Origin of the sequence: Phyllobacterium sp. 21LDTY02-6, assembly GCF_023554255.2 — a bacterium.
Taxonomy (GTDB): Bacteria; Pseudomonadota; Alphaproteobacteria; order Rhizobiales; family Rhizobiaceae; genus Phyllobacterium.
In genome coordinates this window covers 1-230,686 of the sequence record NZ_JAMJWD020000006.1, presented here as the reverse complement: position 1 = coordinate 230,686, position 230,686 = coordinate 1, and the positions used below count along the sequence as shown (strand labels likewise).

Annotated in this window: 202 protein-coding genes (1 of these 202 cut by a window edge); 121 read left to right on the top strand and 81 right to left on the bottom strand. The window is 60.6% G+C overall.

Annotated features, from left to right (window positions below; all coding sequences use genetic code 11):
• From M8997_RS19590 to M8997_RS19575, 4 genes are all read right to left on the bottom strand, one after another.
• Nucleotides 1-769, bottom strand: the 5' portion of a protein-coding gene (locus tag M8997_RS19590) for an alpha/beta hydrolase (RefSeq protein ID WP_250019510.1). Its footprint begins 59 nt before the window's first position; 769 of the gene's 828 nt are visible here — the first part of the coding sequence; its start codon is at nucleotides 767-769; its stop codon lies off the left edge, out of view.
• Between the two features lie 94 nt (nucleotides 770-863).
• Nucleotides 864-1,778, bottom strand: coding sequence for an ABC transporter permease (locus M8997_RS19585; RefSeq protein ID WP_250019511.1), 915 nt, complete (start codon nucleotides 1,776-1,778; stop codon nucleotides 864-866).
• A 1-nt stretch (nucleotide 1,779) separates the two neighbouring features.
• The gene (locus tag M8997_RS19580; RefSeq protein WP_250019591.1) at nucleotides 1,780-2,562 is read right to left on the bottom strand and encodes an ABC transporter ATP-binding protein; all 783 of its coding nucleotides are present in this window, start codon (nucleotides 2,560-2,562) and stop codon (nucleotides 1,780-1,782) included.
• A 100-nt stretch (nucleotides 2,563-2,662) separates the two neighbouring features.
• Nucleotides 2,663-3,637 (bottom strand): ABC transporter substrate-binding protein, encoded by a 975-nt coding sequence (locus tag M8997_RS19575; protein WP_250019512.1) that lies wholly within the window; start codon nucleotides 3,635-3,637, stop codon nucleotides 2,663-2,665.
• 100 nt (nucleotides 3,638-3,737) lie between these two features.
• Here M8997_RS19575 and M8997_RS19570 point away from each other — a divergent pair, with 100 nt between their 5' ends.
• Nucleotides 3,738-4,466: a GntR family transcriptional regulator gene (locus M8997_RS19570; protein ID WP_250019513.1), complete on the top strand. Its 729-nt coding sequence runs from the start codon at nucleotides 3,738-3,740 to the stop codon at nucleotides 4,464-4,466.
• Between the two features lie 15 nt (nucleotides 4,467-4,481).
• Nucleotides 4,482-5,723 (top strand): kynureninase, encoded by a 1,242-nt coding sequence (gene kynU, locus M8997_RS19565; protein ID WP_371929611.1) that lies wholly within the window; start codon nucleotides 4,482-4,484, stop codon nucleotides 5,721-5,723.
• A gap of 208 nt (nucleotides 5,724-5,931) precedes the next feature.
• On the opposite strand, the gene M8997_RS19560 is transcribed toward kynU, so the two are convergent.
• The 7 genes from M8997_RS19560 to M8997_RS19530 all read right to left on the bottom strand — a co-directional run bounded on the left by M8997_RS19560 (nucleotide 5,932) and on the right by M8997_RS19530 (nucleotide 13,418).
• Nucleotides 5,932-6,291, bottom strand: coding sequence for a hypothetical protein (locus M8997_RS19560; protein WP_250019515.1), 360 nt, complete (start codon nucleotides 6,289-6,291; stop codon nucleotides 5,932-5,934).
• A 194-nt stretch (nucleotides 6,292-6,485) separates the two neighbouring features.
• Nucleotides 6,486-7,805 (bottom strand): NAD(P)H-dependent oxidoreductase, encoded by a 1,320-nt coding sequence (locus tag M8997_RS19555; RefSeq protein WP_250019516.1) that lies wholly within the window; start codon nucleotides 7,803-7,805, stop codon nucleotides 6,486-6,488.
• A gap of 57 nt (nucleotides 7,806-7,862) precedes the next feature.
• Nucleotides 7,863-8,876, bottom strand: coding sequence for an aldose epimerase family protein (locus tag M8997_RS19550; RefSeq protein ID WP_250019517.1), 1,014 nt, complete (start codon nucleotides 8,874-8,876; stop codon nucleotides 7,863-7,865).
• Between the two features lies 1 nt (nucleotide 8,877).
• Complete coding sequence (locus tag M8997_RS19545; protein WP_250019518.1) at nucleotides 8,878-9,849, bottom strand: ABC transporter permease; 972 nt, start codon at nucleotides 9,847-9,849, stop codon at nucleotides 8,878-8,880.
• On the bottom strand, nucleotides 9,846-10,805 hold the full coding sequence (locus tag M8997_RS19540; RefSeq protein WP_250019592.1) for an ABC transporter permease: 960 nt from the start codon (nucleotides 10,803-10,805) through the stop codon (nucleotides 9,846-9,848). The genes M8997_RS19545 and M8997_RS19540 overlap by 4 nt, the downstream gene beginning before the upstream one ends.
• A gap of 16 nt (nucleotides 10,806-10,821) precedes the next feature.
• Entirely contained in the window at nucleotides 10,822-12,360 is a 1,539-nt protein-coding gene (locus M8997_RS19535) for a sugar ABC transporter ATP-binding protein (RefSeq protein ID WP_250019519.1), read from the bottom strand.
• Between the two features lie 80 nt (nucleotides 12,361-12,440).
• Nucleotides 12,441-13,418, bottom strand: a complete 978-nt coding sequence (locus tag M8997_RS19530; protein ID WP_250019520.1) for an ABC transporter substrate-binding protein — start codon at nucleotides 13,416-13,418, stop codon at nucleotides 12,441-12,443.
• 174 nt (nucleotides 13,419-13,592) lie between these two features.
• On the opposite strand from M8997_RS19530, the gene M8997_RS19525 reads away from it, so the two are divergent.
• Nucleotides 13,593-14,732, top strand: a complete 1,140-nt coding sequence (locus M8997_RS19525) for a LacI family DNA-binding transcriptional regulator (protein ID WP_323748379.1) — start codon at nucleotides 13,593-13,595, stop codon at nucleotides 14,730-14,732.
• Here the strand turns inward: M8997_RS19525 and M8997_RS19520 are convergent.
• Together M8997_RS19520 and M8997_RS19515 are read right to left on the bottom strand one after the other, a co-directional pair.
• Entirely contained in the window at nucleotides 14,720-16,051 is a 1,332-nt protein-coding gene (locus M8997_RS19520; protein WP_250019521.1) for a sigma-54 dependent transcriptional regulator, read from the bottom strand. The genes M8997_RS19525 and M8997_RS19520 overlap by 13 nt on opposite strands.
• A gap of 1 nt (nucleotide 16,052) precedes the next feature.
• Nucleotides 16,053-17,891, bottom strand: coding sequence for an ATP-binding protein (locus M8997_RS19515; RefSeq protein WP_250019522.1), 1,839 nt, complete (start codon nucleotides 17,889-17,891; stop codon nucleotides 16,053-16,055).
• A gap of 243 nt (nucleotides 17,892-18,134) precedes the next feature.
• Here M8997_RS19515 and M8997_RS19510 point away from each other — a divergent pair, with 243 nt between their 5' ends.
• Entirely contained in the window at nucleotides 18,135-19,466 is a 1,332-nt protein-coding gene (locus tag M8997_RS19510) for a dicarboxylate/amino acid:cation symporter (protein WP_250019523.1), read from the top strand.
• 60 nt (nucleotides 19,467-19,526) lie between these two features.
• Here M8997_RS19510 and M8997_RS19505 read toward each other — a convergent pair whose 3' ends face one another.
• From M8997_RS19505 to M8997_RS19475, 7 genes are read right to left on the bottom strand one after another with little or no spacing between them, the layout of a single operon-like run.
• On the bottom strand, nucleotides 19,527-20,897 hold the full coding sequence (locus M8997_RS19505; protein WP_250019524.1) for an FGGY-family carbohydrate kinase: 1,371 nt from the start codon (nucleotides 20,895-20,897) through the stop codon (nucleotides 19,527-19,529).
• Nucleotides 20,894-21,214, bottom strand: a complete 321-nt coding sequence (gene rhaM, locus M8997_RS19500; RefSeq protein WP_250019594.1) for an L-rhamnose mutarotase — start codon at nucleotides 21,212-21,214, stop codon at nucleotides 20,894-20,896. Before rhaM ends, M8997_RS19505 begins: the two co-directional genes overlap by 4 nt.
• The gene (locus M8997_RS19495) at nucleotides 21,214-22,215 is read right to left on the bottom strand and encodes an ABC transporter permease (RefSeq protein WP_250019525.1); all 1,002 of its coding nucleotides are present in this window, start codon (nucleotides 22,213-22,215) and stop codon (nucleotides 21,214-21,216) included. Before M8997_RS19495 ends, rhaM begins: the two co-directional genes overlap by 1 nt.
• Complete coding sequence (locus M8997_RS19490) at nucleotides 22,212-23,210, bottom strand: ABC transporter permease (RefSeq protein WP_250019595.1); 999 nt, start codon at nucleotides 23,208-23,210, stop codon at nucleotides 22,212-22,214. Before M8997_RS19490 ends, M8997_RS19495 begins: the two co-directional genes overlap by 4 nt.
• Complete coding sequence (locus tag M8997_RS19485; RefSeq protein WP_250019526.1) at nucleotides 23,210-24,742, bottom strand: sugar ABC transporter ATP-binding protein; 1,533 nt, start codon at nucleotides 24,740-24,742, stop codon at nucleotides 23,210-23,212. Before M8997_RS19485 ends, M8997_RS19490 begins: the two co-directional genes overlap by 1 nt.
• A 59-nt stretch (nucleotides 24,743-24,801) precedes the next feature.
• Entirely contained in the window at nucleotides 24,802-25,800 is a 999-nt protein-coding gene (gene rhaS / locus M8997_RS19480) for a rhamnose ABC transporter substrate-binding protein (protein ID WP_250019527.1), read from the bottom strand.
• A gap of 45 nt (nucleotides 25,801-25,845) precedes the next feature.
• The gene (locus tag M8997_RS19475) at nucleotides 25,846-26,652 is read right to left on the bottom strand and encodes a DeoR/GlpR family DNA-binding transcription regulator (protein ID WP_250019528.1); all 807 of its coding nucleotides are present in this window, start codon (nucleotides 26,650-26,652) and stop codon (nucleotides 25,846-25,848) included.
• Between the two features lie 209 nt (nucleotides 26,653-26,861).
• On the opposite strand from M8997_RS19475, the gene M8997_RS19470 reads away from it, so the two are divergent.
• The 7 genes from M8997_RS19470 (at nucleotide 26,862) to M8997_RS19440 (ending at nucleotide 35,548) form a co-directional block, all read left to right on the top strand.
• A complete protein-coding gene (locus M8997_RS19470) occupies nucleotides 26,862-28,958 on the top strand; it encodes a bifunctional rhamnulose-1-phosphate aldolase/short-chain dehydrogenase (RefSeq protein ID WP_250019529.1) in 2,097 nt (698 codons plus the stop codon).
• Nucleotides 28,959-28,996: 38 nt separating this feature from the next.
• Entirely contained in the window at nucleotides 28,997-30,286 is a 1,290-nt protein-coding gene (rhaI, locus tag M8997_RS19465; protein ID WP_250019530.1) for an L-rhamnose catabolism isomerase, read from the top strand.
• 143 nt (nucleotides 30,287-30,429) lie between these two features.
• Entirely contained in the window at nucleotides 30,430-31,962 is a 1,533-nt protein-coding gene (locus M8997_RS19460) for an ABC transporter substrate-binding protein (protein WP_250019531.1), read from the top strand.
• A 58-nt stretch (nucleotides 31,963-32,020) separates the two neighbouring features.
• Nucleotides 32,021-32,962 (top strand): ABC transporter permease, encoded by a 942-nt coding sequence (locus M8997_RS19455; protein WP_250019532.1) that lies wholly within the window; start codon nucleotides 32,021-32,023, stop codon nucleotides 32,960-32,962.
• A complete protein-coding gene (locus tag M8997_RS19450) occupies nucleotides 32,962-33,831 on the top strand; it encodes an ABC transporter permease (protein WP_250019533.1) in 870 nt (289 codons plus the stop codon). Before M8997_RS19455 ends, M8997_RS19450 begins: the two co-directional genes overlap by 1 nt.
• A 1-nt stretch (nucleotide 33,832) precedes the next feature.
• Complete coding sequence (locus tag M8997_RS19445; protein WP_250019534.1) at nucleotides 33,833-35,044, top strand: amidohydrolase/deacetylase family metallohydrolase; 1,212 nt, start codon at nucleotides 33,833-33,835, stop codon at nucleotides 35,042-35,044.
• Nucleotides 35,045-35,053: 9 nt separating this feature from the next.
• Nucleotides 35,054-35,548, top strand: a complete 495-nt coding sequence (locus M8997_RS19440) for a RidA family protein (RefSeq protein ID WP_250019535.1) — start codon at nucleotides 35,054-35,056, stop codon at nucleotides 35,546-35,548.
• Nucleotides 35,549-35,555: 7 nt separating this feature from the next.
• Here the strand turns inward: M8997_RS19440 and M8997_RS19435 are convergent, their stop codons facing one another.
• The gene (locus M8997_RS19435) at nucleotides 35,556-36,365 is read right to left on the bottom strand and encodes an IclR family transcriptional regulator (protein WP_250019536.1); all 810 of its coding nucleotides are present in this window, start codon (nucleotides 36,363-36,365) and stop codon (nucleotides 35,556-35,558) included.
• A gap of 116 nt (nucleotides 36,366-36,481) precedes the next feature.
• Between M8997_RS19435 and M8997_RS19430 the strand changes: the two genes are divergently transcribed.
• The 4 genes from M8997_RS19430 to tdh all read left to right on the top strand — a co-directional run bounded on the left by M8997_RS19430 (nucleotide 36,482) and on the right by tdh (nucleotide 41,841).
• Nucleotides 36,482-37,678, top strand: coding sequence for an aminotransferase class V-fold PLP-dependent enzyme (locus tag M8997_RS19430; protein ID WP_250019596.1), 1,197 nt, complete (start codon nucleotides 36,482-36,484; stop codon nucleotides 37,676-37,678).
• Nucleotides 37,679-37,687: 9 nt separating this feature from the next.
• Nucleotides 37,688-39,502 carry an ABC transporter ATP-binding protein gene (locus tag M8997_RS19425; RefSeq protein WP_250019537.1) on the top strand — a complete coding sequence of 605 codons (1,815 nt, stop codon included), beginning with the start codon at nucleotides 37,688-37,690 and terminating at the stop codon, nucleotides 39,500-39,502.
• A 103-nt stretch (nucleotides 39,503-39,605) separates the two neighbouring features.
• Nucleotides 39,606-40,802 (top strand): glycine C-acetyltransferase, encoded by a 1,197-nt coding sequence (locus M8997_RS19420; RefSeq protein WP_250019538.1) that lies wholly within the window; start codon nucleotides 39,606-39,608, stop codon nucleotides 40,800-40,802.
• Nucleotide 40,803: 1 nt separating this feature from the next.
• Entirely contained in the window at nucleotides 40,804-41,841 is a 1,038-nt protein-coding gene (tdh, locus tag M8997_RS19415) for an L-threonine 3-dehydrogenase (RefSeq protein ID WP_250019539.1), read from the top strand.
• 43 nt (nucleotides 41,842-41,884) lie between these two features.
• Here the strand turns inward: tdh and M8997_RS19410 are convergent, their stop codons facing one another.
• A complete protein-coding gene (locus M8997_RS19410; protein ID WP_250019540.1) occupies nucleotides 41,885-42,577 on the bottom strand; it encodes a type 1 glutamine amidotransferase domain-containing protein in 693 nt (230 codons plus the stop codon).
• A gap of 119 nt (nucleotides 42,578-42,696) precedes the next feature.
• Here M8997_RS19410 and M8997_RS19405 point away from each other — a divergent pair, with 119 nt between their 5' ends.
• Complete coding sequence (locus M8997_RS19405; protein WP_250019541.1) at nucleotides 42,697-43,614, top strand: LysR family transcriptional regulator; 918 nt, start codon at nucleotides 42,697-42,699, stop codon at nucleotides 43,612-43,614.
• Between the two features lie 3 nt (nucleotides 43,615-43,617).
• Here M8997_RS19405 and M8997_RS19400 read toward each other — a convergent pair whose 3' ends face one another.
• A complete protein-coding gene (locus M8997_RS19400) occupies nucleotides 43,618-44,028 on the bottom strand; it encodes a helix-turn-helix domain-containing protein (protein WP_250019542.1) in 411 nt (136 codons plus the stop codon).
• Nucleotides 44,029-44,129: 101 nt separating this feature from the next.
• Between M8997_RS19400 and M8997_RS19395 the strand changes: the two genes are divergently transcribed.
• On the top strand, nucleotides 44,130-45,050 hold the full coding sequence (locus M8997_RS19395; RefSeq protein WP_250019543.1) for an NmrA/HSCARG family protein: 921 nt from the start codon (nucleotides 44,130-44,132) through the stop codon (nucleotides 45,048-45,050).
• A 23-nt stretch (nucleotides 45,051-45,073) separates the two neighbouring features.
• Here M8997_RS19395 and M8997_RS19390 read toward each other — a convergent pair whose 3' ends face one another.
• Nucleotides 45,074-45,982 carry an AraC family transcriptional regulator gene (locus M8997_RS19390; RefSeq protein WP_250019544.1) on the bottom strand — a complete coding sequence of 303 codons (909 nt, stop codon included), beginning with the start codon at nucleotides 45,980-45,982 and terminating at the stop codon, nucleotides 45,074-45,076.
• A 241-nt stretch (nucleotides 45,983-46,223) separates the two neighbouring features.
• On the opposite strand from M8997_RS19390, the gene M8997_RS19385 reads away from it, so the two are divergent.
• Nucleotides 46,224-46,979, top strand: a complete 756-nt coding sequence (locus M8997_RS19385; RefSeq protein ID WP_250019545.1) for an SDR family NAD(P)-dependent oxidoreductase — start codon at nucleotides 46,224-46,226, stop codon at nucleotides 46,977-46,979.
• Nucleotides 46,980-47,071: 92 nt separating this feature from the next.
• On the top strand, nucleotides 47,072-47,272 hold the full coding sequence (locus M8997_RS19380) for a hypothetical protein (RefSeq protein WP_250019546.1): 201 nt from the start codon (nucleotides 47,072-47,074) through the stop codon (nucleotides 47,270-47,272).
• 37 nt (nucleotides 47,273-47,309) lie between these two features.
• On the opposite strand, the gene M8997_RS19375 is transcribed toward M8997_RS19380, so the two are convergent.
• The 5 genes from M8997_RS19375 to M8997_RS19355 form a co-directional block, all read right to left on the bottom strand.
• Nucleotides 47,310-49,313, bottom strand: a complete 2,004-nt coding sequence (locus M8997_RS19375; RefSeq protein ID WP_250019547.1) for an aldo/keto reductase — start codon at nucleotides 49,311-49,313, stop codon at nucleotides 47,310-47,312.
• Between the two features lie 41 nt (nucleotides 49,314-49,354).
• Complete coding sequence (locus M8997_RS19370) at nucleotides 49,355-50,437, bottom strand: ABC transporter ATP-binding protein (protein WP_250019548.1); 1,083 nt, start codon at nucleotides 50,435-50,437, stop codon at nucleotides 49,355-49,357.
• 11 nt (nucleotides 50,438-50,448) lie between these two features.
• Nucleotides 50,449-51,285 (bottom strand): carbohydrate ABC transporter permease, encoded by an 837-nt coding sequence (locus M8997_RS19365; RefSeq protein WP_250019549.1) that lies wholly within the window; start codon nucleotides 51,283-51,285, stop codon nucleotides 50,449-50,451.
• Nucleotides 51,282-52,142 carry a carbohydrate ABC transporter permease gene (locus M8997_RS19360; RefSeq protein WP_250019550.1) on the bottom strand — a complete coding sequence of 287 codons (861 nt, stop codon included), beginning with the start codon at nucleotides 52,140-52,142 and terminating at the stop codon, nucleotides 51,282-51,284. Before M8997_RS19360 ends, M8997_RS19365 begins: the two co-directional genes overlap by 4 nt.
• Nucleotides 52,143-52,212: 70 nt before the next feature.
• Nucleotides 52,213-53,487, bottom strand: coding sequence for an extracellular solute-binding protein (locus tag M8997_RS19355; RefSeq protein ID WP_250019551.1), 1,275 nt, complete (start codon nucleotides 53,485-53,487; stop codon nucleotides 52,213-52,215).
• Between the two features lie 84 nt (nucleotides 53,488-53,571).
• Here M8997_RS19355 and M8997_RS19350 point away from each other — a divergent pair, with 84 nt between their 5' ends.
• Nucleotides 53,572-54,462, top strand: a complete 891-nt coding sequence (locus M8997_RS19350) for a helix-turn-helix domain-containing protein (RefSeq protein ID WP_250019552.1) — start codon at nucleotides 53,572-53,574, stop codon at nucleotides 54,460-54,462.
• Between the two features lie 47 nt (nucleotides 54,463-54,509).
• Here the strand turns inward: M8997_RS19350 and M8997_RS19345 are convergent, their stop codons facing one another.
• Nucleotides 54,510-55,088 carry a TetR/AcrR family transcriptional regulator gene (locus M8997_RS19345; RefSeq protein WP_250019597.1) on the bottom strand — a complete coding sequence of 193 codons (579 nt, stop codon included), beginning with the start codon at nucleotides 55,086-55,088 and terminating at the stop codon, nucleotides 54,510-54,512.
• 202 nt (nucleotides 55,089-55,290) lie between these two features.
• Between M8997_RS19345 and M8997_RS19340 the strand changes: the two genes are divergently transcribed.
• Together M8997_RS19340 and M8997_RS19335 are read left to right on the top strand one after the other, a co-directional pair.
• Entirely contained in the window at nucleotides 55,291-56,409 is a 1,119-nt protein-coding gene (locus M8997_RS19340; protein WP_250019553.1) for an efflux RND transporter periplasmic adaptor subunit, read from the top strand.
• A complete protein-coding gene (locus M8997_RS19335; RefSeq protein WP_250019554.1) occupies nucleotides 56,409-59,525 on the top strand; it encodes an efflux RND transporter permease subunit in 3,117 nt (1,038 codons plus the stop codon). The genes M8997_RS19340 and M8997_RS19335 overlap by 1 nt, the downstream gene beginning before the upstream one ends.
• Before the next feature lie 35 nt (nucleotides 59,526-59,560).
• Here the strand turns inward: M8997_RS19335 and M8997_RS19330 are convergent, their stop codons facing one another.
• The gene (locus tag M8997_RS19330; RefSeq protein WP_250019555.1) at nucleotides 59,561-59,839 is read right to left on the bottom strand and encodes a DUF1905 domain-containing protein; all 279 of its coding nucleotides are present in this window, start codon (nucleotides 59,837-59,839) and stop codon (nucleotides 59,561-59,563) included.
• 159 nt (nucleotides 59,840-59,998) lie between these two features.
• Here M8997_RS19330 and M8997_RS19325 point away from each other — a divergent pair, with 159 nt between their 5' ends.
• Complete coding sequence (locus tag M8997_RS19325) at nucleotides 59,999-60,904, top strand: S1C family serine protease (protein ID WP_250019556.1); 906 nt, start codon at nucleotides 59,999-60,001, stop codon at nucleotides 60,902-60,904.
• Between the two features lie 9 nt (nucleotides 60,905-60,913).
• Complete coding sequence (locus M8997_RS19320) at nucleotides 60,914-61,600, top strand: alpha/beta family hydrolase (protein WP_250019557.1); 687 nt, start codon at nucleotides 60,914-60,916, stop codon at nucleotides 61,598-61,600.
• A gap of 2 nt (nucleotides 61,601-61,602) precedes the next feature.
• Here the strand turns inward: M8997_RS19320 and M8997_RS19315 are convergent, their stop codons facing one another.
• Nucleotides 61,603-62,502 (bottom strand): SDR family oxidoreductase, encoded by a 900-nt coding sequence (locus M8997_RS19315; RefSeq protein ID WP_250019558.1) that lies wholly within the window; start codon nucleotides 62,500-62,502, stop codon nucleotides 61,603-61,605.
• A 96-nt stretch (nucleotides 62,503-62,598) separates the two neighbouring features.
• Here M8997_RS19315 and M8997_RS19310 point away from each other — a divergent pair, with 96 nt between their 5' ends.
• The 3 genes from M8997_RS19310 to M8997_RS19300 all read left to right on the top strand — a co-directional run bounded on the left by M8997_RS19310 (nucleotide 62,599) and on the right by M8997_RS19300 (nucleotide 65,341).
• Entirely contained in the window at nucleotides 62,599-63,429 is an 831-nt protein-coding gene (locus tag M8997_RS19310) for a helix-turn-helix transcriptional regulator (protein WP_250019559.1), read from the top strand.
• Between the two features lie 101 nt (nucleotides 63,430-63,530).
• On the top strand, nucleotides 63,531-64,169 hold the full coding sequence (locus M8997_RS19305; protein ID WP_250019560.1) for a GntR family transcriptional regulator: 639 nt from the start codon (nucleotides 63,531-63,533) through the stop codon (nucleotides 64,167-64,169).
• 2 nt (nucleotides 64,170-64,171) lie between these two features.
• Nucleotides 64,172-65,341: an amidohydrolase gene (locus M8997_RS19300; RefSeq protein WP_250019561.1), complete on the top strand. Its 1,170-nt coding sequence runs from the start codon at nucleotides 64,172-64,174 to the stop codon at nucleotides 65,339-65,341.
• A gap of 7 nt (nucleotides 65,342-65,348) precedes the next feature.
• Here the strand turns inward: M8997_RS19300 and M8997_RS19295 are convergent, their stop codons facing one another.
• Nucleotides 65,349-66,254, bottom strand: a complete 906-nt coding sequence (locus M8997_RS19295; RefSeq protein ID WP_250019562.1) for an AraC family transcriptional regulator — start codon at nucleotides 66,252-66,254, stop codon at nucleotides 65,349-65,351.
• A gap of 97 nt (nucleotides 66,255-66,351) precedes the next feature.
• Here M8997_RS19295 and M8997_RS19290 point away from each other — a divergent pair, with 97 nt between their 5' ends.
• Both M8997_RS19290 and M8997_RS19285 read left to right on the top strand, forming a co-directional pair.
• Nucleotides 66,352-67,101, top strand: a complete 750-nt coding sequence (locus M8997_RS19290; RefSeq protein ID WP_250019563.1) for an SDR family oxidoreductase — start codon at nucleotides 66,352-66,354, stop codon at nucleotides 67,099-67,101.
• Between the two features lie 130 nt (nucleotides 67,102-67,231).
• Nucleotides 67,232-67,555 (top strand): hypothetical protein, encoded by a 324-nt coding sequence (locus tag M8997_RS19285; protein WP_250019564.1) that lies wholly within the window; start codon nucleotides 67,232-67,234, stop codon nucleotides 67,553-67,555.
• 48 nt (nucleotides 67,556-67,603) lie between these two features.
• Here M8997_RS19285 and M8997_RS19280 read toward each other — a convergent pair whose 3' ends face one another.
• Nucleotides 67,604-69,139 (bottom strand): DUF6212 domain-containing protein, encoded by a 1,536-nt coding sequence (locus M8997_RS19280; protein ID WP_250019565.1) that lies wholly within the window; start codon nucleotides 69,137-69,139, stop codon nucleotides 67,604-67,606.
• A complete protein-coding gene (locus tag M8997_RS19275) occupies nucleotides 69,136-71,142 on the bottom strand; it encodes a glycosyltransferase family A protein (protein WP_250019566.1) in 2,007 nt (668 codons plus the stop codon). The genes M8997_RS19280 and M8997_RS19275 overlap by 4 nt, the downstream gene beginning before the upstream one ends.
• 352 nt (nucleotides 71,143-71,494) lie before the next feature.
• Here M8997_RS19275 and M8997_RS19270 point away from each other — a divergent pair, with 352 nt between their 5' ends.
• From M8997_RS19270 to M8997_RS19210, 13 genes are all read left to right on the top strand, one after another.
• Nucleotides 71,495-72,490 (top strand): MoxR family ATPase, encoded by a 996-nt coding sequence (locus tag M8997_RS19270; RefSeq protein ID WP_250019567.1) that lies wholly within the window; start codon nucleotides 71,495-71,497, stop codon nucleotides 72,488-72,490.
• Nucleotides 72,491-72,503: 13 nt separating this feature from the next.
• Entirely contained in the window at nucleotides 72,504-73,406 is a 903-nt protein-coding gene (locus M8997_RS19265; RefSeq protein WP_250019568.1) for a DUF58 domain-containing protein, read from the top strand.
• Complete coding sequence (locus tag M8997_RS19260; protein WP_250019569.1) at nucleotides 73,390-73,854, top strand: DUF4381 family protein; 465 nt, start codon at nucleotides 73,390-73,392, stop codon at nucleotides 73,852-73,854. The genes M8997_RS19265 and M8997_RS19260 overlap by 17 nt, the downstream gene beginning before the upstream one ends.
• Nucleotides 73,851-74,828: a VWA domain-containing protein gene (locus M8997_RS19255; RefSeq protein ID WP_250019570.1), complete on the top strand. Its 978-nt coding sequence runs from the start codon at nucleotides 73,851-73,853 to the stop codon at nucleotides 74,826-74,828. Before M8997_RS19260 ends, M8997_RS19255 begins: the two co-directional genes overlap by 4 nt.
• A complete protein-coding gene (locus M8997_RS19250; protein ID WP_250019571.1) occupies nucleotides 74,825-75,754 on the top strand; it encodes a VWA domain-containing protein in 930 nt (309 codons plus the stop codon). Before M8997_RS19255 ends, M8997_RS19250 begins: the two co-directional genes overlap by 4 nt.
• A complete protein-coding gene (locus tag M8997_RS19245) occupies nucleotides 75,751-76,593 on the top strand; it encodes a tetratricopeptide repeat protein (RefSeq protein ID WP_250019572.1) in 843 nt (280 codons plus the stop codon). The genes M8997_RS19250 and M8997_RS19245 overlap by 4 nt, the downstream gene beginning before the upstream one ends.
• Nucleotides 76,587-77,858 carry a hypothetical protein gene (locus tag M8997_RS19240; protein WP_250019573.1) on the top strand — a complete coding sequence of 424 codons (1,272 nt, stop codon included), beginning with the start codon at nucleotides 76,587-76,589 and terminating at the stop codon, nucleotides 77,856-77,858. Before M8997_RS19245 ends, M8997_RS19240 begins: the two co-directional genes overlap by 7 nt.
• A 132-nt stretch (nucleotides 77,859-77,990) precedes the next feature.
• Nucleotides 77,991-79,007, top strand: a complete 1,017-nt coding sequence (locus tag M8997_RS19235; RefSeq protein ID WP_250019598.1) for a LacI family DNA-binding transcriptional regulator — start codon at nucleotides 77,991-77,993, stop codon at nucleotides 79,005-79,007.
• Between the two features lie 28 nt (nucleotides 79,008-79,035).
• The gene (locus tag M8997_RS19230; protein WP_250019574.1) at nucleotides 79,036-80,091 is read left to right on the top strand and encodes a sugar phosphate isomerase/epimerase; all 1,056 of its coding nucleotides are present in this window, start codon (nucleotides 79,036-79,038) and stop codon (nucleotides 80,089-80,091) included.
• Between the two features lie 9 nt (nucleotides 80,092-80,100).
• Complete coding sequence (locus M8997_RS19225; protein WP_250019575.1) at nucleotides 80,101-81,273, top strand: Gfo/Idh/MocA family protein; 1,173 nt, start codon at nucleotides 80,101-80,103, stop codon at nucleotides 81,271-81,273.
• The gene (locus tag M8997_RS19220) at nucleotides 81,270-82,823 is read left to right on the top strand and encodes a sugar ABC transporter ATP-binding protein (RefSeq protein WP_250019576.1); all 1,554 of its coding nucleotides are present in this window, start codon (nucleotides 81,270-81,272) and stop codon (nucleotides 82,821-82,823) included. The genes M8997_RS19225 and M8997_RS19220 overlap by 4 nt, the downstream gene beginning before the upstream one ends.
• Nucleotides 82,820-83,836 carry an ABC transporter permease gene (locus tag M8997_RS19215; RefSeq protein ID WP_250019577.1) on the top strand — a complete coding sequence of 339 codons (1,017 nt, stop codon included), beginning with the start codon at nucleotides 82,820-82,822 and terminating at the stop codon, nucleotides 83,834-83,836. Before M8997_RS19220 ends, M8997_RS19215 begins: the two co-directional genes overlap by 4 nt.
• 106 nt (nucleotides 83,837-83,942) lie before the next feature.
• Complete coding sequence (locus M8997_RS19210) at nucleotides 83,943-84,887, top strand: substrate-binding domain-containing protein (RefSeq protein WP_250019578.1); 945 nt, start codon at nucleotides 83,943-83,945, stop codon at nucleotides 84,885-84,887.
• 66 nt (nucleotides 84,888-84,953) lie between these two features.
• On the opposite strand, the gene M8997_RS19205 is transcribed toward M8997_RS19210, so the two are convergent.
• Complete coding sequence (locus M8997_RS19205; RefSeq protein ID WP_250019579.1) at nucleotides 84,954-85,376, bottom strand: hypothetical protein; 423 nt, start codon at nucleotides 85,374-85,376, stop codon at nucleotides 84,954-84,956.
• A gap of 281 nt (nucleotides 85,377-85,657) precedes the next feature.
• On the opposite strand from M8997_RS19205, the gene hemP reads away from it, so the two are divergent.
• The 6 genes from hemP (at nucleotide 85,658) to metH (ending at nucleotide 93,631) form a co-directional block, all read left to right on the top strand.
• Nucleotides 85,658-85,813: a hemin uptake protein HemP gene (hemP, locus tag M8997_RS19200; RefSeq protein ID WP_250019599.1), complete on the top strand. Its 156-nt coding sequence runs from the start codon at nucleotides 85,658-85,660 to the stop codon at nucleotides 85,811-85,813.
• A gap of 24 nt (nucleotides 85,814-85,837) precedes the next feature.
• Complete coding sequence (locus tag M8997_RS19195) at nucleotides 85,838-86,893, top strand: hemin-degrading factor (protein WP_250019580.1); 1,056 nt, start codon at nucleotides 85,838-85,840, stop codon at nucleotides 86,891-86,893.
• 10 nt (nucleotides 86,894-86,903) lie between these two features.
• Nucleotides 86,904-87,797 carry a hemin ABC transporter substrate-binding protein gene (locus M8997_RS19190; RefSeq protein ID WP_250019581.1) on the top strand — a complete coding sequence of 298 codons (894 nt, stop codon included), beginning with the start codon at nucleotides 86,904-86,906 and terminating at the stop codon, nucleotides 87,795-87,797.
• Between the two features lie 26 nt (nucleotides 87,798-87,823).
• Entirely contained in the window at nucleotides 87,824-88,921 is a 1,098-nt protein-coding gene (locus M8997_RS19185) for an iron ABC transporter permease (protein ID WP_250019582.1), read from the top strand.
• Nucleotides 88,922-88,923: 2 nt separating this feature from the next.
• Nucleotides 88,924-89,715 carry a heme ABC transporter ATP-binding protein gene (locus tag M8997_RS19180; RefSeq protein ID WP_250019583.1) on the top strand — a complete coding sequence of 264 codons (792 nt, stop codon included), beginning with the start codon at nucleotides 88,924-88,926 and terminating at the stop codon, nucleotides 89,713-89,715.
• Between the two features lie 148 nt (nucleotides 89,716-89,863).
• Nucleotides 89,864-93,631, top strand: coding sequence for a methionine synthase (gene metH, locus M8997_RS19175; RefSeq protein WP_250019584.1), 3,768 nt, complete (start codon nucleotides 89,864-89,866; stop codon nucleotides 93,629-93,631).
• Here metH and M8997_RS19170 read toward each other — a convergent pair.
• Nucleotides 93,616-94,446: a helix-turn-helix domain-containing protein gene (locus M8997_RS19170; RefSeq protein WP_250019585.1), complete on the bottom strand. Its 831-nt coding sequence runs from the start codon at nucleotides 94,444-94,446 to the stop codon at nucleotides 93,616-93,618. The genes metH and M8997_RS19170 overlap by 16 nt on opposite strands.
• Before the next feature lie 111 nt (nucleotides 94,447-94,557).
• Between M8997_RS19170 and M8997_RS19165 the strand changes: the two genes are divergently transcribed.
• The 3 genes from M8997_RS19165 to M8997_RS19155 all read left to right on the top strand — a co-directional run bounded on the left by M8997_RS19165 (nucleotide 94,558) and on the right by M8997_RS19155 (nucleotide 97,627).
• Nucleotides 94,558-95,778, top strand: a complete 1,221-nt coding sequence (locus tag M8997_RS19165; RefSeq protein WP_250019586.1) for an MFS transporter — start codon at nucleotides 94,558-94,560, stop codon at nucleotides 95,776-95,778.
• Nucleotides 95,779-95,942: 164 nt separating this feature from the next.
• The gene (locus tag M8997_RS19160) at nucleotides 95,943-96,869 is read left to right on the top strand and encodes an ABC transporter ATP-binding protein (protein ID WP_250019587.1); all 927 of its coding nucleotides are present in this window, start codon (nucleotides 95,943-95,945) and stop codon (nucleotides 96,867-96,869) included.
• Nucleotides 96,866-97,627, top strand: coding sequence for an ABC transporter permease (locus tag M8997_RS19155; RefSeq protein ID WP_250019588.1), 762 nt, complete (start codon nucleotides 96,866-96,868; stop codon nucleotides 97,625-97,627). Before M8997_RS19160 ends, M8997_RS19155 begins: the two co-directional genes overlap by 4 nt.
• Nucleotides 97,628-99,197: 1,570 nt before the next feature.
• On the opposite strand, the gene M8997_RS19150 is transcribed toward M8997_RS19155, so the two are convergent.
• The 4 genes from M8997_RS19150 to M8997_RS19135 form a co-directional block, all read right to left on the bottom strand.
• Nucleotides 99,198-100,511 carry a surface lipoprotein assembly modifier gene (locus M8997_RS19150; protein WP_250019249.1) on the bottom strand — a complete coding sequence of 438 codons (1,314 nt, stop codon included), beginning with the start codon at nucleotides 100,509-100,511 and terminating at the stop codon, nucleotides 99,198-99,200.
• Between the two features lie 22 nt (nucleotides 100,512-100,533).
• Nucleotides 100,534-101,442: a transferrin-binding protein-like solute binding protein gene (locus M8997_RS19145; RefSeq protein ID WP_250019250.1), complete on the bottom strand. Its 909-nt coding sequence runs from the start codon at nucleotides 101,440-101,442 to the stop codon at nucleotides 100,534-100,536.
• A gap of 154 nt (nucleotides 101,443-101,596) precedes the next feature.
• Entirely contained in the window at nucleotides 101,597-102,325 is a 729-nt protein-coding gene (gene pdeM, locus M8997_RS19140; protein WP_250019251.1) for a ligase-associated DNA damage response endonuclease PdeM, read from the bottom strand.
• Nucleotides 102,322-104,892 carry a ligase-associated DNA damage response DEXH box helicase gene (locus tag M8997_RS19135; RefSeq protein ID WP_250019365.1) on the bottom strand — a complete coding sequence of 857 codons (2,571 nt, stop codon included), beginning with the start codon at nucleotides 104,890-104,892 and terminating at the stop codon, nucleotides 102,322-102,324. The genes pdeM and M8997_RS19135 overlap by 4 nt, the downstream gene beginning before the upstream one ends.
• Before the next feature lie 108 nt (nucleotides 104,893-105,000).
• On the opposite strand from M8997_RS19135, the gene M8997_RS19130 reads away from it, so the two are divergent.
• From M8997_RS19130 to M8997_RS19050, 17 genes are all read left to right on the top strand, one after another.
• Nucleotides 105,001-106,014, top strand: a complete 1,014-nt coding sequence (locus tag M8997_RS19130) for a ligase-associated DNA damage response exonuclease (RefSeq protein ID WP_250019366.1) — start codon at nucleotides 105,001-105,003, stop codon at nucleotides 106,012-106,014.
• Nucleotides 106,014-107,639 (top strand): cisplatin damage response ATP-dependent DNA ligase, encoded by a 1,626-nt coding sequence (locus M8997_RS19125; RefSeq protein ID WP_250019252.1) that lies wholly within the window; start codon nucleotides 106,014-106,016, stop codon nucleotides 107,637-107,639. Before M8997_RS19130 ends, M8997_RS19125 begins: the two co-directional genes overlap by 1 nt.
• Before the next feature lie 250 nt (nucleotides 107,640-107,889).
• A complete protein-coding gene (locus M8997_RS19120) occupies nucleotides 107,890-109,488 on the top strand; it encodes a peptide ABC transporter substrate-binding protein (protein WP_250019253.1) in 1,599 nt (532 codons plus the stop codon).
• Nucleotides 109,489-109,702: 214 nt separating this feature from the next.
• Nucleotides 109,703-110,626: an oligopeptide ABC transporter permease OppB gene (gene oppB / locus M8997_RS19115; RefSeq protein ID WP_250019255.1), complete on the top strand. Its 924-nt coding sequence runs from the start codon at nucleotides 109,703-109,705 to the stop codon at nucleotides 110,624-110,626.
• Nucleotides 110,619-111,749 (top strand): ABC transporter permease, encoded by a 1,131-nt coding sequence (locus tag M8997_RS19110; RefSeq protein WP_250019257.1) that lies wholly within the window; start codon nucleotides 110,619-110,621, stop codon nucleotides 111,747-111,749. Before oppB ends, M8997_RS19110 begins: the two co-directional genes overlap by 8 nt.
• Nucleotides 111,750-111,751: 2 nt before the next feature.
• Nucleotides 111,752-113,353 (top strand): ABC transporter ATP-binding protein, encoded by a 1,602-nt coding sequence (locus M8997_RS19105; RefSeq protein WP_250019258.1) that lies wholly within the window; start codon nucleotides 111,752-111,754, stop codon nucleotides 113,351-113,353.
• Between the two features lie 292 nt (nucleotides 113,354-113,645).
• The gene (locus tag M8997_RS19100; RefSeq protein ID WP_250019259.1) at nucleotides 113,646-114,416 is read left to right on the top strand and encodes an amino acid ABC transporter substrate-binding protein; all 771 of its coding nucleotides are present in this window, start codon (nucleotides 113,646-113,648) and stop codon (nucleotides 114,414-114,416) included.
• A 77-nt stretch (nucleotides 114,417-114,493) separates the two neighbouring features.
• Nucleotides 114,494-115,174 (top strand): amino acid ABC transporter permease, encoded by a 681-nt coding sequence (locus M8997_RS19095; protein ID WP_250019260.1) that lies wholly within the window; start codon nucleotides 114,494-114,496, stop codon nucleotides 115,172-115,174.
• A complete protein-coding gene (locus M8997_RS19090; protein ID WP_250019367.1) occupies nucleotides 115,174-115,944 on the top strand; it encodes an amino acid ABC transporter ATP-binding protein in 771 nt (256 codons plus the stop codon). The genes M8997_RS19095 and M8997_RS19090 overlap by 1 nt, the downstream gene beginning before the upstream one ends.
• Nucleotides 115,945-116,059: 115 nt before the next feature.
• On the top strand, nucleotides 116,060-116,398 hold the full coding sequence (locus M8997_RS19085) for a hypothetical protein (RefSeq protein WP_250019261.1): 339 nt from the start codon (nucleotides 116,060-116,062) through the stop codon (nucleotides 116,396-116,398).
• Nucleotides 116,399-116,891: 493 nt separating this feature from the next.
• Nucleotides 116,892-118,706, top strand: coding sequence for a BTAD domain-containing putative transcriptional regulator (locus M8997_RS19080; protein WP_250019262.1), 1,815 nt, complete (start codon nucleotides 116,892-116,894; stop codon nucleotides 118,704-118,706).
• Nucleotides 118,707-118,733: 27 nt separating this feature from the next.
• Nucleotides 118,734-118,976 carry a hypothetical protein gene (locus tag M8997_RS19075; protein ID WP_250019264.1) on the top strand — a complete coding sequence of 81 codons (243 nt, stop codon included), beginning with the start codon at nucleotides 118,734-118,736 and terminating at the stop codon, nucleotides 118,974-118,976.
• Between the two features lie 105 nt (nucleotides 118,977-119,081).
• Nucleotides 119,082-119,306, top strand: coding sequence for a hypothetical protein (locus M8997_RS19070; RefSeq protein WP_250019266.1), 225 nt, complete (start codon nucleotides 119,082-119,084; stop codon nucleotides 119,304-119,306).
• An 80-nt stretch (nucleotides 119,307-119,386) separates the two neighbouring features.
• The gene (locus tag M8997_RS19065; protein WP_250019267.1) at nucleotides 119,387-120,643 is read left to right on the top strand and encodes a YcaO-like family protein; all 1,257 of its coding nucleotides are present in this window, start codon (nucleotides 119,387-119,389) and stop codon (nucleotides 120,641-120,643) included.
• 9 nt (nucleotides 120,644-120,652) lie between these two features.
• Nucleotides 120,653-121,393, top strand: a complete 741-nt coding sequence (locus M8997_RS19060) for a TfuA-like protein (RefSeq protein ID WP_250019268.1) — start codon at nucleotides 120,653-120,655, stop codon at nucleotides 121,391-121,393.
• A 351-nt stretch (nucleotides 121,394-121,744) separates the two neighbouring features.
• Nucleotides 121,745-122,968 (top strand): glycosyltransferase, encoded by a 1,224-nt coding sequence (locus tag M8997_RS19055; protein WP_250019269.1) that lies wholly within the window; start codon nucleotides 121,745-121,747, stop codon nucleotides 122,966-122,968.
• Nucleotides 122,949-124,259 carry a glycosyltransferase family 4 protein gene (locus M8997_RS19050; protein ID WP_250019271.1) on the top strand — a complete coding sequence of 437 codons (1,311 nt, stop codon included), beginning with the start codon at nucleotides 122,949-122,951 and terminating at the stop codon, nucleotides 124,257-124,259. Before M8997_RS19055 ends, M8997_RS19050 begins: the two co-directional genes overlap by 20 nt.
• Before the next feature lie 297 nt (nucleotides 124,260-124,556).
• On the opposite strand, the gene M8997_RS19045 is transcribed toward M8997_RS19050, so the two are convergent.
• The 3 genes from M8997_RS19045 to M8997_RS19035 all read right to left on the bottom strand — a co-directional run bounded on the left by M8997_RS19045 (nucleotide 124,557) and on the right by M8997_RS19035 (nucleotide 127,450).
• Nucleotides 124,557-124,886, bottom strand: coding sequence for a hypothetical protein (locus tag M8997_RS19045; RefSeq protein ID WP_250019272.1), 330 nt, complete (start codon nucleotides 124,884-124,886; stop codon nucleotides 124,557-124,559).
• Between the two features lie 27 nt (nucleotides 124,887-124,913).
• Nucleotides 124,914-125,591, bottom strand: coding sequence for a sugar transferase (locus tag M8997_RS19040; RefSeq protein WP_256473399.1), 678 nt, complete (start codon nucleotides 125,589-125,591; stop codon nucleotides 124,914-124,916).
• 314 nt (nucleotides 125,592-125,905) lie between these two features.
• Nucleotides 125,906-127,450, bottom strand: coding sequence for a hypothetical protein (locus tag M8997_RS19035; RefSeq protein WP_250019276.1), 1,545 nt, complete (start codon nucleotides 127,448-127,450; stop codon nucleotides 125,906-125,908).
• A gap of 324 nt (nucleotides 127,451-127,774) precedes the next feature.
• Between M8997_RS19035 and M8997_RS19030 the strand changes: the two genes are divergently transcribed.
• From M8997_RS19030 to M8997_RS19020, 3 genes are read left to right on the top strand one after another with little or no spacing between them, the layout of a single operon-like run.
• The gene (locus tag M8997_RS19030; protein WP_250019278.1) at nucleotides 127,775-129,217 is read left to right on the top strand and encodes an oligosaccharide flippase family protein; all 1,443 of its coding nucleotides are present in this window, start codon (nucleotides 127,775-127,777) and stop codon (nucleotides 129,215-129,217) included.
• Between the two features lie 12 nt (nucleotides 129,218-129,229).
• A complete protein-coding gene (locus M8997_RS19025) occupies nucleotides 129,230-129,940 on the top strand; it encodes a HemK/PrmC family methyltransferase (protein WP_250019280.1) in 711 nt (236 codons plus the stop codon).
• Nucleotides 129,933-131,042 (top strand): GNAT family N-acetyltransferase, encoded by a 1,110-nt coding sequence (locus M8997_RS19020; RefSeq protein WP_250019281.1) that lies wholly within the window; start codon nucleotides 129,933-129,935, stop codon nucleotides 131,040-131,042. The genes M8997_RS19025 and M8997_RS19020 overlap by 8 nt, the downstream gene beginning before the upstream one ends.
• 14 nt (nucleotides 131,043-131,056) lie before the next feature.
• On the opposite strand, the gene M8997_RS19015 is transcribed toward M8997_RS19020, so the two are convergent.
• Both M8997_RS19015 and M8997_RS19010 read right to left on the bottom strand, forming a co-directional pair.
• Nucleotides 131,057-131,539, bottom strand: coding sequence for a hypothetical protein (locus M8997_RS19015; protein ID WP_250019282.1), 483 nt, complete (start codon nucleotides 131,537-131,539; stop codon nucleotides 131,057-131,059).
• Nucleotides 131,540-131,542: 3 nt separating this feature from the next.
• Nucleotides 131,543-132,358, bottom strand: a complete 816-nt coding sequence (locus M8997_RS19010) for a response regulator transcription factor (protein WP_250019283.1) — start codon at nucleotides 132,356-132,358, stop codon at nucleotides 131,543-131,545.
• Between the two features lie 624 nt (nucleotides 132,359-132,982).
• Here M8997_RS19010 and M8997_RS19005 point away from each other — a divergent pair.
• From M8997_RS19005 to M8997_RS18990, 4 genes are all read left to right on the top strand, one after another.
• Entirely contained in the window at nucleotides 132,983-133,897 is a 915-nt protein-coding gene (locus M8997_RS19005; RefSeq protein ID WP_250019284.1) for a hypothetical protein, read from the top strand.
• A 95-nt stretch (nucleotides 133,898-133,992) separates the two neighbouring features.
• Entirely contained in the window at nucleotides 133,993-135,984 is a 1,992-nt protein-coding gene (locus M8997_RS19000; RefSeq protein WP_250019285.1) for a hypothetical protein, read from the top strand.
• 34 nt (nucleotides 135,985-136,018) lie between these two features.
• Nucleotides 136,019-138,049: a type I secretion system permease/ATPase gene (locus M8997_RS18995; protein WP_250019286.1), complete on the top strand. Its 2,031-nt coding sequence runs from the start codon at nucleotides 136,019-136,021 to the stop codon at nucleotides 138,047-138,049.
• A 21-nt stretch (nucleotides 138,050-138,070) separates the two neighbouring features.
• Nucleotides 138,071-139,402, top strand: a complete 1,332-nt coding sequence (locus M8997_RS18990) for an HlyD family type I secretion periplasmic adaptor subunit (RefSeq protein WP_250019287.1) — start codon at nucleotides 138,071-138,073, stop codon at nucleotides 139,400-139,402.
• Between the two features lie 5 nt (nucleotides 139,403-139,407).
• Here M8997_RS18990 and M8997_RS18985 read toward each other — a convergent pair whose 3' ends face one another.
• From M8997_RS18985 to asnB, 6 genes are read right to left on the bottom strand one after another with little or no spacing between them, the layout of a single operon-like run.
• The gene (locus tag M8997_RS18985; RefSeq protein ID WP_250019288.1) at nucleotides 139,408-140,847 is read right to left on the bottom strand and encodes an O-antigen ligase family protein; all 1,440 of its coding nucleotides are present in this window, start codon (nucleotides 140,845-140,847) and stop codon (nucleotides 139,408-139,410) included.
• Between the two features lie 23 nt (nucleotides 140,848-140,870).
• On the bottom strand, nucleotides 140,871-141,908 hold the full coding sequence (locus tag M8997_RS18980; RefSeq protein ID WP_250019289.1) for a glycosyl hydrolase: 1,038 nt from the start codon (nucleotides 141,906-141,908) through the stop codon (nucleotides 140,871-140,873).
• An 8-nt stretch (nucleotides 141,909-141,916) separates the two neighbouring features.
• The gene (gene nadE, locus M8997_RS18975) at nucleotides 141,917-142,927 is read right to left on the bottom strand and encodes an NAD(+) synthase (protein WP_250019290.1); all 1,011 of its coding nucleotides are present in this window, start codon (nucleotides 142,925-142,927) and stop codon (nucleotides 141,917-141,919) included.
• A complete protein-coding gene (locus M8997_RS18970; RefSeq protein WP_250019291.1) occupies nucleotides 142,927-144,465 on the bottom strand; it encodes a class I adenylate-forming enzyme family protein in 1,539 nt (512 codons plus the stop codon). Before M8997_RS18970 ends, nadE begins: the two co-directional genes overlap by 1 nt.
• Nucleotides 144,466-144,480: 15 nt before the next feature.
• Nucleotides 144,481-144,744, bottom strand: coding sequence for an acyl carrier protein (locus M8997_RS18965; RefSeq protein ID WP_250019292.1), 264 nt, complete (start codon nucleotides 144,742-144,744; stop codon nucleotides 144,481-144,483).
• 14 nt (nucleotides 144,745-144,758) lie between these two features.
• On the bottom strand, nucleotides 144,759-146,705 hold the full coding sequence (gene asnB, locus M8997_RS18960) for an asparagine synthase (glutamine-hydrolyzing) (RefSeq protein ID WP_250019293.1): 1,947 nt from the start codon (nucleotides 146,703-146,705) through the stop codon (nucleotides 144,759-144,761).
• A 342-nt stretch (nucleotides 146,706-147,047) separates the two neighbouring features.
• Here asnB and M8997_RS18955 point away from each other — a divergent pair, with 342 nt between their 5' ends.
• Genes M8997_RS18955 through M8997_RS18940 form a run of 4 tightly spaced genes read left to right on the top strand, consistent with a single transcriptional unit; the run spans nucleotide 147,048 to nucleotide 152,012 of the window.
• On the top strand, nucleotides 147,048-148,400 hold the full coding sequence (locus M8997_RS18955) for an SLBB domain-containing protein (RefSeq protein ID WP_250019294.1): 1,353 nt from the start codon (nucleotides 147,048-147,050) through the stop codon (nucleotides 148,398-148,400).
• Between the two features lie 22 nt (nucleotides 148,401-148,422).
• Nucleotides 148,423-150,753 (top strand): exopolysaccharide transport family protein, encoded by a 2,331-nt coding sequence (locus tag M8997_RS18950; protein ID WP_250019295.1) that lies wholly within the window; start codon nucleotides 148,423-148,425, stop codon nucleotides 150,751-150,753.
• Nucleotides 150,743-151,660, top strand: a complete 918-nt coding sequence (locus M8997_RS18945; RefSeq protein ID WP_250019296.1) for a glycosyltransferase family 2 protein — start codon at nucleotides 150,743-150,745, stop codon at nucleotides 151,658-151,660. Before M8997_RS18950 ends, M8997_RS18945 begins: the two co-directional genes overlap by 11 nt.
• 49 nt (nucleotides 151,661-151,709) lie before the next feature.
• On the top strand, nucleotides 151,710-152,012 hold the full coding sequence (locus M8997_RS18940) for a VanZ family protein (RefSeq protein ID WP_250019297.1): 303 nt from the start codon (nucleotides 151,710-151,712) through the stop codon (nucleotides 152,010-152,012).
• On the opposite strand, the gene M8997_RS18935 is transcribed toward M8997_RS18940, so the two are convergent.
• Both M8997_RS18935 and M8997_RS18930 read right to left on the bottom strand, forming a co-directional pair.
• Nucleotides 151,997-152,407 (bottom strand): carboxymuconolactone decarboxylase family protein, encoded by a 411-nt coding sequence (locus M8997_RS18935; RefSeq protein WP_250019298.1) that lies wholly within the window; start codon nucleotides 152,405-152,407, stop codon nucleotides 151,997-151,999. The two genes, M8997_RS18940 and M8997_RS18935, sit on opposite strands and share 16 nt — an antisense overlap.
• Nucleotides 152,408-152,548: 141 nt before the next feature.
• Nucleotides 152,549-152,758, bottom strand: coding sequence for a hypothetical protein (locus M8997_RS18930; RefSeq protein ID WP_250019299.1), 210 nt, complete (start codon nucleotides 152,756-152,758; stop codon nucleotides 152,549-152,551).
• Nucleotides 152,759-152,919: 161 nt separating this feature from the next.
• On the opposite strand from M8997_RS18930, the gene M8997_RS18925 reads away from it, so the two are divergent.
• The 9 genes from M8997_RS18925 (at nucleotide 152,920) to fhuB (ending at nucleotide 162,034) form a co-directional block, all read left to right on the top strand.
• Nucleotides 152,920-153,885: a DUF930 domain-containing protein gene (locus M8997_RS18925; RefSeq protein ID WP_250019300.1), complete on the top strand. Its 966-nt coding sequence runs from the start codon at nucleotides 152,920-152,922 to the stop codon at nucleotides 153,883-153,885.
• Nucleotides 153,886-154,086: 201 nt separating this feature from the next.
• Nucleotides 154,087-155,064 (top strand): TRAP transporter substrate-binding protein, encoded by a 978-nt coding sequence (locus tag M8997_RS18920; RefSeq protein ID WP_250019301.1) that lies wholly within the window; start codon nucleotides 154,087-154,089, stop codon nucleotides 155,062-155,064.
• 61 nt (nucleotides 155,065-155,125) lie between these two features.
• Nucleotides 155,126-155,680 carry a TRAP transporter small permease gene (locus M8997_RS18915; RefSeq protein ID WP_250019302.1) on the top strand — a complete coding sequence of 185 codons (555 nt, stop codon included), beginning with the start codon at nucleotides 155,126-155,128 and terminating at the stop codon, nucleotides 155,678-155,680.
• The gene (locus M8997_RS18910) at nucleotides 155,681-156,961 is read left to right on the top strand and encodes a TRAP transporter large permease (protein ID WP_250019303.1); all 1,281 of its coding nucleotides are present in this window, start codon (nucleotides 155,681-155,683) and stop codon (nucleotides 156,959-156,961) included.
• A gap of 14 nt (nucleotides 156,962-156,975) precedes the next feature.
• Nucleotides 156,976-157,722 carry a FadR/GntR family transcriptional regulator gene (locus M8997_RS18905; protein ID WP_250019304.1) on the top strand — a complete coding sequence of 249 codons (747 nt, stop codon included), beginning with the start codon at nucleotides 156,976-156,978 and terminating at the stop codon, nucleotides 157,720-157,722.
• Between the two features lie 51 nt (nucleotides 157,723-157,773).
• The gene (gene kduI / locus M8997_RS18900) at nucleotides 157,774-158,625 is read left to right on the top strand and encodes a 5-dehydro-4-deoxy-D-glucuronate isomerase (protein ID WP_250019305.1); all 852 of its coding nucleotides are present in this window, start codon (nucleotides 157,774-157,776) and stop codon (nucleotides 158,623-158,625) included.
• A 17-nt stretch (nucleotides 158,626-158,642) separates the two neighbouring features.
• Nucleotides 158,643-158,978 (top strand): cupin domain-containing protein, encoded by a 336-nt coding sequence (locus M8997_RS18895; RefSeq protein WP_250019306.1) that lies wholly within the window; start codon nucleotides 158,643-158,645, stop codon nucleotides 158,976-158,978.
• A gap of 231 nt (nucleotides 158,979-159,209) precedes the next feature.
• Nucleotides 159,210-160,052: an ABC transporter substrate-binding protein gene (locus M8997_RS18890; RefSeq protein WP_250019368.1), complete on the top strand. Its 843-nt coding sequence runs from the start codon at nucleotides 159,210-159,212 to the stop codon at nucleotides 160,050-160,052.
• Complete coding sequence (gene fhuB / locus M8997_RS18885) at nucleotides 160,049-162,034, top strand: Fe(3+)-hydroxamate ABC transporter permease FhuB (RefSeq protein ID WP_250019307.1); 1,986 nt, start codon at nucleotides 160,049-160,051, stop codon at nucleotides 162,032-162,034. The genes M8997_RS18890 and fhuB overlap by 4 nt, the downstream gene beginning before the upstream one ends.
• Before the next feature lie 6 nt (nucleotides 162,035-162,040).
• Here the strand turns inward: fhuB and M8997_RS18880 are convergent, their stop codons facing one another.
• From M8997_RS18880 to M8997_RS18850, 7 genes are all read right to left on the bottom strand, one after another.
• Nucleotides 162,041-162,790, bottom strand: a complete 750-nt coding sequence (locus M8997_RS18880; RefSeq protein ID WP_250019308.1) for an SURF1 family protein — start codon at nucleotides 162,788-162,790, stop codon at nucleotides 162,041-162,043.
• Nucleotides 162,791-162,820: 30 nt separating this feature from the next.
• Nucleotides 162,821-163,222, bottom strand: coding sequence for a cytochrome o ubiquinol oxidase subunit IV (gene cyoD / locus M8997_RS18875; protein ID WP_250019309.1), 402 nt, complete (start codon nucleotides 163,220-163,222; stop codon nucleotides 162,821-162,823).
• Nucleotides 163,219-163,839: a cytochrome o ubiquinol oxidase subunit III gene (gene cyoC / locus M8997_RS18870; RefSeq protein WP_250019310.1), complete on the bottom strand. Its 621-nt coding sequence runs from the start codon at nucleotides 163,837-163,839 to the stop codon at nucleotides 163,219-163,221. Before cyoC ends, cyoD begins: the two co-directional genes overlap by 4 nt.
• A 1-nt stretch (nucleotide 163,840) precedes the next feature.
• Nucleotides 163,841-165,844 carry a cytochrome o ubiquinol oxidase subunit I gene (gene cyoB / locus M8997_RS18865; RefSeq protein WP_250019311.1) on the bottom strand — a complete coding sequence of 668 codons (2,004 nt, stop codon included), beginning with the start codon at nucleotides 165,842-165,844 and terminating at the stop codon, nucleotides 163,841-163,843.
• Nucleotides 165,845-165,882: 38 nt separating this feature from the next.
• Nucleotides 165,883-166,902, bottom strand: a complete 1,020-nt coding sequence (gene cyoA, locus M8997_RS18860) for a ubiquinol oxidase subunit II (protein ID WP_250019312.1) — start codon at nucleotides 166,900-166,902, stop codon at nucleotides 165,883-165,885.
• 186 nt (nucleotides 166,903-167,088) lie between these two features.
• Nucleotides 167,089-167,718, bottom strand: coding sequence for an SCO family protein (locus tag M8997_RS18855; protein WP_250019313.1), 630 nt, complete (start codon nucleotides 167,716-167,718; stop codon nucleotides 167,089-167,091).
• A 197-nt stretch (nucleotides 167,719-167,915) separates the two neighbouring features.
• Nucleotides 167,916-168,395 carry a hypothetical protein gene (locus M8997_RS18850; RefSeq protein ID WP_250019314.1) on the bottom strand — a complete coding sequence of 160 codons (480 nt, stop codon included), beginning with the start codon at nucleotides 168,393-168,395 and terminating at the stop codon, nucleotides 167,916-167,918.
• A gap of 315 nt (nucleotides 168,396-168,710) precedes the next feature.
• On the opposite strand from M8997_RS18850, the gene M8997_RS18845 reads away from it, so the two are divergent.
• Nucleotides 168,711-170,042: an MFS transporter gene (locus M8997_RS18845; RefSeq protein ID WP_250019315.1), complete on the top strand. Its 1,332-nt coding sequence runs from the start codon at nucleotides 168,711-168,713 to the stop codon at nucleotides 170,040-170,042.
• Nucleotides 170,043-170,135: 93 nt separating this feature from the next.
• Here M8997_RS18845 and M8997_RS18840 read toward each other — a convergent pair whose 3' ends face one another.
• Nucleotides 170,136-170,288 (bottom strand): hypothetical protein, encoded by a 153-nt coding sequence (locus M8997_RS18840; RefSeq protein WP_250019316.1) that lies wholly within the window; start codon nucleotides 170,286-170,288, stop codon nucleotides 170,136-170,138.
• 273 nt (nucleotides 170,289-170,561) lie between these two features.
• On the opposite strand from M8997_RS18840, the gene M8997_RS18835 reads away from it, so the two are divergent.
• Nucleotides 170,562-171,344: an SDR family oxidoreductase gene (locus M8997_RS18835; RefSeq protein ID WP_250019317.1), complete on the top strand. Its 783-nt coding sequence runs from the start codon at nucleotides 170,562-170,564 to the stop codon at nucleotides 171,342-171,344.
• A gap of 65 nt (nucleotides 171,345-171,409) precedes the next feature.
• Here M8997_RS18835 and M8997_RS18830 read toward each other — a convergent pair whose 3' ends face one another.
• The gene (locus M8997_RS18830; protein ID WP_371929615.1) at nucleotides 171,410-171,553 is read right to left on the bottom strand and encodes a DUF1236 domain-containing protein; all 144 of its coding nucleotides are present in this window, start codon (nucleotides 171,551-171,553) and stop codon (nucleotides 171,410-171,412) included.
• 94 nt (nucleotides 171,554-171,647) lie between these two features.
• Between M8997_RS18830 and M8997_RS18825 the strand changes: the two genes are divergently transcribed.
• Together M8997_RS18825 and M8997_RS18820 are read left to right on the top strand one after the other, a co-directional pair.
• Nucleotides 171,648-172,637 (top strand): TAXI family TRAP transporter solute-binding subunit, encoded by a 990-nt coding sequence (locus M8997_RS18825; RefSeq protein ID WP_250019319.1) that lies wholly within the window; start codon nucleotides 171,648-171,650, stop codon nucleotides 172,635-172,637.
• 101 nt (nucleotides 172,638-172,738) lie between these two features.
• A complete protein-coding gene (locus M8997_RS18820) occupies nucleotides 172,739-174,808 on the top strand; it encodes a TRAP transporter permease (RefSeq protein ID WP_250019320.1) in 2,070 nt (689 codons plus the stop codon).
• Here M8997_RS18820 and M8997_RS18815 read toward each other — a convergent pair.
• The 9 genes from M8997_RS18815 to M8997_RS18775 all read right to left on the bottom strand — a co-directional run bounded on the left by M8997_RS18815 (nucleotide 174,805) and on the right by M8997_RS18775 (nucleotide 179,537).
• Nucleotides 174,805-175,026 (bottom strand): hypothetical protein, encoded by a 222-nt coding sequence (locus M8997_RS18815; protein WP_250019321.1) that lies wholly within the window; start codon nucleotides 175,024-175,026, stop codon nucleotides 174,805-174,807. The two genes, M8997_RS18820 and M8997_RS18815, sit on opposite strands and share 4 nt — an antisense overlap.
• Before the next feature lie 474 nt (nucleotides 175,027-175,500).
• Nucleotides 175,501-176,133: a hemolysin III family protein gene (locus tag M8997_RS18810; protein WP_250019322.1), complete on the bottom strand. Its 633-nt coding sequence runs from the start codon at nucleotides 176,131-176,133 to the stop codon at nucleotides 175,501-175,503.
• Nucleotides 176,134-176,197: 64 nt separating this feature from the next.
• Complete coding sequence (locus M8997_RS18805) at nucleotides 176,198-176,407, bottom strand: DUF4167 domain-containing protein (RefSeq protein ID WP_250019323.1); 210 nt, start codon at nucleotides 176,405-176,407, stop codon at nucleotides 176,198-176,200.
• Between the two features lie 7 nt (nucleotides 176,408-176,414).
• The gene (locus M8997_RS18800; RefSeq protein ID WP_250019324.1) at nucleotides 176,415-176,777 is read right to left on the bottom strand and encodes a hypothetical protein; all 363 of its coding nucleotides are present in this window, start codon (nucleotides 176,775-176,777) and stop codon (nucleotides 176,415-176,417) included.
• A gap of 176 nt (nucleotides 176,778-176,953) precedes the next feature.
• Nucleotides 176,954-177,628, bottom strand: coding sequence for an HAD family hydrolase (locus M8997_RS18795; protein ID WP_250019325.1), 675 nt, complete (start codon nucleotides 177,626-177,628; stop codon nucleotides 176,954-176,956).
• Nucleotides 177,629-177,717: 89 nt separating this feature from the next.
• Nucleotides 177,718-178,275, bottom strand: coding sequence for a sigma-70 family RNA polymerase sigma factor (locus tag M8997_RS18790; protein WP_250019326.1), 558 nt, complete (start codon nucleotides 178,273-178,275; stop codon nucleotides 177,718-177,720).
• A gap of 107 nt (nucleotides 178,276-178,382) precedes the next feature.
• Complete coding sequence (locus M8997_RS18785) at nucleotides 178,383-178,715, bottom strand: hypothetical protein (RefSeq protein WP_250019327.1); 333 nt, start codon at nucleotides 178,713-178,715, stop codon at nucleotides 178,383-178,385.
• Nucleotides 178,716-178,803: 88 nt separating this feature from the next.
• A complete protein-coding gene (locus tag M8997_RS18780) occupies nucleotides 178,804-179,241 on the bottom strand; it encodes a PPC domain-containing DNA-binding protein (protein WP_250019328.1) in 438 nt (145 codons plus the stop codon).
• A 29-nt stretch (nucleotides 179,242-179,270) separates the two neighbouring features.
• On the bottom strand, nucleotides 179,271-179,537 hold the full coding sequence (locus M8997_RS18775) for a hypothetical protein (protein WP_250019329.1): 267 nt from the start codon (nucleotides 179,535-179,537) through the stop codon (nucleotides 179,271-179,273).
• Between the two features lie 237 nt (nucleotides 179,538-179,774).
• On the opposite strand from M8997_RS18775, the gene M8997_RS18770 reads away from it, so the two are divergent.
• Nucleotides 179,775-179,969 (top strand): hypothetical protein, encoded by a 195-nt coding sequence (locus tag M8997_RS18770; RefSeq protein WP_250019330.1) that lies wholly within the window; start codon nucleotides 179,775-179,777, stop codon nucleotides 179,967-179,969.
• 42 nt (nucleotides 179,970-180,011) lie between these two features.
• Here the strand turns inward: M8997_RS18770 and M8997_RS18765 are convergent, their stop codons facing one another.
• The gene (locus M8997_RS18765; protein ID WP_250019331.1) at nucleotides 180,012-181,088 is read right to left on the bottom strand and encodes an NAD/NADP-dependent octopine/nopaline dehydrogenase family protein; all 1,077 of its coding nucleotides are present in this window, start codon (nucleotides 181,086-181,088) and stop codon (nucleotides 180,012-180,014) included.
• 209 nt (nucleotides 181,089-181,297) lie between these two features.
• Here M8997_RS18765 and M8997_RS18760 point away from each other — a divergent pair, with 209 nt between their 5' ends.
• The 14 genes from M8997_RS18760 (at nucleotide 181,298) to M8997_RS18695 (ending at nucleotide 200,563) form a co-directional block, all read left to right on the top strand.
• On the top strand, nucleotides 181,298-182,392 hold the full coding sequence (locus tag M8997_RS18760; protein ID WP_250019332.1) for an extracellular solute-binding protein: 1,095 nt from the start codon (nucleotides 181,298-181,300) through the stop codon (nucleotides 182,390-182,392).
• A gap of 28 nt (nucleotides 182,393-182,420) precedes the next feature.
• The gene (locus M8997_RS18755; RefSeq protein WP_250019333.1) at nucleotides 182,421-183,407 is read left to right on the top strand and encodes an ABC transporter permease; all 987 of its coding nucleotides are present in this window, start codon (nucleotides 182,421-182,423) and stop codon (nucleotides 183,405-183,407) included.
• Nucleotides 183,407-184,210 carry an ABC transporter permease gene (locus tag M8997_RS18750; protein WP_250019334.1) on the top strand — a complete coding sequence of 268 codons (804 nt, stop codon included), beginning with the start codon at nucleotides 183,407-183,409 and terminating at the stop codon, nucleotides 184,208-184,210. The genes M8997_RS18755 and M8997_RS18750 overlap by 1 nt, the downstream gene beginning before the upstream one ends.
• Entirely contained in the window at nucleotides 184,210-185,280 is a 1,071-nt protein-coding gene (locus M8997_RS18745; protein WP_250019335.1) for an ABC transporter ATP-binding protein, read from the top strand. Before M8997_RS18750 ends, M8997_RS18745 begins: the two co-directional genes overlap by 1 nt.
• Before the next feature lie 22 nt (nucleotides 185,281-185,302).
• A complete protein-coding gene (locus M8997_RS18740) occupies nucleotides 185,303-186,799 on the top strand; it encodes an NAD(P)-binding domain-containing protein (RefSeq protein ID WP_250019336.1) in 1,497 nt (498 codons plus the stop codon).
• Nucleotides 186,789-187,283 (top strand): CMD domain protein, encoded by a 495-nt coding sequence (locus M8997_RS18735; RefSeq protein WP_250019337.1) that lies wholly within the window; start codon nucleotides 186,789-186,791, stop codon nucleotides 187,281-187,283. The genes M8997_RS18740 and M8997_RS18735 overlap by 11 nt, the downstream gene beginning before the upstream one ends.
• 1 nt (nucleotide 187,284) lies before the next feature.
• Complete coding sequence (locus M8997_RS18730; RefSeq protein ID WP_250019338.1) at nucleotides 187,285-187,866, top strand: peroxidase-related enzyme; 582 nt, start codon at nucleotides 187,285-187,287, stop codon at nucleotides 187,864-187,866.
• Between the two features lie 118 nt (nucleotides 187,867-187,984).
• Nucleotides 187,985-189,556 (top strand): EAL domain-containing protein, encoded by a 1,572-nt coding sequence (locus M8997_RS18725; protein WP_250019339.1) that lies wholly within the window; start codon nucleotides 187,985-187,987, stop codon nucleotides 189,554-189,556.
• Nucleotides 189,553-190,395, top strand: coding sequence for an aldo/keto reductase (locus tag M8997_RS18720; protein WP_250019340.1), 843 nt, complete (start codon nucleotides 189,553-189,555; stop codon nucleotides 190,393-190,395). Before M8997_RS18725 ends, M8997_RS18720 begins: the two co-directional genes overlap by 4 nt.
• 194 nt (nucleotides 190,396-190,589) lie before the next feature.
• On the top strand, nucleotides 190,590-192,731 hold the full coding sequence (locus tag M8997_RS18715; RefSeq protein ID WP_250019341.1) for a TonB-dependent siderophore receptor: 2,142 nt from the start codon (nucleotides 190,590-190,592) through the stop codon (nucleotides 192,729-192,731).
• On the top strand, nucleotides 192,731-193,990 hold the full coding sequence (locus tag M8997_RS18710; RefSeq protein ID WP_250019342.1) for an MFS transporter: 1,260 nt from the start codon (nucleotides 192,731-192,733) through the stop codon (nucleotides 193,988-193,990). The genes M8997_RS18715 and M8997_RS18710 overlap by 1 nt, the downstream gene beginning before the upstream one ends.
• 80 nt (nucleotides 193,991-194,070) lie before the next feature.
• Entirely contained in the window at nucleotides 194,071-194,784 is a 714-nt protein-coding gene (locus M8997_RS18705) for a pentapeptide repeat-containing protein (protein WP_250019343.1), read from the top strand.
• A gap of 196 nt (nucleotides 194,785-194,980) precedes the next feature.
• Nucleotides 194,981-198,673 carry a DUF4190 domain-containing protein gene (locus tag M8997_RS18700; RefSeq protein ID WP_250019344.1) on the top strand — a complete coding sequence of 1,231 codons (3,693 nt, stop codon included), beginning with the start codon at nucleotides 194,981-194,983 and terminating at the stop codon, nucleotides 198,671-198,673.
• A gap of 333 nt (nucleotides 198,674-199,006) precedes the next feature.
• The gene (locus M8997_RS18695) at nucleotides 199,007-200,563 is read left to right on the top strand and encodes a calcium-binding protein (protein WP_250019345.1); all 1,557 of its coding nucleotides are present in this window, start codon (nucleotides 199,007-199,009) and stop codon (nucleotides 200,561-200,563) included.
• Nucleotides 200,564-200,601: 38 nt separating this feature from the next.
• Here the strand turns inward: M8997_RS18695 and M8997_RS18690 are convergent, their stop codons facing one another.
• A complete protein-coding gene (locus M8997_RS18690; RefSeq protein ID WP_250019346.1) occupies nucleotides 200,602-201,324 on the bottom strand; it encodes a response regulator transcription factor in 723 nt (240 codons plus the stop codon).
• 246 nt (nucleotides 201,325-201,570) lie between these two features.
• On the opposite strand from M8997_RS18690, the gene M8997_RS18685 reads away from it, so the two are divergent.
• The 5 genes from M8997_RS18685 (at nucleotide 201,571) to M8997_RS18665 (ending at nucleotide 211,405) form a co-directional block, all read left to right on the top strand.
• Nucleotides 201,571-202,443: a MipA/OmpV family protein gene (locus M8997_RS18685; RefSeq protein ID WP_250019347.1), complete on the top strand. Its 873-nt coding sequence runs from the start codon at nucleotides 201,571-201,573 to the stop codon at nucleotides 202,441-202,443.
• A 233-nt stretch (nucleotides 202,444-202,676) separates the two neighbouring features.
• Nucleotides 202,677-203,894, top strand: coding sequence for an efflux RND transporter periplasmic adaptor subunit (locus M8997_RS18680; protein WP_250019348.1), 1,218 nt, complete (start codon nucleotides 202,677-202,679; stop codon nucleotides 203,892-203,894).
• Entirely contained in the window at nucleotides 203,891-206,986 is a 3,096-nt protein-coding gene (locus M8997_RS18675; protein WP_250019349.1) for an efflux RND transporter permease subunit, read from the top strand. The genes M8997_RS18680 and M8997_RS18675 overlap by 4 nt, the downstream gene beginning before the upstream one ends.
• Before the next feature lie 99 nt (nucleotides 206,987-207,085).
• Nucleotides 207,086-208,396 carry an ATP-binding protein gene (locus M8997_RS22310; protein ID WP_250019350.1) on the top strand — a complete coding sequence of 437 codons (1,311 nt, stop codon included), beginning with the start codon at nucleotides 207,086-207,088 and terminating at the stop codon, nucleotides 208,394-208,396.
• A 393-nt stretch (nucleotides 208,397-208,789) separates the two neighbouring features.
• Nucleotides 208,790-211,405, top strand: coding sequence for a glycosyltransferase family 39 protein (locus tag M8997_RS18665; protein WP_250019351.1), 2,616 nt, complete (start codon nucleotides 208,790-208,792; stop codon nucleotides 211,403-211,405).
• Between the two features lie 31 nt (nucleotides 211,406-211,436).
• On the opposite strand, the gene M8997_RS18660 is transcribed toward M8997_RS18665, so the two are convergent.
• From M8997_RS18660 to M8997_RS18650, 3 genes are read right to left on the bottom strand one after another with little or no spacing between them, the layout of a single operon-like run.
• Nucleotides 211,437-211,691 (bottom strand): hypothetical protein, encoded by a 255-nt coding sequence (locus M8997_RS18660; protein ID WP_250019352.1) that lies wholly within the window; start codon nucleotides 211,689-211,691, stop codon nucleotides 211,437-211,439.
• Nucleotides 211,692-211,742: 51 nt separating this feature from the next.
• Complete coding sequence (gene dapA / locus M8997_RS18655) at nucleotides 211,743-212,723, bottom strand: 4-hydroxy-tetrahydrodipicolinate synthase (protein WP_250019353.1); 981 nt, start codon at nucleotides 212,721-212,723, stop codon at nucleotides 211,743-211,745.
• A gap of 33 nt (nucleotides 212,724-212,756) precedes the next feature.
• Entirely contained in the window at nucleotides 212,757-212,918 is a 162-nt protein-coding gene (locus M8997_RS18650; RefSeq protein WP_250019354.1) for a hypothetical protein, read from the bottom strand.
• A gap of 207 nt (nucleotides 212,919-213,125) precedes the next feature.
• Here M8997_RS18650 and M8997_RS18645 point away from each other — a divergent pair, with 207 nt between their 5' ends.
• Nucleotides 213,126-213,308: a hypothetical protein gene (locus M8997_RS18645; RefSeq protein ID WP_250019355.1), complete on the top strand. Its 183-nt coding sequence runs from the start codon at nucleotides 213,126-213,128 to the stop codon at nucleotides 213,306-213,308.
• Between the two features lie 49 nt (nucleotides 213,309-213,357).
• On the opposite strand, the gene M8997_RS18640 is transcribed toward M8997_RS18645, so the two are convergent.
• Nucleotides 213,358-213,807, bottom strand: a complete 450-nt coding sequence (locus tag M8997_RS18640; protein WP_250019356.1) for a PTS sugar transporter subunit IIA — start codon at nucleotides 213,805-213,807, stop codon at nucleotides 213,358-213,360.
• A gap of 518 nt (nucleotides 213,808-214,325) precedes the next feature.
• Here M8997_RS18640 and repA point away from each other — a divergent pair.
• From repA to repC, 3 genes are all read left to right on the top strand, one after another.
• Nucleotides 214,326-215,600, top strand: coding sequence for a plasmid partitioning protein RepA (gene repA / locus M8997_RS18635; RefSeq protein ID WP_371929614.1), 1,275 nt, complete (start codon nucleotides 214,326-214,328; stop codon nucleotides 215,598-215,600).
• Between the two features lie 10 nt (nucleotides 215,601-215,610).
• Nucleotides 215,611-216,663, top strand: coding sequence for a plasmid partitioning protein RepB (gene repB, locus M8997_RS18630; RefSeq protein WP_250019357.1), 1,053 nt, complete (start codon nucleotides 215,611-215,613; stop codon nucleotides 216,661-216,663).
• 218 nt (nucleotides 216,664-216,881) lie between these two features.
• Nucleotides 216,882-218,210 (top strand): plasmid replication protein RepC, encoded by a 1,329-nt coding sequence (repC, locus tag M8997_RS18625; RefSeq protein WP_256473397.1) that lies wholly within the window; start codon nucleotides 216,882-216,884, stop codon nucleotides 218,208-218,210.
• Nucleotides 218,211-218,221: 11 nt separating this feature from the next.
• Here repC and kduD read toward each other — a convergent pair whose 3' ends face one another.
• Complete coding sequence (gene kduD / locus M8997_RS18620) at nucleotides 218,222-218,977, bottom strand: 2-dehydro-3-deoxy-D-gluconate 5-dehydrogenase KduD (RefSeq protein ID WP_250019371.1); 756 nt, start codon at nucleotides 218,975-218,977, stop codon at nucleotides 218,222-218,224.
• Between the two features lie 522 nt (nucleotides 218,978-219,499).
• On the opposite strand from kduD, the gene M8997_RS18615 reads away from it, so the two are divergent.
• Nucleotides 219,500-221,920 carry an EAL domain-containing protein gene (locus M8997_RS18615; RefSeq protein WP_250019358.1) on the top strand — a complete coding sequence of 807 codons (2,421 nt, stop codon included), beginning with the start codon at nucleotides 219,500-219,502 and terminating at the stop codon, nucleotides 221,918-221,920.
• Here M8997_RS18615 and M8997_RS18610 read toward each other — a convergent pair whose 3' ends face one another.
• The gene (locus M8997_RS18610; protein WP_256473396.1) at nucleotides 221,921-223,036 is read right to left on the bottom strand and encodes a D-TA family PLP-dependent enzyme; all 1,116 of its coding nucleotides are present in this window, start codon (nucleotides 223,034-223,036) and stop codon (nucleotides 221,921-221,923) included.
• 127 nt (nucleotides 223,037-223,163) lie between these two features.
• Here M8997_RS18610 and M8997_RS18605 point away from each other — a divergent pair, with 127 nt between their 5' ends.
• From M8997_RS18605 to M8997_RS18590, 4 genes are all read left to right on the top strand, one after another.
• Nucleotides 223,164-223,754: a TetR/AcrR family transcriptional regulator gene (locus M8997_RS18605; protein WP_250019360.1), complete on the top strand. Its 591-nt coding sequence runs from the start codon at nucleotides 223,164-223,166 to the stop codon at nucleotides 223,752-223,754.
• A gap of 10 nt (nucleotides 223,755-223,764) precedes the next feature.
• Nucleotides 223,765-224,004 (top strand): DUF1127 domain-containing protein, encoded by a 240-nt coding sequence (locus M8997_RS18600; RefSeq protein WP_250019361.1) that lies wholly within the window; start codon nucleotides 223,765-223,767, stop codon nucleotides 224,002-224,004.
• Between the two features lie 144 nt (nucleotides 224,005-224,148).
• A complete protein-coding gene (clpB, locus tag M8997_RS18595) occupies nucleotides 224,149-226,761 on the top strand; it encodes an ATP-dependent chaperone ClpB (RefSeq protein WP_250019362.1) in 2,613 nt (870 codons plus the stop codon).
• A 162-nt stretch (nucleotides 226,762-226,923) separates the two neighbouring features.
• Nucleotides 226,924-228,279: a L,D-transpeptidase gene (locus tag M8997_RS18590; RefSeq protein WP_250019363.1), complete on the top strand. Its 1,356-nt coding sequence runs from the start codon at nucleotides 226,924-226,926 to the stop codon at nucleotides 228,277-228,279.
• 15 nt (nucleotides 228,280-228,294) lie between these two features.
• Here the strand turns inward: M8997_RS18590 and M8997_RS18585 are convergent, their stop codons facing one another.
• The gene (locus tag M8997_RS18585; RefSeq protein ID WP_250019364.1) at nucleotides 228,295-230,244 is read right to left on the bottom strand and encodes a M23 family metallopeptidase; all 1,950 of its coding nucleotides are present in this window, start codon (nucleotides 230,242-230,244) and stop codon (nucleotides 228,295-228,297) included.
• Nucleotides 230,245-230,686 lie beyond the last annotated feature (442 nt).

Below are 230,686 nucleotides of genomic sequence, written 5' to 3'. Positions count from 1 at the left end.
TGTTCGCGTGATGCCGCTCCGGCTCCTCGACCGCGTCGATGCGGCAGTCGAAGCCCGACCAGATATTGGCAAGTAGCGCGTTCTGGCGCCGGAATTCCGGCCGCTCAAGTTCCCCGACCCAGGCCGTCAGGTCCGTGCCCTCCTGGGGTTCCAGCAGGGCAGGGCTTTCCAGCCGCGCCTCGATGGCATCGAGGTGCAGCGTGTCGTTCATTTCCGTTTTCATCAGCGGCCGCAGATCCGTGATCGGCGATATGGCGACCGTCTTGCGGATCCGCTGCCTCACGGCCTGCGGCAGCGGCGACGTGGCGGTTACCATGCGCGCCACGAGATGGCCACCGGCGGAATGGCCGGTGAGGTGGATGGGCCCGGGCACTTCTGCAGCGGCATGGCTGATCGCCTGGCCAATCTCGACGGTAATGTCGCTGATGCGGACCTGCGGACACAATCGATAGGACGGGATGGCCACCGCGAAGCCATGGGCATGCGGCCCGCGGGCGAGATGCGACCAGTTCGACTTGTCGAAATCCTCCATCCAGTAACCGCCATGGACGAAGACGACGAGGCCCTTGAGGTCGCCCCAGGGCATGAACAGGTCGAACCGGTTGCGCTCACGCGCGCCATAGGAGATGTCCGACTTCAGCAGTGTCTTCTGCTGCATCTCGTCGCGGAACTTCTGCGCCTCCACGACCCATTTCGCCGGATAGCCATAGCCATCCGGAATATAGGCGAAGTTGGAATAGGCGTCGTCCCAGTCAATGGCCTCGGTCATTCCTGCTGTCCCCCCGGTCAACAATCCCCGGGCGATTTCAAGCAGAGACTGGCGAAGTTCGCAAGCCGTCTATGCTTTTCGAGCGGCCGAAAGGCTATTCCCTGATCTTTTCCCGGATCTGCGTTCCGCCCGAGGACTTCCGCAGGCTCGGCAATGCCAGCATCAGCAGGACGAAGGCGCCCGTCGCGAATTTGAGGTCCGCCGGGGCAAGCCCGAGCGTCAGGCAGAAGGAGATCAGCTGGTAATAGGCCAGCGAGCCGACCACGGGCGCCGCCACCTGGCGCAATATGGTCTGCCGGCCGGTGATCGCTTCGCCGATGATCAGCGCCGCCAGGCCATTGATCAGGATGCCAAAGCCCATGTTCACATCGGCAAAGCCCTGCGTCTGCACCATGATGCTGCCGCCCGTCGCCGACAATGCGCTGGCGACGCCGACACCGATGATGGTCGCCGTGCCGACATTGATGCCCTGTGCCTCGGCCATGTCCGGGCTGGCGCCGACGGCGCGCATGGACGTGCCCTTTTCCGACATGAAGAAATAGAGCATCGCCGCGACGACAAGGGCGATCAGGATGCCAACGATGAGGATCTTGACCCAGGGCAGGTTGGCGGAAGCACCGGCGGTCAGAGTGAAGACCGTGTCATAGGTGAAGAGCGGTATGTTGGTGCGCCCGAGAATGCGCAGATTGATGCTGTAGAGCATCGTCATCACGAGAATGCCGGCAAGCAGCGTGTTGATCTTGAAGCGCAGATGGATGAAAGCCGTGGTGCAGCCAGCGGCGAAACCGCAGAGAAGCGCGATGAAACAGGCGAGAAACGGGTTCACCCCCACAGTGATCAGCGCACCGCAGACGCAGCCGCCGAGCGGAAACGCGCCTTCCGAGGTAAGATCGGGAAAGTTGAGAATGCGGAATGGCAGCATCACGCCAAGCACGACGAAGGCGACGATCAGGCTCTGGGCGATGGTTACGGGAATGAGGCCGTAGAAGCTGGTCAGGACGTTCAGCATCTCAAGCCCCCTGCAACGCGATGATATCGGACTTGGTATGGAAGCGATCGACCAGGTCGGCAACGGTGATGCCGCGCTTTTCCTCGGCGCCGATCTCCACCAGCACCTTGCCGGCATCCATCATGATGATCCTGTTGCCGTACTTGATGGCATGTTCCATGTTGTGGGTCACCATGAGCGTCGTCAGGTTCAATTCCTCCACGGCGCGCACGGTCGTATCCATGACGAGCTTGGCCGTGCGCGGGTCGAGCGCCGCCGTATGTTCGTCGAGCAGCAGCAGCTTCGGCCGCGTCGAGACCGCCATGACCAGCGACAATGACTGGCGCTGGCCGCCGGAGAGCAGCCCGACCTGCATGTCGAGGCGTTTTTCCAGACCGAGATTCAGTTCCGACAATTGCTCGCTGTAGCGCGCCCGGCGCGCCGCGGTCAGCCCATAGGTGAAACCACGCGGCTTGCCGCGCAGTTCGGCGAGCAGCATGTTTTCGCCAATGGTCATCGTCGGCGCCGTGCCGATCATCGGGTCCTGGAAAACGCGGGCGATGAATTGCGCGCGGCGATGGGTGTTGAGCCTGGTGACATCCTGGCCGTCGATGAAGATGCGGCCCGAATCGAGCGGCAGCTTGCCGGAGACTGCATTGAGGAAACTCGACTTGCCTGCTCCATTGCTGCCGATGACGACGCAGAAATCCCCTGGCGACAGTGTGACGTTCAGCTTGTCGAGCGCCCGGCGCTCATCCTGTGTACCGCGATAGAAGATCTTGGTGCCGTCCTTGACGGAGAGCATGTCAGTCATATGAGCCCCTTGTGATGAGCTGTCCGAAAATAGGATAGTTCCCGCGCTGGAATGGCGCAGGAACTATAGATTTGACCGCGATTGTCTAGGACTATTTAACGAAACAGCCGCAATCTTTCAGGCTATCGGGCACTTTCTGGCCCGTTTTCGCCAGGACAGCCTCATTGATGAGCGCCGTGTGGTCGTCATAGGACGGCTTGATCGGTCCAAGGCTCGCCGTGGTCTTGCCGGCGAGGATCTCCGCCGCAAGCTTGGCGGCATTCTGCCCGACCTTCGTATAGGAAACCTCGAAGGCCGCGGCGACGAGGCCGTCGCGGACCGCCTGGGCCGAAGCATCGACGACGGGAATATTGATGCTGAGGGCCGCCGCAGCCACGGCCGGAACGGCTGGCTGGACCAGGTTGGAGCCGGGGACGTAGATCACATCCGCCTTGCCGGCGAGCGAGCCGACGCGGATCGGAATATCATTGGTGTTGTCGATGCCGACTTCGACCAGTTCGAGCCCTTCGGCCTTGGTGGTCTCCTGCATCAGCTTGAGCACCGCGACATCATTGTCTTCGCCCGGATTGTAGAGATATGCGACGCGCTTGGCTTCCGGCAGCAGCTTCTTGATGAAGGTGATGACCGAGGCGACGTCCTGCAGGTCGGAGGCGCCCGTCATGCCGGGATCGCCCGCTTCCCAGGAAGGCGTGAGCTTGGCGGCGACCGGATCGGTGACGGCGGCGAAAACGACCGGCGTGCCGGAATTTCCGACGATCTGGCGCGCGCCCTGCGCCACCGGCGTGGTGACGGCGAGGATCAGCTTCGGATTGGCGGAGGTGAGCTTCGTCACCATCTGCGGGATGAGCGTGGCGTCGAAATTGACCTGCAATTCATCATAGACCGCATCGGAAACGCCGAGCTTCGTCAATTCTGCCTTGAAAGCCGTTACTGTCTCGTCCAGCTGCGGATGCTTGCCGAACTGCGCAATACCGATCTTGGTTTCCGCCGAGGCCGCCCCAAGGCCCAGTGCCATCCCAAGCGCTACTCCAAGCGCAGCCTTCGCGATTCTTTTTGCCGCGATCATACGATTCTCCCATTTTATGTTCCGCCCTCTGGCTTGAAAACAATATAACAAACGTGAAATGATATACAATACGGAAATCAGGCGGCAGGGGAGGGATCAAATGGCTGTCAATGTCAAATCCGATGCTCTCTATGCGTTGCTTCGGTCGCGGATCCTGAATGGCGATCTGCTGCCGGGCCAGTCGCTGCGTTTGCGCACGCTCGCCCAGGAGCTTGGCGGCAGCCCGACACCCATGCGCGAGGCGCTGAGCAGGCTTCACGCGGAGAATTTCGTCACCGCGGAGGCCAATAAGGGTTTTCGCGTGGTGCCCACCACGCTCGAGGAACTCGAAGACCTCGAAGGCGCGCGGGCGGTGATCGAGACGCATCTTCTCACCGCCTCCATCGAGCAGGGCGACCGCAATTGGGAGGCGGGGCTGGTCAGCGCCCATTACCGGCTGTCGAAATGCGTCGTGCCGACCTCCTTTTCCGAACTCGATACGATCGACGTATGGGATGCCGCCCATGGCGAATTCCACCAGGCGCTCATTGCCGGCACCTCGTCGCGCTGGTTGATGAACTTCGCCCAGCAGACCCACCTCCAATTGCAGCGCTATCGCCGTTACATCATCATGCGGATCGACCATGTCAGCCGCCATGAGGGCAGCGGCAGCGGCATAGAGGTGCTTTCCCGCGAGGCGCTCGGCATCGATGCCCATGCCGCATTGCTGCAGGCGGCGCTCGACCGCGACAAACATGCGGCCGAAACGCTGATGCTGGAGCATATCCGGCTGGCGAAGGATTCCTTTCTGAAACTCGCACGCGCCAGCGGCATCGACGCCGCGGCCTGATATCACAGGACAATGATGACCATCGATAGCAACGCCGCGCAGGAAGCGGATGAAACCGATCCGCTGCGCAGCTTCCGGGACAGGTTCGAATTGCCGGAGGGCGTCATCTATCTCGATGGAAATTCGCTCGGCGCGCTGCCGAAAGGCGTGCGGGAACGGGTGGCGCATGCGATCGGCACCGAGTGGGGCACGGACCTCATTCGAAGCTGGAACAGCGCGGAGTGGGTGAACCTGCCGCAAAAGGTCGGCAACAGGATCGCCCGCGTCATCGGCGCGAAAGCGGGAACGGTCGTTGCCGCCGACAGTACGTCGGTCAATCTGTTCAAGGTGCTCTCGGCGGCGCTGAACCTCAATCCCGGGCGCCGGACGATCGTTTCCGAGCGCGAGAACTTCCCGACCGACCTCTATATTGCCGAAGGCGTGGCGCGCCAGCTTGGCGGGAAGCACGGCCTCGTGCTCGCAGACGCGCCGCAGGACATTCCCGCGCTGCTCGATGAAGACGTTGCAGTGTTGATGCTGACCCATGTCAATTATCGCACCGGCTACCGTCACGATATGGCGGAACTGACGAAGGCGGCGCATGAAAAAGGCATATTGACCATCTGGGACCTCGCTCACAGCGCCGGCGCCATGGCTCTGGACGTCGAAGCCGCGCAGGCGGATTTCGCCATAGGCTGCGGCTATAAATACCTGAATGGCGGTCCGGGAGCTCCGGCCTTCCTCTATGTCGATCCGCGCCATCATGGCGGCTTCCGCCAGCCGCTCTCCGGCTGGTTCGGTCATCGTGTGCCGTTCGAATTCGAACCAGGCTACGTGCCCTCCGGCGGGGTCGAACAATATCTTTGCGGCACGCCGCCAGTATTGGGCATGGTGGCGCTGGATGAAGCACTCGCGCTGTGGGACGAGGTGGACATGGACGCACTGCGGCGCAAGTCGCTGGCGCTGGCCGAACTGTTCATGCGCGAGATCGACGCTTTTGCCGATGAATTCGGCTTGCGCCTGGTAACGCCGCGCGAGGCCGATAAGCGCGGCAGCCAGGTTTCCTATGCCTGCGAAAACGGCTACGCCATCATGCAGGCGCTGATCGCCCGCGGCGTGATCGGCGATTTCCGCGCGCCCGACATCATCAGGTTCGGCTTCACGCCGCTCTATCTCAACTATGCCGAGGTGGCGCAGGCCGCATCCATACTCAGGGCCATACTGGAGGAACGCGCCTGGGACAGGCCGGAATACAAGGTCAGGACGGCGGTCACCTAGTGTGGTGGAATTGAAATACGCCTGACTATGGCAGCAGGTGCCGGAGCGTATTTCAATTCCGAGAACCACACTAGAAACATATAATTGCTAGTGACCTTATCGAATCTGAAGTTCATCTGACGCTGCTGCAACAATGTAGTGAACTTCGGATTCGGGTCACTAGGTTCCCTGCATCATTGCAGCCGCGTCATTCGCCAAGGTGGCTTGCTCACGCCGCATGTCTGTCGATGGCGACGCAATCCTGCGCCGATTTGGCGTGAATGACATTGCTGTGGGTGAAGCCGTGCCGTGCGATGGCGGCGAGATCGTCCTCCGCCTTCACCGGGCGCGACCACCAATTATCGTTCAGCGTCCAGCCATGGGCTGCCGCCCGTTCGACTTCCTCGCTGTCCGGCCGTATCGAGCAGGCTTCATGGATGATGCGTGCCTCGCGGGACCGCCGGGCCAGGCGCTTGCGCCCTTCGTCGAGCGCGCCACCGGCATCGTCGGCGATCACAAGCTCATGGAAGAGGTGGCGCGACTGCTTGTACTTCGTCAAATAAGCGATCTTGACCTGAAAGGCGGGCATTGTCTGCTCCTGCGCATACGACTCATCGTTAACCAAATATTAATATTGGTACTTGACAGCCGGATTGCAAGAACTAAATGGAACATTTAGAGAACAATTCAAGGCACAAGCTCACGTAAATCTAGCCTAATGCCTTGAATAAACGCGATATTCCGGTCCGTTACGTCAGCGGAACGAAATGGTGAGCGCAGAACTTATCCACCGTAGACGAGCTTGTCCTGGCGGGCCCGCAGTTCAACGATCTTCGACCCCGGCACAGGCGCCGCATTGGCGCTGGTGATGAGTTCGCCCTTGGCGATCGGCGCAGTCACCGTGCCGCCCTGCAGCAGGCCGCAGGGGATGGCGCCTGCGCTGCGCGCTTCGGCCGCCGTCATGATCCAGGCGCGATAGCAATATTCGCCGATCGCATCGAGCTTGTCGCCGGGCTTCAGGTCCTTCTTGGCGACGGCGCAGACTTCCGCAACGGGCTTGGCCAGCGGCACCATGTCGGCCTTGCCATAGAGCACGACGCGGGCGCAGGTGAGGGGAACTTCGAGCGAGGTCAGGTGATAGGGGCGGTGGAAGGTGAAATAGGGACCCTTGCCCATCTTCAGGTCTTCCATGCGCTCCGAAATACGCGGATGCGACATGTCGGCGACCACGAAGACGCCCGGCGCCACGCCCTTGCCGATGGAATAATCCACCACGCCGACGCGTGACAGCACGCCGCCATCCTTCTCCGGGATCAGCGTGCTCGACAATTGATCCAGCGTCGCGGCCGGTCCGTGCATGCCGGGCTTGTCGGGAACAAGGCCTGTGGCATTGGCAATGGCGGCCATTTCGACCATGGTCTTCGAACCGTCGACGAACTCGACCAGCATACGCACATTCATGTGACGCCGCGCCGCCTCCTCCTGATAATCGTCGGGAATGGCGTCGATATTGAGCGGATTGTTCTTGCCCTTGCCGGCCGCGACGATCGGATGCCCCATCGCCGAAACGAATTCGATCAGTTCCATGCAGGACGAAGGCTCGTCGCCGGCGCCGAGGGAATAGGTGACGCCGAGCCGGTCCGCCTCGCTCTTCAGGTAGGCGCCGATGGTGACGTCCGCCTCGACATTCATCATGACGAGGTGCTTGCCATGTTCCATTGCGCGCAGGCCGATCTCCGCGCCGACGGCAGGGACGCCCGTCGCATCGATCACAACGTCGATGAGATCGTTTTCGAGGATCAGGTTGGCGTCGCTGGTAACGGCGATCTTGCCAGCCTCCATGGCCGCCGTCAGCGACGAGGCGTTGGAAGTCTCCCGATGATGTCCTTCTTCCTGATAGGCGATGTCGACCGCTTTCAGAGCATTTGGAATGTTGAGTTCGGAGATTGCGCCGATCTCCACGCCGGGCATATGAGCCACGCGCGTGACGATATCCGTGCCCATCTCGCCGGATCCGATGAGGCCTATGCGGATTGGGCGGCCCGCGTCGGCCCGCGCCTGCATGTCCCGCGCCAATCCCGTCAATGCAACATTTGTATTCATGATACCTCCAATGTTCATAGAATTGGAATAGGACGAGATTGCACGATTAGCAACCGATTAGCGCTGGAGGAAGCGGAATTCCGTTATCTGGCGATATATTTCGCCCGGAATCAGCCTCGAATCGGGAAAACCGGGCTGGTTGGGGCCGTCCGGAAAACGCTGCGCTTCGAGACAGATGCCGGAATAGGCCTGGTAGGACTTTCCGGATAGTCCGGTGAGATCGCCGATCATCGAGCCATTATAGAATTGCAGGCCGGGTTCCGTGGTACTGACCTGCATGGCCAGCCCGTTATTGCCGGCAAGCAGCGCGGCAGGGCGAAGCGTGCCCGCCTTTCCGGGCCGAAGCACGAAATTATGATCGTAGCTTCCTTCCTGCCCGATCGGGCGCGCAGCACGAAAATCGAACTCGGTTCCACATACCGGAACAAGCTCGCCCGTCGGAATGAGATGCTCGTCGACGGGCGTATATTGATCCGCCTCGATCTGCAGGCTGTGGCCGCGAACATCGGCCGAGCCATCGAGGTTGAAGTAGCTGTGCTGGGCGAAGTTCACCACCGTCGGCATGTCGCAAGTGGCTTCGACCGTCAGCGTCAGCACGTCCGCGGCCGAAAAGGCATAGGTGCAGCGCACCTGCATATTGCCGGGGAAGCCCTGGTCGCCATCGGCAAGATCGAGAGCGAGGCTGACGGAAGCGGGCGTCCAGTCGACCATGGTCCACAGGCGCTGTGAAACGCCCTTGCTGCCGCCATGCAGGGTCTGCCTTCCGCCCTCGTTACGGTCGGTCTCATAGACCCTGCCGTCAAGCGAAAAGCGGCCATTGGCTATCCTGTTCGCATAGCGCCCGACCAGCGCGCCGAAATAGGGCGACCGCAAGGGGTAGTCCTCGAACCGGTCGAAGCCAAGCACCACGCGCTGCAGCCCCTGGCCCGCAAGCGGCACCTGCAGGTCCCGGATCGTAGCTCCCCAGTTCAATATTCTGGCGATTGCGCCGCTGTCGGACGTTATGGTCGCTTCGAAAACGGGTTGGCCTTCGAAGGTACCGAAGGTTGCGGGGGTGGTGACGCTGCGCAAATTAGTGCTCCCTGCCGGCAACGCGGGAAGCGAGCTTGGCCTGTATGATGACGACGATGAGCAGGAATATTCCCCGAATGACCGATTGCCAATAGGCGGAAAGCGATATCCAGCCCTTGCCGTTCTCGAAATTCAGTACATTGAACAATATGCCGAGCAGCAATACGCCCGCGAGCGTGGCGCCGACCGAACCGACGCCGCCGGTGAGCAATGTTCCGCCGACCACCACCGCCGCGATGGCGAAGAGTTCCCAGCCGACGCCTTCGATCGGTTGCCCGGCGCCGAACTGCGACGCGAGGATGACGCCGGCGAGGCCGGCAAGGCCGCCGCTGGCAAGATAGACCAGGAACTTGATGCGGCCCGCCGGCAATCCCATCATGCGCGAAGCATCCTCATTGCCGCCGACCGCAAGGATGCCGCGGCCCGTGCTGGTGAAATTCAGGATCACCCAGCCGGCAAGATAGGCGAGCATGGCGATCCATGCCGGTATGGGAAAGCCGAGGAAATTGTCCTGGCCGATCACGGTGAAGCCGCTCTCGTAGGACACCGAGACGGATTGATTGTCGGCGAGGAGCAGGGCGACGCCGCTGGCGCCGAGCATGGTGGCGAGCGTCGCGACGAATGGCATTATCCTCATGCCGGCGATAAGGCCCGCATTGACGAGCCCGACGCAGAGGCCTGCAGCCACGCCGGCGCCAAGCCCTGTCCAGGCGCCATAGGGGCTGGCCAATGCCGCCACGACACTGCCGAGCGCGGCGGTGGAGCCGACGGAAAGGTCGATCCCGCCGGTCATGATCACGAAGCACATGCCGAGCGCGACGAGGGCGAACATGGCATTGTAGCGCAGGACGCTGGTGATGTTGAAAAAGCCGAGGAAGTAGTCATAGCGCGCCCAGCCGAACAGGACGAGCAGGATGAGCGCGATCACGACGCCATAGCTGCCGGCGAGCTTGATGAGACGAACCCTGTTCATGCCTGCCTGCCCTGCTGCTGTATCCACACTGCCAGCACGATGATCGCCGCCTTCACCACCAGCGCGGCCGCATCGGGCACGCCATTGGCGAGCAGCGTATAGCGGACGAGCTGGATGGTCATGGCGCCGAGCAATGTGCCGATGATGGTCGCCTTGCCGCCGCTGAGGAAGGTGCCGCCCACGGCGACGGCGGCGATGGCATCGAGTTCCATGCCGAGCCCGACCAGATTGGCATCGCTGGAGGAGTTGATGGCGATGACGATGAGACCGGCGACGCCGGCGCAAAGGCCGCTGACCGCATAGACGATGAGCTTGACTTTCGACACGGCGACCCCGGAAAGCTCGGCGGCGCGTTCATTGCCGCCGATCGCGATGATCTGCCGGCCGAACACGGTGCGCTTCAGCACGTAATAGGCCACGAGCACGATGGCCGCCATCAGGATCACCTGGAACGGGATGCCGAAGACGCGGCCAAGCCCGATGAACTGGAACTCCGGCACGCGGAAGGTCTGCAGATTGCCATTGGTCATGACCTGGGCGATGCCGCGCCCGGCGATGAACAGCACAAGCGTGGCGACGATGGGCTGGATCCTGTAATGCGCGACGAGCCAGCCATTGAACAGCCCGAACAGGCCAGCCACCAGGATCGAGGCGAGCATGGCCACGGCAACGGCGAGGTAGATATTGTCGATCGGCACGATCTTGCCGAGGAAGATCATCGGCGCCAGCGCCCCGGATATCGCCATCAGCGAGCCGACGGAAAGGTCGATACCGCCCGTTCCGATCACCAGCGTCATGCCGACGGCGACGATGACGATGGTGCAGACCTGGGTGAGGTTGACGTTCAGGGTCTGCATGGTGGCGAAGTTTCGCGTGAAGGCGATATTGAAGATGATCAGCAGGGCCAGCGCGATGAGGGTGCCATAGCGCGCCAGGAAGTCGAACGGATCGACCATGTTCGCCGAACGGGTGCTATTGCTCAACTCTCGCCTCCTCCTGTGCCGGGCCGGCGCCTTCAGCCATTGCCGCCATCACGGCATCCTCCGTTGCCGCCTCGCGCTGCAGTTCGGCAACGCTCTTGCCCTCGCGCAGCACGAAGACGCGATCGGCGCCTTCGATTACTTCCTCCAGCTCCGAGGAGATCATGAGCACCGCAAGGCCCTGGTCGGCGAGCGATTTGATCAATGTCTGGATCTCGCCCTTGGCGCCGATGTCGATCCCGCGCGTCGGCTCGTCGAGGATGAGCAGGCGGGGGTTCATGGCAAGCCAGCGCGCCAGCAGTACCTTCTGCTGGTTGCCGCCCGAAAGTTCGCGGATCTTCTGGTCGGGGCCGGAGCATTTGATGCCGAGCTGCGCGATGAAGCGCTCGACGATCGCGCGCTGCGCCTTCTCGTCGATGATGCCGGACCTGTTCAGTTTCGGCATCAGCGCCAGCATCATGTTCTCCGCGACGCTCATCTCCGGCACGATGCCTTCGCTTTTCCGGTCCTCGGTGCAGAAGCCCATGCCGGCGGCGATTGCCTCGCCGGGATTGCGCGGCGAATAGTCCTGGCCCTCGAATTTCATTGCGCCGTTGCGCGGCCGGTCGACGCCGAATACCAGCCGGGCGGTCTCGGTCCGGCCGGCGCCGAGCAGTCCGGCAAAGCCGGCGATTTCTCCGCTGCGAATGTCGAAGGACACGTCCTGGACCGATTGATCGACGGCCATGTTGCGTGCCGACAGCAGCTCTGCGCCGATCTTCTTCGGGTCGCGGCTGGTGAAGGCGGTGGCGTGGCCGGCATTCTTCTCGATCGAGCGGCCAAGCATCGAAGATACGAGATCGATGCGGTCGATCTCCTGCATGGCCGCCGTCTTGACGGTTCGGCCGTCGCGCATGATCGTGACGCGGTCACAGACGGCGTATAGCTCGTCGATCTTGTGGCTGACGAAGACGACCGAAACGCCGTCCTGCTTCAATTGGCGGATCACTTCGAAAAGCACCGCGACTTCGCGCTCGTCCAGCGACGATGTCGGCTCGTCCATGATGACGAGCTTGGCGGAAAAACCGATGGCGCGCGCGATGGCGACGAGCTGCTGCGTTGCCGTGTTGAATTCCATCAGCGGGCGGCGCACGTCGAGATCAAGGTTGAAGCGCTCCAGCAGGCTTTCTGCTTCGGCGTGCATGCGCTTCCAGTCCAGCAGGCCGAAGCGGCGCGCTTCACGGCCAAGGCAGATGTTCTCGGTCACCGAGCGATAGGGAACGAGGTTGATTTCCTGGTAGATCGTGCTGATGCCGCTCGCCTGCGCATGGTGCGGCGAGGTCGCCTCGAACGGCGCGCCGTCGAAGACGATCTCGCCGGCATCGCGCTTGTGGTAGCCGGTCAACACCTTGATCAGCGTGGATTTCCCGGCGCCGTTCTGGCCGATCAAGGCGTGCACCTCGCCGGGCGCGACCTCGAAAGTTGCGCTGGAAAGCGCCGGTATTCCCGCAAAGCGCTTGTCGATATGCGTCATGGACAGGAGAGGGGACATGGCTATCTCCGGAGACATGAGGGCTGCGCCAGGCGGCGGGCCCGGCCATTATCGGACAATGGCCGGTTCCCGATGCTCGATCAATAGGCGGTGCTCAAGAGTTCCTTGGCGTTCTTGTCGTCGTAGAACTGGTCCGGATTGATGATCTTTTCCGGAATTGTCTCGCCATTGGCATAGGCGACCGCCGTGTCGAAAGCCTTCGGTCCGAAGCGCGGATTGCACTCGACGACCGCTGCGATCTTGCCGTCGACCACGGCCTGAACGGCTTCCTTGCCGCCGTCGATCGACAGGACCAGGATGTCCTTGCCTGGTACCTTGCCGGCTGCCTCGATGGCCGAGATCGCGCCGATCGCCATCTCGTCATTATGGGCGTAGATCACATTGGCGTCGGGATGGGCCTGAAGCAGGGTTTCCGCCACCTGGCGGCCCTTGTCGCGGGCGAAATCGCCGCTCTGCGATGCGACGATGCTGAATTGCGGGTTCTTGGCGACCACGTCGTCGAAGCCCTTCTTGCGATCATTGGCCGGTGAGGAACCCGTGGTGCCCTCGAGCTCGATGATCTTGGTCTTGTCCTTGCCGTTGGCGATCAGCCATTCGGCAACGCGCTGGCCTTCCTCGACGAAATTGGAGCCGATGAAGGTCACATAATCCTCACCCGGCTTGGCCAGCGAAGGATCGACGCTGCGATCGAGAAGAATGACCGGGATTCCCGCATTCTTCGCGGCCTTGATGGCCGGAATGAGCGGTTTTTCTTCGCGCGGAGCGAGGAAGATGAGATCGACGCCCTGCGCGATCATCGAATTGACGTCTGCGACCTGCTTGGCGGCCGAGCCGGCGGCGTCCGTATAGACGAGCTGCCAGCCGCGCTTCTTCGCCTCTTCCTGCATGCTCGCGGTCTGGGCAAGCCTCCAGGGATTGTTGCTCTCGGTCTGCGCGAAGCCGACCTTGTAGGTCTCCTTCTTCTCCAGCGGCGGCGATGCGGCAATGGCGCCTCCGGCGGCCATGGCTGCAATGCCAAGGGCCGACGCGAGAAGGATTGAGCGGCGGGTAATGTTCATTGAAATTTCCTCCCAGAAATTTGCGTTTTTGACCAACGCTGTGGTGATCCCACCTGGCGATCATGTTCATTTATAAAAATTAGTCAATAATAATTTATGTTGATTAGTAGCGTTGACTGCACCTAATATTCGCCGTCTATGACTGATCAGCCTCAATCCGGGAAACCCGTGCCAATGAACGAGATAGTGGACCCTCCCGCTGGGAAATCGGCGTCCGCTGGACCGGCGGCGCGCCGCAAGCGCACGAGCAAGCGCGTCACCATGACGGATATCGCCCGCCTGGCCGGCTGTTCGCAGGCGACGGTTTCCTTCGTGCTCAACAAGACGCCGGGCATAAAGCTCGCGGCGGAGACGCGCGAGCGGGTGATCGAGGCGGCGAGGAGCCTCGGCTATGCTGCCCCGAGCTTTGCCCATCTGGATGGATCCATTGCTCCGGCTCCAGCTATCGACGGCAAGATCGGCTTCATCGTCGACCAGTTGGCGACGAGCCCGGAGGCGGTGGTCGCGATCGAGGGCGCGCGGCAGGCGTCGTGGAACGCCGGCAACATCATTCTCGTCGCGCAGACGCTCAACGATCCGGAAATGGAGCCGCGTACCATCCAGGCCTTGCAGGAGCAGGGCATATCGGCGCTGATCTACATGGCGATCTTCACGCGCGAAGTGGTGCTGCCGCAGGCTATATATGATCTCGACATTCCGGTGATCCTGCTCAATTGCTACACGGCCGATCACGCCTTTCCGGCGGTCGTTCCAAGCGAGATCGCCGGCGGCCAGCATTCGACGCGGCATCTCATCCAACATGGCCACCGGCGGATCGGGACGATCACGGGCGAACCCTGGATGGAGGCCGCGCAGGACCGGCTCAAGGGCTACCGCCGCGCCTTGGCCACGGCGGATATCCCATTCGATCCCGCGCTGGTCATCGAGGGCGACTGGTCGGCCAGCGCCGGCTATGACGCGACCAAGAAGCTACTGGCCCTGCAGGAGCGGCCGACAGCAATCTTCTGCCAGAACGACCGCACGGCGATTGGCTGCTATGAGGCGCTGAAAGAGGCGGGAATGGTCATTCCCGACGACATTTCCGTCATCGGCTATGATGACGAGGAAATCTCCCGCCATTTGCATCCCCAGTTGACCACATCGGTGCTGCCGCACCGCGCCATGGGTCGCTGGGCCATCGAACAGCTCGACGTGACGCATGGGGCGCGGCCCGAGCGCCATCCGATCACCAAGCTGGAATGCCCGCTGGTCGAGCGCCATTCGGTGGCGGCCTGCAGGGAGCATTCCGCCGCGGGCGCAGATCACTTCACATAGGCGGAGCGATCGATATTGTGCCGCTGCAGCTTGTCGTAGAACGTCTTGCGCGGGATGCCCAGCGCTTCGATGGTGGAGCGGACGTCGCCATCATGGGCCTCGAGAGCATCGCGAATAAGCTTGGCCTCGAAACGCTCCATGGCTTGCGGCAGGCTAGCCTCTAGGCTCCTCTCCCGGGCCGGTTCGCTCTCCTTTATTCCAAGCGCCGTCCGTTCGGCGAAATGCGCAAGCTCGCGCACATTGCCCGGCCAGTCATGCTCCAGCAGTCGCGCCCGCAGGGTTGCCGTCAGTTCCACCGGCTCGGTGCCGAACCTGGCCGAGGCGCGGCGTGCGAAATGCGCGAACAGCAGCAGGATATCGTCGCGCCGCTCCCGCAGGGGCGGAATGGAAATCGTAACGACGTTCAGGCGGTAATAGAGGTCCTCGCGAAAGCTGCTGCGCTGTTCGGGGCTGCCGAGATCGACTTTCGCCGCAGCTACGACGCGCAGGTCCACGGCACGCTGCTCATTGGTGCCGAGCGGGGCGATTTCCCGCGTTTCGAGAACCCGCAGCAGCTTGACCTGGGTCGAGAGGGGCATGCTCTCTATCTCGTCGAGGAAGAGCGTGCCGCCGCTGGCATATTCGATACGGCCGATGCGCTTCTTCTGCGCACCGGTGAAAGCGCCGGCCTCATGCCCGAACAATTCGCTCTCGATGACCGTTTCAGGCAGCGCGCCGCAATTCAGCGCGACGAAGTTTCCCTCTTTCCTCCGGCTCCACTGATGCAGGAGCCCGGCAACCACTTCCTTGCCCGTGCCGGTCTCTCCCGCAATGAGTACGTCCACATCGGCATTCGCCACCTGCCGCAGCGTCTTGCGCAGGTTCTCCATCACCGGGGTCTGCCCGATCAGCGGCAGGCTCTCCTCCGAGCTTTCCGCCGCCAGCCGCAATTGCCTGTTTTCGAGCACCAGCGCTCGCTTGTCGAGCGCGCGGCGAATGCTCTGCACCAGCCGCTCCGCCGGATAGGGCTTGGCAATGAAATCATAGGCGCCTTCATGAATGGCGGATACGGCCATCTCGATATCGCCATGGCCGGTGATGAGCAGCACCGGCAGGCCGTCATCCATCTCCCGCAGCCGCCGCGCGAATTCGAGCCCGTCGACATGCGGCATGCGCACATCCGTCACCACCACGCCGGCAAAGTCCGGTGACAGATGCTGCAGGGCGCTCATCGCATCGGCGAAGGGGATGACAGTGAAGCCGGCGAGTTCGAGGGTCTGGCTGTTGGCCCTGCGCAGATCATCATCATCATCGACAAAAACCACGTGATTAACGCTCATTTCAGCCTGCCTTGCGCAAATAGATGGTGAATTTTGTGCCGTTGGAGCCGGTTTCCACCTCGATCCGACCGCCATATTCGGCGACGATGTCGTGGCAGATGACGAGGCCCAGTCCGAGCCCGCGATCCTTCGACGTGTTGAACGGTGTGAACAGCGCTTCCATGATATGGGCGGGGATACCGGGACCATTGTCGGAGACGATCAGTTCCACCTGCTCGCCGGCATCGGCGTAGCGGACGCTGATCTGGCTCGACGGTCCGCCCTCGGTCGCTTCCAGGGCGTTCTGCAGCAGGTTGATCAGCACCTGCTCCAGCCTGATCCTGTTGCCGTGAACCTTCAGGTCGGGCGCAGGCACTTTGGTGAGGATCTGGCCCGCCCGCTGCCGGAAGCGGCTGCCAAGCAGCAGCAGCGCGCCCTCGATGATCTCCGCAACGGCGACCGGACCGGCGTCGCCCGTGCCCTTGCGCGAAAAGGTTCGCAACTCGTCGGTGATCGAACCGATGCGCTCGGTAAGACCGGCGATCGCCGCAAGATTGTCCTTCAGCGGATCGAACTTGTTGCGGGCGAGCAGGGTGGCGGCATTGTCGGCATAGGAGCGGATCGCAGCGACAGGCTGGTTGATCTCATGGGCGACACCGGCCGTCACCTGCCCGAGTATGGCGAGGCGGTTGGCCTGGACCAGCTCCAGCTGCACGGTCTGCAGCTTGGTTTCCGCCTTCTGGCGCTCCTCGGCCTCGGAGAGGAGTTCGGAATGCGCCTTGCTGAGGTCCGCAGTGCGCTCGGCGACGCGCCGTTCCAGTTCGAGGCGCGATTGTTCCTGCTCCTGCGCCCGTCGCAGCGCGAGGTTGCGCCTGCGCAGGAAGAAGCCGGTGATGCCCACCAGCGGCGCGAGGAAAAGCAGAGCGAGCAATTGCGCGGTCCTGACGGATTCGGCAATTGTCGCGGCGGCCGGCGTCAGCAATTGCAGGGTCCAGTTCGTCGTCGGCACGGCTGCGGTGACACGCAGGAACGAACCGTCTTTCTCCATGTCCGGAAGGCGCGCCCTGACGAGATCCGGCTGTTGATCCCGCAGGGCCAAGGGCCTGATCGCGAGCGGCTCCAGTGATGCGTCGCCAAACTGCAGGCTTTCGCGGATCGGGCCGATCTGTTCGCGGGCAATTGGCGCCGCGGCCATGAACCGCCATTCCGGGGAACTGGTGATGAGCACGATGCCACGGCCATCCACGACGAATGACGGGTCGCTGTTTCGCCGCCAGTCGGCTTCGAGCTCATCGAACTCCACCTTGACGACGACGACCCCGAGCACGCCGTCCGGTCCCTCCATCCGCCGCGAGATATAAAGGCCTGGACGCTTGCTGATCGTCCCGAGTGCATAATGTTCGGCGCTGCCGGTCTCCATCGCCCGCGTATAATAGGGGCGGAAACTATAGGAGACGCCGACGAAGCTGTCGGGCTGGTTCCAGTTGCTGGCGGACAAAGACAGGCCAGCCGCATCGAGCAGATAGATCACCGAGGCCCGGGTGCCGGGCAGCAGGCCCTCGAATTTCTCGTTCAGCCCCTGCAGCAGCGCCGGGTCCCTGGAGCGAAGTGCCGTGATCACATCGCGATCCTGCGACAGCACGAAGGGCAGCGAGCGCTGCTTTTCCAGAACCGTGCGCAGGAGGACAGCATTCAGCTCGGCGGCATTCGTCGCTCTTGCCTCGAGAATGTCATAGGCCCGTCGGCGCCCATATCCATCGGCAACGAAAAGCGCACCGGCCACAAGCAGGAGCACCGCGAGCACGAAGATTATCCCGGCAAGCCCGTTGTTCCTGCGGCCGCCTGCAGCTTCTGTCGTCATGGCGCCATTGTGCATCAATCCGCACGACAATCAAATTCTTTGTGCGGTTTTTCGCACATTTTGCAGTATTCGGTAGGGTCTCGAAAAACTTTATCCCGTAAATTCAATATCTTATGGCTTTCCAGCCTCTGTTGGCACGGCATTTGCTGAAGGAGTGGCAGGGCAGGCTTGACCGCCCTTGAACGTAGGAGCCTGGGAGGTTGCCGTCTGGTTGGCAACGAGGCTCGCATCATGGAGGAAGTCATGAGTCCAGTAACACTCAATGCAGCACCCCTGCCGCAGCCTGCCAAGAAGACACCACTTTACGCCCATCTTTACTTCCAGGTCATCGTCGCCATCGTCATCGGCATAGGGCTTGGCCATTACTATCCTGAAATCGGCACCAGCATGAAGCCGCTCGGCGATGCCTTCATCAAGCTGGTCAAGATGATCATCGCACCCGTCATCTTCCTCACCGTCTCGACCGGCATCGCCGGCATGAGCGATCTCAAGAAGGTCGGCCGCGTTGCCGGCAAGGCGATGATCTACTTCCTGACCTTTTCGACGCTGGCCCTCATCGTCGGGCTCATCGTCGCCAATGTCGTTCATCCGGGCAGCGGAATGAACATCGATCCGGCCACGCTCGATCCGAAAGCCGTCGCGACCTATACGCAGCAGGCGCATGAGCAGAGCATCGTCGGCTTCCTGACCAACATCATACCGACAACGATCGTCGGCGCCTTCGCATCCGGTGACATTTTGCAGGTGCTCTTCTTCTCGGTCCTGTTCGGCCTGTCGCTTGCGATGGTCGGCGAAAAGGCCGAACCCGTCACCAACTTCCTGCAGACCTTGTCGGCCCCGATCTTCAAGCTTGTCGCCATCCTGATGAAGGCCGCACCGATCGGTGCCTTCGGCGCTATGGCGTTCACGATCGGCAAATACGGGATCGGCTCGGTCGCCAATCTCATCATGCTGATCGGCACGTTCTACCTGACCTCGCTGCTTTTCGTGCTGGTCGTCCTCGGCGCCGTCGCCTGGTACAACGGTTTCTCCATCCTCGCGCTCATCCGCTACATCAAGGAAGAACTGCTGCTCGTCCTCGGCACGAGTTCTTCTGAAGCGGCTTTGCCGACGCTCATGGCCAAGATGGAAAAGGCCGGCTGCAAGAAATCGGTCGTCGGCCTGGTCATTCCCACCGGCTATTCCTTCAACCTTGACGGCACCAATATCTACATGACCCTGGCAGCGCTCTTCATCGCGCAGGCAACCAATATCGATCTGAGCCTTTCAGACCAGATACTGCTGTTGCTCGTCGCCATGCTGAGCTCCAAGGGCGCCGCCGGCATTACCGGTGCGGGCTTCATCACCCTTGCCGCGACGCTCTCGGTCGTGCCCGCCGTTCCGGTCGCCGGCATGGCGCTCATCCTCGGCATCGACCGCTTCATGTCGGAATGCCGCGCGCTTACCAATCTCGTCGGCAATGCGGTCGCGACCATCGTCGTGGCGCGCTGGGAAGGCGAGCTGGACACCGTCAAGCTGCAGCAGGCCATGAATGGCGGTATCGACGAGGAAGACGTATTAGCAGTTGCCAGCTGACCCTCCAGTCAAATGCAGGCAGAGCGGGGGCACCAGCCCCCGCTTTTTTGTTTTCATGGATCAGGACGCGCGTGCCCGCTGGTGCCATAGGCGTGCATAATCGCTGAAATCGACATCGAGCGGCGTCGCCATCACCCCGCCATCGGAGGATGGCGCCTGTGCACCGGCGAGGATCGCCGCGCCCAGGCTGGTGCCGGTGGACCCCGGCCAGGCAATCACGTCGCGTCCGGTCGATGTTCGCAAGGCCGACAGGTAGACGCCGTTGCGCGCGAACGGCCCCTCGACGATCGTTATCCCCGCACCGCCGATCAGCTGAAGACATGTCTGCGTCATCAGAGCCGCATAGAGCGAGGCGACGACCACCCGTTCCTCGGGGTCGAGCGAGGCAAGATCGGGCACTGCGGCATGCGTCTGCGGAAAGGGTCCGGAGCCGGCGACAAGGGCAGGCAGGATCATATGCCTGTTCTCGATGACGCGCGCGATGGTGGCCGCATCCGGTTCCGTCGCGGCATTGCCGCGACATGCAATGTCGAACTCCCGTCCGCCCATGAAGCGGGCCGAGGGTACCGGATTGCCGTGGGCGTCGATATTGATCAGCGTGTCGCGCAGCGGATCGAGCGTGGCGATCTGGCCGCCCGCTGCAAAACACACGACCCAGGTGCCGGTCGATATGACCGAGAATGGTGCTTCGCGGCTGACGAGATGCGGAAGGAGCGAAGCATTGGAATCATGGATGCCGCAATAGACCGGCACCGGCGCGGGCAGGCCGAGCGTCTGAGTGAGTCCCGGCGTGAGCTTGCCGATGGGCTCGAAGGCGGGCTTGATCGGCGCGAGAAGTCCGCCAATGCCGAGCCTGCCGACGAGGCTGGAGAAACCGCCCTGATGTGGGTTCCAGAGATCGGTATGGCAACCAAGCGACGTCAGTTCGTTGACGGCGATGCCGGTCAGCCGCCACGTCCAATATTGCGCATAGGTGACGATCTTTCGCACCTTGGCGAAATCGGCCGGGAAACACGTCTTCTGATAGTGCAACTGCGCCCCGACGTTCAGCCCCCCGGGCAGGCGGGGCGAGCCCGTTTCGGCGAAATCGGGACGGATCGCGTCATATTCCGCCTGCACCGTTTCAGGATAGATGAATTCATAATCGATGACCGGCATCGCCAGTCCGTCAGCGCCGAGCAATGCTGCTGCGGCGCCGTGCGCGGTGACGGATATGGCGTCGAAGCTGGGTTCCTTGGCGAATGAACGCAGCGCCTCGATGAAGAACTGCCACAGCGCATCGACATCATGATGGGGATAGGGCCCACTGTCGATAACGCGGTTGGCGGTGTTGCGTGCGGCGACCTCCTTGCCGGAGCGAGCATCGACGATCACCAGCTTGGCGTTGGTCTTGCCGACATCGAGGACGGCGATGTTCCCCGGAGCGTTCATGGCAGGTGGAAAAGGCAGGCGAGTTCGGTTTGCACGGGCGAATTGTCAGGGTTCGTCCGCATGATGTCCGCCATATGCTCCCACCATTTCCTCATGACGGGGTGGCTCGGAAGCGCCTCCATGCCATGGCCGTCGTGGCGCGTCAGGACACCGAACAGCGTACCGGTCGCCCGGTCGAGATGGATGGAATAATCGCTGATGCCGGCGTCGTGTAGGAGATCGACAAGCTCCGGCCAGATCGCATCATGCCTGCGCCTGTATTCCTCTTCCATGCCCGGGTTGAGCTGCATGGTGAAGGCGTATCGTTCCGTCCGGATCATGCCGTGGCCCTTTGCCTGATCTGGCGGATGAGGATCGGCAGCGTGATCGTGACGATCAGCAGCAGGCCGATGAAGATGGACATGACGATGCCGGGGACATTGAGCAGGCCGAGGCCGAAGGTGACAAGACCCATGACGAAGGCTGCTATGACGACCCCGCCGATGCGGCCGGAACCGCCGAGGATCGATATGCCGCCAAGCACGACCATGGTCACGATTTCAAGTTCCCAGCCCTGCGCTATCGATGGTCGCGTCGAGCCGAGGCGCGAGGTGAGGCAGATGGCGGCGATGCCCGACATCAGGCCCGTCAACAGGAACAGGATGAACTTGATGCGTTCGACGCGGATGCCGGAGAACCGCGCGGCGAATTCATTGTTGCCTATGGCATAGATGCGCCGCCCGAAATTCGTCGCATGCAGGAGGATCGCAAAACCGATCGCAAAGACGACGAACAGGGCGAATTCGAACGAAATGACCCAAAAGACATAGCCCTGGCCGAAATAGGCGAAGGAATCCGGATAGCCGCCATAGGCCTTGTCGCCGAGAACGATATAGGCGATGCCGCGAAACAGGCTCATCGTGCCGATGGTGACGACAATCGACGGCAGCCGCAATACCGAAACGAGCGTACCGTTGACGATGCCGCAGCCAAGGCCGACGCCGATGCCGATCATGACGAGGCCGAAGCTGCCGACGCCCGCCTGTGCCGCGGCTCCCATGGCCGTGGAAGCCAGCGCGATGATCGCGGCGACCGAGAGATCGATTTCACCGGCAATGATCAGCAGCGCCATGGCGAAGGCGACCAGCGCCTTCTCCGTGAAGTTGAAGGTCGCATCGGACAGGTTCCAGGCATTGAGAAAATAGGGCGAGGCAAATGCGTTGGCGATGAATATCAGGATCGCAACGCCCAGAAGCAGCATCTCCCAGCTTCCGAGCAATCGCGCCGTCGATGTGCCGAGCCGGTCGGGGATGTTCCGCTTTTCCTGCATGGTGCTCATGTTACTCCCTCGATCTGCTCGGATGCACCACGATCGCGCAGGATGATGCGGCCGCGGCGGCGCTCCTGCCTGGCATTGAAGACGACCGCGGCGATGATGACCGCACCCGATATGGCCATCTGCGAGAATGGCGAGATGTTGATGACGGGCAAGGCGTTCTTGATGACGCCGAGAAACAGCGAGCCGAGCACTGCCCCGGCGACCGATCCGATGCCGCCAAGGGTCGAGATGCCGCCGATGACGCAGGCGGCGACGCTGTCGAGCTCGAAGCCGGCGGCGATGTCCACATAGGCGACGGCATAGCGCGAGACCCAGAGATAGCCGCACAGTCCTGCCAGGGTGCCCGAGATGGTGAAGGCAAGGAAGCGCGTGCGGCCGACATCGATCCCCGCATAGACGGCGGCGGCGGGATTGCCGCCGGAAGCATATATGGCGCGGCCGAGCAATGTCCGGGACATGACAAGATACATCGCCGCGACGATCAGGATTGCGGTCCAGCCGAGGAGTGGCAGGCCGAGAAAGATCTGGCGCGGCGTCTGGAGGAAGGGTTCCGTCATCTGGTGGGCATTCACCCATCCGCCGCCGGAAAGGACGAAGGCCATGCCGCGGTAGATGGTCAATGTTCCGAGCGTGACGACGATGGAGGGGATGTTGAGCTTCCAGACGAGAATGCCGTTTAACGCCCCGAGTACCGCGCCGATGCCGAGCGCAGCGGCCAGGATCACGATCAGGGGTAGTCCCGGATAGGCGGCGTTCAGCATTGCCACTGCCATGCCGGTGAAGGCGACGTTCGCCGCCACGGAAAGATCGATCGACTTGGTCAATATGACCGCCATCTGGCCCAGCGCAAGGATGATAAGGATCGAAGTGTCGTTGAAGATGTTCGACAGATTGGCGGGACGGGCGAAGCCCGGCGAGCGCGTGGAGAACGCCGCAAGCAGAACGGCGATGATGACGACCAGCAGGATTTCACGGTAGCGGAGCAGATATTTGATCATGGCTGGATACCCGCATTGCCGGTTGCGGCCCGGACCAGCGCTTCAGGGTTGAGCCCGTCCCGTTCGAATATGCCGGCGGAGAGCCCTTCGCGCATGACCATGACGCGATCCGACATGCCGACGATTTCGGGTAGTTCCGATGATACCATGATGATGCTGAGCCCCTCGCTGGCGAGTTCGCTGATGAAGGCATGCACGGCAGCCTTCGACCCGATGTCGATGCCCTTGGTCGGTTCGTCCAGGATGAGTATCTTCGGCTGCGTGGCGAGCCATTTGCCGATGACGACCTTCTGCTGATTGCCGCCGGACAGCGTTCCGACCGGGACGGACAGCGCCGCGGCACGCAGGTCGAAGCGCTCGGCATATTTGCGGGCGAGGGCGAATTCCTCGGCGGCGCGCAGGAAGCCCGAGCGCGAGGTGCGGCTCAGCGAAGGCAGCGAGATGTTCTGGTAGATCGGCAATTGCAGTACGGCGCCATGGCGGCCGCGCTCTTCCGGTACGTAGACGATGCCGGCCCCGATGGCGTCGCCGGGAGAGCGGATGGCGATCTCGCGGCCTTCCAGCACCAGCCGGCCCGCCGAAGGTCGCGTGATGCCGAACAGCGACTGGCATATTTCCGAACGTCCCGCGCCGACGAGCCCGTAAATGCCGAATATTTCGCCCTTGCGCAGGGCAAAGGATATGTTCCTGAACTCGGTCGGATGCGTATAGGCTTCCACCGAAAGCACCGTCTCGCCCAATCGGACCTCCGCCTTCGGGAAGGCATGGGCGATGGAGCGCCCGACCATCAGGCGGACGATCTCATCCTGGCTCACGCCGGCCAGCTCGCCGCTGCCAACGGCCCGGCCATCCCTGAATACGGCATAATGATCGGCGATTTCATAGACTTCATCGAATTTGTGGCTGATGAAGAGGATCGCCTTGCCCTGTCTCTTCAGACGCTGGACGATCTGGAACAGGTCATCGACTTCCTTGCGCGACAAGGCGGCCGTCGGCTCGTCCATGATGACGATGCGGGCATCGACCGACAGGGCGCGCGCGATCGCGACGAGATGCCGTTGCGCGATCGACAGGTCCTTCAGGCGAATGCGGGGGTCGATGTTGCTTTCCAGCGAATGGAGCAGCGCCAGTGCGCGTGCATTGACCGCCTTCCAGTCGACGAAGCCAAGGCGCGTTCTCGGCGCGTGGCCAAGGAAGATGTTCTCGGCGACCGACAATTCGTCGAACAGCACCGTTTCCTGGTGAATGGCGGTCACGCCGGCATCGATGGCGTCCTGGGCATTGGCGAAATGCACCGGCGCGCCGTCGACCAGGATCTCGCCGGCATCGGCCGCGTAGATGCCGGTCAAGATCTTGACCAGCGTCGATTTTCCTGCGCCGTTCTCGCCGATCAGGGCAGTGACCTTGCCGGCGAAAAGCGCGATATCCACGCCGTCCAGCGCCATCACGCCGGGAAAGGACTTGGAGATGCCACGCATTTCAAGCAGCGGGACATCGGTAACTGGCTCGGGCTGGGCGGATTGGCTCATGAAACTACCGGAAAAAATGCCCGGCAGCGGACTGCCGGGCCCTGCACAATGTTCAGCGATCAGAATATTTTCGAGAACTCGTCGATGTTCTTCGCATCATAGACGAAGGGATCGGCCATCGCGGCTTCGCCATTGTCGCCGATCTTGATCTTGCCCATGCGGCCCGCAGCGATCTCGCTGCCCGGCGCGCCGTCGGTTTCCTCCTTCACCAGCCGATAGGCGATCTGCGTGGCGGAATAGCCGAGGTCGATCGGGTTCCAGATGGCGAATTCCTTGGTTGCGCCGGACTTGATGGCGCCCGCCATCTCGGAGGGCAGGCCGAGGCCGGTGACATAGACGTCGCCGATCTTCTTGGCATCGGCGACGGCCTGCGAGGCGGCAAGCACGCCGACCGTCGTCGGAGCGACGATCACCTTGACGTTCGGTTGCGAGGTCAAGAGGCCCTGCGCTTCGCGATAGCTCTTGTCGGCAAGATCGTCGCCATAGACGGTGGTCACGAGGTTGAGACCCGGAAAGCTCGGCAACTGCTTCTTCATCTCCTCGATCCAGGTGTTCTGGTTGGTCGAGGTCGTGGTTGCCGAGAGAATGGCGAAATCGCCCTTGCCGTCCGGCAGGTGATCCGCGGCGAGCTGCAGGCACATCTTGCCGATGAGCTCGTTCGACGAAGGGTTGAGGTGCACGACGCGGCCTTCCTTGCCGACGGCAGAATCCCACGAAATGACCTTGATGCCGCGCTGCATGGCCTTTTTCAGTACCGGCACGACCGCGTCCGGGTCGTTGGCGGAAATGGCGATCGCATTGACGTTCTGGGCGATCAGCGAATTGATGACCTCGATCTGCCCTTCGGCAGTCGTCGATGTCGGGCCCGTATAGATGACCTCGACATCGCCGAGTTCCTTGGCTGCCTCCTGCGCGCCCTTGTTCGCAGCTTCGAAGAAGCCGTTTCCAAGCGATTTCGCCACAAGGCCGATCTTCACCGTCTCTGCCGCATAGGCTTGCGACGCCACCATGGCGACCGCGAATGCCGACCCCAATATCAGTTGTTTCAATCGTTTCATGTCATCCTCCCAAAGATTGACTGTCTTACCCGGTCACATCGGCAGCTAGGCTACCGATGCGGAGTTTCTGGATTTGTCCTGTACTTTCGCCACGATCAGCTTGACGCCCGCCTCCTCTACCAACCTGCGGTCGGCCTCGGCGATGCCATCATCCGTGATGATGGTGGAGACCCGCTGGAGTGGGCAGAGTATCAGGCTGGAACGCCGCTGGAACTTGGTCGAGTCGACCAGGAGAACGAGTTCGTCCGCCTGGTTGATCAGTTTCTGCTCGCCCTGGATGATCAGGGCGTCGGATTCCATCACTCCGAACGAACCGACGCCCTGCGCGCCCATGAACATGCGCTTTCCATAGAAATTGCGCGTCACGTCATTGTCGAACGGCGACAGGATGATGCTCTGCTCACGGTAGATCGCCCCGCCCGGAATCGTCACCGAGCTTTTCGAGTTCTTCACCAGATGCTCTGCGATGGCGAAGGAATTGGTCATGATCTGCAGGCGGCGCGATGCGAGGAAATGCACCATCTGGAATGTCGTGGTGCCGCCATTGATGATGATGGCATCGCCTTCGTCGCAAAGGGCGACGGCCTCGCGGGCGATGGCGCGCTTCTTGTCGGCATTTTCGGATTCGGAGACATGGAAATGCCGTCCGGCGAGGGGGGCTAGCTGTAACGGATGCACCGCCTCGGCACCGCCACGCACGCGGCGCAACTTGCCCTGCACATGAAGCGCGGCGATGTCGCGGCGGATCGTTGCTTCCGACGCTTCCGTCAGTTCCGCAATGTCCTGGACCGTGATGACCGGCTTTTCCTGAACGGCGCTCAGGATAATGCGGTGGCGTTCGCGCTCGTGCATGCAAATGCTCCTCCTGGCCGTATTTAATGCGCATAATCAGGATTGGTGTCAATCAACTTCAATCATATAATTTCATATTGCGCTGCAGCATGGAAGTTTATGATCGAACATGATTGTTTATGATTGACATCAAATTCCGATCTGCCCATAGCTAGGGAAACTCAGAAGGCCCGCGATGACGGCCTTGAATATATTTCCGGGAGGCGCAAATGGCAGACAAGGTAAAACTTCTTGATAATCGCTGGGACGATGCCAAGGCGGCCACCCTGGACGAGCCCGGCAAGCTCCTTTACCGGTCGAATCTTCTCGGTGCGGACAAGCGCATCACGAATTATGGCGGCGGCAATACCTCCGCCAAGGTAACGGAAACCGATCCGCTGACGGGCGAGCCCGTCGAGGTCCTCTGGGTGAAGGGCTCCGGCGGCGATGTCGGCACGATCAAGCTCGATGGCTTCGCCACGCTTTATCTCGACAAGCTGCATTCGTTGAAATCGATCTACAAGGGCGTCGAGGATGAGGACAGGATGGTCGGCTTCCTGCCGCATTGCACGTTCAACCTCAATTCCCGCGCTGCCTCGATCGACACGCCGCTTCATGGCTTCGTGCCCTTCAGGCATGTGGACCATATGCATCCCGACGCCATCATTGCGATCGCAGCCTCGAAGAACTCGCGCGAGTTGACCCGGCAGGTCTTCGGCGATGACATCGGCTGGCTGCCATGGCGTCGGCCCGGTTTCCAGCTCGGTCTCGATCTTGGCGCCTTCGTTGCCGCCAATCCGAACGCCAAAGGCGTGGTTCTGGAGAGCCACGGGCTCTTTACCTGGGCCGATGATGCCAGGGAATGCTATGAACTGACGCTCGATGTCATCAACAAGGCGATCGTCTGGTTCGAGGATCAGACGGCCGGAAAAGAGATATTCGGCGGCGCGGTTGGCGGCAGCCTCGATGCAAAGGCCCGGCGCGACGTCGCCGCGCGTTTGATGCCGGAAATCCGCGGGCGCATCGGACAGGCGGAGCGCAAGCTCGGCCATTTCGACGACCAGCCAGCCGTGCTCGAATTCGTGAATTCCCATGCGCTCCGCGACCTTGCCGCGCTCGGCACCAGCTGTCCCGACCATTTCCTGCGCACGAAGATCCGGCCGCTGGTGCTGGATTTCGACGCCGCCAATCCCGATGCGGACGCCGTCATTGCTGCGCTGGATCAGGCGCTCGAGGCCTACCGTGCCGACTATGCCCGCTATTATAATGCCTGCAGGCACGACAATTCGCCGCCCATGCGAGATCCGAATCCGGTCATTTTCCTCATACCCGGCGTCGGCATGTTGTCTTTCGCCAAGGACAAGGCGACGGCGCGGATCGCCGGCGAGTTCTACGTCAATGCCATCAACGTCATGCGCGGCGCCTCGACCGTATCGGAATATCAGGGCCTGCCGGAGCAGGAGGCGTTCGACATTGAATACTGGCTGCTCGAGGAGGCCAAGCTGCAGCGCATGCCGAAGCCGAAATCGCTTGCCGGCCGTGTCGCCTTCGTCACCGGCGGTGCCGGCGGCATAGGCCGCGCCACGGCCGAGAGGCTGTTGGGCGAGGGCGCCTGCGTCGTGCTTGCCGATATCGACGATGCCGCGCTAGCCGCCGCGCAAACCGACTTCGCCAAGCGCTTCACCGCCGACACGGTTCGCAGCGTCAAGCTCGACGTCACGGACGAGTCCGCCGTTGCTGCCGGTTTCGCCGAGGCGACCGTCGAGTTCGGTGGCATCGACATTCTTGTCTCCAATGCGGGCATCGCATCCGCCGCACCGATCGAGAGCACCGAATTGTCAGTCTGGTCCCGCAACATGGATATTCTCGCGACCGGCTATTTCCTCGTGTCGCGGGAAGCGTTCCGCCTGTTCCGGCGCCAGCGGTTGGGCGGCAATATCGTGTTCGTCGCCTCGAAGAATGGTCTCGCCGCCTCGCCGAACGCAAGCGCCTATTGCGCGGCCAAGGCTGCCGAGATTCATCTCGCCCGCTGTCTCGCGCTTGAAGGTGCGGAGGCCGGCATCCGGGTGAATACCGTCAATCCCGATGCTGTGCTGCGCGGTTCGAAAATCTGGAACGGCGAGTGGCGCGAGCAGCGCGCCGCGTCCTCCAATCTCCAGGTCGACGAACTCGAGGAGCATTATCGCAAACGCTCGATGCTGAAACTGAACGTGTTCCCGGAAGATATCGCCGAAGCGATCCATTTCCTCGCATCCGATGCTTCGTCCAAGTCCACGGGCAATATCATCAATGTCGATGCGGGCAACGCGCAGAGCTTTACACGCTAGGCCAGGGCTTACACGCTAAGATTGTCGGGGAGGATAGAATGGTTGAGCGGATAAGCGACGAGCTGATCGTTGAGGAAAACGGACGGCTGCAATCGGCGCAGAAAAGCGACTATGAGGCGCTCGGCGCTCAATTGGCGCGGCGCGGCATCGACATCGAGCAGATAACTGCGAAGGTTGCAGAGTTCTTCGTTGCGGTGCCTTCGTGGGGCGTCGGCACGGGAGGCACGCGCTTCGCGCGGTTTCCGGGTAGAGGCGAGCCTCGCGATATTTTCGACAAGCTGGACGATTGCGGCGTCATCCACCAGCTGACGAGGGCGACGCCCACGGTTTCGCTGCATATTCCCTGGGACAAGGCGGACGTGCAGAAGCTGAAGCAACGCGCCGAGGGATTGGGACTCGGCTTCGATGCCATGAACTCCAATACCTTCTCGGACGCGCCCGATCAGGCCCATTCCTATAAATATGGATCGCTGAGCCATGTCGATGCGGCGACGCGCAGCCAGGCGGTCGAACACAATCTTGAATGTATCGAGATCGGCAAGGCGCTAGGCTCGAAAGCGCTGACGGTGTGGATCGGTGACGGGTCCAACTTCCCCGGCCAGAGCAATTTCGCCAGGTCGTTCGAGCGCTATCTGGATTCCATGGCGCAGATCTACCAGGCGCTGCCGGATGATTGGCGGCTGTTCTCGGAACACAAGATGTTCGAACCGGCCTTTTACTCGACGGTGGTCCAGGACTGGGGTACCAACTATCTTATTGCGCAGACGCTCGGCCCCAAGGCGTTCTGCCTCGTCGACCTCGGTCATCATGCGCCCAATACCAACATTGAAATGATCGTTTCGCGGCTGATCCAGTTCGGCAAGCTCGGCGGCTTCCATTTCAACGATTCGAAATATGGCGATGACGATCTCGACGCCGGCTCCATCGATCCATACCGGCTGTTCCTGGTGTTCAACGAGCTCGTCGATGCGGAGCGGCGCGGCGCTGAGGGTTTCCAGCCGGCGCATATGATCGACCAGTCGCACAATGTGACCGATCCGATCGAAAGCCTCATCAGCAGCGCCAACGAGATTCGGCGGGCCTATGCCCAGGCCATGCTTGTGGACCGCGAGGCACTGGAGGGCTATCAGGACGACAATGATGCGCTGATGGCGGCGCAGGCACTGAAAATTGCCTACCGCACCGATGTCGAGCCCATACTGGCGGAAGCCCGCCTGCGTTCTGGTGGGGCCATCGACCCGATAGCCGCCTATCGCCGGAGCGGCTATCGCGCCAGTATCGGCAAGGAAAGGCCCGCCGCCATTGCCGGCGGTGGCGGCATCGTCTAGCCAAACCTCGCATCTCCCGGTTCATCAACGGCAAAGGCAGCGCCGCGCGCTGCCTTTTTGCATTGACATCCCATGCAGCTTTTGTTCTTATTCTACTATAAGGCACTTTAATCCATAATTATAGAACAATGCAGGGGAACATGATGCAAGCTTTAAAACTCGCGCTGCTGCTCGGAACCGCGATCGTCGCCAGCAATATATCCGCCTTCGCGCAATCCAAGGGCGGCGTCATCAATGTGGCGACCATCGGCGAACCGCCGACGCTGGATGCCATGGCATCGACGGCCGATCTTGTCGGCATCGTCTCGCAGCACATTTTCGAGACCCTGTATACCTTCGACAAGAGCTGGAACCCGACTCCCTTGCTGGCCGCCGCGCTGCCCGAGATTTCGGCGGATGGAAAAGTATATACGATCAAGCTGCGCACGGGCGTGAAGTTCCACGACGGAACCGACATGGATTCGGCCGACGTCGTTGCTTCGCTGAAGCGGTGGACGGAGCTCGCATCGCGCGGCAAGCAGGTCGCTCCGCTGATCACCTCGATCGAGGCGCCCGATGCGGCGACGGTGAAGATCACCCTGAACGCGCCGCATGCGCCGCTGCTGTCGCTGCTGGCCTTCAACAATGCCGCAGCAATCATCCTCCCGAGCGAGAAGCAGCAGAACCCGATGACGGAGCCGGTCGGAACCGGACCCTACAAGCTGAAGGAGCGCAAGCCGGACCAATATATCCAGCTCGAGCGTTTTGACGCCTACAAGTCGATCGAGGGCGAAGAAAACGGCTATGGCGGTGCGCGGCATCAATATCTCGACGAGATCCGCTTCGTGCCTGTACCGGACGCGAACACCCGCGTGGAAGGCGCAGTTTCCGGCCAGTTCGACTATGTGGATAGTTTGCCCGTCGAAGCCTATGAGCGGCTGAAGGGCCAGACCACGGCCGAACCCGTCCTGCTCAAGCCGTTCGGATGGCCGGTCTTCGTCATGAATACCGCGGCCGGTATCACCAAGAACCAGGACATCCGCCTCGCGATACGTGATGCGCTCAGCATGGAAGACATGATGGCGGCGGCGTTCGGCAGTCCCGAATTCTACGCGCTCAACGCCTCGCTCTACCCCGATGGCTATAGCTGGAAGACCGATGCCGGCACTGAGGGCGCCTATAATGTCGCCGACCCGGAAAAGGCCGGGGAGCTGATGAAGAAGGCCGGCTACAATGGCGAGCCGATCCGTATTCTCACCAGCCGGCAATATGAGTTCCACTACAAGATGGCCCAGGTCGCGGCCGAATATCTGAAGGCTGCCGGCTTCACCGTCGACATGCAGGTCGTCGATTGGGCGACGCTGACGCAGCGCCGCGCCGATCCCAAGCTCTGGGACATCTATATCAGCCACAGCCCATTCCTTCCGGAGCCCGCGCTGATCGGATCGCTGTCGACCAGCGCCCCCGGCAATTGGGATACGCCCGCACGCAAGGTGGCTGTCGATGCGTTCAACGCGGAAGTCGACCCGCAAAAGCGCATCGCGCTCTGGGCCGAGGTGCAGAAGGTGATCTATGCGGAGGTGCCGATCATCAAGATCGGCGATTTCAACGCGCTGTCGGCCAAATCGCCCAAGCTCGAAGGGTTCACGCCCGCGCCCTGGCCGTACTTCTGGAACGTTTCGCTGAAACAGCAATAGCGCCGCCCGGCGGGCTGGCTGCCCGCCGCATTGCTGCCGCAAGGATTTCGTCAAGCAGATGCTCCGTTACATCATACAACGCTTTATCGGCATGATCATCGTGATGTTCCTGGTGGTGACGATCGTCTTCGTCATCGTCCGGGTGACACCGGGCGATCCTGCTGCCGTGATGCTCGGACCGGAGGCGACGGCGGCCGATATCGCCGCCTTGCGCCAGCAACTCGGGCTCGATCAGTCGATACCGCTGCAATATTTCTATTTCATCGGCAACCTGTTGCAGGGCGATCTCGGTCAATCGATCTTCCTCAATCAGCCGGTGCTGCAGGCGCTGGTGCAACGGGCCGAGCCGACATTCTTCCTGACGGTGTTCTCGCTCGCCATCGCCAGCATCATCGCCATTCCCATCGGCATCTATGCCGCCTATCGGCGCGGTTCCCTGTTCGACCAGGCCGCCACCGCCCTTGCCATGCTGGCGGCGAGCATTCCGAGCTTCTGGCTCGGCCTGATCCTGATGCAGATATTTTCCGTTCGCTTCGGCCTGTTTCCGGTCTCCGGCTATGGTGGGCCGGGAACGGCGCTGCACGAGCGTCTCGGCTATCTGGTCCTGCCGTCCTTCGCGCTGGGCATCGTGTCCTCGGCCCTCATCATGCGCTTCACCCGTGCTTCGATGCTCGACGTGCTCGGCGATGACTATATCCGCACCGCCCGTGCCAAGGGTGTCGAGGAGCGCAGCGTGGTGTTGAAACATGCGTTCAAGAACGCGCTCATTCCCATCCTGACGGTCATCGGCCTCACCGCTGCCGTGCTTGTCTCGGGCGCCGTCGTCACCGAAACCGTCTTCGGTCTTCCCGGCGTCGGCAGTCTTGTCGTTTCGGCCGTGCTGCGGCGGGATTATCCCGTCATCCAGGGCGCGCTGCTGATCATCGCCGCACTTTACGTGCTCATCAATTTTGCCATCGACATGCTCTATCTTCTTGTCGATCCGAGGGTTCGCTACTGATGGCCGATATCTCCACTGCGGCACCGCGAACCGAGCGGGCAAAGTTCCTGAGGACGCTGATCAAGCGCAAGACCGTGCTGTTCGGGCTGATCGTCCTCGTCCTCTTCGTGCTGCTCGCGGCGCTCGCGCCAGTCATAACGCCCTATGCGCCCAACAAGCTTTCGATCGTCAACCGTCTGAAACCGCCGGATGCGCGCTGGCTGTTCGGCACGGATGAGTTTGGCCGGGACGTATTTTCCCGCACCATCTTCGCGGCACGGCTGTCGCTGCTCGTCGGCTTCGCCGTCGTGATCCTGGCATCGGTGATCGGCGTGACGCTCGGCATGCTCGCCGGCTTCTTTCACCGGCTGGATGCGCCGATCACGCGGCTGATCGATGCGATGATGGCATTTCCGGATATTCTGCTGGCGATCGCACTCGTCGCGGCGCTCGGCCCCTCGCTCACGACGGTCATCATCGCGCTCAGCATCGTCTATGCGCCGCGCCTCGCGCGTGTCGTGCGCGCTTCGACGCTGGTAATCCGCGAATTGCCCTACGTGGAGGCGGCGACGTCGCTCGGCATTTCCACCTGGCACATCATGACGCGGCACATATTGCGCAATCTGCTGTCGCCGATCCTGGTGCAGGGAACGTTTCTTTTCGCCAATGCCATGCTTGCAGAGGCGGGTCTGTCCTTCCTCGGCCTCGGCGTCAGCCCCGAAATCCCCACCTGGGGAACCATGATAGCGGCCGGGCGCCAATATATCGGCACCGCCGACTGGATGACGCTTTTCCCAGGCGTCGCCATCGTGCTTGCCGTGCTGTCACTGCAAATGGTTGGCGACGGGTTCCGCGACCTTCTCGACCCACGCCTAAGAAAGGATCTCTGAAATGCAAGCCTCCCCAGCAACCGATGGGCGCCTCCTGGTAACCAATGTCAAACCGGTTGCTTTCGGTCCTTCCACGCCTTCCGGTACCATCGACATCCTTATCGGCGCCGACGGTACCATCGCCGACCATGGGCCGTCGCTCGATGTGCCGGGCGATATCAAGCGCGTGGATGGCGGCGGTTCCTGGATCTCGCCGGGTTGGGTGGATCTTCACACCCATATCTGGCACGGCGGCACGGACATATCCGTGCGCCCGCAGCTTTGCGGTATCGAGCGCGGCGTCACGACGATCGTCGATGCGGGCTCGGCCGGCGAGGCGAATTTCCATGGGTTCCGTGAATATATCATCGATCCCGCCAAGGAGCGCATCAAGGCGTTCCTCAACCTCGGGTCGATCGGCCTTGTTGCCTGCAATCGCGTCAGCGAGTTGAGCGATATCCGTTCGATCGACATCGACCGCACTGTCGCCTGCGTCAACGAGAACCGCGATCACATCGTCGGCCTGAAGGTGCGCGCCAGCCATGTCATTACCGGTTCATGGGGCGTGACCCCGGTAAAGCTCGGCAAGAAGATCGCCAAGATCCTGAAGATCCCGATGATGGTGCATGTCGGCGAACCGCCGGCGCTCTATGAGGAAGTGCTCGAAATCCTCGGGCCGGGCGATATCATCACCCATTGCTTCAACGGCAAGGTGGGCAGCAGCATCATCGAAGATGACGACCTGTTCGAGCTGGCGGAGCGTTGTGCCGGCGAGGGCATCCGTCTTGATATCGGCCATGGTGGCGCATCGTTCTCGTTCCGTGTGGCTGAAGTTGCAATCCAGCGCGGGCTGCTGCCGTTTTCCATCTCCACCGATATCCACCTGCGCAGCCTCAATTTCTCGGTCTGGGACCTCAGCACCACCATGTCCAAGCTGCTCAGCGTCGGCATGCCTTTCGACAAGGTGGTCGAGGCCGTCACCATCTCGCCGGCATCTGCCATCGGCCTGCCGACGGAGAACCTGCTTGCGAAGGGAACGCGCGCCGACTTTACCCTTTTCGATCTTGCCGATTCCGATCTGCGCGTCATCGACTCCATGGGCTACGAAGCACAACTCGACAGGCTTTTCGAGCCGAGGCTCGTCGTTCTCGGCAACGAAACCCATTCCGCGAGCCGCCACCAGCCGCAGAAACCCGAAACATCCGGCGCCATTGCGCCCTATTCTTACCGTTAGGACCCCGTCGTGAATTCCAATTCCGATACGATCGCCGAGACCCAGTCGCCCTATGAGCGGCTGAAGGCGCTCGGCGTGGTGCTGCCGCCACCGCCAAGCCCCATTGCGAACTTCGTCACCCATATCCAGGAGGGCAATCTTCTCTATCTGTCGGGGCAGGGGCCGCGCGAGGATGACGGCTTCCTCCATACGGGCAAGGTCGGGCGGGACGTCTCCGCCGCGGACGCTTACCACCATGCGCGGCTGACAGGCATCAACCTGCTCGCGGTCATGCAATCCGCGCTGGGTGATCTCGGCCGGGTCAAGCGCGTCGTAAAGCTGCTCGGCATGGTCAATGCCATACCTGAATTCGGCGACCATCCTTCGGTGATCAATGGCTGCTCCGACCTATTGATCGAGGTGTTTGGCGAGGCTGGAAATCATGCCCGTTCGGCCGTGGGTTTCGGCTCGCTGCCGGGCAACATCACAGTCGAGATCGAGGCGATCGTCGCCTTGAAGAGCTGACGGAAGATCAGGAATGACCGCGCCAGCCCATAACCGTCTCGATCCGCTCCGCCGACGCCATGACCTCGGCCGTATAGCGTTCCGGGTTCTCGGCGATCTTCTGCTCGGCGAGGACGATCGATATCGTGGCGATGCAGGCGCCCTTGTCGTCGCAGATCGGCGAGGCCACGCAGGCGACGGCGTAATCCGACTCGCCGGCCTGGATGGAAATGCGCGTCTTGAGGGCCTCGCTCGCCGCAGTGGACAGCGCGGCGGGATCGATGATGGCCCGGCCAGTCGGCGAGGATTTGGCGCAATGTTCGAAAAGATCGAGGCGCTCCTGCTCGGGCAGGTGTCCGACGAGAAGCCGGCCGGAAGCCGTCCAGTTCAACGGCACGCGCGTTCCGACGCGCGAGGCGACCTGGAAGTGACCGGGGCCATCGGCCATGGCGAGAACGATCATATGATCTCCATCGCGGCCGCAAACCTGCACGGTCTCGCCGGCAAGGCGGCTCAGATCGTGCATTTCGTGATTGGCCACGTTGAGAAAATCCAGCGACCGACCATAGGCCAGGCCGTAATGGTAGAGCCGCGCACCGAGCCAGACCGTTCCATCCCGGTTGCGGGACAGAAGGTTCTTCTCGACCAGATCGTCGATGATGACATAGACGGTGGAAAGCGGAGCGCCGATCGCCTTGGCTATGGCATAGACGCCGACCGCGCTCCCGGTGTCATAAAGATAGTCGATGACCTGCAGCGCGCGATCTATTCCGCTCACGCGCGAGCGCTTCGCCTTTTGAGAGGCCGCTTCAGTCTGCGCGATGGAAGTGCTGTCCAAGTGTCCGGCTCCCCTTTGGTGAAGGATTCTGGCGAAAGCTATTACATTATTACGGCATATGCCAAAGAAATGGAACTTATTTCCTTGCAATGGAGACCTTCATGACTGATCTGAGCCTGGCACCCGATATTCGCGCAGCGCGGAAACTGCGGCCCGTCATCAACGTCTCCGGGACCATGACGGCATTGGGGGCGTCGATCGTCGTGCCGGAAGCGGTGGCTGCCGTTGCCGCCATCCTGCCGGAATTCGTCGAGATCAACGAATTGCACAAGATCGCCAGTCCCGTCATCGCGCGTCTCACCGGCGGCGAGGCGGGCTTCGTCACGGCGTCCTGTTCAGCCGGCATCACGCTTGCCGTGGCAGGTGCGATGACTGGCGATGATCTGGCTGCCATCGAGCGACTGCCGGATGCGACCGGCCTCAAGGACGAAGTCATCATCCAGACCGGCCAGGTCGTCAGCTATGGCGCGCCGGTCGATCAGGGCATCCGGCTCGCTGGCGCCAAGGCCATCTATATCGGCCAGGCAACCTCCTGCTATCCCTATCATCTCGATGGCGCCATCAATGAACGGACGGCGGCGGCCGTCTTCGTGGTTTCGCACCACACCGTGCAGTACGGGCTTATCGGCCTGAAGCAATTTGCCGAGACCTGCCATGCGCGCGGCGTTCCGGTCATCGTCGATGCGGCGTCCGAATATGATCTGCGGCTGTTCCTGGAACAGGGTGCCGATGTGGTGCTCTATTCCTCGCACAAGTTCCTGGGCGGCCCTACGGGCGGCATCGTCGCCGGTTCAAAATCCCTCGTTCGCAGCGCGTTTCTGCAGAATCGCGGCATCGGCCGTGGGATGAAGGTCGGCAAGGAAAGCATCCTCGGCACGATTGCCGCGCTGGAGGCATGGGAAAAGCGCGATCATGCGGCAATCCGCGCCACCGAAAGCGGCTATCTCGATCTGTGGCAGCGCACCCTTGCCGGCAGGCCGGGCGTTGCCACGGCGCTGGAGCCGGACCCGACCCACAATCCGCTCGACCGGCTGCGCGTAACTATCGATCCGCAGGAGGCGCATATCACCGCCTGGGATCTCGCGGATGCCCTGGCTTCGGGAGCGCGTCCGGTGATCGTTCGCGATCATGAAACCGAGCATGGCTATTTCTACATGGACCCGTGCAATCTCCATCCTGGCGAGGCGGAGATCGTCGCCGCCCGTCTGGACGAGGAGTTGAGCAAGGCGCGCCAGTCGAACGAGATCATCGCCACGCCATACGAGAAACGCTACGCCGCGCGTATCGACAAACTCCTGCAATGGCCGGATTGAGGAAGCGCAATGGATAGAGTGACCAGCCCGGTTCTTTCGGTTTCCAACCTGACCACATCCTTCCTGGCGGATGGCAAATGGCGGCCGGTGGTTCGCAACGTTTCCTTCGACGTCGCGCCGCGCGAAACCGTGGCGATCGTCGGCGAATCCGGTTCCGGCAAGAGCGTGACGTCATTGTCGATCATGCGGCTGCTCCAGAAGGACAAGAGCCGCATCGAAGGCCGGATAATGCTCGGCGGCAAGGACATCCTGGCGCTGCCCGAGCGGAGCATGCGCGACGTTCGCGGCAATGACGTCGCCATGATCTTCCAGGAGCCGATGACCAGCCTGAACCCGCTCTTCACCATCGGCCGGCAGATCAGCGAAGCGCTGCTCTGCCACCATGACATGTCGCGGGCGGACGCCAAGGCCGAAACCATCCGTCTTCTGGAAAAGGTGCGCATCCCGGCGGCAAAGGCCCGGTTCGACGAATTTCCGCATCGGTTCTCCGGCGGCATGCGGCAAAGAGTGATGATCGCCATGGCCCTCGCCAGCAAGCCGAAACTGCTGATCGCCGATGAGCCGACGACGGCACTGGACGTGACTATCCAGGGGCAGATTCTCGATCTGATAAAGCTGCTGCAGGACGAGGAGGGCACCTCCGTCCTTTTCATTACGCACGACATGGGCGTCGTCGCCGAAATCGCCGACCGTACCGTCGTCATGTATAATGGCGAGGCAGTGGAAACCGGTGCTACCGCCGATATTTTCCAGCGCCCGCAACACGGCTATACGCGTTCTCTGCTCTCTGCCGTGCCGATTCTCGGTTCGATGCAGGGCCATACAAGACCCTTGCGGTTCCCGGTCGTGGACAAGCTCACCGGCACCTCCGATCAGCCTGTCGAGGCGGCCGACACCGTGCAGGCCGACAAGCCGCCGCTGCTCGAAGTGCGCAACCTGACGACCCGTTTCAACATTCATTCCGGCATGTTCGGCCAGCTGGAAGGCCGGGTCCATGCGGTCGAGAACCTGTCATTCTCGTTGCAGCCGGGCGAAACGCTGTCGCTCGTCGGTGAATCCGGCTGCGGCAAATCGACGACCGGCCGTTCGATCATGCGGCTGGTGCAGCCACAATCGGGCGAGGTGCTCCTGAACGGGCAGGATGTATTGACCATGGATGCGGCGGAGATGAAGGCCGCGCGCCGGACGATGCAGATGATCTTTCAGGATCCTTTCGCCAGCCTCAATCCGCGCATGACGGTGGGCGCCGCCATTGCCGAGCCGTTTCTCGAACACCGGCTTGGCTCGCGCTCGCAAGCGCGGGAAAAGGTGAGCGATCTTCTGGAGCGGGTCGGGCTGTCCGCCGATATGGCGGCGCGCTATCCGCATGAGTTTTCCGGCGGCCAGCGTCAGCGCGTCTGCATCGCCCGCGCGCTGGCACTGGATCCGAAGCTGATCGTCGCGGATGAATCCGTGTCGGCGCTCGACGTTTCGATCAAGGCGCAGGTCATCAACCTGCTGCTCGACCTCCAGGCGAGCCTGAACCTGGCATTCCTCTTCATTTCCCACGATATCGCGGTCGTCGAGCGCGTCAGCCACCGAATAGCAGTGATGTATCTCGGGGAAATCGTCGAGATCGGTTCGCGCGCCGCGATATTCGAGAATCCGCAGCACCCCTATACGAAGAAACTCATATCCGCGGTGCCGGTCCCCGATCCTTCGAGGCGTGGCCTGAAACGGCCTGTTTCCAATGACGAGATCAGGAGTCCGGTTCGCCCGCCAGACTTCGTCATGCCCGAGCGGCAATATAGGGAAGTCGCCGCCGGCCATCTCGTCCAGGTCTGAACAGGGCGTATTCTGGAGCTCCGGACGAATACGGACTTGAGCCGTCGGGCGGTTCATGAGATGACAACCGGCATCAATTGACCGTGTCGACATCGGGACCGCCATGACCAAGTCTTTCATCGAACATATTTCGGCAGAATTGGAAGAGCTGAAGGGCGCCGGGCTCTACAAATCCGAGCGCGTCATCACCTCCAAGCAATCGGGCAGGATCGAGGTCGCATCGGGCGCCAAGGTCCTGAACTTCTGCGCCAATAATTATCTCGGCCTTGCCGATAATGAGGAACTTGCGGAGGCTGCCAGAGCGGCACTGAGCCGTTACGGCTATGGCATGGCTTCGGTTCGCTTCATCTGCGGCACGCAGGAGGAACACAAGCAGCTGGAAAGCCGCATTTCGAGCTTTCTCGGCATGGAGGACACCATCCTCTATTCGAGTTGTTTCGATGCCAATGGCGGACTGTTCGAGACATTGCTTGGCGAGGAAGACGCGATCATCTCCGACTCCCTCAATCATGCCTCGATCATCGACGGCGTGCGGCTCTCCAAGGCCAAGCGGTTCCGCTACGCCAATAATGACATGGCGGCGCTTGAGGAAGAATTGAAGAAGGCCGAAGGCAGCCGCTTCAAGATGATCGCGACGGACGGCGTCTTCTCGATGGACGGAATTATCGCCAATCTCGGCGGCATCTGCGATCTCGCCGACAAATATGGCGCCATGGTCATGGTCGACGACAGCCATGCCGTCGGCTTCGTCGGCAAGCATGGCCGCGGCTCGCCCGAACATTGCGGCGTCGAAGGCCGGATAGACATCATCACCGGCACGCTCGGCAAGGCGCTCGGCGGCGCGTCCGGCGGCTATACGTCGGCGTCGGCGAAAGTCGTCGAATGGCTCCGGCAGCGCTCGCGGCCCTATCTGTTCTCAAATACGCTGGCGCCGGTCATCGCCGCTGCCTCGCTCAAGGTTTTCGATCTCATCGAGAGCGGGGGCGAATTGCGCTCGAGGCTGCAGGCGAATGCCGAGCATTTTCGGCGCGACATGACAAAGCTCGGCTTCACGCTCGCCGGCGCCGATCATGCGATCATCCCGGTCATGCTCGGGGATGCCGCGCTGGCCCAGCAAATGGCCGCGCGCATGCTTGAAAAAGGCGTCTATGTGATAGGGTTTTCATTCCCTGTCGTGCCCAAGGGACAGGCGCGTATCCGTACGCAGATGTCCGCCGCCCATACGAGCGACGATGTGGCCCGCGCAATCGAAGTCTTCGCCGAAGTCGGGCGCGAGCTTGGAATTATCGGAGCGAACTGACATGTCCAACATGATGAAAGCCCTCGTGAAGGCGAAAGCCGAACCCGGCATCTGGATGGAGCGGGTGCCCGTGCCGGAACCGGGGCCGAACGACGTGTTGATCCGCGTCAGGAAATCCGCGATCTGCGGAACCGACGTCCACATCTACAATTGGGATCAGTGGGCCCAGGCGACGATCCCGGTCCCGATGGTCGTCGGCCATGAATTCTGTGGCGAGATCGCCGATGTCGGCTCCGCCGTGACAAAATACAAGGTCGGGCAGCGCGTGTCCGGCGAAGGTCATATCGTGTGCGGCGTTTGCCGCAACTGCCGGGCCGGGCGGGGCCATTTGTGCCGCAATACGCTCGGCGTCGGCGTGCATCGGCCCGGCTCGTTCGGCGAATATGTCTGCATTCCCGAATATAATGTCGTGCCGATCCCCGATGACGTGCCCGACGAGGTGGCGGCGATATTCGACCCGTTCGGCAATGCCGTTCACACGGCGCTGAGCTTCGATCTCGTCGGTGAGGACGTCCTGGTGACGGGCGCCGGGCCGATCGGCATCATGGGTGCCCTCGTCGCCAAGCGATCCGGCGCGCGCAAGGTGGTCATAACGGACATCAATCCGATACGGCTCGCCCTCGCGCGGCAACTCGGCATCGACCATGTGGTCGATGCGTCGAAGCAGAACCTCGCCGACGTGATGAAGGATATCGGCATGACCGAAGGCTTCGACGTCGGGCTCGAAATGTCCGGCGCCGCCCCGGCCTTCCGCGACATGATCGACAAGATGAACAATGGCGGCAAGATCGCCATTCTCGGCATTGCACCGACGGGCTTCGAGATCGACTGGAACAAGGTCATCTTCAAGATGCTCAACCTGAAGGGCATCTATGGCCGCGAAATGTTCGAGACCTGGTACAAGATGATCGCCTTCGTGCAGGGTGGGCTCGACCTCTCGCCCATCATCACGCACAGGCTGCCCATCGATGAATTCCAGACCGGTTTCGATGCGATGCGCTCCGGCAACTCCGGCAAGGTGGTGCTCGACTGGCAATAGCGCCACCATCCGAAAATGCAGTCATTGCCGTGCGCGCTTCCGATCAGGCGGCTGTCGCGGATTTCAGCTTGCCGATCAGTATGCCGGCTGTCTCCACGGAGGATCCCGGATTCTGGCCGGTGATCAGCAAGCCGTCCTCGACCGCATGGGATGACCAGTCGGCGCCGCTCGAATAGATGCCGCCATTCTGCTTCAGGACATCCTCGACCAGAAAGGGGACGACATCCGTCAGGCCGACGGCGTCCTCTTCCGTGTTCTTGAAGCCCGTGACTTTCTTGCCCTTGACCAGAGGCGTACCGTCTTCGGCCTGGACATGCCGCAGAACGCCGGGTGCATGGCAAACGAAGGCGACGGGCTTGCCGGAGCGATACAAGGACTGGATGAGGTTGATTGAATTTCGGTCTTCCGCCAGGTCCCAAAGCGGACCATGGCCACCGGGATAGAAGACGGCGTCGTAATCGTCGTGGGCAACCGACGCGAGCGGCACCGTCGATGCAAGAACTGCCTGCGCGGCGGAGTCGTCATGGAAACGCCGGGTCTGCTCCGTCTGGGAGTCCGGCTCGTTGCTCTTCGGGTCGAGCGGCGGCTGGCCTCCTTTCGGAGATGCGACCGTGACCGTCGCGCCCGCTTCGAGGAAGGTGTAATAGGGCGCGGCGAATTCCTCCAGCCAGAAGCCGGTCTTGCGGCCGGTATTGCCGAGTTCGTCATGCGAGGTGAGCACCATCAGGATGTTCATGTGCTTGATCCTTTCGAATTGCTGTAGCAGCTGTTTGGATGCGTTGATCATGCCTCAGGTTTGATTATTTCGGAAATTTATCTTCTTGATTGCAGATATGTTCCAAGCAATATGATTGAATGAAATATGACCTGAATCTCCTGCCGATCTTCCTGGCTCTGATGGACGAGCGCAACGTTACCCGCGCTGCTCGGCGGCTTGGAATGACGCAGCCCGCGCTGTCCAATGCGCTCAATCGTCTGCGCGATACGTTGCGCGATCCTCTCTTCATCCGCGAGCGCTACGGCATGAAGCCGACGCAGATGGCCGAGGAACTTGCCCCTGTCGTGCGCGCCGCGCTCGCAGGCCTGGACGACGCGATTCTGGGCCAACAGCAATTCGATCCCGCCCTCGCTACCCGTCAGTTTACCGTCGCCCCCAACAGCTATGTCGAATTCGTCCTGATGCCGGTGATCGCCGCACGGCTGCGCGAACAGGCCCCGGGTCTCAGGCTTCGTCTGACGCCATTCGGCAATGATCTTGTCGAGACGGGGGCCATTTCCGGGACGACGGAGATGGTGCTCGGCAGGATCATGGATGCGCCGGACAACATGGTCGTTCAGCATCTCATGGATGATGGCCTGGCCTGCGTCGTGCGCAAGGATCATCCGGAAATCGGCGACAGCATATCGCAGGAACAGTACGAGCGGATGAAGCATGTCAATGTGCTGCCTCCCGGCCGGATGCGCACCGGGTTGTTCCAGGCGTTGCAGCAACGTGGCGTCAAACGCGACGTGGCAGTATCGGTGACGCATTTTCTGGCCGTTCCGGAGATGATTGCCGTTACGGACTATTGCGCCACGCTGCCACGGCTGATCTGCGAGCGGCTCCGCCGTGACCAGCGGTTGAAGGTTCTACCTGCGCCGGTCGATCTCGGGAGCTTTCCTGTCGAGCTTGCCTGGCACGTCCGATATCGCAGCGATCCGGCGCATCGGTGGCTACGCTCGCTGATTGGTGAGGTCGCAAGGCAAATCTCGGCGGAGTCCGTATCTGCCTGACCGCTATTTCTGCTTTTGCGTCTCGTCATAGGACTGGCGGCATGCCTCGATGCTGGGCCAGTGCTCGCGGATCCAGGACGTGAATCCTTCAAGCGCTGGCAGCATGCTCGCCCCCATGCCGGTCAGTTCATATTCCACGCGCGGCGGCACCTCGGGAAAATAGTGCCGTACCAGAAGGCCGTCACGCTCGAGGTTGCGGAGAGTGAGCGTCAGCATTCGCTGCGTGATGCCCTCGATGCCGGTCTTCAGCTCCGAAAAACGCAGCCGATGGCCGGGGGCGATAGCAAGATGCGACATGACGAGTATCGTCCATTTGTCGCCAAGCCGCGCCAGCACGCTGTTGGGTGCGCAGGGTTTGAATCTGGGTCCCCGCTCCGTCAGTTGATAAGGCCTGCCATGCACGAGTTTCTCCAAGCGTATCATCCTTGTGCTCTGGGTTCAGAAATGTGCCGTCTTCTATCGCATTTCCAATAGTATATATGGGTAACCCTTGTTCAACATAGAGGGTTTCTCAGATGTCCAATCATAATCGTCCCATCCTGGTTTTCGGAGCAACCGGCCAGCAGGGCGGTTCCGTATCCGGCGCCTTGTCGAATGCGGGCTGGCGCGTTCGCGCGTTCGTCCGCGACCGGAACGGGTCCAAGGCGCTGGCCCTTCAGGCCAATGGCATCGAGGTGGTTCAGGGTGCGTTCGCCGAGCCGCAAACCATCCGCGATGCGATGTCTGGCGTCCACGGTGTCTTCAGCGTGCAGCCGAGTTCACCCGGAGGCACGGTCACCGACGAAGAGGAAGTCGGCATGGGTATCGCCATTGCCGACCTTGCGGTGGAGGCAGGGGTCAGTCATCTGGTCTATAGCTCGGGCGGCGCTGTCGGCGATGTACCGACGGGAATGGGCCACTTCGACAGCAAGGCGCGGATCGAAGCGCATATCCGTACGCTGCCGATCACGGCAACGATCGTGCGCCCGGCATCCTTCATGGAAATGCTGATGATGCCGGGTTTCGGCCTGGATCAGGGACAGTTCAACTTTTTCATGCGGCCGGACCAGTCGATGCAGTTCATCGCAGTCGCGGACATTGGCAGATTTGTCGCCGCAATATTCGCCAATCCTGCCGAATTCGGCGGCAAAACCTTCGAGATTGCCAGTGATCGGGTCACCGGCGGGGAACTGCAGGCGTTGTTTTCCAGAACCGCGGGCCGGCCCATCGCTTACCAGCGCTTTCCGGAGGAGGTACTGGCGGGCAACGCTTTCCTCGCAAAGCTCACTGCGCTTTTCGATGCCGGGAGATTGTCAGGCAAGGCCGATCTCGAAAAGTTGCGGGTGATCAACCCACAGATGACGACGTTTGCCCATTGGCTCGAAACCGATGGCCGCGAACTGTTCCGGCAGGCCTTGGGCACCTCCGGTTCATGGGAATATGCAGACCGGGTGTGACCGCACAAGACGGGCAACGGCATTCACGCCGCTACCTGAACTTTTCCGACGCTCTCTCTGATATCCTTGGCCGGCGATGACCCGAACAGCCGGCCATATTCCCGCGTGAACTGCGGAATGCTCTCATAGCCTACCGAATAGGCCGCATTGCTGATGGCTGCCCCTTCCGAAATCATCATTCGCCGCGCTTCCAGGAGGCGAAGCTGCTTCTGGAACTGCAAAGGAGAAAGAGAGGTGACCGCCCGAAAGTGCTGATGGAATGACGAAAGGCTCATGCCGGCGGCGTCCGCCAGACGCTCCACCGGCAAGGTCTCGGCGTAGGCGTTCCGGATAAGCGCCACGGCACGGGCGATACGGTTGGCGTGGCTGTCGGTAAAGCCGAGCGAGCGGATGCCGGCTCCGTGACGACCGGTCAGCAGCCAATAGTGCAGTTCCCGAACCAGTTGATCTTTCAAGACCGGGATGGAGCTTGGCCGATCAAGCAGGCGCATGAGACGCAGTGCAGTGTCCGCCACCTCCGCTTCGGTCGCATCGACCCGAACGGGAGCACCTGCCTCCGCATTGGCAACGCCGATTTCCATGACGAGCGATTGCGTGACGGCGGGATCGATATCCAGCACCAACGAGTAATATGGTGCACCGATAGTGGCACGCGTGATCTGGCTGACGTTAGGAACGTCGGCCGAAATGAGAAGGGAATCGCCGGCGCCGAAATCGAAGGTCGTGCTGCCCATAATCACGCGCTTGCTGCCCTGCAGCACCATCGCCACGAGTGGCTTCGAGATCGCATATTGCATCTGGCTCGGCGCCGTCGCGCGCATCGCATACAGGCCCGGGATTGGCGTGCGGGCGACGCCGGACCCGTCGGCATGGGCGTCGGCGAAGCGGCGAACGCAATCGAGAAGGGTGCTGCCGAGAAGGGTGCTGCTCATGTTTTCCGTCCGGAGATACTGGATCTGCAAGCATAGTAGAGCGTGAAATGGAGCCTTAGGCAAGCCGGTCTGTCGAATCAGGCAAGACTTCGGGATTTCTTAGCAGAGCACTGCTGGTCCGATCCGAATCTGTTCGGAGAAATAGGCAATGCTTGCCGAGGATCGAGCAACAGAACGGCCACGCCACCTGTCATAAGACCAGGGTCATCAACCCAACTCTTGGATTACAGGGAATTCAGACATGAGCACAGTTTCCATCATCACCGGCGGCAGCCGCGGGCTCGGCCGCAATACCGCGATCAGCATTGCGCGCCACGGCGGCGACGTCATCGTGACCTACCGCACCGGCGCGGACGACGCCCAGGCAGTCGTCGAAGAGATCGAGGCCCTTGGCCGCAAGGCGGTCGCCCTGCAACTCGACGTAACGGATGTGGCTTCGTTCAAGGCGTTTGCCGGTACTGTCCGTGAGACACTCTCCTCCATCTGGAGCCGCGATACGTTCGACCATCTGGTGAACAATGCGGGCCAGGGTGAAATGGCGAGTTTTGCCGAGACGACCGAAGCGCAGTTCGACGCACTCTTCGACACCCATGTGAAGGGCGTGTTCTTCCTGACGCAGGCACTGCTGCCGCTGCTCGCAGACGGTGGCCGTATCGTCAATTTCTCCTCGGGCCTCACCCGGATATCGGCTGCCGGCTTCTCGGCCTATTCCGCCGCAAAGGGTGCCGTCGAAATCCTCACGCTCTACATGGCCAAGGAATTCGCTGCTCGCGGCATCACCGCGAATACCGTGGCGCCGGGGGCGATCGAGACCGATTTCCTTGGTGGCGCCGTTCGCGACATGCCGGATCTCAACAGCCAGTTCGCGAGCATGACCGCACTGGGCCGCGTCGGAGTGCCCGACGATATCGGGCCCATGGTCGCCAGCCTGCTTGGTCCTGAAAACCGCTGGTTGACTGCGCAGCGCATCGAAGTCTCCGGCGGGCAGGTCATCTGATCGCCGAGGCTTATGGGGAACCGGCGGCGAACTCGGAGGTTGGGGGCGTTCAGCGAAACGATGCGGTGACATCCAGCTGCAGGAGATGATCGATGAACAGCAAGCACCCCAAAACAGCGACGCCCAGCGACGTCGACCTGAAGCGCAATCCCGGAATCGGGACATCGAAGGGAACGATCCGGGACCGCGACGCGGAGCCAGACGGCGAAAACACGTTTGAAGGCGATGTGGAAAATGACACGACCGCTGCCGGAGGTGTCGACCCCCGGCAACGCGGCAGGCAGAACGAATAGCACTCCTTGGGCGGTGCTATCCGAAGCTGCCTGCAGGTCAGCCTTCGAGCCAGCGCACTTCGTCGTCCGAAAGCCTTATCTGAAGTGCTGCGAGGCTGTCTTCAAGCTCTGCTACCGTTCGTGGTCCGATGAGCGGTATGACCGGGAGCGGCTGGCAGACGACATAGGCAAGCGCGATCTGGATCGGACTGCATCCGTGGTCCTTCGCCAGCTGGATCGCCCGATCGCGACGGTCGAAATTTCGGTCCGAATACCAGACGCGGACGATCTCGGCGTCATCGCGCTTGTCGCGACCGGCCTTGTCAGTGAAAAAGCCGCGTCCCTGGCTCGACCAGGCGAAGTTCGGAATCTGCCGGGCATTCAGCCACTCCTTCCACTCGGCGTCGGAAGCAGCGACACAACCGTCCCAGATCGGGTCCAGCATCTCGGCCAGCGAGAAGTTGTTGGACAGCGCCGCAGGCGCGGTCTTCCCATTCGCATTGGCATAGCTGATAGCCTCGTCCATCCGCTCGCGCGTCCAGTTCGAGCCGCCGAAAAAGCCGCGTATGCGTCCTCGTCTGGCTTCCGCATCCATGGCATCCACGAACTCGCCAACGGGGATGTCCGGATTGTCGCGATGCATGAAATAGAGATCGACATAGTCCGTTTTCAGTCGCTCCAGGGTCCGGTCCAGCTGCTTGGCGATGACATCCGGATAGCAGAGCGGAGAATGTGCGCCCTTTCCGATCACGACGATGTCGTCGCGGGGCACCTTGCGGCTGCTGTGCCAGTCTCCAAAAATGCTCTCTGTCTTGCCTCCGGCGTAGATATAGGCGGTGTCGAAGACGTTGCCACCGGCTTCATAATAGGCATCGAGAGTCAGTGATGCGGATGCAAAGTTGGAAAAGAACTCAAATCCGAGTGCCGCTGCCGCAAGCGGCTTGGCGAAACCGGGGAGCTGGCGCCTTGGAAGCGTATTGCCGGGCTGGACAGGCGCGCCAGCGACATTCGTGACGCGCCTGGCAGCCGTCTCGACGCCGTATTCGAGGCCGATAGATGCCCGCCATTGATCGAGAACGCGCAGATTGCCAAGGGAATCCGCCGCGCTCATGCCCGGGGATGCAAACTCGGTCTGGCCGGCACGGACAGCTTCGGCCACGGCGTCCACCTCAAAGGAATAGAGGTAGCGCTTCTCTTCCACTTCGATCGTTCGCCGCTCTTCGCCATTGATAATGTCGATAAGGCCGACGCCGCCTTGCCGGCCGGAGGCGAACCAGAAATCCTTGACCTCGATGGAACCTTTCGAGCCGATGATGCGCAATGTATTGTCCTGCTGCGCCATGATCGAGCAGGATACCTCGGCGATGATGCCACTATCGAACTTCAGTACGGCCGACGCCCATTCATCGACGCCGGAAGCGCCGAGATTGCCGACACCGGAGACGGCGACGGGATCGAGGAAGGGCTTGCCCTCGGCCGCCCCTGCCAGCAAGCGCACCATCGAAACCGGATAACCACCGACATCGAGAATGCCGCCCCCTGCCATGTCATTGGCAAACAGGCGATGTTCGGGACGAAAACTACCCATATTGAAGCCGAAACTCGAACGAATGATGCGCACGTCGCCGATCGTGCCTTGCCTTACCAGTTCGACGATCCGCAGCGTCTGCGGATGGAAGCGGTACATATAGGCTTCGCCGGCGAAAACGCCGGCCTTCCTGGCCTCATGGAAGATGACATCGGCATCGAAGGCCGAGAGCGACATCGGTTTCTCGATCAGCACGTGCTTGCCCGCGCGGATGGCCTTGATGGCCCATTCGGCATGGCCCGTATGTGGCGTCGCGATGTAGACTGCATCGATATCGGCCCCGGCAAGCAGCGCTTCGTATCCCTCAACGACGCGCGCGCCCGGAAATGCTTCGCTCAAGCCTGGCTTGGAGGCATCCCGGGTGGCAATCGCCACGAGGCTGCCCCTCTCGGAATGGGCGATGCCTTCCGCGAAAGTTCGCGCGATGGTGCCGGGGCCGATAATGCCCCAGCGGATCTTCTGCTGTGATGTCATTGGTTTTCCTTTTGGCTAGTCCTGGGAGGAGGGGATGGGGATCAGCGCAGCCGGTTGCCTTGCGCGTCGAAGAGAAAGCTTCGCGCCGCCGAAAGCCCGATAGTGAGGCGGTCGCTTTGGCCGGCATGGCGCGATTCCGGCCTCTCGATGATGAGCGATTCATCGGCGAGGGTAGCGTAGACGTAGCTCGTGTGGCCGAGATGCTCGGCGACATCGATGCGCCCCGTCAGGTCGGCGTCGCCAGCGCCTGCATCGAGGAAGTGCTCGGGCCGGATGCCGAGCGTGACCTGCGATCCTTCCGGTATCGCGCTCGACAAAGGGAGCGTCAGCTTGACGTCCGGGTCCGCGACAAGCGAGATGGTGACGCCGGATTCCCGCCGCTGTTCGACTTTTGCCTTGAGGAAGTTCATCTTGGGCGAGCCGACGAACCCGGCAACGAACTGGTTGGCCGGGTTGTCGTAGAGATCGAGCGGCGCGCCGACCTGCTCGATGCGTCCCGCCCGCAATACGACGATCTTGTCCGCCAGCGTCATCGCTTCCGTCTGGTCATGGGTGACGTAGATCATCGTCGTTCCGAGCTGCTTGTGCAGCCTCGATATCTCGACGCGCATCTGCACCCGAAGCTCGGCATCCAGATTGGACAGCGGCTCGTCGAACAGGAACACCTGCGGCTCGCGCACGATGGCGCGTCCGATCGCGACGCGCTGGCGCTGCCCGCCGGAGATCTGGCCGGGGCGTCGATCCATCAGATCGTTGATTTGCAGGATGTTCGCCGCATGTGCAACGCGGCGCTCGGTGTCCTGCTGCGGATTGCCGCTCATCTGCAGGCCGAAGGAAAGGTTCCGGCGCACCGTCATGTGCGGATAAAGCGCGTAGGACTGGAACACCATGGCTATGCGCCGCTCCGACGCCTCCACATCGTTGACCGTCGTGCCGCCGATCTCGATGGTTCCGTCCGAAATGTCCTCGAGCCCCGCGATCATGCGCAGCAGCGTCGACTTTCCGCATCCCGAGGGGCCAACGAAGACGACGAATTCGCCATCGGCTACTTGGAGGTTTGCACCGTGAATGACCTCGTGGGTTCCAAACCGCTTGATGACATTGGTAAGTGTGAGTCCGGCCATGCTGCCTCCCGTTACTTGACGGCCCCGGCTGCGATGCCGGAGATGAAATGACGTTGCAGGAAGATGAACACGACGAGCATCGGCGCGGTAAGGAGTACTGCTCCCGCCATGATGCCTCCCCAGGAGACCTTTGTGAGACCGATCAGCGTGCCGAGCGCTACGGGAGCGGTCATCACGCCCGGCCGCGAATTGATCAGAAGCGGCCAGAGATAATTGTTCCAGGAAGCCAGGAAGAGAATGATCGACAGGGCGGCCATGGTCGGCCGCGCCAGCGGCAGGGCGATATGCAGGAAAATGCGCCATTCCTTCACGCCTTCTACCCGGGCGGCGTCGAATAGCTCCGAGGGCATCATCGAGAAGGATTGCCGCATGAACAGGACGCCGAGCGAATTGAACAAGGGTGGCACGATCAGCGCCACCCAGGTGTTGGCCAGCTTGAATTCTCGCGCCACCATGATGAATTGCGGGATCACCACCACGGCAAAGGGAAGCGTGATCGTGCCGAGGATGATGGCGATGACCACGGAGCGGCCGGCGAAGCGATAGCGGGCGAGGGCCCAGCCCGCCATCGAGGTCAGCATGACCGACAGGATGGTGTAGATGACGGCGACGGTGATCGAGATGAACATTGCCCGCAGGAAATTCGTATCCGACTGCAGGTTATTGAAGTTCTCGACGAAGTTCGTCGATGGCCAGAGCACGATTTCCGGGCTGAAAATACCGTAATCCGGCGTCGTGGAGAACACGAACATCATCCACAGCGGAAACAGCCAGATGATCGCGAGTGGCGTCAGCGCTGCATGGAGGACAAGCTTGCGCATCATCAGCGTGCGGGATTTGGACTTCATTTCGCCTCCCTCCCTACTAGTAGATTGAGCAGCGAGAAAGCCACGGCCAAAGCGGCAATCGTATATGCTATCGCTGATGCATAGCCGAAATTGAGCGAGGTGAAGCCCTGCCTGTAGAGCAGCAGGCCGAGCGTTTCCGTTGCGCCGCCCGGACCGCCGCGATTGGTGATCAGGAAGGGCTCGGCGAACAGTTGCATCGTGCCGATGATCGAAAGCACGACGCAGAACAGAATGATCGGCTTGAGCAAGGGCAGGGTGATGTGGAAGAACTGCTGTATCTTGCTGACGCGGTCGAGGGTGGCGGCTTCGTAGACGTCGCCGGGAATGGATTGCAGGCCGGCCAGGATGATGATGGCGTTATAACCGGCCCACCGCCATGTCACGGCGATGATGACCAGCGCCATGGCTGCGGTCCCATTGTCGAACCATGAGACGGGCGCCAGGCCGGCAACGCCGATCAGCTTGTTGACGATGCCGAAATCGATGGAGAACATCAGCCTGAAGACCGCCGCATAGGCCACCTCGCCGACAACTACCGGTGCAAAGAAGGCGAAACGATAGAACGGTCTTGCCTTCAGCAGCGGCGAATTGAGCAGCACGGCCATGATGGTTGCGAGTGCGATCATCACCGGCACCTGGACGACCAGGATGATCAGCGTGTTGTAGAGCGCGTTGTAGAACGCCGGATCGGCGACCAGGCGTCCCCAGTTGACGGAAGGATTGAACTTCCACGGATTGACGCGCGTGTTCTGGAACGAGATCAGAAACGAACTTATGATCGGCCATAGCCAAAAGGTCGCGAAGATCAAAAGATAGGGGGCGAGGAACGCATAGGCGATCCTGTTGCGCAAGAGCATCATCTTCTCCCATCACCGAGTTTCAATGAAATGGACCTGACCGGCATTGTTTCATGCCGGCCAGATACGCTCATTCCGCTGTGGGAAGTCCGGTTGCCGTTTCGATCTGCTTGGCGGCGTCGTCCAGGGCTGCTTTCGCATCGGGATAACCATTGGCGAAATATTTGGTCTGGACGGCCTGGTAGATGGAATCAGCGTCGGACTGGAAGGCGGTGCCCCTGGCCGGTACGATTTTCGGCAAGGTGGCAAGAATGTCGGACCAGATGGCCTGGCCGCCCCAATAGGGCTGCGGTTCCTTGACGAAAGGATCGTTGACGGCGCTCAGAAGCGAGGGAACGAGGCCAAAGGATTTCAGCATCGCGACCTGGCCCTCATTCGTGGTCAGCGCATATTCAATATATTTCCAGGCGGCGTCCTTGTTCTCCGATGCCGCGCTGATCGCGAGCGACGATCCGCCGAGATTGGCGGCGCGCGGCCCATCGGCCGTCAGGCTCGGCATCTGATAGACGCCCCATTTGCCGGCGAGATCCGGCGAACCGGAGCGAATGGTGCCTTCGTACCAGGCGCCATACATCTGGCTGGCGGTCTTGCCCGCGGTATTCGCCTGAATCTTTTCGTCCCAGATCGCAGCTGTGATGATGCCGGCATCCTTCATCTGCTTGAGCTTTTCAAGGGTTGCGACGCAGGCCGGGCGATTGATCGTGATGCTCTGGCCATCTGTCGAAAAGTAACCACATCCCTGCTCGTTGGAGATCATGCGGAACCATTCGCTGTCGCCGTTGAAGTCGGCCTGCGCCATCACCGTGCCGGGATTGGCCTCCATCACCTTCTTGCCCGCCACGATGAAATCGTCCCAGGTCTTGATCGTCGCGGGGTCGACGCCGGCCTTTTCGTAGAAGTCCCGGCGATAGAACATGGCAACAGGCCCCGAATCCCATGACATGGCATAGGCCACGCCATCGACTTCGAGCTCGGTTCGCTTGAATTCCGGGAAAAGCGCCTGCACTTCGGGCGTATAGCCCAGTTCCGTCAGATCGGTGAAACAGTCCGGAAACCGGTTCCAGAACACTTCCGCCTCAAAGTTTTCAATGGTTACGATATCAGGCAGCCCGTCACCGCCAGCGGCACAGGCGGCAAGCGCCTTGTCGAAGACCTGGTCGTTGCCGAGATCCTCGATCGTGACCTTGATGTCGGGATATTTCTTGTTGAAGCCTTCGAGCGTGGACTTCAGCGCCGAGGCGGCGACGTTCCAGCTCCAGATCGTTATGTCGGTGGATTGCGCGGCGGCAGGAACTGCCCAGACAAGCGCGAGCGAAACCGCCGCGCCGAGGAACTTGACGCACATTGAAAACCTCCCTTTTCAATTGCCGTTCTGATCGAACATGGGCAGATTAGCGGCAGGCGGATATTTGTCTCGTACAATGGGAACATGAATTTGGCAGAAAGTAAGGTCGGCGAGCGAGCGATTTACCACCCCGGGGCCAGCAGCATCGAAGGCTTTCCGACCACGCTGCAGTTGTTCCACGGCCATCCGCCGATCATGCTTCGACCTCACTGGCACGCGCAAATCGAGGTGAACTACATCATGCGCGGATCAGTACATTACCGCATGGGCAGCCATGATCTGCAGCTCGACGCCGGCCAGATGTGCCTCTTTTGGGGCGGACAGCCGCACCAGATGGACCGATCATCCGACGATTCGATCTATGCCGGTGCACATCTGCCGCTCGTCTATTTCTTCCGCATGCGCCTTCCGGCCGCTGTATCGGGCATGCTGATGCGCGGCACCACGATGCTGACCTCCGCGACGGACAGCGCCGACGACGAGAATTTTCCCCGCTGGTATCGCTATGTGACTTCCGGCGACACATTGAAAGCCCAACACGCGGTGGAGGAGCTTCTGCTGCGTGTCGAACGGATGTTTATCGAGCATTATTCCATCGTTTCTTCCGACAACAGGATCGTGAACGACAATCCGTCGATTTCGCTTTCGGACAGCGTTGTGCGCATGTGCGACTTCATCGCCGACAATTTCCTCGAGGAGATCGATGCCGGCGATATCGCGTCTGCCGCCAGCCTTCACCCGAAATATGCCATGAACCTGTTTCGGAAGACGACGGGCATGACCTTGATCAAATACCTGACACTGCTCAGGCTTTCCCGGGCGCAGGCCATGCTGGTCAGCGGCAATGGCAGCATCCTGCAAATCGCGATGGATAGCGGCTTCGGCTCGGTCAGCGCCTTCAACAAGGCTTTTCGGCTGATCGCCGGCATGGCGCCCTCCGACTTCCGCCGTGAAGTACGCTCCGCCGCGGTTTGACCTTCGAGCGAGCTATTCGGCGGTTGCAAGGTGGCCATCGCCCCTGCTCATGACGCGGCGATCGCCTTGACCTGTTTTACCGTCGCATCGAAGAATGCCTGGGCGAGGGCCTGGTCGTTCACGGCGCGTGCGAGCGTCATCGCTCCGACCATGATGGATAGAATTGCCATGGCCTTGCTCTCTATCTCCCCATCGCCACTTTCGGAAATCATGCGCTCGAGTATGTCGAGATATGTCTTTATTCCCGCTTCGAATGAAGCCTTCACGGCGCTGCCCTGCCTGGCGGCATCCGAACCGAGTGCAACGACAGGACAGCCGTCCATCTTTTCGTTCTGATGTTCGGGACTGAGGTAAAACGCGATAACTCCGCCAAGCGAATCCATCGGCTTTGCTGTTGCCGCCGCCGACCATTGCTGTGTCGCGCTTTCCAAGGCCCGGGCTGAGGCCTGTGCGATGAGATCTTCCTTGGAGGCGAACTGCTTATAGAACGCCCCCTGCGTCAGACCGGCGGCTTCCATCAATCCCTTCAGGCCGATTCCATCGAAGCCATGCTCCCTGAAGAGACGGCTTGCAGTTTCAATCACCGCTTGGCGGTTTTCCGATGCTTGAACCCGACTGACACGCATGGTGACCTTCTTCCAATTAGATGGTGTTCGAACTCTATAAGTGATGGGCTGCTGCCATGCAAGTTCTTGCCGGTCGATCATCGCTACGAGACCTACGCGCAACTGCCGGGAATTTAGATTGCGTTCGAACTTTAAATGAATTATAGAGTTCGATCATAATCTAATTTGCACTGTAAGCGCACACTCCGCGAGGTTAAAAGGCATGAGGCACAAACGGCTTCTTTTCATCGGCATGATTGTGCTTTCGGCCTCCGCCGTCACCGCGGTTGTTCTTTTCTCGCAATGGCCGGAGCGGGAGGCGTCGGCTGCAATCGATCCCCGCATCGCCCCGCAACTGGTCAAGACAGTCGAAACGGCGAGTGTGGCAAGCGCTTCAAGGTCCTTCACCGGCACGATTGCGGCGCGGGTCCAGAGCAATCTCGGGTTTCGCGTCCCCGGCAAGATTGTCGAACGCCTTGTGGATGCCGGCCAGCAGGTCAAGGCAGGTCAAGCCTTGATGCGCATCGATGACACGGATCTGCGCCTTGCCTTGACGGCGAAGCGCAATGCGGTGGTTGCCGCGCGCGCGGCCTTCGTCCAGGCGAGTGCCGACGAGAAGCGTTATGCGTCACTTGTCAGGGACAGGGTGGCCGCAACGCCGCAGCGTTACGAGCAGGCCAAGGCGGCCCTGGATACGGCCGAAGCACAATTGGCTGCGGCTGAAGCGGAATCCAATGTTGCCGGGAATGAAGCGACCTATTCCACGCTGGTGGCAGGCGCAGACGGAACGGTGACCGCTGCGCTCGGCGAACCCGGACAAGTCGTCGCCGCCGGACAGACGGTGGTTCAACTGGCGCATGCCGGCCCGCGCGAGGCGGTGGTTTCCCTTCCTGAAACGATACGTCCCACCATAGGCTCGGAGGCCGAAGCCTGGCGATATGGTGACGCCCAGCGGGTCGGGACAGCGCGCCTTCGACAGATTTCCGATGCTGCCGATGCCCAGACCCGCACCTATGAGGCGCGCTACGTGCTCGAGGGAGATGCTGCTCTGGCACCACTCGGCTCAACGGTGACGATCAGAATTTCCAACGGCGAAAGGCAGCCGGAAATCTCCGTGCCGATCGGTGCGGTGCTCGATGATGGTGATCGCACCGGGGTCTGGATCCTCGATCGAGATTCCTCGACCGTGCGCTTCGCCGCCGTCCGGATCAAACAGCTCGGCGGAGAAACCGCCATCGTGACAGGCATCGCGCCCGGGCAGGAGGTCGTTGCGCTGGGGGCACATCTTCTCAAGGAAGGCGCTGCCGTGAGGACCGCGCTCCAGGCAGAGGCGGCCAAGTGATGAGCTTCAACCTTTCCGCGCTGGCGGTTCGCGAGCGAGCCGTCACCCTGTTCTTCATCCTCCTTCTGGCTGCGGCCGGCATCTACGCCTTTGCCAAGCTCGGCCGGGCGGAGGATCCATCCTTCACCATCAAGACGCTGACGGTCACCGCCGCATGGCCCGGCGCGACCGCGCGCGAGATGCAGGACCTTGTAGCCGAGCCGCTCGAAAAGCGTATCCAGGAACTGACCTGGTATGACCGGGTCGAGACAACGACGCGGCCGGGCTTTGCCTTCCTGACAGTCACGCTGAAGGACAGCACGCCACCCGATGCGGTCGAGGAAGAGTTCTATCAGGCCCGCAAGAAGCTCGGAGACGAGGCCGGAAGCCTGCCGCAGGGCGTTTTCGGCCCCTTCGTCAACGACGAGTATTCTGATGTGAGCTTTGCGCTCTATGCCTTGAAGGCCAAGGGCATGCCAATGCGGGAGCTTGTGCGACAGGCAGAACTGATACGGCAGGACCTTCTGCATGTCCCTGGGGTCAAGAAGATCAACATTCTGGGCGAGCGGCCCGAACAGATATTCGTGGAGTTTTCCTATGACAAGCTCGCAACTCTCGGGATATCCGTACAGGAAATAGCTGCGGCCTTGCAGCGGCAGAATACCGTCACGCCGGCCGGATCGATTGATACGCGCGGGCCGCAGGTCTTCATCAGGTTCGACGGGGCTTATGACAGCATCCAGGCGATCTCCGATACGCCGATCGTCGCTGCCGGACGCACGTTGAAGCTGTCCGACATTGCGGATGTCCGGCGTGGCTATGAAGATCCGGCGACCTACATCATCCGCCACGAGGGCGAGCCGGCCATCATGCTCGGAGCCGTGATGCAGCAGGGCTGGAACGGTTTGGATCTGGGCGAGGCTCTGGAAGAAAGATCGACTGCGATCGCGCAGACATTGCCCCTCGGCATGACGCTTGCCAAGGTCAGCGATCAGGCGGTGAACATCGACGAGGCCGTGAGCGAGTTCATGCTGAAATTCGCGATGGCGCTGGGCGTGGTGTTGTTCGTGAGCCTGGTCAGCCTCGGCTGGCGTGTTGGAATTGTAGTGGCGCTCGCGGTCCCGCTGACGCTTGCGGTCGTGTTCCTCATCATGCTGGAGACCGGCAGGTTTTTCGACCGTATCACGCTCGGCGCTCTCATCCTGGCGCTTGGACTTCTGGTTGATGATGCCATCATTGCCATCGAGGTCATGGTGGTGAAGATGGAAGAGGGCATGGATCGCATCAAGGCGGCGGCCTTTGCCTGGAGCCATACTGCGGCACCCATGTTGTCCGGAACGCTTGTGACGATCGTTGGGTTGATGCCCGTTGGCTTTGCGAGATCGAGCGCCGGTGAATATGCGGGCAACATCTTCTGGGTCGTGGGCTTCGCGCTGATCGTCTCCTGGATCGTCGCGGTGATCTTCACACCTTATCTCGGCGTCAAGATGCTGCCGGCGATCAAGCCGGTGGATGGGGGCCACGAGGCGATCTACGATACGCCAAACTACCGCCGGCTGCGCAGACTGATCTCCTTCGCCGTGCGCCACAAATTCCTGACATGCACGATCGTCGGCGTCGTCATGGCGCTCTCGGTCGCCGGAATGGGCGTGGTGAAACAGCAGTTCTTCCCGACGTCGGACCGCCCGGAAGTCCTCGTCGAGGTCCGCCTGCCGGAGGGCACAAGCATTGAAACGACGACTGCCGCCGTCGAGAAGCTCGAACGGTGGCTGAAGGACCAGCCCGATGCGGAGATCGTTACCAGCTACATCGGGCAGGGGGCTCCGCGCTTCTTCTTCGCCATGGCACCGGAACTGCCCGACCCGGCATTCGCCAAGATTGTCGTGCTTACCCCGGATGCGGAGGCGCGCGAGTCGTTGAAGCATCGGCTCAGGGAAGCCATATCGGCGGGGCTTGCGCCCGAAGCGTTCGTGCGCGTCACGCAGCTGGTATTCGGTCCATATACGCCATTCCCCGTCGAATTCCGCATCATGGGGCCGGATCCGAAGCAATTGTACCGGATTTCCGAGCAAGCTCTCGATATCATGAAGCGTGTTCCCGATGTCAGGCAGGCAAACCGCGACTGGGGCAATCGCACGCCTGTTCTTCGTTATGTCCCCGACCAGGAACGGCTTAGCCTAATCGGTCTTTCGCCGACCGAAGCAGCCCAGCAGATGCAGCTTCTGCTGACGGGCATTCCCTTTACGCAGGTGCGTGAGAACATCCGCGACGTACCTGTCATAGCCCGCAGTGCCGGCGAGAATCGCCTGGATCCGGCAAGACTGGCCGATTTTTCGCTGATGAGCAGGGATGGCCGCCAAATTCCGCTGGATCAGATCGGGTACTCCGAAATTCGGTTCGAAGAGCCGATCCTCAAACGTCGAGACCGAACGTCGATCATCACGATCCGCTCGGATATCAGCGAGGGGACGCAGCCACCGGAGGTATCACAGCAGGTCATGACGGCCTTGCAGCCGCTGATCGCTTCGCTCCCCGTGGGCTATCGCATCGAAATGGGCGGAAATATCGAGGAATCGCTCAAGGCCAACGTTGCGCTCGCAAAGATTTTCCCGGTCATGATTGCCGCCATGCTGATCATCATCATCCTGCAGGTCCGCAGTCTTTCGACCATGACCATGGTCATGTTGACGGCCCCGCTCGGCCTCGCGGGCGTCGTCCCGATGCTCATCGTTTTCGATCAGCCGTTTGGCTTCAATGCCATAATCGGCTTGATTGGACTGGCCGGTATTCTGATGCGCAACACACTGATCCTCACCGAGCAGATCAAGGAGAACCGGGCGGCGGGCCTTGATGACTATCATGCCGTCATCGAGGCTACGGTTCAGCGGACACGGCCGGTGATCCTGACCGCGCTTGCGGCTGTTCTTGCCTTCATTCCGCTCACGCATTCGGTGTTCTGGGGCTCGATGGCCTATACGTTGATCGGCGGCACGGCCGCTGGCACGGTGCTGATCCTCCTCTTCCTGCCGGCGCTCTATGCCGCATGGTTCGGCATCAAGCCCGCGCGGGACGAGGTGCCCAATCCCGCTGCAACGGCAGACGAATTGGCGGTAAACATGCCAAGGGCGGCAGAATAGCTGGGACGCTTCTCGATCGCCGCTGGCCGTTGTCCCTAGCTCAACCGTTGGACCAGTCTGATCCTGATCATCTCGCCGGCTTGCTTGCCGATCGATTTGAGCAGGTCGCCCTTGAGCGGCAGCTTGTGCCGGCCATCCCCGAGAGCCATGAAAGCGCTCTGAAATGGCATGCCCTCGGCGACCGCCCGAACCTTTACCAGTCCCCGGGTACCAAAGAACTCCACCGAGTGCGGCCAGACCACATAGGTCCAGCCGCCCTTGGCCGGGCTCCTCTGGATTGTTGCTTCGAAAGCTTCGTCCAATGTCTGTTGCATCGTCATACTCCAATGGCATTATATCTCTAGGACGCACGACGCTGGGCAAATCCGACAGGGAGAGGCCAGTTGTTTTGACAGCACGGCCGAATGTGCGATGCTGAAGACGATCCGATTTTTCATGGAGGATAAATTGTTCCTCCGCTTGAGATGGATGCCATGACGACCAACGAGCTCTCACAATCAATCGTAGTTTTGCGGTCTGTGATCCCGGACGATGCCTTCACCGCGCCGGCATTGGGGACAGTCAGAGAAGGCAGCGCTGTTGTCATCCGCGAAGACGGACTATTGCTGACGATCGGCTATTTGATCACGGAAGCCGAGGAGATCTGGCTGACCCGACACGATGGGCATGTGGTGCCCGGACACGTCCTCGCCTACGATCAGGAAAGCGGGTTCGGTCTCATACTGCCCATGGCTCCTCTTGACCTTCCTTCGGTGAAATTCGGAGACGCCAGTGCTGCATCATTGGGTAGCCCCGTAGCGCTGATCGACGGGCTCGGGCAGACGGTGCGGTCAAGAATTGTCGCAAAACAGGAGTTCGCGGGATATTGGGAATATCTTCTGGACGAAGCGATCTTCATCGCACCGGCACATCCGTCCTGGGGTGGTGCCGCGCTCTTCGACCAGGACGGAAAGCTTCTCGGTATCGGCTCCTTGCATTTGCAGATGATGATGAATGAAGACCGGGCCGACATAAACATGATCGTGCCGATAAACCTGTTGCTTCCGATCCTCGACGATCTGCTGGTGCAGGGCAGGGTCAACAAGCCGCCGCGCCCCTGGCTTGGCGCTTTTTCTGCCGAGAGCAATGGCAAGGTCGTTGTCATGAGCGTTTCGCCGAAAGGCCCGGCCGCCGAGGCCGGCTTGCGCGATGGCGATATCATCTCCGAAATCGAAGGCGCCGAGATCAACGGCTTGGCCGATTTCTACCGAAAAGTATGGACGAGCGGCCCGGTCGGATCTGAGATACCGCTAAGGGTCATCCGCAACGGACGGGAGGCATGGCTGCGAATAAAGACGGCTGATCGCAACAGTTTCCTGAAGAAGCCTCAACTGCAGTAGATCCGGACGATGGCAAATTTTCTTATCGATAGCGACGATACTGGTGGTCGGACAATCCTGCTCGCTCATGGGGCCGGTGCGCCTATGGATTCCGATGCAATGACAGCCATCGCCCGCTCACTGGCGGGGGTAGGTTTTCGGGTTGCGCGTTTCGAATTCGATTACATGGCGGGGAGGCGAACATCGGCCGGCAGAAAGCCGCCGCCCCGTGCCGAAAGTCTCATTCCGGAATATCTGGCCGCGGTGGAAGCACTCGATGCACGCGGGCCTCTGTTCATAGGCGGCAAATCCATGGGCGGGCGCGTTGCCAGCATGATTGCGGATGAACTTCATGCATCCGGCAAAATCAATGGGCTCCTTTGTCTCGGATATCCTTTTCATCCTGTCGGCAAACCGCAACAGCAACGCACGGCGCATCTCGCCGAGATGACCACGCCAACGCTTATAGTCCAAGGCACTCGCGATCAGTTTGGCAGTCGGGACGAGGTCGCCGGATACAGGCTCTCGGACAAGATCGAGATGCTCTGGCTCGAGGATGGCGATCATGATTTCAGGCCGCGCAAAAGCGTATCCGGATTTGTCATGGCCGACCATCTGGCAATAATGGCTGCGCGGGCCGCGGCCTGGGCTGGCGCATTGACCGTGGCCTCCGCGGCAGCGGACGGCGTCAGGGGCGGCCCCGCATCCGCTGCCTGACCTCAGGCCTGCATCACCGAATAGTCCATGTCCTTGAGGTCGCTGAGCAAGCTGGGACCAGTCGGCAGCCAACCCAGTTTCTGCCGCGTCAGCGCGCTCGAAGCCGTTATGTCTGCCGCAGCGAACATGGCGAACCAACTGAAATGGGCTTGCGCTTCCTCTTTCGAGAGCGAGATGGCTGGCAATCCAAGGCCGGTGGCCACCGTTTCGGCGATATCGCGCGCGGAAACACCCTCTTCGGCCACTGCATGGTAGCGGAGGCCAGGTTCGGTGCGAGCGGCCGCCAGCACGTAGAGCTTCGCCACATCATCCACATGAGCCGCGGCCCAGCGATTGGCGCCCTCGTCGACATAGGCGACAACGCCCTTTTCACGCGCCATGGCGATATAAGGTGAGATCAGACCCTGTTTGACAGTGTCGTGTACTTGCGGAAGCCGAACGACGCCGAGATTGACGCCCGCCTCGAGTTGTTCCTGCCCGGCCAGTTCCGACGCTATGCGCGGATTGAAATGACCGGCGTCGAATACATCCTCGCGAGCCGGCTCGCCATTGCCCGGATCGCCGATGCCGACGCCCGACGTGATAAGCAGCGGCCGGTCGGATCCCTTCAGGACAGACCCGAGCGCGCCGATGACGCGGCGATCCTTTTCGCAATTGGCCGCGAAGTTCGAGAAGTCATGGTCGAACGCCGTGTGGATGACCGCGTCGGCATTCTCGGCTCCCTTGGCCAGGTTTGCGGGGTCCTCAAGCGTTCCGAAATGAGCGGACGCACCGGCGCTGGCCAGCGCTTTCGCTCCGGCGTCGGAACGGGTGACGCCTGTCACCTCATGGCCAGCCGCCAGTAGCTCGCGGAGGACCCGGGACCCGATGAACCCGGTGGCACCTGTCAGAAAAACACGCATATGAAATCTCCATGTATTGACGTGCCGGGTGATCTCATGGAAAATTGTCCTGTTAAAGTAGTGACTTTATCCTAGTATAATTGCCAACAGGATCGCATGAGCGACAACGTCACAGAAAATGCTCTCGGCACATTCCTGCGTGACCGCCGCATGCGCCTTGAACCGGCTTCATTCGGCTTTCAGCCGGGGCGCCGCCGCACGCCGGGCTTGCGGCGCGAGGAAGTTGCGCTGCTCGCCAATATAAGCCCGACCTGGTACACCTGGCTGGAGCAGGGGCGGGGCGGAGCGCCGTCCGGCCACGTGCTCGATCGCATCGCAAAGGGGCTGATGCTGACCGAGCCCGAGCGTGATCATCTCCATATTCTCGCTTTCGGACATCCTCCCGAACCGCGTTACCGGCAGCACGATGGCATCACGCCTCGGCTGCAGCACGTACTGGACGCCATGCCCTTCAGCCCCGCCATCATCAGAACCGCGACATGGGATGTGGTGGCGTGGAACAAGGCAGCAGCCGTGATACTGACGGACTATGCCAAACTGCCCAGGGAGAAACGCAACGTTCTTCGCATGATGTTCTCCGATGAGCGCATGCGCGCCGTGCAGGACGACTGGCGCACCGTCGCGCGTTATGTCGTTGGCGCATTCCGGGCCGATGCTGCACGCGCCGGGGCAGGCGTGGAAATTCGCCAACTGGTCGAGGAACTCTCGGCCAGCAGCCCGGAATTCAAGGCGATGTGGGACGACAATGAAATCACGACCACGCGCGAAGGCATCAAGAGCCTTCACCACCCAATCCTTGGACGGATAGATCTGGAATTCTCGACCTTCGCGGTCGAAGGCCGGTCCGATCTCAACATGATGGTCTACAGTCCGGCAAATTCCGAGGTGACGGAGCAGTTTCGCTCGCTGATTGCCAGCGCCTGCTGAAGGCGAGGCCGGTTTGCCGAACTCCCGCAGCATCCTGACCTGGCTCGCCGGTGACCGTACGGCATTGACAGGGCGAGTCGAAATCAATATTGGATACAATTATGATTTCGGATACGCAAAAGACACAGGCAGAATCGACCGCCGCCAAGATCAGGACGTTGATCCTGAACGGCACGTTGCAGCCAGGCCAGCCGCTGCGGCAGGAAGCATTGTCCGAGCAGTTGAGCGTCAGCCGCACGCCGCTGCGACACGCTCTCCAATCGCTTGCCGAAGAGGGGTTGGTCGAAACGACCGGCTACAAGGGAGCGAGGGTCGCAGAGCTTGACCGGGGAATGATCGACGATCTGTTCGAGATGCGGCTGCTTTTGGAACCGCTGGCGCTCGGATCCGCCTTTCCTCAGATCACGAAGCTCGATCTTGCCAGGGCCGAGATGGCACTCGACGCGGCAGACGCAGAAGACGAGCCTTCGAGGCTCTCCGCTCTGAACTGGGATTTTCACCACGCTCTCTATCGTCCTTCGAACCGGCAGACGCTGCTGCGGACCATCGCGCAACTGAACAAGGCATCGGCTCTGGCAGAAGTGATCGCGAGTTCCATCGTCGCGCGCCCCGAAAAGTCGGCGGCAGAACACCGAATATTGCTTCAGGCTTGCCGGGATGGCGACGAGGCTGGCGCGATTGCGGCGCTGGGCGAGCATTTGCGGCTTGCCCATCGCGACATACGAACGCGGAAAGACTGAAGATGCCCATCAAGAACAGAATCGCCGAATTTCACGATGAAATGACCCGGTGGCGGCATCATCTTCACGCCAATCCAGAGCTCTCCTACCAGGAACATGCAACCGCCAGCTTCGTCGCGGAAAAGCTTCGCTCCTACGGCATCGAAGTGACCGAAGGCGTGGGTGGGACAGGCGTTGTCGGCGTGCTTCATGGCAACCGCCAAAGTGGACGCTCCATAGGGCTGAGGGCTGACATGGATGCGCTTGCGATCGAAGAGCGCAACGATTTCCCGCATCGTTCGACGAAGAGCGGCGTCATGCACGCCTGCGGTCATGACGGGCACACGACGATGCTGCTCGGCGCTGCCCGTTATCTGGCCGAGACCAGGGATTTCTCCGGCCGCGTCGTTTTCATATTCCAGCCCGCCGAGGAGATGGGAGGCGAAGACGGCGGCGCCGCCCGCATGATCCGGGAAGGGCTGTTCGACAAATTTCGCTGCGACGAGATCTACGGATTGCACAATTGGCCCGGAATGGAAATCGGAACCTTCGCCGTGAAGGCGGGGCCGATGATGGCTTCCGGCGATGCCTTCGAGATCGAGGTGACGTCCACCGGAATGCATGCGGCACAGCCGCACAAGGGGGCTGATGTCGTCCTGACCGCCGGGCATATCCTCGTGGCGCTCCAGCAGATTTCCGCGCGAAATGTCGATCCCCTGGATGCGATCGTCGTTAGCGCCACGCAAATTCACGGTGGCGATGCTTATAATGTCTTGCCGAACACGATCACGATCCGGGGCACCGTGAGGGCGTTTTCTCCCGCAGCGCGCGCGGCTGCGGAAACGGCGGTCCGGCGTGTCGTCGAAGGCATCTGCATGTCGACCGGCGCGCAGGGCACGGTGTCTTATGTCCAGCAATATCCGACGCTGATCAATGCGGGGGCTGCTGCCCGAGCGGCGGAAGCCGCGGGATCGGTGGTGTTCAACAGGATCGATACGAACCCGCCGCAGACGATGATCGTCGAGGACTTCGCCTTCATGCTCGAAGACCGGCCGGGATGCTATGGCTGGATCGGCAATGGACCGGACGACAACGGCCGCATCCTCCATAGTGCGTGGTTCGATTTCAACGACGAAGCGCTGCCCTTCGGGGCCTCCTACTTTGCATCGCTCGTCGAGGCGAGGAGCAACTAGGCAGGGTTCAACCAGCCGCTCCATCCCGGGCATAGCGCGCCGGCGGCATGCCCACGTGCCGGGCAAAGGCAGTGCTGAACGTGCTCGCCGATCCATAGCCGACGCGGGCTGCGACCTGCGGAATCGCGAATTCGCGCGTGCGCAGCAGGCGTTTGGCGAGCGCCATGCGCCAGGTGAGCAGATATTCCATCGGCGGCAGTCCGACGACGCGGTTGAAGCGGGCGAAGAAGGCAGAGCGCGACATTGCCGCTTCGGCGGCAAGATCGGCAACCGTCCAGCCGTGAGCCGGTCTCGTGTGCATTGCGCGCAAGGCCAGAACCAGGCGATCATCGGTGATCCCGCGCGCCAGGCTTGGTACCGACGCCGTATCGGCGCCACAGCGCAGTGCCTCGATCAGCAGCACCTCCAGCAGGCGTTCCAGCACCAGTTCACGCCCGGGTCGCGATTGCCGGGTCTCGTCGCCGACCAACTGCATGAGCGTAGCAAGCCGCGGTTCGCCCCGCGCCACCACCATCGCCGGGAGCAAGGACACGAGAAGGGCGGCGTCCGGCGATGCGAAGCTGCACACGCCGACCTGCATCCGTAGGTTGACAGGCGCGCTAGTCCGGCCAACCCGGAAGCGCCCTTCGCCAAGCTCGACCGGCAGCATGTCAACGCCATGAGGTGGCGCGTCGATGCTCTCGATGACCTGCCTGTTGCTCGACGGCGACAATACGAAATCACCGGCGCGCACTATGAATGGCGGCTGGTTGGCGCCAACAACGCGGCACTCGCCTTCCAGAACGGCAAAATAGACGGGCCTACCCTCGACGTCGCGGCGGATACGCCAGCGCCCGGCATATTCGACCAGCTTCGAGAAACTGGCCGATGGCTGGAGCAGGGTCACGATTTCGGCAAGTGGGTCGGCGGTCATGTCTGGACTATCGCTAATGAATTCGAGACGTTCACCTATAGAAGGTATCACGCATGGGTATTATCTCCATATCACTTTCAACAATTGGAGCAATATCATGCCCACCGTCCTCATTACCGGCTGTTCCTCAGGCTTCGGCCTCGAAACCGCGAAACTCTTCCTCGATCGTGGCTGGAGAGTGATCGCCACCATGCGCAACCCCAGGACCGACCTCCTGCCGGCATCGGACCATCTCCTGGTCTTGCCGCTCGATGTCACCGATCCGTCTAGTATTGCCCGCGCAATGGAAAAGGCCGGGCAAATCGACGTGCTCGTCAACAATGCCGGGTTTGGCGCCGCGGTGCCGGTCGAACTGATCGAGCCAGAGACCGCACGCCAACTGTTCGAGACCAACACGTTGGGCACGCTGGCAATGCTGCAGGCGGTGCTGCCGGGGTTCCGCGAGCGCCGGGCGGGCGTGATCGTCAATGTCACCTCCACGGTGACGCTCAAGCCGCTGCCGCTCGTCAGCGTCTATCGCGCAAGCAAGGCGGCGGTGAATGCGCTCACCGAAAGCCTGGCGGTCGAACTCGAGCCGTTCGGCGTGCGCGTGCATATCGTGCTCCCCGGCCGTTCGCCCGAAACCCAGTTCGGCGATAACGCTATGCCGCACCTGCGCGGGCTCGACAATCCCGACTACAAGCCGCTGATCGAAGGAATTTTCGCCGATTTCCAAGCGGCGGGCGGTCCGGTGACCCATGCGAGCGATGTGGCGGAGGCTGTCTGGCAGGCGGCCACGGAGGCCAATGCGCCACTCAGGATTCCGGCGGGAGCGGACGCGGTGCAGTGGATGGCCGAGGCGGGCTGACACCCGTACGGGCCTGCCACAGGATGACGCACATGGTTTCGCGGGCAGGCCTGCAAGCCATGTGCGCAGTCGTCAACAATTCGCCATGAGCGACTTGATCTACAGGGTTTGAGGCGTTATCCGAACCCTCATGATTGTCCTGTCGAGGCGTGAAGCCGAAGGGCAGCGTGACCATATCGACCAGGAAACCAGGAACATTATGAGCAATAGTATTTTCGCCAACAAGCGAGCTGTTTTGTTGGGTGTCGTTGCAGGCGTAGCATTCTTCGCGGCGGCACAGGGCTTTTTCATTCTGCGCGGGCCACAATATGCGGAATCCCAGGATGGATCGGTCATGGTCCGCCCGATTGTGAAGGATGATTCAACGCGCAACATGACCATGAGCGTTATTGTCGGCCTGGTCGGAGGTATCTACGTCGCGCGTGCGCTCCACAGGCGTTCAAGCAAGACCTGATCTCTCGCACGTCCGGTTACAAGGAACAGGATCGCCGCCATGGCGATCTCAGGCTGGAGCGGATGCCTGCAGCATGACAGGTGATCGCTCCCAGGCCGAGCCCGCATGCACCTGCGTTTCGAAACCCTTGAACACGACGCGTCCATACGGCGGCACGGGTCCGGGCTTCGGCAAGCGGGAGAAGAGATGCACGTCCACCGGCTCGTTCCATATATCCGGCAAACGGGCGATGAGTTTCGATGTCTTTAGCGGCTCGTTCAGTTCGACCCAGTCCGTAGCTGCAAGCGCACCTTCTGCGTTTTCCGCCTCTTCCACCGTGGCCCCTCTGCGGGTCACGACGATGCGCGCGCCAAGTCCCGGCGTTTCGCAGCGTTTGTCATCGATGAATATTTCACAGGAAACCTCGACAAGTCCCCGCGTCGGGGGCAGCCTCAATACGGCGGCCGAGGGAATGGATTTGAGCGGACGCAACAGCACCTTGCCATGTTCCATGTACCCGAATACCGGGTAGGGAGCCGACAGTTCGCGCGTCAACGACACTGACTGCACGACCAAATCGGGCACGGACATGGTGAACGCCGCCAGCGGTCCATTGCCGAGCTCTCCCTCGGCGGAAAGGATATCGACACCGGGCAGGCCACCCCACAGGCGCAGCGCCAGCATGTGGGGAACCTCCGGGTCGCGCGCGTCGGCGCCATCCTGAGCAACTCGAAATTCCGACAGCAATCCTGTACTTACGATCGCCAACTCGGCCACGGGTCCGCCGCTGTCGCTCTCTGTCCAGATATGAAGATCGGTCGCATGCGCGGAAATTGACATGGCCCGCTGCAATCGGAACGGCAGCCAACCGGTAGTAAGATTGTGCGATGTCGTCCGGCCCTCGGCGAGCACTGCGCCCGTGTCGCGCGCAACCAGCCGGGCGAAGAGAGAGCCGCGCGGATCGCTGACGCCAGTCAGGCGCAAATCGAACCCAAGCAGGCCGCGCGCACCGACGGGCAGGCGCTGGACAATGCGGGCTCGTTCCGATGGCCCGACCGGCAACGTCCGCTGGCCAGGCGTCTCTCCATTGTCGAATATCAGGCGAGGCGAACTGAGCCGTAAATTCTGCAGGAGCTGCTCGATTTCCGCCGGAATGCGGACGTGGCTTTCCCAGCTTTCACGCATTGCCGCGACGTCGCGCATCAATGCGACATTCGAGTTTGCCAGCCTCCTTGTCTCTTGCAGCGAGCGGCCAAGCAGTGCCTGCACAAGCTCATCGTGTCCGCCCTCGACGATCACTGCGTCGAAACGCTCGCCACCCTTGCCGATGCACCAGTCTTTCATTTGCTCAAGTGTCGCAGCGCTGACCGGAGCCGGCACCCAGATTGCCCATACATTTGTCGGGGGAAGCTCGAGTGCGTGAAGACCAGCTTCGTCGTTGGCTCCCTGCAATATGAACCGACCGTCCTGGCCCTGGGCGAACAGGTAGTGATCCAGATGCGTTTGTGCGCGACCGAATGGTATCAGGCCGTCGGCGAGAACCAGGACCTTCGGATTGCCATCGTAAAGCTTTGACAGCATGTGAGCGGGCGCGTGCAGCATCATGCAATATCCGCCAGGACATGGTCGTCCGATTGCACGAGGTCCTGCCACAGACGCAGTTTCGTTTCGGGTATTCCGAAGGCCCGGCACAAATGGGCCGAATCCGTGTCAGGAACAATGATGGATCGGTATGCCTGCTCAAAGGCAGAACAGGCGCTGATATCGGCGCTTGTCACCTTGCTCGCTTGCCCCCCGAGCAGCAGCCATGTTTCCACATTGAGCCGCTTGAGCGACCCCATCGCAGAGTGCGCCAGCTGACCTTCCACATTAACCACGAGATCGTAGGCAGCCATGGCGCCGACCGCGTCGCTCATATGCGCCGGCTCCAGCCGGGGAAGCGCGGCCGCCTGATACGTATCGAAGCGGACGCCGTCCAGCAGGTGCGGCAGCGACAGAACGATCGTTTCGGAGAAGATCGAGCCAGCGGTGACGTCGGGACTGGCGGTGCCGAAAATAACCAGATGGAGCACGGTTTCCCGGTTCATCAAGGCCCGTGCAAGGTCTTCGGCAATCTTTATGTGCCGAGCTTCCGCCGATGACAATATGAACGCAACGTGCCTCTTTCCTCCGGACGTTCGAGCCGGCAGAACCGACGGCACATTGAACAGTTCCGGATATACATTGCGTGGCAAAGCAGGATGAGAACGGTAACGGTCCATGGGAATGGAGTTCCACAATGAATAATGCTCACTCTCGGCCGCCTTTACAATTCCATCACACAGCGTGACGAGGCCATCTGGGCCTCCACGGGATTGCACCGCCGGCGCCAGGCCGGAATATTGCAGCCGCAGTGGTATATGATGATAGCGCTTGCTGCTTTGCATCTCGCCGCGACGAATATCGACTGTACTGGACAGCGCATGACGGACCAGTACATTGCTCTCTACCGCCCATATCGTTTCCGGCCAGAGGTCTGCCGGCTGGTCCATGTCGCTGGGCTGCCCCTTTGCCCAGTCTATGGTGGCGCGTGCAGCAGGGCGTCTCCTCGCCAGGCAACTGACGATGGTGGCCCGGGCGAGCGCGCATTCCAGCGTCCACAGCACCCCCGCCAGTATACCGCCCGCGCGGAGTGCCTCGAACAGCGATTGAGTCATGACAATCAGCTGGCCGGGGCACGCGCCATAGGAAGGACGTTGGCCAGATCGTAGAAGGCGGATGGTGAATTCGGTTCTGGTCAATGTTTCCAGGTCATCGGTCGCAGTGAAGCAACTGACCGTGTCGGTGTCCGGATGAAAAACCGCGTAGCGTGAGCGGGCCTCCACCTCCAGTCCCAGGACATGGCGGGTGTTGTAGAGATCGGGGTGACGATTGCGGATGAAGCGCTTGATAGCGTCAAACTCCCGTTCCGCGGCAACGAGCATGCTTTCACCTCTTCTGCGATAGGCAAAGCCGGTATCCGGGACATGAATTCCACGGAAACCCTTCTCCAGGCCCTGTAGCCAGAATTCCCAGTCTTCGACCCCCTGGCGCATTTCGGTGTCGAAACGTATTCCGGCGTCAAGCATCCGCCGCGACGCCATGCTGCCGGCTTCGCAGAAATTGCGGAACAGATGCTCCAGAGGCGAATATGGGCCGGACGTGTCGGCGTGTTCCGCGAAGCCGAACTTGCCCACGTCGGGATATGCCCAGCCGACCTCCGGCCCGGAAGCACGGAGCGCATCCAGGAGGCGCTGTAGCAAATGCGGGCCAATACGATTGTCGCAATCGAGGAAATACACTGCTTCAAGTTCGGGAAATGCGGCGAGTGCGAATTCAATCCCGGAATTGCGCGCAGCGCTCAGGCCACTATTCCGCTTCGCAAGGTAGAAGATGCGTTCGGGGAAGGCCGTGGCGAAGCTTTGACAGACTACATGGGTTTCTTCCATCGGACAGCCGTCATTGACGACGACAACCGCGTAGTTGAAATCCGTGATCTGGGCCAGGGCCGAGTGCAGCGCTTCGTAAGTGAGGAAAGGCTGGCCATGGGCGGGGATGATAATGGCCGCCTTGGCAACGAACGGGTTCAATGCCGGGCCTCCCGGTCTTGCAAGGATGGATCATGCGAGCCGCTGGCTCCCAGTACAAAGCACCGCTCTTCCAGCCGAAAATCTTTCATGACCTGTGTCCTGTCGCCCCCCGTCCCGTCCATCAGATGGAAATCAGGCAATTTTGGCGCACGCTTGTTCCTGCTGCTTGTTTTTTGTCACTGAAGTCTACGGTTCCAATGTGAACCGGAAATGAACCATGTTTGACGCACAGGCGTTTTTGGCATTGTTTTAGACCAGTTCATCCATACACCTCTTGTCTCGGATCTCTCCTTGAACATTTCCAGGATTTGGCTATCGTCTGCTTCGGGCACCATAAGACTGGGAAAGTTTTATGGAAGGCGTGAATCAGGATTTCTCCACCGGGGACGAGACGGATATCGGGCTGAGGTTCAATCGGCTTGCCCAAAATCTCGAAGCCGGTTTGATAGGGCGGCTTGCCCTCGTCGACAGGCTGCTTATGGCACTGCTCGTCGGCGGCCATGTGCTGATCGAAGGTGCGCCGGGGCTCGCCAAGACCAGGGCCGTCAAGCAGCTTTCAAATCATGTTGACACGACCTTTGCGAGAATACAGTGCACGCCGGATCTGATGCCAGCGGATCTGACCGGCACGCCGATATGGCGGCCCGATCGAAGCACCTTCGAATTCGTTGCAGGTCCGGTATTCCATTCGCTGATCCTGGTGGACGAGATCAATCGCGCCCCGCCCAAGGTACAATCGGCACTTCTGGAGGCCATGGCAGAGCAGCAGGTCACGGCAGCGGGAAAAACCTATCCCTTGCCCGATCCCTTCATGGTCGTCGCCACGCAGAATCCGATTGAACATGAAGGCACGTTTCCGCTGCCCGAAGCCCAGCTCGACCGGTTTCTTTTTCACGTCACCGTCGATTTTCCAGATGCTGCGGCCGAGCGTGAGATTCTCGATCTGGTCGAACAGGAGCGAGGCGGTAGCGTTCCTGTTGTCGGCGACAAGATCAGTATCGGCGAAATTCAGCGGGCGAGGCTGCAGGTCAACGCGGTTCATCTGTCGCCAGCCTTGAAGGACTACATCGTCCGGCTGGTAATGGCGACCCGGGATGAAACGGGAGGCGCGGATACGAGAGCCAAGATCGAATATTCAGTGTCTCCACGCGGTTCCCTTTCGCTGGCGGCAACGGTGAAGGCGCGCGCATTTCTCGGTGGCCGCGACTACGGCACGCCGGAGGATGTTCAGGCTCTCGCCGGAGATGTCCTCGCCCACCGCCTCGGCCTGACCTGGAAAGCGATAGCGGAAGGCGATACGCCTCGCGGCGTGATTGCGACGATCCTCGATCGTATCGTGCCCCTGTAGGTCGGTATCCCAAATGAGCGACAAGGGCACCTTCATTGATACAACGGCGCTGATCCTGCTGAAGCACGCTGCGGCAAACGCCAGGCAGAACCGGAATATCAGAACCCAGTCCATGCCCGGTCCCATTGCAACCAAGCGACGGGGCCGCGGCAGCGAGATTGACGATATCAGGCTGTGGACCTATGGCGACGACATTCGCACCATCGACCGCAACTCCACGGCTCGCACCGGTGTGCCGCACGTAAAGACCTTTCGGGAAGAAAGGGAACACACGACGTTGCTGCTTGCCGATTTCAGGCCTGCGATGCAGTTCGGGACGAGGCGGGTGTTCATGTCGGTCGCTGCTGCCGAGATCCTGGCGCTTTCAGGCTGGCGCGCCACGGAATTCGGCGGGCGGGTCGGTTTGCTTGCCATCGGCGGGATCGAACCGCTGTTGGTAAGGGCTGCTCCATCGGACCGGGGCATGCTCTCGGTGATTTCCGGCATGCTGAAGGCGCACGGCCAATCGCTCGATCTGCCATCGGCAAGGCCTGTCATCCCCCTGGACGCGTCATTGCGCATTGCAGCCAAGGCATTGCCCAGGGGCGGAACGATCGTGCTCGCGAGCAATCTCGATGACAGGGGTGATCAGTTCGAAGACGCCGTGCAGTTGGTTCTGCATCGCTGCGACCTGAAGATTGCCTGCATCAGCGATGCTTTCGAACGGAATGCGCCAGCCGGGGTGTTTCCATTCGAGACCCGCGATGCGGTCAGGGGCGTGCGAATTGTTTCGAACACGAGTCCGGTCCGCAAAAAACGCGAGGAAATGCTGCGTCGGATCGAAAGCCTGGGTGCTCGCATCGTAGAATTCCACAGCGAAACCGAACCGGAAGCACAGATCAACTCTTTGGGCGAACTTCATGGCCGATACAGCTGATCCGCTCAATGCCTTGCAAGCCATTCGCCTGCCTGCAGTCCCGGCGTCCTTGCTTTGGGAGCAGATGGCCGTCGCGCTGCTTGCCGGTGCGATAACGGCGATAATCATCCAGATGGCACTCGCTTACCGCAACAGAAGAAAAGCTGCTTCTCTTGAACAGCGTTTCATCGCCGCGATCGATGAAGTGGAAAGTCTTGGCGACGACGAGCGTCTGGCAGCGCAGGCCTCGTTGATGCGCGGCTATGTGAAAATCGTTGCGGGCGATGGTGCGGCACGCAAACAGGGAGAAGACTGGCTGGAGGAACTCGATAATCTCTTCAGGACAGAATTCTTCCGCAAGGGCAACGGTCGTGTCTTGCTCGATGGCCTCTATTCGAGGCAACCACCGTTCGGGAGCGCCGAACTAGGAGCCACGCTCCGCGAACTGTTGCAAGGCAGAAGGTCATGATCGAGGGCTTCTCCTTTGCATCGCCCTGGGCGCTTCTGGCGATACCGTTACCGCTGCTTGCGGCGCGGCTGTTGAAAGCGCGGCGGCATCAGGCGAGAACTTTGACGGTCCCTTCGTCTGTGGTTTTCGACAACATCGACGGTGTGCAGATCGGCATCCTGGGCGACGAGCGCAGCCTTGCGGCGATCCTTTGGACGGTCTGGTTGCTGGGCGTGCTGGCCCTCGCGGGACCGCAGCTCATACAACCCGTCGCCGCATTGCCGGTTTCGGGCCGCGACATCATCCTGGCGCTCGATCTCTCCGGCAGCATGGAACGCAAGGATTTCTCGCTCGACGGTACCTCCACCCGGCGCATCGAAGTGGTCAAGGAAATCGGCGCGAAGTTTCTGCGCGGCCGCTCCGGTGACAGGGTGGGACTTGTGATGTTCGCTGACGAGCCGTTTCTTGCCGCGGCACCGACATTCGATCTTTCCGCCGTCGAAACGGCTCTGAGAAATGTCGAGATCGGGATGGTCGGACGCTCCACCGCCATCGGTGACGGATTGGGCCTGTCCTTGAAAATTCTCCGGCGGTCGCAGGCCCGCTCCCGCGTGGTGATCCTCCTGTCCGACGGTGCGAATACGGCGGGGGCGACCAGTGCCGAGTCGGCGGCCCGGCTCGCCAAGACTCTGGGGATCAAGGTGCATACGATCATGCTGGGCACGGATCTCGACGAAAACGTCAGTTCAGCGACGATTGCGCCCAAGAGAGATGCGATCACGCTTGCCGATATCGCCAAGGCAAGCGGTGGTGAAAGCTTTATGATCGAGACCAATGATGATCTTCGCAAGCTTGCAACATCCCTGGACAAGCTGGAGACGAGCAGCGTAGCCTCTCCATCGGTCCTCGTACAGCACAACCTGTGGCCCTATCCGGCCGGCCTTGCCTTGCTTCTGTGCCTGGTGGGCTTGTTCGCAGAGCGGAGAGCCATATGAACCTGTCCGAATTTGTTTTTCTCCGTCCATGGTGGCTGATCGTTCCGCCCCTGCTGGTGGCGCTGGGCTTCATCCTGCGTGACCGCGGCCATGGCGGGGACTGGGTGCGCGCAACCGATCCATCGCTGCTGCGAGCGTTGGAAAAGCGCGGCGCCTTCAAGGGACGCGGCAAAGGTGGTCCGCGATTGTCGATCTGGTTGATAGTGGCCGGCATCATCGCCACGGCGCTGGCGGGTCCGGCGATCCGCAACCCGGCCAGTAGCAGCTTTCGCAACCTCGACGGCGTGATCGTCGCCCTCGATACATCGAAATCCATGATCGATAGCGGAGCGGTGACCGACGGGCAGATCGCAGCCACGCATCTGATAGACAACAGCGCTGCGAGCCAGCAGGTCGGTCTCATTCTCTTCGCGGGAGACGCCTATCTCGGCAGCCCTTTCAGCGCTGACCGGCAAATGCTGTATCCACTATTGGGCGGAGACCTTTCCAACGTCGTTGCGGAGCAGGGCAGCGCCCCGGCGCGGGCCATGACGCTGGCGCAGACCATGTTTTCCGACGCCGACATGATCGGTGGCGACCTCGTTCTGGTTACGGACGGCGGCGGCGTCGACCCTGCTGCGATCGAGGCGGCGAGGGCGCTGCGCAAGGCAGGGCGCAGGGCGAACGTCCTCTTTGTCGCTTCGGCGCAGGGCGATGCCAATATGCCGGCGCCAGACAGGGCCGGAGCTGTGCGGCTGGCAGCCGAAGGCGGGGGCATTCTGGCGGATACGGCCGATCTATCGCCGCTGCTCTCGGCGCTGGATCTACCTCTTGGGCAGAAGCTCGAGAAAAACGGCTATACCGCACTGGCGTGGCTGGACCTTGGCCGTTACATGCTGATCCTCGCCGCCATACCCTTCCTCGGCCTGTTCGGGAGGCGGATATGAAAAAATCATTGCTCGCGCTCCTCCTGTTGATAGTGGCGATCCTTTTGCTCATCTCCAATGATCGGGCCGGCCGCCTGATGCTCTGGGCGGGCTATCTGGATCTTGCGGCACACATGCTGTCCGATCCAGCCTGGCGTGGTGTCGCCTATTATCGGGCCGGCGAGTACAAATCCGCGATCGCAGCCCTGCAAGCCACCCGGAGTGCCGAAGCCGCCTATAATCTCGGTAACGCCCTCGCGCGCGGCGGCAATCTTCCCTTGGCCGTAAGGGCCTACGACATCGCTCTCAAACGCGACCCGGGCGACAATGCGGCCTATGCCAATCGCCAGCTCGTCCAATCCCTGATGCAGGGCCGAAAGGAAGCCGAGGACACTGTAGCCGGTCTTGCGAGTTCGACGGCGGCCAAGGAAAAACAAGGCGGCGAGAACGATGCTTCCGACGATGATGCGGGAACGAAGTCGACATCCGGCGACGGAATGGCCGGACAGCGCGAAGCCGCAGGCAATGCGCAGATGGCAGGCAGCAGCAAGGTCGATCGCCGCGGCGAGGCGCGCGACAGTGAACTGCAGGCCGGGATGGGGTCGTCCAAGGGCGCGGCGACGGATAGCGGCGGCAGTGCCGGCAAAAATGGCGGTCAGACTACCCGGGCCAGCGTCGACGATACCGTGCCCGCACAGGACGCTTCGGAGGCGAGGCTGGAAACGGAACAGGCCACGCTGCAATGGCTGGCGCAAATCCCGGACGATCCGGTCAGGTTCCTGCGGTTGCGAATTGCAGCCGAGCACAAGCAGCGCCAGGAGCAGGGAATTGCCGTTCAGTCGAAGGATTCGCTATGGTAAGCTGGGCTGCAACGGCGCGCATGATCCTGTTGGCTCTCACGCTTGCCGTGGCCGGAACAATGGCACGGGCTCAGGATCAACCCCAGCCCGTCGCGCGTATCTGGGTGGATGTCGATCAGACGGACCGACTGCCCTTCGTGCAGGAGATGATCCTGCTGCGGCTGCGAGGCACCTATACGAGGCCTGTCGCGCTCGTCAAAACGCAGCAACCTGCGCTTCCCGGTTTTCGCTGGATGCTCATTGGCACGGATGAGTGGTCCGACACTGTCGAAAACAGTCCTCAAGTGCGCGGCTTCGAGCAGGTCATCGCCGTGTTTGCCCAGCAAAGCGGCAATCTGGTGATACCGCCATTCGTCCAGAACCTGACTTATATCGACCGGGACGGCGCCCGGGTATCGACGGTCATTCAAACCGAACCCGTGACCATTCAGGTCGCACCGGAATTGACGGATGCGAGTTCCTGGTGGCTTGCCGCCCGCAGCATCACCGCAAAGGAGGAGTGGAGCCGCGATCCGGATGGCATCGACATCGGCCAATCGGTGAAAAGGTCTATCACCCTAACCGGGGTGGGTGTGACCGACGACCAGCTGCCGCCGCGTCCGGAAATCAGGGCGTCGGGATTGATCGTTGTTCCGGCGGCACCGGTGCGAAAGACCGAGATCGGCCTGGGAAAACCGCTGAACCAGCTGCCGAGACTCAAGAAACCAGGCCCCTACAAAATTGTCGAGGGCAGAGAAGGTCCGATTTCATCAGTGACCTATTCATGGACCATCCGCCCGGTTTCCGGCGACCCTGCAGCCCTGCCGGCAATTGAAATCCCCTGGTACAATACGGACCGGAATGCCATGGAGCGGATAATCATTCCCGGACGTACCGTTGCGCTGAAGGATACCGGTCCGACACTGGCAGACATGGAGCGGTCGCTTGGCATCGTCGAGCGTACTGGTGCGCGAGGAATGCTTGCAATCGATCGTGCCTTGATTGCGATCGCCTATCTTGGCGCATTGATCGTGACTTTGTTCTTCTGTTCCAGGCAGTTCCGGGCGCAAATCGCGAGAATTGCGCTGCGCTGGCGAGCTTATAGGACCGGCCTTCGCATGAAGCGCGCGGCAAATGATGGCGATGCCGCCCTGGTCTGGCAATTGCAGCGGCAGGTTGATGGACACCCGCGGTCTGCAATTGAAAATCTGGAGTCCATGGTGTTTGGCAAGCAGCAGGCCGACAAGGCCTCGCTTGCCCGCATTGTGAAGCGGTTCACCCGGTAATTGCCGTCGATCGCAAGGACGCCGGCCTGCCGCAAGCCTCGCCTCATTTCCCATCAGAACCGATCAAAAAGAGTTGCATACCTCATTCCTTTCGATTACGAGTTTCCCCGGAGGAGATTTCTCGTGGTTAAGATGACGCTTGAAGACGTCGCCCGAGAAGCCGGGGTAAGCTTGGCAACGGTCGATCGCGTGGTGAATGGGAGGGTTGGCGTGCATGCACGCACCATCCAGCGCGTCAATGCGGCTATCAAGCAACTCGGTTTTCTTCCTGATCCCCATGCTTCCCGCCTGGCGCGTACACGCGATTATGATTTCCGTATCGTGCTGCCGACTGGCGAAAATGAATTCATGAACGCACTGGCGGCGGAGTTTCAGGCGGCGCGCGAGCGGCAGCTCCAGGACCGTGTGCGCCTCACGATCCAATATGTCGATACGTTCGATGGCGAAGCGCTGGCGGCAGCGCTCGAGAAACTGCCGTCCGGCATCGATGGCGTCGCAGTGGTGGCGCTGGATCATCCGGCGGTAACGGAGGCGATCAACGCTTTGGCCGATGCGGGAACAGTAGTGCTGACGCTGGTTTCCGACGTGCCGAACTCGCGCCGGGCCCACTTCGTCGGCATCGACAATTTCGCGGCGGGGCGCACTGCCGCCTCGTTGATCGGCCGTTTCGTCGGCGCGCGCCAGGGCAAGGTCGGAATGATCGCCGGCTCGCTGGCGCTGCGCGACCATGTGGAGCGGCAGTTCGGCTTCGAGCAGGTCATCTCGCGAGAATACCCCAATCTCGAAGTCCTGCCGGTCCGCGAGGCCCGGGACGAGAATGCCCGCGTCGAGGCCGTCGCCCGTTCGCTCCTCAATGATCATCCGGATCTCGTTGCCATTTATAATGCCGGCGGCGGCCAGCTCGGCGTCATGTCGGCGCTCGAAACCGCCAATCGCGCATCGAAGGTGGTATTCGTCGCGCACGAACTCACGGCGTCGACGCGGCGCCATCTGGTGAAGGGAACGGTAGACGCGCTCATCAACCAGGATGCCGGCCATATGGCGCGCAGCACGGCGCGCATATTGACGGCGCTGCGCGAAGGGCGTCCCATAGTGACCGGCCAGGAACATATCCGCATCGATATTTTTCTCAGGGACAATATTCCATGAACATCATTGGTAGGAATCGGAGACAGAGATGAAGACGATCAAGGGACCGGCCATATTCCTCGCGCAGTTTGCTGGAGACGAGGCTCCATTCAACACGCTTGACGCCATGTGCGGCTGGGCGGCTGAAATGGGCTACGAAGGCATCCAGATACCGGCGTGGGATTCCCGCCTTATCGACTTGAAGAAAGCATCGGATTCCAAGGATTATTGCGACGAGATCGCCGGCGTGGCGGCCGCGCATGGGCTGACGATCACCGAACTTTCGACCCATCTCCAGGGTCAGCTGGTAGCCGTTCACCCCGTCTATGACGAGTTGATGGACGGTTTCGCCGCACCGGAAGTGCATGGCAATCCGGCGGCGCGCCAGGAATGGGCAGTCGATCAGCTGAAGCGTGCGGCGCGGGCCTCGCGCCATCTCGGCCTGAAGGCGATGCCGACATTTTCGGGTGCGCTGGCATGGCCATTCCTCTATCCGTTCCCGCAGCGGCCGGCGGGGCTCGTGGAAGCGGCATTCGACGAGCTGGCCAGGCGCTGGACGCCGATCCTGAACTATCTCGACGAGCAGGGCATCGACGCCGCCTATGAGATCCATCCGAGCGAGGATCTGCATGACGGTATCAGCTACGAGATGTTCCTGGAGCGGGTAAACAATCATCCGCGCGCCAATCTTCTCTACGATCCCTCGCATTTCGTGCTGCAGCAGCTCGATTACCTCGATTATATCGACATTTATCACGAGCGGATCAAAGCGTTTCACGTCAAGGATGCCGAGTTCAATCCGACCGGCCGCCAGGGGGTCTATGGCGGCTTCCAGTCCTGGGTGAACCGCGCCGGCCGCTTCCGCTCTCTCGGCGACGGGCAGGTCGATTTCGGCTCGGTGTTCTCCAAGCTCACTGCCTATGATTTCGATGGCTGGGCCGTACTCGAATGGGAATGCGCCTTGAAACATCCGGAAGACGGTGCCCGCGAAGGCTCCGATTTCATCCGCGCGCATCTTATCCGCGTCACGGAACGGGCTTTTGACGATTTCGCCGGCGCCGGCACGGACGACGCCGCAAACCGCCGCATTCTTGGTCTGAAATAGGAGGGCGCAATGGCTATCGAAGCTTCGAAGGAAAAGGCCACCGGCCGGAAAATCAGGATCGGCATGGTCGGCGGTGGCCAGGGCGCCTTCATCGGCGCCGTGCACCGCATCGCCCTGCGCATGGACGACAGGTTCGAACTCGTCGCCGGCGCGCTGTCCTCGGACGCGACCCGCGCCAAGGCATCGGCGCGCGAACTCGGCATCGCCGATGAAAGGGCCTATGGCTCGTTCGAGGAAATGGCGAAGGCCGAGGCCAAGAGGCCTGATGGCATCGAGGCGGTGTCGATCGTCACGCCCAATCACATGCACGCCCCGGCGGCGAAGGCGTTCCTGAAGGCCGGCATCCACGTCATCTGCGACAAGCCGCTGACGACGACGGTCAAGGAGGCAAAGGACCTTGTCGCCCTCGTCAAGAAGACGGGCAAGCAGTTCATCGTCACCCATAATTATACCGGCTATCCGATGATGCGCCAGGCGCGCGCCATGGTCGAGAAGGGCCTGCTCGGTCAGATCCGCGTCGTCCAGGCCGAGTATCCGCAGGACTGGATGACCGAGAAGACGGAGAGCACCGGCTCCAAGCAGGCCGAATGGCGCGTCGATCCGAAGCGGTCGGGCGCGGGCGGTGCGATCGGCGACATCGGAACCCATGCCTATAATCTCGCCTGTTTCGTTTCGGGACTGAAGCTGAAACAGCTTTGCGCCGAATTGACGAGCTTCGGCGAGGGCCGGGTCCTCGACGACGACGTGCAGATATTGCTGCGCTTCGATGGCGGTGCGAAGGGCATGATCTGGGCCAGCCAGGTTGCGCCAGGCAACGAGAATGGCCTCAAATTGCGCATATACGGCACCAAGGGCGGGCTGGAATGGACGCAGGCGGACCCGAACTATCTCTGGTTCACGCCCTTCGGCAAGCCAAAGCAGCTGCTGACCCGCGGCGGTGCGGGCGCAACGCCGGAGGCAGCGCGGTTGACGCGTGTGCCGAGCGGGCATCCCGAAGGTTATCTCGAAGGCTTTGCCAATATATACTCCGAAGCTGCCGAGGCGATCATCGCGGCGCGGACGGGCAAGAAGACGCCGAAAGACGTGTTGTTCCCGACCGTGGAAGATGGTCTCATCGGCATGGAATTCATCGAAGCAGCCGTCAAGTCGTCCAAGGCGGGCGGCGTCTGGACCAAGGTATGACGACGATCGATACCAAACACCAATCCGCCGGACAGCCGGTGCTTGAAGCCCGCGGCATCGCCAAGGCTTTCGGCCCGGTCGAGGTGCTGACGGATATCGATCTGACGATATTGCCCGGTGAGGTTCACGCCATTATCGGCGAGAACGGCGCCGGAAAATCGACCTTGATGAAGCTTCTCAGCGGTCATCTGAAGCCGACGCGCGGTACCGTGGCGATGGATGGCAATGCGGTTGAATTCCACAATCCCGTCGATGCCGAACATCGCGGCATCGTTCTCGTCCACCAGGAAATCCTGCTCGCTCCCGACCTGACGGTTGCGCAGAATATCTTCATGGGACGTGAACTCAGGCGCGGCCTGATGGTCAACGACCGCGAGATGAACCGCCAGGCGGCCGAGGCCGTGCGCAGCCTCGGCGCGGAGATCGACCCCACGGTTCCGGTCTCGCGCCTGTCGATTGCGAGGCGGCAACTCGTGCAGATCGCGCGGGCGCTCCAGGTACCGCATCGCATCGTGATATTCGATGAGCCGACGGCGTCGCTGACACCGATCGAGACGGAGGCGCTGCTGAACGTGATCCGCGCGCTGCGTGCGAAAGGCGTCGCCGTTCTTTATATCTCGCACCGTCTGCCGGAAGTCGCTGCCATCGCCGACCGTATCACGGTGCTGCGCGACGGCAAGCTCGTCACCACGCGCGCTGCCTCGGAACTGCAGCCGGTGGACATGGCGCGGCTCATGGTCGGCCGGGACATGTCGAAACTCTATCCGGAGCGTGAAGACAGCGCAGGGCATGAAGCCATGCTCGAGGTGCGCAATTTCTCCGTGCCGGGCTATGCGAAGGATGCCTCGTTCGTGCTGCGCAAGGGCGAGATTCTCGGCTTTGCCGGTCTTATCGGCGCTGGCCGTACCGAGCTGTTCGAAGGCATAGTCGGCCTGCGCACCCATCACGGGGAAGTGCTGCTCGAGGGCAAGCCGGTCCGCTTCAAGACCGTGCGCGACAGCATGGCGGCGGGGCTCGTCTACCTGAGCGAGGATCGCAAGGGCAAGGGCTTGCTGCTGCAACAGGACCTGCGAACCAATCTCACCCTGGCCACGCTCGACAGATTCACCCGCGGTCCGCTCATCGAGCGCAAGCGCGAGAATGCCGGGCTCGACCAGGCAATCACCGATTTCGATATCCGCGCCCGCCGCCGCGATCTTCTGGCCGGGCAATTGTCCGGCGGCAACCAGCAGAAGCTGCTGCTGGCCAAGATGATGCTGCTCGAACCGAACATCGTCATCATCGACGAGCCGACGCGCGGCATCGATATCGGCACCAAGGAACAGATCTACAAATTCATATCCGAACTCGCGAAATCGGGAAAATCGGTCGTCGTCATCTCCTCGGAGATGCAGGAACTGATCGGCGTCTGCCATCGGATCCTGGTCATGCGGTCGCAACGCATCGTCGGTGAGGTAACCGGGGATGCGATGACGGAGGACGAGATCGTCGTCTACGCCACGGGTGTGAAAGTTAACGAAGCAGAGCTATACAGCGCGGAGAACGCATGAGCGACACGAAAACAAGCACGGCGGCGCCAGGCGCGGCACGCAAACTGGCGGATCTGGACATGACGGCGCTGGCGCCGTTCCTGGCGCTTGCCGCCCTGTTCGTGCTCGGCACCCTCGTCAATCCCAACTTCCTTTCCGTCGACAACCTGCTCAACGTGCTGACGCGCTCGTCGTTCATCGCCATCATCGCGGTGGGTGCGACCTTCGTCATTTCTGCCGGCGGGCTCGACCTTTCCGTCGGCTCCATGGCGGCACTCGTCGCCGGCATCATGCTGCTGTTCCTCAATTCCGGTGCTGTCGACGGCAATATGGCCATGCTCTGCGCCGGCGTGGTGGTGGCGATCGGCGTCGGGGCCCTCGCGGGGCTGCTTAATGGAGCGATCATCACCATCGGCCGGATCGAGCCCTTCATCGTCACGCTCGGAACCATGGCGATCTTCCGCTCGGTAACGGTCTGGCTGGCCGATGGCGGCTCGATCGCGATGAAATCGCCGGAGATGCGCAGTCTTTTCAGGCCGGTCTATACCGGTTCGTTCCTCGGGCTGCCCATTCCCGTCTGGATCATCATCGTCGTCGGCCTGCTTGCGGCCTTCATCCTCTACAAGACGTCGTTCGGCCGTCACGTCATCGCCGTAGGGTCGAACGAGGACGTCGCACGCTATTCCGGCATCCATGTCAATCGCGTCAGGGCGCTGACCTATGTGCTGCAGGGCGTCTGCGTCGCCATTGCGGTCATCGTCTACATCCCGCGCCTCGGTGCGGCGACGACGACGACGGGCCTGCTGTGGGAATTGCAGGCGATCACCGCCGTGGTCATCGGCGGAACGGCCCTTCGCGGCGGCGTAGGCCGGGTGTGGGGCACGATCTGCGGCGCCTTCATGCTCGAAGTCGTCGGCAATATCATGGTGCTTTCCAACATTGTCAGCGAGTATCTGATCGGCGCCGTACAGGGCACGATCATCATCATCGCCATGCTGGTGCAGCGCACCTTGCAGAAGAAAAAACAGTCATGAGACTGGAGTTCAAGGAGGCGGAATGCCCGCCTCTCTTCACGGGACGGGGGAAAGGGGCCACCCGCCGAGCCGCAATCAAGGCCCGAAATCATAGTGGGAGGATTACATGCGTAAATTGATGATGGGTCTGGTGGGGGCGGCGCTCGCTTCGACCATGACATTCGCCTATGCACAGGACAAGAAGGTGAATATCGCCGTATCGATTCCGGCCGCCGATCATGGCTGGACCGGCGGCGTCGTTTATCATGCCGAGCGGGCTGCCAAGCTCTTGCAGGCAAATCATCCGGGATTGACCATCACGGTCAAAACCTCTCCGGACGGCGCCTCGCAGGCCAATGCGCTCGAGGACCTGACGACACAGGGCATCGACGCTCTCGTCACCCTGCCGCACAATTCCGATGAACTGACCGATCCGCTTCGCCAGGTCAAGGAAAAGGGCGTGTTCGTGACGGTCGTCGACCGGGCGCTTTCCGATCCGACGATCCAGGACCTTTATGTCGCCGGCAACAATCCGGAACTTGGCCGCGTCGCCGGCCAGTACCTGAAGGATACGCTGAAGGAAGGCGAAGTCGTCGTCATTCGCGGCCTGCCGATCGTCATCGACGAAGAGCGCCAGAAGGGCTTCGACGAAGCCATTGCCGGCAGCGGCATCAAGGTTCTCGACAAGCAGTTCGGCAACTGGTCGCGCGACGATGCCTTCAAGGTCATGCAGGACTATCTGACGAAGTTCCCGAAGATCGATGCCGTCTGGTGCCAGGACGACGACATGGCGGTTGGCGTGCTCGAAGCCATCAGCCAGGCGAAGCGCACGGACATCAAGATGGTCATTGGCGGTGCCGGCATGAAGGACATGATCAAGCGCGTTGCCGATGGCGATGCGATGACCCCGATCAACGTGCTCTATCCGCCGTCGATGATCGCAACGGCGCTCGAACTCACGGTTGCCCATTTCTACGATCAGGTGCCGGTCCGCGGAAGCTACATCCTGGACGCGACGCTGGTAACCAAGGACAACGCACAGGAATTCTACTTCCCGGATTCGCCCTTCTGATCCGGCATGGTGCCAAAAACGAAGAAGGCCCCTCGAACGGGGCCTTTTTCTTGTCCGGCGTTGAGTTCAGCTGCCGAACTGGATTCCGGATTTCGACGCCGGCTGCAACTGGCGGATGCAGGCCTTGGGGTCGATGCCCTGGCCGGAGCATTCCGTCGAATCGTTGATCAGCACGCGGGACACCTTGGCGCAATCCACCTCGCCGAGGTCGAAGCGCCGGACCTTGGTCTTGCCGTCGGGCAGGTCCTTGAAGTCGAGGAGCGTGATGCGATCGACCACCTGCGCCTCATTGAAAAGCGCGACCTCGAACGCCGCCTTGTCGAGCGTTCCGCCCAGCTTGTTGGTCACGACGAAGGTCAGCCTGCAACCCTTTTCGGACGGCTGCAGAGCATTGAGCTCCAATGTCAGGGCAGGCGCCGGGGAGGAAGTCTCTTGCCCCGACGCCGACCCTGTCGCAGCAAGCAAGGACATGGCCATTGCAGCGGTCATGCTCCGGCCAATTCCTGCTGCGAACCTCGATAAATCCATTGCGCTTCATCCTGTGACGTTGGGCATACCACCCGGGGTGGTGCAGATGCCGAATTTCGGGGCGAATAACTTGACTAATTCACTCTTCTTTGTATTGAGTAATTAAGGTGAATAATCTAGTCAAGTTATTCGCCAAGGAAAAATTCAAGTGCGGGCGAAAGAACGCCGCATATGAAGAGACAGGTGCCATGTCACGACGCCAAATCATCGATCTGCAAGTCCGGCTGCCGGAGGCTACTCCCATGCGGACTGCACTGCACCGCCCCGCCAAGCAGGACATCCGCGTTTTCGGCAGCGATATTCTTTTCGATGGCTCCAGCGAGGTGGGCATCGAACACGCCGGCTCCCTCTACAGATTAAAGATCACGCGCCAGGGCAAACTGATCCTCAACAAATAATCCCTCACACAGGCAGAAAAGACGATGAACGCAGATAGAGCTACGCCACAGGCGATCCGGCAGGCGAGAACCGACAATCCCACCATGCGGGAGCGCGATCTGGCGCAGCAGCTCGGCGTCTCGGAGGCCGAATTCGTGGCGGCCTATTGCGGCATCTCGTCGACGCGGATCAGCGCCAGGATCGAGGAGTTCCTGATGGACCTCGAAGGGCTCGGCGAGGTCATGGCGCTGACGCGCAATGAAAGCGCGGTGCATGAGAAGATCGGTGTCTACGACAAGCCGATAGCCGGCAAGGCCGCCGTTCTCCTGCTCGGCGAGCAGATCGACCTGCGCATATTCCACAAGCAGTGGGTTCATGGTTTCGCCGTGGAAAAGACCGATGGCGAGACGATCCGCCGGAGCCTGCAGTTCTTCGATGCGGCAGGCGAGGCCGTCCACAAGATCCATCTGCGCCCGGCCTCCAATCTCGAAGCCTATGAGGCGCTGGTGGCCAAGCTGCGCCTCGCGGACCAATCGCAGGAAGTGGAATTGCAGGCGCTGCCGAAGACCGAGGTGAAGACTCGCGAGATCGCCGAAAGCGATGTCGAGAACCTTCGCGCGCGCTGGAACCAGATGAAGGACGTCCATGAATTCGTCGGTATTCTCCGTGCGCTCGAACTGACGAGGCACCAGGCGATCCAGGCGATCGGCGAGGATTATGCCTGGCAGCTCGACACCGGATCCGCGACGACGATGCTGGAGCAGGTGGCCGAGGCCAAGGTGCCGATCATGTGCTTCATCGGCAATCGCGGCTGCATCCAGATCCATGGCGGGCCGATCGAGAACATCAAGCTGATGGGACCCTGGGCGAATATTCTCGACGAGACGTTCCACATGCATCTTCGCACCGACCATATCGCTGAAGTATGGGCTGTGCGCCGCCCGACGAAGGACGGCCCGCTGACCTCGGTGGAAGCCTATGACGCCGATGGCGAGATGATCATCCAGTTCTTCGGCAAGCGCGTCGAAGGCAATGCCGAGAGGGAAGATTGGCGCAATATCGCCGAGCAATTGCCGCGCCTCATGCGCAACGCGGCGTAAGGGGCCGGCGATGCGAAGAAACAGCATTGTCGCCGGGCTTCTGACCGCAATCTTTTTCATCGCTTGCGTTGCGGCCCCCGTTGCCGCCAGGGAGATCGAAGGTGCGATACCCGACACGAGCAGGGTGGTCTCGATCGGCGATTCGATAACGGAGATCGTCTTTGCACTCGGCGAGGAGAAGCGGCTCGTCGGGCGTGACAGCACGAGCACCTATCCCGCCGCCGCGAACGCATTGCCCGATGTCGGCTATATGCGTGCGCTCTCGCCGGAGGGCGTCCTGTCCATAAATCCAACCGCGATCATCGCGGTCGAGGGCAGCGGCCCGCGGGAAGCCGTGGACGTGCTGCGCAAGGCCAGCGTTCCCTTCGTCTTCGTGCCGGAGAAATATACGGCGGAAAGCCTGGTGGAAAAGATCCGCATCGTCGGCAGGGCGCTCGGCGTGGACGAGAAGGCCGAGCAACTGGCCCGGCGCACGGAGGCCGAACTTGAAGAGGCGCAGGCGGATGCGAAAAAGGTCGCCACGCCGAAGCGCGTTCTCTTCGTGCTGAGCTCCAAGGGCGGCAAGATCATGGGTGCGGGCAGCGGCACCGCGGCGGACGGCATTCTCAAGCTTGCCGGCGCGCAGAATGCGGTTGCGGGATTTTCGGGCTACAAGCCGCTGAATGATGAAAGCATCATCATGGCCAATCCCGACATCATCCTGGCGATGGACCGCAGCGGCGGCGATCACAAGGCGGACAATGCCGAACTGCTGGCAAACAAGGCGCTGGCGGCGACGCCTGCCGGGCGTGACAAAAGGATAGTCCGCCTGGGCGGGCAATATATGCTGGGCTTCGGCCCGAGGACCGCCAATGCCGTTCGCGACCTTTACAATGCGTTCTACAAGTCACAACCGGGCCAATGACAACCGGGCCAATGAGCGAGACGGTAATGAAACCTGCCGTTGACTGGAGGCGGCGGGTACTTGCAAGCTCCGCCGAGGGAGACCGGGCGGTTATCGCGCGTCTGTCGCTGATCGTGCTTTTCGTCGCCCTGGTCGTCATCGTGCTTGTCAGCCTGGCGTCCGGTGCGTCGGATGCTTCTGTCACTTCGGTAATCGCCTCCTTTTTCGACACGTCCGGCATTGCCAGTGCGCTGTCGGTGCGCGACCGCATCATCATTTGGGATATCCGGCTGCCACGGGTTGTCCTCGCCTCGCTGATAGGCGCGGCGCTGGCCGTTTCCGGCGCGGTGATGCAGGGGCTGTTCCGCAATCCGCTGGCCGATCCCGGCATTGTCGGCGTTTCGTCGGGCGCCGGCCTCGGCGCACTGAGCGTCATCGTTCTCGGCAATACGCTGTTTGCGCCCGTCGTTCTGATTCTCGGCACTTTCTCCCTGCCGATCGCGGCGTTTGCCTGCTCGCTGCTGTTCACGCTCATTCTTTACGGCGTGGCGACGCGGCGGGGGCAGACGTCGATCGCAACGATGCTCCTGGCGGGTATCGCGCTCGGCGCCATGGCCACCGCCTATATGGGCATGCTCACCTATATCGCCGATGACAGGCAGTTGCGCGACCTGAACTTCTGGCTTCTCGGCTCGCTCGCAGGGGCGAGCTGGTCGAAGATCCTGGCATCGGGGCCGTTCATCGCGGTAGCGCTGCTCGTCTCGCCCTTTCTCGCCCGCGGGCTGAACGGAATGGCGCTGGGCGAGGCGGCTGCGAACCATCTCGGCATACCGGTTCAACGTTTCAAGCGCATCGCTATCGTCACGGTGGCGGCGGCCACGGGTGCATCCGTGGCGGTGAGCGGCACGATCGGCTTCGTCGGCGTCGTCGTTCCGCATATATTGCGGCTCGTCATAGGCCCGGATCATCGCTATCTGCTTCCGGCGGCGGCGATGCTCGGCGCCATCCTGCTGCTTCTGGCGGATGCGGTCTCGCGCACGATCGTCGCCCCCGCCGAACTGCCCATCGGCATCATCACCGCCGCCGTCGGCGCGCCGGTGTTCCTCTGGATATTGCTGCGCCGGCGCGGCATCGTGGATCTTTGAAGATGATCGTCGTCTCGGATATTTCGGTTTTCATCGGCAACCGCCGCATCGTGCAGGATGCGAGCTTCGAAGCAAATGCCGGCGAAGTGACGGCCATTGTCGGTCCGAACGGGTCCGGCAAGACCACGCTGATGCGCGCCCTTGCCGGCGATCTGCGCTATGACGGCAGGATCACGCTGAACGGCCACCGGCTCGAAACGTTGAAAACCTGGCAGATGGCTGCAATGCGGGCGATATTGCCGCAATCGACCAATCTGGCGTTCCCGTTCACGGTCCGCGAAATCGTCAAGCTCGGCCTCACCGGCGGGCGAAGCGGCGCCGCCGAGCATGAACTGGCGCGGCTGCCGGAGAAGGCGCTGGAACGCGTCGATCTGACCGGCTTCGGCGGCAGGTTCTACCAGGAATTGTCGGGCGGCGAACAGCAGCGCGTCCAGCTTGCGCGTGTCCTGTGTCAGGTCTGGCGCCCGGTGCTCGACCGGCAGCCGCGCTTCCTGTTTCTCGACGAGCCGGTCTCCAGCCTGGACATCAAGCACCAGCTTATCATCATGGACATCGCCCGCACCTTCGCGTCGGAGGGCGGCGGCGTTATCGCCATCCTGCACGATCTCAACCTGACGTCGATGTATGCGGATCGCGTCATCGTCATGAATGATGGCAGGGTGGATTGCGTCGGCACACCGACGGAAGCGCTGACCGATGCGCGAATCCGCCATGTCTATGACTGCAATCTGAAGGTCAGCACCCTGCCGACCGACCAGCGCCCGTTCATCCTGCCGCAATCCGCCGTTCTCTGACCGTTCGCCCGTTGCCGACCGGGCATGGCGCCTCTTCATGCGCAGGAATAGATGCGACATTTCATGGCGCAAGCAGGCCTGATTTGTTGACATAAAGATATCTTTATGTGAACATTACGCAATCGATCGAGCGTGAGGCGTACGGATAATGGCATTGGATGATCTATTCGGTCCCCTGGGGGCACCAAGGGACGGCTCGGAAGTATTTGCCGCCCTGAATGAAGCGGCCCGGGAGCGTATTCTGATACTGGATGGCGCCATGGGCACCCAGATCCAGAATCTTGGCCTGAAGGAGGACGATTTCCGCGGCGACCGCTTTTCCGATTGCTCCTGTCATCTGCAGGGCAACAATGATCTTCTCATCCTGACCCAGCCGCAGGCCATCGAAGACATCCACTACGCCTATGCCATGGCGGGCGCCGATATTCTCGAAACCAATACGTTTTCGTCGACCACCATCGCGCAGGCCGATTATTCGATGGAGGAGGTCGTCTATGAGCTCAACCGCGACGGCGCACGCCTGGCGCGGCGGGCGGCGATCAAGGCGCAGCAGAAGGACGGGCGGCGGCGCTTCGTTGCCGGCGCGCTTGGCCCGACGAACCGCACGGCGTCCATCTCGCCTGACGTCAACAATCCCGGCTATCGCGCCGTGACCTTCGACGATCTTCGAACGGCCTATGCCGAACAGGTGCGCGGCCTGATCGATGGCGGCGCCGACATCATCCTTATCGAGACAATCTTCGACACGCTGAACGCCAAGGCTGCCATCTTTGCCACCAATGAGGTCTTCGCCGAGAAGGCGATAACCCTGCCGGTGATGATTTCGGGCACGATCACGGATCTTTCCGGCCGAACGCTTTCCGGCCAGACACCCACGGCGTTCTGGTATTCGGTCCGGCACGCAAATCCATTCTCCATCGGCTTGAACTGTGCCCTCGGCGCAAATGCCATGCGCGACCATCTGGCCGAGATCGCCGGCGTGGCCGACAGTTTCGTCTGCGCCTATCCGAATGCCGGCCTTCCCAATGAATTCGGGCAATATGACGAAAGCCCGGACGAAATGGCGGCGCAGCTCGAAGGTTTCGCGCGCGATGGCCTGCTCAACATCGTCGGTGGCTGCTGCGGCTCGACACCGGAACATATCAGGGCGATTTCCGAGGCGGTCGGACGCCACAAGCCGCGCCAGGTCGATACGTCCCCGAGGCTGATGCGGCTTTCGGGCCTCGAACCCTTCACGCTGACCAAGGACATACCCTTCGTCAATGTGGGCGAGCGCACGAACATCACGGGCTCGGCGAAATTCCGCAAGCTGATCACGGCGGGCGATTTCGCGGCGGCGCTGGACGTTGCCCGCGACCAGGTCGCCAACGGGGCGCAGATCATCGACATCAACATGGACGAAGGCCTCATCGACAGCGAAAAGGCCATGGTCGAATTCCTCAACCTCATCGCTGCCGAGCCCGACATCGCGCGGGTTCCGGTGATGATCGATTCGTCCAAATGGGATGTCATCGAGGCGGGCCTGAAATGCGTCCAGGGCAAGCCGCTGGTCAATTCCATCTCCATGAAGGAGGGAGAGCAGGCCTTCATCGATCATGCGCGCAAGGTGCGGGCCTATGGCGCGGCCGTCGTCGTCATGGCGTTCGACGAGGCCGGGCAGGCGGATACGCTGGAGCGCAAGGTGGATATCTGCAGCCGTGCCTATGAGTTGCTGGTGAAGGAGGCGGGTTTCCCGCCGGAAGACATCGTCTTCGATCCCAATGTCTTCGCCGTCGCCACCGGCATCGAGGAACATAGCGGCTACGGCGTCGCCTTCATCGAGGCCACGCGCAAGATCACGCAGGCATTGCCGCATGTGCACATTTCCGGCGGCATTTCGAACCTGTCGTTCTCGTTCCGCGGCAACGAGCCGGTGCGCGAGGCCATGCACGCGGTGTTCCTCTATCACGCAATCCAGGCGGGCATGGACATGGGCATCGTCAATGCCGGCCAGCTTGCCGTCTACGAGACGATCGATCCCGAACTGCGCGAGGCCTGCGAGGATGTCGTCCTCAACCGCCGCGACGATGCGACCGAGCGGCTGCTCGATCTCGCCGAGCGCTACAAGGGCGCCGTCGGCAAGGAAGCGCGCGAGCGGGACCTGGCCTGGCGCGAATGGAGCGTCGAAAAGCGCATCGAGCACGCGCTGGTCAACGGAATAACCGAATTCATCGAGGCAGACACCGAGGAAGCGCGGCTGGCCGCCGAGCGGCCGCTGCATGTCATCGAGGGGCCGCTGATGGCCGGCATGAACGTCGTCGGCGATCTGTTCGGCGCCGGCAAGATGTTCCTGCCGCAGGTGGTGAAATCCGCCCGCGTCATGAAGCAGGCGGTGGCGCTGCTGCTGCCCCATATGGAGGCGGAGAAGGCCGCCGCGGGCAATACGGAACGCGAAAGCGCCGGCAAGGTGCTGATGGCGACGGTGAAGGGCGATGTGCACGATATCGGCAAGAACATCGTCGGCGTCGTGCTCGCCTGCAACAATTACGAGATCATCGACCTCGGCGTGATGGTGCCCGTATCGAAGATATTGCAGACGGCGCGCGACGAAAAGGTCGATATTATCGGTCTCTCCGGACTGATCACGCCGTCGCTCGACGAAATGGTGCACGTCGCATCCGAGATGGAGCGCGAAGGCTTCGACCTGCCGCTTCTGATCGGCGGCGCCACCACGAGCAGGGTCCATACCGCGGTCAAGATCAGCCCGCGCTACAATCGCGGCCAGGCGGTCTATGTGACCGATGCCAGCCGGGCGGTCGGCGTCGTTTCCAACCTGTTGTCGAAACAGGCCAAGCCAGCCTTCATCGAAGGCGTGCAGCGCGAATATGCCAAGGTGGCGGAGGCCCATGCCCGCAACGAGGCGGACAAGCAGCGGCTGCCTCTCGCCAAGGCGAGGGCGAATGCGCACCGGATCGATTGGTCGTCCTATCGTCCCGCCACGCCGCAATTCATCGGCACCCGCGTTTTCCAGGATTACGACCTGCGCGAGATCGCCCGCTATATCGACTGGACGCCATTCTTCCAGACCTGGGAGATGAAAGGGCGCTATCCGGCGATCCTCGACGACGAAAAGCAGGGCGCGGCGGCGCGGCAATTGTTCGACGACGCGCAGGCCATGGTCGCCAAGATCATCGACGAGAAATGGTTCAATCCGAAGGCGGTCATCGGCTTCTGGCCGGCGGGCTCGCGCGGCGACGATATCCAGCTTTTTGCCGATCAAGAACGGCAGCAGGAGCTTGCCACCTTCTATACGCTGCGCCAGCAGCTGTCGAAGCGGGATGGCAGGCCGAATGTCGCCCTCGCCGATTTCGTCGCTCCCTGCGATAGCGGGGCGAAGGATCATGTCGGCGCCTTCGTCGTCACTGCCGGCATCGAGGAAATCGCCATTGCCGAACGGTTCGAGCGCGCCAATGACGATTACTCGTCGATCCTGGTCAAGGCACTGGCCGATCGTTTTGCCGAGGCCTTTGCCGAGCTCATGCACGAGCGCGTGCGCAAGGAATTCTGGGGCCATGCGCCCGACGAGAATTTCGCGCCAGAAGAACTTATCGGCGAACCCTACGCGGGAATACGGCCGGCGCCGGGCTATCCCGCGCAGCCGGACCATACGGAGAAGGACACGCTGTTCCGCCTGCTGGATGCCAGGAACAAGATCAATGTCGAACTGACGGAAAGCTATGCGATGTGGCCGGGATCGTCCGTTTCCGGACTGTATATCGCCCATCCGGAAGCCTATTATTTCGGCGTCGCCAAGGTCGAGCGCGACCAGGTGGAGGATTATGCCGCCCGCAAGGCAATGCCGGTCGAGGAGGTCGAGCGCTGGCTCGGGCCGATCCTCAACTACGTGCCGGGCCCGAAGCTTCAGGCGGCGGAATGAAGATAATGGCGCGGCGGAACGCCGAGCATGCGCTTGAACATGGTCGTGAAAGCCGGAACGCTGTTATAGCCGAGATCGAGCGCGACAGTCGTTATCGGCTCGCCGCGCGTCAGGCGGGGCAGGGCCGATAGCAGCAGCGCCTGCTGGCGCCAGGTCGACAGGCTCAGGCCCGTCTCCCGCCTGAACAGGCGCGTGAATGTGCGCCGGCTGATGCTCAGCCTTTCCGCCCACGCATCGATATCCGTGTGCGGCGAGGGCATGTTGACGAAGCTCCGGCATAGCGCGGCCAACCGTCGTTCCTGCGGGAAGGGTAGGCCGAGCGGCCGCTCCGGCAGGTTGCGGATCTCGTGCAGCAGCAGCCCCATCAGATAGTTCGTCCGGTCGTCGGCCTGGTCGGCGGGGGAGATGTTCACCGCCTCGCGGATGAGGCTGTCCATCAATGGCGTCAGGCCGACCACGTGCAGATGCTGCTTCAGCCCCTCGATCGCTTCCGGCCGGGCATAGATCGAGTGCATCGACACTTCGCCGAGCATGTCGACCGCATGGCGCGTGCCCGCCGGCAGCCACAGCGCATGGTGCGGCGGCACCATCCAGCGGCCGAATTTGGTGGTGACCATCGCGACGCCGGTCAGCGCATGCAGCAATTGCGACTGGCTGTGATGATGTTCCGGAATGTGGCAGCCGGAGGGGTAGATGCAGGCGAGGGCGAAGACGTCGCCATCGGCGGCATTGAGCCAGTCGACGCGCATGCGATGCAGGCGGCCGGGGTCGGTCTCCTTGATCTCCGGCGGTTTATGGGTTCTATAGTGCTGCATTGGCCCACTCGCGTAATAAATGGACCAAACCACGAAAGCAGGTGTACTGCAAGTTGTATATCAGTAGCGCTCGGGCCCGCAAGCGCGGCGCCCATGTCCAATGGAAACGCCATGACTGATACCACCATTCAGAGACAGCGGGATTCCGCTGAAACAACGGTATTCGCCGTTATTTTCGCCGTCAGCTTCTGCCATCTGCTCAATGACATGATGCAGTCGCTGCTTGCTGCCATCTATCCGATGCTCAAGGACAATTACGGGCTGAACTTCAAGCAGATCGGCCTGCTGACGCTGACGTTCCAGGTCACCGCGTCGCTTCTGCAGCCGGTGGTGGGCGCCTATACCGACAAGCGGCCGATGCCCTATTCGCTGCCGGTCGGCATGGCGTTCTCGCTTGCTGGCCTCGCCATCCTCTCCGTCGCCGCGCATTACTACATGCTGCTGCTGGGCGCGGCCATGATCGGCATCGGCTCCTCCATATTCCATCCGGAATCGTCGCGGGTGGCGCGCATGGCATCCGGCGGCCGCCACGGCCTTGCCCAGTCCTTTTTCCAGGTCGGCGGCAATTTCGGCACGGCGCTCGGCCCGCTGCTGGCGGCGTTCATCGTCCTGCCGCGCGGACAGCAGAGCATCGCCTGGTTCTCCGCCGCGGCACTGGTCGGCATGATCATCCTCTATCTCGTCGGCAATTGGTACCAGCGCTATCGTGCGGCAAATGCCAACAGGCCGGCGGCAAGCCGTGCCCTGCGGCTGCCGCGCCGAAAGGTGGTGATCTCGCTGGTCATCCTGGCCCTGCTGGTTTTCACCAAGAACATCTATCTGGCGAGCATTTCGAGCTACTATACGTTCTACGTCATCCACAAATTCGGCGTGACGGTGCAGGAATCGCAGATGCTGCTGTTTCTCTTCCTCGGCGCAGCGGCGGTCGGCACCGTGCTCGGCGGACCGATCGGCGACAAGATCGGCACCAAGGCCGTCATCTGGTTCTCGATCCTCGGCGTGCTGCCCTTCACGCTGGTCATGCCCTATGCCAACCTGTTCTGGACCGGCGTCCTGACCGTCATCATCGGCTTCATCCTCTCCTCGGCATTCCCGGCGATCGTCGTCTTCGCACAGGAACTGGTGCCGGGAAGGGTCGGCACCATCGCCGGGATATTCTTCGGCTTCGCCTTCGGCATGGCCGGGATCGCGGCGGCGGTGCTGGGTGTCGTCGCAGACAACAAGGGCATCGATTTCGTCTATGCCGTCTGCTCCTACCTGCCATTCCTCGGCCTGCTGACGATCTTCCTGCCGGGCATGAAAGAGGTTCGCGGCGAAACGGCACGGGCCTGAACCGGGCGCTTTTCAACCACCCCGCTGGCAGCAATTGTCAGCGGGGTGGTTTGTATTTCTACGGTGATACCCATATAAGGAACAGCATTCCATGGGGCCGGGCCGACAGGCCTGTCCGCTATCCGGTAGTGCGCGGCTCTCTTCTCACTCTCCCGAGTATCATCATGTCCTCTGCCATTTCCGTGAACAGCCTGAACAAGACCTACGAGTCCGGGTTTCAGGCGCTGAAGAACATCAATCTCGATATAGAGCGCGGCGAGATATTCGCCCTGCTTGGCCCCAATGGCGCCGGCAAGACGACGCTGATCAGCATCATCTGCGGCATCGTCAACCCGACCTCCGGCCTGGTTCTTGCCGATGGTCACGACATCATCAAGGAATACAGGGCCGCCCGCAGCAAGATCGGCCTCGTTCCGCAGGAACTGACCACCGACGCCTTCGAGAGCGTCTGGGCGACGGTGAGCTTCAGCCGCGGGCTGTTCGGCAAGCCGGCCAATCCGGCGCATATCGAGAAGATATTGAAGGAGCTTTCGCTCTGGGACAAGAAGGACAGCAAGCTCATGACGCTTTCGGGCGGCATGAAGCGGCGCGTGATGATTGCCAAGGCCTTGTCGCACGAACCGGAAATCCTCTTTCTCGACGAGCCGACGGCCGGCGTCGACGTCGAGTTGCGGCGCGACATGTGGAACGTCGTCCGCGCCTTGCGCGAATCCGGCGTCACCATCATCCTGACGACCCATTATATCGAGGAAGCCCAGCAGATGGCCGACCGCATCGGCGTCATCAATCGCGGCGAGATCATATTGGTGGAAGAGAAGGACGCGCTGATGCGCTCGCTCGGCAAGAAGCAGCTGCGCCTGCAACTGGCCCAGCCGCATGAATCCATACCCGGCAACCTTGAGAAATACGGGCTGGAGCTTGCCGCCGGCGGGCGCGAACTCGTCTACACCTACGACACCCAGAAGGAACGCACCGGCATCACCGCTCTGCTGAAGGATCTCGACCAGGCCGGCGTGCGCTTCAACGACATACAGACCAAGGAAAGCTCGCTGGAGGAAATCTTCGTGAGCCTGGTGAGGGAACGGCAATGAATCTCTACGCCATAAAAGCCATCTATCTCTTTGAAATGCACCGCACATGGCGGACGATCATGCAGAGCGTGATTTCGCCGGTGCTCTCCACCAGCCTCTATTTCGTCGTGTTCGGCTCGGCCATCGGCGGCCGCATCCCCGAGATCAGCGGCGTGAGCTATGGCGCCTTCATCGTGCCCGGCCTGATCATGCTGTCGCTGCTGACGCAGAGCATATCGAACGCCTCCTTCGGCATCTATTTCCCGAAATTCGTCGGCACGATCTATGAGGTTCTGTCGGCGCCCGTCTCCTATGTGGAGATCGTCATCGCCTATGTCGGGGCGGCGGCGACCAAATCCATCATCCTCGGCCTGATCATCCTCGCCACGGCAGCGCTGTTCGTGCCGCTTCGGATCGAACATCCATTCGTGATGCTGCTCTATCTGGTGCTGACGGCGGTGACGTTCAGCCTGTTCGGCTTCATCATCGGCATATGGGCCGACGGTTTCGAAAAGCTGCAGCTGGTGCCGTTGATGATCGTCACGCCGCTGACCTTCCTTGGCGGCAGCTTCTACTCGATCGACATGCTGCCGCCCTTCTGGCAGAAGGTCACGCTGCTCAATCCGGTGGTCTATCTGATCAGCGGTTTCCGCTGGAGCTTCTACGGCCTCGCCGACGTCCATATCGGCACGAGCCTCGCCATGACGGCGCTCTTCCTCCTCGGCTGCATGCTGGTCCTGCGCTGGATCTTCAAGACGGGCTACCGGCTGAAAAGCTAGGGAAGCCAGGGAAGCTAGGGAAGCCAGGGATTAGGGGCGCACTCTTTCTCATGCTCAAAAAAAGCGATCGCATAAACGTTGGTCGTGCTTCGTGGTTCGACTAGCTCACCATGAGGGGCTCACCATGAGGGAATTGGGTGTTTGGCAGGGGGATAATTCTGCGAGGTTTCAAACCTGGGCTCCCTGCTTTTCTGCAATCAAATCAATCATCCTCATCCTGAGCTTGTTGAATGACCCCACGACAGTAATGCAACACACGTCTCCCCTGGTGGGATAAGTCGATACTTATCCCACCTGTTTGAAACCGGGTTATTCTGATTCGGTCCTTTCCAGTGGGGGAGCAGCTTCCGGTGCTGTTTCGACAAGCTGGGAAAGGATGGCGTTGCCGGACAGGCGGGAGTGACAAACCCGATCGGCCGGCAAACTGCAGAAGGAAACGGAGGTGGCGCTTCGTTTTCCGGGTTGTTGCGTCTGACAAGCGTGACAACAGCAGGCAAAGACGTCGCGGGCGGTCTTCGGACCTCGACCCTGATACCACTACGACGCGCTGAAGACCGCCCGTCTCCCCCCATTTCAATGACCAGACGCGATTTCGCGGGCGTGGTGCGGATTTTCCGTATTTAATCCCTGCATCACACCAAGTTGCCTCATGCTGAGCCCCCACCTCCCTCATGCCGATCTCCACCTCCCTCATGCTGAGCCTCGTGAGCCTGCCGAACCACGAAGCACGCACTATTTCGATGCAGCGCTTTGTAAGGGGTATTGCACGAACGTTGCTGCGCCCTTCGACAAGCTCAGGATGAGGGGAAATTGTTGATTGCAGGAAGGTCGTTCTGCGATCTCTCAACACCGCCAACGCCACAGAACTACCACCCTGCCAAACACCCAAACCCCTCATGCCGATCTCCACCTTCCTCATGCCGAGCCTCGTGAGCCTGCCGAACCACGAAGCACGCACTATGTTGATGCAGCGATAAAAGCGATTGCACAAACGTTGCAGCGACCTTCGACAAGCTCAGGATGAGGGTAAATTGTTGATTGCAGGAAGGTCGTTCTGCGATCTCTCAACACCCCACCGACGCCACAGAACTACCACCCTGCCAAATACCCAAACTCCTCATGCTGAGCCAACTTCCCTCATGCTGAGCCTGGTGAGCCTGCCGAACCACGAAGCACGCACTATTTCGATGCAGCGTGTGTAAGGGGACTGCATCACCGTTGCTGCGCCCTTCGACAGGCTCAGGATGAGGGGAAATTGTTGATTGCAGGGCGGTCGTTCTGCGATCGCTCAACACCCCGCCAACGCCACAGAACTACCACCCAGCCAAATACCCCCAACCCCTCATGCTGAGCCCGTCGAAGCACGCGGTACATTATTGCCATCTCTGATTTCAGCGTTGCATCAACATCGTGCGTGCTTCGACATGCCTGCCACCCACTGGGGCGGCGGCTTCACAGCTCCCGCAGCGCGGCGCGCAGCCTGCACCCTCGACATGAGGGGAGGTTGGGCACCGCAGGGAAGCCGTTATGGAAATCCGGGCCGGCGGCGGATACCAGGCATGGTGGCGTGTTAGTATTTGCGCGTGAGGTAAACTCCCATGGAGTGGGTATCGTAGTCGTAAAGGCCGATATTCGAATTGTTGCGGACATAGGCATATTCCAGTCGCGGAGCGATGCGCCTGAAGCTCAAGCCACGGAAGGTCAGCGACGAGACCAGGCTCAGCTGCCCGTCCCTGCGGTTTTCGCCCGTCCATGGGAACTTTCCGTCATAATCGCGGAACTGATAGCCAAGGCCGATACTGCCGAGCACGCCGAAAGGCAGGTCGCTGTAGATCTCGAAATAGGGCCGCACCGCATTATAGCTGTTGAACTCCCTCTCTGCCTTGACCCGCGTCAGTTCCGCCCCGGTATTGGCCACCAGCGCGGCGGAAAAGGCGTGCTGGTAGCGCAGGCCGCCGGAAATTTCATATCCGTCGAAAGCATCGAGATCGTCATAGTCCAGCCTGCGGAGGCGGCCGGTGAACCGCATCGTGTCGCCGCTATTGCCGAAGCTCTTCTGGATGCTCCACTGCGCACCATAGGCGAGGCGATAGCCTTGCCAGTCGAAGGAAAGGCGCTCCATTGTCGGGCCGACGCCAAAACGCCAGCGGCCGGTCTTGTATGAGAATTCGGAAAACACCTGGCCGGAGAGGGAGTCATATTCGCGCCCGCCATATTTGGTGCCGTCGAAACTGCCGCCGAGGGTGAGCCCCATCCTTTCATTGAGATCGAACCGGTACGATCCCGAACCGCCAAAGCTGACGCCGATGCCGCTTTGCTTCCTGTTGGCCGGCTTCACCGGCACGCCGCCTATGAATACCGTATCGGCCGCCACGCCGCGGCTGATATTCGTGCTCGGGGCGAGGGCGACATAGCCATCGAGCGACCATGGCCGCCGCGAGTCGATGGCGTCGAGATAGTCATTGTAGAGCGAGCGAAATGCCGGCGAATGGCTGGTCGCCGACAATATGCCGAACTGGTGCCGCGCATGGTCGTTCTCGCCGAGCAGATAATAGCTATGCGCCAGTTCCTGCCGCACCCGATCGAACTCGGGATTGTCGAGCAGGATCGCCTCCATCGCATCAGCGGAAGCCTGCAGCTGCCGCTGATGCTTGAGGATGAGCGCCTCGGTGAACGCCTTCGCCACCCGCTTGCTCGGGCTGTCCTCGCCCGAAGCGGCAACGAGCTGGCGCGCCGCATCATATTGGCCGGATTCGATCCGCGACTTTACCTGCGCGAAGGAATAGGACCCCTCCGCATGGGCATCGGCAATGGTCAAACATCCGAGGAGGATACCGAGCGCCAATGCCGCCCGGTATCGCCGGCCCTTGAGCCTGCCTGTCATCATTTCGTTCCTGGCAGCGCGATCAATTCGGCTTTTCGCCGTGGAACGCCCCGATGATGTTGGTCGGTTCGCTGCCGGAAACGGTAGCCTGCAATGTGCCGGCCGTTTCGCTGCCGCCAGCATTGAAGAAGCCACCCTGTACCGCGCCGGAAACAGCTTGAACGCCCTCCCCGGTGACGGTCACCTTGTCGGCGCTATAGCTCGCCTTGTCTGCCGCCATCTTGCCGTCGAAGCCTATGCCGGTCACCATGCCCGCTGCTGCAGTCGGACTGGTCTGGTCCAGTGGCCCCCTCAAACCCTGGATCGTACCCTTGACGGTTCCGGCGCCGAAATCGGCCGCCAGGTCGAAGGGGCCTTCCAGATGCGCCCGCACGCCGCTATTGCCCTTGCCGGCATTGGCCGCACCGACAAAAATACCCTCATAGGTCGCGGTGCCCGAAGTGGGGAGGTTTGTCGGCGCCCGGCCGCCATAGAGCGCACCGGCGGAGAAGCTCTTCTCCGTCGAATTGTCGACCAGAAGCCCGAAAGCGGTGGGGTTGTCCTTCGAGTCGCGCGAGGCGTCGCTCATCAGGAAGCGGATATTGTCATCTTTGCCGCCGCCGCTGCGCGCAGTATTCAGCATCTGGCCGGCCGCGGTTCCGTCCTTGCTGAATTTCAGGAACACCGGCGCGTACTTCCCTGAAATCGTCGCTCCGGCTGCCTTTGTATCCCCCAGCGTGGCCGAATAGGCAAACGTCTTCAGGCTTCCATCCTCGGCGGTCTGCAAACCGGTACCCTTCAGGCTGTAATCGCCGCTCTGCGCCGTGTCCTTGGCTTCGGCTCCCGCCGTCTTGCCGGCGAGCGCCAGGGACGGAGCTTCCTCGTGCTCTCCGTGCTTGCAGCCAGCTATTGCCAAAGCAATAGCAGCCAGGATGAGAAGATCGTGCCGCATGAAAACCTCTTCTGAAAAATCTGTTTAAGCAATATCCTTATCTGTAGAACGATTTCCAACATTCGATCTATTGGTAATAAGTATGAGTACTAAACCAAGTACAACTTGTAGAAGTGTCGAGAAATAATATTCGGGGAAAGGGCCGCAATTGCGGTCAGAAGCGCGGCGCGGGCTCGAAATAGCTGCGATTGACGCGGTATATCCTGTCTTTTCCGAGCATATAGGCGCTCAGCGCCGCAAGATCGAACAGGCCGTGAAAGGCGCGGTTCATGATGTTCAGCCCGCCGGTATAGGCGCCGAAGGCCGGCATGATCATGCGGGAATGGTCGGTCGCAAAACAGCGGCGCTGCACCGCCTGGCCGCGCCAGACGATCCTTGCGGCGGGGTGCAGATGGCCGGCGATCTCGCCCGCGGGCGCGTTGCGCGTCGGTTCATGACGGAAGACCAGCCCGCCGAGCGCCAGTTCGGCACAGGTTTCGCCGGGCAGCGCGCCCGGATGATGCGGATCGTGATTGCCGGTGATCCATATCCAGTGCCTGCCTCGCATCAGCGTCATCAGATGGCTTGCGGATTCCGGCGTAAGGCGCGTCGCGGCCTCGCCATCATGGAAACTGTCGCCGAGGCTGAGAACGGATTTCGGGCGGTAGCGGCCGATGAGCCGGGCAAGGGCGGCAAGCGTCGTCAGCGTGTCATAGGGCGGCAGCAGCATGCCGCGTCGCGCAAAGGACGAACCCTTTTCGAGATGCAGGTCGGAGACCACGAGCAGGCCGTCCTCCGGCAGGTAGATCGCGCCCGCGGGGTCGCAGACCAGCCGGTGCCCGGCAAGATCGAGCTCGGCCGCGCCGGCGGGCACGGGCGCGATGTCGAGAGCTGCCATGTTCATCGGTGGTCCGTCATTTCGCGCGTCATTTCCTCCGCGATCTCTTCCAGCAGCATGTCATGCGCTTCGCCGGGCACACGTTCCTTGCCGATCTCCATCATCACGGGCACCGCCAGCGGCGAAATCCTGTCGAGGTCCCGATGCACGATATGGCCCTTGATTCGTCCAAGCATAACGCCAAGCCGTCCAATGTCGAGCAAGCCGGTTGCCGCATCGGCGCGCGTCGCCTGCAGAAGTATGTGGTCCGGTTCGTGCTCGCGCAGCACGTCATAGATGAGATCGGTCGAAACCGTCACCTGGCGTCCTGTCTTTTCCTGCCCGGGATGGCGCTTTTCCACCAGCCCTGAAATCAGGGCGCAATTGCGGAATGTGCGCTTCAGCATGAAACTTTCCGACAGCCATGCCTCGAGATCGTCGCCAAGCATGTCCTCGTCGAACAGGTCGGCGAGAGGCAGTTCGCCGCTGCGGAACATCTTGCCAAGGTCGCGCATGCCCCAGACCGAGATGGCATAATCGGTGGCGATGAAGCCGAGCGGCCGCGCCCGGGCGCGCTCCAGCCGCCGCGTCAGCAACATGCCGAGCGTCTGGTGGGCGAGCCTGCCTTCGAACGGATAGGCCACCATGTAGGAGCGGTTGCCGCGCGGAAAGGTCTCGACGAGAAGGCTGCCCGGCTGCGGCAATGTGGACTTGTCCCGTTGCAGCCGCAGCCAGTCGCTCACCTGCTCGGGCAGCGCGCGCCAGCGCTCCTCGTCGGCCAGCATGGCGCGCACCTGGTCGGCGAGATAGGTGGTCAGCGGAAACTTGCCGCCGGCATAGGAGGGGATCTTGGCATCGAAGCCCTTCGCCTCGGAGACGAGGCATTCGTTTTCCCTGATGCCTTCGAAGCGCAGCACCCGGCCGGAAAAGAAGAACGTATCGCCCGGCGCCAGCGCTTCGAGGAAATGCTCCTCCACCTTGCCGAGCACCGGGCCGCCGCGCACATTGATGCCCTTGCCGCTGCGCCGGGTCAGCCGCACGGTCAGCGCCGCCGCTTCGATGATCGTCCCGACATTCAGCCGGTATTGCTGCGCCACCCTTGGGTGTGTCACGCGCCAGCTGCCATCCGCCGTCTGGCGGATCTTGGCGAAGCGCTCATAGGATTTCAGCGCATAGCCGCCGGTGGCGACGAACTGGACGATGCGCTCGAAGGTCTCCCGCGCCAGCGGCGCATAGGGCAGGGCCGTGCGCACCTCGGCGTAAAGTTCATCGATGACGAAAGGCGCGGCGCAGGCCATGCCGAGCACATGCTGGGCAAGGACGTCGAGCGCGCCGACGCCGAGCGGCGGCGTATCCTGCGCGCCGAGGTAGTTGGCATCGAGCGCCGCCTGGCATTCCATCACCTCGAAGCGGTTGGCCGGCACCAGAATGGCGCGCGAGGGCACGTCCATGCGGTGGTTGGAGCGGCCTATGCGCTGCGCCAGCCGGCTAGCGCCCTTCGGCGCGCCGACATGGATGACGAGATCGACATCGCCCCAGTCGATGCCGAGATCGAGCGTCGACGTGGCGACGACCGCGCGCAGGCTGTTCGCCGCCATCGCCTGCTCGACCCTGCGCCGCTTGCTGACATCGAGCGAGCCGTGATGCAGCGCGATGGGCAGGTTGTCGTCATTGATCATCCACAGGTCATGGAACAGCCGCTCGGCCTGGCTGCGCGTATTGACGAAGATCAGCGTCGTGCCATGCGCCTTGATCGCGTCATAGATGCCGGGAAGGGCGTAGACGGCGGAATGGCCGGCCCAGGGCACGCGGTCTTCTGTTTTCATGATGGTGATGTCCGGCCTCGCGCCGCCTTCGACGACGATCAGGCTTGCAAGCGCAGCCGAACCGTTCTGGGACTCCAGCTGGGGCACCAGCCATTGCCGCAGCATGTCGGGCTCGGCGACGGTGGCCGAGAGGCCGATCGCCTGCAGCCCGGGCTGCAACCGGCGCAGGCGCGCGAGGCCCAGCGCCAGCAGGTGCCCGCGCTTGGAGGTGATCAGCGAATGGAGCTCGTCGAGGATCACATAGCGCAGATCCTCGAAGAAGCGCGCCGCATCCTTGCTGGCGATGAGCAGCGCCAGCTGCTCCGGCGTCGTCAGCAGGATGTCGGGCGGGGCGAGCTTCTGGCGCTGGCGCTTGAAGGCGGGCGTATCGCCGGTGCGGGTCTCGATCGAGATCGGCAGCGCCATCTCCTCGATCGGCTTTGCCAGATTGCGCTGGATATCGACGGCAAGCGCCTTAAGGGGCGATATGTAGAGCGTGTGGATGCCGCGACCGGGCGCATTGCCCTTGCCGCGCGTCGCAAGGTCCGTCAGGGCTGGCAGAAACCCGGCCAGGGTCTTCCCGGCGCCGGTCGGTGCGATGAGCAGGGCGGAATTGCCCGCATCCGCCTCGCGCAGAAGGTCCAGCTGGTGTTGGCGGGGGCTCCAGCCCTTGTCCTGGAACCAGCGCAGGAATTGCGGCGGCAGGAGGGGGGTGTCGTCCAATGTTTCGGGCTTGCTCACAGCGGCGAATGTAGCGATTGCCGGTCTGCGCGCCAAGGTCCCTGGCATCTGTCGAAGCATGCACGACGCTGCTGCAAATAGCGCGATACGGAATTTGCGTGGAGCCAAAAGCGCACTATCTTCGTTTAGCCATGGCCGGAGCAGGGGGAGAAGGTGCTGAAACGACCGGAAGACTTGTTGCGATCGACGCCGGCGGGGCTCTATTGTCCGCCGGGCGATTTCTACATCGATCCGATCCGGCCGGTGCAGAAGGCGCTCATCACCCATGGCCATTCGGATCATGCGAGGTCCGGCCATGAAAGCGTCATGGCGACGCGCCAGACACTCGACATCATGGCGCTGCGCTACGGCAGTGGATTCGCTGCCGTGACACAGGCGGCGACGCTCGGCGAAACCGTCGTCAACAACGGCGTCAGCGTCAGCTTCCACCCTGCCGGGCATGTGCTCGGATCGGCGCAGATCGCGGTGGAGAAGGATGGCATGCGCATCGTCGCCTCGGGCGACTACAAGCGCAGCCCCGACCCGACCTGCCTCGGCTTCGAGCCGGTGGCCTGCGACGTCTTCATCACCGAGGCGACGTTCGCGCTGCCGGTGTTCCGGCACCCGGACAGCCGCGACGAGATCGCCAAGCTGCTGCGCTCGGTCGAGCAGTTTCCGGAACGCTCGCATCTCGTCGGCGCCTATGCGCTCGGCAAGGCGCAGCGCGTCATCCGCATGCTGCGCGATGCCGGCCATGACAGGACGATCTATATCCACGGCGCACTGGCGAAGCTCTGCGACTACTACCAGTCGCAGGGGATCGACCTCGGCGACCTCTCGCCGGCCACGGTCGATACAGACAACGCCGGCGATTTTGCCGGGGCCATCGTCATCGGTCCGCCATCGGCTTTCCTCGATCGCTGGGCGCGGCGTTTCCCCGACCCGGTCTCCTGTTTCGCCTCGGGCTGGATGCGCATCAGGCAACGCGCCAGGCAGGGCGGCGTCGAACTGCCGATCATACTTTCGGACCATTGCGACTGGGATGAGCTGACGCGGACGATAACGGAACTCGATCCCGATCAGGTCTGGGTCACCCATGGCCGCGAGGAGGCGCTGGTGCGCTGGTGCGAGCTCAATGGCTACAAGGCCAGGCCGCTGCATCTGATCGGTTACGAAGACGAGGGCGACTGATGGAAGAGTTTGCCGAACTCCTCGACCGATTGGTGCTGACGCCGGCCCGCAACGGCAAGCTGACGCTGCTCGTCGATTATTTCAGCAGGACGCGCGACCCGGATCGCGGCTATGCGCTGGCGGCCATCACCGGCGATCTCAACATCGCCAACGTCAAGCCGGCAATGCTGAGAAGCCTGATTGCGGAGCGAATGGACGAGCAATTGTTCGGCTATTCCTATGATTATGTCGGCGATCTCGCCGAGACGATATCGCTGGTCTGGGCGGCGGAAGATGCGCCGCGGGCCAATGCGGCGCCGTCGCTCGGCGATATCGTGACCTCGCTCATCCACGCATCCCGCAGCGATGCGGTCCGGCTGGTGGAGCGCTGGCTCGATCGGCTCGACGCATCGGCGCGCTACGCCTTGCTGAAACTGGTGACCGGCGGCCTGCGGATCGGCGTGTCGGCGCGGCTTGCCAAGCAGGCGCTGGCGCAGTTCGGAGATGTGGATGTCGGCGAGATCGAGGAATTGTGGCATGGATTGAAGCCGCCCTACGAGCCGCTCTTCGCCTGGCTGGAGCGCAAGGCGGACAAGCCGCAGGGCCTTGCCAGCGCGCCCTTCCGCCCGGTGATGCTGTCGACGCCGCTGGAAGAGCCGGACTATGGCAAGATCAACGCGGAAACCTATGCGGCCGAGTGGAAATGGGATGGTATCCGCGTGCAGCTGACGGCGGAAGGCGGCCAGCGGCGGATCTATTCGCGCACCGGCGACGACATCTCCCACGCCTTCCCGGACGTGGCCGACGCCATGAGCTTCGCCGGCACGCTGGATGGTGAATTGCTGGTGGGGCGGCCATCGGCAACCGGCATCGAAGTCGGGTCGTTCGGCGATCTGCAGCAGCGGCTGAACCGCAAGACGGTGACGGCAAAACAGCTCGAGAGCTTTCCCGCCTTCGTGCGGCTCTATGATCTCCTCTTCGACGGGGACGAGGATATCCGCGCCCTGGCTTTCATCGAACGCCGGGCGCGGCTGGAGACGTTCGTCGCCGGGCTCGATCCCGCCCGCTTCGACCTCTCGCCGCTGGTGCCGTTCGAGACTTTCGACGATCTGGCGGAACTGCGGGGCAACCCGCCGCATCCGATCATCGAGGGGCTGATGCTGAAGCGGCGGGATTCCGCCTATGTGCCGGGGCGTCCCAAGGGACCGTGGTTCAAGTGGAAACGCGATCCGTTCATCATCGACGCGGTGCTGGTCTACGCGCAGCGCGGCCATGGCAAGCGCTCCAGCTATTATTCGGATTATACATTCGCGGTGTGGACCGGACCGGAGAGCGACCCGCAGCTCGTCCCGGTGGGCAAGGCCTATTTCGGCTTCACGGACGAGGAGCTGAAGCAGCTCGACGCCTTCGTCCGCAACAATACCACCGAGCGCTTCGGCCCGGTTCGCTCGGTGCGGGCCGAACCCGACCACGGGCTGGTGCTCGAAGTGGCGTTCGAGGGGCTGAACCGCTCCAATCGGCACAAGTCCGGCGTCGCCATGCGCTTCCCGCGAATATCGCGATTGCGCTGGGACAAGCCGCCGATAGAGGCGGATCGTCTCGAAACGCTGGAAGCACTTTTGCGTGATAGCGAAACCGCAGGTTGAGTATTGTCGCGGCAATTTGCGGATTGTGGTGTTTTCCACACAAATCGGTATGACCTAAGTCTTAGGATGTAGGCCGCGTTTCCGGCAGAAAATGGCGGGAATCGGGCATGTGGTCCATATGGTGCAACGATGTTTGACGTGGCCGTAACCCCCATTATCGCTACAACCCCGACAAAGCCTCCTTGCGTTCATGCAAAAATTGTCATTTGTTCATGCCTTCACATTCTCTTAGAGGGGAAGGAACAGACAAATGTCCCACATGAAACTCAATCTCCGCGCCGCGCTCCTGCTTGGGTCGCTGCTGATCGGCGCGAGCCCCGCTCTGGCCGAAATGGTGCTGCATCGCGGCAATAGCGGCGAGCCGCAAACGCTGGACCAGTCGCAGACCTCCATCGACATCGAGGCCTTCATCCTGAAGGACCTTTACGAAGGGCTGACCGTCTATGACGCCAATGGCAAGATCGTGCCCGGCGCGGCGGAAAGCTGGACGATCTCGGATGACGGCACGGTCTATACGTTCAAGCTCCGCGCCAATGCCAATTGGTCCGATGGCAGCCCCGTGACGGCGGAAGACTTCGTGTTCTCGCTGCGCCGCATCCAGGACCCGAAGACGGCTGCCGGCTACGCCAATATCCTCTACCCGATCAAGAACGCGGCGAAGATCAACAAGGGCGAGGCCAAGCTCGAAGAGCTGGGCGCCAAGGCGATCGATGCGAAGACGCTGGAGATCACCCTCGAAAACCCGACGCCGTTCTTCATAGAGCTGCTGTCGCACCAATCGGCGCTGCCCGTCAGCAAGGCGAGCTTCGAAAAGAACGGCGCCGATTTCGTCAAGCCGGGCAAGCTCGTCGGCAATGGCGCCTTCAAGCTCGTCGAGCATGTGCCGAACGATCACCTGACCGTGGTCAAGAACGAGAATTACTGGGATGCGGCCAACGTCAAGCTCGACAAGGTCATCTTCTACCCGATCGACGACCAGGCGGCGAATGTCCGCCGCTTCGAAGCGGGCGAACTGCATCTCGTCTATAATTTCGCCAGCGACCAGATCGAGCGGCTCCGCGCGCAATATGCCGACCAGGTGCATGTGACCCCGTCCTTCGCCACCTATTACTATCCGTTCGATACGCGCGCCGAACCCTTCAGCGACGTGCGCGTGCGGCGCGCGCTGTCGATGGCGGTCGATCGCGACTTCCTTTCCACCGAGATATTCAACGAGTCCAAGCTGCCGATGTATTCGCTGGTGCCGCCCGGCATCGAGAATTACGGCAAGCCGGAGCTGCCCGATTTCGCCGAGATGTCGCAGCTCGACCGCGAGGACAAGGCCATCGAGCTGATGAAGGAGGCCGGTTATGGCGAGGGCGGCAAGCCGCTCAATATCGAGATCCGCTACAACACCAATCCGAACCATGAGCGGGCCGCGACCGCCGTCGCCGACATGTGGAAGAAGACGTTCGGCGCCAATGTCACATTGGTAAATCTCGACATTTCCTCGCACTACGCCTACCTGCAGGAAGGCGGCAAGTTCAATGTCGCCCGCGCCGGCTGGGTGGCGGATTATGCCGATGCCGAAAACTTCCTCAACCTGAACTACAGCGGCAACAAGACCTTCAATTACGGTCACTACAACAATCCGGAATTCGACGAACTGCTGCAGAAATCCTACAAGGAACGCGATCCCGCGGCGCGCTCCAAGCTGCTGCACCAGGCCGAAGCCCTCGTCATGCGCGACCAGCCGATCGCGCCTCTGGTCAACGACGCGAATTTCTGGCTGGTCTCCAGCAAGGTCAAGGGCTGGGGCGACAACGGCAATAATGAACATCTGAGCAAGTATCTCAGCGTCGAGGAATAGGATTTTGCATTGCGGCCTGCGATCGGGGTTCGATGGCAGGCCGGCAACGGGTTCCGGCGTGGCTCAGTTTTCTCATAATTCGACACATGAAACCGTGTTCCACCCGGTGCGGGCAGCCTGTTCGCCCGCGCCGGGAGGAGCCGTTTCCATGGGACACAGCCGCGACGGGAACCCGAACGCAAGCCGGGTAGAATCTTCTCCGGGAGTATAGCGGATGTTTCACTTCATTCTTCGCCGATTGGCGAGTGCGGTGCCGACCCTCTTCATCGTCGTCACCATTTCCTTCTTCCTGATGCGCTTCGCACCGGGCGGCCCGTTCAATCTCGAACGGCCATTGCCGCCGGCGACGATGGAAAACCTGATGCGGGCCTATCATCTCGACCAGCCGCTCTGGAGCCAGTATCTCCAATATCTGAAGAACGCGGTCACCGGCGATTTCGGGCCGAGCTATATCTACAAGGACAACACGATCGCCGAACTGATCGGCAAGGGCCTGCCCTATTCGATAAGGCTGGGCAGCCTCGCCTTGATCTTCGCGCTCGTGGGCGGCGTGCTCGTCGGCACGCTGGCGGCCCTGCGGCAGAACTCGTTCCTGGATTTCCTCGTCATGTCGGTGGCGACGACGGGCGTCACCGTGCCCAATTTCGTCGTCGGGCCGGTCCTGCTGCTCATCTTCTCGCTGACATTCTCGCTGCTGCCGGGCGGCGGGTGGGGCGATGGTTCGTGGCCATTCCTCATCCTGCCCGTGATCACGCTCGGCCTGCCGCAGCTCGCGGTGTTCGCCCGCCTGACGCGGGGATCGATGATCGAGGCGCTGCATGCGGATCACATCAGGACGGTGCGGGCCTATGGCCTGCCGCAGCGGGTGGTGGTGATAACCCACGCCATGCGCGGCGCGCTGCTTCCGGTGGTCTCCTACCTTGCTCCCTGCGCGGCTGCGCTGCTGACGGGCTCGGCTGTGGTTGAAAGCATATTCACCATCCCCGGCGTCGGGCGCTACTTCGTGCTCGGTGCCATCAACCGGGACTACACTCTGGTGATGGGCACCGTCGTTCTGGTCGCGGTCTTCGTCATCGTGTTCAATCTCGTGGTCGATATCATCTACGGCCTGCTCGATCCGAGGGTTCGCCATGACTGACATCCCGACGACCATCGTTCCGCCGGAGGAGACCCGGGGACGCAGCCTGTTCCAGCTGGCGCTGATCCGCTTTCGCCGCAACAGGGCCGCCATGGCGGGCAGCATCATGCTGCTTCTGATCATGCTGTTCTCGTTCGTCGGCCCCTATTTCATCAGCCACAGCTATGATCAGGTGTTTCCGTCCTATGTGGCGGTGGCTCCGAGCATCGAGCCATTGCCGAAAGCCGATACGCTGGGCGACGTCCTGAAGGGCGTTGCCACCCGGGCGCGGGTGGAACTGCGCGAATTCGCCATCGAGGACAATGGTTTCACGGCCACGATACAGTCCGACAAGACCATCGATCCGCGGACGATACGCTATTTCGACCGTGCCAACGAGTTCGACAATACGCAGGTTGTCGCAACCGAGGATGACGGGCGCACGCTCAAGGTCTCGGGCGAGGTCAACCGCGAATATTTCCCCTTCGGCACCGATACGAACGGCCGCGACATGCTGGCGAGGGTCATGCTGGGCGGACAGATATCGCTGGCGGTGGGGCTGCTCGCCAGCCTCGTATCGCTCGCCGTCGGCGTTACCTATGGCGCGGTCTCCGGCTATATTGGCGGGCGCATCGACAATGTGATGATGCGGCTCGTCGAAATCCTCTATTCGCTGCCCTTCGTGTTTCTCGTGGTGGTGCTGGTGGTGTTTTTCGGCCGCAGCTTCATCCTGATCTTCCTCGTCATCGGCGCGGTGGAATGGCTGGACATGGCGCGTATCGTCCGTGGCCAGACCCTGGCGCTCAAACGCCGCGAATTCATCGGCGCGGCGCAGGCTTTGGGCCTGACGGACTGGCAGATCATCCGGCGTCACATCATCCCGAACACGATCGGTCCCGTCGTGGTCTTCGTCACCGTCGTCGTGCCCAAGGTCATCCTGCTCGAGAGCTTCCTCTCCTTCCTCGGCCTCGGCGTACAGGCGCCGCTGACCAGCTGGGGCGCCTTGATCTCGGAAGGCGCGGCCAAGATGCAGTCCGCGCCATGGCTGCTGATATTCCCCGCCATTTTCTTCGTTCTCACCCTGTTCTCGCTGAATTTCATCGGCGACGGACTGCGTGATGCGCTAGACCCGAAGGATCGCTGACCATGACGGATGATATGGAAAACATATTGGCCGTGCGCGGCCTGAAGGTCGACTTCACCACCCCCGACGGCGAGGTCAACGCCGTCAAGGGCATCGATCTCGACGTGAGGCGAGGCGAGACCCTCGCCGTGGTGGGCGAGTCCGGTTCGGGCAAGAGCCAGACGATGATGGGCATCATGGGCCTGCTCGCCGCCAATGGCCGCGTGGCCGGTTCGGCGAAATATCGCGGCAAGGAACTGGTGGGGCTGCCGGTCAAGGGGCTGAACACCGTCCGCGGCTCGAAGATCACCATGATCTTCCAGGAGCCCATGACCTCGCTCGATCCGCTCTATACGATCGGGCGCCAGATCGCCGAGCCGATCGTCCATCACAAGGGCGTCAGCTTCAAGCAGGCGCGGGTCAGGGCTCTCGAACTCCTGAAGCTCGTCGGCATCCCCGAGCCCGAGCGCCGCATCAACTCCTACCCGTATCAATTGTCGGGCGGCCAGCGCCAGCGCGTCATGATCGCCATGGCGCTCGCGAACGAGCCCGATCTCCTGATCGCCGATGAACCGACGACGGCGCTGGATGTAACCATCCAGGCGCAGATTCTCGATCTCCTGCGCTCGCTGCAGAAGCGTTTCGGCATGGCGATCGTGCTGATCACCCATGATCTCGGCATCGTCAGACATTTTGCCGAACGCGTCGTCGTGATGCGTCGCGGCGAAGTGGTGGAAACCGGCACGATCTCGGACATATTCGAGCGTCCGCGGGAAGATTACACCAAGATGCTGCTTGCGGCTGAGCCGAGCGGCACAAAGGGGCCGCCGGAGGATACCGCTCCCATCGTTCTGGAAGGCCGCAATGTCAGCGTCGATTTTGCCGTCGGCGGTGGCTTCTTCCGGTCGGCGACTGCCGTGTTCCGCGCGGTCGATGGCGTGAACGTGCGATTGAAACAGGGGCAGACGATCGGCATCGTCGGTGAATCCGGTTCGGGCAAATCGACGCTCGGCCGCGCCCTGCTGCGCCTGCTGCCGAGCAGCGGCCAGTTCCATTTCGACGATACGAACATCACCAATTACGGCCGCTCCGCCATGCGGCCGCTGCGGAAGGAATTGCAGCTGGTCTTCCAGGACCCCTACGGGTCGCTGTCGCCGCGCCAGACGGTCGGCGAGGTGATCACGGAGGGCCTGCTGATCCACGAGCCGCAATTGTCGCGCGCCGAGCGGGACAGCCGCGCCGTTGCGGCGCTCAAGGAAGTTGGGCTCGATCCGGCGGCGCGCAATCGCTATCCGCATGAATTCTCCGGCGGCCAGCGGCAGCGCATCGCCATTGCCCGCGCCATGATCCTGAAGCCCAAGGTGGTGATCCTCGACGAACCGACATCGGCGCTGGACCGTTCGGTGCAAGGCCAGGTGATCGATCTCCTGCGCGACCTGCAGGAGAAATATGGCCTGTCCTATATCTTCATCAGCCACGATCTGGCGGTGATAAGGGCGATATCCGACTATGTGATCGTCATGAAGAACGGCAAGATCGTCGAGGAGGGGGAGACGGGAGAAATATTCGCCGACCCGCATCACGACTATACGAAGACGCTGATCGGCGCCGCCTTCGACCTCTGACACGGCGCTTCGTCAACACCGGAGCCCGCGCCTCGCCCGGCGCGGGTTTTTCCTTGCGGACGCGCCCGCCTCGCCGTGGTCCGGAACATATCCATTTGTCGATGGTTCTACGGGCGCACGTATCGGTTGAAGGCATGAGAAATTCATTCCTGCTATGTGCCGTATTATGGTATATTTTTGCAGCCAAGCGCTAAACTTGGCTTCGGATATCTATGCACGGCCGAGCCAAAGTGACATTTTCTCGGAATGACCAAGGCGCATCGGCGCGCCCGGCAGAAAGCGACGGAATAAGATGAACTGGCTGAAATCACTTGTAGTTGTTGGCGCCCTCGCAATTGCTCCCGCGCATGCGCTTGCGGGAGAAAATCTCGAGCAGATCAAGGCGGCCGGCGTGTTCAAGATCGGGACGGAAGGGACCTATGCTCCCTTCACCTATCATGATGCGTCGGGCAAGCTCGTCGGGTTCGACGTCGAGATCGGCGAAGCGATCGCCAGGGAGCTTGGCGTGAAGCCGCAATTCCTCGAGGGCAAGTGGGACGGCCTCATCGCCGGCCTCGACGCCAATCGCTATGACACCGTGATCAATCAGGTCGGCATCACCGAAGCGCGCAAGGCGAAATATGATTTCTCGGAGCCCTATATCGCGTCGAAGGCAGTGCTGATCGTCAAGGGCGACAATGACGAGATCAAGGGTTTCGCCGACCTGAAGGGCAAGAAGTCGGCGCAATCGCTGTCGAGCAATTTCGGCAAGATCGCACAGAGCAACGGCGCCGAACTCGTCGGCACCGATGGTTTCGACCAGTCGATCCAGCTTCTCCTCAGCGGCCGCGCCGACGCGACGGTCAATGACAGTCTTTCCTTCCTCGACTTCAAGAAGCACAAGCCGGATGCGAACGTGAAGATCGCCGCCGAACAGGAGAATGCGGATTATTCCGGCATCATCATCCGCAAGGGCGAGCCGGAGCTGCTGGCTGAGATCAACAAGGCGCTCGAGAAGATCAAGGCTGACGGCACCTACCAGAAGATAGCGGACAAATATTTCGGCCAGGACGTTTCCAAGTAGTCCGTTTACGCCGATTGATATTTGCGCTCTAACAGGGCAGGGGGTAACCCCTGCCTTTGTTTTGAGGAGAAAAGGCCGTGCCACACTGGCTGAACCTGATGCTTGAATCGCTGGCTCCCCTGCTTTGGGCCGGCTTGATCTTCACCATTCCGCTGACGCTTCTGTCCTTCATCTTCGGCCTCACCCTCGGGCTGGTCGCGGCGCTCATCCGGCTGTTTGCGCCGGCGCCGGTGGCGGCCATCATCAAATTCTATGTCTGGATCATCCGCGGCACGCCGCTGCTGGTGCAGTTGTTCCTGATCTTCTACGGCCTGCCGAGCGTCGGCATCGTGCTCGATGCGTTCACCGCCGCGCTGATCGGCTTCACCCTGAACATCGGCGCCTATACGTCGGAAATCCTGCGCGCCGTCATCTCCTCGGTGCCGAAGGGCCAGTGGGAGGCAGCCTATTCGATCGGCATGAGCTGGTCGCAGGCCATGCGCCGGACGATCCTGCCGCAGGCGACGCGCGTTGCGGTTCCGCCGCTTTCCAACACGTTCATATCGCTCGTCAAGGATACGTCGCTTGCCGCTGCCATCACCGTTCCCGAACTCTTCCAGGCGGCGCAACGGATCGTGGCGACGACCTACGAGCCGCTGATCCTCTATATCGAGGCTGCGCTGATCTATCTGGTGCTCAGCTCGGTCCTGTCGGCCTTGCAGGCGCGGCTCGAATTGAGACTCAATCGCTATGGCGGATTTCTGGAGGCGCGTTCATGATGATAGAGCTCAAGAACATCGTCAAGAAATTCGGCGATCAGACCGTTCTCGACAATGTGTCGCTCAATGTCGCCGAGGGCGAGGTGCTTGCGCTTGTCGGTCCCTCCGGCGGCGGCAAGAGCACATTGCTGAGATGTATCAACCTTCTGGAGATTCCGACATCGGGCAGCGTCGAGATCGCCGGCGATCGCCTGGAGTTGCAGCCGGGCGTGCGGCCGGGGGCGAAGGCCATCCAATCCCTGCGCCGCCATACCGGCATGGTGTTCCAGAACTTCCAGCTTTTCCCGCACAGGACCGCCATCGACAATGTGGCGGAGGGACTGGTGACTGTCCTCGGCTGGCCGAAAGCCAAGGCGCGGGATCGGGCCCTGTCGCTGCTGGACAAGGTGGGGCTGGCGCACAAGGCGGATGCGTGGCCCGCGACATTGTCGGGCGGACAGCAACAGCGCGTCGCCATCGCGCGCGCCCTGGCGCCGTCGCCGAAGGTTCTCCTCTGCGACGAACCGACCTCCGCCCTCGATCCGGAACTGTCGGGCGAGGTGGTGGACGTCCTCGCGCAATTGGCGCGGGAAGGCACGACCATGGTGATGGCGACGCACGACCTGCGGCTTGCGTCGCGCATTGCCGGCGAGGTCGTGGTGCTGGAAGGCGGCGTCGTCGTCGAGACCGGGACGTCGCGCGATATATTCACCCGGCCGCAAAAGGAACGCACCAAGCGCTTCATTGCCACGCTCACGCAGGAAAACCACACGCATGGCGATGGAATCTGAGCCCTACCTGCTCTAATTATGTACTTTCCTTATGCAGACCGTCTGAGACAATCGCATTGAAGCTCAAACCGACGCGAAGATTCGCAGGCGGTGCCTGAGACAGGGGAGAAGGGCGATGTTCGGATTCAAGATGAGAAGCGCAACGCGTGATCTTGAGGCGGATCTGTCGCGGTTCCAGCGCATCCAGGCAACGCTCGGCCAGGTGATGGACGAGCTTCAGCGCGAGAAGGCGGGATTGCGCAAACGTTATTCGGATGCCTCGGCCGACGCGGCGCTTGTATTCGAAGCCATGCCCGAGGGGGAAAGCCAGCAGCCCTATGAGGCCAAGCTCGATGTCTTCGCCAAGTCGATACAGAACTGCGAGCGCCGGATAAACTTCATCGACGCGCAGATCGTGTTCGTCAGCGAGATATTGATAAGCGTAAGGTCGTTTTGCGGCAGGCACGCACTCTAGTTGGCCGCCGGTCGCACCAGCAATACTTTGTCGACAAGTTTAACGAACGAATATTGTTCGCCTGAACTGGCCCGCGGCCCTCCCGATTGGCCCCGGCACGGATGAAAATCGCACTGTAATGTCCTTCCGGAGCACAATACCGGCCGGCCGGCAGACATGAGCACCGCGATAGATCATATTTATTAGCGTTTCGGATCATCGCGGGTATAGAGAACTATTGAAACCTATAGTAGAGTTTAAACAAACTGACGGGAAATGGCATTTGGAATACACCTTAACCTATTGAATCATCTGATATGCAAGGTCGTGCTCAATGAAAATGGCAGTTTTTGGAGAGGCAACTGTTGGCCTGGGTGGGCAGCTCGTTCCGCGCGTGCCTGCCAATTTTCTAAGAATTGTTGTTTACCTCTTCCTCGAATCGGGAAGTTATTCCGTTTCCCGCAGCAAACTATCCCAGATTCTGTGGTCTGACACCGACCAGGCCCATGCTTCCATGAACCTGCGTCAATGTCTGGCGCGCATACGCAAGTTCCAGGACCAATATGGTTTGAACCTCATCCAGAGCGACGCGACCTATGTCTATCTGGATCTGGAACAGGTGCGCTCGCAGCTCCTCGAAATCGATCTGCTGGACTATCTGAACTGCAAATGCCGGGACGACATCGAATCCGTCCTGCGGATCGCCGATATCTACAATGGCGATCTGCTCATGCAGCATGAATCGCAGAGCGCCGATTTCGATGAATGGCTCGATGTCCAGCGGGCAAAGCTCAGGGACGAGACGATCAACATATTGCTGAGCGTCGTGAACCGGCCGATCGGCGTGAGCGTCGACGAAAAGCGCATCTGCGCCTGCAAGTTGATCGAGATCGATCCCTATCAGGAAGTTGCCTACCGGGTGCTGATGGCCACGGCCTCGCAACTGGGGCAGATAACGAAGGTCGAGCGGACTTTCCGCGAATGTGCAAAGAAATTGCGCGACGATCTGGATGTCGAGCCCGAGACGGAAACCGTCGAACTCTACCAGAGACTGTTGCCGAAGCAGCTTCCGAATGAAGGGCGCGCCGTCGGCACCTTCACCGGTATTGAACTGCCGCGCGGGCTGCAGGCGTCGAGCGTGATCGAGCAGAATGAGCGCGTCGGGCTGCCGCGCATCATCATGCTCTATATGCCGCACAATGCCGATGATCCGATAGAACAGCTTGCCGCATCGCTGATCGACGACATTACGATCGGCCTTTGCCGGCTGCGCACGGTTTCGGTCGTCGCCCCCTATACGTCGCGGCGGATCGTCGTCGACTCGCCGGTCGAAAGTTTCGAGCATCTCGGCACGCAGTTCGGTGTGAATTATGCGATCGACAGCAAGATCATGCGCCGCGACGGCACCTGTTTCCTGTCGGTGAAGCTGATCGACGTGGCAACGCAGCAGATCGTCTGGGCCGAGAAGCAGCGCTTCGACTATGTTCTGCCGGAGCAGCAATACCGGCAATTGTCGATACGCATCATCCTGTCGGTGGTCTCGATCATAGAGAAGACCGAGCTGGACCGCTACAATACGCTGTACCAGGACCCCAACGCCTACTACTGGTATCTCACCGGCAAGCGCGATCTCGACAAGTTCGACCTGGTCAAGCTTCGCCAGGCGCGCCAGTCGTTCAAGAATGCCCTCGTCGCTTCCGAGGACTTCGTACCCGCGCTGAGCGGCATTGCCCGGACGATGCAGAAAGAGTGGCTGATGCAGGCCCGCAGCGACAAGGACATTCTCATCGAAGGCGAGCAGATCGCCAAGCGCGCGGCGCCGACCGATCCGAATGACGAGCGGCCATTGCGCGAACTCGGCACGATCAGCATGTATCTCGGCAAGTATGACGACAGCCTCGAATATTTCGATCAGGGCGAGTCGATCAATCCCCAACATGCCGACCTGCTGGCCGACTATGCCGACGCATTGACGCATTATGGCTGGCTCGAACAGGCGGTCGAGAAGATCGAGGTGGCGATCGCGCACAATCCGCTTGCGCCGGATTATTATTACTGGGTCGGCGCCGGTGCATTGCATGCGCTCGACCGGCACGAAGATGCCATCGCCTATACGAACAGGATGCAAAACCCGCGGGCGGCCGCACGATTGATAGCAGCCTGCTGGGCCATGCTCGGAGAGCGTGACGAAGCGGCGAGATTCCGCGCCTACTCGCTGGAGGACAATCCGGGGTTCAAGATCAGCGACTGGACCAAGAGCATGTGCCTGAGGGTGCCGGAACAGCGGCAGAAATATGAGGTCTCGCTGCGCGAAGCGGGCTTCCATTAAACGGTTCGCGACGAAATCGGGGCAGGAATGGCAAAGTATTTTCTTCTGGGGGACGCCAGCGATCTTTGGCTGGTGGATGTCGAAGCGGGCTCGGTCGTGCCGATCAGCGAAGAGCTGCTGGCAAGCCCTTTCAGCTCCGACGTGTTGAAACTGGTCGATCGCGCAAGGCGAAATGGCATGTCGCTCATAAGGGGCGTCAGCGTGGCCATCTCCGGCGATGCGCGCGCGGAACTTGCGACCAAGTCGTACAGCGAGAATAACGAAAATTAAGTGGAGAAACGGCGGGAACTTTACTGCAGTTGCTCCACCCATTGACGTCCGCACGAATCAGAATAACCTCTCCTTGTGAGCTCTTTACTTGGAAAGGTTATAGTCATGGGAAAGTTTTACATTGTTGACGACATGACCACCGACAAGCTTTGGCTGGTGGATGAACATAAACGCCCGATTGAGCTGATCGACAGGGATGTCCTTGGTTCCATGGGCAACGCAGGCGCAGAATTTCTGAAAAGAATGGATAATCGCGACCGGTCGACAGTAATGTCGGGCGTTTGCCGCAGTGACGCTTCGGATCGCGCCTATTCCGCAAGCCCCTGCTAAGGGACAGGTTCCGCCGGGGCCGGAATGGTCCCGGCGGAACATCCTTATGGCGGCATGGGACACGCCCTCGTGGACAATTCATGAAACCCCTGGACGTGACGTCGATAATGGCACGGCTGGCCGGCGATGAGGCGAGGCTTGTGGCCGCTGCTCGCTCCGACAGTCTTTCCTCTGCCCGGCTTCAAAACGCTGCAACGCTCGTGGAGCGCTTGCGCCCGCATTTCCCGCGGCTCGGCATTGTCCGCATTGCCGACATGACGGGGCTCGACCGTATAGGAATTCCCGTCTGGATGGCTGTCCGGCCAAACAGCCGGACGCTGGCCGTGAGCCAGGGCAAGGGGATGAGCGCCGCTCATGCCCAGGCATCGGCTGTCATGGAAGCGGCGGAGATCGCCATTGCCGAGAATATCGGCCTGCCACGTCTGACAGCTTCGCGGCGGGAACTGATCGAGCAGGGGAACGCGGTCTTCGACGGGCGCATGTTGCTGATGCGCGATGCTGACGAGCCGGCGATGGACGAGCCGGTGGAATGGCTGCAGGGCCATGATCTCATCAAGCAATCGCCGGTCATGGTTCCGCACGAACTGGTCACGCTCGATTTCACCACTGCCCGGCGGGCGTTTCATTATACCCAATCGACGGATGGGCTGGCCTCGGGCAATTGCCTGCTGGAGGCTGTCATTCATGGGCTTTGCGAGCGCGTGGAGCGTGACGCGATCGAACTCTGGCGCTTCAGGAAGGATGCGGCGGTCGAGGCGAATTGTGTCGATCCGGCTGCCCTCAGGCATGAGGGCATCGACGGGCTGGCGCACAGCATCAAGACCGCCGGGTTCGAACTGAGGCTTTTCGATATCAGCTCCGATATCGGGCTGCCCGTGTTCATGGCTACCATCTCTCCGCGGACGCGCCACGAATCCTACCTGCATTTCGATCTGGCAGCTGGCTATGGCTGTCATCTTTCGCCGACGGTTGCGGCGATGCGGGCGATCACCGAAGCTGCGCAGACGCGCATCACCAATATTTCCGGCGCCCGGGACGATTTCGACCCCGCCGAATATGCGCAGCGGCTGGCACCGGATCTTGCCGTCTACATCAATGCTGCGCCACTGGCGGATTTCGCTTTTGCCGACGCGATGCCGCAGGACAAGGCGCGGCTCGAATCCTATCTGGCGCCATTGCGGGCCAGCGGGATCGGCAGCGTTGTCGTCGTGCCGCTCGGCGGCGAGGAGTTCGGCATCTCCGTCTGCCGGGTGCTGGTGAACGAACTGGAAAGCCCGGTCGGCATGCGCAAGCATCGCTTTGGCGGAAGGGCGCTCACCGCCCTGCTGCGGCATTAGGAGCGGGCGATGAAGATATTGTTTGCCGGTCCAAGCCTGTCGGGAACGCCTTATGTTCCGCTGGAAGGCGGCAAGGACCGGCTGGTGCCGGAGCATGATCTGACCTGCCGCGGCCCGGCCAGATGCGGTGACATCACGCGGGCGGTGCAGCAGGGGTTTCGCCGGATCGGTCTCGTCGATGGCCGGTTCGAGGACGTGGCGGCGGTCTGGCACAAGGAGATTCTCTACGCGCTCTCGCGCGGCGTCGTCGTCTACGGAGCCGCCAGCATGGGGGCGCTGCGGGCGGCGGAATGCCACCCATTCGGCATGATCGGCCTCGGCCAGGTGTTCGAAAGATATGCTTTCGGCGGACTTGAGGACGATGCGGCCGTCGCGCAGATCCACGCTCCGGCCGAGTTCGGCTATGTGGCCTTCAGCGAGGCGATGGTGACCGTGGATGCGACGCTGGAGCGTGCGATGGAAGCCGGTTCCATCACGCTGGACGAAGCAGGCGCAATCAGGGACGCCTGCAATGGCGTTTTCTTCAAGGATCGGACGCGAAAGCGCATCTTCGCATGTGCGGATGCCGTGGTGCCCGGCTCCGCCGTCAAGCTCGCAGCAGCCTGGCGCCATATCAAGCGGGAGGATGCCGAGATTCTACTTCAAATCCTGCTCGGGCGAGAGTTGAAAGCACCGTCGCCGCAGGTTTCATCTGCCTTTTCCGGGTGGACATTCAATGAAACGGTGCAATGGGCGAAACTAAAGAACTAGTACTGCTGCAGCGCACAATCAGTTCTATCTATAATCATATTGATTACGGAATTTGTCTAAAATTGTCGAAAAAGATACTGACGAGTCACGCTCGCGTAACGGGTAGCGCCTTAGCTTCATCACGTGGTCGCAAGTTTAAACGCATGAAAAACAAAATTAATCAAGCGTGTGTGGGAGCAAGCGGGCAGCAGTCGGTGGGGGACCTACGCCGGAACTCTAAAGTGATTGAATGTAGGGTTTCGGCGTAGCACCGCGTCTCGGACGTCCATCCAACCAATTACAATAATCTAGAACCTGAACGGACGCGCTTGTCTGCAAGCGTGCGACGGACTTTGGGCAAGGGGCAGTTTTGTGAAAGTTGCAATCGTTCATTATTGGCTGCTGTCGATGCGCGGCGGTGAAAAGGTGCTTGAAGCGCTGAGCGAGCTTTATCCGGAAGCCGATATCTTCACCCTGGTCTACGACCCGGATGCGATCAAGGGACGGCTGAAGAACCATACGATCAAGACGTCGTTCCTCCAGAAAATCCCCGGCGTGAAGAAATACTACCAGCTGATGCTTCCGCTCATGCCGTTGGCGCTCGAAAGCATGGATATCACCGATTACGATCTGGTGATCTCGAGCGAATCCGGCCCGGCGAAGGGAATCATCCCGAAGCCCGACGCGCTGCATGTCTGCTACTGCCATTCGCCCATGCGCTATATCTGGGATCATTATTTCTTCTATCACGCCAATGCGGGCTTCTTGAAACGGCTGCTCATGCCGGTCATCGCGTCCCGGTTGCGGCAATGGGATGTCTCGACGAGCGCCCGGGTAGATCGCTTCGTCGCCAATTCGCGTCACATCGCCAATCGCGTCGAGAAATATTACCGCCGGGACGCGACTGTCATCCATCCGCCGGTTTCGGTGGATGATTTCGCCATCGCGGACGATATCGGCGACTTCTACCTCTGTGCCGGGCAGCTGGTCGGATATAAGCGCGTGGACATCGCGGTCGATGCCTTCACCAGGATGCAGAAGAACCTCGTCGTCATCGGCACCGGCGAAGAGATGGAAGACCTCAAGCGCCGCGCCGGTCCGACGATAAAATTTCTCGACCATCAGCCCTTCGCGTCGCTGAAGAAGCACATGGCGCAATGCAAGGCGTTGATATTTCCGGGCGAGGAGGATTTCGGCATCGTTCCGGTGGAGGTCATGGCCAGCGGCCGGCCGGTTCTCGCCTATGGTCGCGGCGGCGCGATGGATACGGTCGTCGAGGGCCTGTCCGGCATGCTCTTCGCCGAGCAGAGCGTCGAGTGCCTGATCGAAAGCGTGGCGAAGTTCGAGGCGGCCGAGGCCGGTTTCGAGCCGAAGGCGATCCGGGCGCACGCACTCAACTTCAGCAAGGACAATTTCAAGAAGAAGATCAAGATGCTGGTGCAGGAAGAGCTTGCGAAACGCAGCGCCGTCGCCGCCGGCCTGTCTCCGGTCAACGTGCCGCCGGCGATCCCGGAGGGCTGGCCGAAGCCGGGCGCACTCGTTCTTGCGCGCAGTCCGAAGACGCGGAGACCGGCCGATGTCGTCCAGCCCAGCTGAAAACGCTTTAGTGCCGCTCGAACGAGTGGTTGTCATCAATGACGAGGCAATAGCGAGCGGCGGAGCTGCCGTTCTGGCGCTGCTATCGGCCCGACTCCTGCGCGAGGCCGGGATACCCGTCACCTTCCTCAGCGGCGACGCCGGATCCAATCCTGCGCTGTCCTCGGACGGGATCGAGGTATCCGGTATCGGCAGCGCGCCGCTCCTGAAGCTGCCATTGCACAGGCGGATTGTCGAAGGCGCCTATAACCGGCTGGCCCACCGCCGGATACGCGAATATATCGCGCAGCACGACACGCCCGGCACGATCTACCACGTGCATGCCTGGGCGCAGATATTATCGCCATCGATCTTCTCGGCGCTGCGGCCCGTGCATCACCGGCTGGTCATCTCGGCCCATGATTTTACCCTGGTCTGCCCGAATGGCAGCTATGCCAATTTCAACCAGTCGACCGTATGCGAGCTGACGCCGCTCAGCCGCCAGTGCCTCGCTTCGCATTGCGACAAGCGGCGATATGCCGACAAGGTCTGGCGTTTCGGCCGTTCATGGCTGCGGACGCGGTTGCTGCAGCTTGCCGATTCCGAATGCACGATCGCATCGATCCATCCGCTGATGAACCCATGGCTCGAGCGCGGCGGCATTCCACAGGAGCGGATCAGGACGGTTCTCAATCCGGTTCGTCCCTTTGCCCGCCGGCGGATCCCGGCGGAAACCAATGACGACATCTTCATTATCGGCAGGGTGGAATTCGAGAAGGGCGTGGATATCGCGGCCGAGGCGGCGAGACGCGTCAACAGGAAGCTGCGCGTCATCGGCGATGGCGCTTTCCGGGAGGAACTGCTTCAGCGCTATCCGGAAATTGTCTGGGAGGGCTGGCGGAGCCATGAGGAGATTGCCGAACTCTTGCAGCAGGCGCGCTTCGTGGTGATGCCAAGCCGCCTGCCGGAGCCGTTCGGCCTGGTGGCGCATGAGAGCCTGCAAAGCGGCGTGCCTGTCGTCGCGTTCAAATCGGCCTTCATTGCTCAGGAGGCGAGGCAGCTTGGATGCGGGATCGTGGCGGAACGGACGGACGTCGACAGCCTGGCGGCCGCGTTCGCGAAGATGGACGACGATGCGACGGTCGAGCGCATGAGCCATCTGGCCTTCGATGTGTCGCCGCGCCTGTCCAACACGCCGGGCTCATGGCGGGACGAATTCATCGCGCTTTACAAGTCTCGCCTGCGATCGCAGGAGCAGGCTGTCCTGCGGCCAGGGCCCGAGCTGTCTTACGGGCGGGCGCAGGCCGTATAAATCCGTCGATTGATCACAGAAAAAGACGACTAAATCCAAATCAGCAGGATATCCTGCCAAAAACTATGCTTTTATTCATTTTTGTGGCATATGATCTTGTACGGCAGGGGAATTACTGCCGAATTTCGGGGTATCGTTAAATCCGATTATTTACGGAAGGGCGATATCGACGATTGAAACAAGTTCAAGAGATCGATGCCAAACCCGACAGAAAACCTCAAATCCACCGACGAGCAGCCATCGAAATCCTTTTTCGACCTGGTCGAGGAGAAGTATTTGATCAGATGGGCCGCGTTTCTAACGTGCGTCATCTTCTGGGTTGTTGTCTGGCGCCTGCTCTAGCCCACCGCCGCCTTGGTTGAGGGTGCCGGCCTCACTGTCGCCGGCAACGAGCCAGTTGCGCAAGATTGCCACCGACATCGGCCCCAGATTGGGAATGAGATTGAGATCCAGGCTTGCCGCCCAGATGCGTTCGGGCTCCCAGTCCTGCGGCATGTCCCAGGGCGATCCGCCATATTCAATCCATAGCGCATTGGAGATTCGAGAATGCACGGTCTTCGACGGGCAGAAATCTCTAAGGCGATAGCGCATGGGCAACTCGAGAACATGCATTGATTGATGCGTCATTGCGGCGGTTCCTGCGAACGGTCCTGGTCAGCAACTGCCTCGCGCCAGGAGTACTACTAACGCTGTACGGCACATGATCTTGATGTCGAGAATAAGCGAGCGGGACTTGAAGTAGGCTACATCCAGCTTCACCCGCGTGTCATATCCGGTGCTGCTGCGTCCGCTCACCTGCCACAGGCCTGTGATGCCGGGCTTCAGCGCCGCATAGTAGTGATAGGCATCGCCATAGCGTGCTATTTCGCTCGTGACGATCGGTCGGGGCCCGACGATGCTCATGTCGCCGCGCAGCACGTTGAAGAATTGCGGCAGCTCGTCGAGGCTTGAGACGCGAAGGAAACGACCCAGCCGGTGAATGCGCGGATCGGACTTCAATTTCTGGGTTTCGCGCCATTCGCGCAGGGCTTCCGGATTTTCGTCCAGCAGCTTTTTCAAGCGCTCATCGGCGTCATTCGCCATCGAGCGGAACTTGTAGCAGGTGAATTCCTTGCCATTCTGGCCGATGCGTCTTTGCCGATAGATGATCGGCGTGCCGTCATGTGCGATGAGGGCGACGACGATCGCCACGAGCACGGGAAAGAGAAAAGCCAATGCGACGACAGCGAAAGCAACGTCAAGCGCCCTTTTGGAAAGGTCATAGAACAGTTTGTTTTGCGCATTCGTTATTTCTGGCCGTTGTTCAACCAACGGTTCTGATATGTAGGACATAATGTAAACCCCAAGCCACCCATTGCCGCTCTAAGTCAGATAAATTTCACGTCGTCTTCTTGCGCGAGAACATTGCCGTTCCTTGCGTGTTTCAGTGTAGAAGTTTAAACCGAAGTATTACCCAACAGCTTCTTATTTTTATTTGTGAGCGATTCCATTTTATACGTTAAAATTATAGTATATGCCTCTGGCGTCAATAATTAATAGTGACTAATGGCGGCGGTTGTGCCTTTATCAATATTCATTAAATGTTTAGGAAAATTTGACGCAAATTGCCTGTTTTCGCGATCGAATCGGCGAAACGGTGCAGCATTTCAGGCCCGGCACAAATCGATCACGAAGCGCCCGCCGAGGAAATCGACATGATGACATGCGACGATTCCCGGTTTGAAATTGGGCTCGATGAGTCGCAAGGGCCGCTCGCTGTATTCGTCGGCATCGAGCCGGGTTATTTCCTGGATATTGAGCCCATAGCCATAGACGCCATGGGAATTGCATTGAGACGGGCGCAACAGGCGGTCGCCGACGAGGTGGACGCGTCCGGCATTGCGCGCGATGTCGCTGCCGATGATCACCGGGTTGCGCTTGTGCGGGACCACCGACGTCAGGGCGGGGCCATCCACGGCGAAGGCATAGAGTTCGCTGCAATGGTCCATGAAGTCCGAATGATCGGATAGCGACGTCAGCAGCCACCATTGCCCCTTGGTCTTGAACATGACCGTATCGGCTGGGCTTTGCCCCTCCAGGGCAGTCGCATGCAGTTCCCACTTCAGCGGAAATTCCACGGACTTCCAGATTTCCACGCGCCCGGTCTGATGGGTCTCGGGGATGAGATAGATATCGTCGCCATCATTGAATACGAAAGGATAGGAAAGATGATAGCTGGTGCGCAGGCAGGTGCCCAATAGCTCCGCCTTGCCATCGACGAGCTTCGCCACCGAAAGCCAGGCATTTTCGTGATTGCCGGGAAAACACTCGAAGAACACGTAGTCCTCGCCGTTCCATTGGAAAAGGAAGGGATCGGCGGCCCACATTCCCGGCGTCAGCTGCAGCTCGAGACTCTCCGACGGCCGGAAATCCTCGATACTGCCCGACCCGATATGAACGCCCCAGCTGCGGGCTTTCAATCCCAGGCGCGTGCGCCCGACGACAAGCGCCTTGGTCAGGATATTTCCGGCGAGGCGCCGGAGATAGGGCGGCAGGTCCCGATAGGACGGGCTATGCTCTGCTTCCGTGGGCTGAACCGCCGCGGCCGGCTTCAGCTCGCCGCTATCGGCGATCCGGCGCAATTCGCGCATGAGAAGGATGACCGACTTCTCCTTGAGGAATGCGCCATTGACCGTTGCGCAGAATTTGGTGCCATAGGATGCGCCGGCGAGCGGTTGCGGCGGCTCGCCGGCGCTTGCCCGGAAATTGACGACGACCTTGGTGAAAGGACTGCCGTTCCGGACTTCCCGGAAACCGGCCCAGTCATAGCCAGCAGTCTTCCGGTCGACGAAATCCAGCGATAATTCGCCAAGCCTGGTGCGGTCGAGCACGCGCCGCGGCAGTGCGTCAGCGGTGAGGCGGATGAAGATATCCACGCCGCTAAAGGCCGAGCCGTTGTCCGCGGTGATCCGCAGCAGCTGGCTCTTCACCTCGCGAGCAAGGCTGCTTGTGTTACGGGCGAAGACCATCTGTTCGCCGCGTTGCAGCAGCCGGAGGGCGAGCGGGGCTGCCGTCTTTGCCGGAGACCTGTTCTCGACAATGTCGCGGAGTTCAAACCGGCTGTCGGCCAGAATATCTGCGAGCAGCTTTGCTTCCCAGTTGCTCAGTTCCTCGATGGAATCAATGGCAACGCCAATGGCGAGTTTTGACACGCGGGCCCCCTGCGATGCTCGGTTTGTTCGCTGTTTTTCTTCATTGCCGATGCGACCGAGCTTCCCCTTTTTAAGGAATGTCCCATGTTCGATTGGGTTCGTCCAGACGGGCTAATCGAATTGATTAGCAATGTAGTTCCTGAAAATGCGCTGCCGATCTGTTAGAAATCGGAGACTGCCGGCGTTCATGGATCAGCCGAAATAAACAAGCAAAAACAATATCGAACGGCCGAAGCTGCGGCCGAACAGAGCGGTGGGGTATATATCCTGGATCAGTTCCCGAAAAGAGATGCCGGAAGTGTGACGGCCCGGAAAGCGGCGGCCATGGGAATAGCCGCGCTCGGCTCGCGCGTCTCTGCGCAGGTCGCCCAGATGGCCGTATTCATTCTGGCCGCGCGCACGCTCACCGCCGCGGAATTCGGGCTCTATACGCTCACGCTGGCGATCGCGATATTCCTGACCCGCGTCGCGGAAGCCGGCTCGAGGGAGTTCATCATGAGCTGCCGGGAGGACCGCTCGCTGCTCGACCAGATCGGCACTGCCGCCATCATCAGCGGCGCTGCCGGGACAGCGGGCGGACTCATCGCCGCGAAGTTCATCGACAGCATCTTTTCCGTCCAGGGCGCGGCGAGCCTGCTCTGCCTGTTTTCCGCATGGGTGTTCCTTGCCACCTTGAGCGCGGTCTATACCGGACTGCTCGTCAGGCGCAGCCAGTCGGAGCTCCACTCGGTCTTTCTCATGGTCGGGGAAGCGGTCGGCTTGCTGACTGCGCTGGCGGGGCTCTATTCCGGCCTCGGCATATTCGCGCTGGCGATTGGCAAGCTCAGCATGCAGGTGATTTACCTCAGTGCCGCATTCGTCGCCACGAAATGGTTCCCGCGCCTCAGGCTGGAATGGAGCGTCGTGCGCGAACTGGCGGCCTTTTCGAGGCACATCCTTTCGACGCGCATGATCGCCTATATCCAGACCTATGCGGTGACTTTCATCATCGGCGGCTTCATCGGAACAGCCGGCGTTGGTTATTACCGTGTCGCGGAACGTCTCGCCTCCTCGTTCTTCGAACTCATGGAGGAGCCGGCGCGGCTGATTTCGTGGGTGTCGTTGCGGCGGGTCATCGACAATGACGCGCATCATACCGAGACGAAGCTGCGCGTCGGGCAGGAAATTACCTTGCTGATGCCGTTTCTTCTGGCGCTCGCCCTTCCGATCTTTATCGGCCTGGCGCTGGTTTCGGAGGATCTGGTGGTCCTGCTGCTCGGGGAACCATGGCATCCGGCAGCGCCCATCACGTCGATCCTGGCGCTGGCCTATCTGATGTGCATTCCTCAAGTGCTGTCCGAACCTGCGCTTTCGCTGACGGGCCAGATCAATCTTCTGCCGCGGATATCGCTCTTCAACGCGGCGATCGCCATCGCCATCATCTTTGCCACCGTGCCGTCTGGTATCGAAGCTGTTGCCGCAGGCCAGTTCGCCGCCGGCGTAATCAGCTTCATCGCGACGGTTTGGCTGCAGTTCCGCTATGGCCGTGTGTCATGGGGAAGGATCGCAAGGCGTGCCGCCATCGTGCTTCCCGGCCTCGCCGCCATGGCGGGGGCCGTCCTCTGGTTCGCGGCGGCACCAATGGCGCCGGGATTGAAGCTGGCCTTGCAGGTGGCGACGGGCGCCATCGCCTATGGCCTCATCGCCGGGGCAGCGTTTTTCATCGCATACCGATCAAATGACTGGTCCTCGCTCAGGGAGAGCAGGGCCACGGGAAGCTTGGATTAAATGGGGGTTCCGATGCAGGAAAATCAACGTGGTTTCGCAGCAGGGGTGAAGCATGAGAGGCAGGATCTACGCCGTTTTCTCGATGTCGAGATCGAAATTGCCCCGGGTGTGCTTGCGCCTCGCGAGGAGACGGAACTGCTTTGCCTTGCTGCCATCGAGCGGTTGACGGAGGAGGAAGAGCCCCTCGTCATCGATATGTGCTGCGGTTCCGGCAATCTTGGCTTGGCGATAGCGACCGCAGTCAGTTCGGCACGGGTCATCGGCGCCGACCTGACCGACGAAACCGTGGAACTCGCGCGGCGCAACACGGTGCGGCTCGGGCTGAAGAGCCGGGTTTCGATCTATCAGGGCGATCTCTTCGAAGCGCTGAATGGCCAGACGCTCACTGGCAAGGTCGATATGATCGTCTGCAACCCGCCTTATATTTCGACGCGGCGCCTGACCGACAGCCTGGCGCATCTGCTCGAGGACGAGCCGCGGGAAGCCTTCGACGGCGGGCCCTTCGGCATCTCGATCCTGCAAAGGGTGATCCGGGGAGCGGTAGCCTTCCTGAAACCCGATGGCTATCTGATCATGGAATTCGGCGAAGGCCAGGTGGAGCAGGTGCGGCACCTCGTGACGCGTGTCGAGGGCTTTGCGCCGCCGGTCTTCATAACCAATGAGGAGGGTACTCCCCGCGTCGTGGTGGCGCGCAGGGAGGCTATGGGAGCGGATCGTGGATAGCACTGGCGCCGGCCTGATCAGACCTCTGACGAAGGCGGACATCCCCGCCGTCGCCAGCATGTTCTGGCGTATGTTCAAGCCGAAGAACCAGACCGTCTCGCCTGCCGCCGAAGCCTATCTGGAATCGCTGTATCTCAATCCCGACAGCCGGGACAAGGATATCATTTCCCAGGTCTTCATCGGCGACAATGGCGTGCTCAACGGCTTCATCGGTTCGCTGCCGCTTCGTATGAGCATTCAGGGGCGGACGCTGCGCGCTGCCATATGCGGGCCTCTCATGGTCGAGCATCATGCCTCGGACCCGTTGGCGGGCGCACGGTTGCTGCGCACATTTCTGGCCGGGCCGCAGGATCTTTCGCTAAGCGAAACGGCCAATGAAACCTCCCGCCTCATGTGGACCAGGCTGCGCGGCGTCGTCCTGCCGTCCTACAGCCTGGAATGGGTCAAGATATTCCGGCCTGCGGGATTCGCCGCCGATTTCGCGATGCGCTACACGCCGCTGGCGCGTTCGCTGAAGCCACTGGCGGCGCCCCTCGATCGGCTGGCCGGGAACTGGAGCCGCGGCCATCTGCAGGAGCAGGGCGGACTGCGCGCCACGAGCGACGAGGCGACCGATTTCCCGACGTTGATGGAGCTGATACCGTCCTTCCTGCAACATTATGATCTGCGCCCGGATTGGACGGGTGACGAACTTCGTTCGGTTCTGAACGCAGCGATAACCAAGTCTTCCTATGGCGAGCTTCACAGCCGCATTGTCCGATCCGGTTCGGGCACCGCGCTCGGCGCCTATCTCTACCACGGAGGCAGCGGCAGGGTGGCGCGCATCCTGCAGATATTTGCACGGCGCGGACAGGAGGATGCGGTGCTCGATCGCCTGTTGTCGCATGCTGCCCAGTCGGGAGCAGTCGCGGCGCGGGCACGCATCCAGCCAAATCTGATGGCGGCGATGATGGTGCGCAAGGGCATGTTCTTCCAGCGCTCGTCCACGGTTCTTCACGCGCGGGATGAAGCGGTGCTCGGCGCATTCGCCGCGGGAAATGCCTTCTTCAATGGATTGGCGGGCGAAGCCTGGAACAGGCTCAATGGCGACGATTTCCGCTGACCTTGGCCCAACAGTCAGTGGCTGATGTTTTTCTCCTGCATGAAGCTCCAGATCGAACGATTCACGCTGATGATCGAATCGATCGTATTCTGGATCCGCTGCAATTCGGCATCGTCGAGCGCTTCCACCTTGCCATATTTCAGGCTCTCGTCCATGTCGATGATGCGCATCAGCTGCGTGGAGGCCATGCGGCCGGATTCATCGAAGGAATAGATGCAGTGATTGTACTTGTTGCGCAGGCGCTGTTCGCGCGTCATGCGCGAGGTGATGTCGAGAACCGACTTCTTGACGTCCGGAGGGGTTGACCGGATTTTGGCCAACCGCTCCAGAAGATCTATGCGAGCGCGTGTCGTATTGAGTGTCAGGAATACGATCGTCGCCGCTTCCTTATTGGTATCGAGGAGGTGGGCAATCAGGTAGATGAACAGGCTTTCGGTGTTCGTCCAGGCATAGTTCAGCTTGCCCACCAGCATCAGTACGTCGTCAAATCGTGACATTGCCTAGAGCGCTCTCACCATTTCAGCGCCACCATTCATGCGCGCCATTGACGTACCGTAACCTCTAAAAGGGGGCGAGTATCGCTCCTGGTCCTTGTTGTTGCGATAGACCGCAGCCGCCTGGGTCCGGTTGTGGACGCGCAGTTTGCGGATGAGGTTGTGCACATGGACCTTGACGGTGTGTTCCGACAGCGACAGCCGATCCGCGATGATCTTGTTCTGGAGGCCTTCCGACAGAAGCTCCAGAATCTGGTGTTCCCGGATCGTGAGCGTCTTGATCGGCTTCGTACCGTTGCCGGCAGCCCGCAAGGACGTCTCGATGGACGTGACGGAAGGCTTTTCCTGCTCGGCGCCGGCCGAGCGGACAATGGATGTCGGATAGTATTCGCCGCCATTGAGCAGAAGCCAGATGACGGCCAGCCAGACGTCGAGCTTCAGGTTGAATGGCAGAAGCCCCTGGATCTGCTTGTTGTCGAAGAGGTGGCTCAGCTCATGGATTCCGGTGGCGGATTCCTCGATCATCATCGTGATCGATGCCGACGGGAACCGTTCGCGGCAGCGCATGACGCAACCCGTGACGTCATCGGCAAAGCTGGCCTGGATCAGCGCGAGTCCCACCTCGCTATCAAATGGTTCAGCCTCGACCAATTCGTCGGCGAGGTAGATCTCCAGGTTCGGGAAAGTTCTTTCAAGAGATTGCACCAGGCCCTGAAATACGGCGCCGGACTCCGCGTAGATGAATACGCCGTTCTTTGACTTGGCTGGCCCCTCTGATCTGGACGGATTTTCTATTTTCAGGCGTGATATAGAATTGTTCATAATAGTCCCCTACGCCCCAAAATAAGTGTCACCTCGGGGCCAGTTAGCGTTTCGCGTTTTGTTTTGTAATTGTGAACATTTCCTCAGCACGGCAACCCCCGTCACCGGTGCTGACCTTTTAAGGATTAGTAAACCCGGCGTGACGCCACCGTGACATTGTTAAATGTTTATACATCCGATTGTCCTTCGACTGCCAATCTAGATAGAATTATACTGTTTCAGGCCCATCCGGGTCATCGTCCCAATTCATTAGCCGGGATTATGCTGCCGCTGGCCGCCGGCAACGGGTCGCCGCGAGCGCGCCTCATAAGTGTCTGGTAGCTTGGCTTTATTCGCCCGTACCGCGTCCGATTCGCCCGTTCTTACTGGTTTCTGCCGGAGCTAAGTACAATTGGTAGCTTAACGAGGCCGGTTTTCGGCCCTAGGTTCACGTCTCGGCTTGGCGTGCAGTAGGTAAGCCGGATCATCACGAGCATCAGTACCATCATTGTTACCTTGTGCGAGATTCATCGTCTCGCACATTGCAGGCCGATGCTTGTCGGAACTTAACACGGCAGAGCGCGCAGATAATCTCGTTTGAAATGCATAGAGATTTGCCGCTTTGATCTTTTCGGAGGAATTAACATGAGTGGCAATAAGAATTACCAGCTCCCCGGCTTCGACCCGTCCGCCTCGGCCAGTGCCGACGCCGACGCATTCGCCGCTGCGCTGGCGCTTCAGTTGCAGGGACAGGGTCAAGGCCAGGGACAGGGCCAAGGGCAGGATCAGGGCCAAGGGCAGGGACAAGGTCAGGGCCAAGGCCAGGATCAGGGTCAGGGGCAGGGCCAGGAGCAGTCGTCCAGTTCCGAAAACCTCAACCTCAATGGCAATGGCAACCTCAATGGGAACGGCAACCTCAATGCCAATTCCAACGAGAGCTACAACGGCAATGAGAACTTCAATTCGAACAGCTCGACGACCGACGTCACGGTTGATGTAACTGTCGATCTCGGCATCGAAGGCTATTCGCCCGACGACAATGACTTCGCCGATCTCGATCTGACCGGCAACAGCTTCGACAATATCTTCCTGACCGACTCCGGCAGCATCACGTTCGATCCGGGCAATGATGTGAATTTCTCCAATGTGCTCAATGGCGCATTGACCGGTGCCGGCAATGATACGGGTTTCGCGCTCAATCAGGTCGTGGACCTCGTCGACAATGATGCGCTTTCGGGCGTTTCGCAGAACAACACCGGCAGCGTCACGCTAGGTGCAGCTGGTGGCAACGCGTCGGCGGGCGATGGTATCGGCCTCGGTGACGGCGGTTGGGGCGGTCTTACGAGCAGCTTCTTCGGTGGCGGTGCCGGTGGTTCCGACATCACGGCAGGCGATGATGTCAATGGTTCGAGTGCAGCCAGCGCCGAAGCCAACATCAACTCCTCGGCATTCACCCAGGAAATCGTTCTCGGTGCCAATCTGCAGCAGAACGCCTTCGAAGGTACCGTCATCAACGGCTCGTATACCAGCACTTCCGTAGGCGACACCGATCAGGTCTAGCCTTTCCAACGAGTATCACCCTGCGCGGAGCTTCCGCGCAGGGTGCGTCATGAACCGCGTTGGAACTACATCCGCGAACGGCGGGAGCTACCAGAATGCTGGGATTTGGTGATCATATTTCGGAATCGATCACGCACTTTATGGGTTATTTCCACACATCCATCGAAGCGGTGAAACTGCGACTGGACTATCGTGAATTCAAGGTTGCTCCGAATGCGGAGCCTGAACTCAACCCCTTGCTCGTCGTCGAGACCAATCCTGAACAATACGTCGCTCCGGCCAGTTCGCAGGCGAGCGTAAAATACCTCCCCACGCCGTGGGCACCGACGGCCGACCAGATGATGACCTCCGTTTCATACGACACCCTGGAACTCGAGCTGCACGGGCAGAAATTTCATCATTTGAAGGGGAATGTCGGCGTTGGCGGCGGATCGCGTGCGGTGGATCAAGACAGCGGTCCCCATTTCGGCCTTCCGCCTTCCGAGACCGCGGTCGTCCTGCAACAGACGAGCCATCTCGAAGACAATGACATCATCATCATGGGCAATCACGTTCCGGTCGACCTGAACTGGGGCGATGACGCCGCGTTCACGAGCCTGACGGGACTGGCTTTCTCCGTGAGCGAGCCTTTCGACGCAGCCAGCAGCCTGGACTCGGTCGCCGACATACCGCAATTCTTTGCGAACCAGATGTCCGCCATGCAGGGTTTCGCGGCGCCTGCCATTGCCGGCGCCGATATCTCCGTCGTGTCCGCCGACCATATCGAAGGCACATATGTCAACGGTTCCGCCGAACTCGCCAACCTGAGGCTCGAGGACTATCTGCCACAGCCGACCGAGGCTGCAACGGATGGCCAAATTACTGCTGGCGCCGAGGGAGCGACGATCAAAGGGACGGAAATCGACGATTCGGTCACCTTGAAGGCCGGCGGCAATCTGATGGTCAATCAGGTGTCGCTGCAAAGCCTGGATTCGGTCGGCGCTCACTTCGCGGTTGCCGGCAATTATTATGACATCAGCGCGATCGTCCAGGTCAACGCCTATAGCGACAGCGATGTGTTCGAGGGGGGATTTGCCGGGCTTGGCGCCGCGCCATCGACACAGGCGATGAACATTGCCAGCTTCCTCTATGAATCGGCCCAGGGCCAGAACGCAACAATACCTGGCGAGGCGCCGACATTCCCGCAGAATTGGCAGATCAGCGTCGTCACGGGCGACCTCCTGCAGATGAACTGGATCTCGCAATATAGTTTCATGTCCGACAATGACGTGCATGTGCTCTCGGCAACCGGCGCCTACACCACCATCGTGACCGGTTCCAACGGCTCCATGAATAGCGCGTCCTTCGCGGACCTGTGCAAGTCATACGACCTCGTCATGATCGGCGGGAACTATTATGACGGCAATTTCATATTCCAGACCAACATACTGTTCGACAACGACAAATTCACTACGGGCGGCGCGGCGGGGGAATATAGCGGCGGCCTGTCATCGAGCGGCAACCTGTTGTGGAATTCCGCCAGCATCGCCAATACGGGCGGGGCTAACTGGGTGAACGGCCTGCCCCAGCATTATGCCGATGCCTTCAGCCAATTGGCCGGCGGGAACTACACGATGCCGTCGGGCTTCGGCGCTGACGCGGCGCTCCAGGGCATAGAGGGCCTCCGGGTTCTTTACATCAGTGGCAATGTCTACGACCTGAATTATATCAAGCAGGTCAATGTCTTGGGCGATGCCGATTATGTTGCGCATTACGAGGATGCTTTGCTGAACGGGTCGGACGGAACGGAATGGGACATCAGCACCGGATCCAATGCGTTGATCAACATCGCGTCCATTGAAGACATGGACGCGAATGGAGGAGGTACGTCCTATGCGGGTGGAGGCGTCTATTCCGACGCGATCCTGATCCAGGCCGACATCATCGCGCCAGCGCCTGCGCAGAACGGGCAACAGCCGCTCGCCAACGAACTGGTGGCATTCCTGGACGATGATGCGCCCGGCCATGCGGCCGCGGATCATGGTCCCGCCGTCGACATACCCGACACCGGTCCTGCCGTGGACGTGATGCAGACTGTACTCGCCTGATAAAAACAAGAATGCGTGGAGGAGCGCGAGGCGAATGAACCAATACACCACGACCGGCCTGTCCGGGGCATTGCCTCGTCATGGCGACGAAGCGGAGCTCAGCCGGTTGACGTTTGAAAGCCTGCTGGACGAAATGGAGGCGCAGATCCGCCGGCTGTCCGGCGAGGACGCGGAAACCGCGACGGCCAATCCGGTTGAAGCAGCCCCGGTTGCGCCGATTGCCGAGGGGCGTCAGCAGCCGGTAGAGGAATTCGGCAAGGTCATCGAAGGTGATCGTGGTCCTGTTCCCGCCAAGGAAAGCAGCAATGTCAAGCCGATCACCAGCGGCGAAAACTTCCATAAGCGCGTCGCCGCGGTAAGTTTCGCCGACAGTTTTCGCAACGGCGTCAATGCGGTGCGGCGAAACCTCATCATCACCATGGGTTTCACCTTCTTCCTGAATATCCTCGTCCTGGCGATCCCTATCTACCTGTTCCAGATATCGGACCGCGTGTTGACGAGCCGGTCGACCGATACGCTGGTGATGCTTACCGTCGTCATCGTCGGGGCCGTCATCGTTCAGGTCGTGCTGGATGCGGTTCGGCGCTTCATTCTGATGCGCACGGCGGTGGAGGTCGCGGTGCAATTGGGAGCGCCCATTTTGAGCGCCGCCGCCCGTGCATCGCTGCATGGCAATGGCAAGGACTACCAGATACTCGGCGATCTGCAGCAGTTGCGATCGTTCCTCACATCGGGAACACTCCTATCATTCTTCGACGCGCCGATCGCGCCGATCTTCCTGCTGGCAGTGTTCCTGGTTCATCCTCATCTCGGATTCATCGTCGTCGCCTCGTCGCTGCTGCTGATCGCGATCGCCTTCCTCAACCAGCGCGCCACGGCCGCTTCCTTTGCCGAGGCCACCAGCTACCAGAGCCGGGCCATGCTGCACCTCGACTCGATGTCGCGGAACTCGCAGATCATCAATGCGCTGGCGATGATACCCGAAGCGGTGAAGATCTGGGGCCGCGACATGGCAGGTTCGCTGCGATCACAGGTCAAGGCACAGGACCGGAACATTATCTTCGCCACCATTTCCAAATGCGTGCGGCTGCTTACACAGGTCGCGATGCTCGGATGGGGCGCGCATCTGGCCATTGACGGGCAGCTTACGGGCGGCATGGTCATCGCAGCCTCGATCATCGCCGGCCGTGCGCTTGCGCCTATCGAGGGCGCGATCGAAGGCTGGAACAGTTTCATCCAGTTCCGCTCCGCCTTCGGCAGGATTCGCAACCTGCTGCAGACCTCGCCATTGAACTTCGAGCGGCTTCGCTTGCCGGCTCCCCAGGGCCGGCTGGATGTCGAGCGGATCCTTTACGTTCCGCCACCCAACAAGAAAGTCATCCTGAACGGTATCTCCTTCACGCTGATGCCAGGAGAATCGATGGCCGTCATCGGCAATTCCGGCGCGGGCAAGACGACGCTGGGCAAGATGCTCGTCGGGTCCATCCTGCCGACTTCGGGCAGTGTGCGCCTCGATCTCATGGACCTGCGAAATTGGGACCAGCGCCAGTTCGGCGAGAATATCGGCTACCTGCCGCAGGACGTGCAGCTGTTTCCGGGCACGATCAAGGCCAATATCGCGCGGATGCGGGAGGACGCCACCGATCAGTCGATTTATGAGGCGGCGGTTCTTGCCGACGTGCATGAACTGATCTCCAGTTTCCCGCAGGGCTATGAGACGGTGGTCGCTGCCGATGGGGCGCCATTGTCCGGTGGGCAGAAGCAGCGCATCGCTCTCGCCCGCGCCTTCTTCGGCAACCCGACGCTGGTCGTCCTGGATGAGCCGAATTCCAATCTCGACCAAAAGGGCGATCAGGCGCTGACGAAGGCGCTCTATCACGCCCGCAACAACAAGATCACCGTCGTCACCATCACCCAGCGGCCGGCGCTGTTGAGCTGTGTCGACAAGATCATGGTGCTCAACAATGGCAGCGTGACCATGTTCGGCTCGCGCGAGAAGGTCCTGGAGGCACTGTCGAGGAAGAAGGCGCCGGCACCGGAAGCCTTCATCGAAGCAGCGGAATAGAACAAGAAAAGGGAGCGAACCGTGGCCGCGACGAACGCATTGAACGACCTCGAATGGTATGCGGGCGTGCCTCGCTCTATCAAGCCCTACAGCAAATTCGGCGCTGCGCTCGTCTTCGTGTGTTTTGGCGGGTTCGGGACATGGGCGGCCACCGCGCCGCTCGCCGCTGCCGTGATCGCGCCGGGAAGCTTCGTCGCCACCGGCAACAACAAGATCGTGCAGCATCTCGAGGGCGGCATCATAAGGGAGCTCCTCGTCAAGGAGGGTGACCAGGTCAGCGAGAACGATAATCTGGTGCGCCTGGACGAGACTGCGGCGAAGGCGAATGCACAACAGCTGTTCCTGCGCCAGGCACGGCTGGAGGCGATCCTCGCGCGGCTTCATGCGGTGGTGCGCGGCGACGAGCGCTATCAGCCGCCGAAGATAATCATGGACAATCTGACCAATCCCGATATTCGCGCGGTCAACGAGAGCCAGAGCGACAATTTCGCCAATGCCCACGCGAAATATGCGAACGAGCTACAGATGATGGAGCGGAACATCTCGGCGCTGGAGTTCCGGCGCGTCGGGCGGATGGCCCAGATCGACGCGACCGCGACGCAGGTCGAACTGCTCAAGGACGAGTTCAAGGCCAAGCAGTCGCTGTTCAAGAAGGGGCTCATGGCCCGTTCCGAGGTGAGCGTATTGCAGCGCGCCGTGGCCGATGGCGAGGGCACGATTGCACGCCTTTCGGCAGAAATTTCCGAAATCAACGCCCAGATCGAGAAGTTCCGCAAGGAAATCATCCAGACCAAGGATACCGAGAAGCAGGCCGCCCTCGATGAAATCCAGAGTGCGGAGGCCGAGCTCGATGCAGTGCGCGAACAAACCCGGCAGGCCGATAGCGTGCTCGACCGGACGTTGATCAAGGCGCCGGTGGCAGGCACTGTGGTGCGCCTGCATTACCACACGGCCGGCGGCGTCATCGAAACCGGCAAGCCGATCGTGGAGATCCTCCCCGCCGGCGTTCCTCTCATCATCGAAGCGCAGATACCGCGGATGCAGATCGATGAAGTCAAGCAGGGGCAGGAAGCCCACATCAGGTTGAGCGGCCTCAACCAAAGGACCACGCCGGTCATCAACGGCCGCGTCGACTACGTATCCGCCGACTCGATGACCGATAACGCGACCAAACAGGATGTCTATCTGGCGCGGGTCAGCATTCCGTCGGAGGAACTCGGCAGGATCAAGGGTTTTTCACCGACGCCAGGCATGCCTGCGGACATTCTCATCCAGACGCATGAACGGACTTTCTTCGAATATCTGGCGAAGCCGGTTCTCGACAGCATGTCCCGGGCCTTCCGCGAATCCTGAGCGGATCAATGCGCGCTGTGGCTCGTCAATTCCTTGCCGGGCAGCGCGATCTTGCGGGCCGGAGCGGCAGCCTTGGCAACTGGATAGGCGGCCGCAGCGGCTGCACCGGCCAGCACGTAGAACAGCATTCCAAGATCGAACACGGTTCCGACCAGCGCTGCCCCGACAAGATTGGCGGCGATCCCGCAACGGATGGCGCGGACGATATGGCGGGTCTGGCCGCCCGATGGGCGCAGGCTCCGCCTGAACAGCGTGGAAGCCACGAAGAATACGAAGCAGAGCGCGCCCGGCACCCCGACATTCGAGAGCAGCACGAATACATAGCTCGATGCGCGCGCGCCGCCGACGCCGACGCCGAGGCCGAAGCTTTCGACGAAGTTCGTCCATGCCACCTCGTTCCAGTATCCGCGTTCACGCCCCGACGCGCTGTCGAGCTTGCCGAACAGGCTCTCGTCGAAAAAGGCAGCGACGGCGTCGATGATCGTCGGTGACAGCACCGCGATCAACAGGAGCAGGGCGATCGCGCACATGCCGCCCATATAGATGAACAATTGCTTGCGCATGCGCCCGCCATTGAAGACCGGAGCGAAGGATTGCACCATCAATAGCGCCATGGTCGCCATGAGCCCCACATAGGCAGTTCCCGAGGTCGAAAGCAGCAGCAGGACCAGACTGGCCAGCGCGTAGAATCCGGAGCGGAGCGGCCTTACATTGTCGAGATAGAGGCTGGCGCTGATCGCAAAGAGGATCAGCGTGAACGTGGCGAAGGAAGAGGATTCAGGGAAGGTTCCCGAGATCCGCTTGAGGCCACCCATCTCGACAGCCGTCATCAGCGAATAATTGGCCGTGTGGATGAATTCCAGCAATTCGCCTGTGCCGGTCGCGAAGGTAGCGAGATCGAGAATGGCAAAAAGGACGTTCAGGCCGCAGAGGAAGAAGAAGGCGCCGAGGAAATGGTGAAAGGCCTGCTTGAGCCTGAAATAGGCGAACGAGGCGGCAAAGCAGACGACGCCGCCCAGGGCATAGACCGTCTGCGTCAAATGGGTGCTCGAGAAGGTAAGCGGATTGAGCACGATGCGGCTCAAGCCGCCGGGCAGTCTCTGCACCATCATGGTTTCCGTCACGCCGGCGAAGAGGCGCGGGAAAAAGATGGTGCTGATGATGCCATAGGTGATCAATAGCAGGAGCCAGAAGCCGCTGCTGGGCGCCAGAAGACTGCTGAGGAAGGGCGAAAGACCGGTGATGCGAAGCGTCCGCCAGGCAAAGAACACGAGGAACGCATTGGCGACGAGAATCGACGCGCCGCCGAGCGCAGGCAGGGTCAGTGCCGCCGCCGCGCCGAAAAGCGTGAGCGCCAGCATGCCGTAGAGCGCATACTTCCTGTGCATGAACTGGACGAGGATGCCGAACAGCAGCACACAGACGCCAAAGACATTGGTTGCCATGATCTAGTTCCGCCGCCTTGTCATCATTGGATTGCGGCTCCGGCCAGGGCGTTGCTCTGGATGAATTCCTGAACCGTCTTGAACGCGGGCTTCAACGCCCCCGGCCGCCATCCGCCCTTGCCGTCCGGATCGAGCTTGACGAGGCCCATGAATGCCTCGAAATCCGGAGCCCAATAGGTCTCGTCCATCAATTCGTAGATGTGGGCCGCCTGCACCGGATAGGATTTGCTCAGCTCCTGGAGCCGCGCCATTGCCTTCTTCAGGCCTTCCGCCTGCGCCTGCTCGCCCTCGACACTGCCTTTCGGATGGTTGAATTCGGTCACCCAGATAGGCTTGCCATAGGCGGCCAGCGCCTTGAAGGCCCATTCCGGGTCCTCGCCATAGGCATGCCATACGCTGATATCCCATTCGATCTTGTCTTGCTTCATCCGCTCGAACGCGCCGATGTGGCCCCAGCCGGCTGTGCCCATCGCAATCTTGTATTCGCCGCCCGCCGCCTTCATGCCCGCGATCAACCCACGCATCACGGCCGCGACTTTCTCCCAGCGCGGGCCGTAATAATCGAGCGGGTAGAGCCCGCCTGCCGGGCCCCATTCGCAGGGATATTGCGTGCCGTCGTCGCGCATCTCGCATGGCTGGATGATGGCGAAGCTCTCGAGTTCGTTGCCGAGTTCCCATACGGAGATCTTGTCTCCGAGCTGTGCCGCCGCCTGCATCGCAAGCCGTTTCGACACGGTGAAAATATCTTCCTTGGATGCTGACTTGAGATCGACGACCGGCGTGAGCACGGGAAGGATCGAAATGCCTTTCCGCGCTGCTGCATTGACGAGCATTTCAAGCTTCGGCAGTTGTTCGGGCGTCTGCAGGTCGACCCGGTAGGATTTGACGCCAAGCGCGGCCATCGTTTCTACCTGGAAGGTGAGCGTGACGCCATGATAGGAGGCAAGAGGATGGCCGTTGACGCCCCACATCATGCGCTCTTCCGCAAGCGCCGCCCTGCCGGGAAGAGCTGCCAGCAACAAGGTGCCGATTGCGAAAACCGCTTGCGTGAAACCCGGCATGGCGCTTCCTAATGATCGATGGTGGATATCGCCTCGACCAGTTGCGGGCCGAGATGAAGATAACGCGTCGTCTTCCGCTTGGCCGTTATATCGCGCCATACGCGCAGGACCTGCTCTTCCGAGAGGCCCGCAGCGACGGCGACGCTCGCGGCCGGCAGGGCATTATTGAGGCCGTAGAGGCACAGATCCATCTCGCGATAGGGCAGGGCGAAATAGAACTCCTCCTGCGTTTGCGCCAGCTGATAGGTATCGGTCGTCGGCGGCCGCGCCGTCACCTCTTCCGGCACCCCGAGATAGGCGGCCAACTGATAGACCTGCGATTTGTAGAGATGCGCGATCGGCTTGAGATCGGCCGCGCCGTCGCCATTCTTGACGAAGAATCCCTGGTCGTATTCGAGCAGGTTCGGCGTCCCGATGACGGCGTAGTTCAGGCGGTCGGCATGGTAATATTCGATCTGCTTGCGGGTACGCTGCTTCATGTTGGTGGCGGCGACGATGCCGAGATAGACTTCCGCCGGCATGCGGAGCTTCGCCGTCGTCCCGTCGGGCCGTTGCAGCACGAGCGATGAAATATTGTAGCCCTCGCCGGAAAGCGCATTGGCGATGACGATTTTCGACGCCCAGCCAGGCCCGAATTCGGGCTCGATGCGGCGGATAAAGGCGTCCCTGCGCTCATAGCAGCCCATTGCTTCCAGTTGCGGGCCGATATCCTCGATAATGCCTGGAAGCCCGAAAGCGTCGGCGACCTGTTGTCCGAGCCGCAGGCTTTCCGGGTCGGAATCGTTTTCCGGCATGAAAAGACAGAAGACGTTCCGGGGGCCGACGGCGCGTGCCGCCAATGCGGCGCAGACGCTTGAATCGACGCCGCCGGAAAGGCCGAGGACGAAACCGCGGCGCCGGAGCGGCGAGCGCAGCTGGCTCCTCATCGCGGCGACGATGCGCGCGACCTCGGCAGCCGGATCTATTTCCAGCGACAAAGGCAGGATGTCCGCGCCGGGCCTCGAGGAAATCTTGTTCATCATATTTGCTCCTGTGGCTCTGCCGCGAGCCTCCGACTTACCTTGCCCGTATCGGTCTTGGGCAGCCCAGACCTGAATTCCACCGATTTAGGCACCATGAAATCTTCGAGATTACGCGCGCAATGGCGAATGATGTCCTTGTCCGTCAGGGTTTCATCGCTCCGCACGACTATGGCGCGCACCGCCTGGCCAAGCACGGGATCAGGCACGCCGATCACCACCGCTTCGGCAATTCCGGCGCAGGCGTGAAGGACGTCTTCGACCTCCTTGGGCGCGACTTTCTCGCCGCGCGTCTTGATGATGTCGTCCTTGCGGCCGACGAAGAACAGGTAACCCTCGGGGTCCATCGTGAAGAGATCGCCCGTATGGAGCACCTTTTCCCAGGGGCTTGGACCGGGGCGCAGGGCGCGATCCGTCGCTTCCCTGTTTTCCCAATAGCCCTGCATGACATGCGGGCCGCGGATGACGAGCTCTCCAACGGTCCCCGGCGGTACGCGCTGGCCATCATCGTTCACGACGAAGGCCTCCGTGTTCGGAATGGCGATGCCAACGGAACCCGGGCGGATGTCGAGCTGCGACGGCGGCAGATAGGTGCAGCGCTTGCACTCGGTCAGCCCATACATCGAATAGAGGCGGGCGCCGGGAAAAAGCTCCCGGAGGCGGGCAATATGCGCCGGCGGCAGGGCCGCGGCGGTATTGGTGAGGTAGCGCAGGCCCGGCAGAAACCCCGGTTGAAGATCGCGCATCTGCAGGATGAGCGCCGCCATGGTAGGGACGATCGGAAAGCCGGTAACGCCCTCGCGACGCATGGTGTCGAATATGGCTTGCGGGAAACTGAAGGATTTTTCCAGCACCAGCGTTGCGCCTGCCCTGACCGTCATGAACAGCTGATAGAGCCCATAGTCGAAGGCCAGCGGCAGCACGTTGAGGATGATGTCGTCCTCGACATTCTCAACATAGGTCGTGATCGAGGTCGCCGCAGCTTCGATGTTGCGGTGGTTCATCATCACGCCCTTTGGCCGTCCGGTGGAGCCGGACGTATAGATCAGCATGGCGAGGTCCATGTCGATCCCCGCATGCGGCACCGGCACAGGCTCGACCTGAAGCGCATTGGCAAAGGACAACCGGTTCTGGCCGGCCATGTCGTCACGCGACCCGGAAACGATCAGCTCGCAAGCGGTATTCGTGCCTATTGCTTCACTGGCTATGCCGGCCAGCTTCTCCTGGGTGATGATTGCCCTCGCCCGGCAGTTCTCGATGATATAGGCGAGCTTGTCCGCCTTTGTGGATGGGTTGATGGGGCTGAAGACAGCCCCGGCCTTCATGACGGCATAGATGGAGACGGCAGCTTCCCAGCAATTGTTCATGAACACGAGAACACGGTCGCCGCGCATTATGCCCTGAGCCCAAAGCGCGGCGGCGAGACGATCCGTCAGATCGTCGAACTCGGCATAGCTCAGCCTCCGGGTGCCGGCGACCAGCATGGTCTTGTCGCCAAGGCGGCGGGCGGTCTGCCGCAGGATGTTCTCGATGCGCATTTGCCGGGCCTTTCCTCAAGCCACCGATTTCTGCGGTACAGCCTTGCTGGACACGAAACTGGCGATGCTCGCGATGGAATCGAGGTTGGAAGGTACGATGTCCGCATCGTCGATGGTGATGTGGAACGTGTCTTCAAGGAAGGTCACCAGTTCGAGAACCCCGGTCGAATCGATGACATCGCTCTCGATCAGCGACGTCGTCGCCTCAAGCGGGTGGCTGGTGTCGCCGAACAGGTAGTTCTCGACGATGAAATCTCTTATCTGTGCCTCGAGCGTCATGCTGAATATTCCTTTCATGCTGCGGCATAGTTGTTTTGATAGGATTGTTGGGCGAAGGCCTGTTGCCAGAGCTGCGTCGACAGAATGCCGACGAAAGCGCTGTCGTCGCGATGCCCCGGCGTGTCGTTGCGCACGCATTTTTCGAGGAGCTTGCCGACGGCGCCGGCGTTGAACAATCCGCCATCGTCGATCGCTTCCGGGCTCATCAGCTCGGCAACGTAACCGGGCAAGTGGCCACGGGTGAAGGACTGGCTGTCGGGCGCCCTGTAAGGCTGCTTCTGCCGGGCGGTGATCGTCTCGGGTATCAGCCCGCGCATGGCCTGCTTGAGGATGTGCTTCTCGTCGAGGCCATTCAGCTTGGCGCTGATCGGCAGCCTCGCTCCAAATTCGACGATCCGATGGTCGAGGAACGGGAAACGCCCCTCCACGCCATGGGCCATGGCCATGCGGTCGCTTTGGCAGCACAGGATATAACCGGGCAGCAACAGGCTGGTTTCGAGATATTGAGCCTGGTTCAGCGGATGCCAGCGCGCATAATCCGCAGGCAGTGTCGAAATCAGATCTTCCGTCGCGTCATAGCCATGAAGCGCCTGTTTCAGCTCAGGGGAAAAGAAAAGTTTCGTCGCCGCCGTGCCGCGGAATCTCGGGCGATGCGAATAGAGCGGATCGTTCAGATCATCCACGCTGACGCCGAAGAATGCCGCAAGATATTCCGGTTTCTGCTGCTGCAGCCCCGGCAGATACGGATAAAGCCGGCGGAACAGCTGCGGTCTCGTGCGGGAATGGGGCTGGCGGGCGCAGAAACGCCGGACCTTGGCTTCGCGGAACAGGTCGTAGCCGCCGAAAACCTCGTCGGCGCCCTCGCCGGTGAGGACGACCTTGTAGCCGTGCTCCTTGGTAAGCCTGGACAAGAGATAGAGCGGCGCTGGCGCCGTTCGCAGCACCGGCCGCTCCATATGTTCGACGACGGACGGGAATATATCGGCAATGTCGCTGCCGCTGCAGGTCAGCGATGAATGCTTCGTGCCGAGCGCCTCGACCATCTGGTTCTGAAAGATTGTTTCATCATGTTCCGCGGATTCGAACCCGATCGAAAATGTCCTCAGCCGATCCGGGATGACACGAGCGGCCAGGGCCGAAACCGCCGACGAATCCAGCCCCCCGGAAAGATAGGAGCCGACAGGTACATCGGCGCGCAGCCGAATTCTGGTAGCGTCGGTCAGAAGATGCCTGAGTTCCTCGGCCATATCGGCTTCGGATCGCGATTTGCCGTGGTCGCCGCCATGCGGATAGTCCAGCTGCCAATAGGATGACCGCTTGATGCCACGGTCATCGACGAGCATCAGATGGGCAGCCGGCAGTTCGTAAATGTCCTTGAACGCCGTTCGCGGCGGGATCGGCGCCCAGAGCGTGAATATCTGGTCGAGCGCATAGGGATCGATTTCGGACCGCACGCCTGGAACGGCCAGCAGCGCCTTTATCTCCGATGCGAAGAAGAAATTGCCGCCGTGGCACGTATAGAAGAGAGGGCGCACGCCCATCCGGTCCCGCGCCAGCATCATGCGGCGGCGCTTGTTGTCCCAAAGTGCGAAGGCGAAATCGCCATTGAGCAGCTTGACGCAATCCGGCCCCATCTCCTCGTAGAGATGAAGGATCACCTCCGTGTCGCTCGAGCTGCGGAAGCGGTGACCCTGCGCGATCAGGTCGTCGCGCAGTTCCACATAGTTGAACACTTCACCATTATACGAGATTACGAGGTTGCCATCCGCGCTCTGCATCGGCTGCTGGCCATCGGACAGGCCGACGATCGACAGGCGGACATGACCGAGCCCCGCATCCGTCATCGACTGGACGCCGCTTTCGTCGGGACCCCTGTAAGAAATCGCGTCGGTCATCCTGCGCAGGATGCGGGGGCCGTCTCCACCGATTTCCGTTCCACAATAGCCCGCGATCCCACACATTTTGACTGCCCCTTGAGCGGCATATACGGGTTATTCCTTCCCGCTTCGATGCCGCCCATGAAGCCTATAATATGGACCCGGAGCGTCAATAAACAATTGGGTTTAACAGGCGCCCGTAATACTAGGTATGCGGCGCGCTATACTGATCTATCAGGCTTGATTTCAGTCTATATGTGTTGGAAATTGCGATCTGGCATGTTCAACGTGCATCGAAACTGGTGAATAAACACAAAAGATAGCCGATATAGACCAAATTCATTATGGTAAAACTGTGATCGATTGATTGTCACGCCTTCTGTAGCCGCTGATAATGCTGGAAAAACAGGTGGCGGGGCAAGAATCATGTGGCACGAACTCAAGAGATCGATCCTCGGGATCGCGCGGCGGCTCATGCTTGCCGCTGCTCTGTGTTCCATACCGTTTGCAATGCCATTGCCGGCGGCTGCGAGCGAACCCTACAAGCTGGCACCCTATACGAGATTGCGTCTCACTGTGCTGGAATGGGTGGCCGCCCGCGGTGAATATCGCGAGTGGAGCGCACTGAACGGCGAATATGTCGTTTCCGAGGAAGGGTCGCTTCTCCTGCCATTGGTCGGCACCATGGAAGTGTCTTCCTTCGATGCCGTGACCATGGCGACCGAGGTGTCGAAACGGGTGCAGCAGATCACCGGTCTGGTGAACCTACCCAATGTGGCCGTCCAGATCGTCGATTATCCGCCGGTCTTCCTCGTCGGCAATGTCGAGCGGCCGGGTGAATATCGTTTCCGTCCGGGCCTGACGGTGCTTCAGGCGGTGGCCCTGGCAGGTGGGCGATATCGTCCGCGCGAGGAAGCGAGAACGGTCGAGCAGATTCAGTATCTGGGCGAGCTTCAATCGGCGCATGGCGAAATGGTGCGCACCCTTGCCCGGATCGCGCGGCTGAGGGCCGAAATTTCGGGTCAGAAGGACATCGAATTTCCAGCCAACCTTAACGAGCTTGCCGATGAAGCCACGGTTTCCTCCATTATCGCGGAAGAACGGGCGGTATTTCAGGCGCAGTCCAATGGTCTTACCCAGCAGCTTGAGAACCTGAGCGAGCTGCGCCGGCTCTTCGCCTCGGAAATCGATGTGCTGCAGGAAAAGGTCGTCGGCCAGGAGAAGCAGCTCAAGCTGCTCGATGATGAGCTCGCCGCAGTCAAGCCGCTCGTCGAGCGCGGCATAGCGACGACATCGCGCCAGTCCGACTTGCAGCGCATCATAACGGCGCTTCAGGCCGATCGCCTGGATCAGGTGACCGCAATCATGCGCGCACGGCAGAACATAAGCCAGGCGAGCCGGGATGCGCAGAACCTCGTCAGCACGCGGCAGACCACCGCCTCGACCGAACTCCAGACGGCCCAAGCCTCGCTGGATCAGCTGAAAATCCGCCAGGAGACGGCGCAGCGCCTGCTCGTCGCGGCGGGTTCGATCCTTTCGGGGCAGAAACGCGGTGAAAAACAGGAGCCGGACCTCACATTCACCATCACCCGCAAGGCCTCCGCCGAGCCGGTCGAAATCGCCGCCGACGAGAATACGCTGCTTGTGCCGGGCGATGTGGTTCGTGCCTCGCTCAATGTCCGGTTCTCCGCACAGACGGCTGGAACCGCGGCGATGGTGCCGCAGAATTCCGGCGCCGCGCCTCTCGCGGCGGCGACCGGCCTGACCAACACTCAGTAACAACAGGATGATGGGCACGAGAATGGCCAAGTACAAGGATCTTGAAATGTCCGACGACAATCCGGCCGATGCCAATCTGATCGGAATGCGCGATATCATCGGATTCCTGAAACGCAACTGGCGGCCGGTCCTCGTTTCGGTACTCGGCTGCGCCATGGCCGGCATGTTCTATCTGGCCGTTACCGAACCCATATTCACCGCTACCGCGCGTATCGTGATCGATCCCGAGCAGGCCCGTATCGCCTCGCAGGACGCGGTCTCCGGCGCGATCGTCATCGAGACGGGCGAGGTGGAGAGCCAGGTCGAGATCATCCGCTCGGAGGCGATTGCGATCAGCGTCATCGCCGAACTTGCCTTGACGGAAGACCCGGAGCTGCAGGAACAGCCGTCGCTGCTCTCGCGCCTTGCCTTCTGGCGCAGCGGCAATACGGATGGGAAACAGGAAGTGGCGCTTCGGCGCACTGTCGCCGGTTTCCTGGAGCGCCTGCGCGTATGGCGTGTCGGTCAGTCCTATGTTCTCGACATCGCCTATAATTCCGTCGATCCGGTCAAGGCGGCCGCCGTCGCCAATGCGACGGCGCAGGCCTATATCAAGGCCGGGCTCGAAGCCAAGTCGTCGGCCGCCAAGAGCGGTGCCGGCTGGCTCGAGGCGCGTCTTGCCGAGATCAGCCGCCAGGCGAACGAATCCGCCAAGGCAGTCGAGGATTTCCGCAACCGCAACAATATTTCGCAGGCCGGCCCGACATCGCTCGACGAGCAGCAGGTGGCGGAGGCCAATATCCAGCTCTCGCGCGCCAAGGCGGATGCGGCAACGGAGCGGGCCAAGCTGGCCATGATCAATCGCTTCCTTGAATCGGAGACCTATGTCGATGGCTATGTCGACGAGGCGCTGCGAAGCCCGCAGATCACCGCCTTGCGTGAACGCCTGACGGTGGCCACGGGCCAGCGCGATGAATTGAAGAGCCGCTACGGCGCCGAGGGCACGGCCGTACAGGCGGCGGAAAAGGAAATTGCCAGCCTCCAGGGCGAGGTTCGCGCCGAGATCGTCCGTATCGGCCAGGTCTACAAGTCGAACCTCGAAGCCGCCGAACGGCGCGAGCAATATGTCAATGAACAATTGCAGGCGACGATCCATTCCGGCCTGAGCAAGGGCATGGCGAGGGTGCAGCTGGCGGAACTCGAAAGCCGCGCCAACACATACCGGCAAATGTACCAGAGCGTGATGCAGCAGCTGATAAGCGCGCTGCAGCAGGAATCCTTCCCGGTTGGAGATTCCCGCCTGGTGTCCGCTGCCGCCGTACCGCTTGGCAAGGCCTGGCCGAAAGGTTCGCTGGTCCTGGCGCTTGCCGTCGTGCTCGGTACGCTCGGCGGCCTTGCCTACGCCGCCATTCGCGAAGTCGCGGATCGCCGCATCAAGACGGCAGCCCGCCTGCACAGGGAACTCGGCCTCAGCAGCCTCGGTACCCTGCCTTTCGTGCCGCTGAAATCGCTGTCGCGAACCGGCGGGCATGAGTCGCAGCGACTGCTCAGCCTCGTCATGGACCAGCCGAACGAACCATTCGCGGATGCAGTGCGCAGCACGAAGGCCTCGCTGGACCTCATTCTGCGTCGCAGGAACGGCAAGATCGTCGGCATAACCTCGGCGCTGCCGGGCGAGGGCAAGACGACCTTGGCCAGCAATCTGGCCCAGCTCTACGCCGCCACCGGCTATCGCACCATGCTGATCGACGCCTGTGCGGCCAACCCGACCCTGACCCGTGTTTTCGCTACGCTGAACCAGAGGCTCGACCACAAGGGCGAAGATGGTGGAAAATCCGTCGACGCGCATTATGGCCGTTCCGAGCTGGCCGAAGAGCGCCGACGGCTGGCCGAGGTCAAGGAAAGGCGGAACGACGAGCCCTATCAATCCGTGGCGGTTATCACGCCACCGGCCTTGATGGGCGTCGACGAGATCACGCATAAGTCGACACAGTCCTATCGCTATCTGAACCTGCAGGCGCTCGAAGCCAATCTCGCACGGCTGCGCGAGCAACATGACATCATCATACTGGACCTGCCTGATCTCAAGACGACGGCGGATGCGCGTATCGTCAGTGGGACGACGGATTGCGTGATCCTGACGGTGGGCGACGAGCAAAACGTGACACTGGACGTATTGGGAGCAGCCGTGGCGAGCTGCGGCGCGCTGGACGCCGATGGTGTCGGCGTCGTGTTCAACAATGTCCGCCGCTCCCGCGCAACCGCGCCTATCTCGTTCTGGCCCTCCAGCCGGGAGCTGAAATCATCATTGGCCGCGCTTGGCAAACGCTATGTACGCGTTGGCAAGAAAAGGGGAGCCGCTCATGGGGTATGATTCCGCACGCCGCCTGAGGATGGCCGTCGGGATACCATCGACGGGAAGGAGCGACATTCTGGCGGCGACAGTGCCGCTGATCGAGAAACAGACGCGACTGCCGGAGAAGATCGTCATCTGCACGTTGCGTCCGAGCGACGTGCCCGATGGCCTGCACCATCTCGCCATTCCGGTGTCCACGAAGCTGTCGTCCTCCGGCCTGGCGAAACAGCGCAACGATATCATCAAGGAATTGTACGATTTCGATATATTGGTGTTCCTGGACGATGATTTCCTGATGGCGCCCAACTACCTTGCCGAAGTGGAGCGCCTTTTTCTCGAGCATGAGGACGTGATGGTGGCGACCGGCAATGTCCTGCTCGACGGCATAGGCAGCCGCGGCATTGGCGTCGCGGAGGGATCGGGCCTGTTGAAGAAGCTGCTCGACGACCCCGAGACACGGCCCGAAACGATGACGAATGTCTATAATGGCTACGGCTGCAACATGACGGTTCGGCTGGATGGCCTGCGGCGCAACGATATCTGGTTCGACGAGAACCTGCCGCTCTATTGCTGGCTGGAGGATGTGGATCTGAGCCGGTTGCTGGCTCAGCACGGCCGCGTCGTCAAATCGAACACCCTGCGCGGCATCCATCTCGGTGTGAAAACAGGACGAACGTCCGGGATCAAGCTGGGCTACTCCCAGATCGCCAACCCCTATTATCTCGCCCGCAAGGGCACGATGCTGAAGTCCAAGGCGCTCGCCATTGCGGCGAAGAACGTGGTCGCCAATCTGGTGAAAAGCCTTGCGCCAGAGGCTTGGGTGGACAGGAAAGGCCGTCTGAGGGGCAATCTGCTGGCACTTCAGGACCTAATTGCGGGGCGGATATCGCCAAGCCGCGTACTGGTGGTGGAGAAGAACGATTAATTTCTTCGCACGCCATCACGCAATAGCCTGGCTGTTGCTGGGTCTCATCATGCTCGCCACCATCGGCCCGATGAGCGTGCGGCCGGTGACATTGCTCGGCCCCAACACGGAACGGTTCGCGGCCTTCCTGGCGCTGGGCATCGTCTTCAGCCTCAGCTACCCCAATCGGCTCGTCTACGTGGGAATGGTGCTGTTTCTGTGCTGTGGCCTGTTCGAACTCGGGCAATATCTGATGCCCGGCAGGCATGCGGATATCAGCAACTTCCTGGTCAAGATGGCGGGCGCAGGCATGGGGATAGCCGTCATGGCCCTGTTCCGCGACAGGATCGCGGCGCGTCAACCGCCGAACTGAAATTCCCGATCGACCGGGATCTGCATCGCATTCGCCAGATGATTGGTCTGGCCGGCAAGGCTGATGACCGCGATCAGTTCCGCGTGCTGCGCAGCGGTCTGACCTTTCGCCCTGGCAGCGGCGCTATGGGAATGTACGCAATAATTGCAGCCATTGGCGGTTGAAACGGCGATATAGATCATTTCCTTGACCAGCGGGTCGAGTGTTCCTTCCGCGCCCATCACCGCTTTCACGCTCTCCCAGACACGCTTGAGCGTTGGCGGGTCATTGGCGAGGCCACGCCAGAAATTATTGATGAAGTCGGACTTCCGCGTCGCCCGGATGTCTTCGAAGACGGCGCGCACCGCCGGGATTGCGGCCGCCTCGGCGTCTGTCAGCAGTTTTACAGTGGTCATGTCGACACCTCAAAAATCCGTGTTTCGAATGTGAACGATCTCCGCAGAACCAGCCAGTTCGCGTGTCCAGCGATCCGGAAGGCCGGAACAGTGACGTTCTGAAGGTGCATCGCATTGGATTCCATCGATGCGCGGACCGGCCTATTTGACTCTGTTCTTCGCCTGCTTTTCCTCATAGCGGGTGACGATGAGCGTATAGTGCGATATGAGGCGCCGATAATGGTCCGCCGTCTGCGCCGAGACATCTTCCTTCACGCCGGTGCGCGATGTCCGATATGCCTTGTCGGTCCCTGATTCCAGCCGCTGCACGATGATTTCGTAATCGGCAATCACGGCTTTCAACCGCTCCATAAAGCCATCTTGTTCTGATTGTGCTTTTCCCAATCGTTGATCCAGTCGGGTGGAGAAGGCGAGTTAGATTGTCAGTGTGGGGCAGTATGATGTAATTCTGTCCCGGATGATAACCTAAGCCAAGGATGGTTCAAGTTTTCTTATCGCGCCTGATCGGCTCGATGAGGCATTCGATTGTCATTGTTACTTCGGGCATCGACGCCGCCATGCGGCCGGATGGTCCGTCCATTCAAGAGAGCATCTCCCAGCCTATGTTTCACGCGGCAAGACGACATGGATGGTTCTGGTCTGTACCGGTCTCGCTCGCCATCCACGGGCTGATCGCCGCCTTTTTCCTGTTCGATATCACGGCAGCCTTGCCGAAGATGAAGGAAGACAAGGCGATCGAGGTTCGGCTGGTGCCGCCGCCGGCGCCCAAGCCGCCGCCGAAGCAACCGCCGAAGCAGCCGAAGCCGCCCGAACCTCCAAAGAAGGTGCCCGCGATGGAAGCGGCCGCTCCGCCGAAAAGCCCGGATCAGGCGAAGCCGCAGCCGGCTCCGGCAAGCCCTGCGCCTGCGCCGCCTGATGCCGGACAGCAACGCCGGGAACGTGAGCCGCAGAAGCTGCCAGTCGAGCGCAGGGAAGGAAAGCTCGCCAGCGCCGATCAGGCGGAGCCGAAGGCCAAGGATGCTCCAGCCAGGAAAGCTGAGAAGGCGACGCCAAAACGAGCCGGTGGCGAACGGCAGTCGTCGAAGGCGAAGAAGGGTTCATCCAGGCTGCAAAAGGCGACACGATTATACTCGCCGAATTCGATCTCGGATCCGCGCATTCGAGATGCCCTTGCCAAGCTGCCGCCGCGCCGGCGGATCATCCAGCTATGCAGTATCGAGGCGCTCGAACAGATACGGCACCAACGTCCTGCGTCATTCCCGGACCTCTTCGTGCCCTTCGAACCCGGGGGCGGCAGGCTTTCCGATCAGGCGCTCGATGCGACCGGCGGCGCCTTCCGCAGCCGTACCAGCTGGTTCAGCGTGGATTACCGCTGCGGGGTGAATGGCGACCAGACGGAAGTGGTGTCGTTCAGCCTGAGTTTCGGCGATCTCATTCCTCCGGGCGAATGGTCGGCGCGGCGGTTGCCGCTGAATTGAGGCAAGTCAAATTCATCATACAACATACCCAAACTTGTATATTGACATGATGAAGAACTCTTCCTATCGATAGACGACGGGAGGAAATGACCGGGCATTGCAGCGGCCGGGCACCTGTAGGGGAGGAGACCTCGCAGGATCCGCGCGCTGCATGCGAGAGCCCGGCTCATGGTCTCTTCCCGCTTGTTCAGGGAGGAACTTATGCTGAATTCCATTCGATTGACGATGCTGACCGCCATGGTCGGCGCACTGATGACAGGCGCGGCAGGGGCACAGACGGTGCTTCGCTCTGCCGATACCCATCCTGACGGCTATCCGACTGTCGAGGCCGTGAAATATATGGGCGAGCTGATCAAGGAGCGCACCGCCGGCCGCTATTCGGTCGAGGTCTATCATTCGGCGCAGCTTGGCGAGGAGAAAGACACGATCGAGCAGGTGCAAACCGGCGTTCTGGACCTCAATCGCGTTTCGATGGGCCCGTTCAACAGCGTCGTGCCGATCACCAAGGTGCCGTCGCTGCCCTATATCTTCCGCTCCGCTGACCATATGCGCCATACGATGGATGGACCTGTCGGCGATGAAATCCTCAAGGCGTTCGAGGCGCATAATCTTGTAGGACTGGCATTCTACGATTCGGGAGCGCGCTCCTTCTACAATTCCAAGAAGCCGATCACGTCCCTGGACGATCTCAAAGGCATGAAGTTCCGCGTCATCCAGTCGGATGTTTTCGTCGACATGGTCAATCAGCTTGGCGCCAACGCCGTTCCGATGGCCTATGGCGAGGTCTATTCGGCGCTGGAAACCGGCGTGATCGACGGCGCCGAGAACAATTGGCCGAGCTTCGAATCGGCGAAACATTACGAAGTGGCGAAATTCTTCTCTCTCGACCAGCATCAGATGGTGCCGGAAGTGCTGGTGATGTCGAAAGCGAGCTGGGACAACCTGACGCCGGAAGATCAGGCGATCGTGCGGCAGGCGGCAAAGGACAGTGTCGCCAAGATGCGTGAACTCTGGGATGCCCGCGAGAAGAAGTCGCGCGAGATCGTCGAGGCTGCCGGTGTGAAGGTCAACGAGATCGAGAGGCAGCCGCTGATCGACGCCATGAAGCCGGTGTACGAGAAATATCTATCGACGCCGGAGCTCAAGGACTTGGCTGCCCGTATCGAAGCCACGCAGTAAGCGGCAGATCCCCATGGAGCCTTGTCTTCATGGGGAACTCCGCCCGAAGGGGAGGAATGGAATGAGTGATTTTCCCGCGACGCGCGTCCGGCTGAGCCGCGTCATCACGGCGATCAGCAATTTTGCGCTCTATCTCGCCGGGTTCGGCATGGTCATGATGACCCTGCTCATCGCCTATCAGGTATTCTCGCGCTTTATCCTCAACTCGTCGCCGAGCTGGACCGAGACCTCCTCCATCATGCTGATGAGCTGGTTCATTTTTCTCGGCTCGGCGATCGGTGTCCGCGAGAACTTTCATCTCGGCTTCGACGTGCTGCTCTATATATTGCCGAACGGAAGCAAGGCGGTCCTGCGCACGGTTTCCGACCTTGTCATCTTCGGCTTCGGCCTTGGCATGGTCTGGTACGGCAGCAAGCTTGTGGGCCTCACCTGGCAGGCTCGCCTGCCGTCGCTTGGCCTGCCAGGCGGCTTCGATTACTTGCCGCTCGTTGCTGGCGGCGTCCTGTTCAGCCTGTTTTCACTCGAGCGCATGGTTCTGCGCTGGGCCGGCGTCAGCGTCGATCATGACATAAACCTTGAAGAAGTCCCCGAAATGCCCAAGGTGCAGGAGGCCTGAATGGATCTTTGGATTTTGTTCGGAGTCTTCACGCTCCTGATGTTCATCGGCACGCCCATCGCCTTCTGCCTGGGCGCTGCCAGCCTGGCGACCGTGGCCTATCTTGGATTGCCCCCGCTCGTCGTCTTCCAGCGGATGAATTCCGGCATGAGCGTCTTCTCGCTGATGGCGGTGCCATTCTTCATCTATGCCGGCGACCTGATGGTGCGGGGCGGCATCGCCCAGCGGATCATTTCCTTCGCCGGTTCGCTCGTCGGGCACCTGCGTGGCGGCCTCGGCCAGGTCAATATCATCGCCGGCACGCTGTTCGGCGGCATATCGGGTTCGGCTGTCGCCGAAGCGGCAGCCGTCGGAGGGATCATGATCCCGCAGATGAAGGCGAAGGGCTATGGCACCGACTATGCGGTGAACGTCACCTCGATGGCCGCCCTAATTGCGCTGCTGCTGCCGCCGTCGCAGAACATGATCATCTATTCGATCGCCGGAGGTGGCAAGATCTCCATCGCCGATCTCTTCACGGCCGGCATTCTCCCGGGGCTGCTCCTTGCCGCCGCGCTGATGATTACGGCCTATTTCGTCGCTCGCCATCGCGGCTATCCGACCGAGGCGTTCCAGGGCTTCCGGCGCGCCGGCGAGCTCGCCGTCATAGCGCTACCGGGCCTGCTGCTGATCGCGATCATCTTCGGCGGCGTCCGCTCCGGCGTCTTCACCGCCACCGAAAGCTCGTGCATAGCCGTCATCTATGCGGCGCTGGTCACCATCCTCGGCTACAGGTCGATGGGTTGGAACGATTTCGTCCACGCCACGCTTGGCGCGGTGCGGACGACGGCGATGGTCCTGCTGATCATCGGGACGGCGGCATCGTTCAGCTGGCTCATGGCCTATCTGAAGGTCCCCGCCGCGTTGATCGCCGGCATGAATGCCATTTCGACCGATCCGCTCATGGTGCTGCTGCTCCTGAATGTGCTCATGCTTCTGCTTGGCACGTTCATGGACATGGGACCGATGATCATCATCTGCACGCCGATCTTTCTTCCCCTGGCCCAGCACTACGGCGTTGATCCGGTGCATTTCGGCGTTATCCTGATCCTCAATCTCGGAATCGGGCTGAACACGCCTCCGGTCGGAACGGTGCAATTCGTCGCCTGCGCGGTTGGGAAAATCACCGTCTGGCAGGCGATGCGGTCGATCTGGCCCTTCTACGGCGCCGGCATCGTGGTGCTGGGACTGGTCACCTATATTCCGGCCATTTCGCTTTGGCTTCCGAGCATCTTCAAATAGGAAGGCAGATAGAAATGGATGTTGTGGACCTCAAGGTAGAACGAAAGCCCAAGCTGTGCGAGACGGTCGTCGCCGCGATCCGGGAACAGCTGCGCACCGGCATTATCCAGCCGGGGCAGAAGCTGCCGACCGAGGGCCAGTTGACGGGAGTCTTCGGCGTGAGCCGCACGGTTGTACGAGAGGCGTTGGCGCAACTCGCGGCAGCGGGACTTGTCGAACCGCGCCAGGGAGCCGGCGTGTTCGCCACCGAGCAGATCAGCACTGTGCTCGGCGCGCTGGCATCCGAAATGGGAACGAAAGACTCCATCGCGCTGAACGTGCTGGAGGTGAGGCTGGCAATCGAGATCGAGTCTGCGGGCCTCGCGGCCGTGAGGCGCAATGCGGCGCAGGAGGCCGCGATCCAGGAGGCGCATTTCGAGTTCGGCAGGCTGCTGCGCAACGGCGATCCGACCGGGCCGGCCGATCTCGCCTTTCACCGCGCCATCGCCAGCGCCACGAACAATCCCTTCTATGTCGAGATGCTCGATGTGCTCGGACGCCGGGCAATTCCCTGTGACGTGACCTCGCCGTGGTCCACCGAAACGACGCAGTCCGAAACCTACCAGCAGGGATTGCAGCGCGAGCATCTGACGATCCTGACGGCGATTTCGAATGGTGATGCCGATGCGGCGCGCGACGCCATGCGGGCGCATCTTTCTTCCAGCCAGCAGCGATACCAGGAGCGCTTGCAGGAGCGCCGAACCATGCCAGATGCGGGTTGAGCCCGTTTCTTCAATCCAACCAGAGTTGCCCAACCAGAATTGCAGGAAATCATGACCCAGCCTACCACCGACTATTCCATCCGTTTCGCTATCGACCCTTCCGCTGCTGCAGCCATGGGCACAGATGAGCTTCGGCACAATTTCCATATCGGCGATCTGTTCCAGCCTGGCCAGGTGACGCTCACCTATACGCATTACGACCGGATGATCGTCGGCGGCGCAATGCCCGGATCGGCGCCGCTGGAGCTTCAGGCCATCAAGCCGACAGGAACCGCGAATTTCCTCGACCGCAGGGAATTGATCGTCGTCAATATTGGCGGCGCCGGCAGGATCGAGGCCGATGGCGCTTCATTCGAGCTCGCCGCTCGCGACATGCTTTATCTCGGCATGGGCGCGAAGGGTGTTTCGTTCGCGAGCAGCGATGCTGGAAACCCCGCCAAATTCTATCTGCTGAGCGCGCCGGCGCATCAGGCCTACCCGGCACGTCTCATCCGTATCGGCGATGCGAAGCGCATCGATCTCGGCAGCCGCGCGACATCGAATGAACGGTCGATCTTCCAGTTCATCCATGCGGATGGCGTCAAGACGTGCCAGCTCGTCGTGGGCATGACCCAGCTCGCCGAAGGCTCCGTCTGGAACACGATGCCTTGCCACATCCATGATCGCCGGATGGAGGCATATCTCTATTTCGACCTGCCGGAAACGGCGCGCGTCTTCCATTTCATGGGCGAGCCGGACGAGACACGCCATATCGTGGTGAAAAATGAAGAGGCGGTCCTTTCGCCGGGCTGGTCCATCCACTCAGGCTCCGGCACCGCAAACTACGCCTTCATCTGGGCCATGGCCGGAGACAATATGGACTATACCGATGTCGACGCGGTCGCCATCGAAGATCTTCGTTGAACCGCGGAGCATACGATATGAACCAAGCAATGTTCTGCCAGAGCGGCGACAGGCCATGGACACCCACGCCGGACGGGAATCGCCGGCGCGTGCTGGTCCATACGGACGAGCTGATGATCGTCGAATTCGCCTTTGAGAAAGGCGGCGTCGGCGCCCTCCATTCCCATCCGCATGTGCAGGGAAGCTATGTGGCGGAGGGGAGTTTCGAGGTTACAATCGACGGCGTGACCGAAATTATCGGCGAAGGAGGCAGTTTTATCGTCCCTTCCAACCTCGTTCACGGCGTAAAAGCGCTTGAAAAGGGGCGTCTGGTCGACAGTTTCACGCCACGCCGCGCGGATTTCATCAGCTGATCCAGCTGTCGCCGGAAGAGATGGTTACATTTGCAACTATCTCTTCCGGCCTTCACCGCGACGACCTGTGCGACTAAACATGATTTCTCTTTTCATGTTTAGCTTTTGCCCCTATGTAGCCAGTCTCCAGGGGCTCATATGCACCGCTTGCAGATGTTTCCCGATTATTCATTGCGGTCGGCAGAGACATTGAATCAACGATCAATCATCACGCGGCGGTCTTTGCTCGCCATGTCGGCAGGTTTCATCCTGTCACCGCGTTTGTCATATGCCGCAGAAGGCCCGAGGCTCGCCGCCATCGATTGGGCGATGCTCGAAACGGCATTCGCCCTCGGAGCCCATATTGTCGCCGGCACGGAGATCAAGCAGTTCCGCCGCACCTCGGTCGAACCGGCTCTACCGGCGGATTTTATCGATCTCGGCTTGCGCGGCTCCCCGAATTTCGAGCTGTTACGGTTCATTCAGCCGGATTTCATCCTGAGTTCGCCATTTTATGCGCAGCACGGGGCGAAATTCTCGCAGATCGCGCCGGTGATCTCGCTTCCCTTCTACGTTGCCGGCCAGCCACCGTTCGAAAAGACGCTGGACGCGGTGCGCAATCTCGGCGCGAAGCTGGCGCTGGCCGATCGCGCGGAACAGGTGGTCGCCGAGGCAGAACGCAACCTGGCGCGCTATCGGGCAGAGCTCGGGCGCAAGGCTGCGCGACCGATCTATGTGATCAATATTGGCGATGGGCGTCATTTTCGCGCTTTCGGGGCCGATAGTCTGTTCGGCAATATCATGGTCCGGCTGGGACTGACCAATGCGTGGCAGGGAGCCACGGAGTTCAGTTTCGCGGCGCCAGTCCCGATAGAACGGCTGGCGGAGATGCCGGAGGCGAAGATCGTTATCGTCTCCGAAATTCCCGTCGAGGCGAGGTCGACCCTGCGCAGCAGCGTGCTGTGGAACGCGCTTCCTGCCGTGCGTCAGAACCGGGTGCTGCAGTTGGAAAATGTCGGGCCCTATGGCGGGGTCATCGCCGGCATGCGGTTTGCGCGGCTGCTGCACAAGGCCCTGACGGAGGCGCCGGAATGAACGCTGCACTTCGCCCCCGCAATCTTGTCGCGATCGTCGCGGCAGCCATGCTGGCGTCTGCCCTGTCGGCCTATAATATCGCCCGCTATGCACCTGCGACAGGCTTTCCCGCCTGGCCTTTCGATCCGGCGTCGATGTCGCTCGATCAGATCATCATCGCCTATGGCTTGCTTCCGCGCGCCGCTGTCGCCCTTCTTTGTGGCGCGTGTCTCGGCCTTTCCGGAGCCCTGCTGCAGCGGCTGCTGCGCAATCCCATCGCGGAACCGGCGACGCTCGGCATTTCGTCGGGCGCGCAATTGGCCATAGTGGCGGCGACGCTGTTTGCTCCCGGGCTCGTCGATGGCGGCCGGCAGGGCGTTGCATTCGGGGGCGCCGCGCTTGCGGCCCTTATCGTCGTCGGGTTGAGCTGGCGTCGCGGGCTGGACCCGATCGCCATGATCATCGGCGGTCTCCTCGTCGGCATAACGGCGAGCGCAATCTCCGCCGCGCTGGTGCTGGCGCAGGGCGAGTACCTCATGTCGCTCGTTTCGTGGAACGGCGGCGCGCTGAGCCAGCAGGATTGGTCCACATCGAGAAACCTCCTGCTGCAGTTCTTCGCCGGGGCACTGGCAGCGGCCGTTCTGACGAAACCGCTGACGATACTCGGCCTCGACGACAGCAGTGCCAGGCGGCTGGGACTGAGCGTCAATCTCATCCGGTTCGCCGTCATCGCCATTGCCGTATGGCTCGCAGCTTCGGTCGCCGCCGCCGTCGGCCTCGTCAGCTTCATCGGCCTCGCCGCGCCCGCCTTCGCCAGGCTTGCCGGCGTCCGCAAGGCGTCGTCGGTGCTGCTGCTCGCTCCGGTGTACGGCGCCCTGCTGCTGCTGCTTGCCGATGGCGTCGTCCAACTGCTCAGCTCCTCGACGGGAGAGACCTTCCCCACCGGCGCGGTGACGGCGCTGCTCGGCGGGCCGCTGCTGCTCTTTCTCCTGCCGCGGCTGAAATTGCGCGAACTTCCAAGGCAGACGCCGACTATCGACAGAGTGAAGATCAGGCGGCCCTGGCGCGTCGTAGCGATCCTCTTCGCCGTGGTGCCGCTCCTCGTCTTCCTGATGCTGACGACGGGCCGCGCCCCGGCTGGTTGGGTCTTCTCGGTCGGCGACGTCTTCCATGAGCTCCTGCCATGGCGGTGGCCGCGGCTCGCCGCTGCCGGTGCAGCCGGTGCCCTGCTTGCCGTGGCGGGAACCATCATGCAGCGGATCACCGGCAATGCCATGGCGAGCCCCGAGGTCATGGGCGTCAGCGGCGGCGCCGGCGTGGGTTTTGCAGCGGTGCTGTACCTCGTTGAAGCGCCGGGTCCGCTCGAATTCCTCATCGGGTCGATCGCCGGTTCGCTCACGGTGCTGGCGATCGTCGTCGGCTATGTGCTGCGAAAGAGCCTGCCGCCAGATCGCCTGCTGCTCGCGGGCATTGCCATAAGCTCTTTTGCAACCGCCATCCTCTCGCTGCTGATCGCAACGGGGAATCCGCGCTCCTGGCAGATATTGATCTGGATCAGCGGCACTGCGCTTTCGGTCACGGCCGAACAATCCGTGGTGCTGATGGTCCTTGCCGGCCTCGTATTGGCGGGCGGGCTGTCCTGCCTTCGCTGGCTCGAGATCCTGCCGCTCGGCGAAGCCGTGCCCTCGGCGCTCGGCATGTCGGCCCGGAGGACGCGCATCATGTTGTTCTGCCTCGCCGCCGTCGCCACGGCCGCCGCGTCCATGCTCGTCGGCCCACTGAGCTTCGTCGGCCTGATGGCTCCCCACATGGCGCGGATGGCAGGCTTCCGCCGCGCGCCCAGCCATCTCGTCGCTGCCTGCCTCATCGGCACAATTCTCATGCTCGTCGCCGATTGGGCGGCGCGCACCGTGACTTTCCCCTACGAGCAGCCGCTGGGGATATTCGCCTCGCTCATCGGCGCGCCCTATCTTCTCTGGCTCATCGGGCGGGAAAAGCCATGATCCACGCTAATCCTCGCCCGGATCGTCCTGCCTGCGCAGAAACCCGACATAGAGGCTGGCACCAGCCAGCAAGGCGGCAAGGCCGAACCAGGTAAAGATATAGACCAGATGGTTGTTCGGGAATGATATGCGGGTCAGCCCGCCGACCGGCCAGCGGCCTGGATTTGGCGTTGCATCGGCGTCGATGAAATAGGGCGCCAGGTTCGATATGTTGCGCTGCTCGCCTATCGCCGCGACGTCGCGGGAATACCAGCGGTCGGAAGCCGGATCGTTGGAGCGAAGCAGCGTCCCTCCGGGTTCTGATATCCGCAAAAGGCCCGTGACGCGCGCGGGCGCCGTCCCCAGCGCCTCCGGACGCGAGGCAGGGCTGCGTTTCTCCGTCGGCACGAAACCGCGATTGACAAGGACGGCAGTGCCGTCATCGAGTATCAGCGGGGTGATCACCCAGGCTCCGGCGCCAAGCTCCGTTGCCGCATAGACCAGGGTCTCCTTGTCATGCAGAAAGGTGCCCGTCGCCGTGACGTGCCGATATTCGCTGTTGGCGGCCGTCACGTTCGGCCATTCCGATCGTGGCGGTGGCGGCAAAGCAGGCGCGTTGACACGTGCCTCGACGCGGGAAATCAGATCGAGTTTCCACGCCCGCCGCTCGATCTGCCACATGCCGAGGGCGACGAGGACTGCGATCGTCAGAACGACCGCGACGCCGACAAGAACCCTCTTCAACAGGGAGCCCCGTCTCCCGGCGGCGTTGGTCATGGTGTTATCCGTTGCCGCGAAACTGTTGTGTCATGGCATGTTTCTCATCATCTCCGGGCTCATCGGCATCATGTTGGAGTTGAGATGGTGCATGACCCAGAGCGAACCCGACAGCGCAATGGCGACGATGACGATGGTGAAGATCAGCGCCATCATGGTCCAGCCGCCCTCCGACTCCATGTTCATGTGAAGGAAATAGATCATGTGAACGACGATCTGGACTACGGCGAAGGCCATGATGAAGAAGGCGGTCAGCGTGGGATTGTCGAAGACATTGCCCATGACCAGCCAGAATGGCACTGCCGTCAGGATGACGGACAGCACGAAGCCGGTGATATAGCCCTTGAAGCTGCCGTGCCCGGCCTCATGGCCGAGGCTGTGGCCATGATGGGTGTCAGAGGCGCTTTCGTGTGACTTTGGTTGCTGGCTCATCCGAGGACTCCCATCAGGTAGACGAAGGAAAAGACGCCGATCCAGACGACGTCGAGGAAATGCCAGAACATGGAAAGGCACATGAGGCGGCGGCGGTTTGCGGGAATGAGGCCATGTATCGAAACCTGCACCATGAGTGTCACCAGCCAGACAAGGCCGAAGGTGACATGCAGGCCGTGCGTTCCGACGAGCGTGAAGAACGACGAGAGGAATGCACTGCGCGACGGTCCCGCGCCCTCATGGATCAGGTGGATGAACTCATAAAGTTCGAGGCCGATGAAGATCGCGCCGAAAACGCCCGTTATCGCCAGCCAGACAAGCGTCGATTTCTGGCGTCCCCGCTCCATTTCCAGCATGGCAAAGCCATAGGTGATCGAGGAGAAGAGAAGCATCGCCGTGTTGATGGCGACGAGCTGAAGATCGAACAGGTCGGCCGGCGAGGGGCCTGCCGCATAGTTCCGCCCGAGCACCGCATGGGTGGCGAAGAGCACGGCGAAGATGAGGCAATCGCTCATCAGATAGAGCCAGAAGCCGATCATCGTGCTTTCTTCGGGATGGTGCTCCTCCCGCAGATAGAATTCCGGCTTTTCCATTTCCTGGACGTTGGTATCGCTCATGTCACACCTGCCCGGCAAGCAGCGTCGTGCGCTTGTTCTCGGTCTCGATCACTTCTTCGACGGGAATGTAGAAGTCGCGCTTGTAGTTGAAGGTATGGCCGATCGCCACCGCGAGCATCGCGATGAACGATACCGCCGCCAGCCACCAGATATACCAGATGATGGCGAAGGCCAGCACGACGCTGATCCCGCCGAGGATGATGCCGGCGCCGGTATTCTTCGGCATGTGGATGGGCAGGAATCCTTCCGTCGGGCGTTCATAGCCGCGCTTCTTCATGTCCCACCAGGAATCATGGTCATGCACTACCGGCGTGAAGGCGAAATTGTAATCCGGCGGCGGCGAGGAAGTCGCCCATTCCAGCGTCCGCCCATCCCATGGATCGCCGGTGAGATCGAGCAACTCGTTGCGGCGGCGGAAGCTGACGAACAGCTGGATGAGGAAGGACAGGATGCCGATGCCGATCAGGAGTGCGCCAAAGGCGGCGATGACGAACCAGATCTGCAGCGAGGGGTCCTCGAACTGGCTCACGCGCCGCGTGACGCCCATCAGCCCCAGGACATAGAGCGGCATGAAGGCGAAATAGAAGCCGGTCAGCCAGAACCAGAACGACATCTTGCCCCAGAACGGATCTAGCTTGAAGCCGAATGCCTTCGGGAACCAGTAGACGACGCCGGCCATGAGCCCGAACACGACGCCGCCAATGATGACATTGTGAAAATGGGCGATGAGGAAGAGGCTGTTATGCAGCACGAAATCCGCCGGTGGAACTGCGAGCAGGACGCCGGTCATGCCGCCGATCACGAAGGTGACCATGAAGCCGATCGTCCACAGCATGGGCACTTCGAAGCGGATGCGGCCGCGATACATGGTGAAGAGCCAGTTGAACATCTTGGCGCCGGTCGGGATCGATATGATCATCGTGGTGATGCCGAAGAACGAGTTCACGCTGGCGCCCGAGCCCATCGTGAAGAAATGGTGCAGCCAGACGATATAGGACAGGATCGTGATGACTACGGTGGCGTAGACCATGGAGGCGTAGCCGAAGAGCCGCTTGCCGCAGAAGGTCGCGACGACCTCCGAGAAGATGCCGAAGGCGGGGAGGATGAGGATATAGACCTCCGGATGGCCCCAGATCCAGATGAGGTTCACATACATCATCGGGTTGCCGCCGAGATCGTTGGTGAAGAAGTTCGTGCCGACATAGCGGTCGAGCGAGAGCAGCGCCAGCGTTGCGGTGAGTACCGGGAAGGACGCCACGATCAGGACGTTGGTGCAGAGCGACGTCCAGGTGAATACCGGCATTTTCATCATGGTCATGCCCGGCGCGCGCATCTTCAGGATGGTGGCGATCAGATTGATGCCGGAGAGGGTGGTGCCGACGCCGGCCACCTGCAAGCCCCATATGTAGTAATCCACGCCGACCCCGGCACTGTAGTCGGCCCCCGAGAGCGGTGGATAGGCAAGCCAGCCGGTGCGTGCGAACTCGCCGACGAACAATGAGATCATGATGATGACCGCGCCGGCCGCTGTCATCCAGAAGCTGAAATTGTTGAGGAACGGGAACGAAACGTCGCGCGCGCCGATCTGCAGCGGCACGACGAGGTTCATCAGGCCCGTGACGAACGGCATGGCCATGAAGAAGATCATGATCACGCCATGCGCCGTGAACACCTGGTCGTAATGGTGCGGTGGCAGGTAACCTTCAGCGCCATTGAAGGCGATGGCCTGTTGAATGCGCATCATGACCGCATCCGAAAAGCCGCGCAGAAGCATGATCAGCGCCAGGATGATGTACATGATGCCGATCTTCTTGTGATCGACGCTGGTCAGCCATTCGTGCCAGAGATAGCCCCACTTCTTGTAATAGGTGATGAGTGCAAACAGGGCCGCGCCGCCAAGCGCAACGGCGATGAAGGTCGCGACCAGAATTGGCTCGTGATAGGGAATGGCCTCGAGGGTCAAGCGCCCGAAGACGAACCTCAGAAGATCAGAATCGAAAGACATGGCATAAACCGTTCTTTTTTGTCGACGCGAGCGTCAGGTCAATTGTGCAACTGGTTGGGGACATGGGAACCATCGTGAGGCTGGCTGTCCGTCGGCTTTTCGTCGTCCCGCGGCGCCGTCCCGCTGGCAGGGAAGGTCGCCGCCGTTCCCCCATCCTTGGCATGGCGGTTGTCATATTCGAGCCGTGCGCGATTGTCGGCGCTTTCCTTGCCGCCGCCGCCCATCATGTCGATATGCATCATCTCGTTCATGCACATCTTGCCCGGTGCGGCGCACATGTTCAGGATCGCCTCATAGAGGCCGGGATCCGTCGAAGCGAAATAGCGCACCGGTTCCTTTTCGCTCGGTTTTTCCAGTTTCAGATAGGCGTCGCGGTTGAGCGCCGTGCCGCGCGACTTGGCATTGGCCAGCCATTGGTCGAAGTCCTCCTTCGACAGGCCATGGAACTTGAAACGCATGTGGGAGAAGCCGTCGCCGCTGTAATTGGCGGAGAACCCGTCATATTCGCCCGGCTTGTTGATGACGGCGTGCAGCTTGGTCTCCATTCCGGGCATGGCGTAAATCTGCCCGGCGAGTGCTGGAATGTAGAACGAGTTCATGACGGACGAGGAGGTGATGCGGAAATTGATCGGCACATCCACGGGAGCCGCGAGCTCGTTGACCGTGGCAATGCCCTGGTCGGGATAGAAGAAGAGCCATTTCCAGTCGAGCGCCACTACCTGCACGGTGATGGGCTTCACATCGGCCGGCACCGGCCTTGCCGCATCGAGCCTGTCGAGCGGCCGATATGGGTCGAGCTTGTGCGTGCTTATCCAGGTGACCGCGCCCAACGCTATGATGATCGCGAGCGGCGCGGACCAGATCACGACTTCGAGCCGCAGTGAGTGGTGCCAGTCGGGATCATATTTCGCAGTCGTGTTCGAGCGGCGATAGTGCCAGGCGAAGAACAATGTCAGCAAGATCACCGGGATGATGATGATAAGCATCAATATCGTCGAGATGACGATGAGATCGCGCTGCTGCGTGGCTATATCGCCGGAAGGCGACATGACGACCATATTGCACCCGCTGAGATACAGCGCCGGCAACAATAGGATCAGAAGACGGATTAGTTTCACTGGATATTGCACGTCCGTGGCTTCCTGTTTAACGCAGATTTCGCTCTAACCGCGAAATCCTGCAGGATGAATATTCGCCTCCCGGGATAGCGGTTCATCACCGCCTATGTGGCCATTATGAGGGCATCAGCGGATATTTGTCCGCTGATCCGCAGCGGCATATTGCTGCGGTTCCTTCAAAAGCACTGTCCTTATCTTCGAAATGGCTTCCTCCGCGCTCGTTCCATAAGGAATTAGTCCCTTCAACCGCCCATCGGCGCCGATCATGAGCAGCGCCATGGTATGGCTCATATGATAATCGCCGTCCTCGGCCGGTTCCTTCCTGGCATAGACCCGCCAGCCATCGATGACCTTGCGCATTTCGGCCGGATCGCCGGTAACGCCTCTGATGCGATCCGAGAACGCTGTCACATAGCCATGCAGCACCTCCTGCGTGTCTCGTTCCGGATCGACCGAGAAGAAATACGTTTTCAGGTCCTTGCCCTCCGGCCCGAGCTGCTGAAGCCAGGCGGACAGTTCGAACAGCGTTGTGGGGCAGACCTCGGGGCAGCGCGTATAGCCGAAATAGGCGAGCATCGGCCGGCCGTGAAAGACGGATTTGTCCACCTTGGCGCCCGTGTCGTCGACAAGCGTGAAGGCCGCGTTGAAAGGGCCGCTGGTTTCGCCCGGCAGCCACCGGCTCAACAATGGCGCCGAGAGCAGGCACAGGCCGAGAAAGGCAAAGGAGAAGAGGACCGTTGCGGAACTGCGCTTCATGACAGCGCCTCCGCTTCACGGCTGCGTTTCGCCGCAGCTGCCATGAAGGAACGAGCGATCGTTGAATTCAAACCAAGACGAATGACGCCAATGTTACGCATGCGAACATGCCTCCATAAACGGGAAGACAACAGGAGAATTGTACTTCCGCCGAGAACCGATCTGAACAGCCGTGCTGTCCAGCACTAATCCCAAGTCTATGAATTCAATGCAGGCGGTGCGCGTGGCCCCGTATTGGGTGACAACGGCCAGGGCATTATCGTAGCGGTTGGCCACGTAGTCAATTCTGCCGGCCCGAAAATGCCCCGGGGCTTCCAGACTGAAACAGGTTCGGGCGGCAGCATGCCACTGCTTATCCGGCAAGCTTCGCATTTGCGCTTGAAATGCGCTTCGGCCTGCCAGTCCGAAGGATCATCCGTCGTGCAGATCACCGGTACGCTGCCATCCGGCAAGGCGTAGAGTGCCAGTTCCTCGGGAGAGAGCCCTTCGCGGGCCTGCGCCGGCTTTCCGTGGGCGAAACCGATGGTCAACAGGCCGACTGCGCAAATGATGCGCACCGCCAATTGCAACCGGTTTATCCACTCGAACGTCACGCTATTCTCCTTGCATCGACCACGCTGCTGATAGCGCCCATTTCGATCATGCTCAATGCGACAAAATATGCCTGTAATACTCAAGTTTTCTGTCTAGCAGCGATGAACCGTGGCGTAAAGGCGCAAGCGGAGCTTCAGGCGAAATTTTCAGAGATTCTCCTAAGTTGCCGATTTTGCGGGATAAAGTCGGTGGCAACGCCCAATCGCCGCCGTTGCCGATCTGGGGCCGGTGCGGCAGAATGGCAGGGCAGGAGCCGCTACATTTGGCCGCGCGGAAGTTCTGGAGATCAGAGCGCGATGGTTGAGTATACGGGCGCCGACGGCTATTGTCTTCCTTGCCAGCAGAGCCGCTTTGCGAAACAATGCGGTGCGGCGCAGTGGCCGATTTGAGGAAATGCCATGTCCAGTACCGTCCATTATGGGCCATCATCATCGACAATGGAGCGGGACGCGCGTCAGATCCATGACGACAAGCCCGTTTCGCCGGGCAGTATCGCCATCGGCGTGGTGATCGGGAGAGCGTCGGAGTTCTTCGACTTCTTCGTCTACGGCCTGGCTTCGGTACTCGTTTTTCCACGGCTGTTCTTCCCGTTCGAACCGGACAGGCTGACGGCCACGCTCTATTCCTTCATGGTGTTCTCGCTGGCCTTCCTCGCACGGCCGGTCGGTTCTCTGGTCTTCATGACGGTTGACCGCTGGTATGGCCGTGGCACCAAGCTTACCATTGCGCTCTTTCTCCTCGGCGGCTCGACTGCCTCGATCAGCTTTCTCCCGAGCTATGACAGTATCGGAGTCTGGGCGATCTATCTTCTCGCGCTTTTCCGCCTGGGGCAGGGGTTTGCGCTTGGCGGGGCCTGGGATGGGCTTGCCTCCCTGCTGGCCCTCAACGCACCGCAGCAGCGACGTGGCTGGTACGCGATGATACCGCAGCTTGGCGCGCCGATCGGCTTTGCGCTGGCAAGTGGCCTTTTCGCGTTCTTCGTCGGCAATCTGTCGGACCAGGACTTTCTCAGCTGGGGCTGGCGCTACCCGTTTTTCGTTGCCTTCGCCATCAATGTCGTAGCGCTTTTCGCGCGCTTGCGGCTGGTGACGACGAAGGAGTTCGGCAATCTGCTGGAGCGCGAGGAACTGAAGGCCGCGCCGGTGCTGCAGGTGCTGCGCGTCCATGGCCGCGATATCATCCTTGGCGCCTTCGTTCCCTTGGCGAGTTTCGCCATGTTCCATATCGTGACGATATTCCCGTTGAGCTGGGTGACGCTGTTCAGCCAGCAATCGACGGGCGAGTTCCTGACCGTGCAGATTGCCGGCGCGGCGCTCGGGGTTGTCGGCATCGTATCCTCCGGCCTGCTTGCGGATCGGATCGGCCGGCGCAACCAACTTGCCATCGGCGGCGCGATCATCGCGATATTCAGCTTCGTCGGCCCCTATCTTCTCGAGGCGGGAACAGCGGGGCAGGACGCCTTCGTCATCATCGGCTTTGGTATTCTGGGCCTGTCGTTCGGCCAGGCCTCCGGCGCGGTATCGTCGCGCTTCGGCCGCGGCTATCGCTATACGGGCGCGGCGTTCACGTCCGATCTGTCATGGCTTGTCGGAGCGGGATTCGCGCCCTTGGTGGCGCTGTTCCTCTCCAGCCGGTTCGGGATTGCGTTCAGCGGCTACTATCTGCTTTCCGGCGCGCTGTGCACGCTGGCAGCCATCAGCCTGAGCAAGGCTCTGGAAACGCACGACTGACGCAAGCGGGGTCGCAGCAAAAATACGCGACCGTTTTCCGGTGGGCTCGGTCCACCGTTGCCGCGACGATACCGTCAATTCAAATGGCTTGATCTAGATGGAGATACCGCCGCAAAGGCCGGTGACAAGGATAGCCATGGCTACCACGATACCAAGTGCCGAGAGGTAGCGTATCGGGCATGACGCGCAGGACCACGCAGCATCGTCGTCCTCTTCGATATCATCATAACCCGAAAAATCACTCATCACGACTCCGTTCCGCCCAACAAATTCGTATGGTCGGTATCATTGACGCATAAAACATTTGTGACAAGAGCTTAATCGAACGGCAGAGCCAAAAAACAGGCATTCTTTACCAAATTCGCTTGGGATAACGTGAAATTCTGCCGCCGGAAGCGCCCGAATTGGTGCGCAGGACCGTCAATCGGCCTCCGGCATGGACAATATCTCCCTGTGGCAAGCCTTGCATGTGCCCCGCCTGCAATTATGATCGTGCGCGAAAGACAATGGAGAGAACATATGGATCTTGGCATCAGGGGCCGGCGGGCGATCGTATGCGCCAGTTCGAAGGGACTTGGGCGCGGCGTCGCGGAAAAGCTCGCGGAGGCCGGCGTCGATCTGACGCTGAATGCACGAACTGAATCGACATTGCGGGCGACGGCTGACGAGATCGCACGGAAGTACAATGTCAAGGTGCAGATCGTCGCCGAAGACGTCACCACCGAGGTGGGGCGGCAGGCGCTGCTGAAGGCCGAGCCCGAGCCCGATATTCTCATCAACAATGCGGGTGGACCGCCGCCCGGCGCGTGGTCGGACTGGGGCGAGGCGGAATGGACGTCGGCGCTGAACAACAATATGTTGACGCCGATCTTCCTGATGAACGCCATCCTGCCGGGCATGATTGCGCGGAAATGGGGCAGGGTGGTCAACATCACCTCCAGTTCGGTCAAGGCGCCGATAGCGCAACTTGGCCTGTCGAACTCCGCCCGGGCGGGCCTGACTGGTTTCGTCGCGGGAACGGCACGCCAGGTAGCCAGGCATGGCGTGATCATCAACAATCTCCTGCCGGGCTCGCATGATACCGACAGGACCAAGGGCTTTCTGGAGAAAGCCGCCGCAACGCAGAATATTTCCGTCGAGGAGGCCCGTGCGGAAGCCTATCGGAAGAATCCTGCGGGCCGCTACGGTACATCGGAAGAATTCGGGGCGGCGGCAGCCTTCCTCTGCAGCCAATATTCAGGCTTCATCGTCGGCCAGAACATCCTGCTCGACGGCGGTGCCTACAATTCCACCATGGGCTGATACTTCCCGGCAGTGGGAAATGTCCCTGACCGCGGCGCCATCCGACCGCCGCGGTCATTTCTCGATTATTTGATGATTCTCGCGATCTTGCGCGTCGCCCGCTCACCAAGCACTGTCTGGCCATCGACAATGACGTAGCGATCATTGACTTCCGGTACGTCAAGCGTGTGCAACTCGACCGTCTCGGGCAAGGTCGAGCCAACGGCAATACAATTTCCACGTGCAAGTTCTGCAACTGGAGTTGACTTTCCTCCCGCCGATCATGATCCTCCGTCGCTTGACGCAAGATCAAAGGGGACTGAAATGAAGTTCAAGCTGAAGTTCCGGCCGCTGGCCGTTGCCGCCATAATCGGTTCGATGGCGATTGGCGCATCGCTGGCGATCGCACAGACGCCGGCATTCTTCCGCATCGGCACCGGTGGAACGGCCGGAACCTATTACCCGATAGGCGGGCTTATCGCCAACGCGATCTCAGGCTCCGGCGACAAGGGCGTGCCGGGATTGGTTGCCACGGCCGTGTCTTCCAACGGCTCCGTTGCGAACATCAATGCGATCAAGGGCGGCAGCCTTGAATCCGGCATGACGCAGTCGGATGTGGCCTATTGGGCCCATAGCGGCACGGGTCTCTACGAGGGCAAGGGCAAGGTCGACGATCTTCGCCTGATCGCAACGCTCTATCCGGAGACGATCCATCTGGTGGCGCGCAAGGGTGCCAACATCAAGTCCGTCGCCGATTTGAAGGGCAAGCGCGTTTCCCTCGACGAGCCTGGTTCGGGCACGATCGTGGATGCGAAGATCGTCCTCGCCGCCTATGGGTTGACGGAAGATGACGTTCAGGCCGAGCATTTGAAGCCGGGTCCAGCAGGCGAACGCCTGCGCGACGGCGCGCTCGACGCCTATTTCTTCGTCGGCGGTTATCCCACCGGCGCCATTTCGGAACTTGCCACCTCCAGCGGCATTTCGCTGGTGCCCATCACCGGTCCGGAAGCCGAGAAGCTGCTCAAGGATTACAGCTTCTTCGCCAAGGACGTCGTGCCGGCCGACACCTACCAGGGCGTTGCGGAAACACCGACCATTTCCGTGGCGGCCCAATGGGTTACGAGCGCGAAGCAGCCGGAGGAGCTGGTCTACAACATCACCAAGGTGATGTGGAACGACGCCACGCGCGCTGCGCTGGATGCCGGTCACGCCAAGGGCAAGTTGATCACCCTGAAAAACGCGACCACCGGATTGGGCATTCCGCTCCATCCCGGGGCCGAGCGCTTCTACAAGGAAGCCGGTGTTCTGAAATAGCAGCGGCAGCTGCCGTCGCCATTGTGAAACGCGGCCCTTTGGCCGCGTTTCCTGCTGGATTGGCATCTGGCTGGATTGGTATTTGAAAGAATGGAGTTCTGATGAGCGACTCATCGACCGACAAACCCATATCCCCGATGGAACTTGACGAAGCGAAAGCGCGCGAGCTTGAGGAGAAATTCGATTCGGAGATACGGTTCCGCCCGCTTTCGCCAAAGATCGGCTGGGTCGTCGGGGCATTGCTGGTCACGCTCTCGATATTCCACTACTACACCGCAGGCTTCGGCCTGCTGTCGGAGATGGTTCATCGCGGGATCCATCTGTCATTCGTCCTCGGTCTGGTATTCCTGGTCTTTCCGTTCTCGCGCAAGGGCTATGACCAGCCCGCTACGGCCTCGCTGCTGAGACCGTTCGGCATATCCATCCTCGACTGGCTGCTCGCGCTGGGCGCCGTCGTTGCGGTTCTCCATGTTCCGCTCATACCTCTGGACGAACTGGCCTTCCGGGTTGGCAACCCGACACAGACGGATGTCGTCCTTGGAAGCATCCTCGTCATTGTGCTCCTGGAGGCGACGCGGCGCTCGGTGGGCTGGCCCCTGCCAATCATTGCCATCCTTTTCATGGCCTATGGAATTTTCGGGCAGTCGATGCCCGGCATCCTCGTTCATCCGGGCGCAACGGTTTCGCAGCTCATCGATCATCTTTATCTTACCACCCAGGGCATCTATGGCATCGCCCTCGGCGTCGTCGCGACGTATGTCTTCCATTTCGTGCTTTTCGGCGTGTTCGCGACACGGATCGGCCTCGGGCAATTGTTCCTCGATTGCGCCGCCTGGGTAGCCGGGCGCTATGCCGGTGGTCCGGCCAAGGTGTCGATCTTCGGCTCGGCGCTGTTCGGCATGATATCCGGTTCGTCCGTCGCCAATACGGTCACTGTCGGCTCGCTGACCATTCCGGCCATGATCCGGCTCGGCTACAAGCGCCATTTCGCGGCGGCCGTAGAATCGGCCTCGTCGACCGGCGGCCAGATCACGCCACCCATCATGGGCGCGGCTGCCTTCCTGATGATCGAGTTCCTCGATCTGCCCTATACGACGATCATACTGGCCGCCATCGTCCCCGCATTCATGCATTTCTTCGGCGTTCTGGTGCAGGTTCATTTCGAAGCCAAGCGTTCCGGCCTGCGTGGAATGACGCCCGAGGAGATGCCGGACCTCAAGGAAGCCTTCAAGCGCGATTGGCCGACGGTCATTCCGCTCATCGTCCTCGTGGGAATATTGCTGGCCGGCTACACGCCATACCTCGCTGCGTTCTGGGGCATCACCCTTTGCGTGCTCGTGGGATTGTTCAATCCACGCAAGCGCATGACGATCATGGAAGTGTTCGATTCGCTGCGCGATGGCGCCAAATACGCTCTGGCGGTCGGCGCTGCCGCCGCCACCGTCGGCATTGTCGTCGGCGTGGTGACATTGACCGGCGTCGGGTTCAAGATCTCCTTCATCGTGACATCGACTGCCGCCGAGATGGCGACCTGGTTCGGCTCGATATTGCCATCCATGTTGTTTGCTCCGCAGACGCTGACCTTGCTTTTCACGCTGATCATGACGGGCATCGTCTGCATTCTGATGGGCTGCGGCATCCCGACGACAGCGAACTACATCATCATGGCCACTATCGCCGCGCCAGCGCTTGGACTGCTCGGTGTCGAGCCGATCGTGGCCCATTTCTTCGTGTTCTATTACGGTGTTCTCGCCGATATCACCCCGCCTGTCGCGCTCGCCGCCTATGCTGCCGCCGGCATGGCGGGAGCCGATCCGTTCAAGACGGGCAATACCGCGTTCCGGCTTGGCCTCGGCAAGGTTCTGGTGCCGTTCGTTTTCGTCTTCTCGCCATCATTGCTGCTCGTCACCCAAAATTTCACATGGAGCGCCTTCTTGACCGCTTTCATAGGCTGTGTGCTTGGAATCACCTTCCTTGGCGCGGCGCTGTCGGGATATATGCTGGTGCGCACGCGTGTATGGGAACAGGTGCTGCTGGTGATCGGGGCAATATTGCTCGTCGTGCCGGAGTTCTATTCGTCGCTTGCCGGGGTGATTCTGGTTGTGCCGGTGCTGGTACGCCAATTGAAGGCGATGAGGGCAGGTACATTGGCGGGCGGTGTTTCGGTCTAATGTGAGGCCCGCTGGCGTTTGACCTTGTCCAGTTCCAGCGCGCGGGTCAGATCGGCTGCAAGTTCGGCGATGGCCTTCAAGACCTCGCCTTTCTCCCAACCGACGATACAGGCGTCGCCAAAGAGAACGATGAAACGAGCTTCGAGCGCCAGTTTGCAGCCCTTCAGCCGGGCGGTCTCGTCCAGGTAGCTTTGCGGTGGAGAGATTGGAATCATCATGTTCTCTCTTTCGGTCAGGGTATGTTCAATCGCGCGCAAGCCCGTGGAACAACCGGAGGGTCAGGATCGACAACAGCCAGAGCGCTCTTGTCTGGCTGGCGGTAGCGGGTAGGAAACGGGCAACAGATAACAAGGTCGCTGGCGCATGTCCGGTTGGGGACACGATCGTCACTCGAGCGGCAACGGCACGTAAGGGCGAGGTTCATGCCGCGCCGGTGTGGCAGCGAACGCGACGGCAGGTGAAAACCCTGTCGTGGCAAGCGCAAGCAAACTGTGGATCATGGCTCCCCCCAAAGATCATGCCGCAACTCGGTCGATAGCGTACAAAGATAAAGCCAACTCACTATGAATGTCGAATGGAATTGAGGGGAAACCCTCAAAAAACAACTTCAATAATGCTTCAAGATTAATTGCAAATCGGGCGTTTTTTCGCGCACTCAGGCGCAAGACGGCAGCTTGGAGGCGAGTAGCCCTTCAGGAGACGTTGTAGACGGCTATGAAATGGATCGTCGCTGCGAGAACGACGAAGCCGTGCCAGATCGCCGTATTGAAGGGGATGCGCTCGAAGACGTGAAAGATCACACCCGCGGAATAGACCAGGCCGCCGGCGACGATCAACCATAATACCTCCGGCGCCAGCCGCTCGGCCAATACCGGATAGGCAAGGACGCCGCTCCAGCCGAGAGCGAGGTAGAACACGATCGACAATGCCACCATATTGTCGGGCCTGATCAGTTTCAGCACGACGCCGACCAGCGCACTTGCCCAGACGGCCGCCATCAAGGTCCACAGCTGGCACTGCGCAAAGAACGGCGTATAGGTGCCGGCAATCAGCAGGTAGATCGCCGAATGATCCCAGCGCCGCAATTGCATCTTGATCGGCGTGGCCGGCCACATGTTGTAGGCGGCCGAGATACCCAGCGACAGCAACAGCGTCGCAGCATAAATGATCGCCGGTGCTGGGCCCAGCTGGTTCGACCCCGAGAGGAGCACCACAGCGCCTGTCAAACCCAGGAGGACCCCGACGATATGCAGCACGCAATCCGCCCGATATTCGGCGACCGAATATTGGCGGATGGCCGCTGTGGGAGCCCCTGGTGAGTTCAAGCCGTAGTCTCCTGCATTACCCGGAATGGGCTATCCGGTATAATGTCCGTGTCGGCTCTGCGGTTCAACCCGCAGTGTCGTTATTTGCCGATGACCTGTTCATGCGCCGGAAATAATGCTCGGCGTGCTGATAAAGATTCTCGGCTTCCGAATGGTTTCCAGCGACGACCTGCTGTTCTGCCTGGGCCAGGTACTTCTCATAGTTCCTTCTGGCATTGTCGTCGTTGGAGCGGTTATCCGATTGTCTCGGGGTTCTGGTCTGTCTGTTTTTCATCTGGTTCTCAATCGATCTGCTGCGCGACGATCTCGCGCATTTCCTCACGCGTGAACAACGGCTTGTCAGTTGATCGTCCGACGTGTCCGGCATTCTTCAGGTTCTTGGGCTTCAGATTCGTGGGCTGCAAATTCGAGGGCCTCGGATGTGAAGTCTTCAAATGAGCCGGCGCCTGGCGCCATGTGTCCTTGGCAGAAATCTGCCGGTTGTTTTCATTATATGTATTGTACATGTTGGTCCCTTGGCACGTTGATCCGTGCATTGTTTCTTCTTTGTGGAAAGTGAGTTCTGAGTCATGCTCTGGCGCAAAACGCGCAATCGGAGCAAATGACGGAAGAATTCCCGATCTACGGGGTGCCGGAATGTGCATCGGCTTCTCATAGATAGGGCTGTCGATGGCTACTTGCAAGCCAGGCAGCGGAATAATGTTTTTGCCCGGTCGAGCAGCGTCGAGCTAGTGTGGTGGAATTGAAATACGCCTGACTATGGCGGCGGGGGGGCGGAGCGTATTTCAATTCCGAAAACCACACTAGAAACATAAGGTCACTAGGTGCGTCCGCCGACTTCATCGATATGTTCGAGCAGATCCGCCGGATCGTCATAGACCCGGAATGCACCGGATTCGCGCAATTCCTCAGGACCATAGCCGCCGCTGAGCAACCCGACGCCGAGCGCACGGCATCGCACCGCGGCCAGCATGTCCCAGATACTGTCGCCGACGACGACTGCAGTGTCGATCGGCGCCTCGAGACGCGCGGCAGCCGCGAGAAACAGGTCGGGATCGGGCTTGGCATATTTGACCATGTCGCGTGTGACGACCGGGGACTTCTGCGGATCCACGCCGAGTGCGGCAAGATTGACCGCCGCGGTCTCCATGCGTCCGCTCGTGGCGATCGCCCAGGGAATGCCTGCCGCGGATAGCCAATCGAGCAGTTCCGATGCGCCGGGCAGGGGGCGGATATTGCTGGACTGGCGCTGATAGGCGGCGGCATGCGCCTGTCGCAGCCGTTCGACGCGCTCGGCGCTGAATTCCATGCCCGTCTCGCGCAGCAACTGATTGGTGAACAGTCCGCCGCTCATGCCGATCTTGCGGTGGATGCGCCAGACCGAAAGGTCGATGCCCTCGCTGTCGAGGGCTTCCTTCCAGGCAAGCACGTGCTGGTAGACGCTGTCGACCAGTGTGCCGTCGAGATCGAATAGGAATACGGGCTGGATGCGCATCGAACTGCTCCTGCTGCGATCATGGACCCTGGCATGTGACCACAGTCGGAAAGCGAGGACAAGGCTTCCGGCCAAAGTGGATGCTCTGGTCAGGTGACGGTGTCTGTTTCGATGGCGGTATCGCGGCTCTGCTCCTGGAGCTGTTCCAGAAGATATTGTCTCCCGCGGTTCACCCGGCTGCGAATCGTACCCAAAGGGCAGCCCATGGCTTCCGCCGCTTCCTCATAGGAGGAGCCCATGACGCAGACCAGCATCAGGGCCTCGCGGAATTCGGGCGCCAGGCGGTGGAGCGCGTCCTGAAGCTCGTGCCCGCGCAAGGTCCATTCCTGCGTCGGAGCGACCGGTATTGCCTGATCGCCAACATCGCCTTCAAACCCCGTGGCCTCGCGCACGCGGCGCTTGTAGTTGGTATTGTGGGCATTGCGCATTATGGTGAAGAGCCAGGATTTCAGTTTCGTTCCCGGCGTGAATTGATGAAGCGAGGCATAAGCCTTCATCAGCGTTTCCTGTACAAGGTCGTCAGCTCTGTCCGCTTCCTTGTGAAAGCTCCGAGCGAATAATCGCAAGGCAGGGATCGCCTGCACGATCTCTTCCCTGACGCTAAGCCCCTCGGAACCCGTCTCCGGTGCCTGCTCTCGAAAAGCCATCGATTAACTCCCTTCCGAAGCAAGGGAAATGGTTGAGGCTAGTTTGGGTTCCGAGTGCGAAGGACTTTTTCAGTTGCCGCCAAGAAGGGTCAAAACCGTACAGTCTTTCAGCGGGCGGAGGGGGCGAAAGTAATCAGCAGAACGGCAATGATCGCCAGCACCACGCCCGATATTTGCAGCAGGCTCAATCGTTCGCCATAGAAGCCGACCGCGATGATATTGATCGCTATGAGCTGAATGACGGCGGAGAGGCTGAATGCGATGCTCATGCCGAACTCCCGCACCAGCCGCAGCATGACGAGATTGCCGACCGAATAAAGAATGAGGGTTGCGACCAGCTTCCAGTTGCCGGGTGCCACGGCCCAGCTCTTGGCGAAACTCGCCGCTAGCAGAAACACAAAAGTCGATGCGGCGAGCAGCACCGATCCCACCAGAGTCATGCCGTGACCTCAGCCGAAATGGAGCGCAACCGCGCCGGTTCGGGCAACCTGCGGTGATTCTCGCTGCGCAACAAGCCGCGCCGGGGCGTTAAATATCGATGAGGGAGATGCCGAACTCTGCATTGCGCTTGCGCCGCAGCGTTGCCGGCGTCTCATGCACCGTGACCTCGAGGGTCGGGCGAACGAGACCGTCGAGGAAATGCCCGCCTCGCGTCGTGCCGTCCGACAGTCCAAGCACGGCATGGATGTGAAGCGCCGGCTTGCCGGTATCGTCCAGCGCGATGTCTCCGATTGCGCTAAGTACCTCGCATTGCTGGCGCACGGGAATTTCGTGATAGTGTTTCGTCTCCAGATCGAACCATCCGACCGTTGCATATTCGAAGGCGCCGATGGCGCTCAGCGATGCACTCTGAATATTCTGCTCCCTCGCAAAACGGCTGATCGCCTCGAATGCTTCTTCGCCCGCGTCGAGTATCAGGGCGAGCGAACGTGCTCCATCATTTTCCGCCAAGGTCTTGTGCTTCATCGTTTTTGATCCTTCGACTGAATGCGATTTCAACTCGGATGACAGATGAATTTCATCGGCCCGCTCACGCCGGTACCGACAAGGCTGACCTTCAGGGTCGTTCCGTCCTCAAGTGTCAAGGACGCGTCCGACGCATTGTTGAGCTTGCGCAGGTCGCTCGCATCAACGGCAACCAGCGTCCCGACGATATCTGCCTTCATGACATCGCCGCCACGTTCGATCCGGTAGCTGACTTCGATTTCTCCATCGCCATCTGACAATCTTCCCGTGCCGGCCTCTTCCGTAATGGTGCTCATGTTTCCTCCCTCGCCGCCGCCTGTTCTTCAACCGACAGATCGCGGTCTTGTTCCCTCGCGGTCACGATTTGGCGATGGAGCGCTCTTGACCATGCGCGGCTGTTGCAATTGAGTTCCCGTCATTGGTATTCTCCCTCGGCGGGGTCCTTGCGCTTATATCCGCGTCAACGATTTGCGTGCAGGCAGGTTGCCGGCCCTGCGCGGGACATGGCTGGCTGGTGGGTTGAGCGAGGAAATATGAGCGGCAATAAAAAGCCCGTCGCAGACGAACTTATGGCGGAGAATCTCGATCAGGCGTTCAAGGAACTGCGTGAATCCCTACTGAACGAACCAATATCGGAGCCGACGCGGCAGCTTTGGGAGCAGCTCGAGGAAAAGCTCACCAGGCACGTCGAACAGCTCAAGATGAAAGTCGGTCAGACCAGGTCCTAGGGAGCCGCGAGCCGCCTCCCGCCGCTCCCGTGCAATGTCGGACTATTTGGCGAAACCCTGCTCGCAGAGGCGCTTCAGTTCTTCGGGTGCGATGCCTTCCAGCCCGAGTTCGGGCAAGAGATCATTGTCCGCCTTGAGATCTCGCCCGTAGGCGGCGGAGTAGATGGCCACCCCCGCCTCATGTAGCGAGGCAGGATGCCCGCTGATACGGCCAAGCAATGCTGTCGGCCAAAGGCCGAACGGCGCATCCTCGAGAATGTATCGGCTTTCGATTGTCGTGGGACCAAAGCCGCCACGACCCTGGCGATGCATTTCCTGGTTCATTTCGGAGACGGAGGCCATGGGCACGTGGAATGACAGCGAGAAATGCTCGTACACCGTCCGAACCTTCAGCCCGAAACTACCGGCGATCGCCAGCCGCTCCTCGTCCAGCGCCTCTATAAGACGGCCGACAGCCGGTGTGACATGCTCGCCCTGACCCCAGACCTCGCCCTTTTCCATTCGGGTCAGATTGAGCATCGCGATGCCGAGATGGTTCTGCGGATTGAGATTGCTGAGCGAAATCGCAAGCATGCCGTCGCGCTTGACGAAACGGTCGCCGAAAAGCTGCGTGCACAGCGTCCAACCCGCGTCGATCGCGCTGGCAGGCAGGGTCGCAACGTCCACTTTCTCCCGCACGGTGGCTACGTTCACCTCCGTAAGGCTCTTTTGCCTGCCGGTAGTCACCGTCGTGCCCCAGACGATGATCGGCAATTCCAACCCGCGGGCAGCCAGGAGCCTTGACAGATAAAGTGCGCCAAACGATGTGTGGGAACTGATGATGACCGGCTGCCCAGGGCGCAGATGTTCGATTGCTGCATCCATCACCGCCCTGTGGCCATAGGCGGGCAGGGCAATGAGCACGGCATCGGAAGTGGCAACCGCATCCTCGCAATCGCGCGCCGCGCCAACCTCGAACTCGCCTTCGATGGCCGATGTGGCCCGCAACTTGTTGCCAACCGCGAGTTCGGCCGTTTTCGTGCCGGAGGGGGACCAGATGACCGGTGTATGGCCCGCCCGTGCCAGATAGGCGGCACATCCGAAGGCGATCGCTCCGGCCCCAAGAATTCCAATGCGCATGACTTCTCCCGATTAACCATTTGAGACAACGACAGCGGATATGACCGGAAACCTGTCGAATCTGCTTGAATTTACATTTGTATTTTATGTTGGAGTTGTGTTCAATGAGCGATGAAGCACAGGGGCGATCGGCTGGCCTGTTGCACCGCGGCAGCGGGTTTTTGGCCGCAACGACCCGGCAGACGAGCCAAAGGGGAAGTGAGAGAGATATGAACGGATTGACGACAAACCGCCGTCAGGCACTGAAGCTCATGGGTGTTCTTGCGGCGCCGATGATTATCCGCCCACGGGCATCCTGGGCCCAGGGCAAAGTTCTGAACATCACGACCTATGACAAGTTCGTACCGCAGGAATTCATCGACAAGTTCCAGAGCGATACCGGTATCGAGGTGCGCATCCGCCTGACGGACGACCAGGGCAAGCAATATAATCTGCTGACCGCGGAAGGCTCCAATCCTTCGACGGATATCGTGACGGTGACGGGTCACAGGCTGACCCAGTTCATCAACTCCAATCTCCTCGCAGCGGTCGATACGGGCCGGTTGAAAAACTGGGGCAATCTCGCGCCGAGCTACAAGGATGCGCCCCAGCTGACCATCGATGGCAAGGTCTGGGGCGTGCCTCTCCTCGCAGGTTTCGAGGCACTGGCCCGAAATACCGAATATACGAAGGCCTCCGATAGCTGGAGCATCCTGTTCGATCCGGAATACAAATCCTACACATCCTATATCATCAGCGATTTTCTCTCGATCACGATGCGCTATCTTGGCAAGGACGGCGACTACGTCACTTACGAGGGCAAGCGCGAGGAAGCCCAGCAGGCGACCAACGAGGCGCGCGATTTCCTGATCAAGCACAAGGACATGGTGCGGAAATATTACGACGCAGGCTCGGAAATGCAGCAGATGTTCGTCAATGAGGACATCTATCTTGCGCAGACGTGGTCGGGCCCGACATCGAAGCTGATCATGGACGGGCATCCGATCGAGCTGTCCATACCGAAGGAAGGGACCTACGGCTTCCTCTATTCCTTCAATGTCGTCAACAATGCCCCGAATGCGGACAGCGCCTATCTCTTCCTCGATGCGATTCTCGCATCTCCGGAAATCGGTGCGGCCATGACGCGGCAATCGGGCTTTACCTCGACGTTCAATGGGGTAGATAAGGTTCTCAACGATCGCGAAAGAGCAGCGTCGACGCTGCCCGAAGAGCAGATCCAGCGCATCCAGTTCTTCAGTTCCGTCAATCGCGACATGAAGAACGAGCTTATCGACCGTGCCGTCGCCGAGATAAAAGCGGCCTGAGCGGCCGTGGCAGCGGAGACAGGTTGGCATGAATGATCGAGATAACCCGGCCCGCTCCGGTGGGCCGACCGGGAACGCACCGCGCTATAGCGGATGGATTGGCCGGCTTGCCGGGTCGAGCGCCTATCGTTTCAGCATAGGCATGCTTGCACAAAGCCGGGCCGGGCGGCTGGCGATGCTGTTGGCGGTTCCGCTGCTGTGGATCGTGGTCTTTCACATCGGCCCGATCTTCCAGCTCGCGCGCATAAGCTTCCTCCAACAATTCCCGATCCCGGCAGGAAGCTCCGGAGCCTATACCTGGGCCAATTACCAGATATTCTTTGCCGATTCGGTCTATTTCGTCCCGTTTGTCCGCAGCCTGATCTTCTCGGCCTGCGTTACGCTGGCGGCGTTGGTCATCGTCTACCCCGTCGCCTATTATGTCGCGAAGGTAGTCGATCCGCGCCGGCGGACCAAGGCCCTCCTGCTGTTGCTGGTGCCGTTCTGGGCGGGAGAACTGATCCGGACGTTTTCGGTGATCATGCTCCTCGCCAACAGGGGCGCGGCAAATGTCCTGATGCGGGAACTCGGCTTGATCGACCGCCCCATTCCGTTGCTGTACAATTATTTCTCATTGAGCTTCGGCGTGCTCTATCTGATAGCGCTGTTCATGCTGCTGCCGCTTTATGCGGCGATCGAGAAGATACCGAGCCATCTCGTCGACGCCGCGGCGGATCTCGGAGCCGGGCCGCTGACCCGGTTTCGCCGGATCATCCTGCCCCTGTCGAAAGACGGCATCGTTTCCGGCTGCAGCCTCGTCTTCCTGACCTGTGTCGGCGTCTTCGCATCACCACTGCTGCTTGGCGGTCCGGGGACCGTGATCTTTCCGGAGATCATCTCCGCCTTCTTCCATGGCGCCAGTGACAAATGGCCGGTTGGCGCTGCCTTCTCCATGATCATGCTGGTCGCCGCCCTGGCGATCGCGGGCCTGTTCATGCGCATCGTCGGCGGTTCGCGCTCCACGAGGTTCATGTGATGAGCAACAAATCCTTCCTTTTTGCGGACGCACCGCGCACCATGTTGACGGGCTTCTATTGGGCATTCGTCATATATCTGCTCGGTCCGCTGCTGCTGATGTTCGCCATGAGCTTCAAGGATGCGACATTCATCGCATTCCCCATAAGCAACTGGACCCTCGACTGGTACGCGAAAGTCGTGCAGGACCAGCAATTCCTCTCGGCCTTCGTTTATTCGCTCTTCATCGCCTTTGCCACGACCTGTTTCGCGACGATCATCGGCGTCTGGATATCGATGCTCATCTCGGCCGAAGGCATCTGGGGCAAAGCGCTGCTGTTCGCCCTGGCCTGTCTTCCAGCGGTGGTTCCCGGCATGATCTCGGCGATCTCGCTGCGCATATTCGTCAGCGTCCTCGACATGCAGACGGGCACGGCGGCGATCATCATGGGCCACACGGTTCACGCCGTTCCATTCGTCGTGATCATGGTGCTGACCCGCCTGCGCACCATGCCAGCCAATCTTGTCGATGCGGCGCGCGATCTCGGCGCGGACAGTTTCATTGCCTTCTGCCGCGTCACGTTGCCCTTCCTTGGACCGGCTCTGGTCGGCGGCATGATCTTCTGCGCGTTGACGAGCATTGACGATTTCGTCCGGACCTTCTTCCTTGGAGGCTACAGGCCGACGCTGCCCATGCTCATCTTCGCCAAGGTGCAGGGCGGAATGTCGCCAGAGATCAATGCCATGGCGACACTCGTCGTTATCGTTACCGCCGCTGTCGGGCTTTATGCCGAGCGTCTTACCCGCCGATCAAGGATCAGCTGATGCAGCCTATCGTACATTTCGACAACGTAACCAAGACCTATGGCGCAGTGCCGGCGGTGGACAAGCTCGATCTGGAGATCGAAGCGGGAAAGTTCGTCACGCTGCTCGGGCCGTCCGGTTGCGGCAAGTCGACGACGCTGCGGATGCTGGGCGGGTTCGAGACGCCGACCTCCGGCCGGATCATCTTGAGCGGCAAGGACGTCACCTCATTGCCGCCCAACCGGCGCAATGTGAACATCGTCTTCCAGGATTACGCGCTGTTCCCGCATATGACGGTCGGCAAGAACATCGCCTTCGGCCTGGAGCTGAAGGGCATGGCGTCGGACCGCATCCACAGGCGCGTGACGGAACTGCTGGAACTCGTCCGCCTCGAAGGCTTCAGCGACCGCATGCCCGCCCAATTGTCTGGAGGGCAACGCCAGCGCGTCGCCCTGATGCGAGCGCTCGCACCGGATCCCGACGTACTGCTGCTCGACGAGCCGCTCAGTGCGCTCGATGCCAAACTGCGCCAGCAGATGCAGATCGAGTTGAAGTCCATCCAGGAACGGACCGGCAAGACCTTCATCTTCGTCACGCATGATCAGGAGGAGGCCCTCACCATGTCCGACAAGATCGTGATCATGAACAATGGCCGTATCGAGCAGATGGGCGACCCACATACGCTGTATCGGCGGCCGGAGAGCCGCTTCGTCGCCAATTTTATCGGCGAAACCAACTTTTTTCCGGGGAAAGTACTCGAAATTGCCGGGGACGTCGCCGTCATCGATGCAGATGGCGACAGATTGCGCGCCCGCACCGCGGCTCGAAAGCCCGGTGTCGGCGATACGGTCGATCTTGCGGTTCGTCCCGAGGCAATCGTTTGCTCGGCAGTGAAGCCGGCCGGCGACAACGCCATCGAAGGCGAACTGGTGCAGGAGATATTCAAGGGCAATCATAGCTCGCTGACCATAAGACTGCCGCAGGGGCGCATCGTCCATGCACTGGTGGATCCGCTCAAATCCGATGGGTTCGCGCCGGGGCCGATCTGGCTGAGCTTTGACGAGACGCACGCCGTCGCACTCGTAGCGTGATCTGCGAAGGGACGATGCTACAATGCTGAAACAGGATGCAACAGGTCTGGATGCGCTCAACGCACGCGTGCGCGAGGACCTTGAATATCTCAACTATCCGCCGGCAAACTGGGTGCCGGTGAAATCCGACGCTGCCGGAAACAGGGCTGCCGACGTCACGATCATCGGGGCGGGGATGTGCGGGCTCGTTGCAGCATTCGCTCTCTATAATGCCGGCATTTCGAATGTCCGCATCCTGGACAGGAACCCCGCCGGACGCGAGGGGCCATGGATGACCTATGGGCGCATGGAAACCCTGCGCTCGCCAAAGCAACTCGTCGGCCCGGCCTATGGCATGGCTTCCCTGACCTTCCGCGCCTGGTTCACCGCCCAGTTCGGCCGAGCGGAATGGGATGCGCTGTTCCGGATACCCCGGCCGATGTGGATGGACTATCTGCGCTGGTACCGCGACGTCCTTAACCTGCCGGTGGAGAACGACGTCGATGTAACACGGATCAGGCCGCAGGAAGACGGCTTGTTCGAGCTCGAGGTTGCGGGTGGTGCGAAGCCGGCAATCATGACGCGCAAGGTCGTGCTGGCCATGGGCCGCGAAGGGCTCGGCCGGCCCACGATCCCGGCCTTCATGTCTTCGCTTCCACGGCATGCGTGGTCGCATTCCTCTGACATGATCGACTTCGCATCGCTCGCCGGCAAGCGGGTCATCGTCGTCGGCGTCGGCGCTTCGGCAGTCGACAATGCAGCCGAGGCGCTGGAGCATGGCGCGAAGGAAGTCCGGCTTCTGGCGCGACGCAAATCAATGCCGACGATCAACAAATTGATGGGCATCGGCTCCTATGGCGTTACGGCTGGTTTTGCCGAAATCAGCCCGGAATGGCGCTGGCGGATCATGGACTACTCGTTCAAGCAGCAGACGCCGGCGCCGCACAACTCCACCTTGCGGGTCAGCAGGCATGACAACGCGTTCTTCCATTTCGATTGCGCTATCGAGACTGTGGCGATCGAGGGCGACGAGCTGCTGGTTCGCACCGTCAATGGACGCGAATTCCGGACAGATCACATCATTTTAGGCACGGGCTTCACCGTCGATACGTTCAGCCGGCGTGAGCTCGAACCCTATGCACAGGAAATATCGACCTGGGCGGATCATTACACGCCGCCGGCGGACGAGGCGAATGCGGACCTGGCACGCTTTCCATGGCTCAATCGCGATTTCTCCTTCACGGCAAAAGCTCCGGGCCGCGCACCCTGGCTCAAGGATATCCACTGCTTCAACTATGGTGCGACGCTGAGCATCGGCAAGGTCAGCGGCGACATACCGGCGATCAGCGAAGGTGGGCAATGGCTCGCCCAGGGTATCGCCGCGGGGTTGTTCATCGAAGACATAGATGTTCATTGGCGCAATCTCCTCGCCTATGAGAAGCCTGAACTGGATGGCTCCGAGTGGACCGATGCGGACGCGCCATCGGACGGGCCGGATGAAGCAAGACGCACATATGCGGGAGGCCGGAATGGCAAATGACGTTATCGATGAAGTCCTCGGGCTGTCGCAGGGCTCCGATCTGTTTCGGCTGCGCGTGCAGCGTGCGGAATTGAAGCATCGGACGCAGACGAGCTATCAGGCGGCGCTGAAGCCATCCGATCCCCGCAACCTGTCCTATGCGATGCGGGCGGCCCTGGCGGCGCGCATGGCCCGCCTGTGGAATTCACGCGAGCTCGCGGAACATTATGACCAGCTTCTGGGCCAGGAAGCGCCCGACGGAGTGGAAAGCGCCATAAGTGATCCGAAACTTCGTCCTGAGGGACTGACGGCGAGGCTGGAAGCGATCATCCGCCACGTCGATCTCGTCACGCTCCGGCCGAAAGACGCCACTCGCGCCGATATCGAGCGGCTCTATGCTGCCGGGCTTGACGATCGTGACATCGTGACACTGGCCAATCTCATAGCACTCGTGAACTACCAGATACTCGTGACCGCGGGTCTGCGCATGTTGAGGGACAATTGATATGGCCAAGGAAGTCGTGCACGAATTCACCCTGGATACGCTCGGATGGGACCCTTACGTCACGCCGGTGGATCTGGACAGCGCCACGCCTCAACAGCTCGAAGCGCTGAAGGTGACACCCTCGAACCGTAAAATCTCGGCCTATGTCCTCGTCCTGGCACAGGAGGCCGAGGCGCTGGCCGAGCGTACGCCGCTGTTCAACGACATCATGTACAGCGAAGGCGGCCTGTCGCGTGGCGGACGCGAGCTTGGCGCGCTTGCCGCCTCGATCGTCAATCGCTGCGTCTACTGCGCTTCCGTCCATGCGAACCGCTTCATCGCCAATGACAAGCTGCCGGAGATCATCGAGGAGATCTATGCGCGCGGCGTCAAGGCCGATCTGCCGGAGAAATATCAGGCAATATTCGATTTTGGCGTCGAGTTGACGGCCAATCCCGACAAGGTCGGCGTCTATCAATTCTATCATCTGCGCGAAGTCGGCCTCTCCGACCTCGAAATACTCGACCTTATTCACGCCGTCGCGATCTTCGGCTGGGCTAACAGGTTGATGCACACGCTTGGCGAGCCCGTCAGGGGCGGCTGAACGAAGCGCTGGAAATATTTTACCATTGTCACGTTAGTATCTCGCCGTCGGCGCGTGATATGATAGCGAGACGCCGCGGGAGCGATGCCCATCGCGCCATCACTCGACGGAAACAAGTATGTCGCGATATCGAGCCCGCTTCTGGCTGAATACGCTCCTGGTCGTGCTCCTGATCGTCGCGGGCGGCGCCATCGGCACCTGGATCAGCCATCTGGTCGCCGTGTCGCGCGACCGTGGCGAGATGGCCACATACACGACACAGGTGCTCGATCGAGCCGTGACGGTGTTCCGCGAGGCGGACGTGCTGCTGGCCGCGGTGAACAACTCGCCGTTCGAGTTCTGTTCGGATGAGGAAATCAGATATCTCCGCAACATCCTGTTCGAGACGAAATACCTGAAGGACATAGGCCGGGTCCGGGACGGCGCATTTCACTGTTCGGCAGTTTTCGGCAAGGCCAAATCGCTGAAGTCGCTGCCGCCTACCGATCTTCGTACCGCCGATGGCAAGCGTGTCTACCCCCGCATGGACCTTGCAATATCGATGTCCACCGCGCCGGTCATCGAATCGGGAAGCGGCAATGTCGTTCTCGACCCTGCAGCCTTTGACGGATTCGACGATCCTGCTTTCCGGGCGGCGGTGCTCTATCATACCGCCGGCGACAAGAAAGCGATAAAACTCTTTGGCGGTCATGATCTACCGGCGACGATCGACCTGCCGATTGCCGGACCAGGGCGCAAGGGCGACATCCTCTACAGGAACATGTGCCGCGAGCAGGCCTGCGTAGCCGTCGAAGCGGATGTGGCTAAACTCCAGGCCGCCGCCCGACCGGTAACGATCGTCATCATCATCCTTTGCGGTCTGCTCGGCGGCGCACTCGGCCTGATATATTTTCTTTACCGCAAGACGCGATCCGGCATGAGATCACGCTTGTCCCGCGCCATCGCACGCAACAGCCTGACCGTCGAATACCAGCCGATCGTCGAAATAGCCACGGGACGGATGACCGGCGCGGAAGCGCTGGTGCGCTGGCGGGAGAATGGCGAAGACATATCGCCGGAAGTATTCGTGCCGGTGGCGGAGAAGGCCGGCCTGATCAACCAGCTGACACTTGCCGTGGTCGACCAGGTGCTTGCTAGCCTCGGCCGGCATATTGGCGCCCATCCGGATTTTCGCATCAGCATCAACATCGCGGCCGACGATCTCTTCAACCGTGATTTCAACGTCCTTTTGACCGACCGCCTGCGGAAGGCAGGGGTTGATCCGCGCCAGATCGCGCTTGAAATAACCGAACGTTCGACGGCGGATTCCAGCGCTGCACGGGGGGCGATCGAGCAATTGAAATCGCGCGGACACAAGATTTTGCTCGACGATTTTGGAACCGGGTATTCGAGCCTCGGTTATCTTGGAATGTTGAATGTCGATGGCATAAAGATCGACAAATCCTTCACCCAAACCATAGGGACGAGTTCCGTTACCCGCTCGATCGTCCCCCAGATCGTCGACATGGCCAAGGTCCATGGACTCTCGATCATCGTCGAGGGGGTGGAAACGGCCGCGCAACGGCAATATTTTGCACCCATGGTTCCAACCGTTCAGGGGCAGGGGTGGCTGTTCGGGCACCCTGTCACAGCCGCTGAACTGATCGCAATGCTCGACCAAAGATCGCCAGGGAGGCAGGAAACGCCATGAAAGCCATGCCCACAACCTCATTGCCCTCAGGAACAGCCCTGCCGGTCCTTGGCCAGGGCACATGGTATATGGGCGAGTCCCGGCAAGCGCGCAGCGCGGAAGTCGAAGCGCTGAGGCTCGGTATCGACCTCGGCATGACCCTCATCGACACCGCCGAAATGTATGCGAGCGGGCGGGCCGAAGAGGTCGTCGGCGAGGCTGTCCGCGGCAGGCGGGACAATGTTTTCCTCGTCAGCAAGGTTCTGCCGTCGAATGCTTCAAGACATGGAACCATTCGGGCCTGCGAACAGAGCCTGGCACGGCTTGGCACCGACCGGATCGACCTCTACCTCTTGCACTGGCGCGGCGGCTACAGGCTGGATGAAACTGTCGAAGCGTTCGAGGAATTGCGTGCCGCCGGCAAGATAGGCGAGTGGGGCGTCAGCAATTTCGACATGGAGGACATGGAGGAATTGACCGGGCAGGCTGCGGGGCAACAGGTCGCCGCCAACCAGATACTCTATAATCTCCGGCGCCGGGGGCCCGAACATGAGCTTGTCCCCTGGTGCCAGGCGAGGTCTATTCCGATCATGGCCTATTCTCCCATAGAGCAAGGCCGCCTCCTCGACCAGAAGACATTGATCGACATCGCCGCTGAACTTGAAGTCACCGCGGCAACGGTCGCGCTGGCGTGGGTGATAGCGCGGGGCGGCGTCATCGCCATTCCTAAATCCGGCAATCCGAAACATGTTCGGGAAAACCGGTTGGCGGCCGAAATAGCGCTTTCCGCCCAGCATCTTGAATTGCTCGATGCGGCCTTTCCGCCGCCACGCCGAAAAACCCCGCTGGAAATGCTCTAGAATTTCACTGTCCCGCCAAGGCTAAATCCTCGAACACCCGGATGATTCAGCGCTCAGCTGATCTGTCCTGAGGACGATATGCAACTTATGCACGCACAGAGTTGCATCTGTTGCAGCATTCCCCTAACAAACATGAGTTGATTCATCAACATTTGGATCGGGGGGCGCATCGCGCCAAAACGACGAGAAGCGAAATGAGCATGACAAAATGGCATTTGCGCCGTGCTGGCTGGTACGCATCGACGGGGATTGCGGGGCTGCTGCTGGTGCTGGGAAGCGAAAACGTACAGGCGCAGAGCAAGCCGAACGCACAGGCGGGCAGCAATTCCATCGTCCTGGATACGATCGTCCTGGAGGGCGCCAAAGAGGGCGCCAAGGGCATTGTCGGAACCGAAGGCTATGTCGCCAAATCCAATCGCACGGCGACGAAGTCTGACGCGCCCGTCGCGGAAACCGCGCAATCCATGTCGACGATTTCACAAAAGCAGTTGCAGGATATCAAGCCGCAAAACCTCGTCGAAGCGCTGAACTACAGCGCCGGCTCCAGGGGCGGCCAATATGGTGCCGAGCCCCGGTTCGACGCGTTCAAGGTCCGCGGCATCGACCTGACCTATACCGGGATATTCCGCGACGGACTGCGCCAGATCAGCAGCCCGAACGGTCTGTTTCGTCTCGAGCCCTATGGCGTCGAGGCGATAACGCTGCTGCGTGGACCCTCGGCCTCGATCTACGGTGCCAGCAGTTCGGGCGGCATCGTCGACATCATTTCGAAGCGGCCGACCGAGGAGAGGCTGCGCGAAGTGGAACTGCAATACGGCTCCTACGGAAGGGTGCAGGGCGCGTTCGATTTCTCCGGCCCGCTCGATGCCGAGAACACGCTGCTCTACCGGCTGACGGGTGTGGCGCGCGATGGGCGTAACGAGATCGATGCCATCAAGGACGACCGTCTGTACATCGCTCCCGCCATCACCTGGCAGCCGAGCGACGACACGAAATTTACCGTGCTCGGCGAGTATATGGACAGTACGACCGGCGGGACCTGGGGATACATAAATAATTACGGTCCGGACGGCACCTCCACCGGAGCGACACCGGTCTATGGCGGCGATGCGCGGTTTAATGATTTCACGCAGAAGCAGTGGCGTATCGGCTATGAGCTGGACCAACGGCTCAGCGATTCCGTGACACTGCACCACAAGCTGCGCTATTCGGACGTTTCGATGCGGCAGGAATGGGTGTTCGAGCAGTTTCCTGGGCTAAGCTATGAAGATAATAGGGGCCTCGCCACCGATACATATCTGAAGACGGAATTCGAGACCGGCGCGGCGCAGCATGAGCTCATTACCGGCGTCGATTACAGCTACATGAAATATACCGCGGAGCAAGGTACGGGCGCCGATCCATTTACCGATGATTTCACCTATGTGCCCGAGATCGATTATTACGAGGCACAGCGGCAGCGCAGTATCGGCATCTATGCCCAGGATCGGATCGAATATGGCGCCTGGAGGTTGTCGGCCGGGGTCCGCCATGATTGGGTGGATAGCGCCTTTTCGCCGGGTGGCGACACCGAATATGAACGCGACGACAGCGAAACCACGGCGCGCTTCTCACTCGGCTATGTGACCTCCTATGGCATCATGCCCTATGTCAGCTATGGAACCTCCTTCGTCGCCAATCCCGGAGTGATCCAGAATGTCGGCGGCGTGGCCCAGCAGGCACGCCCGACACTCGGAGAACAGGTCGAGGTCGGCGTGAAATATGCGGTGCCGGATACGAATGTGCTGCTCACCGCATCCGTGTTCAACATCGAACAGGAAAATGCCTCGGTTTACGAGACATCGTCCGGCGATAATCTTTTGACCCAGCTCGACCTGCGCTCAAGAGGCGTCGAACTCGAGGCGACCGCATCGCTGGACAATGGGCTGAGCCTGATCGCGGCCTATTCCTACAATGATGTCGAAATCACCAAGCTGACACCGCAAACCGTCGGCAAGACGCTCAACTCGTCGCCCTATCACATGTTCTCTATCTGGGCCGATTACGAGGTGCAGTCGGGGCCGCTCGAAGGCCTCGGTGTCGGCGCTGGCATACGCTATGTCGGGTCGAGCTTCGGCGACAATGTGAATACCCCGGTTCTCGACAACAAGGCGCGCACCTTCGTCGACGCGTCGCTGCGGTATGATTTCGGCAAGCTCAACCCGTCATTCGAGAACGTGCGTCTGCAGATCAATGCAACCAATCTGCTGAATGAGGTCAAGCAGGTCTGCACGAGCGGCTTCTGCTATTATGATGAAGGCCGCAAGGTCATCGCCAGCATGCGGTATCGCTTCTGATGGCCAGCGCGAGGATATCGGCACCGTCGCCCCTGGCGGTCTTCATCGCGGTGGGCGGCCTCTATGTTGCACAGAGCGTGATCGGCGGTCTGACGATGCTCGGCCTGCCTGCGGTGCTGCGAGAGCAGGGTTTGCCGCTGGACCAGATAGGGCTGCTATATCTCACCGTCCTGCCATGGGCGCTCAAATTCCTTTGGGCCCCGCAGGTGGAGCGTTTTCGCTTGCCCCCGGTCGGCCGCAACCGCTCGCGGCTGATCGTGCTGGTCGGCGGACTGCTCTGTGCGGCCGGATTGGCAGCGATCGGCCTGACCGGGCCATCGCCCTTGCTGCCGGTCATCATCGTGCTGACTTTCATCGCTTTCGTCACCTCTACGGTCGATATCGCCTGCGATGGCTACGCCGTCGAAGCCTTGGCGAAGGAACATCATGGCTGGGGCAATGCCGCACAGGTCGGCGGCTCCTATCTCGGTTCGGCCATTGGGGCCGGCCTGTTTCTGGTGCTCGTGGCCAAGCTCGGCTGGGCCTATGCGACCTATGGCATGGCAATGCTCGTCATCCTGCTCGGGGTGCCGTTCATTTTCGGTCCGGCGACGCGCTCGCAGGTCGAAACGCGTCAACACCTGCCCTCTTTGAAGGCGGCCTTGCGCCGGCCCGAAATCATCAGGGGTCTGGTCATTGCTGCCGTCTTCGTCGCCGCACAAAAATGGGGCATGTCGATGATGGGTCCGTTCCTCATCGATTATGGCTTCGATCTTGCGACGCTGGGCATCCTCAACGGGCTCGGCAGCATGATGATAGGCCTCGGCGGCGCGCTGCTGGGTGGTTTTCTGGTTCGGATATGGGGTGCGGGACCGGTTCTGGTTCTCTCCATACTGGTCCAGACAGCGCTTCTCGCTGCCTTTGCCTATTTCAGCATTCATCCGGGACTGTCCAAGACCCTGGTCATCACCGTGGCGATAGCAAGTTCATCCGGCATCATGGCACTGGGTTTCGTGGCGCTCTATGCCCAGTTCATGGGTTGGTCCGACCCGAAGCAGGCGGGCGTGGACTTCACCATCTTCCAATGTATGGATGGCCTGGTGAGCATGGCGGGCGGCGTGGGTGCCGGCTGGGTCGCGCAGCATCTCGGCTATACCGCGTTCTTTTCTGTTTCTGCCCTCGTCGCCCTTCTGTCCGCACCGATTATCTATTTCATGATGCGACAGAAGAGCGAGGCTTCTCCGGCCGGTGAGCGCGGCGAAGCCCAGGGGATCGTCTGACAGGCACGAAATTTTCCGCACCGATCATTGATAAACGCCGAACGGCTTCCCAGCTTATCAGATACGAGATGGAGGAAGTCATGGGGCCATTCAGGGGATCAGGGCGGTTGTTGCGAGCGGGGCTCCTTGGGGCGGGCGCGATCATTGCAGCCGCATCGGCATCCGGAGCGCTCGCCGGAGAATGCTCGAGGCAACCTGCCGCCGGCATCGACTGGAGCGAATGCAGCAAGAAGAGCATCATTATCCCCAGTAGCGACCTCAGCGGCGGCGCACTTTTCCATACCGACCTCAGCGGAACGGATCTGGCCGGTTCCAATCTGACAGGGGCGAACTTCGAAAAATCGGTGCTGATCCGCGCATCGCTTGCCGGTTCCATGGCCGAGGGAGCGAATTTCGCCAGGATCGAGGCCTACCGGTCGAATTTCTCTACCGTCAAGGCGGACAAGGCTTCTTTTACGATCGCCGAGCTGCAACGCGGCATCTTTAAAGACGCCAGCCTCAACGGTGCGAACTTCGACAAGGCTGAGCTCGGGCGGGCGGATTTTACCGACGCGAAGCTGTCGGATGCACGTTTTACCCTGGCAAATCTCTCACGCGCCGATCTCAGCGGGGCTTCCGTCAATGGCGCGGTCTTTGATCGCGCATTCACCTATCGTACGCGCATCGAAGGCGTGGACCTGAGCGGCGCCAAAGCCCTTACCCAATCGCAGCTGGACATTGCCTGCGGCGATTCCGCGACGCAGCTGCCGGACGGCTTGACCATGCCGGCTGGCTGGCCTTGCACGGACGATTGAAACCGACGAATTTCGCCGGTCTGGCACACGCTGCCCGTTAAAAAAATATCTCGGCGGATGCCGGGCCATACGCATTTCCATTTAAATCCAATTGTTTAGTAGGCGTTGGCCTACGTCCCGCATTATCTGAGTATTTGCTTGGCCATTGAGCAAATATTCACTACACTCGACCGCTCAGATCGAGGGAGGTTACAACATGGCCGTACAAGGCATTGCATCCAAGACTTCTGACAAATCCACCGAGAATCCAGCCCACGAGTTCGACAAGGCCGTTGCGAGAGCTACCAACAAGGCGGCGCCTACGGAAACGAAACAGCCCTTGCTGTTTGCCGTGGATGGAAAACCGCATGTTCAGATCCTGAAGGAAAAGTCCGACGGCCCGGCCGGGGCGGACGATTTCCGCAGCAAGGCCAAGGAGAACAAGTGGACCGTCGTTGAAGAAAAGGATGCGCTGCCGCCGGTCAGCAACCTGAAGCCCAAGCGCGTCGATCCCACGACCATCACCTATGATTATGAGGGCAAGACCTATGCCGTTTCGGAGCATTTGACCCCTTTCAAATTCTCGGTGCTCGAAAACAAGCTCGCGGGAACAGAGATCAGCAAGACCGACAACAATATCGACATCAAGGTCGCGGATTCCGAGGCGACTGATTTCATGAATGCCAAGACCACCGAAGACGGCAAGACGGTGGGAGAACTGTTTCATGACAACATGAAGAAGGAATGGGGCGAGCTGGATATCAAGGATCCCCGCCGCCAATACTACGAACTGCTGCAGGCAAAGGCGGCTCTGGTCGGCGGGTACGAATATCTCCCCAGCGAGACGGGCGAGCGGATATTCGGCACGACAGGCACGTCCTATCTTCCCAATACGGTCATCATGGACCAGGCCAGTACCTATGGTCTGCTGAAAGAGGAAGAAGTCTCGAAGAAGCTCGCCGAACTATCCCAGAACGAGGAAGTGATCGATGGCGTCGATGGTCTCATGAAGGACGCCGTCGCCAAGATCGAGGACAAGAAGGGGCTGGTCAACAATATCTACAAGACCATGGGCAGCCAGGAATATATGGACATGCTCGAGGGCATGGACAGCGATGGCGCCAAGACGCGGTTCGCCAATGACCTGAAGTCCCTGGACTATCTCGACAAGGAGAAAGCCACCGAAATTCGCAGCAAGATCCTCGACAAGGGGCTGGTCGACGAGATCAGCAAGATCGTCGAGAGCGGCGAATATTCCGACGAGGGGCTCAAGACAGCCGTCAACGATCAGGTGCAGATGGGGCTACAGGGAACGTTCTCCACGATCTTCGGCATCGCGTTCTCCGACAAGGCGGTGCAGAACTATTTGAAGGACGGCAAGGCCGATCTGCCCGATGACGTGAAGCGAGGGCTGGACAGCTACAAGGCGGCGGTGAAGATCGCCAGCAATTCCATCGTGGATTCGTTCAAATCCAAGGGCAGCTTTGACATCAAGGACGTGTCCTCGCGCATATCCACCGTGCTCAAGGCCAACAATCCCGATATTCCGACTGGCGTAAGGAACGGAGCCGCGGCACTGCTCCAGGCCAGCATGAAGAACGGAGTTCTTCCCGCTATCGGCGGCGTTCTTTCAGCAACGGCTGCGATCTATACGCTCAACAAGAACATGGGCGACACCGTGGAAGAACGGATGGGCGCCGCGCGCGGACTTCTGATCGCCGTCGCCACCACGCCCGCCCTGGCCCTGGCGTCAACCAAGGCTCTCGGGAAAATGTTCGACAATCCGGGCATGGCGACAATGCTGGGGCTGGAAAACAACACCCAGCTTCGCGAAATCTACCTGGAGCGGTTTCCAAACGCCGACAATGACATAACGATTCCCGGGCCCCGCGATATCGAACTGGATACGATCGACGAACAGCGCAGTGCGATCTCCGGCCTTCTGCCGGAACCCGATCTGGGTGAGCCGATGGACGATTGGGCGCGCCACTTCCAGGATTATTTCAGCGATGTTGCCTCGGGTGAGGGAGAGACCGGCGGTCGTCCGGCTACGGTCTCCGCTGATAGTCTCGACGACATCATGGAGGATCCCAATTCGCGGGTAGCCACGGCAACGTCGGAGTCCGGTTCCAGATATTCCAACATCCTCGACGACCTTGATGCCGACCGCCGTGCGAGCATCATGGGAATGGTCGACGATCGCATCGGCAATATGGGGCTGGACCCGAGCGACCTCGACAACCCGAGCAAATTGCGGCTCGTCGGCACCGTGTTGGGCACTGTCGGCGGCATGGCGGACTTCACTGGCGGCGTACTGGATCTTGCCTTGGGCGGCATGTCCATCGACAAGCTGCGCAACAATCCCGACGCCCTGCCAAGCGAATATGCGGCTGCGACAATGCAATTGCTCGGCGGCATAAGCATAGCCGGCATGGCCGGAACGAGCCTGGCCAGCATGATCGCAGGGCCGGCGACGGCCTCTGCACTCGGCATAGCATCCGGAGTCCTCGGCATTGCCGGTGTTGGCTTTGGTGCGATTGCCGCGATCGTCACGGGGGTTATCGCCAAGCAGAAGCAGGAGCGAAAGGCCGATGAGCTCCGGCAGGACTTCAATGATTGGAGCACGCTGGGGGTCACCGAGGATGACTGGGGTGACAAGCTCAACTACACGAGCCATGCCCGCTACAATTACAACTATTATCACGGTACAAACCGCTATTATGACCTCTATCCGGAGGACAAGCCGGTCTGGGAAGCGAGGCCGGACCAGTACAAGGATTTCACCAATTATGTCGATGATCACGGCAGGATAACCGAGGACTGGTTCGACGATTGGGACAAGGATCACAATTCCGGCCTGGGCGAAGGCAGTCCCGATCCGTCCGGCCTGCCGCGCTTCGGCGATGACGGCAAGCCGGGGACGTTCGACGACTTCAAGCAGGATATCGACCGGGTAGACGTCGGTTCCATCGAGCAGGCCGAGGATGGCCGCGTCATCTTCACCAAGGATGGCGTGAAGCAGGTCATCGATCCGATCATCGGCGGCGAGGCGGACGAGAAAGACCGGCAAAAGATCATCGACTACCTGAACGATCTCTATGAAATCTCGCACCCGGATGGCAAGCGCGATCAGGAGATCATCGACAGGATCACCAGGCTGCATGATGAATCCGACCGTCACAACGACATCGATTATCTGAAACGTGCCCTGGACACATCCAAGGCCCCGCTGCTCGGCCGGGAGGGCAAGGCTGGCACTTTCTCGGACTTCAAGGAGGACATCGATCGGGTCGATATCGGTTCGATCGAACTCGATCCGACGAACAGCAACAGCATCAGTTTCGTCAAGGATGGCAGGCGATGGGCGTTGGACAAGAACGACCATGGGGACCTTTCCGACTCGGATGCGTCCGATATCTTCGACTATCTGAAGGACCTGCACATCATGGTCCAGAAGGATGGCGGCCAGGATCAGGAACTGATCGACAAGATCACTGAGCTTCACGACAAATCCGACGACCACAACGACCTGGATGATCTGCGCACCGAATTGGGTCTCGCGAGCGATCCGTCCGGCCTGCCGCTGTTCGGCGATGGCGGTATCCCCGGCACGTTCAGTGACTTCAAGGAGGATGTCGATCGCGTCGATGTCGGGTCGATCGAACTGCTGGACGATGGCAGGGTGATCTTCACCAAGGACGGGGTGAAGCAGATCATCAACTCCTCCGCCGGCGACGATTCCGACCGCGACACGCGTGACTCGATCATCGGCTATCTGTCAGGCCTTTACGAGTTGACCCATCCGGACGGCAAATTCAGCAAGGAGATCGCCGACAAGATGAACGAGATCTTCGGCGGCACCGACAAGTACAATGATCTTGACGATATCCGCGAACATCTGGAGGCATAGGCGGGCCAGCGCCTGACATCGACCAGTATTCGTATTGCAAGGTTCTGCATTTTGTGCCGGCCCGTCGCCGAAATAGCGGGCCGGCGTATATATTTTCAGCTTTTCGGCACAGCACATATTGCCAACCGCCCGCCTCTTCGGTGAGACAAATAATTTCAGAGATAGTGCGAAAAGGCTGACTGAAAACGACAAATCTCCCTGTCACAAAATATACTTCAAAATTGTAGAAATACTATAGCAATTAAAAATTACATAAGATTTGATTTGAATACCGGATATATTCTAAGCAATGTGGCATCGGTTGAACAATATTTTCAAACTGGGGAGGTTGATATGCCAATTGACAGGTTCTTGATGGATATTCTCAGAGTAGGCAAGACTAACGACGCCTACAACGTCGTCATTGGCACTGACAGGGCGGACGATATTCGCGCGACAGGCAGCTATGGCTGGTATCTCGAGGGTCGCGGCGGCGGCGACACGCTCGTCGGTCCAAGCACAGGCGACACGGTGGGCTATGCCGCTTCTCCCGAGGGCGTAAGGATTGATCTGAGCTCCGCGAATCCTGAGGGATTTCTGGATGTTGCTGCGGGCGGTCATGCCTGGGGCGATCGGATATCGGCGAGTATTTCCAATGTCGTGGGATCGGAATTCGATGATCTCTTGACTGGCGACGGGACCAGGAATGTGCTTGCCGGTCTTGATGGCGATGATGGTCTGGTTGGCGGCGGCGGGGATGACACTCTTGTCGGCGGCCTGGGTGCGGATTCACTCGATGGCGGCACCGGCGATGACAGGCTTCTGGGTGGAATCGGGAATGACATCTTGCGTGCAGGTATCGGCAATGACCGGCTTGAAGGCGGGCTGGACAACGACCGGATGAGCGCAGGCGAGGGCAATGATTCCCTTCTTGGCGGTGACGGTGACGATTGGCTCGATGGCGGCACGGGCGACGATCTGATCAGCGGCGCAGCCGGCAACGACAATCTCGCCGGTGGCGATGGTATTGACAGCCTCGATGCCGGGGCGGGCGATGACACGGTCAGTGGCGGTGCTGGCGGGGATCGCATCAATGGCGGCGATGGTATTGACAGGATCGGCGGTGGTGCTGGGGTGGATCACCTTAGCGGCGGCGACGGTGATGATTTCATCTCCGGCGGCGACGATCGGGACTACATCGGCGGGGGTGATGGCAACGACCTGATCGACGGTGGTGCCGAGTCAGACTTTATCTGGGGCGGCGCGGGCAATGACGTGCTTGTCGGAGGGCCGGAAGACGACACGCTGATGGGCGGGGCAGGCGATGATATCATCGTCAGCAATGGCGGCGGCAACATCATCGCCGGCGGTGATGGATTCGACACACTGGACAGGTCCCAGGCCCACGATCCATCCGATATCGGGCCGGACTACTACATGGATATCGAACATTTCATTGGCAGCCGGTTTGATGATGCCATAGGCGGCAACGCCTCGGACAATTTGATCGAAGGCGGGCTTGGCGCTGATACGCTGACCGGCAGCGGCGGAGCCGATTCGTTCATCTTCGACCAGACCAGCGATCATTTCTCGGTGCTTGCAGGACAGACCGGGAACGACACGATAACCGATTTCAGCACGACCGAGGGAGACAGGATCGACGTGAGCGGCTTTGATGCCAATGCCCTTGCATCCGGTGACCAGGCTTTCCACTTTATCGGCGGCAGCGAGTTCTCGAACCTGGCGGGCGAGCTACGGATATTCCAGGCGCAGCAGGACACGCCCGATGCTTCCGATCTCGACCGCTGGATAGTCGAGGGTGACAGCAACGGCGACGGTATTGCCGATCTGGTCGTTCAGGTCGACGGCTATCTCGATTCCGGTCTATCCGCGCAGGACTTCACGCTATAGGTCCTTCGCGCCAAGATGGAGTTTGCATGCCGAACGGGCTAGGTCTCTTCAACCGGGGCCGTTAACATATAGCCGCCAAGGCGAACGGTCTTGAAGATGACCGGGTCCTTGGCGTCTTTCTCGAACTTCTTTCTCAACCGGCTCATATGGACGTCAACGCTTCGTTCGATCGGCCCGGCGAGGCCGGCATGCGAGACGGCGAGGAGTTGTTCACGCGTCAATACCCGCCCGGGGTTCTTGCAGAAGGCAAGAAGCAGGTCGAACTCGTGCGTCGTCATCGGCACCCGGGCGTTGCTGGGATCATGGACCTGCCGGCGCAGGGGATCGATCCTCCATCCCTCGAAGCGATACAATTTCGGTCGCTCCCTGCCCACCGGGGCGTAAGACGCGCGCCGGAGCAGCCCGCGAATGCGCGTGGTGACCTCGCGGGCGCTGAAGGGTTTGGTCATGTAATCGTCGGCGCCTATTTCGATGCCCAGTATTCGATCGATCTCGTCACCGAGCGCAGTCAACATGAGGATCGGAACAGTCGTCTCTGTCCGCAAGCGGCGGCACAGGCTGAGACCGTCTTCACCGGGAAGCATGACGTCCAGCACGATCAGGTCGAATTCGTTCCTGGCAAGATGCGAGTCCATCTCCGCCCCATCAGATGCAATCTCCACGAGCATTCCATTTTCCGTGAGCGTGTCGGCAAGCATCTTAGCGATCTGGTAGTCGTCCTCGACGATCAGAATCGTATTTCCTTCGCGGGTGCTTCGCATGTGGGTATCCGTATCAAGGAGCGCGTTCTTCGCAAACATTAGCGCCGGAACCAGTCATGAATGTTTCAAAACATTAAGTTTTGTTTCCAAGATGGCAGAGGCGATCGGGCACTATTCCGTCACGGGCTGCAACAGAACTTAACATAAAATAACAGCCGGAGGCCGAAGGCTCATTACAGCTTGGGACCGTTGAACCCGGGACGCGATCGCGCTCTCGGCGTGACGTTTGAACAATTGGAGTCCCATATGTATCTCTACCCGGTCAATCTGTCGACGCAGGCCCTGTTGACGCTTGCAGGCGCAGCGTTTTTTGTTGTTGCTCTCGATCCATCGGTCTCATCGGCAGCTGATACGCCAACGGAGTCTGGCGAGATCGCTCCTGTTCCAACGCAACCCGATCCGGCGCGATACGGGCCCATCAGGACCCGGCTGCACGATTGGGAGGTAACCGTTGGCGGCGGGGCCATGTACAAGCCGGCGTTTGAGGGCAGCGATACGATGGAGATCTCGCCGGTTCCCTTCGTTTCGGCAAGATTGTTCGACCGCCTCACCATCGACCCCACGGGCCTGGAACTCGACGCCTATGAGAATGGACCGTTCACGCTCGGACTCCTGCTGGGGTATGACACCGGCCGCGACGAGGATGATGGCGATGACGACTACCTTGAAGGGTTGGGCGATATCGGCTTCGGGGTAAACGTCGGTGCGAGAGCATCGGTGGAGTACGGCCCGGCGGAGTTCTACGGAACGATCAACAAGACAATCGGCGGAAGCGACGGCCTTTTGGGCAAGGTTGGCGTCGAGCTGAAGCAGCCGCTTTCCGAAAGATTTGTGGTCGGACTTGACGCCTCTGTCACCGTCGCCGACGAAAACTACATGGACGCCTATTTCAGCGTCAGTGCCAACCAGGCTTCCAAGTCACGCTTCAAGGAATACGACGCCAACGCAGGATTCCAGCGGGCCGATCTTGCGCTGACCGTTACCTACCTTGCCTCCGAAAATTGGGTCGTGCGCGGCAAGGCCGGCGTTGGCCTGCTCCTGGGCGATGCCGCCGACAGTCCCATCGTACAGAAGAAGACACAACCGGAATTCGGCTTGTTCGTGGGATACCGGTTCTAGCCCGTCATATGCTCGGCAGTGCCTGCCAGCACACAAAACTTAGCAGAATGACACGCTCAAGACGGCGGGAATGCCCCATCAGTATGGCCGAAGGACGATGTCGTCCGGTGCAGTACGAGGAGATATTCATGGCGATACACCATTCTGATGCAAGGGCGGACAAAGCAACGCTGCGGGTCATTGGATTGCCAAAGCCTGACATGTCAGGGCGGTTGTGCCGGGCAAATGGCATCATGGCCGGTATCGTCGGCTGGGCTCGGCTATCGGCCCTTGCCTGCTTCGTCGCGGCGAACAGCACGGCGGCCATCGCCGAAGGTGCGGCGCCTGCCGTGACGGTTGTCGCGGCGGTATCGGGACAACTCGCCCAAACTGTTCGTGTCGTCGGTACCATCGTGGCCAGGGAAGAAGTACTGGTTCATGCCGATCTCGACAGCGATAATGGTGCGAAGATCGTGGAGATTCTGGCCGAGGTCGGCGACAGGATCAGGAGCGGCCAGCTGCTCGCACGCCTGGATAGCAGCAGGATCGAGATCGAACTGAGGCAAAGCGATGCAAGGTTTGCTCGCGCCGAGGTGGCAATCAGACAAGCAACCAGCCAGGTCGAAGACGCACGCACGGTCGAACGACAGGCCCGATCGAACCATGACCGCAGCACGAGGCTCAAGGCTAAAGGCGCGGTATCGAACCAATCGGTCGAAGATAGCGAAACCGCACTGATCCGGGCGGTCTCGGCGGTCGAACTTGCTGAGCAAGGATTGGAACTGGCCAAGGCCGACTGGCAGCTGGCAGAGGCCGAGCGGCAGAACGTGAGATTGCGGCTGGACCAGACACGCATCATTGCGCCAAGCGACGGCGTCGTCATCCGGCGCCCTGCCCAGCTGGGCGCAATCGCATCCTCATCGACCGGTCCGCTTTTCGCCCTGGCGCGCGACGGGGAGGTGGAACTGAATGGCGAAATTGCCCAAAGGGAATTTTCCCTTGTCCAAACCAACGCCGCCGCGCAGGTGGAATTTCTCGACGGCAGACCTCCCGTCGATGGATCGGTCAGGCTCAAATCGGCTGAACTGAATGCCGGCAACAGGTTGGGTCAGATCCGCATTTCACTATTCGAACAGCCTGACATCGCTATCGGAGCCTTTGCGCGAGCAAATGTGATCGTCAGGCAAAGGCATGGAGTGATCGTGCCGGACGCGTCCGTTGTCGGCGCCGATGGCTCGTACCGCGTCCAGGTCATCGCGGATGGCAAGGTACGGGCGCGGGAGGTGACCGTGGCGCTGCGAACTGACGGCCTGGTTCAATTGAGCTCCGGGCTGGCTTCGGGTGAAGCCGTCGTTTTGAAGGGGGACAATTTTCTGAAGGAGGGCGATGCGGTCACTCCCGTCAAGGCGGCTTTTCGCGCACCGGCAGAATTGCAATCCGCCGAGACCGTTAGTTCGGTTGCCCGGCAATGAGAGTAGCACTGTCTGCCTGGGCCATTCGCAATCCATTGCCGCCCCTGCTGTTGTTCGTGGTGCTGACGGTGCTCGGAATAGCCAGCTTCATGCGGCTGCCCATCACCTATTTTCCGATCATAGACGAACCGACTGTCAAGCTGACCATTGCACAGCCAGGCATGTCGCCGGCCCAGATGGAATTGCAGATAACCCGGATTGTAGAAGATGCCATTGCACCGCTGGTCGGGGTAAAGGAAATCAGTTCGTCGATAAGCGACGGAGAATCCACGACGACGGTTGAATTCGAGCTGGAGATACCGATCGACCGTGCAGTGTCCGATGTGCGCGATGCGGTATCGTCCATACGGTCCAAACTTCCGCCCACGATCGATGAGCCGACGATTGTACGCGTCGACGAGGACAGCCAGCCGGTCGTCACCTATAGCGTTGCCGATCCGGCGATGACGGGCGAGGAGCTGTCATGGTTTGTCGAGGACGTGGTGATGCGCAAGCTTCAGAGCGTCGCGGGTGTCGGTCAGGTCGAACGGGCGGGCAATGTCGAGCGCGAGGTGCAGGTCCAGCTCGACCCGGATCGGATGCTCGCTGCAGGTATCGGTGCGGCGCAGATCGACCAGGAGATCGCGTCGAGCGAAATCGATCTCCCAGGTGGCAATGTCGAGCTCGCTGGGCGCGATCGCGCAGTGACGGTCGACAGCACCGCGCGGACTGTGGCCGAGCTGGCCAATAGCAGGATCAATCTTCCAAACGGCGGAAACGTAGCGCTATCCGACGTCGGCGAGGTGTCGGACGCGATCAAGGAGCGGCAGGATTTCGCGACCTTGAATGGCGAAGATGTCGTCAGCCTCTCCGTTTTCCGTACCAGAGGAGCGAGCGACGCCGTTGTTGCGGAACGTATTGCGGAAGAAATCGAAAAGCTGAGCAAGGCCTATCCGCAAGCGATCATCACCCGCATCGACGATAGCGTGACCTATACGCTGGGTAATTATGAATCTGCCATGAGCACGCTGGTCGAGGGTGCAGTGTTGGCCGTAGTCGTGGTTTTTCTGTTCCTGCGCGATTGGCGCGCGACGGTCATCGCTGCGGTGACCCTGCCTCTGTCGGCCATTCCGACGTTCTGGGTAATGGATATGCTCGGATTCTCGCTCAATATATTGAGCTTGCTCGGATTGACGCTCGTGACGGGAGTTCTGGTCGACGATGCCATCGTGGAGATCGAAAACATCGTCAGGCATATGAATATGGGCAAGCGCCCATATCGAGCTGCGCTGGAGGCCTCCGATGAAATCGGTCTGGCGGTTATCGCGATCTCGGCGACGATCATCGCGGTGTTCATGCCAGTGGGTTTCATGCCCGGTGTCATTGGGCAGTACTTCAAACAGTTTGGGCTTACCGTCGCTATCGCCGTTTTCTTTTCGCTTCTCGTTGCCCGCCTGATCACGCCGGTGCTCGCGGCCTATTTCATGCGCAGCCACCCGCTCAAGCCGGTCCGACAGAGCGCCGTCGCCCGGGCGTATCGCAACGTGTTGGAGACAACGCTATCGCAGAGAGCTGTGACGCTCTCGGTGACGCTGATGTTCTTCGCTGTTTCGGTCTGGTTTGCCAGCACGCTGCCGACCAGCTTTCTGCCCGATGAAGATACCAGCCGTGTCGCACTCTCCATCGAACTGCCGCCGGGATCGATACTCGCCGAAACGGAGGAAAGAGCCGGGTTGATCGCCACTCGTCTCGGGGCTCTGCCGGAGGTAAGGAATATCTTTATCCGGGGCGGTATCAGCGCGTCAGGTGTCAAGGAAATCAGGAGGGCAGCGGTCACCATAAACCTCGTGCCGAAAGCAGAGCGCTCGCGTTCGGCCAGTGAAATGCAAGCCACGGTCGCGGAGATACTGAATTCCGTGCCTGATATCCGCTATGAGCTGGTCAATAATCGTGGCGGTCGGGACATATCATTCGCCGTCCTGAGTACGGATGGCGAGGCTGCGAGTGAAACCGCGCGCCGGATATTGACCGAGATGGCTGCGATGGCTGAATTTCGCGATCCAATCTCTTCCGAGGCGGCACTGCGGCCGGAGCTGCGCATCAGCGTCCAGTCCGATATCGCGGCCGATGCGGGTGTCAGTGCCGCGGACATAGCGCGCACCATAAGGATATCGACGGCCGGTGACATCGACAGCGAACTCACCAATTTCCATGACGGCAGCCGACAGATACCTATCAGGACACGGCTGATTGACAGTGGTCGCAACGATCTCGCTACGCTCTCGTCATTGCGTATCCCGACCTCATCCGGTGCGACGGAGTATCTCGGCAATATTGCCGACATTGGCTTCAGTCAGAGCGCGGCGACAATCGAGCGATATGACCGGGAGCGGCGCATTGAGATAGGCGCCGATATGGCCAATGGCTTGTCGTCAGGGCAGGGCCTGGCGCTGATTCGTGATCTTGCAGCCGTGAAAACCTTGCCTGGCGGGGTGCGGATAGAGGCGACCGGGGACTCCGAAACGCAGGACGAGGTATTCACGAGTTTTGCGGCGGCCATGGCCTTGGGCATATTGCTGGTCGTGGTCGTGCTCATCCTGCTGTTCGGCAGCCTGCTCACGCCGCTGGCAATACTTTCTTCGCTTCCGCTGTCGATCGGTGGAGTCGTGGTGGCATTGACGCTGACCGGTGCATCAGTGTCTCTCCCCGTCGTGATCGGCATCCTTATGCTGATGGGCATCGTGACGAAAAATGCCATCATGCTTGTTGACTTCGCGATCGAGAAAGAGGCTGCGGGCTCGACACGCCGGGCGGCGATAATCGGAGCGGCAAGCGATCGCGCCCGTCCGATCATCATGACCACGGTCGCCATGGTGGCGGGCATGATCCCCGCCGCGCTTGGAACGGGAGAAGGTGGCGAGTTTCGTGCGCCCATGGCCATAGCGGTCATCGGCGGACTGACGGCATCGACGCTGCTGTCTCTCATTGTCGTCCCCGCTCTCTACATGTCGGTGGCCAACGCTGCACAGAGCATCGGTCGCGTGTTTCGGTTGGGTTCGGGCCGCGGCGATCATCTTCAAAAGAACGCTCTGGACGACTTTCGCACGCAGTGACTACTGGATACAAATCGAGTTGGTGGCATGACACACAGCGGGATTGACAATATGCGTGCAACGGACGCCCGGAAGCGTTTGCCGGCAGCAATGCGATCAGTGTTCCAGAAACTGATACCACAGACATTGCGCGGGCAAATCATGGTGGTGATCTTCGTCGCCGTTATTCTTGTGGTTACGGTCGGGAACTGGTTGAGCGCATTCCGCGCCTATATGGGCGTCGAAGACATAGATCTGACCAATGCAAAGGCTGCCGCGGTAGCCCTGCTGGTGCAAAAGGCGCCGAACGCAGAACGGTCCAAATTGATCGAATGGTCGGCCGAGGCGGGGATGCCGCTTGAGATAGTGACCGCCGAATCCTTGAGGGACAGAACTGCACCCGACCCTGCCTTCCCATCCGCCCGGTGGATCGTTGGAAAGTTATTTCCCGCCGATAATCCTTTGTCCGCAGGCGGACGACAGATCGTGCTGGACGGCCGGCCGGCCCTGGTGTTTCCCCTCGATGGAGATCTCGCTGTCGTTTTCAAAGGCTTGCCCGACACTTTGGTAACGTCCGACGTCGTGGGGCCGCTTTCATATTATATCCTGGCATTCGTGACCCTCCTGATCCTTTTCTCCATCTATGCGTCGCGAACGCTGACAGAGCCGCTTGCATCGATCACGACGCGCCTCAAGGAAGTGGAAGGCGATTACCTTGCACCCGTCTTCGAAGAGCGCGGAACGGTTGAGCTGGTTGCCCTTGCACGGGCGCTGAATGAAATGCGCGCCAGAATAAAGAAAATGATCGAGATCCGCACCCGGCTGCTTCGCAGCGTAAGCCATGATTTGCGAACACCGTTGACCAGGGTGAGGCTTCGCATAGAGAGATTGAAGGTCGATAGCCAACCGATCATGTCCGATCTGGACAATATCGATGCGCTCGTCCAGGAGACGCTCGACTACATGAGCAGTGCCGTCAGCACCGAAACCCTGGAACGTACGGATATCGCCAGTTTGCTGCAGACGATCTGCAACGAATATTCGGATATGGGGCAGTCCGTTTCCTATGAAGGCCCCGACAAGCTTATCGGGCAATGCAAATCGCGAGCTCTAACGCGAGCGGTCAGCAATCTTTGTGACAATGGCATCAAATTTGCGCACAATGTAGTCATACGCCTGAGATCGGACGATGCCCGGATATTGATCGAAGTTTGTGACGACGGACAAGGCATCGCGCCGGCGCTTCGCGAACTCGTGACGGAGCCATTCTTCAAGGCGGACGCGGCGCGCAAGACCGTGGGTATTACCGGTGGCTTCGGCCTGGGCCTATCGATCGTGGCCGAGATCGTCGAGGATCACAGGGGCCGTCTCTCCTTCACCGACAACCGCCCGAACGGCTTGATCGTGCGCATCGAAATTCCACTGAAATAGGCTGCCCGCCGTCGGCGACGAGCTGCAAATGGGTCCGCATTGCGGCAGCTATCCAAGTTTCGCCGCCATTGAAACAAATCTAAACAATCGGACACACATCAACACAAAATCTCGCGAATATCGCCGGGTTTTCGGTGAATAACCAGTGGCACAGGCTCCCGTTCAAGGCGCCGCAATTTGCAAACTGGCAGGTTTCCCGATGACGAACCTCGAGCGATGGCTCCACCGTAACCATGAATGGGCGTGCGTCTGCCGGACTGCGGCTTCGCCATCCGGAGCACGGGCGGAGGGACGCGGTTCGCACGGACCATGACGTGAGCCTCGCCGGTACCTGTCGCCCTGAGGCCTGGCCTCTATTCGTAGAACTTCTCCTCGCAGAGCCCGCAAATTTTCATGAAACACGTTCAAACCATTTCGGTCGTCGTGCCAACGCTCGACGAAGCCGAAAATATCGACCTGCTTCTGTCGTCCGTCCTCTCCCAGTCCGCCGCGGACATGATACTCGAAGTGCTGGTCGCCGATGGTGGATCGACCGACGGAACACGCGACCGCGTCCGGGCGTGGGAAGCAAGGGCACCGGTCAGGCTTGTCTGCGGAGATGGAACGCAGGGACTGGCAGGTGATGTCCTGCAGGCGGCGCAGTCTGCTACAGGCACCATCATTGTCGTCATGGATGCCGATCTCAGCCATCCGGTTGAACAGATCCACGATCTCGTTCAGCCGATTATCACCGGCACGAGCGACATGGTCGTAGGGAGCCGATATGTGGCAGGTGGCGCGACCCCGGATTGGCCGGGTTCGCGCCGCTTGCTGTCGCGGCTCGGCGGCGCCTTGGCCTGGCCCTTGTGCGATCTGCGGGATCCCATGTCCGGGTTCTTCGCAGTGCGGAAGGAGCGTCTGCTAGCGGTTGATCCAGAGGCCATCGGATTCAAGATCGGGCTCGAGATCATAGCGGAGGGTGGAGGCGACCTCCGGTTGACGGAAGTGCCGATCGTCTTCCGTGACCGTGTACGGGGCAAATCCAAGATCGGCTGGGGGCAGATGATGAGCTTTGCACGTCGCCTTCTTGTCCTGTCGGGCGGGGCGGTGTCGCTTGGAAATGCGACGCGTTTCGCCGGGGTCGGTCTTGTCGGCCTCGCCTTCGATCTCATCATGTTCCAGCTTCTGATCGAGGCGGGAATCGGCCTGGGAGCAGCGCATGCCACCAGCTTCTTCGCAGCCACGATCATCAATTATATCCTGAACTCGCGATGGGCTTTTGCCGGCGATGTCAGGGAGCGGGATTGGAAACGCTGGTTTCGCTTCGTAACGGTGTGCCTGCTGGCATTCGCGCTGCGAGGCGGCGTCCTCGCGGGAGCAATCGAAATCCTCGGATGGCCGGCGCAAGCCGCCATTGTCCTGGGCGTCGGCGCTGCGGCAATCGTCAATTATCTCGGCAATGCCTTTTTTGTCTTCCCGTCCCTGAACCCTCGCGTGCCGCACGACACCCGATGGCGCATCGCAGCTATCGGCGTTCTGGTGTACGTCCTTGCGCTGCGCCTGGCATATCTCGGATTGGTGGATCTCCTTCCGGAGGAAGCATATTACTGGAACTACTCCCAGCACCTCGATATCGGATATCTTGACCATCCTCCGATGGTTGCGTGGCTCATCTGGCTTGGCACAGGACTGTTCGGCAACAACGAATATGGCGTAAGGATCGGCGCTTTCGGTGTCTGGGCAGCAACTGCATTCTTTGCGTTCGGCCTGACCAGAAATCTTTTCGGCAAATCGGCCGGACTTGCCAGCGTGCTTTTTGTATCGATCATGCCGTTTTTTTTCTCCACGGGCCTGATGATGATGCCGGATGCCCCGCTCACCGCCGCCTGGGCGGGCGCACTCTATTTTCTGGAGCGGGCACTCGTGGGCGAGCAACGCCGGGCGTGGTGGGGCGTGGGGGTATGTATCGGGCTCGGGATGCTGTCCAAATACACGATCATCCTCCTCGGGCCCGCTACGCTCGTCTTCCTGCTCCTGGAGCCAGGGGCGCGGCATTGGCTGAGGCGGCCGGAGCCCTATGGTGCTGCCCTGGTCGCGGTGATCCTCTTTTCACCAGTTGTTGTGTGGAACGCCGTGAACGATTGGGCCTCGTTTGCCTTTCAGAGCACACGCCGCCTCGACAATTCTTTCAATTTCTCGTTCCCTGCACTCGTCGGCAGCGCGGCAATCTTGCTCACGCCGTTCGGACTGCTGGCTGCAATTCGCGCCGGCAAGCGCATTCTGACACGCGGCGTGGCGATGGACGATGCAGATGCTGTCCGTCGATCGCGTTTTATCGCCGTCTATACGCTGGTGCCGCTTTCGGTATTCATAGGCTTCAGCCTGTTTCACACGGTCAAGCTGAACTGGACCGGACCCGTTTGGCTTGCGCTTCTTCCGATGATCTCCTTCATGGCGGTTGCAGCAACTGACAATGCCGGGAAGTTCGGTCGTATTTTGCAGGGTTCATGGGTCCCAACCGTCGCCTCGACGCTCGTAATCTATGGGCTTGGGCTACATTATCTCGTCCTTGGTCTGCCGATGGCCGGCTATGTCGGTACCATTCGGACACTACCTGTCGCCTGGAGGGAACTCGGCACCGCCGTAGGGTTGGTGCAGCAATCTGTCGAGGAGGCAACTGGCGCGCAGGTTCTGCTCATTGGAATGGACAAATACTTCCTCGCCAGCGAGGTTGCCTTTTATAATCGGCGAGATGGAAACGGAGTAGATAGCTCCGTTGGTAGCGGCGCGGTTGGCAAAAATAGCTTGATGTATGATTACTGGTTCAAGCCGGAAGACTTGCGGGGCAAGACCGCTGTTCTGTTCAGCCTGAAACGGCATGAACTGGAACAGGAGGGTTTGGCGGAGCGCTTTTCCCGGCTCACGGAAATCCAGCAACAGGAAATAACCAAACACGGCGTGAATATCGGCAGCTTCTACTACAGGACAGGATTTGATCTCAGAGATCGATCCATCACGGCGGCGAGATAGCGGACGATGGATATCCTTCCCGGGTGCCGGATCAGGATGCCGATGTTGCGCCCAGGTCTTGCCAAGGATCGACGATGAGACAGCTGCCGTCATCGGCGCACCAGACCGCACCCGGCGAGTGCTCGCTCTGCGCTCTGGCGAAATGCACGGCAGACTCCTTATCGGCAAATAATCCACCGACCAGCCGCTGGCTGTCGCATACAACCCAATCCCCGTCGATGTTGCGCCCGACAATGAACCGGCAGTACGTGTTGGAGTTGTCATGCCGTTTATCCAAATATCCCATGATTGCCCGCTTTCGCCAATTTCCAGAGGTTGCTGAACGCATTGACATGGGTCACAAACGCCACGCCAGCGGCGTTGAGGCCGACAGTTCCGGCGTCCTGGTCCAATCCTCGATGGCCTCGCTGCCGTCCTTTTCGATCTGCCCGCCAAGATGATTCAACGCGGTCCGGATCTGATACGCGGTCTCGGATGTCACTGGCACCAGCGGCAAGCGAACTTCATCGCTTAGCCCGAGGCGATGCCTGAGGCCGTATTTCACCGGACTGGGATTGGTTTCGAGGCTGAAAGCCTTGAGCACAGGGGCGATCCTGTCCTGAATATATCGGACGGTAGACCAGCGGCCGTTCTTGCAGGCTCGATACATCGCGGCAAGGACATGCGGCAACACATTGGACGCGACCGATATGACGCCGTCGCCGCCCGACAGCATGAATCCGGCCGCCGTTTCATCGTGACCCGATAGGAGGTTGAACCTTGCGCCAAAGATCGTTCGGATGCCTTCCGATCGTCTTGCATCGCCGGTGGCGTCCTTGATTCCGATGATGGAGGGTAGCTGAGCCATTCTGTCGAGCGTGGAAACGGCAATGTCGACGCCGGTTCTCGATGGTACATTATATGCGATGATCGGAATGTCGGTATTATTGGCGATGGCCTCGAAGTGCCTCGCAATGCCCTCCTGATTGGGTTTGTTGTAATAGGGCGTGACGATGAGTACTGCATCGGCACCACATGCCTGTGCTGAAATCGTCTGTGCAATAGTCGATCGCGTACAGTTTGTGCCGGTGCCCGCAATCACCGGAACCCGGCCATTTGAAATCCTGACACAGGTCTTGATGATCTTCAGCCGCTCCTCCCAGGTGAGTGTGGGCGCTTCTCCGGTCGTGCCACAAGGCACAAGAGCATCGATTCCGGATTGGATCTGCCAGTCCGCCAGGGACGCCAAGGCCTCGTAGTCGACATTCTCGTTCTTGAAGGGGGTGACAAGAGCCGTCATCACGCCCTTGAAACGTTCAGCTCGGTATTCGCTGTTCATGATTGGAAATCTTTCAAATGGAAGGATTTGCGTTCACTGCACGGAGTAGTGCAGCGCCAGTCCGAATCTCAGGGCAGCGACCAGAAGGACGGCCGCCGCCAGGATGCCGCTGGCGAGCAGTTCGGTCCGGTGCTTTCGTGGCAGGTCGGGTTTCGGATAGGTTTCCGCAGCAAGTGCGCTTGGAGGTAAGGGCATGCGATTACTCCTCGGTTGTTGATCGAAAAGTAAAAGCCCCTCCATATAGAATCCATGTCGGGCGGGTAGATGAGATATAAAATCATTACTATATGATGGAATGTAACCGCCGTGCTCATATGAATTTTTTATAGTAATCGATAGTTTGAATAATGGATTTCCTATATTGTTGTATCTAGGCTTCATCTCTGCAAAGAGTTTGATGCCATGCACGACCTGAATATTGTACTCGCAATCATTGTTGTGGTCCTGTTGCTCGTCCAGAACGGTTCGGAGGGCGTTCGCTCCGGCAAGTCCACCCGGGCGCGGCTGAACGATGCTGACTGGGCCGTCCTGGTTTTTACGCTTACCCTCACCGTGCTGGTGGCACTGATTGCCATCCGCATATGAGATGTCCGCTATCGGCACGTCCTCTCAAACGTGGCGGCTGGAGGCGCGTTCATGCTTTTGAAGCGATGCAATCATGGAGTGCCTTGGCAGTTGTGGCCGATCGCATTCGATCGAGCACGCCGGCGGCGCCAAGTCTCCGCGAAAAGCAGGCAAGGACGTTGAGATGCTGGTTCGGCTCCGTCGTCGGAGTGAGCAGCATCAACACGATGTCGACTGGCGCTTCATCTATGGAATCGAAATCGATCGGCTGTCTCAACCGTACTAGAATTGCCGTGGGCGTTTCGATCCCGCCCATGCGCGTGTGCGGAATGGCGACGCCGTGTCCGATCCCGGTAGATCCCAGTTCTTCCCGTTTCAGCAATGCGCGCTGAATTTCGTCGCCCGGAACTTTGGTGATCAACGCTGCTTTTGCTGCCAGCAACTGGAAAAGATGCAATTTTGTTACGGCATTCAGGTCGACGGCGACATTATCAGGCCGAATGTAGTCGTTCAGTTTCATCGGGTTCTCAGCGCAAGGTTCATGGTTTTACAGGCCGCTTTACGGCCGGTAAGGCGACAGGTGAACCTTAGATGCGGGCACATATTTTTTCGATTATGCAGACCGGGCAAAGATATAAAAAACTGATAAGTGTGAGGGGGCCGGCCGGGCCCCAGAGCGGCTGGTCTTGCGCCCAGCCCTATCATCGGGCTCTCATCCGTACCGCCGGCCCGATCTGGCTGGATACGCATCCCAGGCGCCCTAAAGTTGGCTGGGGATAGCGGTAGATTTCGCTGGTAAATGGTTAATTTCCGTTAACGATAAAGTGCTTGACGCGACTCGCTTCTTTCCGCAGTTTGGTTACGGTTTGAAGGGGTTTGTGGTGCAAATAACGTTACCGGCGATCTCTGGTGTTAGCGCTCGGTCCCAACGTTAAATTCCAAACAAGCGTTACCCCTTTGGTTTTTCTGTCGAATCGGCGCATTGTCCGCGGCGCGCCGATGGGCACATGCAATTGGCGAATAGGAAGATAGTCCATGATGATGCGAGCAGCACAAGAAGACCAACTGGATGCGTCGTCGCCCGATGCAGCCGCTTGGCCTGCTGCACCAACGGCTGACCGGGCGATCGCCGCTGACGCAGAAATGCTGTCCGCGCAATTGCAGGCCATGCGCAATCGGTTGTTTCCGCCGACAGCGCAGAAGACCTTGCGGAAGTTCACCAGTGGCGAGGCTGCAAAGCTGATCGGCGTGTCCGATGGTTATCTGCGCCAATTGTCGATTGCGGGCGAGGGACCAAAGCCGGAGACGGGCACCGGTGGCCGCAGGCTGTACAGCCTTGCCGAGATCAACGCCTTGCGCCGGCACCTCGCCGATGCTGGTGGCCCCAAGGCTCGCACTTATCTTCCGCACCGCGATCCCTCCGCCGGCGAACATATGCAGGTCATCGCGGTGACGAATTTCAAGGGGGGCTCTGGCAAGACGACCACCAGCGCCCATCTGGCGCAGCATCTGGCGATGTCGGGATTTCGCGTGCTGGCGGTGGACCTCGATCCCCAGGCCTCTATGTCGGCGCTCTTCGGCTATCAGCCGGAGCTCGATCTGACCGGCAATGACACCCTGTATGGCGCCATTCGTTATGATGGCGAACGTCGCCTGCTCAGTGACATTATCTGCAAGACCTATTTCGACGGGCTCGATCTCATCCCCGGCAATCTGGAACTGCAGGAATTTGAACATACCACGCCGCAAATGCTTGCCGATCGCCAGCACGGGGCCCAGCAGAGCATAGAACAGCAGATGTTCTTCGCCCGGGTCCAGGCCGCACTGGATACGGTTGCCGATGATTACGACGTGGTCGTCATCGACTGCCCGCCGCAACTGGGCTTCCTCACCCTGTCCGCACTGTGCGCCGCCACCTCCGTTCTCGTCACCGTTCACCCGCAAATGCTGGACGTGGCCTCCATGAGCCAGTTCCTGTTCATGACGGCCGATCTGCTGGCCGTCGTGCGCGAGGCGGGCGGCGAGCTGAATTTCGACTTCACGCGCTATCTGATCACGCGTTTCGAGCCGAACGACGCACCGCAGCAGCAGATTGCAGGATTTCTCCGCTCGCTCTTCGGCGATCGGGTACTGACCTCGTCAGTCGTCAAATCGACGGCGTTTTCCGATGCCGGACTGACGAAGCAGACGCTTTACGAAGTCTCCCGGGACAGCTTTACCCGGGCGACCTATGACCGGGCCATCGAGTCCCTTACATCCGTCAATTCCGAGATACAGAGCCTTATCTACAAGGCCTGGAACCGGCCGGTTTGAGGAGGCGAGCGTGACCGACAGAAACCGTAGAGATCAGTTGAAGGCCTTGTTCGGCACGGTGGAACCTGCCGCGCCGAATGCCGAAACGACATCGTCTCAGAGCGCCGCCCCGGCGGAAATCGCCAAGCCGCGTTCCGCATCTGGCGCGGTAAAGGCCATGGGATTGTCGCTCGGCGGCATATCGCGCGAGATCGAGGATGCGCGCCGGTTGAAGGACAGTCTGGCGGGGGCCGAGCGGATCGTCGAGCTCGATCCCAATCTCATCGATACATCGTTCGTCGAAGACAGGTTGAGCCCGACCTCGGGTTTCGACGAGAATTTCGAATCTCTGGTCGAGAGCATCAGCCAGAATGGCCAGCAGGTGCCTATTCTTGTGCGGCCGCACCCGGAGAATCCCGGTCGTTATCAGACCGCCTACGGACATCGCCGTCTTCGCGCGGCCTCGCGCATCGGCAAGCCGGTCCAGGCGATCATCCGTGAATTGAGCGATGCACAGCTTGTCCTGGCGCAGGGCAAGGAGAATACCGAAAGGCGGGACCTGTCGTTCATCGAGCGCGCCTTCTTTGCCAGAAACCTCATCGAGCGCGGCTTTGAACGCGGTCTGGTCCAGGACGCGCTTTCGCTCGATAAGGCCGAGATGACGCGGTACTTGCAGGTCGCGGCCGCAGTCCCGTTCACCATTATTCGCGCCATTGGCCCGGCGCCCAAGGTCGGCCGTCCGCGCTGGGTGCGCCTGGCGGAACTGTTCAAGGCGGCGGATGCGCAGGCGCTTGCTCACGACGAGATCAGTCGCGGACCCTTCCAGGCGGCAGACAGCAATGCGCGGTTCAATCTGGTGTTTGCGCGCCTGCTCAAGCGTATCGAACCGGTGAAACTGCCGGCCCGGCCAGCATCGGCCCATGCGGCGGCGCAACCGCAGGCGGGCAAGATTGCCCGGCTTGATATCGAAAAGGGACGCCATGTACTGACCTTCTCGGAGCAGCTTCCGGAAGGGTTCGCCGAATATGTTGCCGCGGAACTGGAAGGACTTCTGGCTCGGTATCGGGACAGAAAGACCGGTTGATCCCGGTCCCGCATGCGTTTGTCTGCGTGAGTTGAGACGCAAATCAAGGAAGCCAACGAGAAGGAAATCAACGGCAAGAAAAAAGGCCCCCAGAACGTTACCGCCCCGGAAGCCCTCTTCAATGTAGCAATTCGAGAGAATCACTTCCACCCTGACTTGTCAAGAGTTGGACGCGTTCCGGCACACCTTTTCATTGCCTCAAATCGAGGTGAAGGAACATGACCGATCGTTTTGCAACGACGCCATTTGGCGGGCGATCGCTGTCGCGCGCCATGATAATGGCGCAGGAAAGAACAGCGCGAGCCCGCTTGAAAAGCGCGGAAAATGCAGAGAATTCCGCCGAGAAGTGGACATTGCTGCGGTCTTTGACCGAGGCACGAACTGCGTTCAATCTGTCCGACAGGACCATTTCCGTGGTGGAAGCCCTTTTGAGCTTCCATCCGGATACGATGCTGGACGGGACGCAGCCGCTGATCGTCTTTCCGTCCAATGCCGAGCTTTCCATGCGCACGCGCGGCATGTCCGCGGCAACGATCAGGCGCCATCTGGCGGTGCTGGTCGAGATCGGACTGATCATTCGCCGTGACAGCCCGAACGGCAAGCGATACGCGCGCCGTGGCGATAGTGGGGAAATAGAGCATGCCTTTGGCTTCGATCTTTCGCCGCTTGCACTGCGTGCGCAGGAAATCGAGTGGCACGCCGCAGCGGCACGCGACTTTGCCCGAACGATACAGCGGCTGAGGAGCGAGATTACCATTCATCTGCGTGACATTGCCAAGACGATCGAGGCGGGCTTCAACGAGGCGCGTCCTGGCGACTGGAGCGCCTATTGCGAGGAACTTGCGGCACTGTCCGGGCGTGTTGCTCGCAATGCCACCGCCGGCGCTCTCGGGAGCCGCCGCGATGCGCTCAGGGTGCTGCGTGCAAAGGTGGAGAAGGCATATCTGAATACCTTGTCAGAACAAGAAATGAGCGGCACTGACTCTTCTTTTGAGCGCCATATTCAGAATTCAAATATAGACCACCAATTTGAAAGGGCCCAAGAAAAGGGCCAGAGGCGAAATGCCGAGCCTGAAAATTGGAAGGAAGCTGCAGGACGGGCGGCAGCAATGGAGAAACTACGCCGGCGATTGGACGAAGCCCGACGATCAAGGTCTGATAGCGGACCGCGCGCCGCGGCCGAGCCACCGAAATCCGGCACAAGCGGCGGAACCTCGATACCGTTGGAAGTCGTTTTGCAGGCGTGTCCGCAAATTCGTGATTATGCGCGCGATGGCATCGGAAATTGGCGCGACCTGATGCAGACCGCAGCGCTCGTGCGTTCCGTGCTCGGTGTTTCGCCGGATGCTTGGCAAAGGGCGCGTGATGCAATGGGCGATATCAACGCATCGATCACCGTGGCTGCGATCCTCGAACGCGCCGGCGATATCCGCTCGCCCGGCGGCTATCTGAGAGCGCTGACCGATCGAGCTGAAATCGGCCAGTATTCGGTGCTTCCGGTACTCAAGGCCCTGGATGGTGCCCCGCGCTCAAGGTCCTCACAGTGAGGGAGCGGGGGTTATCGTGCGAGCCAGCCGCCGTCCACGGGAAGAATGGTGCCATGCACATAATCCGACGCGCGCGAAGCAAGGAATACCGCAGCGCCGGCGATGTCTTCGGGATCGCCCCAGCGGCCGGCCGGGATGCGGGCGAGGATCTGGGTGCTGCGCTCGGGATCTTCGCGCAGGGCAGTCGTGTTGTTGGTGACGAAGTAGCCGGGGGCTATGCCGTTCACGTTGACGCCCTTGGCGGCCCATTCGCAAGCGAGAAGGCGGGTTATGCCGGCGAGGCCGCTTTTGGACGCCGTATAGGAAGGGATGCGTATTCCACCCTGGAACGAAAGAAGCGAGGCAATATTGATGATCTTGCCGCGTCCCTGGGCGATCATGTGACGTCCCGCCGCCTGCGAAAGGAAGAATGCCGACTTCAGGTTGGTGTCGATGACAGCATCCCAATCCGCTTCGGTGAAATCGACGGAGTCATTGCGTTTGATGATGCCGGCATTGTTGACGAGAATATCGAGCCCGCCCAGCGTTTCGATGGTGTTCGATATGATGTCACCGATAGGCTCGACCGAGGAGAGATCGGCCTTGATCGCGGTGAACCGGGCATTGGTCGCCTCGACGAGGGCGCGGGTCTCATCCATGGAAGAGCGGCCGACAGCAGCAATCGACGCGCCGGCATTGGCCAATGCGACAGCGATGGCCTGGCCTATACCGGTATTGGCGCCGGTCACTATGGCAACCTGGCCGGAGAGATCGAAAAGTTCCTTCATTGCCATCGATATTCCCTTTGTTTTCACGTCGGCTGCGCTTCGTCTGGCTGACGCCAGGTATTCGGGCGGAAAGCGCTACGGATCGGAGAGTTCGGCTATCGTCGGTTTCGCGACAAGTACGAGCAAGTCGTTACGGGGATATGACCAAAGACGGCAGAGTTCCTCCGGAGAGCCGGGCAGAAATATTCTAATATTTCAGTTCTGGCAAGCAGCGCCGCGCCTGGCCCATCCGCCGCGTTGAGCCCGGCAATCGAGCGTTGAACAGCACTGCAGGTTGCAATTGCAGCGGGTTGTAGATTGTCATCAAGTCGTGTTGTATATAATCATACTTTCAACTTGCCGACGTCTCCGCTTTTCACCGGAGTTCAGATTTGCCTGTTGTCGTCAGATTTTGTCCCGGAAATGGCGAAAGCTCGTCTGAAGGGGCAGGAATTTTTATTATCGATGTATTTTACTTAGTTTCAGGATGGCTCCATGATTGCCGGGGACAATGAATTAGAACCAGCGAATAATCGGTCCTTTTTGCGGCGCAGCCGGGTTCCCGTTGCGGCTGTGATCGGCCTGCCGCTATTGGCGTTGCTGCTGCTCCTGTTTGCGGCGTTCGGCGTTATCCTGCGGGCTGAGCAGACGGAGCTGGTACGTGTCTACTCGGAACGGACCGCCCAGCTCCTGGCTGAAGACCTTGCCCGACACCTTGCTGAACTGACCGCTCCAAGCGCGGAGTATTTCGATACGCTGCATCGCAACGTGATCAATCGCGGATGTGATACGTCGGACTGCATTTTCGACCTCATCCCGCAGGAACGGCTACGCTCGTCGGAAATTCCGGCGGTGGTCAATTTCATCACCTTTGGTGACGTTACCGGCCGATTGGAAGGAATAACCAGGCTGAGCGTCGATGATGCGGAGTTTCTCGGGCGGGCAGTGGCTCCGGCTGGCGATCGCAACCCGCTGACGATGTATCTGGGCAATGAGACACGGACGAACGAGGATTTCGTAACCAGTCGGCGACCATGGTACGCAACCGGCATCACTTCGCCCGATGTCCAGTGGAGTCCCCCTTATAATAGCGGGAGAATATGCGCACTTCGCTGGTCGAGCTCGGAAAACTGGCGCATTATGCGTGTCGCCCGGATCGACGGCAAGGACGGTCAACCGCTGGGTGTTCTCGGTGTCGAGGTCTGTCTGGGGCGGATTGCTGTTTTTCTCCAGGAAGCAAGAACCAATACCCTGGAGCGGGTCGGTATTCTCACTCCCTTCGGGCAGGTCATAGCCATGAACAACGGTGTTCTTGAGATCAAGCCTTACGAGGCGACTGATGCGAACGCCGAGGCCATCTATGCGAGCGTCCCGGTCGCTGGCGACAATCTTTCCGGCTGGAAGCTTATGGTCGAACTCGCGCCGGAGTTTTCGGAAGCGGCGCTTTGGGACTACAAGCAGTGGCTGGTTCTATTGTGCGGACTGCTTTTCAGTCTTGGCGTGACGGCGTGGGTTGCATCGCGGGTCGTGACGCCGTTGCAGCGGCTGTCGCAGGTGGTAACCGATCTCGGCAGCCTTCGGCTAGACAGGTCGATCTCGGTGCGATCCAGAATATCCGAGCTTGGTATTCTCGCCGACGTCATCGAGAGGATGCGGGGGGCTCTGCGCGAAAACCAGCAGCGGCTGGAGTTTCTTGCCTACCACGACACGGCAACCGGCCATCTCAACCATGCCGGCCTGGCCGCGCATTATGCGAAGATGCAGACCAGCCATGTCGAGCTTCTCCTTATCGACATCCGCAATTCCGGCTATGTCAGCGGCATCTATGGCCCGGCGGCCCTGGATCATATGGTCGGAAGCATCATCGCGCTTCTAGGCGAGGAACTGGATGGCGCGGTAACCGGTATCGTCAATGGCCATCAGATTGCGTGCCTCATTGGTGGCGCCGCCGCCATCGATCGTCATCGTGTCGGTGAAGTGTTTTCACATCTGCAGAAGCCGGTCGAATATGAGGGGTTGTCCACGACGCCTGAACTCCAATTGGCGGTCAGCAGCCGCGACAACGCGGCGGACCAGTTTGACGATCTGCTTCGTCGCGCGATGGGCGCCTTGCACCATGCTCTCGAGTCGGGGACTGCCGGACCCGTCTGGCATAATTCGGCAATGGTCCAGAATATGCGGGAAGTCGTCGAACTGAGTGGTGACGTTGCGCAGGCGGTGGCGCGGGGAGAGTTTGCAATCGAGCTCGAGCCTGTCCTGGACCTCGAAACCAGGCTTGGGCATGGCGCGCATAGTCGCGTGGTCTGGCACCATCCGCAGCTTGGAACCATGGATGAGAGCCGGTTCCTGCCTGTGCTGGAAAAAACAGGTGCAATACGGCATGTGGGCTTCTTTGCCCTGTCTCAGAGCTTCGAGTTCCTGCATATGTTCGGGCTGCAATATCCGGCTCAGACATTGCAGATCGCGATCGATATCTATCCCGTTCAGCTTCTCGACCCGCTTTTTATCGAGCGGGTTTCGGAACTGCGGCGCGACTGGGACATCAAGGCCGACAATATCCGGTTTGTCATGGTGCCGAACACGATGTTGCTTGAAGACCAGCAGCTTGTGCGGTCCACGGAGCGATTGCGGTCGCTGGGCTTTCATCTCAGCCTCGACCAGTCGAGCCGGGCGGATGCAATGGTTCAGCACCTTTCGTTTACGCCCTACGACAGCTTCCTGATGGACCTGACGCAGTACTTGTCTGGCGATATCGAAAAGGGGCTCGCGCTCCTGCGCTCGACCTGCCGTATGGCGGACGAACTCGGCATGGAAGCGATCGTGGCGGATGTCGGAGATGCTTCGATGATACCGAAATTTGTGGAATGCGGCTGCGGCTATGGCATGGGCCCGGCTCTGGGCCTGCCTATGGCACCGAGCAGGTTCATGGCGCGGTTCGCGGTGGAAGAGCCGGCTGCCGTGTAGCTAATCTACCCTGCCGCGCGCCGCAACCGGTTCCACGGCAACGATGCGGTCGTTGGAAATGAGTGTCACTGTGTCGAAGAGGTTCGACACGACGCAGGCGTGGTTCGGAATGACGCGCACGCGATCGCCGATATCGGGTTTTCGCGCGCAACGGGATATGTCGACCGTCCCATGCTCCTCGCTGAGCGAGGCGATGACGGCGTCAGGATGTTGCACGATCCTGCCGAAGCCTTCCATGCCGAATGTATCGCTGGTCAGGGACTTTGAACCCGCATCGATGATGGCGCGATTCTCCGTCGGGCGGCTCACGACGGTCGCGAGAACGGTGAGGGCGCAATCGTCCCAACTGCCGGCCCCTTTCGACACCTGGAAGCGGTCCATGTAGATATAGGTCCCGGGCCTATGCTCCGTGGCCGTCCTTACCTCATGGGCCCGCCACATATCGGGCGAGCCGCCATTCGAGACGATGCCTGGCTCGAGACTGGCGGCGATTGCGAGGGCCTTCGCTCGGGCAAGGAAAGCTTCATTGGCTTCGACGGCGCCGGTCTTGGGGTAGGTCATGAACCCTTTGAAGCGGAGGCCACGCGCTGCGTCGATCAGCTTGGCCAGTTCCAGCGCTTCCTCCGGCGTCTGTACGCCGCATCTGCCCATTCCCGTGTCGCACTCGACCAGGACTTCCAGCGGTTTCGCCGATTGCGCAAAAGTCCTGGCGAGACCGGCGACCGTTGCCGCGCTGTCGGCCGTGACCCGCAACGTCGTGCGGCCATGCAAAGCGAGGAGACGCGCCAGCTTGGCCGCTCCGACAATATTATAGGGAATGAGAATGTCGCTGAGGCCGGCATCGGCCATGATTTCGGCTTCGCCGAGTTTTTGGCAGGTAATTCCGACGGCCCCGAGTTCGACTTGCCGCAAGGCGAAGCGCGGCAGCTTGTGCGTCTTTATATGCGGGCGGACCGCGAGACCATGTCGATCCGCATAGGCCTGGAAACGCTGCAGATTGGCTTCGACACGATCAATATCGATCAGCACGGCCGGGGTATCGATGTTTGCGAGTGTCACTTCAGTCTCCGTTCCGCGTCGGGCTTGCGATTCGTCCGCAATGCTCGTGGCCAGCATATCGGTCGGCGCGAGCAGCGCATAGCGGGCTGGCTAGGCCGGCAGATATTGGAGCCCTCGCGACAGCTGCAATCGAAGCTCGCAAACGAGGCTTGCATTTACTAGACGACTGGTCTATTATAACACCATGAGCAAGATCGACACACGAGCAGTACTGATAGACGAGGGCCTGAAAGCCCTTCTCTCGCATGGATATGAGGGCGCGGGCATAGGCCCTATCCTCAAATCTGCGGGCGTGCCGAAAGGGTCCTTTTATCACTTCTTCGAAAGCAAGGAGGATTTTGCTTCGGCTGTACTCACGACCTATTGTGAGCGCAACAGCGTGGTGCGCGCGCAATTGTTCGGTGATCGTTCGAAGTCGCCGCTCGGTCGGCTCCGGGCTTATTTCGAATATTATGAAAACATCTACGGGGCAGGCGATCCAACCTGCGGATGCCTGCTCGGCAATCTTTCACAGTCCATCGCGGCCCATAGCGAGGTATTGCGCAAGGAATTGAACCGGTCTTTCACCGCGTGGCAGGAGGATTTCAAGAGCGTGCTGCGTGAGGCACGGGACGCCGGCGAACTGCCGGATCATCTCGAGCCAGACGAGGCGGCAGCATTTCTCATCGACGCCTATGAAGGCGCGCTCATCCGAATGAAAGCAGAAGGCAGCATCAAACCGTTGCAGCGTTTCAGGGCCATGGCTCTCGAAGGACTGCTCGCCGGAGACAAATAGGAGATTTATCATGGCATATGTCGAGACGACTGGTCTACTAGAAATCGAACCGAACTATCGGGCACTGGCAAAGGTCGAGCCGCGGCAGGTCGGCAGGGTGGTCCTGCTCGAACGGCTGGCCGCATGGTGGAGGAGGGGAGCGGATGCGGACACGGACGGGCGCAGGCTTGCCCGGCTGAGCGATCATCTCCTCTCCGACATTGGTCTTACCAGGGCGGAGGCGGAAGAGCTGGACCGCCGTGCAGGCTGACAAAAAGCAATGAACGCGATCTTGCTTCCGTGGTGACAGATTCCCATATTGGGCGCATAGAAATGGGTCTGCCTCAATAGGGGGCCCGTCACCATCGCACCGGTCAATGCCCATCGCGGATTGGCCGGGAAAGGAGACAAGAGAATGAACATCGAGAAATATACGGAGCGGGTTCGCGGCTTCATCCAGTCGGCGCAGACTTTCGCACTTTCGTCCAATCATCAGCAATTCGCGCCAGAGCATTTGCTGAAGGTCCTGGTGGACGACGAGGAAGGCCTCGCAGCGTCCCTGATCGAACGCGCCGGCGGCCGGGTCGCGGACGTGCGGCTGGGTTTGCAGGCAGCACTTGAAGCCATGCCCAAGGTCACGGGCGGCAATGGCCAGCTCTACCTCGCGCAGCCTCTCGCCAAGATATTCACGACCGCCGAAGAAGTGGCAAAGAAGGCCGGCGACAGTTTCGTCACCGTCGAGCGGCTTCTGACCGCACTCGCGATCGAAAAATCCGCGAAGACATCTGAAATTCTTGCCCGCGCCGGTGTTACGCCGACGGCGCTCAATGCGGTTATCAACGATATCCGCAAGGGGCGGACCGCCGATTCCGCCTCGGCCGAAAACACCTATGATGCCTTGAAGAAATACGCCCGGGACCTCACGGCCGACGCGCGCAGCGGCAAGCTCGACCCTGTCATCGGCCGCGATGACGAGATCCGCCGCACGATCCAGGTCCTTTCCCGCCGCACGAAGAACAATCCTGTCCTTATCGGCGAGCCGGGCGTCGGCAAGACGGCCATCGCCGAAGGCCTGGCCCTGCGCATCATCAATGGCGATGTGCCGGAATCGCTCCGGGACAAGCAGTTGATGGCGCTCGACATGGGTGCGCTGATCGCCGGCGCGAAATATCGCGGCGAGTTCGAGGAGCGCCTCAAGGGCGTGCTCTCGGAAGTCACCTCCGCGAATGGCAACATCATCCTCTTCATCGATGAGATGCACACGCTGATCGGCGCAGGCAAGAGCGAAGGTGCCATGGATGCTTCCAACCTGCTGAAGCCGGCGCTGGCGCGGGGCGAATTGCATTGCGTCGGCGCGACCACGCTCGATGAGTACCGGAAGCATGTCGAAAAAGACCCGGCGCTGGCGCGGCGCTTCCAGCCCGTCTTCGTGGACGAGCCGACGGTGGAGGATACGATCTCCATTCTGCGCGGCCTGAAGGAAAAATATGAGCAGCACCACAAGGTGCGGATTTCCGATTCGGCCCTGGTCTCGGCTGCAACCCTGTCCAACCGCTACATTACCGACCGCTTCCTGCCGGACAAGGCGATCGACCTGATCGATGAAGGCGCGGCGCGCCTGCGCATGCAGGTGGATTCCAAGCCGGACGAGCTCGACGAGGTCGACCGCCGCATCATGCAGCTGAAGATCGAGCGCGAAGCGCTGAAGGTCGAAACGGACAATGCCTCGCGTGACCGGCTTGGGCGGCTGGAGAAGGAGCTTGCCGATCTCGAAGAGCAATCGACAGCCTTGACCAATGCCTGGCAGGCCGAAAAGCAGAAGCTCGGCCATGCGGCGGATCTGAAGCGGCAGCTCGATGATGCCCGCAATGCGCTCGCTTCGGCGCAGCGCAATGGCGAGTACCAGAAGGCCGGCGAACTGGCCTATGGCACGATCCCGCAGCTCGAGAAGGAGCTTGCCCAGGCGGAGCAGCATGACGGCTCCGTATCCATGGTCGAGGAGACGGTGACGCCGGATCATATCGCCCAGGTCGTTTCGCGCTGGACGGGCATTCCCGTCGATCGGATGCTCGAGGGCGAAAGGGAGAAGCTGCTGCGGATGGAAGACGAACTCGCCAAGCGGGTCGTCGGCCAGGGCGAGGCGGTGCAGGCGGTCTCCAAGGCCGTCCGCAGGGCGCGTGCCGGTCTTCAGGATCCCAACCGGCCGATCGGTTCGTTCATATTCCTCGGACCGACCGGCGTCGGCAAGACGGAGCTGACCAAAGCGCTGGCATCCTTCCTGTTTTCGGACGAGACCGCCATGGTACGCCTCGATATGTCGGAATATATGGAGAAACACTCCGTTTCCCGGCTGATCGGCGCTCCTCCCGGCTATGTCGGCTATGAGGAGGGTGGTGCCCTGACCGAAGCCGTGCGGCGTCGGCCCTATCAGGTCGTGCTTTTCGACGAGATCGAAAAGGCACATCCGGATGTGTTCAACGTGCTGCTGCAGGTGCTGGACGATGGGCGGCTGACCGACGGTCAGGGTCGGACCGTGGATTTCCGCAACACGCTGATCGTCATGACGTCCAATCTCGGCGCCGAATATCTTGTCTCGCTCGGCGAGGACCAGGATGTGGAATCGGTGCGTGACGAGGTCATGAATGTCGTCAAGGCGTCGTTCCGCCCGGAATTCCTCAACCGGGTCGACGAGGTGATCCTTTTCCACCGGCTGAAGCGCCGCGAGATGGACAAGATCGTGCATATCCAGCTCGAGCGTCTGCAAGCGCTGCTGGCCGACCGCAAGATCGTGCTCAAGCTCGACGACGAGGCTACCGGCTGGCTCGCCGACCGCGGCTACGATCCCGCCTATGGGGCCCGGCCGCTGAAGCGGGTGATACAGAAGGAAGTCCAGGATCCGCTGGCGGAGAAGATCCTGCTTGGCGAGATACTGGACGGATCCACCGTCAAGATCACGACTGGGTCAGACAGGCTCAATTTCCGCACCGCAAGGACGGCGGAAGACGCTGCGAGCAGCGAAGCCGCCTGACGCGAGCCGCAGCTTGCAAAAATCGATGGCCGCCGCAGGGCGGCCATTTTCATGTCGCCTTCATCGCATAAATGCGACAATCATCTTTTAGCCATTAACCATAAATGCAGAAAATGCCGTCATTTATGGTTATGAATTGTTAGCCGAACGGAAGCTTGAAGAATGGCGCTTGATCGTTGCTTACTGGTGGGATTGGTTTTGGGGCTGTCTGCTGGCACGTCTGCCTTTGCGTCGCCTTACGCGCCGGGCGGGATCGCCGGCCAGAAAGCCTACACGCTGGCACAGTTCTTCGAGCGCGAACGCTATTCGCGCCGGGAAGAGCCGCGCGCCTATATCGACGAATATGGCCGCAGGGTCATCGTCGATCGGCGCGGCCGCATCGTATCCATCGAGGAACCCGATTCGCGTTATGACCAGGGCGCGGATTATTTCCCGGAGCCGCCGCAGGATCCCTATGATACCGGCGCGATTTCCAACGACCCGTATCCCCGCGGGGAGCCGCTGCCGTCGGAACAGGATTACGGCAATGTAGACCGCGCACCGCTGCCGCCGGCCGATAGCGGTCCGGGCCTTTACGATCCGACCAATCCGCAGGACAATTTCGGCGCTCAGCAGGAACAGATACCGGCGCATCCGAATCCTGCGCCTTCGGTGGAACTGCCGAAAGGGCAGGGAGCAAAGTCGAAGATCGCAGCGATCCAGGTTCTTCTCGACCGGATCGGGGTATCGCCCGGCGTAATCGATGGTCGAAAGGGTGGCAATGTCGATAAAGCCGTCGCCGCCTTCGAGGAAATGACGGGACAGCAGTTCGATCCGCTGAACGAGGAGGGCATCAATGCCTCGCTCGAACAGACGGGCGGACCGGCCTTCGTGTCCTATACGATCACAGCGGAAGATGCGGCCTATCCCTTCGTTGCGTCCATTCCGGAGGATTACGGCCACAAGGCCCAGCTGGAGCGCATGGCCTTTACGTCGGTGGCGGAGATGCTCGCCGAGCGATTCCACATGGATGAGGCCTATCTGAAGGAGATCAACAAGGGTCTCGATTTCAATACGCCCGGCATCACCATCCAGATTGCCAATATCGGCCAGAGCGCCGGCGGCGGCGTTACCCGCATTATCGCCGACAAGGGCCGCAAGCAGGTCCGCGGCTACAATGCCGATGGCAAGCTGGTCGTGGCCTATCCCGCCACCATCGGTTCAAGCGATACGCCCTCGCCATCCGGCACGGTTCAGGTCGAGCGGATCGCGCTCAATCCGAATTATACCTATAACCCGAAGCTGAATTTCAAGCAGGGGCAGAACGACAAGGTGCTTACCATTCCCCCGGGGCCGAACGGGCCGGTCGGGACGGTCTGGATCGCTCTGTCGAAGCCGACCTACGGCATTCACGGCACGCCCGAACCGTCGAAGATCGGCAAGACCAGCAGCCATGGCTGCGTGCGCCTGACCAATTGGGATGCGACCGAGCTTTCAAAGCTCGTGCAAAAGGGCGTCACGGTAGAGTTTCACGAATAGAAGGCTTCGGGGCGGTCAACCGCTGGCGGCGACCTTCGTCGTCGGCGAGCCATCATCCAGCAGCAGCTGGTCGATGCGTTCGCGCTCGCGCTTGAATGCGAGGAGGTCGTCGCCACGCAGTTCGCCGCCGCTGGGCAGGCGGATACGCATCGGATCGACCTTCGAGCCGTTGACGATGACTTCATAGTGCAGATGCGGACCGGTGGACAGTCCGGTGGAGCCGACATAGCCGATCACCTGGCCCTGCCGGACCTTGGAACCAGGCGTCACGCCGCTGGCGATGGCATTCTGGTGCGAATAGCTGCTCTCATAACCATTGGAATGGCGAATGATGGTCTGGTTGCCATATCCATTGGTCCATCCGGCGCGCTCGACCACACCATTGCCCGATGCGATGATCGGCGTTCCGCGTGGCGCGGACCAGTCGACGCCGGTATGCATGCGGGAATAGCCGAGGATCGGATGGCGCCGCATGCCGAAGGGCGACCGGAAGACGCCATTGGGCACGGGCTTGCGGATCAGGAACTGCTTGGAGCTCTTGCCGTTCTCATCATAGTAATCGGTCGTGCCGTCATCATTGTGGAAACGGTAGAAGCGGCGTGTCTCGCCGGAGAAATTGGCCGAGACATAAAGTATCTCGGATTGGCTATCGGCCTTGTCCGAGCCTTCCGGCAGCGAAAACAGTGCTTCGAGCTTGTCGGACGGCGACAGGCGCGCCTGGAAATCCACATCCGACGCCAGCATGCGGATCAATTGCTGGATCATCGTGTCGGTCATGCCGTAGGCGATGCCGGCGCGGTAGATGCCATCATAGACGCTTGGCAGATCGTCCGCGCGCCGCATCAGCGGCGGGCTGTCGTCGAAGGCGAGCTGCAGGCCCGGCGTGACTTCCGGTTCGTCCGCGGGCACATATTGGCCCCGGTCGTTGAGCGCGATGGTCAGGACATGCGTGGTGCGATTATAGACGCTCGCCCGGATGATCTGGTCGATGCCGTTCCTGGATTCGACGCCGAGACGGAGCACGCTGCCCGCCTTCAATCGCGGCGAGTTGAGGAGCTTGGCGATGGCATCCGACATGCCTGTCGCGTCGCTGTTCTCGTAGCCGGAATCGTTGAGGGCGGCGAGGACGTTCTTGTCGCTGCGGAAGGGTATGAGTTCCTCGGAATAGCCCGCGCCCTCGGCATCCTCCGTGAGGCGTGGCGAGACGCTGACATTCTCCTGGATGATCTTGACCGCGAGCGGACTGCGCAGATTGTATGGGTCTTCGTCCGAGCCGAAGCGCAGCGGATCGACATAATGCAGCGAAGCAACCTGGATGGCGCCGTCGGAGAGCAGCGAGCCGGTATTGCGCACGACCTGCTCGACCTCGTCGACGCTCAGATCGTCCGATGGATCATATTGGGCGCTGGCAATCGGAAACTCGACCGTACGCAGGCTGACTTCGCTTTCCACCTTCGCGCCATAGATCAGGCCGGTGCGCGGTGCGGGATTCTGGCCGGTATTGGCCTCGGCAAAGACATTGAGCGGATTGAAGGGCGGGTAGCGGCGATTGCTGTTGTGCACGTCGGCGAGCGAAATGCGGACGAGCTCGAAGGGCATGGTGCGCACGACGTCGCGCTCGCCCTCCTTGAACATCGTCGAGACGTCGAGCCGCCGGCGATCCCTGTTCTTCTGTATAGGTACGGTCGCGGCGACGCGCGGCCCCTTGGTCACATCACCGGAACTGGCGCCGGGCATGGCGTTGCGCGCCATGATTTCGGGCGGAGTCGCCAGCTGCTCGCGGCCATCGAGCGCGGCAAAGAGGGCAACGCCCATGAGGACGCTCGATGTGATCCCGGTGAGAAAGGTGCCGGCAAGCCAACGTGCGGAAATCTCGCGCCGATCCGGCGGCCCGCGTCGTCCATCCGTGATCAACGGCGGCTCATTGCCGGGATCGATCAGTGATTGCCCCTCATACTCATTCATACGATCAAATATCGATTCCGTCGTAGCCGTTGCAGGTTGTGGCGCTGAGAAGGCCATGGGGCCGATTGCCGGGCCCGCAAAAAGTGACCGCAGTTTTGCCCCGTGACGCGCCCCGTGTCAACGCAATGTGCGCCGTCGAGGAGAAGCATCCAGCCTTCATCCGCGAGCCGATTGCAGCGCTAGGGTGGAAATCGGGCGGGTTTGTGGCCCGCAGGGCATGGTTAGCATGGTTTATATGGATAGAGACGGGGTTTATAGGGACGGAGACGGGCTGATACATTTCCGTCATGTTTTTCACATTAACTTCAAAAAGCCAGTTGACACTTATGAGTTAGGTTGTCTATATACGGCACCAACGAGGGCGGGACGCCGCTGGCGGTTGCTGGTTGCGCCCTAAGGTTCTCGGTGGTTCCTGACTGGATGGATTAGTATTGTCGGGGAG

Bases quoted from the DNA above. Each gene is read 5' to 3' on its own strand.
- M8997_RS19585 (WP_250019511.1), bottom strand. From the start codon at position 1,778: ATGCTGAACGTCCTGACCAGCTTCTACGGCCTCATTCCCGTAACCATC.
- M8997_RS19580 (WP_250019591.1), bottom strand. From the start codon at position 2,562: ATGCTCTCCGTCAAGGACGGCACCAAGATCTTCTATCGCGGTACACAG.
- M8997_RS19575 (WP_250019512.1), bottom strand. From the start codon at position 3,637: ATGATCGCGGCAAAAAGAATCGCGAAGGCTGCGCTTGGAGTAGCGCTT.
- M8997_RS19570 (WP_250019513.1), top strand. From the start codon at position 3,738: ATGGCTGTCAATGTCAAATCCGATGCTCTCTATGCGTTGCTTCGGTCG.
- kynU (WP_371929611.1), top strand. From the start codon at position 4,482: ATGACCATCGATAGCAACGCCGCGCAGGAAGCGGATGAAACCGATCCG.
- M8997_RS19560 (WP_250019515.1), bottom strand. From the start codon at position 6,291: ATGCCCGCCTTTCAGGTCAAGATCGCTTATTTGACGAAGTACAAGCAG.
- M8997_RS19555 (WP_250019516.1), bottom strand. From the start codon at position 7,805: ATGAATACAAATGTTGCATTGACGGGATTGGCGCGGGACATGCAGGCG.
- M8997_RS19545 (WP_250019518.1), bottom strand. From the start codon at position 9,849: ATGAACAGGGTTCGTCTCATCAAGCTCGCCGGCAGCTATGGCGTCGTG.
- M8997_RS19540 (WP_250019592.1), bottom strand. From the start codon at position 10,805: ATGGTCGATCCGTTCGACTTCCTGGCGCGCTATGGCACCCTCATCGCG.
- M8997_RS19535 (WP_250019519.1), bottom strand. From the start codon at position 12,360: ATGTCCCCTCTCCTGTCCATGACGCATATCGACAAGCGCTTTGCGGGA.
- M8997_RS19530 (WP_250019520.1), bottom strand. From the start codon at position 13,418: ATGAACATTACCCGCCGCTCAATCCTTCTCGCGTCGGCCCTTGGCATT.
- M8997_RS19525 (WP_323748379.1), top strand. From the start codon at position 13,593: ATGAACGAGATAGTGGACCCTCCCGCTGGGAAATCGGCGTCCGCTGGA.
- M8997_RS19520 (WP_250019521.1), bottom strand. From the start codon at position 16,051: ATGAGCGTTAATCACGTGGTTTTTGTCGATGATGATGATGATCTGCGC.
- M8997_RS19515 (WP_250019522.1), bottom strand. From the start codon at position 17,891: ATGACGACAGAAGCTGCAGGCGGCCGCAGGAACAACGGGCTTGCCGGG.
- M8997_RS19510 (WP_250019523.1), top strand. From the start codon at position 18,135: ATGAGTCCAGTAACACTCAATGCAGCACCCCTGCCGCAGCCTGCCAAG.
- M8997_RS19505 (WP_250019524.1), bottom strand. From the start codon at position 20,897: ATGAACGCTCCGGGGAACATCGCCGTCCTCGATGTCGGCAAGACCAAC.
- M8997_RS19495 (WP_250019525.1), bottom strand. From the start codon at position 22,215: ATGAGCACCATGCAGGAAAAGCGGAACATCCCCGACCGGCTCGGCACA.
- M8997_RS19485 (WP_250019526.1), bottom strand. From the start codon at position 24,742: ATGAGCCAATCCGCCCAGCCCGAGCCAGTTACCGATGTCCCGCTGCTT.
- rhaS (WP_250019527.1), bottom strand. From the start codon at position 25,800: ATGAAACGATTGAAACAACTGATATTGGGGTCGGCATTCGCGGTCGCC.
- M8997_RS19475 (WP_250019528.1), bottom strand. From the start codon at position 26,652: ATGCACGAGCGCGAACGCCACCGCATTATCCTGAGCGCCGTTCAGGAA.
- M8997_RS19470 (WP_250019529.1), top strand. From the start codon at position 26,862: ATGGCAGACAAGGTAAAACTTCTTGATAATCGCTGGGACGATGCCAAG.
- rhaI (WP_250019530.1), top strand. From the start codon at position 28,997: ATGGTTGAGCGGATAAGCGACGAGCTGATCGTTGAGGAAAACGGACGG.
- M8997_RS19460 (WP_250019531.1), top strand. From the start codon at position 30,430: ATGCAAGCTTTAAAACTCGCGCTGCTGCTCGGAACCGCGATCGTCGCC.
- M8997_RS19455 (WP_250019532.1), top strand. From the start codon at position 32,021: ATGCTCCGTTACATCATACAACGCTTTATCGGCATGATCATCGTGATG.
- M8997_RS19450 (WP_250019533.1), top strand. From the start codon at position 32,962: ATGGCCGATATCTCCACTGCGGCACCGCGAACCGAGCGGGCAAAGTTC.
- M8997_RS19445 (WP_250019534.1), top strand. From the start codon at position 33,833: ATGCAAGCCTCCCCAGCAACCGATGGGCGCCTCCTGGTAACCAATGTC.
- M8997_RS19425 (WP_250019537.1), top strand. From the start codon at position 37,688: ATGGATAGAGTGACCAGCCCGGTTCTTTCGGTTTCCAACCTGACCACA.
- M8997_RS19420 (WP_250019538.1), top strand. From the start codon at position 39,606: ATGACCAAGTCTTTCATCGAACATATTTCGGCAGAATTGGAAGAGCTG.
- tdh (WP_250019539.1), top strand. From the start codon at position 40,804: ATGTCCAACATGATGAAAGCCCTCGTGAAGGCGAAAGCCGAACCCGGC.
- M8997_RS19410 (WP_250019540.1), bottom strand. From the start codon at position 42,577: ATGAACATCCTGATGGTGCTCACCTCGCATGACGAACTCGGCAATACC.
- M8997_RS19405 (WP_250019541.1), top strand. From the start codon at position 42,697: ATGAAATATGACCTGAATCTCCTGCCGATCTTCCTGGCTCTGATGGAC.
- M8997_RS19395 (WP_250019543.1), top strand. From the start codon at position 44,130: ATGTCCAATCATAATCGTCCCATCCTGGTTTTCGGAGCAACCGGCCAG.
- M8997_RS19390 (WP_250019544.1), bottom strand. From the start codon at position 45,982: ATGAGCAGCACCCTTCTCGGCAGCACCCTTCTCGATTGCGTTCGCCGC.
- M8997_RS19385 (WP_250019545.1), top strand. From the start codon at position 46,224: ATGAGCACAGTTTCCATCATCACCGGCGGCAGCCGCGGGCTCGGCCGC.
- M8997_RS19380 (WP_250019546.1), top strand. From the start codon at position 47,072: ATGAACAGCAAGCACCCCAAAACAGCGACGCCCAGCGACGTCGACCTG.
- M8997_RS19375 (WP_250019547.1), bottom strand. From the start codon at position 49,313: ATGACATCACAGCAGAAGATCCGCTGGGGCATTATCGGCCCCGGCACC.
- M8997_RS19370 (WP_250019548.1), bottom strand. From the start codon at position 50,437: ATGGCCGGACTCACACTTACCAATGTCATCAAGCGGTTTGGAACCCAC.
- M8997_RS19365 (WP_250019549.1), bottom strand. From the start codon at position 51,285: ATGAAGTCCAAATCCCGCACGCTGATGATGCGCAAGCTTGTCCTCCAT.
- M8997_RS19360 (WP_250019550.1), bottom strand. From the start codon at position 52,142: ATGCTCTTGCGCAACAGGATCGCCTATGCGTTCCTCGCCCCCTATCTT.
- M8997_RS19355 (WP_250019551.1), bottom strand. From the start codon at position 53,487: ATGTGCGTCAAGTTCCTCGGCGCGGCGGTTTCGCTCGCGCTTGTCTGG.
- M8997_RS19350 (WP_250019552.1), top strand. From the start codon at position 53,572: ATGAATTTGGCAGAAAGTAAGGTCGGCGAGCGAGCGATTTACCACCCC.
- M8997_RS19345 (WP_250019597.1), bottom strand. From the start codon at position 55,088: ATGCGTGTCAGTCGGGTTCAAGCATCGGAAAACCGCCAAGCGGTGATT.
- M8997_RS19340 (WP_250019553.1), top strand. From the start codon at position 55,291: ATGAGGCACAAACGGCTTCTTTTCATCGGCATGATTGTGCTTTCGGCC.
- M8997_RS19335 (WP_250019554.1), top strand. From the start codon at position 56,409: ATGAGCTTCAACCTTTCCGCGCTGGCGGTTCGCGAGCGAGCCGTCACC.
- M8997_RS19330 (WP_250019555.1), bottom strand. From the start codon at position 59,839: ATGCAACAGACATTGGACGAAGCTTTCGAAGCAACAATCCAGAGGAGC.
- M8997_RS19325 (WP_250019556.1), top strand. From the start codon at position 59,999: ATGACGACCAACGAGCTCTCACAATCAATCGTAGTTTTGCGGTCTGTG.
- M8997_RS19320 (WP_250019557.1), top strand. From the start codon at position 60,914: ATGGCAAATTTTCTTATCGATAGCGACGATACTGGTGGTCGGACAATC.
- M8997_RS19315 (WP_250019558.1), bottom strand. From the start codon at position 62,502: ATGCGTGTTTTTCTGACAGGTGCCACCGGGTTCATCGGGTCCCGGGTC.
- M8997_RS19310 (WP_250019559.1), top strand. From the start codon at position 62,599: ATGAGCGACAACGTCACAGAAAATGCTCTCGGCACATTCCTGCGTGAC.
- M8997_RS19305 (WP_250019560.1), top strand. From the start codon at position 63,531: ATGATTTCGGATACGCAAAAGACACAGGCAGAATCGACCGCCGCCAAG.
- M8997_RS19300 (WP_250019561.1), top strand. From the start codon at position 64,172: ATGCCCATCAAGAACAGAATCGCCGAATTTCACGATGAAATGACCCGG.
- M8997_RS19295 (WP_250019562.1), bottom strand. From the start codon at position 66,254: ATGACCGCCGACCCACTTGCCGAAATCGTGACCCTGCTCCAGCCATCG.
- M8997_RS19290 (WP_250019563.1), top strand. From the start codon at position 66,352: ATGCCCACCGTCCTCATTACCGGCTGTTCCTCAGGCTTCGGCCTCGAA.
- M8997_RS19285 (WP_250019564.1), top strand. From the start codon at position 67,232: ATGATTGTCCTGTCGAGGCGTGAAGCCGAAGGGCAGCGTGACCATATC.
- M8997_RS19280 (WP_250019565.1), bottom strand. From the start codon at position 69,139: ATGATGCTGCACGCGCCCGCTCACATGCTGTCAAAGCTTTACGATGGC.
- M8997_RS19270 (WP_250019567.1), top strand. From the start codon at position 71,495: ATGGAAGGCGTGAATCAGGATTTCTCCACCGGGGACGAGACGGATATC.
- M8997_RS19265 (WP_250019568.1), top strand. From the start codon at position 72,504: ATGAGCGACAAGGGCACCTTCATTGATACAACGGCGCTGATCCTGCTG.
- M8997_RS19260 (WP_250019569.1), top strand. From the start codon at position 73,390: ATGGCCGATACAGCTGATCCGCTCAATGCCTTGCAAGCCATTCGCCTG.
- M8997_RS19255 (WP_250019570.1), top strand. From the start codon at position 73,851: ATGATCGAGGGCTTCTCCTTTGCATCGCCCTGGGCGCTTCTGGCGATA.
- M8997_RS19250 (WP_250019571.1), top strand. From the start codon at position 74,825: ATGAACCTGTCCGAATTTGTTTTTCTCCGTCCATGGTGGCTGATCGTT.
- M8997_RS19245 (WP_250019572.1), top strand. From the start codon at position 75,751: ATGAAAAAATCATTGCTCGCGCTCCTCCTGTTGATAGTGGCGATCCTT.
- M8997_RS19240 (WP_250019573.1), top strand. From the start codon at position 76,587: ATGGTAAGCTGGGCTGCAACGGCGCGCATGATCCTGTTGGCTCTCACG.
- M8997_RS19235 (WP_250019598.1), top strand. From the start codon at position 77,991: ATGACGCTTGAAGACGTCGCCCGAGAAGCCGGGGTAAGCTTGGCAACG.
- M8997_RS19230 (WP_250019574.1), top strand. From the start codon at position 79,036: ATGAAGACGATCAAGGGACCGGCCATATTCCTCGCGCAGTTTGCTGGA.
- M8997_RS19225 (WP_250019575.1), top strand. From the start codon at position 80,101: ATGGCTATCGAAGCTTCGAAGGAAAAGGCCACCGGCCGGAAAATCAGG.
- M8997_RS19220 (WP_250019576.1), top strand. From the start codon at position 81,270: ATGACGACGATCGATACCAAACACCAATCCGCCGGACAGCCGGTGCTT.
- M8997_RS19215 (WP_250019577.1), top strand. From the start codon at position 82,820: ATGAGCGACACGAAAACAAGCACGGCGGCGCCAGGCGCGGCACGCAAA.
- M8997_RS19210 (WP_250019578.1), top strand. From the start codon at position 83,943: ATGCGTAAATTGATGATGGGTCTGGTGGGGGCGGCGCTCGCTTCGACC.
- M8997_RS19205 (WP_250019579.1), bottom strand. From the start codon at position 85,376: ATGACCGCTGCAATGGCCATGTCCTTGCTTGCTGCGACAGGGTCGGCG.
- hemP (WP_250019599.1), top strand. From the start codon at position 85,658: ATGCGGACTGCACTGCACCGCCCCGCCAAGCAGGACATCCGCGTTTTC.
- M8997_RS19195 (WP_250019580.1), top strand. From the start codon at position 85,838: ATGAACGCAGATAGAGCTACGCCACAGGCGATCCGGCAGGCGAGAACC.
- M8997_RS19190 (WP_250019581.1), top strand. From the start codon at position 86,904: ATGCGAAGAAACAGCATTGTCGCCGGGCTTCTGACCGCAATCTTTTTC.
- M8997_RS19185 (WP_250019582.1), top strand. From the start codon at position 87,824: ATGAAACCTGCCGTTGACTGGAGGCGGCGGGTACTTGCAAGCTCCGCC.
- M8997_RS19180 (WP_250019583.1), top strand. From the start codon at position 88,924: ATGATCGTCGTCTCGGATATTTCGGTTTTCATCGGCAACCGCCGCATC.
- metH (WP_250019584.1), top strand. From the start codon at position 89,864: ATGGCATTGGATGATCTATTCGGTCCCCTGGGGGCACCAAGGGACGGC.
- M8997_RS19170 (WP_250019585.1), bottom strand. From the start codon at position 94,446: ATGCAGCACTATAGAACCCATAAACCGCCGGAGATCAAGGAGACCGAC.
- M8997_RS19165 (WP_250019586.1), top strand. From the start codon at position 94,558: ATGACTGATACCACCATTCAGAGACAGCGGGATTCCGCTGAAACAACG.
- M8997_RS19160 (WP_250019587.1), top strand. From the start codon at position 95,943: ATGTCCTCTGCCATTTCCGTGAACAGCCTGAACAAGACCTACGAGTCC.
- M8997_RS19155 (WP_250019588.1), top strand. From the start codon at position 96,866: ATGAATCTCTACGCCATAAAAGCCATCTATCTCTTTGAAATGCACCGC.
- M8997_RS19150 (WP_250019249.1), bottom strand. From the start codon at position 100,511: ATGACAGGCAGGCTCAAGGGCCGGCGATACCGGGCGGCATTGGCGCTC.
- M8997_RS19145 (WP_250019250.1), bottom strand. From the start codon at position 101,442: ATGCGGCACGATCTTCTCATCCTGGCTGCTATTGCTTTGGCAATAGCT.
- pdeM (WP_250019251.1), bottom strand. From the start codon at position 102,325: ATGAACATGGCAGCTCTCGACATCGCGCCCGTGCCCGCCGGCGCGGCC.
- M8997_RS19135 (WP_250019365.1), bottom strand. From the start codon at position 104,892: ATGCCAGGGACCTTGGCGCGCAGACCGGCAATCGCTACATTCGCCGCT.
- M8997_RS19125 (WP_250019252.1), top strand. From the start codon at position 106,014: ATGGAAGAGTTTGCCGAACTCCTCGACCGATTGGTGCTGACGCCGGCC.
- M8997_RS19120 (WP_250019253.1), top strand. From the start codon at position 107,890: ATGTCCCACATGAAACTCAATCTCCGCGCCGCGCTCCTGCTTGGGTCG.
- oppB (WP_250019255.1), top strand. From the start codon at position 109,703: ATGTTTCACTTCATTCTTCGCCGATTGGCGAGTGCGGTGCCGACCCTC.
- M8997_RS19110 (WP_250019257.1), top strand. From the start codon at position 110,619: ATGACTGACATCCCGACGACCATCGTTCCGCCGGAGGAGACCCGGGGA.
- M8997_RS19105 (WP_250019258.1), top strand. From the start codon at position 111,752: ATGACGGATGATATGGAAAACATATTGGCCGTGCGCGGCCTGAAGGTC.
- M8997_RS19100 (WP_250019259.1), top strand. From the start codon at position 113,646: ATGAACTGGCTGAAATCACTTGTAGTTGTTGGCGCCCTCGCAATTGCT.
- M8997_RS19090 (WP_250019367.1), top strand. From the start codon at position 115,174: ATGATAGAGCTCAAGAACATCGTCAAGAAATTCGGCGATCAGACCGTT.
- M8997_RS19085 (WP_250019261.1), top strand. From the start codon at position 116,060: ATGTTCGGATTCAAGATGAGAAGCGCAACGCGTGATCTTGAGGCGGAT.
- M8997_RS19080 (WP_250019262.1), top strand. From the start codon at position 116,892: ATGAACCTGCGTCAATGTCTGGCGCGCATACGCAAGTTCCAGGACCAA.
- M8997_RS19075 (WP_250019264.1), top strand. From the start codon at position 118,734: ATGGCAAAGTATTTTCTTCTGGGGGACGCCAGCGATCTTTGGCTGGTG.
- M8997_RS19070 (WP_250019266.1), top strand. From the start codon at position 119,082: ATGGGAAAGTTTTACATTGTTGACGACATGACCACCGACAAGCTTTGG.
- M8997_RS19065 (WP_250019267.1), top strand. From the start codon at position 119,387: ATGAAACCCCTGGACGTGACGTCGATAATGGCACGGCTGGCCGGCGAT.
- M8997_RS19060 (WP_250019268.1), top strand. From the start codon at position 120,653: ATGAAGATATTGTTTGCCGGTCCAAGCCTGTCGGGAACGCCTTATGTT.
- M8997_RS19050 (WP_250019271.1), top strand. From the start codon at position 122,949: ATGTCGTCCAGCCCAGCTGAAAACGCTTTAGTGCCGCTCGAACGAGTG.
- M8997_RS19045 (WP_250019272.1), bottom strand. From the start codon at position 124,886: ATGACGCATCAATCAATGCATGTTCTCGAGTTGCCCATGCGCTATCGC.
- M8997_RS19040 (WP_256473399.1), bottom strand. From the start codon at position 125,591: ATGTCCTACATATCAGAACCGTTGGTTGAACAACGGCCAGAAATAACG.
- M8997_RS19030 (WP_250019278.1), top strand. From the start codon at position 127,775: ATGGGAATAGCCGCGCTCGGCTCGCGCGTCTCTGCGCAGGTCGCCCAG.
- M8997_RS19025 (WP_250019280.1), top strand. From the start codon at position 129,230: ATGCAGGAAAATCAACGTGGTTTCGCAGCAGGGGTGAAGCATGAGAGG.
- M8997_RS19015 (WP_250019282.1), bottom strand. From the start codon at position 131,539: ATGTCACGATTTGACGACGTACTGATGCTGGTGGGCAAGCTGAACTAT.
- M8997_RS19010 (WP_250019283.1), bottom strand. From the start codon at position 132,358: ATGAACAATTCTATATCACGCCTGAAAATAGAAAATCCGTCCAGATCA.
- M8997_RS19005 (WP_250019284.1), top strand. From the start codon at position 132,983: ATGAGTGGCAATAAGAATTACCAGCTCCCCGGCTTCGACCCGTCCGCC.
- M8997_RS19000 (WP_250019285.1), top strand. From the start codon at position 133,993: ATGCTGGGATTTGGTGATCATATTTCGGAATCGATCACGCACTTTATG.
- M8997_RS18995 (WP_250019286.1), top strand. From the start codon at position 136,019: ATGAACCAATACACCACGACCGGCCTGTCCGGGGCATTGCCTCGTCAT.
- M8997_RS18985 (WP_250019288.1), bottom strand. From the start codon at position 140,847: ATGGCAACCAATGTCTTTGGCGTCTGTGTGCTGCTGTTCGGCATCCTC.
- M8997_RS18980 (WP_250019289.1), bottom strand. From the start codon at position 141,908: ATGCCGGGTTTCACGCAAGCGGTTTTCGCAATCGGCACCTTGTTGCTG.
- nadE (WP_250019290.1), bottom strand. From the start codon at position 142,927: ATGAACAAGATTTCCTCGAGGCCCGGCGCGGACATCCTGCCTTTGTCG.
- M8997_RS18970 (WP_250019291.1), bottom strand. From the start codon at position 144,465: ATGCGCATCGAGAACATCCTGCGGCAGACCGCCCGCCGCCTTGGCGAC.
- M8997_RS18965 (WP_250019292.1), bottom strand. From the start codon at position 144,744: ATGACGCTCGAGGCACAGATAAGAGATTTCATCGTCGAGAACTACCTG.
- asnB (WP_250019293.1), bottom strand. From the start codon at position 146,705: ATGTGTGGGATCGCGGGCTATTGTGGAACGGAAATCGGTGGAGACGGC.
- M8997_RS18955 (WP_250019294.1), top strand. From the start codon at position 147,048: ATGTGGCACGAACTCAAGAGATCGATCCTCGGGATCGCGCGGCGGCTC.
- M8997_RS18950 (WP_250019295.1), top strand. From the start codon at position 148,423: ATGGCCAAGTACAAGGATCTTGAAATGTCCGACGACAATCCGGCCGAT.
- M8997_RS18945 (WP_250019296.1), top strand. From the start codon at position 150,743: ATGGGGTATGATTCCGCACGCCGCCTGAGGATGGCCGTCGGGATACCA.
- M8997_RS18940 (WP_250019297.1), top strand. From the start codon at position 151,710: ATGCTCGCCACCATCGGCCCGATGAGCGTGCGGCCGGTGACATTGCTC.
- M8997_RS18935 (WP_250019298.1), bottom strand. From the start codon at position 152,407: ATGACCACTGTAAAACTGCTGACAGACGCCGAGGCGGCCGCAATCCCG.
- M8997_RS18930 (WP_250019299.1), bottom strand. From the start codon at position 152,758: ATGGAGCGGTTGAAAGCCGTGATTGCCGATTACGAAATCATCGTGCAG.
- M8997_RS18925 (WP_250019300.1), top strand. From the start codon at position 152,920: ATGAGGCATTCGATTGTCATTGTTACTTCGGGCATCGACGCCGCCATG.
- M8997_RS18920 (WP_250019301.1), top strand. From the start codon at position 154,087: ATGCTGAATTCCATTCGATTGACGATGCTGACCGCCATGGTCGGCGCA.
- M8997_RS18915 (WP_250019302.1), top strand. From the start codon at position 155,126: ATGAGTGATTTTCCCGCGACGCGCGTCCGGCTGAGCCGCGTCATCACG.
- M8997_RS18910 (WP_250019303.1), top strand. From the start codon at position 155,681: ATGGATCTTTGGATTTTGTTCGGAGTCTTCACGCTCCTGATGTTCATC.
- M8997_RS18905 (WP_250019304.1), top strand. From the start codon at position 156,976: ATGGATGTTGTGGACCTCAAGGTAGAACGAAAGCCCAAGCTGTGCGAG.
- kduI (WP_250019305.1), top strand. From the start codon at position 157,774: ATGACCCAGCCTACCACCGACTATTCCATCCGTTTCGCTATCGACCCT.
- M8997_RS18895 (WP_250019306.1), top strand. From the start codon at position 158,643: ATGAACCAAGCAATGTTCTGCCAGAGCGGCGACAGGCCATGGACACCC.
- M8997_RS18890 (WP_250019368.1), top strand. From the start codon at position 159,210: ATGTCGGCAGGTTTCATCCTGTCACCGCGTTTGTCATATGCCGCAGAA.
- fhuB (WP_250019307.1), top strand. From the start codon at position 160,049: ATGAACGCTGCACTTCGCCCCCGCAATCTTGTCGCGATCGTCGCGGCA.
- M8997_RS18880 (WP_250019308.1), bottom strand. From the start codon at position 162,790: ATGACCAACGCCGCCGGGAGACGGGGCTCCCTGTTGAAGAGGGTTCTT.
- cyoD (WP_250019309.1), bottom strand. From the start codon at position 163,222: ATGAGCCAGCAACCAAAGTCACACGAAAGCGCCTCTGACACCCATCAT.
- cyoC (WP_250019310.1), bottom strand. From the start codon at position 163,839: ATGAGCGATACCAACGTCCAGGAAATGGAAAAGCCGGAATTCTATCTG.
- cyoB (WP_250019311.1), bottom strand. From the start codon at position 165,844: ATGTCTTTCGATTCTGATCTTCTGAGGTTCGTCTTCGGGCGCTTGACC.
- cyoA (WP_250019312.1), bottom strand. From the start codon at position 166,902: ATGGTCGTCATGTCGCCTTCCGGCGATATAGCCACGCAGCAGCGCGAT.
- M8997_RS18855 (WP_250019313.1), bottom strand. From the start codon at position 167,718: ATGAAGCGCAGTTCCGCAACGGTCCTCTTCTCCTTTGCCTTTCTCGGC.
- M8997_RS18845 (WP_250019315.1), top strand. From the start codon at position 168,711: ATGTCCAGTACCGTCCATTATGGGCCATCATCATCGACAATGGAGCGG.
- M8997_RS18840 (WP_250019316.1), bottom strand. From the start codon at position 170,288: ATGAGTGATTTTTCGGGTTATGATGATATCGAAGAGGACGACGATGCT.
- M8997_RS18835 (WP_250019317.1), top strand. From the start codon at position 170,562: ATGGATCTTGGCATCAGGGGCCGGCGGGCGATCGTATGCGCCAGTTCG.
- M8997_RS18825 (WP_250019319.1), top strand. From the start codon at position 171,648: ATGAAGTTCAAGCTGAAGTTCCGGCCGCTGGCCGTTGCCGCCATAATC.
- M8997_RS18820 (WP_250019320.1), top strand. From the start codon at position 172,739: ATGAGCGACTCATCGACCGACAAACCCATATCCCCGATGGAACTTGAC.
- M8997_RS18815 (WP_250019321.1), bottom strand. From the start codon at position 175,026: ATGATGATTCCAATCTCTCCACCGCAAAGCTACCTGGACGAGACCGCC.
- M8997_RS18805 (WP_250019323.1), bottom strand. From the start codon at position 176,407: ATGAAAAACAGACAGACCAGAACCCCGAGACAATCGGATAACCGCTCC.
- M8997_RS18800 (WP_250019324.1), bottom strand. From the start codon at position 176,777: ATGCACATTCCGGCACCCCGTAGATCGGGAATTCTTCCGTCATTTGCT.
- M8997_RS18795 (WP_250019325.1), bottom strand. From the start codon at position 177,628: ATGCGCATCCAGCCCGTATTCCTATTCGATCTCGACGGCACACTGGTC.
- M8997_RS18790 (WP_250019326.1), bottom strand. From the start codon at position 178,275: ATGGCTTTTCGAGAGCAGGCACCGGAGACGGGTTCCGAGGGGCTTAGC.
- M8997_RS18785 (WP_250019327.1), bottom strand. From the start codon at position 178,715: ATGACTCTGGTGGGATCGGTGCTGCTCGCCGCATCGACTTTTGTGTTT.
- M8997_RS18780 (WP_250019328.1), bottom strand. From the start codon at position 179,241: ATGAAGCACAAGACCTTGGCGGAAAATGATGGAGCACGTTCGCTCGCC.
- M8997_RS18775 (WP_250019329.1), bottom strand. From the start codon at position 179,537: ATGAGCACCATTACGGAAGAGGCCGGCACGGGAAGATTGTCAGATGGC.
- M8997_RS18770 (WP_250019330.1), top strand. From the start codon at position 179,775: ATGAGCGGCAATAAAAAGCCCGTCGCAGACGAACTTATGGCGGAGAAT.
- M8997_RS18765 (WP_250019331.1), bottom strand. From the start codon at position 181,088: ATGCGCATTGGAATTCTTGGGGCCGGAGCGATCGCCTTCGGATGTGCC.
- M8997_RS18760 (WP_250019332.1), top strand. From the start codon at position 181,298: ATGAACGGATTGACGACAAACCGCCGTCAGGCACTGAAGCTCATGGGT.
- M8997_RS18755 (WP_250019333.1), top strand. From the start codon at position 182,421: ATGAATGATCGAGATAACCCGGCCCGCTCCGGTGGGCCGACCGGGAAC.
- M8997_RS18750 (WP_250019334.1), top strand. From the start codon at position 183,407: ATGAGCAACAAATCCTTCCTTTTTGCGGACGCACCGCGCACCATGTTG.
- M8997_RS18745 (WP_250019335.1), top strand. From the start codon at position 184,210: ATGCAGCCTATCGTACATTTCGACAACGTAACCAAGACCTATGGCGCA.
- M8997_RS18740 (WP_250019336.1), top strand. From the start codon at position 185,303: ATGCTGAAACAGGATGCAACAGGTCTGGATGCGCTCAACGCACGCGTG.
- M8997_RS18735 (WP_250019337.1), top strand. From the start codon at position 186,789: ATGGCAAATGACGTTATCGATGAAGTCCTCGGGCTGTCGCAGGGCTCC.
- M8997_RS18730 (WP_250019338.1), top strand. From the start codon at position 187,285: ATGGCCAAGGAAGTCGTGCACGAATTCACCCTGGATACGCTCGGATGG.
- M8997_RS18725 (WP_250019339.1), top strand. From the start codon at position 187,985: ATGTCGCGATATCGAGCCCGCTTCTGGCTGAATACGCTCCTGGTCGTG.
- M8997_RS18720 (WP_250019340.1), top strand. From the start codon at position 189,553: ATGAAAGCCATGCCCACAACCTCATTGCCCTCAGGAACAGCCCTGCCG.
- M8997_RS18715 (WP_250019341.1), top strand. From the start codon at position 190,590: ATGAGCATGACAAAATGGCATTTGCGCCGTGCTGGCTGGTACGCATCG.
- M8997_RS18710 (WP_250019342.1), top strand. From the start codon at position 192,731: ATGGCCAGCGCGAGGATATCGGCACCGTCGCCCCTGGCGGTCTTCATC.
- M8997_RS18705 (WP_250019343.1), top strand. From the start codon at position 194,071: ATGGGGCCATTCAGGGGATCAGGGCGGTTGTTGCGAGCGGGGCTCCTT.
- M8997_RS18700 (WP_250019344.1), top strand. From the start codon at position 194,981: ATGGCCGTACAAGGCATTGCATCCAAGACTTCTGACAAATCCACCGAG.
- M8997_RS18695 (WP_250019345.1), top strand. From the start codon at position 199,007: ATGCCAATTGACAGGTTCTTGATGGATATTCTCAGAGTAGGCAAGACT.
- M8997_RS18690 (WP_250019346.1), bottom strand. From the start codon at position 201,324: ATGCGAAGCACCCGCGAAGGAAATACGATTCTGATCGTCGAGGACGAC.
- M8997_RS18685 (WP_250019347.1), top strand. From the start codon at position 201,571: ATGTATCTCTACCCGGTCAATCTGTCGACGCAGGCCCTGTTGACGCTT.
- M8997_RS18680 (WP_250019348.1), top strand. From the start codon at position 202,677: ATGGCCGGTATCGTCGGCTGGGCTCGGCTATCGGCCCTTGCCTGCTTC.
- M8997_RS18675 (WP_250019349.1), top strand. From the start codon at position 203,891: ATGAGAGTAGCACTGTCTGCCTGGGCCATTCGCAATCCATTGCCGCCC.
- M8997_RS18665 (WP_250019351.1), top strand. From the start codon at position 208,790: ATGAAACACGTTCAAACCATTTCGGTCGTCGTGCCAACGCTCGACGAA.
- M8997_RS18660 (WP_250019352.1), bottom strand. From the start codon at position 211,691: ATGGGATATTTGGATAAACGGCATGACAACTCCAACACGTACTGCCGG.
- dapA (WP_250019353.1), bottom strand. From the start codon at position 212,723: ATGAACAGCGAATACCGAGCTGAACGTTTCAAGGGCGTGATGACGGCT.
- M8997_RS18650 (WP_250019354.1), bottom strand. From the start codon at position 212,918: ATGCCCTTACCTCCAAGCGCACTTGCTGCGGAAACCTATCCGAAACCC.
- M8997_RS18645 (WP_250019355.1), top strand. From the start codon at position 213,126: ATGCACGACCTGAATATTGTACTCGCAATCATTGTTGTGGTCCTGTTG.
- M8997_RS18640 (WP_250019356.1), bottom strand. From the start codon at position 213,807: ATGAAACTGAACGACTACATTCGGCCTGATAATGTCGCCGTCGACCTG.
- repA (WP_371929614.1), top strand. From the start codon at position 214,326: ATGATGCGAGCAGCACAAGAAGACCAACTGGATGCGTCGTCGCCCGAT.
- repC (WP_256473397.1), top strand. From the start codon at position 216,882: ATGACCGATCGTTTTGCAACGACGCCATTTGGCGGGCGATCGCTGTCG.
- kduD (WP_250019371.1), bottom strand. From the start codon at position 218,977: ATGAAGGAACTTTTCGATCTCTCCGGCCAGGTTGCCATAGTGACCGGC.
- M8997_RS18610 (WP_256473396.1), bottom strand. From the start codon at position 223,036: ATGCTGGCCACGAGCATTGCGGACGAATCGCAAGCCCGACGCGGAACG.
- M8997_RS18605 (WP_250019360.1), top strand. From the start codon at position 223,164: ATGAGCAAGATCGACACACGAGCAGTACTGATAGACGAGGGCCTGAAA.
- M8997_RS18600 (WP_250019361.1), top strand. From the start codon at position 223,765: ATGGCATATGTCGAGACGACTGGTCTACTAGAAATCGAACCGAACTAT.
- clpB (WP_250019362.1), top strand. From the start codon at position 224,149: ATGAACATCGAGAAATATACGGAGCGGGTTCGCGGCTTCATCCAGTCG.
- M8997_RS18590 (WP_250019363.1), top strand. From the start codon at position 226,924: ATGGCGCTTGATCGTTGCTTACTGGTGGGATTGGTTTTGGGGCTGTCT.
- M8997_RS18585 (WP_250019364.1), bottom strand. From the start codon at position 230,244: ATGAATGAGTATGAGGGGCAATCACTGATCGATCCCGGCAATGAGCCG.